The 175,331-nt window shown below is 70.1% G+C and carries 161 protein-coding genes, 4 tRNA genes and 1 pseudogene (1 of these 166 only partly in view); 74 read left to right on the top strand and 92 right to left on the bottom strand.

The annotated features are described in order from the left end of the window. On the top strand, nt 1-1,036 hold the 3' portion of the coding sequence (locus AB0C15_RS14375; protein ID WP_357351840.1) for a metallophosphoesterase. Its footprint begins 545 nt before the window's first position; only the last 1,036 of its 1,581 coding nucleotides appear in the window; its start codon lies beyond the left edge, outside the window; the stop codon is at nt 1,034-1,036. Nucleotides 1,037-1,350: 314 nt separating this feature from the next. Here AB0C15_RS14375 and AB0C15_RS14380 read toward each other — a convergent pair whose 3' ends face one another. The 6 genes from AB0C15_RS14380 to ligA all read right to left on the bottom strand — a co-directional run bounded on the left by AB0C15_RS14380 (nt 1,351) and on the right by ligA (nt 11,984). Then, the gene (locus tag AB0C15_RS14380; RefSeq protein ID WP_357351842.1) at nt 1,351-3,708 is read right to left on the bottom strand and encodes a pyruvate dehydrogenase; all 2,358 of its coding nucleotides are present in this window, start codon (nt 3,706-3,708) and stop codon (nt 1,351-1,353) included. Continuing rightward, nucleotides 3,705-5,198 (bottom strand): Asp-tRNA(Asn)/Glu-tRNA(Gln) amidotransferase subunit GatB, encoded by a 1,494-nt coding sequence (gatB, locus tag AB0C15_RS14385; RefSeq protein WP_357351844.1) that lies wholly within the window; start codon nt 5,196-5,198, stop codon nt 3,705-3,707. The genes AB0C15_RS14380 and gatB overlap by 4 nt, the downstream gene beginning before the upstream one ends. A gap of 10 nt (nt 5,199-5,208) precedes the next feature. Beyond that, complete coding sequence (gene gatA, locus AB0C15_RS14390; protein ID WP_357351846.1) at nt 5,209-6,684, bottom strand: Asp-tRNA(Asn)/Glu-tRNA(Gln) amidotransferase subunit GatA; 1,476 nt, start codon at nt 6,682-6,684, stop codon at nt 5,209-5,211. Continuing rightward, the gene (gatC, locus tag AB0C15_RS14395; RefSeq protein WP_357351848.1) at nt 6,681-6,986 is read right to left on the bottom strand and encodes an Asp-tRNA(Asn)/Glu-tRNA(Gln) amidotransferase subunit GatC; all 306 of its coding nucleotides are present in this window, start codon (nt 6,984-6,986) and stop codon (nt 6,681-6,683) included. The genes gatA and gatC overlap by 4 nt, the downstream gene beginning before the upstream one ends. Before the next feature lie 145 nt (nt 6,987-7,131). Beyond that, nucleotides 7,132-9,720: an EAL domain-containing protein gene (locus AB0C15_RS14400; protein WP_357351850.1), complete on the bottom strand. Its 2,589-nt coding sequence runs from the start codon at nt 9,718-9,720 to the stop codon at nt 7,132-7,134. A gap of 128 nt (nt 9,721-9,848) precedes the next feature. Then, a complete protein-coding gene (ligA, locus tag AB0C15_RS14405; RefSeq protein ID WP_357351852.1) occupies nt 9,849-11,984 on the bottom strand; it encodes an NAD-dependent DNA ligase LigA in 2,136 nt (711 codons plus the stop codon). A 293-nt stretch (nt 11,985-12,277) separates the two neighbouring features. On the opposite strand from ligA, the gene AB0C15_RS14410 reads away from it, so the two are divergent. Then, nucleotides 12,278-12,841, top strand: coding sequence for a type II toxin-antitoxin system PemK/MazF family toxin (locus AB0C15_RS14410; RefSeq protein ID WP_357351854.1), 564 nt, complete (start codon nt 12,278-12,280; stop codon nt 12,839-12,841). Between the two features lie 217 nt (nt 12,842-13,058). On the opposite strand, the gene AB0C15_RS14415 is transcribed toward AB0C15_RS14410, so the two are convergent. The 7 genes from AB0C15_RS14415 to AB0C15_RS14445 all read right to left on the bottom strand — a co-directional run bounded on the left by AB0C15_RS14415 (nt 13,059) and on the right by AB0C15_RS14445 (nt 19,703). Further along, nucleotides 13,059-14,072, bottom strand: coding sequence for an ADP-ribosylglycohydrolase family protein (locus AB0C15_RS14415; protein WP_357351856.1), 1,014 nt, complete (start codon nt 14,070-14,072; stop codon nt 13,059-13,061). Nucleotides 14,073-14,099: 27 nt separating this feature from the next. Continuing rightward, nucleotides 14,100-14,465 (bottom strand): VOC family protein, encoded by a 366-nt coding sequence (locus AB0C15_RS14420; RefSeq protein ID WP_357351858.1) that lies wholly within the window; start codon nt 14,463-14,465, stop codon nt 14,100-14,102. A 36-nt stretch (nt 14,466-14,501) separates the two neighbouring features. Beyond that, entirely contained in the window at nt 14,502-15,506 is a 1,005-nt protein-coding gene (locus AB0C15_RS14425) for a methionine synthase (protein ID WP_357351860.1), read from the bottom strand. Nucleotides 15,507-15,543: 37 nt separating this feature from the next. Further along, on the bottom strand, nt 15,544-16,617 hold the full coding sequence (gene mnmA / locus AB0C15_RS14430) for a tRNA 2-thiouridine(34) synthase MnmA (RefSeq protein WP_357351862.1): 1,074 nt from the start codon (nt 16,615-16,617) through the stop codon (nt 15,544-15,546). Between the two features lie 325 nt (nt 16,618-16,942). Beyond that, the gene (locus AB0C15_RS14435) at nt 16,943-18,118 is read right to left on the bottom strand and encodes a cysteine desulfurase family protein (protein ID WP_357351865.1); all 1,176 of its coding nucleotides are present in this window, start codon (nt 18,116-18,118) and stop codon (nt 16,943-16,945) included. Nucleotides 18,119-18,222: 104 nt separating this feature from the next. Next, nucleotides 18,223-18,876 carry a class F sortase gene (locus tag AB0C15_RS14440; protein ID WP_357351867.1) on the bottom strand — a complete coding sequence of 218 codons (654 nt, stop codon included), beginning with the start codon at nt 18,874-18,876 and terminating at the stop codon, nt 18,223-18,225. After that, a complete protein-coding gene (locus AB0C15_RS14445) occupies nt 18,873-19,703 on the bottom strand; it encodes a DUF4397 domain-containing protein (RefSeq protein ID WP_357351869.1) in 831 nt (276 codons plus the stop codon). The genes AB0C15_RS14440 and AB0C15_RS14445 overlap by 4 nt, the downstream gene beginning before the upstream one ends. Before the next feature lie 230 nt (nt 19,704-19,933). Here AB0C15_RS14445 and AB0C15_RS14450 point away from each other — a divergent pair, with 230 nt between their 5' ends. Both AB0C15_RS14450 and AB0C15_RS14455 read left to right on the top strand, forming a co-directional pair. After that, entirely contained in the window at nt 19,934-20,536 is a 603-nt protein-coding gene (locus AB0C15_RS14450; protein WP_238684699.1) for an RNA polymerase sigma factor, read from the top strand. Continuing rightward, a complete protein-coding gene (locus tag AB0C15_RS14455; protein WP_357351872.1) occupies nt 20,490-21,323 on the top strand; it encodes an anti-sigma factor in 834 nt (277 codons plus the stop codon). Before AB0C15_RS14450 ends, AB0C15_RS14455 begins: the two co-directional genes overlap by 47 nt. Nucleotides 21,324-21,416: 93 nt before the next feature. Here the strand turns inward: AB0C15_RS14455 and AB0C15_RS14460 are convergent, their stop codons facing one another. The 4 genes from AB0C15_RS14460 to AB0C15_RS14475 form a co-directional block, all read right to left on the bottom strand. Beyond that, nucleotides 21,417-22,376: an electron transfer flavoprotein subunit alpha/FixB family protein gene (locus tag AB0C15_RS14460; protein WP_357351874.1), complete on the bottom strand. Its 960-nt coding sequence runs from the start codon at nt 22,374-22,376 to the stop codon at nt 21,417-21,419. Nucleotides 22,377-22,391: 15 nt separating this feature from the next. Next, nucleotides 22,392-23,171: an electron transfer flavoprotein subunit beta/FixA family protein gene (locus tag AB0C15_RS14465; RefSeq protein ID WP_357351876.1), complete on the bottom strand. Its 780-nt coding sequence runs from the start codon at nt 23,169-23,171 to the stop codon at nt 22,392-22,394. A 187-nt stretch (nt 23,172-23,358) separates the two neighbouring features. Next, nucleotides 23,359-23,772 (bottom strand): hypothetical protein, encoded by a 414-nt coding sequence (locus AB0C15_RS14470; protein WP_357351878.1) that lies wholly within the window; start codon nt 23,770-23,772, stop codon nt 23,359-23,361. Then, nucleotides 23,769-24,566, bottom strand: coding sequence for a GNAT family N-acetyltransferase (locus AB0C15_RS14475; RefSeq protein ID WP_357351880.1), 798 nt, complete (start codon nt 24,564-24,566; stop codon nt 23,769-23,771). Before AB0C15_RS14475 ends, AB0C15_RS14470 begins: the two co-directional genes overlap by 4 nt. A gap of 42 nt (nt 24,567-24,608) precedes the next feature. Between AB0C15_RS14475 and AB0C15_RS14480 the strand changes: the two genes are divergently transcribed. The 3 genes from AB0C15_RS14480 to AB0C15_RS14490 are packed head-to-tail and all read left to right on the top strand — an operon-like array spanning nt 24,609 to nt 25,747. Further along, on the top strand, nt 24,609-25,001 hold the full coding sequence (locus AB0C15_RS14480) for a DUF202 domain-containing protein (protein WP_357351882.1): 393 nt from the start codon (nt 24,609-24,611) through the stop codon (nt 24,999-25,001). Next, nucleotides 24,998-25,303 (top strand): DUF202 domain-containing protein, encoded by a 306-nt coding sequence (locus AB0C15_RS14485; protein ID WP_357351884.1) that lies wholly within the window; start codon nt 24,998-25,000, stop codon nt 25,301-25,303. The genes AB0C15_RS14480 and AB0C15_RS14485 overlap by 4 nt, the downstream gene beginning before the upstream one ends. A 27-nt stretch (nt 25,304-25,330) precedes the next feature. After that, nucleotides 25,331-25,747, top strand: a complete 417-nt coding sequence (locus tag AB0C15_RS14490) for a PLD nuclease N-terminal domain-containing protein (RefSeq protein WP_357351886.1) — start codon at nt 25,331-25,333, stop codon at nt 25,745-25,747. 46 nt (nt 25,748-25,793) lie between these two features. Here AB0C15_RS14490 and AB0C15_RS14495 read toward each other — a convergent pair whose 3' ends face one another. Both AB0C15_RS14495 and AB0C15_RS14500 read right to left on the bottom strand, forming a co-directional pair. Next, a complete protein-coding gene (locus AB0C15_RS14495) occupies nt 25,794-27,416 on the bottom strand; it encodes an acetolactate synthase (RefSeq protein WP_357351888.1) in 1,623 nt (540 codons plus the stop codon). 82 nt (nt 27,417-27,498) lie between these two features. Beyond that, nucleotides 27,499-28,272 (bottom strand): enoyl-CoA hydratase-related protein, encoded by a 774-nt coding sequence (locus tag AB0C15_RS14500; protein WP_357351890.1) that lies wholly within the window; start codon nt 28,270-28,272, stop codon nt 27,499-27,501. A 98-nt stretch (nt 28,273-28,370) separates the two neighbouring features. Between AB0C15_RS14500 and AB0C15_RS14505 the strand changes: the two genes are divergently transcribed. The 4 genes from AB0C15_RS14505 (at nt 28,371) to AB0C15_RS14520 (ending at nt 30,990) form a co-directional block, all read left to right on the top strand. After that, on the top strand, nt 28,371-28,850 hold the full coding sequence (locus tag AB0C15_RS14505) for a DUF6232 family protein (RefSeq protein WP_357351892.1): 480 nt from the start codon (nt 28,371-28,373) through the stop codon (nt 28,848-28,850). Between the two features lie 495 nt (nt 28,851-29,345). Continuing rightward, complete coding sequence (locus AB0C15_RS14510; RefSeq protein ID WP_357351894.1) at nt 29,346-29,825, top strand: DUF6232 family protein; 480 nt, start codon at nt 29,346-29,348, stop codon at nt 29,823-29,825. Further along, entirely contained in the window at nt 29,825-30,193 is a 369-nt protein-coding gene (locus AB0C15_RS14515; protein ID WP_357351896.1) for a hypothetical protein, read from the top strand. Before AB0C15_RS14510 ends, AB0C15_RS14515 begins: the two co-directional genes overlap by 1 nt. A 68-nt stretch (nt 30,194-30,261) precedes the next feature. Continuing rightward, entirely contained in the window at nt 30,262-30,990 is a 729-nt protein-coding gene (locus tag AB0C15_RS14520) for a hypothetical protein (RefSeq protein WP_357351898.1), read from the top strand. Between the two features lie 23 nt (nt 30,991-31,013). Here the strand turns inward: AB0C15_RS14520 and AB0C15_RS14525 are convergent, their stop codons facing one another. Beyond that, the gene (locus AB0C15_RS14525) at nt 31,014-31,472 is read right to left on the bottom strand and encodes a rhodanese-like domain-containing protein (protein WP_357351901.1); all 459 of its coding nucleotides are present in this window, start codon (nt 31,470-31,472) and stop codon (nt 31,014-31,016) included. 70 nt (nt 31,473-31,542) lie between these two features. Between AB0C15_RS14525 and ftrA the strand changes: the two genes are divergently transcribed. Then, nucleotides 31,543-32,571 (top strand): transcriptional regulator FtrA, encoded by a 1,029-nt coding sequence (gene ftrA, locus AB0C15_RS14530; protein ID WP_357351902.1) that lies wholly within the window; start codon nt 31,543-31,545, stop codon nt 32,569-32,571. Nucleotides 32,572-32,616: 45 nt separating this feature from the next. Here the strand turns inward: ftrA and AB0C15_RS14535 are convergent, their stop codons facing one another. Both AB0C15_RS14535 and AB0C15_RS14540 read right to left on the bottom strand, forming a co-directional pair. Next, entirely contained in the window at nt 32,617-33,513 is an 897-nt protein-coding gene (locus AB0C15_RS14535; protein WP_357351904.1) for a ribokinase, read from the bottom strand. A 23-nt stretch (nt 33,514-33,536) separates the two neighbouring features. Continuing rightward, nucleotides 33,537-34,337, bottom strand: a complete 801-nt coding sequence (locus tag AB0C15_RS14540) for an ABC transporter ATP-binding protein (protein WP_357351907.1) — start codon at nt 34,335-34,337, stop codon at nt 33,537-33,539. Nucleotides 34,338-34,455: 118 nt separating this feature from the next. On the opposite strand from AB0C15_RS14540, the gene AB0C15_RS14545 reads away from it, so the two are divergent. Further along, entirely contained in the window at nt 34,456-35,454 is a 999-nt protein-coding gene (locus AB0C15_RS14545; protein ID WP_357351909.1) for an ATP-binding cassette domain-containing protein, read from the top strand. Continuing rightward, nucleotides 35,451-36,461: an ABC transporter permease subunit gene (locus tag AB0C15_RS14550; RefSeq protein ID WP_357351911.1), complete on the top strand. Its 1,011-nt coding sequence runs from the start codon at nt 35,451-35,453 to the stop codon at nt 36,459-36,461. Before AB0C15_RS14545 ends, AB0C15_RS14550 begins: the two co-directional genes overlap by 4 nt. Before the next feature lie 126 nt (nt 36,462-36,587). Here the strand turns inward: AB0C15_RS14550 and AB0C15_RS14555 are convergent, their stop codons facing one another. Then, the gene (locus tag AB0C15_RS14555; protein WP_357351913.1) at nt 36,588-37,763 is read right to left on the bottom strand and encodes an ROK family transcriptional regulator; all 1,176 of its coding nucleotides are present in this window, start codon (nt 37,761-37,763) and stop codon (nt 36,588-36,590) included. A gap of 169 nt (nt 37,764-37,932) precedes the next feature. Here AB0C15_RS14555 and AB0C15_RS14560 point away from each other — a divergent pair, with 169 nt between their 5' ends. After that, nucleotides 37,933-39,387, top strand: a complete 1,455-nt coding sequence (locus tag AB0C15_RS14560; protein ID WP_357351915.1) for a glycoside hydrolase family 3 N-terminal domain-containing protein — start codon at nt 37,933-37,935, stop codon at nt 39,385-39,387. Between the two features lie 337 nt (nt 39,388-39,724). On the opposite strand, the gene AB0C15_RS14565 is transcribed toward AB0C15_RS14560, so the two are convergent. Further along, nucleotides 39,725-40,387, bottom strand: coding sequence for a GNAT family N-acetyltransferase (locus AB0C15_RS14565; protein WP_357351917.1), 663 nt, complete (start codon nt 40,385-40,387; stop codon nt 39,725-39,727). A gap of 170 nt (nt 40,388-40,557) precedes the next feature. On the opposite strand from AB0C15_RS14565, the gene AB0C15_RS14570 reads away from it, so the two are divergent. The 4 genes from AB0C15_RS14570 (at nt 40,558) to AB0C15_RS14585 (ending at nt 42,116) form a co-directional block, all read left to right on the top strand. Then, nucleotides 40,558-40,752 (top strand): DNA repair protein, encoded by a 195-nt coding sequence (locus AB0C15_RS14570; RefSeq protein WP_357351919.1) that lies wholly within the window; start codon nt 40,558-40,560, stop codon nt 40,750-40,752. A gap of 62 nt (nt 40,753-40,814) precedes the next feature. After that, nucleotides 40,815-41,069 carry a type II toxin-antitoxin system VapB family antitoxin gene (locus AB0C15_RS14575; RefSeq protein WP_357351921.1) on the top strand — a complete coding sequence of 85 codons (255 nt, stop codon included), beginning with the start codon at nt 40,815-40,817 and terminating at the stop codon, nt 41,067-41,069. Beyond that, nucleotides 41,069-41,488: a PIN domain nuclease gene (locus AB0C15_RS14580; RefSeq protein ID WP_357351923.1), complete on the top strand. Its 420-nt coding sequence runs from the start codon at nt 41,069-41,071 to the stop codon at nt 41,486-41,488. The genes AB0C15_RS14575 and AB0C15_RS14580 overlap by 1 nt, the downstream gene beginning before the upstream one ends. 109 nt (nt 41,489-41,597) lie before the next feature. Then, nucleotides 41,598-42,116, top strand: coding sequence for a hypothetical protein (locus tag AB0C15_RS14585; RefSeq protein WP_357351925.1), 519 nt, complete (start codon nt 41,598-41,600; stop codon nt 42,114-42,116). Between the two features lie 9 nt (nt 42,117-42,125). On the opposite strand, the gene AB0C15_RS14590 is transcribed toward AB0C15_RS14585, so the two are convergent. Together AB0C15_RS14590 and AB0C15_RS14595 are read right to left on the bottom strand one after the other, a co-directional pair. Beyond that, on the bottom strand, nt 42,126-42,857 hold the full coding sequence (locus AB0C15_RS14590) for a Clp protease N-terminal domain-containing protein (RefSeq protein WP_357351927.1): 732 nt from the start codon (nt 42,855-42,857) through the stop codon (nt 42,126-42,128). A 55-nt stretch (nt 42,858-42,912) separates the two neighbouring features. Next, nucleotides 42,913-44,001 carry a glycosyltransferase gene (locus tag AB0C15_RS14595; protein ID WP_357351929.1) on the bottom strand — a complete coding sequence of 363 codons (1,089 nt, stop codon included), beginning with the start codon at nt 43,999-44,001 and terminating at the stop codon, nt 42,913-42,915. Nucleotides 44,002-44,023: 22 nt separating this feature from the next. Here AB0C15_RS14595 and AB0C15_RS14600 point away from each other — a divergent pair, with 22 nt between their 5' ends. Next, the gene (locus tag AB0C15_RS14600) at nt 44,024-44,839 is read left to right on the top strand and encodes a DUF72 domain-containing protein (RefSeq protein ID WP_357352146.1); all 816 of its coding nucleotides are present in this window, start codon (nt 44,024-44,026) and stop codon (nt 44,837-44,839) included. 9 nt (nt 44,840-44,848) lie between these two features. Here AB0C15_RS14600 and AB0C15_RS14605 read toward each other — a convergent pair whose 3' ends face one another. Then, the gene (locus AB0C15_RS14605; protein ID WP_357351931.1) at nt 44,849-46,678 is read right to left on the bottom strand and encodes a glycoside hydrolase family 15 protein; all 1,830 of its coding nucleotides are present in this window, start codon (nt 46,676-46,678) and stop codon (nt 44,849-44,851) included. Between the two features lie 183 nt (nt 46,679-46,861). On the opposite strand from AB0C15_RS14605, the gene AB0C15_RS14610 reads away from it, so the two are divergent. Further along, a complete protein-coding gene (locus tag AB0C15_RS14610; protein ID WP_357351933.1) occupies nt 46,862-47,287 on the top strand; it encodes a VOC family protein in 426 nt (141 codons plus the stop codon). 32 nt (nt 47,288-47,319) lie between these two features. Here AB0C15_RS14610 and AB0C15_RS14615 read toward each other — a convergent pair whose 3' ends face one another. Together AB0C15_RS14615 and AB0C15_RS14620 are read right to left on the bottom strand one after the other, a co-directional pair. Beyond that, nucleotides 47,320-48,534, bottom strand: coding sequence for an FUSC family protein (locus tag AB0C15_RS14615; RefSeq protein WP_357351935.1), 1,215 nt, complete (start codon nt 48,532-48,534; stop codon nt 47,320-47,322). A gap of 65 nt (nt 48,535-48,599) precedes the next feature. Beyond that, the gene (locus tag AB0C15_RS14620; RefSeq protein ID WP_357351937.1) at nt 48,600-48,896 is read right to left on the bottom strand and encodes a DUF6582 domain-containing protein; all 297 of its coding nucleotides are present in this window, start codon (nt 48,894-48,896) and stop codon (nt 48,600-48,602) included. Nucleotides 48,897-48,992: 96 nt separating this feature from the next. On the opposite strand from AB0C15_RS14620, the gene AB0C15_RS14625 reads away from it, so the two are divergent. The 4 genes from AB0C15_RS14625 (at nt 48,993) to AB0C15_RS14640 (ending at nt 51,994) form a co-directional block, all read left to right on the top strand. Then, on the top strand, nt 48,993-49,292 hold the full coding sequence (locus AB0C15_RS14625; protein ID WP_357351939.1) for an amphi-Trp domain-containing protein: 300 nt from the start codon (nt 48,993-48,995) through the stop codon (nt 49,290-49,292). A 114-nt stretch (nt 49,293-49,406) separates the two neighbouring features. Next, nucleotides 49,407-50,312 carry an ion transporter gene (locus tag AB0C15_RS14630; RefSeq protein WP_357351941.1) on the top strand — a complete coding sequence of 302 codons (906 nt, stop codon included), beginning with the start codon at nt 49,407-49,409 and terminating at the stop codon, nt 50,310-50,312. Between the two features lie 66 nt (nt 50,313-50,378). Beyond that, nucleotides 50,379-50,600, top strand: a complete 222-nt coding sequence (locus AB0C15_RS14635) for a hypothetical protein (RefSeq protein ID WP_145785213.1) — start codon at nt 50,379-50,381, stop codon at nt 50,598-50,600. A gap of 182 nt (nt 50,601-50,782) precedes the next feature. Continuing rightward, complete coding sequence (locus tag AB0C15_RS14640; RefSeq protein WP_357351944.1) at nt 50,783-51,994, top strand: DUF1996 domain-containing protein; 1,212 nt, start codon at nt 50,783-50,785, stop codon at nt 51,992-51,994. A 45-nt stretch (nt 51,995-52,039) separates the two neighbouring features. Here AB0C15_RS14640 and AB0C15_RS14645 read toward each other — a convergent pair whose 3' ends face one another. Next, nucleotides 52,040-54,709: a ricin-type beta-trefoil lectin domain protein gene (locus tag AB0C15_RS14645; protein ID WP_357351946.1), complete on the bottom strand. Its 2,670-nt coding sequence runs from the start codon at nt 54,707-54,709 to the stop codon at nt 52,040-52,042. Nucleotides 54,710-55,355: 646 nt separating this feature from the next. After that, the gene (locus tag AB0C15_RS14650; RefSeq protein ID WP_357351948.1) at nt 55,356-58,340 is read right to left on the bottom strand and encodes a glycoside hydrolase family 3 C-terminal domain-containing protein; all 2,985 of its coding nucleotides are present in this window, start codon (nt 58,338-58,340) and stop codon (nt 55,356-55,358) included. A gap of 12 nt (nt 58,341-58,352) precedes the next feature. Between AB0C15_RS14650 and AB0C15_RS14655 the strand changes: the two genes are divergently transcribed. Further along, on the top strand, nt 58,353-58,478 hold the full coding sequence (locus AB0C15_RS14655) for a hypothetical protein (protein WP_357223309.1): 126 nt from the start codon (nt 58,353-58,355) through the stop codon (nt 58,476-58,478). Between the two features lie 58 nt (nt 58,479-58,536). Here AB0C15_RS14655 and AB0C15_RS14660 read toward each other — a convergent pair whose 3' ends face one another. Both AB0C15_RS14660 and AB0C15_RS14665 read right to left on the bottom strand, forming a co-directional pair. Then, nucleotides 58,537-58,887 (bottom strand): DoxX family protein, encoded by a 351-nt coding sequence (locus AB0C15_RS14660; RefSeq protein ID WP_357351949.1) that lies wholly within the window; start codon nt 58,885-58,887, stop codon nt 58,537-58,539. A gap of 76 nt (nt 58,888-58,963) precedes the next feature. Beyond that, complete coding sequence (locus AB0C15_RS14665; protein WP_357351951.1) at nt 58,964-59,902, bottom strand: oxidoreductase; 939 nt, start codon at nt 59,900-59,902, stop codon at nt 58,964-58,966. A gap of 61 nt (nt 59,903-59,963) precedes the next feature. Here AB0C15_RS14665 and AB0C15_RS14670 point away from each other — a divergent pair, with 61 nt between their 5' ends. From AB0C15_RS14670 to AB0C15_RS14680, 3 genes are all read left to right on the top strand, one after another. Further along, nucleotides 59,964-60,599 carry a TetR family transcriptional regulator gene (locus AB0C15_RS14670; RefSeq protein ID WP_357351953.1) on the top strand — a complete coding sequence of 212 codons (636 nt, stop codon included), beginning with the start codon at nt 59,964-59,966 and terminating at the stop codon, nt 60,597-60,599. A gap of 113 nt (nt 60,600-60,712) precedes the next feature. After that, nucleotides 60,713-63,784: a hypothetical protein gene (locus AB0C15_RS14675; RefSeq protein WP_357351955.1), complete on the top strand. Its 3,072-nt coding sequence runs from the start codon at nt 60,713-60,715 to the stop codon at nt 63,782-63,784. A gap of 210 nt (nt 63,785-63,994) precedes the next feature. Then, nucleotides 63,995-64,360: an STAS domain-containing protein gene (locus AB0C15_RS14680; protein ID WP_357351957.1), complete on the top strand. Its 366-nt coding sequence runs from the start codon at nt 63,995-63,997 to the stop codon at nt 64,358-64,360. A 4-nt stretch (nt 64,361-64,364) separates the two neighbouring features. Here AB0C15_RS14680 and AB0C15_RS14685 read toward each other — a convergent pair whose 3' ends face one another. Then, complete coding sequence (locus AB0C15_RS14685) at nt 64,365-65,621, bottom strand: PP2C family protein-serine/threonine phosphatase (RefSeq protein ID WP_357351959.1); 1,257 nt, start codon at nt 65,619-65,621, stop codon at nt 64,365-64,367. Between the two features lie 224 nt (nt 65,622-65,845). Here AB0C15_RS14685 and AB0C15_RS14690 point away from each other — a divergent pair, with 224 nt between their 5' ends. Together AB0C15_RS14690 and AB0C15_RS14695 are read left to right on the top strand one after the other, a co-directional pair. Beyond that, nucleotides 65,846-66,529 (top strand): GNAT family N-acetyltransferase, encoded by a 684-nt coding sequence (locus AB0C15_RS14690; RefSeq protein ID WP_357351961.1) that lies wholly within the window; start codon nt 65,846-65,848, stop codon nt 66,527-66,529. 133 nt (nt 66,530-66,662) lie between these two features. Further along, nucleotides 66,663-67,400, top strand: coding sequence for a hypothetical protein (locus AB0C15_RS14695; protein ID WP_357351964.1), 738 nt, complete (start codon nt 66,663-66,665; stop codon nt 67,398-67,400). A 158-nt stretch (nt 67,401-67,558) separates the two neighbouring features. Here the strand turns inward: AB0C15_RS14695 and AB0C15_RS14700 are convergent, their stop codons facing one another. The 10 genes from AB0C15_RS14700 to AB0C15_RS14745 all read right to left on the bottom strand — a co-directional run bounded on the left by AB0C15_RS14700 (nt 67,559) and on the right by AB0C15_RS14745 (nt 78,562). After that, nucleotides 67,559-68,245 (bottom strand): pentapeptide repeat-containing protein, encoded by a 687-nt coding sequence (locus AB0C15_RS14700; protein WP_357351966.1) that lies wholly within the window; start codon nt 68,243-68,245, stop codon nt 67,559-67,561. A gap of 72 nt (nt 68,246-68,317) precedes the next feature. Continuing rightward, a complete protein-coding gene (gene amcA, locus AB0C15_RS14705) occupies nt 68,318-68,500 on the bottom strand; it encodes a multiple cyclophane-containing RiPP AmcA (protein ID WP_322442471.1) in 183 nt (60 codons plus the stop codon). Further along, a complete protein-coding gene (gene amcB, locus AB0C15_RS14710; protein ID WP_357351968.1) occupies nt 68,497-69,639 on the bottom strand; it encodes a cyclophane-forming radical SAM peptide maturase AmcB in 1,143 nt (380 codons plus the stop codon). The genes amcA (AB0C15_RS14705) and amcB overlap by 4 nt, the downstream gene beginning before the upstream one ends. Continuing rightward, nucleotides 69,636-69,971 (bottom strand): hypothetical protein, encoded by a 336-nt coding sequence (locus AB0C15_RS14715; RefSeq protein ID WP_357351970.1) that lies wholly within the window; start codon nt 69,969-69,971, stop codon nt 69,636-69,638. The genes amcB and AB0C15_RS14715 overlap by 4 nt, the downstream gene beginning before the upstream one ends. Next, complete coding sequence (amcA, locus tag AB0C15_RS14720; protein ID WP_357351972.1) at nt 69,968-70,123, bottom strand: multiple cyclophane-containing RiPP AmcA; 156 nt, start codon at nt 70,121-70,123, stop codon at nt 69,968-69,970. The genes AB0C15_RS14715 and amcA (AB0C15_RS14720) overlap by 4 nt, the downstream gene beginning before the upstream one ends. A 448-nt stretch (nt 70,124-70,571) precedes the next feature. Next, on the bottom strand, nt 70,572-71,456 hold the full coding sequence (locus tag AB0C15_RS14725; RefSeq protein ID WP_357351974.1) for a phosphotransferase: 885 nt from the start codon (nt 71,454-71,456) through the stop codon (nt 70,572-70,574). Nucleotides 71,457-71,463: 7 nt separating this feature from the next. Beyond that, entirely contained in the window at nt 71,464-72,825 is a 1,362-nt protein-coding gene (locus tag AB0C15_RS14730; protein WP_357352148.1) for a hypothetical protein, read from the bottom strand. 382 nt (nt 72,826-73,207) lie between these two features. Then, a complete protein-coding gene (locus tag AB0C15_RS14735; RefSeq protein ID WP_357351976.1) occupies nt 73,208-74,854 on the bottom strand; it encodes a DUF262 domain-containing HNH endonuclease family protein in 1,647 nt (548 codons plus the stop codon). A gap of 493 nt (nt 74,855-75,347) precedes the next feature. Beyond that, nucleotides 75,348-75,423, bottom strand: a tRNA-Lys gene (locus AB0C15_RS14740). Nucleotides 75,424-75,487: 64 nt separating this feature from the next. Further along, nucleotides 75,488-78,562, bottom strand: coding sequence for a VWD domain-containing protein (locus tag AB0C15_RS14745; protein ID WP_357351978.1), 3,075 nt, complete (start codon nt 78,560-78,562; stop codon nt 75,488-75,490). Nucleotides 78,563-79,245: 683 nt separating this feature from the next. Between AB0C15_RS14745 and AB0C15_RS14750 the strand changes: the two genes are divergently transcribed. Further along, nucleotides 79,246-80,142 (top strand): hypothetical protein, encoded by an 897-nt coding sequence (locus AB0C15_RS14750; RefSeq protein ID WP_357351980.1) that lies wholly within the window; start codon nt 79,246-79,248, stop codon nt 80,140-80,142. 146 nt (nt 80,143-80,288) lie between these two features. On the opposite strand, the gene AB0C15_RS14755 is transcribed toward AB0C15_RS14750, so the two are convergent. The 3 genes from AB0C15_RS14755 to AB0C15_RS14765 are packed head-to-tail and all read right to left on the bottom strand — an operon-like array spanning nt 80,289 to nt 82,512. Beyond that, a complete protein-coding gene (locus tag AB0C15_RS14755) occupies nt 80,289-80,903 on the bottom strand; it encodes a restriction endonuclease subunit S (RefSeq protein ID WP_357351982.1) in 615 nt (204 codons plus the stop codon). Further along, nucleotides 80,900-82,294: an N-6 DNA methylase gene (locus tag AB0C15_RS14760; protein ID WP_357351984.1), complete on the bottom strand. Its 1,395-nt coding sequence runs from the start codon at nt 82,292-82,294 to the stop codon at nt 80,900-80,902. The genes AB0C15_RS14755 and AB0C15_RS14760 overlap by 4 nt, the downstream gene beginning before the upstream one ends. Then, nucleotides 82,291-82,512: a hypothetical protein gene (locus AB0C15_RS14765; protein ID WP_357351986.1), complete on the bottom strand. Its 222-nt coding sequence runs from the start codon at nt 82,510-82,512 to the stop codon at nt 82,291-82,293. The genes AB0C15_RS14760 and AB0C15_RS14765 overlap by 4 nt, the downstream gene beginning before the upstream one ends. A 630-nt stretch (nt 82,513-83,142) precedes the next feature. On the opposite strand from AB0C15_RS14765, the gene AB0C15_RS14770 reads away from it, so the two are divergent. The 5 genes from AB0C15_RS14770 (at nt 83,143) to AB0C15_RS14790 (ending at nt 87,957) form a co-directional block, all read left to right on the top strand. Then, entirely contained in the window at nt 83,143-84,105 is a 963-nt protein-coding gene (locus AB0C15_RS14770) for a hypothetical protein (RefSeq protein WP_357351988.1), read from the top strand. Between the two features lie 210 nt (nt 84,106-84,315). Continuing rightward, on the top strand, nt 84,316-84,684 hold the full coding sequence (locus AB0C15_RS14775; protein WP_357351990.1) for a hypothetical protein: 369 nt from the start codon (nt 84,316-84,318) through the stop codon (nt 84,682-84,684). Then, nucleotides 84,681-85,970 carry a ThiF family adenylyltransferase gene (locus AB0C15_RS14780; RefSeq protein ID WP_357351992.1) on the top strand — a complete coding sequence of 430 codons (1,290 nt, stop codon included), beginning with the start codon at nt 84,681-84,683 and terminating at the stop codon, nt 85,968-85,970. Before AB0C15_RS14775 ends, AB0C15_RS14780 begins: the two co-directional genes overlap by 4 nt. Then, nucleotides 85,967-86,464: a Mov34/MPN/PAD-1 family protein gene (locus AB0C15_RS14785; protein WP_357351994.1), complete on the top strand. Its 498-nt coding sequence runs from the start codon at nt 85,967-85,969 to the stop codon at nt 86,462-86,464. The genes AB0C15_RS14780 and AB0C15_RS14785 overlap by 4 nt, the downstream gene beginning before the upstream one ends. Before the next feature lie 17 nt (nt 86,465-86,481). Continuing rightward, nucleotides 86,482-87,957, top strand: coding sequence for an SAVED domain-containing protein (locus tag AB0C15_RS14790; protein WP_357351996.1), 1,476 nt, complete (start codon nt 86,482-86,484; stop codon nt 87,955-87,957). 204 nt (nt 87,958-88,161) lie between these two features. Here AB0C15_RS14790 and AB0C15_RS14795 read toward each other — a convergent pair whose 3' ends face one another. The 8 genes from AB0C15_RS14795 to AB0C15_RS14830 form a co-directional block, all read right to left on the bottom strand. Continuing rightward, nucleotides 88,162-91,221, bottom strand: a complete 3,060-nt coding sequence (locus AB0C15_RS14795; protein ID WP_357351998.1) for a type I restriction endonuclease subunit R — start codon at nt 91,219-91,221, stop codon at nt 88,162-88,164. Further along, complete coding sequence (locus tag AB0C15_RS14800; RefSeq protein WP_357352000.1) at nt 91,218-92,396, bottom strand: restriction endonuclease subunit S; 1,179 nt, start codon at nt 92,394-92,396, stop codon at nt 91,218-91,220. Before AB0C15_RS14800 ends, AB0C15_RS14795 begins: the two co-directional genes overlap by 4 nt. Next, on the bottom strand, nt 92,393-93,202 hold the full coding sequence (locus AB0C15_RS14805) for a hypothetical protein (protein WP_357352002.1): 810 nt from the start codon (nt 93,200-93,202) through the stop codon (nt 92,393-92,395). Before AB0C15_RS14805 ends, AB0C15_RS14800 begins: the two co-directional genes overlap by 4 nt. Beyond that, nucleotides 93,189-94,799, bottom strand: a complete 1,611-nt coding sequence (locus AB0C15_RS14810; protein WP_357352004.1) for a type I restriction-modification system subunit M — start codon at nt 94,797-94,799, stop codon at nt 93,189-93,191. The genes AB0C15_RS14805 and AB0C15_RS14810 overlap by 14 nt, the downstream gene beginning before the upstream one ends. Nucleotides 94,800-95,245: 446 nt before the next feature. Next, complete coding sequence (locus AB0C15_RS14815; protein WP_357352006.1) at nt 95,246-96,718, bottom strand: tyrosine-type recombinase/integrase; 1,473 nt, start codon at nt 96,716-96,718, stop codon at nt 95,246-95,248. Then, nucleotides 96,715-97,134, bottom strand: coding sequence for a hypothetical protein (locus AB0C15_RS14820; protein WP_357352008.1), 420 nt, complete (start codon nt 97,132-97,134; stop codon nt 96,715-96,717). Before AB0C15_RS14820 ends, AB0C15_RS14815 begins: the two co-directional genes overlap by 4 nt. Further along, a complete protein-coding gene (locus AB0C15_RS14825; protein ID WP_357352150.1) occupies nt 97,109-98,032 on the bottom strand; it encodes a DUF2637 domain-containing protein in 924 nt (307 codons plus the stop codon). Before AB0C15_RS14825 ends, AB0C15_RS14820 begins: the two co-directional genes overlap by 26 nt. 378 nt (nt 98,033-98,410) lie before the next feature. Next, complete coding sequence (locus AB0C15_RS14830; protein WP_357352010.1) at nt 98,411-99,298, bottom strand: replication-relaxation family protein; 888 nt, start codon at nt 99,296-99,298, stop codon at nt 98,411-98,413. A gap of 487 nt (nt 99,299-99,785) precedes the next feature. On the opposite strand from AB0C15_RS14830, the gene AB0C15_RS14835 reads away from it, so the two are divergent. Further along, complete coding sequence (locus AB0C15_RS14835; protein WP_357352012.1) at nt 99,786-100,298, top strand: HAD domain-containing protein; 513 nt, start codon at nt 99,786-99,788, stop codon at nt 100,296-100,298. A 140-nt stretch (nt 100,299-100,438) separates the two neighbouring features. Here AB0C15_RS14835 and AB0C15_RS14840 read toward each other — a convergent pair whose 3' ends face one another. Then, the gene (locus AB0C15_RS14840; RefSeq protein WP_357352014.1) at nt 100,439-101,176 is read right to left on the bottom strand and encodes a DeoR family transcriptional regulator; all 738 of its coding nucleotides are present in this window, start codon (nt 101,174-101,176) and stop codon (nt 100,439-100,441) included. Nucleotides 101,177-101,724: 548 nt separating this feature from the next. On the opposite strand from AB0C15_RS14840, the gene AB0C15_RS14845 reads away from it, so the two are divergent. Beyond that, nucleotides 101,725-102,381, top strand: coding sequence for an HAD family hydrolase (locus tag AB0C15_RS14845; protein WP_357352016.1), 657 nt, complete (start codon nt 101,725-101,727; stop codon nt 102,379-102,381). On the opposite strand, the gene AB0C15_RS14850 is transcribed toward AB0C15_RS14845, so the two are convergent. Beyond that, on the bottom strand, nt 102,378-103,709 hold the full coding sequence (locus AB0C15_RS14850; RefSeq protein WP_357352018.1) for a helix-turn-helix transcriptional regulator: 1,332 nt from the start codon (nt 103,707-103,709) through the stop codon (nt 102,378-102,380). The genes AB0C15_RS14845 and AB0C15_RS14850 overlap by 4 nt on opposite strands. A gap of 454 nt (nt 103,710-104,163) precedes the next feature. Here AB0C15_RS14850 and amcA (AB0C15_RS14855) point away from each other — a divergent pair, with 454 nt between their 5' ends. Genes amcA (AB0C15_RS14855) through AB0C15_RS14900 form a run of 10 tightly spaced genes read left to right on the top strand, consistent with a single transcriptional unit; the run spans nt 104,164 to nt 112,635 of the window. Next, nucleotides 104,164-104,337 carry a multiple cyclophane-containing RiPP AmcA gene (gene amcA, locus AB0C15_RS14855; protein WP_357352152.1) on the top strand — a complete coding sequence of 58 codons (174 nt, stop codon included), beginning with the start codon at nt 104,164-104,166 and terminating at the stop codon, nt 104,335-104,337. Beyond that, complete coding sequence (locus AB0C15_RS14860) at nt 104,334-105,305, top strand: NAD-dependent epimerase/dehydratase family protein (protein WP_357352020.1); 972 nt, start codon at nt 104,334-104,336, stop codon at nt 105,303-105,305. Before amcA (AB0C15_RS14855) ends, AB0C15_RS14860 begins: the two co-directional genes overlap by 4 nt. 18 nt (nt 105,306-105,323) lie before the next feature. Then, nucleotides 105,324-106,277 (top strand): thymidylate synthase, encoded by a 954-nt coding sequence (locus AB0C15_RS14865; RefSeq protein ID WP_357352022.1) that lies wholly within the window; start codon nt 105,324-105,326, stop codon nt 106,275-106,277. Beyond that, nucleotides 106,274-107,983, top strand: coding sequence for a carbamoyltransferase C-terminal domain-containing protein (locus AB0C15_RS14870; RefSeq protein ID WP_357352024.1), 1,710 nt, complete (start codon nt 106,274-106,276; stop codon nt 107,981-107,983). The genes AB0C15_RS14865 and AB0C15_RS14870 overlap by 4 nt, the downstream gene beginning before the upstream one ends. Further along, the gene (locus AB0C15_RS14875; protein ID WP_357352026.1) at nt 107,980-109,014 is read left to right on the top strand and encodes a hypothetical protein; all 1,035 of its coding nucleotides are present in this window, start codon (nt 107,980-107,982) and stop codon (nt 109,012-109,014) included. Before AB0C15_RS14870 ends, AB0C15_RS14875 begins: the two co-directional genes overlap by 4 nt. A gap of 51 nt (nt 109,015-109,065) precedes the next feature. After that, complete coding sequence (locus AB0C15_RS14880; RefSeq protein WP_357352028.1) at nt 109,066-109,587, top strand: topology modulation protein; 522 nt, start codon at nt 109,066-109,068, stop codon at nt 109,585-109,587. 24 nt (nt 109,588-109,611) lie between these two features. Continuing rightward, nucleotides 109,612-110,427, top strand: a complete 816-nt coding sequence (locus tag AB0C15_RS14885) for a class I SAM-dependent methyltransferase (RefSeq protein ID WP_357352030.1) — start codon at nt 109,612-109,614, stop codon at nt 110,425-110,427. Further along, complete coding sequence (locus AB0C15_RS14890; RefSeq protein ID WP_357352032.1) at nt 110,424-111,167, top strand: phosphotransferase; 744 nt, start codon at nt 110,424-110,426, stop codon at nt 111,165-111,167. The genes AB0C15_RS14885 and AB0C15_RS14890 overlap by 4 nt, the downstream gene beginning before the upstream one ends. Nucleotides 111,168-111,182: 15 nt before the next feature. Next, nucleotides 111,183-111,836: a histidine phosphatase family protein gene (locus AB0C15_RS14895; protein WP_357352034.1), complete on the top strand. Its 654-nt coding sequence runs from the start codon at nt 111,183-111,185 to the stop codon at nt 111,834-111,836. Further along, a complete protein-coding gene (locus tag AB0C15_RS14900) occupies nt 111,802-112,635 on the top strand; it encodes an aminoglycoside phosphotransferase family protein (RefSeq protein WP_357352036.1) in 834 nt (277 codons plus the stop codon). Before AB0C15_RS14895 ends, AB0C15_RS14900 begins: the two co-directional genes overlap by 35 nt. Before the next feature lie 119 nt (nt 112,636-112,754). Here the strand turns inward: AB0C15_RS14900 and AB0C15_RS14905 are convergent, their stop codons facing one another. From AB0C15_RS14905 to AB0C15_RS14915, 3 genes are all read right to left on the bottom strand, one after another. After that, nucleotides 112,755-112,940 (bottom strand): hypothetical protein, encoded by a 186-nt coding sequence (locus AB0C15_RS14905; RefSeq protein ID WP_357352158.1) that lies wholly within the window; start codon nt 112,938-112,940, stop codon nt 112,755-112,757. A 163-nt stretch (nt 112,941-113,103) separates the two neighbouring features. After that, nucleotides 113,104-113,589 carry a hypothetical protein gene (locus AB0C15_RS14910; protein WP_357352038.1) on the bottom strand — a complete coding sequence of 162 codons (486 nt, stop codon included), beginning with the start codon at nt 113,587-113,589 and terminating at the stop codon, nt 113,104-113,106. Between the two features lie 557 nt (nt 113,590-114,146). Then, nucleotides 114,147-114,222, bottom strand: a tRNA-Lys gene (locus tag AB0C15_RS14915). 188 nt (nt 114,223-114,410) lie between these two features. On the opposite strand from AB0C15_RS14915, the gene AB0C15_RS14920 reads away from it, so the two are divergent. Together AB0C15_RS14920 and AB0C15_RS14925 are read left to right on the top strand one after the other, a co-directional pair. Beyond that, nucleotides 114,411-115,673, top strand: coding sequence for an Ig-like domain-containing protein (locus tag AB0C15_RS14920; RefSeq protein ID WP_357352040.1), 1,263 nt, complete (start codon nt 114,411-114,413; stop codon nt 115,671-115,673). Nucleotides 115,674-115,920: 247 nt separating this feature from the next. After that, entirely contained in the window at nt 115,921-117,210 is a 1,290-nt protein-coding gene (locus tag AB0C15_RS14925) for an Ig-like domain-containing protein (RefSeq protein WP_357352042.1), read from the top strand. Between the two features lie 138 nt (nt 117,211-117,348). Here the strand turns inward: AB0C15_RS14925 and AB0C15_RS14930 are convergent. Both AB0C15_RS14930 and orn read right to left on the bottom strand, forming a co-directional pair. Next, a tRNA-His gene (locus AB0C15_RS14930) sits at nt 117,349-117,424 on the bottom strand. Nucleotides 117,425-117,529: 105 nt separating this feature from the next. Then, nucleotides 117,530-118,120 carry an oligoribonuclease gene (gene orn, locus AB0C15_RS14935; protein ID WP_357352045.1) on the bottom strand — a complete coding sequence of 197 codons (591 nt, stop codon included), beginning with the start codon at nt 118,118-118,120 and terminating at the stop codon, nt 117,530-117,532. A gap of 72 nt (nt 118,121-118,192) precedes the next feature. Here orn and AB0C15_RS14940 point away from each other — a divergent pair, with 72 nt between their 5' ends. Continuing rightward, the gene (locus tag AB0C15_RS14940) at nt 118,193-119,476 is read left to right on the top strand and encodes a glycosyltransferase 87 family protein (protein WP_357352047.1); all 1,284 of its coding nucleotides are present in this window, start codon (nt 118,193-118,195) and stop codon (nt 119,474-119,476) included. Between the two features lie 346 nt (nt 119,477-119,822). Here the strand turns inward: AB0C15_RS14940 and AB0C15_RS14945 are convergent. The 3 genes and pseudogenes from AB0C15_RS14945 to AB0C15_RS14955 all read right to left on the bottom strand — a co-directional run. Then, nucleotides 119,823-120,125, bottom strand: a pseudogene (locus AB0C15_RS14945) (hypothetical protein); the annotation flags it as partial. 688 nt (nt 120,126-120,813) lie between these two features. Beyond that, entirely contained in the window at nt 120,814-121,548 is a 735-nt protein-coding gene (locus tag AB0C15_RS14950) for a YcnI family protein (protein WP_357352049.1), read from the bottom strand. Nucleotides 121,549-121,565: 17 nt separating this feature from the next. Next, complete coding sequence (locus tag AB0C15_RS14955) at nt 121,566-123,233, bottom strand: copper resistance protein CopC (RefSeq protein WP_357352051.1); 1,668 nt, start codon at nt 123,231-123,233, stop codon at nt 121,566-121,568. 172 nt (nt 123,234-123,405) lie between these two features. Here AB0C15_RS14955 and AB0C15_RS14960 point away from each other — a divergent pair, with 172 nt between their 5' ends. From AB0C15_RS14960 to AB0C15_RS14975, 4 genes are read left to right on the top strand one after another with little or no spacing between them, the layout of a single operon-like run. Continuing rightward, the gene (locus AB0C15_RS14960; protein ID WP_357352053.1) at nt 123,406-123,996 is read left to right on the top strand and encodes a sigma-70 family RNA polymerase sigma factor; all 591 of its coding nucleotides are present in this window, start codon (nt 123,406-123,408) and stop codon (nt 123,994-123,996) included. Between the two features lie 32 nt (nt 123,997-124,028). Continuing rightward, complete coding sequence (locus AB0C15_RS14965; RefSeq protein ID WP_357352055.1) at nt 124,029-124,553, top strand: MauE/DoxX family redox-associated membrane protein; 525 nt, start codon at nt 124,029-124,031, stop codon at nt 124,551-124,553. Next, nucleotides 124,546-125,262, top strand: a complete 717-nt coding sequence (locus AB0C15_RS14970; RefSeq protein WP_357352057.1) for a thioredoxin domain-containing protein — start codon at nt 124,546-124,548, stop codon at nt 125,260-125,262. Before AB0C15_RS14965 ends, AB0C15_RS14970 begins: the two co-directional genes overlap by 8 nt. After that, nucleotides 125,259-126,338, top strand: coding sequence for a hypothetical protein (locus tag AB0C15_RS14975; RefSeq protein WP_357352059.1), 1,080 nt, complete (start codon nt 125,259-125,261; stop codon nt 126,336-126,338). The genes AB0C15_RS14970 and AB0C15_RS14975 overlap by 4 nt, the downstream gene beginning before the upstream one ends. 207 nt (nt 126,339-126,545) lie before the next feature. Here AB0C15_RS14975 and AB0C15_RS14980 read toward each other — a convergent pair whose 3' ends face one another. Genes AB0C15_RS14980 through AB0C15_RS14995 form a run of 4 tightly spaced genes read right to left on the bottom strand, consistent with a single transcriptional unit; the run spans nt 126,546 to nt 129,215 of the window. After that, nucleotides 126,546-127,304, bottom strand: a complete 759-nt coding sequence (locus AB0C15_RS14980; protein WP_357352061.1) for an ABC transporter ATP-binding protein — start codon at nt 127,302-127,304, stop codon at nt 126,546-126,548. Continuing rightward, nucleotides 127,301-128,071 (bottom strand): cobalt ECF transporter T component CbiQ, encoded by a 771-nt coding sequence (gene cbiQ / locus AB0C15_RS14985; RefSeq protein ID WP_357352063.1) that lies wholly within the window; start codon nt 128,069-128,071, stop codon nt 127,301-127,303. The genes AB0C15_RS14980 and cbiQ overlap by 4 nt, the downstream gene beginning before the upstream one ends. Nucleotides 128,072-128,085: 14 nt before the next feature. Further along, complete coding sequence (locus tag AB0C15_RS14990; RefSeq protein ID WP_357352065.1) at nt 128,086-128,502, bottom strand: PDGLE domain-containing protein; 417 nt, start codon at nt 128,500-128,502, stop codon at nt 128,086-128,088. Beyond that, nucleotides 128,499-129,215 carry an energy-coupling factor ABC transporter permease gene (locus tag AB0C15_RS14995; protein WP_357352067.1) on the bottom strand — a complete coding sequence of 239 codons (717 nt, stop codon included), beginning with the start codon at nt 129,213-129,215 and terminating at the stop codon, nt 128,499-128,501. Before AB0C15_RS14995 ends, AB0C15_RS14990 begins: the two co-directional genes overlap by 4 nt. A 220-nt stretch (nt 129,216-129,435) precedes the next feature. Here AB0C15_RS14995 and bcp point away from each other — a divergent pair, with 220 nt between their 5' ends. From bcp to AB0C15_RS15015, 4 genes are all read left to right on the top strand, one after another. Continuing rightward, nucleotides 129,436-129,912 carry a thioredoxin-dependent thiol peroxidase gene (gene bcp / locus AB0C15_RS15000; RefSeq protein WP_357352069.1) on the top strand — a complete coding sequence of 159 codons (477 nt, stop codon included), beginning with the start codon at nt 129,436-129,438 and terminating at the stop codon, nt 129,910-129,912. Nucleotides 129,913-129,941: 29 nt separating this feature from the next. Beyond that, nucleotides 129,942-130,301 carry a hypothetical protein gene (locus tag AB0C15_RS15005; RefSeq protein ID WP_357352071.1) on the top strand — a complete coding sequence of 120 codons (360 nt, stop codon included), beginning with the start codon at nt 129,942-129,944 and terminating at the stop codon, nt 130,299-130,301. 304 nt (nt 130,302-130,605) lie between these two features. Then, nucleotides 130,606-130,688, top strand: a tRNA-Leu gene (locus AB0C15_RS15010). Nucleotides 130,689-130,783: 95 nt separating this feature from the next. Beyond that, nucleotides 130,784-131,311 (top strand): GNAT family N-acetyltransferase, encoded by a 528-nt coding sequence (locus AB0C15_RS15015; RefSeq protein WP_357352072.1) that lies wholly within the window; start codon nt 130,784-130,786, stop codon nt 131,309-131,311. Nucleotides 131,312-131,315: 4 nt separating this feature from the next. Here AB0C15_RS15015 and AB0C15_RS15020 read toward each other — a convergent pair whose 3' ends face one another. Continuing rightward, nucleotides 131,316-132,302, bottom strand: a complete 987-nt coding sequence (locus tag AB0C15_RS15020) for an expansin EXLX1 family cellulose-binding protein (RefSeq protein ID WP_357352074.1) — start codon at nt 132,300-132,302, stop codon at nt 131,316-131,318. A gap of 95 nt (nt 132,303-132,397) precedes the next feature. After that, nucleotides 132,398-133,216 (bottom strand): MOSC N-terminal beta barrel domain-containing protein, encoded by an 819-nt coding sequence (locus tag AB0C15_RS15025; RefSeq protein WP_357352076.1) that lies wholly within the window; start codon nt 133,214-133,216, stop codon nt 132,398-132,400. Between the two features lie 363 nt (nt 133,217-133,579). Between AB0C15_RS15025 and AB0C15_RS15030 the strand changes: the two genes are divergently transcribed. After that, nucleotides 133,580-134,506: an LCP family protein gene (locus tag AB0C15_RS15030; RefSeq protein ID WP_357352154.1), complete on the top strand. Its 927-nt coding sequence runs from the start codon at nt 133,580-133,582 to the stop codon at nt 134,504-134,506. A 255-nt stretch (nt 134,507-134,761) separates the two neighbouring features. Continuing rightward, nucleotides 134,762-136,192: a sugar transferase gene (locus tag AB0C15_RS15035; protein ID WP_357352156.1), complete on the top strand. Its 1,431-nt coding sequence runs from the start codon at nt 134,762-134,764 to the stop codon at nt 136,190-136,192. A gap of 31 nt (nt 136,193-136,223) precedes the next feature. On the opposite strand, the gene AB0C15_RS15040 is transcribed toward AB0C15_RS15035, so the two are convergent. The 4 genes from AB0C15_RS15040 to AB0C15_RS15055 all read right to left on the bottom strand — a co-directional run bounded on the left by AB0C15_RS15040 (nt 136,224) and on the right by AB0C15_RS15055 (nt 141,384). Continuing rightward, complete coding sequence (locus tag AB0C15_RS15040; RefSeq protein WP_357352078.1) at nt 136,224-137,486, bottom strand: DUF1501 domain-containing protein; 1,263 nt, start codon at nt 137,484-137,486, stop codon at nt 136,224-136,226. Nucleotide 137,487: 1 nt separating this feature from the next. Next, nucleotides 137,488-138,756 carry a DUF1800 family protein gene (locus AB0C15_RS15045; protein ID WP_357352080.1) on the bottom strand — a complete coding sequence of 423 codons (1,269 nt, stop codon included), beginning with the start codon at nt 138,754-138,756 and terminating at the stop codon, nt 137,488-137,490. A 120-nt stretch (nt 138,757-138,876) separates the two neighbouring features. Continuing rightward, nucleotides 138,877-140,361, bottom strand: a complete 1,485-nt coding sequence (locus AB0C15_RS15050) for a glycosyltransferase family 39 protein (protein ID WP_357352082.1) — start codon at nt 140,359-140,361, stop codon at nt 138,877-138,879. A 138-nt stretch (nt 140,362-140,499) separates the two neighbouring features. Further along, the gene (locus AB0C15_RS15055) at nt 140,500-141,384 is read right to left on the bottom strand and encodes a GH25 family lysozyme (RefSeq protein ID WP_357352084.1); all 885 of its coding nucleotides are present in this window, start codon (nt 141,382-141,384) and stop codon (nt 140,500-140,502) included. 318 nt (nt 141,385-141,702) lie between these two features. Here AB0C15_RS15055 and AB0C15_RS15060 point away from each other — a divergent pair, with 318 nt between their 5' ends. After that, nucleotides 141,703-143,757: a S8 family serine peptidase gene (locus tag AB0C15_RS15060; protein WP_357352086.1), complete on the top strand. Its 2,055-nt coding sequence runs from the start codon at nt 141,703-141,705 to the stop codon at nt 143,755-143,757. 101 nt (nt 143,758-143,858) lie between these two features. Here the strand turns inward: AB0C15_RS15060 and AB0C15_RS15065 are convergent, their stop codons facing one another. From AB0C15_RS15065 to AB0C15_RS15095, 7 genes are all read right to left on the bottom strand, one after another. After that, nucleotides 143,859-144,974, bottom strand: coding sequence for a glycosyltransferase family 4 protein (locus tag AB0C15_RS15065; RefSeq protein WP_357352088.1), 1,116 nt, complete (start codon nt 144,972-144,974; stop codon nt 143,859-143,861). Nucleotides 144,975-145,027: 53 nt separating this feature from the next. Then, the gene (locus AB0C15_RS15070; RefSeq protein ID WP_357352090.1) at nt 145,028-145,858 is read right to left on the bottom strand and encodes a glycosyltransferase family 2 protein; all 831 of its coding nucleotides are present in this window, start codon (nt 145,856-145,858) and stop codon (nt 145,028-145,030) included. After that, nucleotides 145,855-147,006, bottom strand: coding sequence for a glycosyltransferase family 4 protein (locus AB0C15_RS15075; RefSeq protein ID WP_357352091.1), 1,152 nt, complete (start codon nt 147,004-147,006; stop codon nt 145,855-145,857). The genes AB0C15_RS15070 and AB0C15_RS15075 overlap by 4 nt, the downstream gene beginning before the upstream one ends. Further along, nucleotides 147,006-148,115, bottom strand: coding sequence for a polysaccharide pyruvyl transferase family protein (locus AB0C15_RS15080; RefSeq protein ID WP_357352093.1), 1,110 nt, complete (start codon nt 148,113-148,115; stop codon nt 147,006-147,008). The genes AB0C15_RS15075 and AB0C15_RS15080 overlap by 1 nt, the downstream gene beginning before the upstream one ends. Then, entirely contained in the window at nt 148,112-149,551 is a 1,440-nt protein-coding gene (locus tag AB0C15_RS15085; protein ID WP_357352095.1) for a hypothetical protein, read from the bottom strand. Before AB0C15_RS15085 ends, AB0C15_RS15080 begins: the two co-directional genes overlap by 4 nt. Continuing rightward, complete coding sequence (locus AB0C15_RS15090) at nt 149,538-151,145, bottom strand: O-antigen ligase family protein (RefSeq protein WP_357352097.1); 1,608 nt, start codon at nt 151,143-151,145, stop codon at nt 149,538-149,540. Before AB0C15_RS15090 ends, AB0C15_RS15085 begins: the two co-directional genes overlap by 14 nt. Before the next feature lie 202 nt (nt 151,146-151,347). Then, the gene (locus AB0C15_RS15095; protein ID WP_357352099.1) at nt 151,348-152,739 is read right to left on the bottom strand and encodes a hypothetical protein; all 1,392 of its coding nucleotides are present in this window, start codon (nt 152,737-152,739) and stop codon (nt 151,348-151,350) included. A gap of 129 nt (nt 152,740-152,868) precedes the next feature. On the opposite strand from AB0C15_RS15095, the gene AB0C15_RS15100 reads away from it, so the two are divergent. The 7 genes from AB0C15_RS15100 to AB0C15_RS15130 are packed head-to-tail and all read left to right on the top strand — an operon-like array spanning nt 152,869 to nt 161,970. After that, complete coding sequence (locus AB0C15_RS15100; RefSeq protein WP_357352101.1) at nt 152,869-153,720, top strand: MurR/RpiR family transcriptional regulator; 852 nt, start codon at nt 152,869-152,871, stop codon at nt 153,718-153,720. 17 nt (nt 153,721-153,737) lie between these two features. Beyond that, nucleotides 153,738-155,396, top strand: a complete 1,659-nt coding sequence (gene hutU, locus AB0C15_RS15105) for a urocanate hydratase (RefSeq protein ID WP_357352103.1) — start codon at nt 153,738-153,740, stop codon at nt 155,394-155,396. Continuing rightward, nucleotides 155,393-156,592: an allantoate amidohydrolase gene (locus tag AB0C15_RS15110; RefSeq protein ID WP_357352105.1), complete on the top strand. Its 1,200-nt coding sequence runs from the start codon at nt 155,393-155,395 to the stop codon at nt 156,590-156,592. Before hutU ends, AB0C15_RS15110 begins: the two co-directional genes overlap by 4 nt. Nucleotides 156,593-156,629: 37 nt before the next feature. Continuing rightward, a complete protein-coding gene (locus AB0C15_RS15115; protein WP_357352107.1) occupies nt 156,630-157,991 on the top strand; it encodes a formimidoylglutamate deiminase in 1,362 nt (453 codons plus the stop codon). After that, nucleotides 157,988-159,181: an imidazolonepropionase gene (gene hutI / locus AB0C15_RS15120; protein WP_357352109.1), complete on the top strand. Its 1,194-nt coding sequence runs from the start codon at nt 157,988-157,990 to the stop codon at nt 159,179-159,181. Before AB0C15_RS15115 ends, hutI begins: the two co-directional genes overlap by 4 nt. Next, complete coding sequence (hutH, locus tag AB0C15_RS15125) at nt 159,178-160,716, top strand: histidine ammonia-lyase (RefSeq protein ID WP_357352111.1); 1,539 nt, start codon at nt 159,178-159,180, stop codon at nt 160,714-160,716. The genes hutI and hutH overlap by 4 nt, the downstream gene beginning before the upstream one ends. Before the next feature lie 45 nt (nt 160,717-160,761). Further along, on the top strand, nt 160,762-161,970 hold the full coding sequence (locus AB0C15_RS15130) for a hypothetical protein (RefSeq protein ID WP_357352113.1): 1,209 nt from the start codon (nt 160,762-160,764) through the stop codon (nt 161,968-161,970). Between the two features lie 15 nt (nt 161,971-161,985). On the opposite strand, the gene rdgB is transcribed toward AB0C15_RS15130, so the two are convergent. The 10 genes from rdgB to AB0C15_RS15180 form a co-directional block, all read right to left on the bottom strand. Continuing rightward, nucleotides 161,986-162,603 (bottom strand): RdgB/HAM1 family non-canonical purine NTP pyrophosphatase, encoded by a 618-nt coding sequence (gene rdgB / locus AB0C15_RS15135; protein ID WP_357352115.1) that lies wholly within the window; start codon nt 162,601-162,603, stop codon nt 161,986-161,988. Beyond that, entirely contained in the window at nt 162,600-163,325 is a 726-nt protein-coding gene (gene rph, locus AB0C15_RS15140) for a ribonuclease PH (protein ID WP_357352117.1), read from the bottom strand. The genes rdgB and rph overlap by 4 nt, the downstream gene beginning before the upstream one ends. A 9-nt stretch (nt 163,326-163,334) precedes the next feature. Next, entirely contained in the window at nt 163,335-163,457 is a 123-nt protein-coding gene (locus AB0C15_RS15145) for a hypothetical protein (RefSeq protein WP_357352119.1), read from the bottom strand. Nucleotides 163,458-163,567: 110 nt separating this feature from the next. Continuing rightward, nucleotides 163,568-164,311, bottom strand: a complete 744-nt coding sequence (locus AB0C15_RS15150; RefSeq protein WP_334498161.1) for an MBL fold metallo-hydrolase — start codon at nt 164,309-164,311, stop codon at nt 163,568-163,570. Between the two features lie 223 nt (nt 164,312-164,534). Next, nucleotides 164,535-165,500, bottom strand: coding sequence for a pyridoxal-phosphate dependent enzyme (locus AB0C15_RS15155; protein WP_357352122.1), 966 nt, complete (start codon nt 165,498-165,500; stop codon nt 164,535-164,537). Between the two features lie 11 nt (nt 165,501-165,511). After that, nucleotides 165,512-165,898, bottom strand: coding sequence for a MoaD/ThiS family protein (locus AB0C15_RS15160; RefSeq protein ID WP_357352124.1), 387 nt, complete (start codon nt 165,896-165,898; stop codon nt 165,512-165,514). Between the two features lie 65 nt (nt 165,899-165,963). Then, nucleotides 165,964-166,452, bottom strand: a complete 489-nt coding sequence (locus tag AB0C15_RS15165) for a M67 family metallopeptidase (protein WP_030487200.1) — start codon at nt 166,450-166,452, stop codon at nt 165,964-165,966. Nucleotides 166,453-166,504: 52 nt separating this feature from the next. After that, entirely contained in the window at nt 166,505-167,005 is a 501-nt protein-coding gene (locus AB0C15_RS15170) for a DUF2017 domain-containing protein (RefSeq protein ID WP_030487199.1), read from the bottom strand. Continuing rightward, the gene (gene clpS / locus AB0C15_RS15175) at nt 167,002-167,292 is read right to left on the bottom strand and encodes an ATP-dependent Clp protease adapter ClpS (protein ID WP_357352126.1); all 291 of its coding nucleotides are present in this window, start codon (nt 167,290-167,292) and stop codon (nt 167,002-167,004) included. Before clpS ends, AB0C15_RS15170 begins: the two co-directional genes overlap by 4 nt. A 148-nt stretch (nt 167,293-167,440) precedes the next feature. Beyond that, nucleotides 167,441-168,991 (bottom strand): hypothetical protein, encoded by a 1,551-nt coding sequence (locus tag AB0C15_RS15180; RefSeq protein ID WP_357352128.1) that lies wholly within the window; start codon nt 168,989-168,991, stop codon nt 167,441-167,443. A gap of 193 nt (nt 168,992-169,184) precedes the next feature. Between AB0C15_RS15180 and AB0C15_RS15185 the strand changes: the two genes are divergently transcribed. Genes AB0C15_RS15185 through AB0C15_RS15200 form a run of 4 tightly spaced genes read left to right on the top strand, consistent with a single transcriptional unit; the run spans nt 169,185 to nt 175,094 of the window. Further along, nucleotides 169,185-171,863, top strand: coding sequence for a LuxR C-terminal-related transcriptional regulator (locus AB0C15_RS15185; protein WP_357352130.1), 2,679 nt, complete (start codon nt 169,185-169,187; stop codon nt 171,861-171,863). 16 nt (nt 171,864-171,879) lie between these two features. Beyond that, entirely contained in the window at nt 171,880-173,166 is a 1,287-nt protein-coding gene (locus AB0C15_RS15190; RefSeq protein WP_357352132.1) for a nicotinate phosphoribosyltransferase, read from the top strand. 49 nt (nt 173,167-173,215) lie between these two features. Beyond that, nucleotides 173,216-173,797 (top strand): isochorismatase family protein, encoded by a 582-nt coding sequence (locus AB0C15_RS15195; protein WP_357352134.1) that lies wholly within the window; start codon nt 173,216-173,218, stop codon nt 173,795-173,797. Nucleotides 173,798-173,837: 40 nt separating this feature from the next. Beyond that, a complete protein-coding gene (locus AB0C15_RS15200; protein ID WP_357352136.1) occupies nt 173,838-175,094 on the top strand; it encodes an MFS transporter in 1,257 nt (418 codons plus the stop codon). Nucleotides 175,095-175,331: the final 237 nt, after the last annotated feature.

Raw genomic sequence — 175,331 nt, forward strand, 5'->3', positions numbered from 1 at the left:
GGTCACCGCCGGCAGCCTCGGCACAGCGGCGGCCACCCTCCGCCCGCAGGCCATCGAGGAACCGCGCTACGAGGGGCTGCTGGTCAACGCGCCGGCAATCGTCGGTGACGCGCGCCGGATCGCCAACGACTACACCAAGTACGCGGAGCAGTTGCAGCGCCTGGTCGGCAACGTCAGCCAGCTCTACACCACCGTGTCGGCACTTCCGCTGTTGGAGCCGACCCCGGGCACCACGCGGGTGCTGCACGTCTCCGACATGCACCTCAACCCGACCGGCTGGCAACTGATCCGGACGGTCGTCGAGCAGTTCGGCATCGACGTGGTGATCGACACCGGGGACATCACCGACTGGGGCAGTGAGCCGGAGGCCTCCTTCGTGGCCTCGATCGGCCTGCTGAAGAAGCCGTACGTCTTCATCCGGGGCAACCACGACTCCGGCAAGACCGCCGCCGCGGTGGCCCGCCAGCCGAACGCGATCGTGCTGAACAACACGACGACGACCGTCGCCGGGCTGACCATCGCCGGCATCGGCGACCCGCGCTTCACCCCGGACAAGAACACCTCACCCGCCGGCAGCGGGTTGACCCAGCAGGTTGCCGACCAGGTGATCGGGGCCGGCAATCAGCTCGCCGCGACGGTGCGCAGCTCACCGCGACCGGTGAACATCGCCCTGGTGCACGACCCGGCGTCGGCCGGGCCGCTCTCCGGCACCTGCCCGCTGGTGCTGGCCGGGCACACCCACTCCCGGCAGGTCTCCAAGCTGCCCGAGGCACCCGGTCAGCAGCCCACCACGCTGATGGTGGAGGGCTCCACCGGCGGCGCCGGGCTGCGCGGCCTGGAGGGCGAGAAGCCCACCCCGCTCTCCATGAGCGTGCTCTACTTCGACCAGCAGAAGCTGCTCCAGGCGTACGACACCATCACCGTCGGCGGCACCGGTCAGGCCCAGGTCAACCTGGAACGCCGCCTGGTGGAAAACCCGACCGCAGGTGTCTCCGCCACGCCCACGCCCACGCCCACGCCGACGCCGACCGGCTGAGCCGACGCGAGGCCGCAGGGGGCGACTGCCGCCCCTCGAATGCGACGGAAAGTAGACAGACAGCAACCCCCAACCACCCCCCTCGCCCCCTTTGCTCTGCCGCCCAATCTGCACCAGTCACTGTCGGTGCGCCTGGCCACGTTCACGCCGTCGTGAAGACGACCTGTCCGCGCTGGTCAACCCCGATGGTGCATCGGCGGCAGCAGAGCAAAGGACGAATTGTGGTGGCGTTGTTGACGGCTGCCATCACAGTGAGTTGCGAACGCGCTCTCCCTGCGCAAACTCACTCAGAGTGACAACACTCCTCGCCTGAGTCAGCGCAGGGCGATGGCGGCCAGGGCGGCGTTGACGATGCTGCCGGGCAGCAGGTCGTGCAGTTCGTACAGCTCGGCGACGCTGCCGGACTGGCCGAACTCGTCCACCCCGAGCGGCACCGCCGGCGCGCCGACCGCCGAACCGAGCCAGGCCATCGCGTGCGACGCGGCGTCGTGCACCGACACCACCGGCACCCGGTCGGCGAACGCGGACCGCAGCGCCCCCGGCACACTGGGCACGGTGGCCGTCCGGACGCCCTGGCGCAGGGTGCGCTGCCAGGCCCGGTAGAGCCGGTCCAGCGAGGTCACGTCCACCACGTGCGCGGCGATGCCCTCGTCGGCCAACTCCGCCGCGGCGGCCAGCACCTCGGGCAGCACCGCGCCCGAGGCGGCCAACTGCACCACCGGGGCGTCGGCCAGGTGCGGGTACGCCTGGTGCGCGTCGACCAGACGGTACGCCCCGGCGACCACCTGCCGGCGCAGCACCGCGTCGCCGAGCCGCGCCCGGGCCGCCTCGAACGGCGTCTGGTCCAGCGGTCGGGTGCTCAACCGGAAGTAGTACGCGCCGTCCTCGGCGGGCGCGGCGGTCGCGGCCGGTGCCGACCCGCCGGCGATCTGCCCGAGCGCGTCGCAGAGCAGCCAGTCGAGGCTCGCCGCGTACGCCGGCTCGACGAAGGTCACCCCGGGCAACTCCAGGCCGACCGACGCGGTGATGGTGGACTGGTGCGCGCCGCCCTCCGGAGCGAGGGTGATGCCGGACGGGGTGCCGGCCACCACGAACCGGGAGCCGGAGTACGTGCCGTACAGGAACGCGTCCAGGCCGCGCAGCACGAACGGGTCGTAGACCGTGCCCACCGGCAGCAGCGGCTGCCCGGACAGGTCCCAGGACAGCCCGAGCTGACCCAGCAGCAGGAACAGGTTCATCTCCGAGATGCCCAGTTCGATGTGCTGCCCGGCGGGGCTCTCGGTCCAGCGCAGCATCCGGTCCTCGGTCCATGAACGCTGCTCGGTCGGGGCGAACACCCCGGTCTTGTTGATGAACCCGGCCAGGTTGGTGGAGGTGGCCACGTCCGGGGCGGTGGTGACCAGGTAGCGGCCCACCTCGCGGTCCCGCGCCAGGTCCACGAGCACCCGACCGAAGACCTCCTGGGTGGAGATCGGCTTGGTTGCGCGTACTCCCGTGCTCTCCGGAACGGTGACCCCCAGCGCACGCTCGCGCGGCGCGCGGGACAGCGCCTCCCGGCGGGCGCCGGCCTGGATGCCGGCGGGTGACGCCGGGTCGAGGCGGTCCCACTCGGTCTCGGCGGTGAGGCCCTGTGCGGCGCGCAGCGTGTCCACCTGCTCCGTGCTGAGCAGCGCGGAATGGTTGCGCGGGTTGCCGGCGATGGGCAACCCCCAACCCTTCACGGTGTACGCGAAGACGACGCTGGGCCGGTCGGTGACCGCGTCGCACTGGGCGTACGCGTCGAGCATCGCCTGAAGGTCGTGCCCGCCCAGGTCGGTGACGAGCGGGCCGAGGTCCTCGTCGGTGATGTCGGCGATCAGCTCGGCGATGCCGGCCGGAGCGCCGTCGAGGAACTGCTTGCGCAGGGCCGGGCCGGCCAACCCGAACAGCGACTGGTACTGCTCGTTGGGCATCGCGTCGATCCAGTCACGCAACGCCTCGCCACCCGGCCGGGCGTACGCCTCGGCGAGCCGGCGACCGTACTTGACCTCCACGACGTGCCAGCCGGCCGCCTCGAACTGCCCCCGCCACTGGTTGATCCGGATGCCGGGGACCACCCGGTCCAGCGACTGGCGGTTGAAGTCGACGAGCCACATGACGTTGCCCAGCCCGGTGGTCGCCGGGTCGGCCACCGCCTCCCAGATGTTGCCCTCGTCCAGCTCGGCGTCACCGATCAGCGCCACGAACCGGGAGTGCGGTCGGGCCCCGAAGTGCGCGTCGACGTACCGCCGGGTGGCGGCGGCGAAGAGCGGTGCCGCCGCGCCCAGGCCGACCGACCCGGTGGAGAAGTCCACCTCGTCCGGGTCCTTGGTGCGCGACGGGTACGACTGGAGGCCACCACGGGCCCGCAGCCGGGGCAGGTAGGAGCGGTCCAGGTTGCCGAGCAGGTACTGGATGGCGTGGAACACCGGGGAGGCGTGCGGCTTCACGGCGACCCGGTCCTCCGCGTCCAGGTGCGCGAACCAGAGCGCGGTCATCGCCGTGACCAGGGAGGCGCTTGACGCCTGGTGGCCGCCCACCTTCACACCGTCGCCGGTGGCCCGGTCGTGGTTCGCGGCGTCCACGATCCGGGTGGCGAGCCAGAGCACCCGCCGCTGGATCTCGTCGAGGACATCGAGGTCGTGCTGGGTCACGGGGTCAGTCGCTCCAGGATCAGCTCCCGCAGGGTCTTCGCGTCGGCCTGACCCCGGGTGGTCTTCATGACCGCGCCGACGAGCGCGCCGACCGCCGCGACCTTGCCGCTGCGGATCTTGTCGGCGATGCCCGGGTTCGCCGCGATGGCCTCGTCCACGGCGGCGGTGAGCGCGCCGGTGTCCGACACGACCTCCAGGCCCCGGCTGGTCATGATCTCGGTGGGCGAGCCCTCACCGTCGACCACGCCCTCCAGCACCGTGCGGGCCATCTTGTCGTTGAGCTTGCCGGCGTCGACAAGCCCCTGCAGCTCCGCGACCTGGGCGGGGGTGGCACCGATCTGGGCCAGCTCCACACCACTCTCGTTCGCCCGGCGGGACAGCTCACCAAGCCACCACTTGCGGGCCGCGGCCGGCGTGGTGCCGGCGGCGACGGTGGCCTCGATCAGCTCGACCGCGCCCGCGTTCAACACCGACTGCATGTCCAGGTCGGACAGGCCCCACTGCTCCTGAAGGCGACGCCGGTGCACCCGGGGCAGCTCCGGCAGGGCGGCCTTCAGCTCGGCGACCCAGGCCGGGTCCGGGGCGATCGGCACCAGGTCCGGCTCGGGGAAGTACCGGTAGTCGGTCGCCGTCTCCTTCGAGCGACCCGGGGTGGTGTCGCCGGTGTCCTCGTGGAAGTGGCGGGTCTCCTGGGTGATCCGACCGCCCGCGTCGAGGACCGACGCCTGCCGCAGCATCTCCGAGCGGACCGCCCGCTCCACCGAGCGCAGCGAGTTGACGTTCTTCGTCTCGGTACGGGTGCCCCACTCCGCGCCGGGCAGGTTGAGCGAGGTGTTCACGTCACAGCGCAGCGAACCCTCCTCCATCCGCACGTCCGAGACGCCCAGGGTGCGGATCACGTCCCGCAGCTCGGCGACGTACGCCTTGGCCACCTCGGGGGCGAGCGCGCCGGTGCCGGTGATCGGCTTGGTCACGATCTCGACGAGCGGAATGCCGGCCCGGTTGTAGTCGACGAGCGACTCGGTCGCGCCGTGGATGCGGCCGGTGGCACCACCGACGTGCAGCGTCTTGCCGGTGTCCTCCTCGAGGTGCACCCGCTCGATCTCGATCCGCACCGTCTCGCCGTTGACCTCGACGTCCAGGTAACCGTCGACACAGATCGGCTCGTCGTACTGGCTGATCTGGAAGTTCTTCGGCATGTCCGGGTAGAAGTAGTTCTTCCGGGCGAACCGGCACCACTCGGCGATCGAGCAGTTCAACGCCAGGCCGATCCGGATGATCGCCTCGATGGCCGCCTTGTTGGCCACCGGCAGCGACCCGGGCAGGCCCAGGCACACCGGGCAGACCCGGGTGTTCGGCTCGCCACCGAAGTCGGTCGGGCAGCCGCACCACATCTTGGTGTTCGTGCCCAGCTCGACGTGGGTCTCCAGGCCGATCACCGGTTCGAAGCGCGCAACGACCTCGTCGTACGCGGGCAGTGTCGTGGTCATCGGGGCTCCCTCACAGCGCCGGTGGAGTGAACGTGCCGACGGCGGACTCCAACGCGGCGGCGACCCGGTACATCCGGTCGTCGGCCATCGTCGGGGCCATCACCTGCAGACCGACCGGCAGCCCCTCGGAGAGCCCACAGGGCACCGAGATGCCCGGCCCGCCGTACAGGTTCGTCGGAATCGTGTACAGGTCGGCCAGGTACATCTGGTACGGGTCGGCGGTCCGCGCGCCGATCGGGAACGCCACCGACGGGGTGGTCGGCGAGATCAGCGCGTCGACCCGCTCGAACGCGGCGGTGAAGTCCCGGGTGATCAGCGTCCGGACCTTCTGCGCCTGCCCGTAGTACGCGTCGTAGTAACCCGACGACAGCGCGTACGTGCCGACCATGATGCGGCGCTTGACCTCCGGGCCGAAGCCGGCCTCCCGGGTCAGCGACATGACCTCCTCCAGCGACCGGTTGCCGTCGTCGCCGACCCGCAGGCCGAACCGGACACCGTCGAACCGGGCCAGGTTGGAGGAGCACTCGCTCGGGGCGATCAGGTAGTACGCCGGCAGCGCGTACGCGAACGTCGGGCAGGACACCTCGACGACCTCGGCGCCCATCTTGGTCAGCGCGTCCACCGACTCGCGGAACGCGGCCATCACGCCCGGCTCGGCGCCCTCGCCGACGAACTCGCTGACGATGCCCAGCCGCACACCGGTCAGGTCACCGGTCGCCCCGAGCTTCGCCGCCGCCACCACGTCCGGCACCGGCTGCGGGATCGAGGTGGAGTCACGCGGATCGTGGCCGGCGATCACCTGGTGCAGCAGGGCCGCGTCGAGCACGTTGCGGGCACACGGGCCGGGAGTGTCGAGCGACGAGGAGAAGGCGACGAGCCCGTACCGGGAGGTGCCACCGTAGGTGGGCTTCGCGCCCACCGTGCCGGTGACCGCACCGGGCTGGCGGATCGAACCGCCGGTGTCCGAGCCGATCGCCAGCGGCGCCTCGTACGCGGCCAACGCGGCGGCACTGCCACCACCCGAGCCACCCGGGATCCGGCTCAGGTCCCACGGGTTGTGCGTGGGGCCGTACGCCGAGTACTCGGTGGAGGAGCCCATCGCGAACTCGTCCATGTTGGTCTTGCCGAGCATCACCGTGCCGGCGTCCCGCAGCCGCTGCACGATCGTCGCGTCGTACGGCGGGCGCCAGCCCTCCAGGATCTTCGACCCCACGGTGGTCGGCACGCCCCGGGTCGCGAGCACGTCCTTGACCGCGACCGGCACACCCGCGAGCGGGCCCAACTCCTCGCCGGCGGCCCGGCGCTCGTCGACCGCGCGGGCCGCGGCGAGCGCGCCGTCGGTGTCGACGTGCAGGAAGGCGTGCACCCGGTCGTCGACCGCGGCGATCCGATCCAGGTGCGCCTGGGTCACCTCGACGGCGGACGTCTCGCCCCCGGCGACCAGGGCCGCGATCTCCGTCGCGGTCATTCCGGTCAGATCGCTCATGAGGCCACATCCTCGCTCAGGATCCGCGGTACGCGGAACCGCTGGTCCTCGACGTCGGGCGCGCCCGACAGCGCTTCCTCCGGAGTCAGGCACGGCGTGACGACGTCCTCGCGGAAGATGTTCGTCAGCGGCACCGAGTGCGAGGTCGGCGGGATGTCCGCGGCGGCGACCTCGCCGACCTTTGCGACCGCCTGGAGGATCACGTCGAGCTGGCCGGCGAACGTGTCCAGCTCCTCCTCGGTGACGGCGAGCCGCGACAGGCGCGCCAGGTGCGCGACCTCCTCGCGGGAGATGGCGGCCATCCGTGCCCCCTTCTGAATTCCTGCTGGTCGGGCGGTGTGCCGGCCGCGCGACGGGTGGAGCGTGACACGCGGTGACCGGAGCGAGTCTATTGTTCCGCTCCGGTGCCGCGTCCCCGACTCCCCCTCCGGCGGCCCTCGTGCCGGCTCAACGGGTGGGGCGCCGCGCCCCGTCGGACTGCGGGTGCCCGCCGGTCGGGCGGACCGGCCGGTACCGGGCCAGCCAGGTCACCAACTCCTCGGCCGGCATCGGCCGGGCGTAGAACCAGCCCTGAGCGGCGTCGCAGCCGGCGGCGTGCAGCATCCGCCAGGTCCGCTCGTCCTCGACACCCTCGGCGACCACCCGCAACCCCAGGGCGCCGGCCAGCTCGATCATCGACCGGACGATCGCCGCGTCGTCGGCGTCGTCGGCCATGCCGAGGACGAACGAGCGGTCCACCTTCACCTCGGACAGCGGCAGGCGGCGCAGGTGCTGGAGAGAGGAGTAGCCGGTGCCGAAGTCGTCGAGCGAGATTGCCACCCCGATCCGGTGCAGCCGGGAGATGGTGGCCAACACCCGACGCGGGTCGGCCATCAACGCGCCCTCGGTGATCTCGACCTGCAGCCGTTCGGCCGGCACCCCGTACCGGGCCAGCCGGTCGGCGATCTGGTCGGCGATCTCACCTGTGTGCAGGTCGCGCACGCTCACGTTTAGCGCCGCGCGCAGCCCGATGCCGGCCGCCGACCACTTGGCGAGCTGCTCCACCACGTCGTCGACGACGCGACGGGTGAGCAGTCGCATCACGGCGCTCTGCTCGGCGACCCGGATGAGTTCCTCCGGGTCGACCATGCCCCGCCGGGGGTGCCGCCACCGCAGCAGAGCCTCGACGCCGACCACCTCGCCGGTCGCGATGGCGATCTGCGGCTGGTAGTACATGGTGATGTCCCCGGCGTCGTCGGCCGGCTCATCGTCCGCGTGCCACCCGGTCGGTTCGATCGGCTGCCCCGGCGTACCCGGTCCGGCGTCCAGCCGTACCCCCGGGCGACCCTTGCCCACCGCGCTCCCGGTCGAGGCCCGCCGGCCGTTCGCGCCCCCGGCGGGCCGCTCCCGGAGCGGACCGGACCGGGTGCCGGCGACGGTGGCGCGGGCGTTTCGGCCCCGGATCGGGTCGGCTCCGGTGGCAATCCGGTTGATCAGCTCGTCGGCGTGCACCAGCCCGGCATCGGCACGTCGGCGGCGTGCCCACCACCTGGCGACTCCCGGCTGCGCCGTGGCGACCACCGGCGCCGGGTCCGCCGCCGGCGAGGGTCGGCCCGGCGTCGCGATGGGCAGCGGGCCGTCGGCCGTCGCCCCGGTGGGCAGCGCCGCCCCGTCACCGCCGCGCACCTCCGCAGAAGCACCAACTGGTACGTCGGCCGCGCGCTCGGTCTCGCTCGGCACCCCGGCCGACGGGCCGGCCTCCAGGACGCGGCGCAGGTCGGCGAGGAGACCGAGTCGCTCGGCGGAGTTGTGATCGGACTCCGGGGCGTACACGGCCACCGTGTCGTTGCGGTGCTTGGCGTCGTACATCGCCACGTCGGCGTGCCGCATCAGGGTGGCGAAGTCCTCGCCGTGCTCGGGGAAGAGGGCGATCCCGATCGACCCGCCCACGTCCAACGGCAACCCGTCCAGCGGCACCGGCTCGGCCAACGCCTGGACCACCCGGTCGGCCAACTCCCGCGCCTGACCGACGTCGGTCAGGCCGGTCATCACGATCGCGAACTCGTCACCGCCGAGCCGGGCGATCATCTGGGGTCGAGGTTGCACGTCGGTGAGCCGAGCGCTCACCTCGACCAGCAATCGGTCACCCACCGAGTGCCCGAGGGCGTCGTTGACGTTCTTGAAGCGGTCCAGGTCGATCAGCAGCAGCGCGAGCTGCCCGTCGGGTTCGCCACGGGCGGTCCGTTCGGCGTGCACGTGCACCTGCTCCGCGACCTCGGCCAGCAGGGCCTTGCGGTTGGGCAGCCCGGTCAGCGGGTCGGCGGCGGCGAGGTGCTGCTGTTCGTTCGTCAACCGCGCCATCCGGTAGACGGCGAAGAGCGGCACCAGCACCAGCGGGATCAACGCGGCACTGACCCGCGACGCGGCGACGAGCACCGGGGCGAGCAGCAGCAGTGAGCCGGTGGAGAGCAACTCGAAGCCGAGGCCCTGGCGGACCGTAGGCCACCAGCGGTCACCGAAACGCAGCCGCACCGCCCAGCTCACCAACCCGTAGTTGACGACGAACCAGGCAAGCGTGGCACCACCGACGGCGGCCACGTCGGTCCAGTGCAACCGCCCGCCGGAGAAGATCGTGCCCGACCCGAGCTGGATCACCCCGTACGAGGCGGCGAGAGCACACGCGTACTGGCCCACGTTGAACGCTGTGCGCCACGCGGCGTGCCGCATCCGCCAACCCGAGACGACCACGCCCACCGCCTGCACGACCACCGCCGGGCCTAGGCCCCAGCCGAGCAGGATCGCGAAGGTGAAACAGGTGGACGGGAACACCGCCGACGTCTGCCGGCGCCCCGGTGGAACGAACGGGCGCGCGTCGCAGACCACGGCGAGCGCGGCCATCGTCCAGAACGCCACCGGCAACTCGGACAACTCACCGGGGAGCGTCGCGAGTGGGACGGCGGCGGTCGACGCGGCGACCACCAGAATGCCGACGACGAAGGCGGCGAACGGTGCGACCCGCCCCGCAGGAAGCGAGTTGCGTGGGTCGGCGACCTCCACCACACCTCCCGACCGACCATCGGCGTGCCGGTGCGCACGCCGTGACCCAATGAAACGCCCTCGGCCCCCAGTTTCCCGGTATGACAGTCACGAATCGGTCGTAGTCGTAATTAAGTTGGTATACGCGGTCAGCCGCTCAGCTGAGCGACGTCCCGTGCGGCGTCCGGCCCCGCGTCGAGCAGGAGCCGGAAGCCGTCCTCGTCGAGCACCGGCACCTTCAGGCTGGCGGCCTTGTCGGCCTTCGACCCGGGGTTGTCCCCCACCACCACGAAGCTCGTCTTCTTGGAGACCGACCCGCTGACCTTGCCGCCCCGCATCTGCACCGCCTCGGCAGCCTGGTCGCGCGAGAAACCGGCGAGCGTGCCGGTCACCACCACCGTCAACCCCTCCAACGGGCGCGGCCCCTCGTCGACCGCCTCCTCGGCCATCCGTACGCCGGCCTCGGCCCACTTGCGGACCACCTCGCGGTGCCAGTCCACCGCGAACCACTCTCGGATGCTCGCCGCGATGGTCGGCCCGACCCCGTCGACCGAGGACAGCTCCTCCTCGGTGGCCGCGTCGATGGCGTCCATCGAGCGGAAGTGCCGGGCGAGCGCCTGGGCCGCGGTCGGGCCGACGTGCCGGATGGAGAGCGCCACAAGCACCCGCCACAGGTCCCGTTCCCGGGCGACCGCGAGATTGTCGAGCAGCTTGGTGGCGTTGGTGCCCAGGCTGCCGTCCTTGTTGACGAAGAACGGCGACCGGGACAACTGCTCGGCGTCCAGCAGGAAGAGGTCGCCCTCGTCGCTGATGATCTCCGCGTCGAGCAGGGCGGCGGCGCCCTTGTAACCGAGCACCTCGATGTCGAACCCACCACGGCCGGCGAGGTGGAACACCCGCTCCCGCAACTGCGCCGGGCAGCTGCGGGTGTTGGGGCAACGGATGTCCACGTCGCCCTCCTTCGACGGCGCGAGCGGGGTGCCGCAGGCCGGGCAACTGGTCGGCATGACGAACGGCCGGGCATCGGCGGGCCGCAGGTCGACCACCGGGCCGAGCACCTCGGGAATGACGTCGCCGGCCTTGCGCAGCACCACCGTGTCGCCGATCAGCACCCCCTTGCGCTCCACCTCGCGGGCGTTGTGCAGGGTCGCCAGCGCGACCGTGGAACCGGCCACGCGCACCGGCTCGAGCACGGCGAACGGGGTGACCCGACCGGTGCGCCCCACGTTGACGTCGATGTCGAGCAGCGTGGTGGTGACCTCCTCCGGTGGGTACTTGAAGGCGATCGCCCAGCGGGGCGCACGACTTGTCGACCCGAGCCGACCCTGGATGGAGACCGGATCGACCTTGACCACCACGCCGTCGATCTCGTGCTCGACGTCGTGCCGGTGCTCGGCGTAGTAGGCGATGAACTCCGCGACACCGGCCAGGTCCGGGACGACCCGCCACCTGTCGCTTGTCGGCAGACCCCACGACTTGAGTGCCGCGTACGACTCGGACTGCGCCGTGGGCTGGAACCCCCGACGGGCGCCGATGCCGTGCACCACCAGGCGCAGCGGCCGGGTGGCGGTGACCCGGGGGTCCTTCTGCCGGAGGCTGCCGGCGGCGGCGTTGCGAGGATTGGCGAAGGGCGCCTTGCCCTGCTCCACCAGACCCGCGTTGAGGTCGGCGAACGCGGCGATCGGGAAGTAGATCTCCCCCCGGACCTCCACCAGCTCGGGGATGTGCGGGAACTCGGCGGACGGAGCGAGCTGGCCGGGCACGTCCCGGATGCTGCGGACGTTTGCGGTGACGTCCTCACCGGTGCGCCCGTCGCCCCGGGTCGCGGCCCGGACCAGCCGACCGTTCTCGTAGGTCAGGTTGATCGCCAGCCCGTCGACCTTCAGCTCGCACAGGTAGGGCACCGGGCCGCCGGCGTCACGTTCGACCCGCTCGGCCCAGGCCGCCAACTCCTCGTCGGCGAAGGCGTTGTCGAGCGAGAGCATGCGTTCGGCGTGGGTGACCGGGGTGAAGTCGGTGGAGAACGTGCCACCCACCCGCTGGGTCGGCGACTCGGGCGTCCGCAGCGCCGGGAACTCCGCCTCCAACGCCTCCAACTCGCGCAACTGCCTGTCGAAGTCGGCGTCGGGGATGGTCGGCGCGTCCAGGACGTAGTAGCGGTACTGGTGCTCGGTCAACTCCTGACTCAGGGCGGCATGCCGCTCCCTGGCCTGCGGCGTCGGCTCAGCCCCGGCCGCCGCCTCCTGCGCCGGGCTGACCTGCTGACCGATCTGCTCCTCGGACACACCGCCACCTTCGGACACGCCTGCGACCTCCCTGATCACGCTACTCCGGCACCGTATCGGGCCGGTGGGACAATCCGCCGCCCGCCCGCGCCCGAAGCGACCCGCCCTCAGTCACGCCCCGTGATCCGTTGATCCACCCCTCCCGCGATCTTGCAGTTACTGTCGCGAAATAAGGGACCTTCCGTGCATTTCGGCGACCGAAACTGCAAGATCGGCGCCGGCGGGGCGGCGGCGGTGTGGTTGGCGGGCGACTCCGACCACGGCGTGCGAGGATCGCCGGACGATGGCGGTCCGTGGGACGCCGGGAGGCGGAGGTACGGATGCGCGAGGCGTTGTTCTGGGCGGCGGCGATCCTGCTGGCGGTGGCCGCCGGCTGGGCGTGGAACAGTTGGCGGCACCGGGAGGCCGAGCGGCGTCGGGAGACCGGGCCGGGTCGGGGCAGCACCGGCGGTCGTCGTTCCGCCCCGCCCCGGCCACGTGGCGCCGAGCGGCCGTCCACCACACCCCGCCCGCGCGACACCGACCGGCACGACGGTGATCCGGCCCCCGGTGAGATCTGGTGGGCCGACGTGCCGTACGCCGACGGCAGCGGGTCGAAGGTGCGCCCATGTCTGGTGCTGCGCGTCGACTCCCGGGGCGCTGACGTCCTGAAGATCACCAGCCAGGACAAGAGCGACCGGGACGACCACGTGCGGATTCCCACCCGGGACTGGGACCCCGGCGCGGAACACGACAGCTACCTCAGCCTCACCGAGCCGGTCCGGATCAGCCCGGCCGCCTTCGCCGACCGCGCCGGGCGCTGCGACGCCGACCTGTGGCGAAAGGTACGCAACCTGCGCCACCTGACCAACCCCTGACCACCCTTCGACCACCCTGACAGCCCTCGCGGCCGACCGCCGAATTTGATCAACTCGCGTTCCTGAAAGTCGCGGCGTCCAAGGCTCCCGGATACCCCGGTTTCCAGGACCCCGAGTCGATCACGCCAAAGGGCCCGCGAGCCAGGCCGGACCAGGCCAGGCCAGGCCGGACCAGACCAGGCCGGACCAGACCAGGCCAGGCCGGACCAGGCTGCGGTCAGTCCCAGGCCGCGCCGAGCGTGGCCAACTGGTCGGCGTACTCGATGCGGTCGGCCCACTCGCGCGGCCAGCCGGTCATGCCGACGGCCGCGCCCACGAATGCGCCGGCCAGGGCGGCGATCGAGTCGGAGTCGCCGGCGGTGGTCGCGCCCCGGGCCAGCGCCGCGACCGGGTCGTCGGCGTGCCGTACGGCGCAGAGCAGCGCGGTGGCCAGCGCCTCCTCGGCCACCCAGCCCTCCCCGGTGGCCTGGCACGGGTCACCGCCGTCGTCCGGCTGCGCCAGGGTGTCCGTCAGTCGGCCCAGCACCGCCAGGCACTCGTCCCAGCCCTGGGCGATGAACTCCTCCGGCGTGCCGACCCCCGGGCGCTGCCAGAGGTCGCCCAGCCACCGCTCCCGGTAGACCAGGCGCTGGGCGAGCGCCCGCTCGGTGAGCAGCGCGGGCACCTCAGGCAGGGTGGCGCCCGCGCGCAGCGCGGAGACCGCGTACGCGGTGAGTTCGCTTGCGGCCAGCCCGGTCGGGTGGCCGTGGGTCAGCCCGGCCTGCAACTGGGCCAACCCGGCGAGCGTGTCCAGGTCAACGTCGAGCAACCCGACCGGGGTGACCCGCATGTTGGCCCCGCAGCCCTTCGAGCCGGCCACCGTCGCCTCCTGCCAGCGCACCCCGCGACTCAGCTCGGCGCAGGCGCGCAGGCAGGTCATGCCCGGGGCGCGGTTGTTGTCCGGGCTGACCGCCCAGGCCAGGAAGCGTCGCCGCAGCAGTGGCTCGACCGCCTCCGGCGTGAACGACGGCGCCTCGTGCAGCGCCCAACCCACCGCCAGGGCCATCTGGGTGTCGTCGGTGACCAGTGCGGGCTCGCCGGCCAGCTCGCGTGGACCGGCCGGGCCGTACCGGCGCTCGATATCGGCGACGGTCAGGAACTCGGTCGGCTTGCCCAGCGCGTCACCGTAGGCGAGGCCGAAGAGCGAACCGGAGGCGCGAAGCGCAGAGGTGTGGATCACGGCGGCCATCATGCCTGCCCGCCGCGACCCACGGTGGGCTCAGTCCCAGCAGAGGCAGAACGGGTGGCCGGCCGGGTCGGCGTAGACCCGGAAGCCCTCGCCCTCACCCGGCAGTCGTCGAGCGCCGAGCGCGAGCGCCGCCTTCTCGGCAGCCTCGATGTCGTCCACCGTCACGTCGAGGTGGAACTGTTGTGGACGCTCGGGATCCGGCCAGGCCGGCGGCCGCAGGTCGAGCGCCTGCTGGAAGGCCAGACGCGGCTGGTGACCGGGCGGACCACCGAGCACCACCCAGTCGTCGCCGGACGTGCCCTCGGTCAACGGCACGCCGAGCAGCTCGGCGTAGAACGACGCGAGCACGTGCGGATCCGGGCAGTCGATCACCACTGAACGTAGCTGTCCAATCATGACCGCCATCCTGCCCAGCGGGTACGACAGGAAACCTCACACCTCGGCGAGCCGTCGGCCGGCGTCCCGGCACGCCGCGAGCACCGCCCGGGCGTACTGCGGGGTCGCACCGGCGAGGCCACAGGCCGGAGTGACCACCACCTGCTCGGCGAGCTGCCGGCGGGAAAAGCCCAGGCGGTCCCAGACCTGGCGTACCCGATCGGCGATCTGTGCGGAGGTCGGCGCGCCACCGGCCGACGGCGGCCGGGTCGGCGCGGCCCCGGCCAACACCCCGAGGCCGGCGTCGATCGCCTCGCCCAACGGGTCGAGCTTGGTGACGAGGTCCAGGTCGAGGGCGACCGCGACGGCGCCGGTGGAGCGGATCAGCTCCAACGGCACGTCCGGGGCGCAGCAGTGCACCAGCGTCGGTACGCCGACCGCGTCGACGACCGTGCGCAGCAGCGCGGCGGCGTCCACCGAATCGACCGCCCGGTACGCGCCCAGCCCGCTCTCCGTCGGCACCCGCCCGGCCAGCACGGTCGGCAGCGACGGCTCGTCCAGTTGCAGCAGCACCGACGCCTGGGGCAGCCGACGGGCGACCGCCGCGACGTGCGCGCGCAGCCCTTCGGCGAGGGAGCCGGTCAGGTCCCGGACCGCGCCGGGGTCGCGCAGCAGCCGGCCACCGATCGGCAACTCCAGGGAGGCGGCCAGGGTGAGCGGGCCGGCGGCCTGCACCTTGATCGGCCCGGCGTACCCCTCGGCCTGCTCGGCGAGCTGGTCCAGGTCGCGTTCCATCAGGTCACGGGCCCGGCGCAGGTCGCGGCCCGCGCGTGGGGCGACCCGCCACCGCCCCGCGTACACCTCGACGGGCAACTCGACGAGCAGCCCGGCGGACCTGCCGATCATGTCCGCTCCGGGGCCCCGGGCCGGCAACTCGGGCAGGTGCGGCAGGTCGGGAAGCTCACCGAGGACCACCCGCTGGGCCTCGCCGATGTCGGTGCCGGGCAGCGAACCGATTCCGGTTGCCGCGCCAGCCGGCCAGGGCCACGCCTGATCTGTCACGGGCGAAGGCTATCCCGCGGACACCCGGGCCGTGCGGTCAGCCGGTGATGGTCGCGGAGCCGAGGACCACGTCGCCGGCCGGGTCCGGCCGGTACGCCACCACGGCCTGGCCGGCGGCGACCCCGCGCACCGGTCGACGCAGCTCGGCGTGCAGCCGGTCACCGTTCAGGGCGACGGTCGCCGGCACCACGTCGCCGTGCGCGCGCAACTGCACCTCGCACTCGACCGGCGCGTCCGGGCGCGCCCCACCGGTCCAGACCGGCCGTACGGCGTGCACGTCGGACACCTCGAGCGCCTCGGCCGGGCCCACCGTCACCGTGTTGGTCTTCGGCGTGATGGAGAGCACGTAGCGCGGCCGACCGTCCGGGGCGGGACGGTCCAGGTGCAGACCGCGACGCTGCCCCACCGTGTACGCGTACGCGCCGCTGTGACTGCCGACGACCGCGCCGGTGGCGGCGTCCACCACGTCGCCGGGGGCCGCACCGAGCCGGCCGGCCAGGAAGCCGCGGGTGTCCCCGTCGGCGATGAAGCAGATGTCGTGCGAGTCGGGCTTGTCGGCCACGGCCAGGCCACGCTCGGCAGCCTCCGCGCGGACCTGCGCCTTCGTCGAGTCACCGAGCGGGAACATCGAACGGTCGAGCTGCTCGCGGGTGAGCACGGCGAGCACGTACGACTGGTCCTTGGCCAGGTCGACGCTGCGCCGCAGCAGCCCGTCCGCGCCGAGGCGGGCGTGGTGCCCGGTCACCACCGCGTCGAAGCCCAGGGCCACCGCCCGGTCCAGCACCGCCGCGAACTTGATCTTCTCGTTGCAGCGCAGGCAGGGATTCGGGGTACGGCCGGCGGCGTACTCGGCGACGAAGTCGTCGACCACGTCCTCGTGGAAACGGTCGGCCATGTCCCAGACGTAGAACGGGATGCCGAGCACGTCGGCCGCCCGCCGGGCGTCCCGGGAGTCTTCCAGGGTGCAGCAGCCGCGCGCCCCGGTCCGGTAGGTCTGTGGGTTGCGCGCCAGAGCCAGGTGTACGCCGGTCACGTCGTGCCCGGCCGCCACCGCCCGCGCCGCCGCCACGGCCGAGTCAACCCCACCCGACATCGCCGCCAGAACCCTCACCGACCCACTCCCCTTCCCCGTCCCATCCGTTCCCCCACGACAACCCTATCCACCACCCCCGAAAACCCCCGCCCCACCAAACCCCAACCCCCACCCCGTCACCCCACCCCGTCCCGCCCCGCACCGCCTTGCCCCGTCGCCCCGCACCGCCTTGCCCCGTCGCCCCGCCCCGCCTTGCCCCGTCGATCATGGAGTTGTGGCGCCCGGAAGAATGCGAATAGCACCTTTTGCCACCCACCACAACTCCTTGATCGACGCCCGAAGGAGCGGGGCACGCTCGGAGGGGTGGGGCAGGGGCGAGGGGGGGGCGGCGGCGCGGGCGCGGTTAGCGGGGGGTGCGGAGGGCGGCGGCTCGGCGGGCTCGGTCGACTGCTGCCGGTAGGGCCGCGATCAGTGCGTCGATGTCGGCCTGGGTGCTGGTGTGGCCCAGGGTGAAGCGCAGCGAGGAGCGGGCGCGGTCGTCGTCGGCGTCCATCGCGAGGAGTACGTGCGAGGGCTGGGCCACACCGGCCGAGCAGGCGGAGCCGGTCGAGCAGGCGATCCCCTGGGCGTCGAGCAGGAGCAGCAGGGCGTCGCCCTCACAGCCGGGGAAGGAGAAGTGCGCGTTGCCGGGCAGCCGGTCGGTCGGGTCACCGTTGTAGATCACCTCGGGCACTGCCCGGCGGACCCGCTCGATCAGGTCGTCGCGCAGCGCGGCCACCCGGGCCGCGTACTCCTGCTGGCCCTTCACGGCCGTCTCCACGGCGACCGCGAAGGCGACGATGCCCGCGGTGTCCAGGGTGCCGGATCGGACGTCGCGTTCCTGGCCGCCGCCGTGCAGCAGTGGCGTGGCCGGCACGTCCCGGGCGAGCAGCAGCGCGCCCACTCCCATCGGGCCGCCCAACTTGTGCCCGGTGACGGTCAGCGCGGCGACGCCGCTGGCGGCGAAGTCGACGGGCACCTGACCGACCGCCTGGATGGCGTCGGTGTGGAAGGGCACACCGTGCTCGGCGGCGACGGCGGCCAGCTCGGCCACCGGCTGGACGGTGCCCACCTCGTTGTTCGCCCACATGGCGGTGACGACGGCCACCCGGTCGGCGTGCGCGGCCAGCTCGGCGCGCAGGTCCTCCGGGTCGAGCCGACCGACGGCGTCCACCGGCAGCAGGCCGACTTCGGCGCCCTCGTGCTCGGCCAGCCAGTCGACCGCGTCCAGCACCGCGTGGTGCTCGACGGCGCTGGAGACCACCCGGCGGCGGTCGGGGCCGGCGCCCCGCCGGGCCCAGAAGATGCCCTTGACCGCGAGGTTGTCGCTCTCCGTGCCGCCACCCGTGAAGATCACCTCGGAGGGCCGGGCGCCGAGCACGGCGGCCACGCGTTCGCGCGACTCTTCGACCCGTCGGCGGGCGCGGCGGCCCGCAGCGTGCAGGGAGGACGCGTTGCCGACCTCGCGGGCGGTAGCGACGTACGCCTCCAGTGCCTCGTCGAGCATCGGAGTCGTCGCCGCGTGATCCAGGTAAGCCATCGCCCTCAAGCGTACGGCCGACACGTGGGGGGCCGAATGCCGGAGGGGACCGCACGCGACGGCCGGGGTGGAAGTCCACCCCGGCCGGATACGCGCGGGCCTGTTCAGGCGGGTACGGCGGTGACGACGATGTTGTCCCGGTACTTGCGCGCCTTGGCGTCGAACGGGCCACCACAGGTGATCAGGGTCAGCCGTGGCTTGCCGTCGCGGGCGAAGTACCGCTCCAACGGGATCTTGGTCTTGGCGTACTCCTCCCGGGCGACGACCCGGTAGCGCCGCCGCTCGCCGTCGCTGCCGGTCGCGGTGAGCGTGTCCCCCTGGTCCAGCTCCCGCAGCCGGAAGAACGCCCCCTTGCCCTGCTTGGCGCTGTCCACGTGGCCGGCGATGACCACCGAGCCGGCGTCCGCCTCCAGGCCGGGGCCGTAGCGGTACCACCCGATCTGGTCGACGCTCGGCGGCACCTCGAACTCGTTCGTCCGCTCGTTGATGCCGACGGCGTTGACGGTGGCCGTGACGTCGATCTCCGGGATCAGCAGCCGGACCGGCGGGACGGTCTTCGCACCGTTTGGCAACTCGCCTGCGGTCACCGGCACCGACGGGGCGTCGGTACCGGCCGGCGGGGCACTGGTGAGGGCTGTCGCCTCGTCGGCCCCCACCGTCCCGGCCGGCTGGTTGGCGCACGCCACCAGCGTGGCGACGGTGAGCGCGGCAACGCCGGCGGCCACCGCCGCCAGCGCGCCGCGGTTGCGCACCGTCACTTGCGGCCGGTCCGTGCGGTCGCCATCCGCACCCCACCACCAAGGAGCAGGAGTACGCCGACACCGGTGAGCACGTACCACCAGGTGTGCACGCCCGTGCCGGCCTGGCCGCCGTCACCGCTGGGCACGCCGCCTGGGGCGGAGTGCAGGCCGGTGATGGTCTGGGCCACCACGTCGAGGCTCTTGCCCTCGGCGGAGCCGATCGCGTAGACGATCGTGGCGGTGCCTTCCTTGAGGTCGAGGTCCGCCGGGCCGATGGCCACGGTGTCGGTGCCGGCGAGCACCACGTCCGCCTTGACGGTGCCCGCGTCGACGTCGCCCTTGGCCTCGTTCGGGTTGGTGAGGTCCTCGAAGACCGGGGTGCCGCCGGCCCGGACGTCGACCGCCGGGGCGGCGGCGGTGTGCCGGACGATCAGCCGGGCCTTGCCGGCGGCGACCTTCGAGACGTCGTTCACGAACGGCGTGATCTTCGGCTGGCCGGCGGCGTCGAGGTGGGCGGCGATGCTGACGTTCGCACCGCCCGGCACCGCGGCGTTGTCGACCTTGAGGATCGCGCTGCCGATCGGCTCGCCCGGCTTGGTGAGCGCGATGTCGTAGTCGCCCTCCTCCAGGTTCAGCGGGCCGGCGACGTCGCCGGGCTTGAAGTTGTCGAGCGTCTTCTTGCCGTTGACGTAGACGTCGACGGGGGTGTCCGGGATGCCGTGCACGACGGAGACCTTCGAGGTGGCGGCGTACGCGGGGCTGGCGGTGAACGCGCCGACGCCGGTGAAGGCCAGCGCCGCGACCGCGCCGCCCGCGGCGACCCGACGGAAGTACGAGAGCTGCATGTCTGCCTCCTGGTGATAACTGCTGATTCGTCAGGCCGGGCTTGCAGAACGGGTTACGCCGGCTCCCGAACGGGCGGATGCGCCCCGGAGGCACTTTTCTTTTCCGGCCTCGACTGCATCCGCAACGGGGTCGGGGGACGAAGAGCTGGTGAGATGACATCGACCGGGGAAGTGGGGCGGGGACTGTGGCAGCTACAGTCGGGCATGCCCCATCGAAGGCGAGCCGCCCGATGACGGCGCTACGACAGGAACCGGACCCTCCGGTGGACGACCTCGACCGCAGATTCCGTGACGGCGACGACGTGGCGCTGCGCGAGGCGTACGACCGTTACGGTCGTGCCGTGCTCCACCTGGCCACGTCCATGCTGGCGAACCGCAGCGACGCCGAGGACGTCACCCAGGCGACGTTCGTCGCCGCCTGGCTGGGTCGCGACACGTTCGACCCGGCCAAGGGGTCGCTGATCGGTTGGCTGCTCGGCATCGGCCGGCGGAAGGTGATCGACCGGATGCGCGCCTCGGCCCGGGAGACCCGGGTGGTGGAGACGGTCCGACAGTTGCCCGAGCCGGCGCAGACCCAGCCGGACCCGGACCGCGTGGTGGACCGGTTGGTGATCGCCGACGAGCTGGCGCGTCTCCCGGACGACCAGCGACGGATGCTGGAGCTGGCCTTCTACGACGACCTGACACACCAGCAGATAGCCACGGTGACCGGGGTGCCGCTGGGCACCGTGAAGAGTCACATCCGACGCGGCATGGCGAGCTTGAAGCGCAGATGGGAGGTGGACGGTGCAGCACCTGGACCACGACCGGCTGGTATTTCTGGCACTCGGTGAGAGCGAGGCGGTCGACGGGGAGAGCACCCACCTCGGCACCTGCGCGCTCTGCCGGGCGGAGGTGGCGACCCTTCGGCAGGTGGCGGGGCTCGGCGCCGAGACCCAGGGCCTGACCGACCTGCCCGACCCGCCGGAGCACGTCTGGCAGGGCATCGAAGCCCAGGTCAGGGCGGTGGAGGCCGGCCCGTTGCGGACCGAAGCCCGTCGACACCTGGTGCCCGGACAGGCCGACACCACGACGGCCGGACAGGCCGACACCACGATGGCCGAGCGGACCTCCGGCGCGGTGGCCGGGTCGACGGTGACCCGGCTGGACCCGGCGCGGCGATCCCGCCGGGGTCGCGGCTGGTCCGGTTGGGTGGCCACCGCGGTGACCGCGGCCGCCGCCGCGGCGGTCGGCGTGGTGGGCACCGTCTCGGTGCTGCGACCCGACGATCCGACGCCCACCCCGCAGCCGGTGGTGGTGGCGAGCGCACCGCTCGCGGCGTACGGTGCGACGCCCCCGACGGCCAAGGGCGACGCCCGCGTTCTCCAGGACGGCCAACTACATCTGCATGTGGCGAATCTCCCGAGCGTCCCTGGGTACTACGAGGTCTGGCTCATCAATCCGACGACGATGGAGATGTTCTCGATCGGCACCCTGGGGGGCGGCTCGGACGCGCTGCTACCCCTGCCCCCGAATGTCGACCTCAAGACCTACTCGGTGGTCGACGTCTCCGCCGAGCAGTACGACAACAACACCCGCCACTCCGGCGACAGCCTGCTGAGGGGCTCCCTGACGGGCTGATCGGCGGGCCGGCTCAGCTCCCCGGCTCGCCGATCAGCTCCCCACCTGGCAGTGGCCGCCCGTTCGCACGGGCGGCCACTGTCGTTCGCAGGGTCACTTGCGCTTGCGGATCTCCTCGGCAGCCTGCGGGACGATCTTGAACAGGTCGCCGACCACACCGAAGTCGGCCAGTTCGAAGATCGGCGCCTCGCCGTCCTTGTTGACCGCGACGATGGTCTTCGAGGTCTGCATGCCGGCCCGGTGCTGGATGGCACCGGAGATGCCGAGGGCGACGTAGAGCTGCGGGGAGACCGTCTTGCCGGTCTGACCCACCTGGAACTGGTGCGGGTAGAAGCCGGAGTCGACGGCCGCGCGGGACGCGCCGACGGCGCCGCCGAGCAGGTCGGCCAGCTCCTCGACCAGCTTGAAGTTGTCGGCGTTGCCGACGCCGCGACCGCCGGAGACGACCACGCCGGCCTCGGTCAGCTCGGGGCGGGAGCCCTTCTGCTCGGCGACCCGCTCGACGACCTTGGCCAGCTTGTCCGTGTCGGTGACCGACACGCTGAGCTGCTCGATCGCCGGGCTGGCCGCCGCCGGGGCGGGGGTGACCGAGTTGGGCCGGACGGTGACCAGCGGCAGACCCTTGGTGACCTTGGACTTGACGATCGTCGAGCCGGCGAAGGCGACCTGCGTCGCGGTGCCGTCGGCGTCCAGGCCGACCACGTCGGTCAGGATGCCGTTGTCGAGCTTGACGGCGAGCCGGGCGGCGATCTCCTTGCCCTCCTGGGCAGAGGCCAGCAGCACGGCGACGGGCTGCACCCGCTTGACCAACTCGGCCAGCACGGTCGCCTTGGGGGCCACCAGATAACCGTCGATCTCGTCACCCTCGGCGGCGTAGATCTTCTCCGCGCCGTACTCGCCCAGCTTGCCGCTCAGCGCCTCGGCGGCACCGGCGCCGCCGAGCACCACCGCGCTCGGGGTGCCCAGCTCACGCGCGAGGGTGAGCATTTCCAGGGTGACCTTCTTGACGCCGAATTCCTTCGTGGCTTCGACGACGACGAGAACCTCGGACATGTCAGAACCCCCCTCTCACACGAACTTCTCGGTGGCGAGGAACTCGACCAGCTTGACGCCGCCCTCGCCCTCGTCGGTGACCTTGGCGCCGCCGGAGCGCGGGGGACGCTTGGTGTGCTCGACGACGGCGCTCGTCGCGCCGTCGAGGCCCACCTCGTCGGCCGCGACGCCGAGGTCGGCAAGCGAGAGCGTCTGCACCGGCTTCTTCTTGGCGGCCATGATGCCCTTGAAGGAGGGGTAGCGCGGCTCGTTGATGGTGTCCCAGACGGAGACCACGGCGGGAGTCGCGGCGGTGACCACCTCGTAGCCCTCCTCGGTCTGCCGCTCGACGGTGAGCGTCGCGCCGTCGACGGTGAGCTTGCGGGCGCCGGTCAGCGCCGCGACACCCAGCCGCTCGGCGATCATGTGCGGCATGACCTGGACCCGACCGTCGGTGGACTCGGCACCGCAGATGACCAGGTCGGCGTTGAGCTGACCGAGCGCGGCGGCGAGCACCTTCGAGGTGGCGACGGCACACGAACCGTGCAGGGCGTCGTCGAGCACGTGCACGGCCTTGTCCGGGCCCATGGAGAGCGCCTTGCGGATCGACTCGGTCGCCCGGTCCGGACCCATGGTCAGGATGGTGACCTCACCGCCGTGCGCTTCCTTGATCTTCAGGGCCTCCTCGATGGCGTACTCGTCCATCTCGTTGATCACGTTGTTCGCCGAACCGCGGTCGACGGTGTTGTCGTCATTGCGCAGGTTGCGGTCCGCGCCCGAATCAGGCACCTGCTTGACGAGTACGACGATGTTCATCGCGCTTCGACGACCCTCCTGTGTGGTGTTGCGATTCGCTCGCCCGGTCTGGGGCGCAGCGTCGCGCGTCGGTCGACGTCAGGTCAACCGCGGGCGGTTGTGCAGTTGCCCACGACGCAATGTTACCTGCCAGTAGGTTGCGCTCCCGCAGCACTCAGGGTGACACAGCTCACCGACGCCCGGCCGGTCAGGCGGGCTCGGCCAACGCCACCCGGATCTGGTCGATGGCCGCCGCCTCGGCGGGTGCCACCCCGTCGTGCGCCCGGGCCACCTGGTCCGCCGCGGCCAACACCAGTTCGCGGTACGCGTCCACCTCCCGCGGGGACTTCTCCCGCAGGATCCGCACCGCCCGCCCCAGCGCCGGCAGCACCACCGACTCGATCTCGAGCTGCGAGTCCCGGGGCAGCCGCGGCAGCGGGCCGGTGGTCAGCGCCTCCTTGACCGTGCCACTGGCCTCGGCGAGCGCGCCGGACGCGGCGATGCTCTCCCGGATCACCCCCAGCACTCCCGGGTCGGCGTTGGAGACCAGGAAGACGGCACCGAAGGCGCCGGTCTTGAGGGTCAGGCGCTCCTCGTCCGTCAACCGCTGCTCCATGATCACGGAGTGTAGACGTACGGGGTGGTGGTGGTGACCGGGACGAGGCCGAGCCGCTGGAGGATGGGCCGGCTGTCCTCGGAACAGTCGACCTGCATGAGCGTCCGACCCCGCTGCTCGGCAAGCCGCGCCCGGTAGTTGACCAACGCCCGGTAGATGCCCTTGCGCCGCCACTGCGGCAACGTCGAGCCGCCCCACATCGTGGCGAAGCCGGTGTTCGCCGGGAAGCGCACCCAGCCGGCGCTCACCACCGCCCCGTCCACCTCGGCCACCACCACGGTGATCGAGGTCGGGTCGGCGTCGATCTCCTTGGCCAGACCCGTCACGAGGTGCGAGCGGTCCTCCTGCCAGACCTCCTCCTCCATGGCGGCGATCCGCTCCAGGTCCTCCCGGGCGGTCACCTCACGCAGGCGTACCCCCTCGGGAACGACAGGCAGCGCGGCGGCCAACGGGGCGACCGGCCCGACCACGACGGTCTCCCGGTCCTCGGGGACGAAGCCGGCGGCGCGCAGCCGGTCCGCCAGGTCGGCCGGCTCGTCGTGCTCGTTGAGCTTCCACTCGACCGACTGGCCACGCTCCCGGAACAGCCGCACCTGCCGCTCGATCAACTCGTCCAGCGCGTCGCCGGTCAACCCGCCCAGGTCGCGGTAGGTGAGGAAGCCGCCGGAGTCGAGCCCGAGGATGCGGACCAGCGGCCCGTCCCGCTCCACCGTCACCCCGGCCGGAACCGGGTCGGGGATCTCCGGGCGGAGTTGGTTGTCGTAGGCGTCGCGCAGCGTCATCACGTCGAGATCAGTCACCGGCCCAGGCTAAGCGGCATGGGAAGTGGATATCCTCCCACTGTGTGGGAGGCGATCAGGCGATGGTTCGACCCGGCGGAGCTGCGCTCGGTCGGTGAGACCCCTGACTACCGGTTCTCGCTGGCCAACGAACGGACCTTCCTCGCCTGGTTGCGCACCGGACTGGCGCTGGTGGGCGGCGGGTTGGCCGCCGCACAGTTCCTGCCGCCGCTCGCGATGAGCCACCTGCGGGAGGCGATCGCGGTGACGCTGCTGCTGCTCGGCGGGCTGGTCGCGATCCGCGCCGTGGACCACTGGGCCCGTACCGAACGGGCCATCCGGCTCGGTCAGGAACTGCCCGCGTCGCGGTTCCCCGCCGTCCTCGCCATCGCCGTGGGCGTCGGAGCGGTGCTGCTCGTCGTGGCCGTCCTGACCCGGGCCGTCGGCGGGCGGTGAGCATCGGACGCGACCCGGGGCTGCAACCGGAGCGGACCCGGCTGGCCTGGCGGCGCACGCTACTCGCGGCGACGGTGGTGACCGCGCTGGCCGTCCGGCTGGCCTCGACAGGCGACCCGGCCGGGGCGCTGCTCGCCGGGGTCACGGTGGTGCTGTGGGGTGCCCTGCTGGCGCTCTGCTGGCCCCGCGCGACAGGCACCGGACCGGCCCGCACCGGCGGCCGGACCCTACCGCTCGTCGCGTTCGGCACCGTGGCACTCGCGCTACTGGGAGTGCTGCTGGTGCTCCGCAGACTGGGGTGACGGGAAACGGTGCGCCATGATGGGTGCATGGCCCGGCTTGGCGTACTCCTCTTCCTGGTGCAGATCGTCCTCGCGGTCTGCGCGCTGATCAGCTGTCTCTCCGCCGAGGAAGGTCAGATCCGTGGCCTGCCCCGGATCGTCTGGGTGCTGATCATCCTGTTCTTCCCGCTGGTCGGCTCGATCGCCTGGTTCGTCGCCGGCCGGCAGCGCAGCCCCGGCGGCGGCAAGGGCTGGCCGGGCGTGAGCGGCGGCGCCGAGCGGCAGCGCCGCCGGCCGGTGGCCCCCGACGACGACCCGGAGTTCCTCCGCTCCGTCGAGGAACGCGCCAAGCAGCAGGACCAGGAGCTGTTCCGCCGCTGGGAGGAAGACCTGCGTCGGCGCGAGGACGACCTGCGCCGCCATGACGGCGAGCCGCCGCGCGAGGGTGACCGGCCCGAGGTGTGAGCGCACCCGCCGCCGCCGGCGCGGGAGCGACGGCGGCGGGTGCGACTCAGGCCAGGTTCGACGAGCGGGGGTACGCGTCGGTCGGGTCGGTGAGCACGTTGACCAGGTACGGCACTCCGGAGTCGAACGCCCGCTGGAGCGCCGGGCCCAGGTCGGCCGCCTTGGCGACCGTCTCCCCCGCTCCGCCGAGCGCGCTGACCACCGTGTCGTAGCGCAGCTCGGGCTGGAGGTCGGCGGCCACGTCGTAGCCGTACATGGCCCGCATCGGGTGCTTCTCCAGCCCCCAGATGCCGTTGTTGCCGACGACGATCACCACCGGCAGCTTCTGGCGGACCAGCGACTCGACGTCCATCAGCGAGAACCCGGCCGCGCCGTCGCCCATCAGCACGCAGATCTGCCGGTCCGGGTGACTGACCCGGGCCCCCATCGCGTAACCCATACCGGTGCCCAGGCAGCCGTACGGGCCCGGGTCCAGCCAGGTGCCGGGCTGGGCCGGCTCCAGGTACCGCCCGGCGTACGACACGAAGTCACCGCCGTCGCCGATGGTGATCGCGTCCGGGGCGAGCACCCGACGCAGCTCGCCGTAGATCCGGGCCGGGCGGATCGGGTCGGTCTCGGCGGCCATCTCGGCCGCGTCCCGGGCCTTCGCGGCGTCCTCGGCCACGCGCAGGTCGGCGATCCAGTCGGCGTGGTCGGCCCGGTCGCCTGCGTGGTCGGCGAGCGCGGAGAGGATCAGCCGCAGGTCACCGGCGGGGGCGACGGCCGGCTGCACGTGCGTCGCCCGCTGGCTTGGCGCGTCGACGATGTGCACCACCTTGGCGTCACCGAAGTCACCGAAGCTGAGCCGGAAGTCCAGCGGGGTGCCCACCACCACGACCACGTCGGCACCGGAGAGCGCGGCCCGCCGGGCCTTGGCGAACGCGAGCGGGTGCGTCGGCGGGAGCGAGCCACGACCCATGCCGTTGGTGAAGACCGGCACCTGCAACGCCTCGGCCGCCTCGCGCAGGGCGGCGACCGCGTCGCCCGCGTACACGTCGGAGCCGGCGATGATGACCGGCCGCTGCGCCCCGGCGATGAGCAGGGCGGCGCGGCCGACCTCCTCCGGGTCCGGTGCGATCGGGTCGACGCCCGTCACGGTGGGCAGCTCGGTCTCGGCGACCGAGAAGACCGTCTCCAGCGGAAAGTCGAGGAAGGCCGGGCCGCGGTGCGGCGTGAGCGCGGCGTTGAGCGCGGCACCCACCGCACGCGGAATGTCGTCGGTGCTGAACACCGTCTCGGCGTGCTTGGTGACCGGGGCGACGAGCGGCAGGTGGTCCATCTCCTGGAGGCTGCCCGAGCCCCAGCGGAACGCGGGCGCCCGGCCGCCGAGCACCAGCACCGGCGAGGCGTTGAAGAACGCGCTCGTCATGCCGGAGATGCCGTTCGTGACGCCCGGCCCGGCGGTGAGCACGGCGAGGCCGGGGCGGCGCTGGAGCTTGGCCACCGCCTCGGCGGCGAAGACCGCGGACTGCTCGTGCCGGACGTCGTAGATCGGGAAGTCGGTCTTGTACGCCGCGTCGTAGAGCGGGAAGACGTGCCCGCCGGAGAGCGTGAACATCTCCCGTACGCCGTGTGCGCGTAGGGCCGCGAGCGCCAACTCGCCGCCGTGACCCTCGATCCGCTCCGTCATTCGCCGCTCCCCTTCGTCCCTCATGACCGACGCCTCACGCTACTGGCCGGTAGGAACAATGTGAACCGTTCTCGACTAATCGTCAGCGGCCGGTGAAGTCCGGCTTGCGCTTCTCCACGAAGGCGGTCATGCCCTCCCGCCGGTCGTCGGTGGCGAACAACGCCGCGAAGAGCTGACTCTCCCAGGCCAGGCCCGAGTTCAGATCCATGTCCAGGCCGCCGTCGACCGCCAGCTTCGCCGCGCGCAGCGCCTGCACCGGCCCGGTCAGGTACGGCTTCACGTACGCCACCGCGGCCCCGTAGACCTCGGCAGCGGGGACCACCCGGTCGGCCAGGCCGATCCGCAGCGCCTCCTCGGCGTCGATCATCCGACCCGTCATGATCAGGTCCTTGGCGCGGGCCGGGCCGACCAGACGAGCCAACCGCTGGGTGCCGCCCGCGCCCGGGATGATGCCGAGCCTGATCTCCGGCTGGCCGAGCTTGGCGTCGTCGGCCACGATCCGCCAGTCACACGCCAGCGCCAGCTCGCAGCCGCCGCCGAGCGCGTACCCGGTGATCGCGGCGACGACCGGCTTGGGGATCCGGGCGATCGCGCCGAGGGCGCTGGACAGGTTCGCGGCCCTCTCGGCCATGTCCACGTAGGACATGTCGGCCATCTGCTTGATGTCCGCGCCGGCGGCGAAGACCTTCTCCCCGCCGTACACGATGACGGCGCGGACCTCGGGGTCGGCGCTGGCCGCCGTGGCGGCGGCGCGCAACTCCTCCTGCACCTGGGTGTTGAGCGCGTTCATCGGCGGCCGCTCCAGCCGGATCGTGCCGATGCCGTCAGTGGTCTCCAGCCGAACGAACTCGCCCACGCTGCCCTCACTTCCTCGTTGAAGTCGCGTGCCAACCTTACGACCCGGCTCGTTTGGGTAAGTAGTGTGGTGTCAGCCCCGTGGGCGGGAGTCCAGCCATGATCACGTATTACGACGACAGGTCGGTACAGGTCACCTCCAGCACCGTCCGCGTCGACGGTCGCAGCTACGCGCTCGCCGACATCACCATGATCTGGCACCGCCGTGGCACCCGATCCTGGCGCGTGCTCGTGGGCCGCGGTGCGATCGGTGCCGCGCTCGCCGGCCCGCTGGTCGCGGCGGTGCTCGGCATCGGCGTGGCCGTCTGGCTGCACCGCTCACCCACCGTGACGATCGCGATCGTCGGCGCGTCGGTGCTCGTCGGGTTGGCCGTCGGGCCGGTCGCCGACTTCCTCTTCGAACACCTCGACCGCTCGTACGCCCGGGGCAGCCGCCAACTGGAGATCTGGGCCCGCTGGCGGGGTCAGCCGGTGCGCCTGCTGCGGACGGGTGACGCGCTGCGCTTCGGGCAGATCTACCGGGCGGTGCAGCGCGCGGTCGAGCACAGCCAACCGGCCCGCCCCGTCACACGCCGCTAGCCAACCTGTTCCCGCTCCCCCGCTCCACCCAGGTGCGGCGAGGGGCGGCGCGGGGCGGCGGCGCGGGCGGCGCGGGGGCGCGGGGCGGCGCGGGGCGGCGCGGGGCGGCGGGCAGAGGGTTCGTGCAATGCCTATGGAGCTGATGTCGCAAACGAATCAGACCGGGCCGGCCGCGACACGTGACGTCGCGAACGAATCAGACCCGGCCCGCGGCACGTGATGCCGCAAACGATTCAGCTCCAAAGGACCATCACAACACCACCGCTACCCGCCAGCCGACCCACGGCCGATCCGGGGGAGACCCCGCCCACCGCTCCCGGACGACCCACGGCCGATCCAGGGGCAGACCCCGCCCACCGCTCCCGGCCGAAGCAGGCGAGATCGGCGAGGACCACGCGCCGTCGCCGGACGGCACACGCCGGATCGCGGGCGGGCCGGGCCGAGTGCCGGCGGCCGAGCCGGGCGAGGTTTGCCCGGTGGTGGTTAGGCTTAGTGATGACCCTCTATTACCGGGACGACGCGGTGCAGGTCACGTCCGAGTCGATCCGGGCGGGCGGGCACGTGATCGCCCTGTCCGACGTGACGTTCGTGTGGCACGCACGGGGGCAGAAGACCCTCGCCGTACGAGGCCGTGTGCTGGGTCGCGGTGTCCTGGTCCTGCTGCTCTCGCTGCCGCCGCTTGTCGCCGTGGTCTGCGTGCTGTCGCTCGCCTGGTCGGCACAGGACCGGGGCAACTGGAAGCTGGCGCTGATCATCCTCGCCGCCTGCGGGGTGGGGGCCCTGGTGGCGCTGCCGTTCCTGGAGATCCCCCTCGGCTGGCTGGACCGCTCCTACGAGCGCGGCAGTCACGTGCACGAGCTGTGGGTGCAGCACCACGGCCGCGAGGACCTGCTGGTGCGGACCCCCGACGCGCTACGGTTCGGGCAGATCTACCGGGCCGTGCAGCGCGCCGTCGAACAGCAGGGGGACCACTGATGACCACCCGCCGCGGCGAGGCCGCCGCCCTGGCCGGCCTGCTCGCGGTGGCCGGCGTCACCCATCTGGTACGCCCCGGTGTCTACGACCCGATCGTGCCGCGTGCGCTGCCCGGACCGCCCCGGTTCTGGACGTACGCCAGCGGGATGGCCGAGCTTGCGGTGGCCGCGGCGGTCGCGAACCCGGCCACCCGGCGGGCCGGTGGTCGGGCCGCCGCCGCACTCTTCGTCGCCGTGCTGCCGGCGAACGTGAAGATGGCCGTGGACTGGCGGCACCGCCGCCCGACGAAGCGGGCCATCGCGTACGGCCGGGTGCCCTTGCAGGTGCCGCTGATCTGGTGGGCGCTGCGGGTGGCCCGCGCCGACTGAGCCTGTCGACACCTCACGCTGACCGGCGCAGTCGGGCGGTCCTGGCACGGCCGACGCACACTTGACCCATGGCGATTCCCCTCCCCACCCCGACCGCCGTGGTCGGCCTGACCCGCTCCGCTCTCGACCAGGCGCTCGGCTCGGCTGCCTCGATGGCCGCCGTGCCCGCCCGCGCGTTCGCGGTGCTGGACGGGGTGGAGGCACTGCTGGCCAGGATCAACGGCGTGGTCGACCGGATCGAGACGACCCTGGACCGGACCGACCAGGTGCTCACCGACGCCGAGGCCGCGGTCCGCGAGGTGGCCGTCATCAGCGCCGCCGCGACCACCGCCATCGACACGGCCACCGAGGTGGCCACCGCCGCCGCCGCGGTGGTCGCCGAGGCCGACCGGGTCTCCCGGGCGGCCGGCGCGGTGGTCGCCGAGGCCGACCGGGTCGCGACCGGCGCCGCGGAAACGGTGGGCACCGCGGCGCAGGCCGCCGCCACCGCGGCCGAGCTGCTGGCCGCGTACGAGCCGGCGCTGCGCCGGGCCGCGCCGATGGCCGGGCGGTTCGTGGAGGAGCTGAGTCACGAGGAGATCAGCGCGGCGATCCACCTGATCGACGAGCTGCCCAAGCTCAAGGAGCACCTGACGGCGGACATCCTGCCGATCCTGGCCACCCTGGACCGGGTCGGCCCCGACCTGCACGACCTGCTCGACGTCACCCGTGACCTCAAGCTCGCCGTGGCCGGCATTCCCGGGTTGGGCATGCTGCGTCGACGCGGCGAGAAGCTCGCCGACGAGCCCGTGAACTGAGCCCCCGCCCACCGGCGCGGAGGTCAGCAGGCGCAGGTGACAGTCGTGGTGGGTGCGGTGAGGTCGTCGACAGGTCGCCGGATCAGCCCGGCCTCCGTCACCACCGGCAGCCCCTCCCGCACCCAGTATTCGAACCCGCCGAGCATCTCCTTCACCGGATGGCCCAGCCGGGCGAACTCCAGCGCCGCCCGGGTCGCACCGTTGCAGCCGGGACCCCAGCAGTAGGTCACGACCGCGGACCCCGGCGGGATCAGATCCGCCGCCCGGGTCGCGATCTCGGCGGTCGGCAGGTGCACCGCGCCGGGGAGGTGCCCCTGCGCCCAGGCGGCCTCGCCCCGGGAGTCGACGACCACCAGATTCGGGGTACGGGCCGACAGGTCGGCGTGCACGTCACTGACGTCGGTCTCGACGCTGAGTCGACTGCGGAAGTGGGCGGCTGCGGTGGCCGGATCGGCCGCTGCGACGGCGAAGGTGAAGGTCATGCACCGATCCTCGCCAGGATGTGGTCGCGGAACGAGTGGCGGAAACGACGTCCTGCGCTAACATCCCGCCATGCCGACTCCGGCCGCCACCACCGGCCCCCGCCCGCTGCCGACACCCCGACGACCGGCGGCCGCGCACCCGGTCGCCGTGCTCGCGTACCCGGGGATGTCGGTGTTCGAGACCGGCATCGTCACCGAGGTGTTCGGGCTGGCCCGGCCCGAGTTCGACGTCGACTGGTACGACCTGGTGGTCTGCGCGGAGCAGCCGGGCCCGGTGCCGGTGGTCGGCGGAGCAAGCCTGCACACACCGTACGGTCTGGCCGAACTGGCGGCCGCGCGGACGGTGATCGTCCCCGGCGTACCTGACGTGACCGCCGACCCGTCGCCCGAGCTGACCACCGCGCTGCGCCTGGCGCACCGACGCGGTGCCCGGATCATGTCGATCTGCTCGGGCGCGTTCGCGCTGGCGGGGGCAGGCCTGCTGGACGGGCGGAGGGCCACGACCCACTGGCGGTACGCGGAGCTGCTGGCGCGACGCTACCCACGGGTCGAGGTGGACGCGGACGTGCTCTACCTCGACGACGGTGACCTGCTCACAAGTGCCGGCAGCGCGGCCGGGCTGGACCTCTGCGTACACGTGATCCGCCGCGACCACGGCGCGGCGATCGCCAACGCGGTCGCCCGACGGCTGGTGATCCCACCGCACCGCGATGGCGGGCAGGCCCAGTTCGTCGAGGCGCCGGTGCCCGCCGACCCGGACGACGACCGGATCGCCGTCAGCATCGACTGGGCACTCGCCCATCTCGCCGAACCGCTGAGCGTGGCCCAGCTCGCCGAGCGGGCGCACATGTCGTCCCGCACGTACCTGCGGCACTTCGCCCGAGCCACCGGCACCAGCCCGATCCGTTGGCTCGTCGACCAGCGGATCCGCGCCAGCCTGACCCTGTTGGAGGAGACCGACGCCGCGGTCGAGCAGGTGGCCCGCGCGGTGGGCTTCGACACGCCGGTGACCTACCGCCACCACTTCGGCCGGGCCATGCTGACCTCACCGTCGGCGTACCGCCGGGCCTTTCGCACCGGCGCCGGGCAGCGGGGCTGACGCCGCCGACGGGCGCCGAGCCGGCGCGGCGCACGAGCGACGGGGTCAGGCCGGGACGTACAGCTCGTCGATCTCGGCGCGTCGTGGGAGCGCCACCGACGCGCCGAGCCTGCGGACGCAGGCGGCGCCGGCCGCCGAGGCCCAGCGCACCGCGTCGACCAGATCGCGCCCCTCGCCCCAGCCGACCGCCAGCGCGGCGGTGAACGCGTCACCGGCCGCGGTGGAGTCGACCACGTCGACGGGTACCGCCGGCACGTGCACCTCGGCGCCGTCCCGGTCGACGTACCAGGCCCCGGCGCCGCCGAGGGTGAGCACGGCGCGGGGGGTCAGGTCGAGCAACGCCCGGGGCTCCTCCCGACCGCGACCGGCGAGCGCCTGCGCCTCGCCCTCGTTGACGACCAACAGGTCCACGGCGGCGAGCAGGTCCGGCGGAAGGTCGCGCGCCGGGGCGGCGTTCAGAATGACCCTGGTGCCGGCTTCGCGGGCGGCGACCGCGGCGGCGGTCACGGTCGGCACCGGGATCTCCAGTTGGGCGACCAGGACGTCCGCCGCGCGCACCGCGGCCAACTCCTCCTCGGTGAGGCCGACCAGGGCGTCGTTCGCGCCGGGGGTGACCACGATGGCGTTCTCCCCCTGGGCGTTGACCATCACCAGCGCCACCCCGGAGGCCCCGTAGACCACGCGCAGGTGGCTGGTGTCCACGCCGGCCGCGGTGATGCGGGCCTTGAGGGTGACGCCGAAGGCGTCCGAGCCGATCGCACCGAGGAAGACACCGGAGGCGCCGGCCCGTACCGCGGCCACCGCCTGGTTGGCGCCCTTGCCACCGGGCACCATCACGAAGTCGGTGCCGAGCATGGTCTCGCCCGGCCGCGGCAGCGCCGGGGCCATCGCGACCAGGTCCATGTTGGCGCTGCCCACCACAGCGACCCGGGCCTGCGGCATGGTCGGCTCCGCCCGTCCGACGCTCAGGCGGCGCGAGCCGTGTAGCGGTCGCCCGACCGCTCGACCACCAGTGGCAGCCCGAAGGTCTTGGAGAGGTTGTCACCGGTGAGCGTCTCGGCGAGCAGGCCCTGGGCGACCACCCCACCCTCACGCAGCAGCAGTGCGTGGGTGAACCCGGGCGGGATCTCCTCGACGTGGTGGGTGACGAGCACCATCGCCGGGGCGTCCGGGTCGTACGCCAGCTCGGCCAGGCGGGCGACCAGGTCTTCCCGACCGCCGAGGTCGAGCCCGGCGGCGGGCTCGTCGAGCAGCAGCAGCTCCGGGTCGGTCATCAGGGCACGGGCGATCTGCACCCGCTTGCGCTCGCCCTCGGAGAGGGTGCCGTAGCGACGCTCGGCGAGGCCACCGACGCCGAGTTGACCCAGCAGTGCCCGCGCCCGCGCCTCGTCGCCACGGTCGTAGTTCTCCCGCCAGCGGCCGACCACCGACCAGGCGGCGGTCACCACCACATCGCTGACCCGCTCGTCGGCGGGCAGTCGCTCGGCGATCGCGGCGGTGGTGAGGCCGATCCGGGTACGCAGCTCGTTGACGTCGGTGCGGCCGATCCGCTCGCCGAGGACGTGGGCGACACCCGTGGTGGGGTGCAGCCGACCGGAGGCGAGGTTGAGCAGTGTGGTCTTGCCAGCACCGTTGGAGCCGAGCACGACCCACCGCTCGTCCAGCTCGACGTGCCAGGTCAGGTCCTGTAGCAGGGCGGTGCCGGAGCGGCGTACGCCGACGCCGTCGAGGCTGACCACCAGATCCGGGTTCACCGCACCATCCAACCACGCAGCGCGGGGTGCCCCCCATGGGCGGCACCCCGGTCATAGGGTGAAGCGCCGTGTCATTGATCACCACGACCGAAGGACGGCTCATGCCCCGTCGACGTCCGGAGCCGCGCGGATGAGCGCGGTCATCGAAATCGAGGGTCTGCGCAAGACCTTCTACAGCGTGCGCAACGGCCGACGGGTGGCGGTGGACGGGTTCGACCTGCTGGTCGAGGCGGGCCAGGTCCATGGTTTCCTGGGCCCCAACGGGTCCGGCAAGACCACCACCCTGCGCGCCCTGCTGGGGCTGGTACGTGCGGACAGCGGCCGGATGACAGTGCTCGGCGAACCGTCGCCGGAGCTGCTGCCCCGGGTGGCCGGCCAGGTCGGCGCCATCGTGGAGAGCCCGCAGTTCTTCGGCAACTTCACCGGCCACCGCACGCTGCGGTTGTTGGCCCGCGCCGGTGGTGTGCCGGTCTCGCGGGTGGACGAGGTGCTCGATCTGGTGGGCCTGCACGACCGGGGCGACGAGCGGGTGAAGGGTTACTCGCTGGGCATGAAGCAGCGCCTCGCGGTGGCGTCCGCGTTGTTGAAGGACCCGCGGCTGCTCATCCTGGACGAGCCGGCGAACGGGCTGGACCCGGCGGGCATCCGCGAGATGCGGGACCTGGTGCGGTCGCTCGCGGCCGACGGGGTGACGGTGCTGGTGTCCAGTCACATCCTGGGCGAGATCCAGCTGATCTGCGACCACGTCACGATCATCTCGCGGGGTCGGCGGGTCGCGACCGGCCGCGTGGACGAGGTGCTGGCGGGCCACGACAGGCACGAGTTCCTGGTCCGGGTCGCCGAGCCGGAGCGGGCGGTCGAGCTGCTGCACGCGGCCGAGCTGACGGCGGTCGTGGACGGCGAGACGTTGGTGGTGAGCGGGGTGAGCGACCCGACGGTGGTCAGTCGGGTGCTCGGTGAGCAGGGGCTCTGGGTGGGCGAGCTGACGCCGCTGCGGCCGGATCTGGAGAGCGTCTTCCTGGAGTTGACCGGCGCGTACGAGCATCCGTCGGTGCCCCGGCAGGTCGACGACTCGTCGCTGCCACAGGGCGAAGCTGTGATCGACATCGATCGGGGAGTGGACGCGTGAACCTGGTGCGTGCCGAGGTGGAGCGACTGTCCGCGCGTCGCTTCGTACAGCTCATGGTCGTCCTGTTGGTGTTGGCGTTCGCCGTCACCGGGGCGACCACCCTTGCCGGCTCGCACAAGCCGAGCGTCAGCGAGTTGACCGTGGCGCGGGAGCGGGCCGCCGAGGCGCGGCGCGACCTGGAGGCCACCCACCAGGAGTGCCTGGACCGCCAGAAGGAGACTTTTCCGGTCGACACCGACAGGTACATCCTGGAGCACTGCTCGGCGCTCGACCCGATCCGGCAGGAGCGGCTGCCGATCGCGGCCGACTTCCTGCCGGGTGTGTTCAGCTTCGCCGAGCAGGCGAAGTCCCTGCTGTACTTCCTCATCGCGTTCCTGGTGCTCTTCGGGTTCCTGGTCGGCGCCTCCTACATCGGCGCGGATCTGAACTCGGGCGGTGTGGTGAACCTGTTGCTGTGGCGACCGCGCCGGTTGACGGTGCTCGGGGCCAAGTTGGGCACCCTGCTCGGGGCGGTGTTGGTGCTGGCCCTGCTGGCGTCGGTGGCGTACCTCGCCACGTTCTGGGTGATCGGGCAGACCGCCGGGCTGCCGGGCCGGCTGGACGGCGACTTCTGGGGTTCGCTCGGCGCGGTGCACGGCCGTGGGCTGGTGCTGGTGCTGCTGGCCTCGGCGCTGGGCTTCGCGATCGCCACGCTGGGTCGGCACACCTCGGCGGCGCTCGGCGTGTTCGCGGCGTACGTGGTGGTCTGGGAGTTGGGCGCCCGGCTGGTCCTGGAGATCATCGACGCGCCGCGATCGGACCTGTTCATGCTCTCCAGCCACATCGGGGCATGGCTCAACGGTGGGGCGCGGTTCTACGACGAACAGGTCTGCGTGGGCAGCAACGGCCCCTACTGCGACGGGTTCTACACGGTCGGTTGGGGAGCGTCGCTGCTGGTGCTGCTCGTGCTCACCGGTGGGCTCACCGCTGCGGCGTTCACCGCGTTCCGGCGCCGCGATCTGATCTGAGGTCGCTCCGGGCCGCCCGTTGCACGACGGGCGGCCCGGCCGGCCGGGGCCGCAGGCCAGGCGGCAAGAGCTTGCACCTCACGGGCGTGCGGTGAAATATTTCTTCACATGACCGCCGCAGCGGGCTCAGCCGACGGTGGAGCCGAACACCTCGTCGCGGACCGCGTCCAGGGCCGTCCGCAGCGCGCCGCGCAGGATCGGCTCCTCGGTCAGCCCGGTCGGCACCACCCGCGGCTGGACCAGCGTGATCGCCGCGACCTCCTGCTGCACCCGGTCGGCGAGCGCCGCGCCGCCGGCCTGGCCCACCTCGCCGGCGAGCACGACAAGCGGTGGGTCGAGCACCACGCAGGTGCTTGCCACACCGAGCGCCAGCCGGCGGGCCAGCTCGTCGAGCATCGGGCCACCGTCGGCACCGGCCGCGACGGCCGCGCGGACCGCCTCGGCGGCGTCGCCGTCCGGGTAGCCGTGCTCGGCGGCCACCGCGCGCACCGAGTCCGCGCCGATCAGCTGCTGGAAGGCCGGCTTGGCGCGACGGGACACGTCGCGTGGGATGGGCGCTCCGGGCACCGGCAGGTAGCCGATCTCACCGGCCGCGCCGCTGCTGCCGTGGTGCAACCGCCCGCCCAGCATGATCGCCAGACCGACGCCGGCACCCACCCAGACCAGCACGAAGTCCGACAGCCCCTGCGCCGCACCGGACTGCGCCTCGGCCACCGCGGCCAGGTTGACGTCGTTCTCGAAGACCACTGGCGTGTGCAGGTCGTCCCGCAGCGCGGCGAGCAGACCGCTGTGCCAGCGCGGCAGGTTGAAGGCGAAGGTGATGTCGCCGGTGCCGGGGTCGACCAGGCCCGGCGTGCCGAGCACGATCCGTCGTACGCTGCTCAGCTGCGCCTGAGCGCTGCTCGCCGCCTGCACGACGGCGTTGTGCACCACGCCCACCGGGTCGTCGGTGTCCCGGGTCGACTGCTCGACCTGGCCGATGACCGCGCCGGTGATGTCGGCGCACGCGGCCACCACCCGGTCCGGCCCGACGTCCACGCCGACCACGTGGGCGCTGCCCGGGCGGACGGCGTAGAGCTGGGCGTTCGGCCCCCGCCCGCCGGCCTGCTCGCCGACCCGCGCGACGAGGCCGCGCTCCTCCAGGCGCTCGACCAACTGCGAGGCGGTGACCTTCGACAGCCCGGTCAGCTCGCCAAGCCGAGCCCGGGTCAGCGGACCGCGCTCGAGGAGCAGCTCCAGGGCGGCACGGTCGTTGAGCGCCCGCAACAGGCGGGGGGTGCCGGGCAGCCGGGTCGCACTCATGACACGTCCTCTAGTTTTAGTAAACTTTGCTAACTGTAAACCGACCTGCGAACGGGTAGCCGTAGCGTAACGGTCACCCGACGGTGGGACGCTCGGCCGAGTCGGCAGGGCCAAGACCACCAACCGGTACGACGTTTCGCACCCGTGGGGCACCGAAGGGGGAGATCACGTGGGGCTGGATCCAGGACTGCGCCGGCTGGCGTTGGGCACACTGCTGGCGGCGTACCCGGGCCCGGTCCCGCCGGACTGGGCGGTCGACCTGCTCGCCGACGGGCTGGCCGGGCACACCCTGTTCGGCACCAACGTGCACGACCCCGCGCAGGTGGCGGCGAGCACCGCCGCGCTGCGCGCGGGACGGCCCGACGTGCTGATCGCCATCGACGAGGAGGGTGGCGACGTGACCCGGCTGGCACACGCCACCGGCAGCCCGTACCCCGGTAACGCCGCCCTCGGCGCGATCGGCGACGTGGCGCTCACCCGACGGGTCTACCAGTCGATCGGTGCCGAGTTGGCCGCGCTCGGCATCACCGTCAACCTCGCCCCCACCGTCGACGTCAACACCGCCGACGACAACCCGGTGATCGGCACCAGGTCCTTCGGCGCGGACCCGGTGCGGGTCGCCGCCCACTCGGCCGCCGCCGTGGCCGGGTTGCAGGCCGCCGGTGTGGCCGCCTGCGCCAAGCACTTCCCCGGGCACGGCGCCACCGTCACCGACTCCCACCACGAACTGCCCACCGTGGACGCTCCGCTGGGCCTGCTCCGCAAACGGGACCTGCCGCCGTTCGCGGCCGTCGTGGCCGCCGGGGCGCGTGCCGTGATGACCGCGCACATCCGGGTGCCGGCGCTCACCGGCGCCGACCCGGCCACCTTCAGCCGGGCCGTCCTGGTCGACCTGCTGCGCACCGAGTACGGCTTCACCGGCACCGTCATCACCGACGCGCTGGAGATGAAGGGTGCCGCGGTGGCCGCCGGCGGCGTCGGGCCGGCCGCGGTCCGGGCCCTGAGCGCGGGTGCCGACCTGCTCTGCATCGGCGCGACTGTCGACGCCGAGCTGGTCGAGCGGGTGGCCGTCGAGATCGTCGACGCGCTCGCCGACGGCCGGCTCGCGACTGCACGGGTGGAGGAGGCGGCCGGCCGCGCCGCCGACCTCGCTGCCTGGACCCGGGCCGCCGGCTCGTCGTCGGCCACCGGAGACACCGAGCTGGGGTACGCGGCAGCGCGCCGCGCGGTCCAGGTGGACGGCCTGCTCACCGGCCTCGACCAGCCCCTCGTGGTGCAACTGCACACCGAGTCGACGATCGCCGAGGGTCGGGTGCCGTGGGGCCTCGGTCCGCACCTGCACGGGGTGTCGGAGATCCGGGTGATCGCCACCGAGACGAACCCGGCGACACTGCGCGGGTTGGCCGGCGAGCGTCCCATCGTGCTGGTCGGGCGACACCTGCACCGGCTGCCCGGCGGCCCGGAGCTGATCGCCGACCTGGCCGCCCAGCACCCGGTCACGGTGGTGGAGATGGGCTGGCCGGCGCAGTGGCGGCCGGCGGGTGTCCGCGCCTTCGTCACCACCTACGGCGCGAGCCACGCCAACGGTCGCGCGGCGGCCGAGGTGCTGGGCCTGGCCGGCTGACCACACGCTACGTCACCGGGCAGACCTGCCTGCCGATCAGACCCTTTCGCAGGTCAAGTCCGCTTTTCGACACTCCGAACCGACAGCTTCAACCTTGCCCCGAGCCTGTTCGATACGTAGCGTGATCGACACGTGGCGGCACGCCGCCACACCCGGAACCGGGGCCTGGGGGGAGGTTGCGGACCGTGGATCCGGCCCGGGATCCACGGTCCGCGCCCATAGACCCACCCCACCCCACCCCCGCCGATCTTGCACTTCCTGTCGTCGAGATGCGGGGAATGCCCCTAATGCCGCGACAGAAAGTGCAAGATCGGGGGCGGCTGCGGCTTCGGGCCGGTCAGCGTGGATAGACCCCGTACGCGCGCCAGCCCCGGTCCGGGAAACCGGCCGCTTCGGCGACCCGGGCCGAGGCGTGATTGTCCCGCTCGTGCAGGTAGGTGGGGACCGCGCCCTCGTCGAGCACGCGCCGCGCCGCCTGGGCCACGAGTCGGCGGGCGAGGCCGCGCCCCTCGGCCGCCGACACGGTGCCGACGGCCAACTCGTGCCCGTACGCGTCGTGCCGTTTGATCGCGGCCCCGGCCAGGTAGCCCCCGTCCGAATCACGAACCACGAGCACCTGCTGGTCGAAGAGGCGCAGCCACGGCGGCAGCCCGGGGGCGGTCGGCTCGGTCCACTCCCCCACGTCGGGCAGCGGAGCGGGCGCCAGACTCCACCGGAAGGGGCCGTCGTGTACGCAGAACTCGGGTCGACCGACGGCCTCCGGCAGCGCGGCCAGCAGCCGAGCCGGCGTACGACCAACCAACGCGCGGACCGCCGCCACGTCGTCCGGCGCGACGGAGAGCACGGTGCTCTGCCCGGTGCTGACGGCGAGCGCGGGACGCAGCCGCCCGTCCCAGGCCGGTTCGGCCCGCCGCCGCGAGGCGACCACGTGCAAACCCGGCCCGGCCGGCCACTGGCCGAGCCAGGTGGCCAGGTGCAGGTGAAGACGCCGGTCGAGCATACGCACCTCCCCCGTCACCCGACCCGTCGTGGATCACCGTACGCCGGACGGCGGGGTCGGACGCAGGATACGTCCGTGCGGGGTGGGCCAGGGGCACGGCAACCATCTACATGAATCGACCGTCATATCTATTTCCATATCTGGACACCTTTGTTTGGGACGGTGAACGCATGCCGATTCAGCCGAGCGACCACTACCAGCAGGACCCCGAGCGACTCTGGCGGACGGCGGAGGCCATCGGGGGCGATCCGCCCCAGCCGCGCTACCGGAACCCGCGGACGGTCGGCAGCGGGGCCCTGTCCTGGGCCGGGCTGAACATGCTGCGCATCGGCAGCTCGAGTAGACACCGCCTGAACACCCACTGACGCACCACAAACTGCTCTAATCTGGTGTCTTCATAGCACCCAATCTGGTGTACCCTTACGCCATGACTCGCATCACCGTCGACGTGAACGACGAATGGCTGGACGCGGCACGGGAGGTGCTTGGCACCGACAGCAAGGTGGCCACCATCAACGCCGCTCTACACGCGTTCGCCATCCGTCGGCAGGCTCGCGAGATCGTCGCCGCGTTCGATCAGGTGGAGATGGACTTCTCCGGGTCCGCCGACGCCTGGCGCTACGGCGGCGGCCGCGACCTGGGTTCGCTTGCCGAGCAGCCACGCAATGCCGAGGCAGCCTGATGGCTGGTCAGATCTACCTTGCGGACACCTCGGTCTACGTCTTGCAGGGTCGCCACCAGTCGGTCCGGCGGCGCTTCGAGACGCTGCTCGCCGAGGGCCGGCTCGCTGCCTGCCACATGACCAGCCTGGAATACCTCAACAACGCGCCCCACCCAAAGGGGTACGAGATCCTCTGGCAGGCACTGCGCGGAGGTCGCTGGATGGACGTTTCGACAGCGGCGATGGACCGCGCCATGGCGATTCATCGCCTCCTCGCGGCCGACAGCCAACACCGCAACTTCCGGCTGCCCGACCTGATCATCGCGGCCACCGCCGAGGAACACGGCGCCACCGTCCTGCACTACGACGCCGACTACGACCGCATCACCGCTGTCACCGGCCAACCCACCGAGTGGGTGGCACCGAAGGGCAGTCTCTGACGTTCGCCCCGGCGACACACCGGAGGAGGTCCAGCGGCAGCTTTCGCACACCTGTCGGGTAATTTCTTGTGGTCCACCATCCCGGCCTACGACAGGAGAAGCTCCGCGCATGGGCAAGAAGACGATCCACGTCTCCGACTTCACCGGCACGGTTCTGCAGCAGGACGACGAGGTGGTCCGCGTCGTCGTGCTGGAGCACCCGGACCTGGTCGCCGGGCCCGTGCAGTTGGACGCCACTCCCGGCGAGGTGGAGAACATCGACGATGCCGCGCTGGACGTGGCGGTGGTCGAGATCCACGACCGGCACGGCAACGGTGAGCCCCGCCGGGTGGTGTTGACCGCAAGCGAGTTCGACGCGATGGCCACCGACGTGCCGATGGCGCAGCTGTTGAAGACGGCCGAGCGGGTTCGCCCACCCAAGGCCCGCAAGAGCGCCGAGAAGATCGACTACGGCACGTTGGAGCACGCCGGCAAGCCACACCGGGGTCGGGTCACCGAGGAGGAGGCCCGCCTGGTGCGCGACCAGCTCGACGAGGTCAACAAGCGCCTCGCCGACGCGGGCGTACGCCAGATCGACCCGGCCGATCCGGAGCACGCCCTGCGCTACGGCTTCCCCGAGGTCTCCTGACCCGGGTCTCTACTTCTGTTCGGCGACTGCGGCGGCGAGGGCGGCGGCCAGGTCGGCCTCGACCGTCGCCTTGTCCAGGCCGAGGGTGGTGAGCACCCCGGCGCCGTCCTCAAACTCCAGCAGGGCGAGCAGGATGTGCTCGGTGCCGATGTAGTTGTGCCCGAGGCGTAGCGCCTCCCGGAAGGTCAGCTCCAACGCCTTCTTGCCCCGCGCGTCGTACGGGATGAGGTCCGGGACCTGCTCCGCCCGCGGTGGCAGGACGGCACCGACCGCCTCCCGCACGGCCTCGGGGGTGGCGCCGCGACCAGCCAGCACCCGGGCCGCCAGCCCTTCCGGCTCGGCCAGCAGGCCCAGCACCAGGTGCTCGGGGCCGATCTCGGAGTTGCCGCTGGCGCGGGCCTCCTCCTGCGAGGCGATCACCACATTGCGGGCGCGCGGGGTGAACCGGCTGAAGCCGGCGTTCGGGTCGAGAGCCCCTGCGTCGGTTGCCTTCGGCACGAAGCGCTTCTGGGCGGCCTGCTTGGTGACCCCCATGCTGCGACCGATGTCGGTCCAGGAGGCACCCGAGCGTCGGGCCTGGTCGACGAAGTGCCCGATCAGATGGTCGGCGACCTCGCCGAGGTGGTCGGCGGCGATGACCGCGTCGGTGAGCTGGTCGAGCGCGTCGGTGTGCGCCTTCTTGATCGCCTGGATCAGGTCGTCGAGCTTGACGGTGTTGCCGATCTGAAGAGGATCTGTCATGCGTCAACCATAGGTTGACGCTCAGCTTGCGTCAACCCCAAGTTGACGATCTGGGTTAGCTGGCGTACTCCGGCAGGAGCTTGGCGACGGCCTCCGGCGAGGGCATGCCGGCGATCTCCTCGGCGATCAGCCGGGCCGCGTCGCGCTGCTCGACCTGGCCACGCTGCGGGAGCAGGAGGTGAGCCTGCTCGGCGATGGCCACCGCGTCCGTCTCGCTGGGAAGGAGCCGAAGACCGACCCCGGCCGCGGTGAGGGCCTCCGCGTTTGCGAACTGGTCCGCGCCCTGCGGCAGCAACACCTGGGGTACGCCCGCCGCGAGCGCGCCGAGGGTGGTGCCGCTGCCCCCGTGGTGCACCACCAGATCGGCGAGCGGCAGCAACTCCGCCTGCGGCACCCACGGATGCACGCTGACCTGGTCGGGGATCTCTCCGAGCTGTTCCGGGGGCACCCGGCCCGCCGCCACCACCACCTGCGCGCCAAGCGTCGCCAGACCGGCGATTGCCGTGCGGAGCAGTTCCGGCGTACCGAACGCCGTACCGAGGGTCAGGTAGATCAACGGCCGGCCCACCCGGAGGGGCAGTGGGGCCGGGGTGGAGAACGCGACAGGTCGCAGCTCGATGCGACGTTCGGTGGCGAGGAAGTCCTTGTCCTGCAACGAGGGCGGCCAGATGTCCAGGTGTGGCCTGCCGACGACCTCGGCGTTCCTGGTGGGGATTTCCAGGCCGATGCCCTCGGGGAACAGCCGGCCGAACCCGTGCCACAGGCCCGGTATCCCGGCCCGGTGGGCCGCCACCGCCGCCCCCGGCAGCCCCCACTCGTGCACCACCAGGTCCGGCCGCAGCCGCGCCAGCTCCGGTTCGAGATCCTCGGCGTACACCTCGTAGAAGGCGTCGCCGGGACGGAACGGCCGCAGGCCGTGCGCGGCGAGTGGCGCGTGCACCTCCGTACCGGCGGCGAAGTGGACCTCGTGCCCGGCGTCCCGGGCGGCGATCGCCAGCGGGATCAGCGGATAGGTGTGACCGACTGACGCAAGACTTGCGAAGAGCACCCGCATGGCGGCGAACCCTACCGGCCGCACCGCCGGCCCGGCCTGCTCCGCCGGCCCGGATACGGTGGGTCCGGTCGAGTCGGGAGGGCGGGTCATGCGTCTGCACGTGGGGTGCGCGATGTGGAGCCACAGGTCGTGGCCGGGCCACCGGCTGCCGCCCAGCGAGCGCCTGGCGCACTACGCAAGCTGGTGCGACGCCGTGGAGGGCAACACGACGTTCTACGCGACCCCGACCCGGGCCACGGTGGCCTCATGGGCCGCGCAGACGGATCCCGCGTTCCGGTTCGTCCTCAAGCTTCCCAAGGCCATCACGCACGAACGCCGACTCACCGACGTCGACGAACCGCTGCGCGCCTTCCTGGACGCGATCGAGCCGCTCGGTCCACGCGCACACGCCCTCTGGATCCAGTTGCCCGGCTCGTTCGCGCCCGCCGACGTCCCGGATCTGGGGCGTTTCCTGGAGCGGCTCCCCCGATCACACCGGTACGCGGTGGAGGTCCGCCACCCTTCGTTCTTCACCGACGACAGCACGGTCCGACTGCTGGAGGCGACCCTCGCCACCACCTCGGCGGAGTGGGTCCCCTTCGACACGACCGCCTTCTTCGCCAGCCGGCCGACAAGCGACGCGGAGCGGGACGCCTGGACCAAGAAGCCGCGCGTGCCGCTGCGGTCCGTCGCACTTACCGACCGGCCGATCGTCCGCTACCTCGGTCGCGACGACCCGACCCGCACGGTCGAGGGGTGGCAGCGGTGGGTCGACGTGACAGTCACCTGGCTGCGCGAGGGACGCTCACCGACGATGTTCATCCACACCCCGGACAACGCCGACGCGCCGGCGCTGGCCCGCCGGTTTTACGACGAGGTACGGGAACGCGTGCCCGAGCTGGACCCGCTGCCCGAGCCGGTCCCAGTCGAGCCGCTGACGTTGTTCTGAGCCGAACGGTCAGCGCTGCCGGTCGAGCAGGTCGTCGAGGTGGGTCGCCGTGCTGATCAGGGACAGGTGGCTGAACGCCTGCGGGAAGTTGCCGATCTGCTCACCCGTCGGCGCGATCTCCTCGGCGAAGAGGCCGACCGGGTTGCAGTAGGTGAGCATCTTCTCGAAGATCAGGCGGGCGTCGTCGAGCCGACCGGCCAGGGCCAGCGACTGCACATACCAGAACGTGCACATGTTGAAGGTGCCCTCGGTGCCGGCGAGACCGTCCGGCGAGGCTTTCGGGTCGTAGCGGTAGACGAGGCTGTCGGAGACCAGGCCGGCGTCCATCGCTCGCAGTGTCGACTCCCACATCGGGTCGGTCGGCGAGATGAAGTTCAGTCCCGGCATCGCCAGCAGTGACGCGTCCAGGATGTCGGAGCCGTAGTGCTGCACGAACGCCCGTCGCTCCTGGTGGAACCCGCGGGTCATCACCTGCTGGTAGATGGCGTCGCGCTCGGCGGACCAGCGGGCGACGTCACCGGGGCGGCCCCGGCGTCGCGCGATGCGGATGGCCCGGTCCAACGCCACCCAGGAGAGCACCCGCCCGTAGGTGAAGTCCTGCCGGCCGGAACGGGTCTCCCAGATGCCGTCCTCGGGCTGGTCCCAGTGCTCGCAGAGCCAGTCCATCAACTCCGTCGTCTTGCGCCACCCCTCGTACGGGGGGATGAGCCCGTTGCTGTCCGCGAGCTCCAACGAGATGAGCGCCTCGCCGTAGATGTCGAGTTGCAGTTGGTTGGCGGCGCCGTTACCGATCCGCACGGGCGCCGAGCCGCGGTACCCCTCCAGGTGGCCCAGCACCTCCTCGGGGAGGTCCGGTGAGCCGTCGATGCGGTACATGATCTGTAGGGGCAGGTCACCGTCGCGTGCCTCTCGGATACGCGCGTCGAGCCAGAGCAGATACTTCTGCGCCTCGTCGGTGAAGCCCAGGCGCAGCAGCGCGTGCACCGAGAAGGACGCGTCCCGGACCCAGGTGTAGCGGTAGTCCCAGTTGCGCTGCCCGCCGATCTGCTCGGGCAACCCCGCGGTGGGGGCGGCGACCAGCGCGCCGGTCGGGGCGTACGTCATCAGCTTGAGGGTCATCGCCGACCGCTCGACCACCTCCCGCCACCGGCCCGTGTACCGGGAGCCGCCCGCCCACCGCCGCCAGTGGTCGCGGGTCTCGGCGAGCAGTTCGCACGCCTCGTCGGTGCTGATCCCTCGGGGCGGGTGCGGGCAGGCGGTCTCCAGGACCACCCCGCCGATGTCGCCGGCGCTCAGGCTGAACGACGCGGACACACCCTCCGCATCGCGACGGATGTCGCTCGCCTCGGACAGCTTCAACGAGCCCCTGAACGGCGCGAGGGTGAGGGTCAGCGTCGAACTCCGGAACACGTCACCCTCGGGGTACGTCTCCAACTCGCACGGGTCGCGGGCGTAGTTGAACCGGGGGCGGCAGTGGAAGCGGAACCGCATGGTCCCCCGGACCATCCGGACCAGCCGGACCAGTCGGTGCCGGTCGGTGGCCTCTTCGCCGGTGACGGGCATGAAGTCCAACAGCTCACCGACACCGTCGGCGCTGTGGAAGCGGGTGATCAGGATTGGCGTACCGGGCAGGTAGAGCTGCTTGCTCGTGTAGTCGACGCCGTCGGGCGAGAGCTGGAAGTGGCCCCCGTTGCGGCGGTCCAGCAGCGCGCCGAAGACGCTCGGCGAGTCGAAACGGGGTGCGCAGAACCAGTCCAGGATGCCGTCCGTGCTGATCAGCGCGGCGGTCTGCAGATCACCGATCAGACCGTGGTTCTCGACTGCCGGGTAACTCTCCATGCTGTCCCCCGCCGTTCGTGCCGGCAATGACGGCGACTACCCGGCGACCGCCGAAAGATGCCGGGACGGGGGCGTGGGCGTCAGGCCGGAACGCGACCCTCGAACTCACCGGCAGTTGCGGAAGCGCAGCTTCCGCAATCGCCGATAGCGTCAGCACCGACGACATCGACGAGAGGACACCCGATGAGCCTGCGCGGATTTGCCACACTCAACATCTGGGCCGACGACGTGGCAGCGGCCACGGCCTGGTACGCGGAGTTTCTCGGCATCGAGGCGTACTTCATGCGTCCGGGCCCCGACGGACGCCCGGCCTACACCGAGTTCCGCATCGGGGACTACCAGGCCGAGTTGGGCATCATCGACCGAAGGTACGCGCCGGCCGGCGCGGCTGCCGGGCCCGGCGGCGTGGTCATGCACTGGTGCGTCGACGACCTGGACGCGACAGTGGAGCGGCTGTTGGCGATGGGTGCCACCGAGTACCAGCCGATCACCCCGCACGGAGGCGAGGGCTTCATCACCGCGGCGGTCGTCGACCCGTTCGGCAACGTGCTCGGCGTCATGAAGAACCCGCACTACCTCGACGTCCTCGCCGCACTCACATCGAAGTGACGTGGACGTACCCGCGTTTCGGGCCGGTCGGTTCAGTCCCAGTCGCCCGGGTTCGGCGGCCGCCGCACCAGTTCCGCCGCCCGGTCGGCGTCGAGCCCGCTGGCGATGAGCAGGTCGTGGGCGGCGGTACGGAACTCGCCTGCGGCGATCATCCCGGAGTAGCCCAGCCGGTGGGTGTGGGGGCGGGTGGGGTCCGACGCGGCATCTCCCTGGGCCTTCCCGATCAGGTCGACGGCGGCCAGGATCTGCTGCCGCGCCTCCCCTGGGTCCTCCCGCGTACGGATCGCGCATCGCAGGGTCTGCACACTGGAGGCGAGCAGGTCGAGGGCCGCCGAAAACTCCGCAGGTATCGGCTCCCCGTCCCGGAGCGCCTTGGTGAGCCGTCTCGCGATCGACCGACAGCTGTGCAGACTGCGCTCCATGTGCCGGACGGCTCCGGTGTAGAAGGCCAGGGACGGGCGTTCACGCCAGCGCAGTGGCGCCAGTCGCACCACCTCCTGGGCAGCATCGAGCCCTTCGTCGAGCGCGGTCAGCCGCGGGCTGAGTCCACGCAGCGCTTCCAGACTCCGCCGGGCCTCGCCGAGATCGCGACGGCCGAGCGCCGCGGCCAGGTCGTGCAGGGCGGCGATGGCCGGGTCGAGGACAGGTTCGGCCAGCCGCTGCACCGTCCGCTGGGGGTGGATGGGCACCACCAGCAGACCGACCGCCAGCCCGATCAACCCGCCGACCGCGGCGTCGACGAAACGGGGTACGGACAGGTCCCGCACGGGTGGCTCCAGAGTGGCGATGAGCACCGCGGTACCACCGGCCTGGGTGAGCAGGGACCCACCGCCCTTGAGCAGCACGGCGACGATGATCGCCAGCACGACGACCACTCCGGTCTGCCACGCCCCGATGCCGAACAACGGCATGAGCGTGTCGCCCACGGCGAGCCCCAGGACGACCCCGACCAGCAGCTCGACGGTGCGCCGCAGGCGTGAGCCCATCGAGGCGGCCACGATGCCGACCGCGGTGGTGGGCGCCAGCACCGGGGCGGGGTTGTCCAGGAACTGGAACCCCACGAACCAGGCGAGCGCCGCCGCGATGCCGGCCTGCACGGCGAGCAGCCCGTAGAGGCGGAGGCGCCAGACCCGGGACTTGACCCCGTACCGCACCCGCCCGTGCAGGATGGCCCAGGCCCGATCGACCCGGGACTCCCCGTGCGGGTCCGGGTCGGAGGCGACTGCCGGCTCCGGCATGGCGGGCATCTGCGCCGTTTACCCAGCTCAGGGCGACCTATCCGGCGAACGGGCCGAATCGTGTGCGCGCCCGGTCAGTGGGCGGGATTCGGGGTGTGCGGGAGTTTGCCGAGCTGGCGCCAGTTCGTCTCCGCGACGTCGACACCGTAGTGCCTGGCGGCGGCGAGAATGTTCTGGAACGCCAGGTCACGCTCCTTGTCGGTGACGCCCTGCACCTGGTCGAACCGGGCGATTGCGTTACGGACATGGCCCGCGTCGGTCATCGGCTCCTTACGCTTGTCGGGGAACGCGAAGACGCTCTCCGGCAGCTCGCGCTTGTCCTTGTCCGACAGGCCGCCGTGTTTCTCGTGGGGTTTCCAGGTCGATGTCATCTCCCACGCGTACCCACCCGCACAAGATCCATACCATGCGTCCGACGCACGTGCGGCCCAAGCCCTTTCCCAGCGAGTCCTTTGTGGAGTGCAAGCATGGCTGCCATGGATATCTACGAGGACGCCCGTACGGTGTCGCGCTCGGACCTGGCCGCCTGGTTGCGTCAGCTGGCGAACCAGTTGGAGTCCGATGGGCGGCTCTTCTACGGCGCGGCGGGTTCCGTGTCCGTGGCGGACACCGTTCGCTGCGAGTTGGAGATCGAACAGGAGAGCGAGACGGAGGTGTCCGTCGAGATCGAGTTCTCCTGGACCGTGCCGGCGGCCGCGCCGGCGGTGGACGAGGTCCAGGAGTCTCCGAGCGCAGACCAGCAGGCCGAGGCCACGCCGGAGGCGTGACCCGGGTCGACACCGTGTCGCACGGCGGCCATCGATGCTGGTGGCCGCCACCGTCGTCACCCCGGTCGCACAAACGGCCCAGAGCGCATGATCCCGAACGGGTCGAGAGGAACGATGACGAGCGCGACACCCGGCTGGACGCACCGGCTGGCCGCCGCCTGCCAGGAGTTGACGACCGCCAGGTGGTTCAGCCTGGCCAGCTTCCTCGTCATCGTCCTCAACGCGGTGGCGCTGGGCCTGGAGACCTACGGCCGAACGATCGCGGTGGCCGGAGCCCCACTCCAGACCATCGAGTACGGCTGTCTGGCGTACTTCGTGGTCGAACTCCTGGCCCGGTTCGGGGCGCACCTGCGACGGCCGGGGGACTTCTTCCGGGATCCGTGGAACGTCTTCGACCTGCTCATCATCGCGGCGCCACTGGCACCCGGCGTACGCGAGAACGTCACGATGTTGAGGCTGTTGCGCCTCGCCCGCATCGTCCGCGCGTTCCGCCTCTTCCCCAGCCTGCGGGTGATCCTCGTCGGGATCCGGCGCAGCCTCCCCGGGCTCGGTAGCTTCCTGCTGGTCACGGTCCTCGTGCTGTACGGGTACGCGATGCTGGGCTGGATGTTGTTCGGTGTGGCGATTCCCGAGCGGTACGGCACCGTGGGGCAGGCGATGCTCACGCTGTTCCTGCTGTTGTCGCTCGACGGCATCACTGACACCCTCCAGGTCGGCCGGGAAGTCACCGAGTGGGCGGTGTTGTACTACGTCTCGTACATGGTCGCCGCCTGCTATCTGCTGACGAACCTCCTGGTGGGGGTGGTCCTGAACGCCCTGGACGAGGCCCACCAGGAGGAGCGCGCGGCGGCGGCGCGGGCTGCCCGACCGGAGCCTGGCAACGACGTCGGCGAACCTTCGGTGCACGAGCAGTTGGCACAGCTACGCATGATCATCGCCGACCTGGAGCACCGACTGCCGAGGGCCGAGGACGCGGCTCACACGGCACGAGAGTCCCCTGTGGACCGTGCTCGCGCGTGATGATCTAATTCATCCGCTAGATCCGCTTCCGGGTGGGATGTCCCACCTGCTGCTATAGGAGATCGCATGAGCGTCACCGCCGACTTCAGCAAGCTCGTCGTCAAGGCCTACCAGGACAAGACCCTCGCCGAGCTGGTCGACTCCCCCGTGAGCGCGCTCACCGGCGTCAGCGCCGGCGATGCCAAGCTGCTCAAGGAGGCGTTCAACATCACCACCGTTGGTGACCTCGGTCGTAGCCCGTACTTCCGCACCGCCCAGGCACTGGTCGCCCTGAGCGCCGCCAAGTAACGACGCCGGGTAGGGCACCGGTCGACGGACTTCGCGGTCGGTGCCCCACCCTTCGCAAGTGGGACGACCAACATCCTTTAAAGAAGCTTTAAGAAGCTGTCGGGTGTGATCGGGAAGCGCCTACCATACGGCGGCCGTGGCCGTCCGGGTCAGCGCCGCCGTCTGCTCGTTGGGAGTGACCCGTGTCGTACGCCTCGTTGCCGGAACCGGACGCGAGCCAGCCTCCGCCGCGTCACCGCCCGGCGAGTTGGTTCGCCCGCAACCGGCTCGTCCTGGCCGCCGGCGCGGCGGTCGCGCTCGTCATCGCGGCCGGCGGCGTATACCTGACGAACGGCGACGCGCCGCCCCAGCCGTCGAACGCGGCAAACGCCCTCGACGACCCGTCAGCGCCGGCCGGGCAGGCCGGGTCACCCGCCGCGACGGCGTCGGCCTCCGCGACACCGACTCTCCCCGCGACCCCGTCGACGTCCCCGACACCGACGACCGCTGCCGCCCCGAAGGTCCCCGCGACCGGCTGGGTGCCGATCGACCGGGCGGCCTGGAAGGCGCAGGCCGACGCCTACCGGACGTTGAAGGTCGAGCCCGTCCCCTCCGGGGTGGGTAACCTCCCGGAGTTCCGGGCCGACTGCACGTACAGTCACCGGCTGCCGGACGACCCGATCGTCGCCCCCGGCCTACCCGGCGCGTCACACATGCACTCGTTCGTCGGCAACAAGGCGGTCGACGCGAACACCGTCGCCGGAGACCTGACGAAGTTCACGGCCACCTCCTGCAAGCCGGTCCAGGACCACTCCGCCTACTGGGTGCCCACGCTCTACGACAACGCGACCGGAAAGCCGGTCGAGACCAGCGGGTTCCGGGTCTACTACCGCTCGCTCGCGAAGAACTCGACAGGCCAGATGCCGATGCCCAACGGTCTGCGCATGATCTCCGGCGACGCCAAGAAGAAGAAGCCGACGCCGCGTGGCGCGACCGGGCAGTTCTACTGCGCCTTCTACGGCCCCGGCGACCTCGACGGCATCGCCCGCAGCACCAACGGCAACTGGCCCATCTGCGGCGGGGACGCGACCCTGCACTTCATGATGCAGTTCCCCGACTGCTGGGACGGCAAGCACCTGGACAGCCCCAACCACAAGGACCATGTGGCGTACGGCAGCGGCAACGGCTGCCCGAGCAGCCACCCGGTCCGGGTCCCGGCGATCACCTTCGACATCCAGTACCCGGCGAAGGGCACCCCGGCGGGCTACTACCTCTCCTCCGACAAGGAGGGCAAGAGCGCCTCGTCGATGCACGGGGACGCGTTCGTGATGTGGGACGTCAACACCATGAACAAGCGCACCAAGAACTGCGTGCTGCAGCGCCGGACCTGCGACAACTACGGCTACCAGAAGTAGCCGGGGCCAGGCCCGTGTCGGCCTGGCCCCGGGGTTCTGGGTGGGTCAGCTACGTAGCGTCCACTGCTGGTTCGGACCACCGTTGCAGGACCAAAGGATGATCTTCGTGCCGTTGGCGGTGGCGGCGCCGTTCGCGTCGAGGCAGAGCCCCGACTGGGCGTTCGTGACGGTGCCGTTGCTGTTGACGTTCCACTGCTGGTTCGTGCCGCCGTGGCAGTCCCAGATGATGACCTGGGTGCCGTTGGCGGTGCCGTTCCCGGAGGCGTCCAGGCACTTGTTGCCGTACACGGTCAACTGCCTGCTGCTGGTGTGGGTCCACCGCTGGTTGGTGCCACTGCCGCAGTCGTAGAGCTGCGCCTGGGTGCCGTTGGTGGTCGACGAGTTGGGCACCTCGACGCAGCGGCCGGACTGACCACCCACGAGCTGTCCCTGCCCCGTACCGCTGCCGCCGCCCTGCTGCTGGCGGACGATCGACGTCGACTCGGCCGACCGGTTGCCCTGGGCGTCGACGACGTAGAGCCGGTACTCACCCTGGGTCGCCGGCACGGCGATGGAGGTGGCGTTGCCGGCCGCCCTGGTCATCGTCGCCCCGGCGGTGAAGCTGGTCGTGCCGAGCGGAGCCAGCCAGACCGATCTGGCGGCGTCGCCGGTGCTCCGGATCGGAATCGACGCCGTGGCGCTGGTGACGAACGTGCTGGCCGGCAGCACGTAGTTCGGTGCCGAGTAGGTGCTCGCCGGGACGATGTCCCGGTACGCGTCCTCGAGGCCGGAGTTCGCCGCGATGCCGTAGGCCACCGCCGGCCAGACATAGTCGGAGGAGACGAGGATGTCGGCGACGGTGCTGTTCGGCAGGTTCTTGTTCGAGACCTTGTTGATCGGGCCGTAGATCTGCGTGATGCTCAGGTCGTGCTTCCGGCCGAAGTCGTCGGAATTGATCATCCAGGTGACGTTCTTGTCGATGCTCAGCACGTTGTCCCGGAACGTGATGAACGCCGACCCCTCATCCGGGTGCAGGCCGTACTTGTGACCCGACGGAACGCCCTGCAGATAGTTGTTGGTGATCGTGGTGCCCGGCTGGCTGCCAAGCGTGTAGATGGGTGCCGTGTCGCTGAGGCGCTGCACCGTGTCGATGATGTGGTTGTAGCTGATCGTGTTGTTGCGCGCAGTCGTCGTGGGGCGGTTCGGCTGGATCGAGCCCGACGACCCGTCGAAGTTCCACCATCCCCACCCCATGGTGATGCCCGACCACGGGGCCTTCTCGATCCGGTTGCGCTGGATGGTGAGGGTGTCGGCGAAGTACGCCGTGATGGGGCTGTGCCCGTTGAACAGGACGGCGCTGTCGTAGATGTAGTTGTTCTTGATGTCGATGTTCTTCGGCAGCCCCTCGACCTGCGGAAGGTACTTCTCCCGGTTCGTCGACGTGCCGTCGCCGATGTAGACGTGCTGGGGATGGCCGACATTGATGGCCGACCCCGCGATGTCGTTCGTGGCGTTCCCGATCAACTGCGTGCCCTGCACGTCGTTGACCATGCTGATGCCGTCGGCGCCGGTGTGCTCGATCCGGTTGCGCTGCAACAGGAGGCCGTCGGCGTTCTGGATCTGGACGATGCCGGGAGTGAGGTCCACGTTGCGGTAGTGGTAGACGTGGAAGTTGCCCTTCGCGTACGCCTGCGCGCCGAGGTTGCCCTGCTGCGCCTGCTTGAAGGACGAACCGGCGACGTTGAACAGGTTCCAGTCCGAGTGCCGCACGGTCAGACCGGCGAACGTGATGTTGCGGGCGTGGTTGGTCGTCGAGGTGCCGGCGACCCGCAGCACGGTGGTCACGTTGTTCGGCGCGTAGACCGTCGCGGTGGACATGTTCTCGGCGCTGGCCTTGTAGTAGTAGACCGTCTTGGCGCCCTTGTCGTAGTAGAACTCACCCGGCGCGTCCAGGAACTCGTACGCGTTCATGAGTTTGTGGGTGCCGCCGACCTGCGCGTTGCCGTTGAAGGCGCCCTGGGCGATGGCCGCGCCCGGCTGCTGGAACAGGGCGACCCGGCTCCCGCCGTCGGTGGTCACCTGCCGGACGCCGACGATGGCCGTGGTCCAGGTCGTGCCCGTCTCGATCTCGATGTCGTCCTGGTTACGCGGGATGGCGGGGAAGTCGTTCGTGTTGTACCTGGCGCCGTCGCACTGCGACCCCGACTCCCAGGCCCACGCGGCCTGGCCGGCCGTGATGTTGTACGTCCCGAAGCAGCCGCCCGAGCTGACCGTCTTCGTCGCCATGACAGCACGCTTGTCGTTGACGTAGAGCGCCCGCAGCTTGTTGGCCCGGTCCAGTGGCGCCTTCCAGATGTTGCCGCTGTGCTGGGTCCACCCGGTCACCTGGACGCCACCGTCGAGGATCGGCTTCTCGTCGGCGTACGCGCCGTAGGTGATCCGGTAGCCGTTGGTGCCGGAGTCGCTCGACCCGAATTCGATGGTGCTGGTCACCGGATAGGTGCCGCCCCGGAGGAGGACGTTGACGTCGCCGGTCAGGTTCGCGCTTATCGTTCGCACGACGTCCCGCGCACGTTGGACCGTCTTGAACGGCGATTGCAGCGTTCCGGGGTTGGCGTCGTCACCGTTCGGGGCGACATAGTAGGTCGCCTGGACCGCGGCCGAGGCCGGCAGTTGATTCGTCAGCACGGCTGGCAGCGTGGCAGCGACGAGCGCCGCCACCGCCAACCATGACATCCGAGCCGTGGATATGGCTGACTTCACGTCTGTTCCTCTCACTGGTCGTCGATGTGGTGCCCAACATGCGTATCGAGCGACGAGTACGGAACAGCGACGCCACTAAGGGCCGGCGGGGTCTTCCGTCGCCCCGACCGCACTCTTTGTTAACCGCCCCGAAATTTCTACTGGGAGCGTAGGTCACACGTCTGACCAATGCAACAGTCAATCGGAGGGCGTCTATGCAGAAATGCGTGTGGATCGGGCGGATCATCCATTTCGACCAGATGGCCTGCGCACGTCGTCTGACGAATCCACGGCGACGAGCCGACCCCGCCGCGGGTCGGCGCTACCAACCGTGCTGACTCGGGGGTTCACTGGCCAGGGGACACAGGTGGCACAGCGCTCCTTTGGAGCTGAATCGTCTGCGACATCACCACCGCACGGCCCCTCGCGACACCGGCACGGTCCCGCGCCTGATTCGTTTGCGGCATCAGCTCCAAAGGCAGTGCGGAGACCAAGCGCTCGCCCACGGCCCCCGAAGACCTCGCTCGTCCAGCCGACAACGACCGGCGGTAGCACGTCACCGTGGGCGGCCCCGACCCGCGGCGCTGACCAGCCGCAGGCCCGGGGCCGGGTCGACGATCGACCCGGCCCGGGGCTCCGGTCACCCGATGGAGAACTCCGCCAGCCGCAGCGGGGAGTCGAACACCAGGTACACGTCGCGGGTGCCGACGGCCCTGGCCACCTCGGTGCTGGTGCTGACGTAGCGGTAGTCGTCGCCGGTGCTGGGCACGGTGGCCGTGCCGAGCAGCCGGCCGGTGGGCGAGCCCAGCCGGATCTGGATCGTGCCGGCACCCGCGCCGGCCCTGGCGACCTTCGCGGTGAAGGTGCGCGTGTCGGCGCGCAGCGCGGAACCGTCGAACGAGATCCACTGGCCGGCGTCGGTGGCACCGACCGCCGTACCGCTGGGCTTCGTCTCGTCGACCAGCCGGACCCCCGCGTACCTGTCGAAGTTCTCCGCCCTGGTGGACCGGGACAGGTCCCGGGCCGGGATCGTCTCACCGCGGACCCGGACCGCGGCGCGGGCCCGGATGTCCTCGACGGACGCCCCGACCAGCAGGTCGTGGACGGCCGACTCGACCACCCACCGGCTGCGGGTGACGTCCCAGTGCGCCAGGTCGGCGGCGGGCAGCCGCAGGGTCACCGTACGGGTCTGCCCGGGTGCGAGTTTCACCTGTTGGAACGCCTTGAGCTGGCGGATCGGCGTGGTGTCCCGCGAGGTGCGCTGATGGGTGTAGAGCTGAACCACCTCGGTCCCGGCCCGGCTGCCGACGTTCGTCACGTCGACACTGGCCGTGATGGTGCCGTCGGCCGCCACCGACTGGGCACCGGCGCGGAGCTGGCCGTACCGGAACCTGGTGTACGACAGCCCGTGGCCGAACGGGTAGAGCGGCTTCGCGGTGCTGTACAGGTAGGTCTGCCGGGACGAGATGATGTCGTAGTCCAGCAGGTCCGGTGGCAGTTGCGAGTCCGACCGGTACCAGGTCTGGGTGAGCCGGCCGGACGGGTTGCGGTCGCCGAAGAGGACGTCGGCGATGGCGTGACCGGTCTCCGCGCCCGCGTGGGTGGTCCAGACGATTGCCGGGACGTGCTCCTGCTCCCACCGGATGGTGACCGGGTAGCTGGTCTGGAGCACCAGCACGGTCCGCGGGTTGGCCCTGACCACGGCCTTGACCAGCGCCTCCTGGCCGGCGCTGAGCGCCGTGGAGGTCCGGTCGTGCGCCTCCCGCCCGTTGATGAACGGGTTGCTGCCGACCACGAGCACGGCGGTATCGGCCGCCTTGGCCGCCGCCACGGCACGGTCGATCCCACTGCTGATCAGCTCCCGACTGAAGTGGGTCGCGGCGGCCGGGGTGGAGGCACCGAGCTTGAGGGCGCCGTCCTCGCCGATCGTCACGTACGTGTCGGCGCCGAACCAACTCTCCTTGGTCTCGTAGCCGACGTAGCGCAGCACCACGGTTTCGTCGGGCTGCGGCTCCAGCTTGAACTGCTGCTGGACGTACCAACCGTTCGGCTGCTCGTCGCGGGTGACGAACGGCCCCCAGTTGTAACCGAGGTAGCGGCCGTTGGCGGCGTTGCGCAGCGTCACCACGTCCTGCCCCCAGTCGACGACGTCGAACTGGGCGACGAGCGCCGGGGTGGCGCCGGTCCCGAGAACCGGGTCGGCGTCGGTGGTGCCGGTGGCCGAGACGTACTTGCCGGTCCGCACATCCTTCAGCGCGATCCGGTCCGCCCCGTCGAGCCCGCTCACACTGGCCGAGTCGCCCAATCGTTCACGGATGCCGTCCAGCGCCGTCACCTGGTACGGCAGGTCGCCGCCGTACCAGTCGGAGTAGAGGGTGTCGGCCAACGGGCCGAGCACCGCCACCTCGCGGGTCCGGGCCGGGTCCAGCGGTAGCGCCTGCCGCTCGTTCTTCAGCAGCACCATCGCCTCGCCGGCGGCCTGCCGGGCGAGCCGCTGGTGTTCGGGGCTGTTGATGACGTCCGGGGTAATGCCGCCGTACCGGCCACCGCCCGGGTCGAACTCGCCCAGCCGGAACCGGATGTTGAGGATCTCGCGGATCCGGGCGTCGATGTCGGCCTCGGTGAGCAGACCGGTGGCGAGGGCCTGTTTGATCGCGGTGATGGTCGGCTGCGCGTTGGTGTCGTCGGTGATGAAGCTGCTCAGGCCGGCCTTGATGATCGCCGCGTTGCCCTCGGCCTGGGTGGCGTAGTACTTCTGGGTGTTGACGAGGTTGTTCGGTGCCCAGGCGTCGGTGACGTTCATCAGCGGCCTGTCGGTCCAGTCCCGGAACACCGTCATCGGGTCCGGGTCGACCGTCGCCGGACGACCGTTGACCAGGTTGTACGACGCCATCACCCCGGTCGCCGCGTCGGCGGCGATGGCCGGCCTGAAGGCGGCGCGGTCGTACTCGTTGAGCACCCGAGGCGGCACGTTCGACGAGGTCACGTCCCGCCGGACCTCGTTGTTGTAGGCCAGGTAGTGCTTGAGGGTCGGCGCGCTCTTCAGGTGGTCCGGGTCGCCGCCGGTCATTCCCGAGCCGTACGCGGCGGAGATCGCCGCGGTGAGCATCGGGTCTTCGGAGTAACCCTCCTCGTTGCGACCCCACCGGGGGTCGCGCAGCAGGTTGACCACCGGCGCCCAGAGGTTGAGCCCCCAGACCCGGGGGTTCTGCGCGTGGTAGCCGCGCGCCTCGTCGCCGACGGCCGAACCGACCTGGCGGATCAGGTCGGGGTTCCAGGTGCTCGCCATGCCCACCGGTTGCGGAAAGGCGGTGCCGCGCGCCTTGACCACCGCGCCGTTGTTGTCGATGTCGGTGGACCAGGCCACTCCGTGCAGCGCCTCGGTGCCGGTCTTGAACAGGCCGATGCCCAGCCGGGGAATGGCCGGCTGGTACTGGTGCAGCCACGAGATCTTCTCGTCCTGGGTGAGGCGGCCGAGCAGGTCGTCGACCCGGGCGTCCACGGGCAGTCGCGGATCTCGGAACGGGTACGTGGGTTCGGCCAGCGCGGTGCCGGGAACGGCCGGTAGGGCTAGCAGGGCAAGCGCGAGCGCGGTGATTCCGCGCCGAAGGCGCCACTTCCGCATGCGGTTCTCCTCATGTCGTACGACAGACGCCCAGCGGGCGCCGAGACCGGCGTGACCAGGCTCGACACCCGGCTGACGGGCCTGAACGACGAATCGTCGAAGCGCTTCGACGACCCGGCCGCGTCACCACGGCCATGATTGTTGTGATCCGCGCAACTATAGATTGATGCCTATGGGTGGGCAATAGCGGGCGCGTTCACCGGTGGTACGCGAGATTCACGCTCAGCGCGGCCACCACGGTGACGAAGAAGACGGCCCATCCCACCAGTTGACGGGAGCCGACGCGCAGGTGCGCGATGAGCGCGCCGATGAAGTACAGCACCAACCCAGCGGCAGCGAGCGTGCCCAGCAGCGGCACGGCGAGACCGGCGAGCAGCCCCACCGATCCCGCGGCAAGCGCGAGGCCCAACCAGGGCAGCCACGAGCGTGGCACGCGCTTCATGTCCGCCTGAGCCTTCGGGTAGTCGTGGCCGATCAGGTACGTGACGGCGGCGATGCCGGTGAAGACCGAGGCGAGAATGGTGACAGTGACATGAGCAGCGAACATGGATCCTCCATTGTGGTCTGTCGCTACCTGGACGATCCAGCGCGGTGAAGTGTGACCGCCGCCGGGTGTTCCCCTCCTAGTTCGCCTGCCGCAGCGTGCCGAACCGTACGCCGGTGGCGTGCTCGGACAGCTCCCACAGACGGCGGCCGTGCTCGGGGTCGGTCGCGGCCACGGAGAGTCTTCCCGGCGCGGGGTGGCCACGCAGCTCGCCCGGCCCGCCGGGGGCGACGAGTTGGCCCGGCCGCGCCTCCGGGTCGGTGGCGGCGAACAGTTGCGGCCAGACGCCCCGCTCGACCGGCTGGGCGAGCAGTGGGTTGCCGATCCGGCCCAGCAGGAACCGCCAGACCGGCGTGGTGCCGCCGCGCTGCAGGTTCGTCGCGGTGTAGCCGGGGTGCGCGAGGAAGCTGCGCAGCGGGCTGGCGGCGGCACTGAGCCGTCGGTGCAGTTCGTAGCCGAAGATGGCGTTTGCCAACTTGGACGTGTTGTAGAAGCCCATCGGTGAGTAGCCCCGCTCGCCGCTCGGGTCGGCGAAGCGCATTTTCGCCTGCCGGTGGTTGACCGAGGTGACGGTGACCACCCGCGGGTCCTCACCGGCCAGCAGGAGGTCGAGCAGGAGCCCGGTGAGGGCGAAGTGCCCGAGGTGGTTCGTGGCGAACTGCACCTCGTGCCCCTGCGTGCTGAGGGTGAACGGCAGAGCCATCACCCCGGCGTTGTTGACCAGCACGTCGACCCGACGGTGGTCGGCGTGCATCCGGTCGGCGAACGTCCGTACCGAGTCGAGGTCGGCGAGGTCGATCCGCCGGACCTCCAGGTCGACGCCGGGCCGGGCCACGGCGATCTCGGCCGCCACCCGACGGCCCCGCTCCTCGTCGCGGACGGCAAGTACGACGCGCGCACCCCGGGCGGCGAGCGCCCGGGTGGTGGCCAGGCCGAGGCCCGCCGTGGCGCCGGTGACGACGAAGGTGCGGCCGCGGAGATCGGGTATCCGGTCGGTGGACCAGCCATTGACAGTCATGCGGCCCACTGTGCTATCGGTGGCACTGAGTGTCAAGCACTGCATGACGTAGCATCGGCGGATGAGATCCGGTGCGGACCGCAGCCTGGCCGAACGCAAGCGCCAGCTCGTCGCCGACGAACTGCGTGACGCCGCCCTGATGCTGCTCGCCACCAAGGGCTTCGACGTGGTGACAGTCGACGACATCGTGGCGGCGGCCGGCATGTCCCGGCGTACCTTCTTCCGCTACTACGCGTCCAAGGAGGACGTGGTCGTCAGGTTCCTGGCCGACACGAGCGGCGACATCATCAGCGAACTCGCCGCCCGGCCACCCGCCGAGCCACCGTCGGTCGCACTGCGCCACGCCCTCTGGGTGCCGCTGGCCGCCTGCAACGACCATCCGGAACACTCCGAGCGCGCCCGGGTCGTCGTCCGTCTCATCCTGGACACCCCCGCCCTGCACGCCCGCTGGCTGGAACGCCAGATCCAGTGGCGCGCCGAACTCGCCGCCGAGCTGGCCGACCGCTGCGGCCTCGACCCGGACACCGACCCCTACCCGCGAATGGCCGCCGGGATGGCCCTGCTGGCCCTCGACACGGTGCTCCAGCAGTGGCAGCCCGGTGACGACGAGCGGCACCTGGCCACGTTGACGGACCGGGCCATCGCCATCGTGGCGCCAGCCCTCGACGCGCCTGCCGTGTCACCCGCCGCCGACTGAGCGACGCCGCGCGAGTCAGCGGGGTTTCAGCGCCCTTTCAGGCTGCTCAATACGTTCGCGGTATGACATTCATGCGTTCCACGCGCACGAGGCGCGGGACTGCTGTGCTGGCGATGATCACGCTCACAGCGACAGGTGCGCTCCTCGCCGAACCCGCCTCGGCCGATCCCGTCCCCGTCCCCGTCCCCCAGGCGGCACTCACCGACCGGGCCTTCGGTCAGGTCGCCGAACTCCACCTCCAGGGCCCCACTCTGACCAGGGCCGCGGTGCTGTCGGCCGAGTTCGTCCAGTGGCACCGGCTGCACCCGAACGCCACGGCCGAACAGGCACAGACCCAGCTCACGACGCGCAGACAACTGCTCGACACCTCGCTTACCGCGTACGACCTCCTGCGGCCCGAGCAGGACCTGCTGCTCAGGTCCGTCGACATCCTGCTCGACACACCGGGCGGTGACACCCGGACCTCGCCGGAGATCACCGGCCTGGTCGGGGCCGTGATCGGCACGACAGTTCAACCGTGGGACACCCGCGAGGAGCTGGCCTCCGGCGCGCTGCGGACCGCCCAGTGGATCCGTGGCCGTGATGACGCCCTCGCCGCGGTGTGGTCCGCGATCCGGCAGGCCGGGGCGGCAAGCGCGCCGGTCGCCAACGCCTGGAACGCCGTCCTCGGCGCGCCGGCCGGGGTGGACATCACCAGCACCTACGACCAGCTCACCCAGGATCCCGGGCTCTCGCACGTGGACCTCGACGCCATCCTGGCGCTGCAGGGCGACTCGGCGGCGTACGTCGCGGCGGCCAAGCAGCAGTTGGCCTCCCTGCACGCGCAACTGCTCGGCCTGAGCCTGGAGATCCGCCTGGAGATCGGCGACAACAACCAGAAGTGCCCGCCCGAGGGGCCGCCGAGCGCCGCGTGCACCGCCGCGGCCAAGAAGGCCGCGGAGGACCGCGACAAGGACCGCCAGCAGACGATCTCCGACATCAAGGCCGGGGTGGGCATGGTGTCCACAATCATCGGGTTCGCCGACCCCGACGCCGGCAAGAAGTCGAAGGTGATCGGCGAGGCGGTCCTCACCACGATCAGCGCCATCTCCAAGTACGCGGCGGCGATCACCGGCCGGGGTCTGGCGGGCTCGATCTTCAGCACCGCGACGCTGGCGATGACCGGCAACGTCTTCGGTGCCGTGATGTCGATCGTCGGGCTCTTCGGCAGCAGCGGACCATCGCTTGACGCGCAGATCCTCGCCCAGGTCAAAGCGTTGCGCGACGAGGTCCGGGCCCTCGGCGACGAGATGCGCGCCAGCTTCGCGCGGGTCGAGGCCCAGATCAACACGGTGTACGCGAACATGATGGCCCAGTTCGACAAGCTGAACGCGGCGATCGCCGGCAACACCGCGCAGATCACCCTCGTGCAGCAGCAGGTCGCCCAGCTCGGCCTGCGCCTGGAGGACATCGCCGCCACCGTGCTGGCCGCGATCGGCGACGCCACCCTGCACGACGCCCGCGCCGACATCAACAAGTACATCGGCTACCGGGAGAACTTCGGTCAGCCGATCCCGACGTACAACGAGTTCGTCGGCCCGGAGAACGAGTTCCACCTGACCGCCACGCAGCTCGCCAGCGGCGCGGCCTTCGTGGTGCCCAGGACCGACGCCGACAACCCGTCGATCGACCCGACCACCGTGCTGAACAGCTTCGGCGAGGCCCGTTCGATCAACTACCTCGCTCGGGTCGCGAGCGGTCGGGACAGTTCGATGGTCGAACCGTCGACGCCGGTCGGCAACCCGACGGTGTGGAACCTCGGCGCGCAGGCGTACGCCATGGTGATGCTGCAGAACCCGACGTACGCCGCCCAGGTGAGCGCCGGACGCGCGGCGCAGATCGAGGCGGAGGGCACCCGGATCGCCGACCTCGCGGCAAGCTTCGGTCGGCCGGCCAACGGCAACGCCAACGGCCTGATCACCGGCCTGGTCGACGAGTACGTCGGCGCCACGAACGAGCTGTCGTCCGCGCTGCGGGCCCTGCGGAGCAACGAGGTCCAGGTCCGCTGGGAGCCGGACGCCAACGGCGTGCAGGTGAAGACACTCAAGGACTACGACCTGTTCTGGGACACCGACAAGGCGCTCGCCCCGGCTCCGGCGAAGCTCGACGAGGCGACGGTGCCCTCGTGCAACGGCAGCAGGCAGATCGACCGGCCCGGCAACGTGCGCTACGACCTGATGTCGAACATGGTGCGGACGCTCCAGTACGCGTACACGCCGCGAGTCGACGAGCCGCCCGCCGGGGTACGGGAGTTGCCCGAGGTCGACCACTGCTACACGCCGAGCTGGGTCTACACGCGTTCGACGGGTTGGGGCACCGGGGTGGTCCGCCACTACGGCAAGCTGCGGTTGCAGATCCACAGCCGGTTCCGGCTGAACGCCAACGCGGCCTGGCAGAACTCCCGGACCGCCGACTACACCTGGCCGGACGAGCAGGTCTACCAGGTCGACTGCGAGCTGTTCAACTGCGACAGCGAGACCACGCCCGACCAGGCTCTGACCCAGAAGTGGCCGTCCGGGCGGTACACCTTCGCCAGCGCCGCGACGGCGTCGAACAACACAGCGCTGGACACCACGCTGACGCCGACCCTGCGCGGTTTCCTCCAGGCCCGGCAGAAATCGATGTACGACCGGGTGCGGGACCAGAGCACCCAGGTCGGTGGGCCGGTGCCGGCAGCTTTGAAGAAGGTGAACACGGCGGGGCGGCTGCTCCAGGCGTACACCAGGTTGGGTCTGCCCAACGCCCTCGACTCGGACGACGTCCTGTCGGCGAACCTGTTCGGGCAGTACCAGATCCCGGTGAACATGCCGGCGGACGCCAAGATCGGAAATGCCTACGCCAAGGCCAGCGGGAACTACGCCCTCTGCGGGTCGTCGCCGTGCCCGCTCGACCCCAGTCGCCCGCTCCGCGACCAGGCAAGCCTCAAGGTGCCCTGCGAGCCCGCGGTCGACTCGTCGAACCTGCCCGGTGACCCGCTGGGCGACTGTCTGATCACCAGCGCGCGGTCCCGCGCGAACACGCTCATGCAGCGGTACGAGGTGTGGGCGGACCAGATGACCGCCGGTCTGCACCACGAGCGGGTGCCGTGGATGAACGACACCCTGCTGGGTCTGCGCATCACCACACGCCTGACCCACGCCAACTGAGACAGGGCGGTGCCGCCGACCCCCGGGCGTCGGCACCGCCCGACACTGTGACGGGGCATCTCCGTGCGCGGCCGCTGCGGATCGTCGTACCCCGGGGATAGTCTGCGATGCGGTCCGGGTGCCGCCACCGCATCCGGCTGGCTGGCTGGCTGGGTCGTCGCACGTCACGCGCATAGAGTGGGTCGCGGACCCGCGCGCTGGAAGGAAGTCATGGATCTGCTGTTGTCGGCCCGACCGGGGCGGCGTTGCACCGTGGTCGAAGCGCGCGGTGAGCTGGACATGGCCACCGCCCCGCAACTGCGCGACAACCTGCAGCAACTCATCGATTCCGGCGACCGACAGGTGGTGGTCGACCTGGCCGGGGTGGGGTTCATCGATTCGAGTGCGCTCGGCACGCTCGTGGTGATGTTCAAGTCGCTCGGTGACGTCGACGGCCGGCTGAGCCTGGCCGGGGTGCAGCCCGGGGTGCGCCGCGTCCTGAGCATCACATCAGTGGACCGGGTCATCGACATCTACGACGACGTGCCCGCCGCAGAAGCCGCCATACCGACCTCCGGCGGCGTCACCAGCGGCTGACGACTCAGTCGGGCAGCGCCGTGCTGGCACGGTCCACGTCGGCGCCCGCGCTGCTCCGCCGGCCCTCCTGGTGCCCGCCGTGCCAGTCGACGATCAGCAGGGTCGCGTCATCGGCGAGAGTCGGCCCGCCCACCTCGAGCACGGCGTCGGCCAACGCCCTGGCTGCCTCGCGTGGGTGCAGGTCGCCGATCGAGCGCAACACGGCCGGCAGGTCCAGGTTCGCGGCGTTGCGTTCCAGCATGCCGTCGGTGACCACGACCAGGCGATCACCGGGGCGCAGAGTGATCTCCTCGTGGAGATAGCCCGCCTCGGTGAACATCCCGAGCGGGAAGTTGCCGGGCAGCCGCAGCGGCTCGGTCTGCCCGTCGCGTACCAGCAGTGGCGGAACGTGACCGGCGTTGAGCAGCGCGCACACCCCGGTGCGCAGGTCGAGGCGCCCGAGGACCGCGGTGACGTAACTGCCGCGCACGTTTGCGTGCTCGGCGATCGCGGTGTTCGCGACATCCGCCTGTTCGGCCAGGCTGGCACCCCGGCGACGGGTGTTGCGCAGGCTTCCCACGCCGAGCGTGGCCGTCAACGCGCTCGCCACCCCGTGGCCCATCGCGTCGGTGACGCTGAAGTGCAGCACGTCGCGGCTCAGGCTGTAGTCGAACGTGTCCCCGCCGATGCTTGCGGCCGGCTCCAGCCAGCCGGACAGCGTGAACGCGCTGGCCTCGCAGGTGAACGCCCCCGGCAGCAGACGACGCTGGATCTCCGCGGACAACGTGAACGGAGTCGTCCGCTGGCCCCACTCGAACAGGTCGGTGTGCCGCCGGTTGGCGATCACCACGAACGCCAACGCGTGCGCCGTACGCGTGATCTCCCCCAGGGCCTGCGCGGTCGGCTCCTCCGGTAACACCATCTCCAGCAGGCCGATCGCCTCACCGCGCTCGGTCACCGGCGCCAACACCGTCCAGCCGTCAGAGCCCACGTCGACCTGCACCGTCTGGGTGCGCAACGCCTGCTCAGCAGGACTCCTGTCGAACGGCAGGACGGTGGCGACCTCGTCGCCGTAGCGGCGGGACCGGCCCGCATCGTCGAACGGCACGTACGCCAACCGCACCAGCGCCCGCCCGCTGAGGTCGGCGATCAGGAACGAGACTGCCGACGCGCCGAGCGCCAGCCCGACCTCGCGGGTGACCGCCTCGACCGCCTCGACCGGCGAGGCAGCCTCCGCCGCGTCCAACACGCCGGCCAGGACCAGCCCTTGACGACTCTGCACCCCCAGATTCTACGAACACCCCACCGGCCGGCAGCGAACGCGACGGCCCTGGGCGCGCTCCGCTCCCGACGTGTACGGAGAGGCTGACGCCGGGTGAGGACCGGCCCCTGGTTGCGCAGCGAGCGTGCTCCGGCGTCCGCGCCGCCTCACGCAGCGTGACTCGGCGGCCCTGGCGGTGCGTACCCCGGGCAGCTCTATTGCACATAGTTTGCAACAATGCTGCTGTGATCAACAGGACCGGCACGACAGCGCCCCTCCGGGCCGCCCCGGCACCCGTTAACCTGCCCGAGCTGGTCATGGCGTGGGGTCGCGGCTGGGCCGTCTCCCGTGGGGTTCCCGACCCGGTCGAGGTCCCGGGTGGCTTCCGCGCCGACGTCGGCTTACGCGGCCACCGGGTCCGCCACGTGCTGCACACGTGGGACGCCGACCGGCTCGAACCCATCGTCCGGCCCGGCACACCGCCGGGAACCTGGATCAAAGCCATCGGCCACGCCAACGACCTGCGTCGCGCCCTGCCGGATCACTGGACCATGGACAGCTCCGGCTACCTGATGAGCGCCCAGTTCAGCGCAGGTACCGACGATCCCCCGCCGCCGTACGAGACCCGCATCACGACCGACGGTGCCGTCGTCGTCGCGGCCGTCGTCGACGCCTCCGGCACCGTGGCGGCCTCCGGACGCCTGGCACCCGCCGGGACGTGCGGCGTCATCGACCAGGTGGAGACCGCCCCCGCGCACCGACGCCGGGGCCTGGGCACCACTGTCATGCGGATGCTGAGCGACCACGCCACGCGGAACGGGCTCGGTTCCGGCATCCTCGTCGCCACTGACGACGGACGCAGCCTGTACCGCGCACTCGGCTGGACAGTGCGCAGCGAGATCGCCGTGGCGTACGTCCGGGAAGCCTGACGTCCCCACACAGGTCGTGGCAGACCTGGGCACACCCGTCGGGGGCAGCGCCGATCATCAGGACTCCCACCCGGTTCTGAGGTAGGGTCGGAGTGAGCTTCATCGATCGGTTCTGGCGATGATCGGAGGGATCATGGACGATGGCCTGCGATCGGTCGCCCTCGCGGGCACGTGCGCGGCGTTCGTCGCCACACCCGTACTCGGGGCGCTGCTCGGCGACGGCGAGCAGACTGACCGCTACGACACCGTGATCACACCTCCGGACTACGCCTTCGCGGTCTGGGCACCGATCTTCGCCGGATGCCTCGCCTCGACAGTCGGTCAGTGCCTGCCACAGGGCCGAGGTGAGCCCCTCAGTCGCGCGGTCGGGTGGCCGCTGGTCGGCGCCTACGCGATGAACACCGCCTGGTCGGTTGCCGCGCAGAGCGACCGTTTCGCACTCACGCCGTACCTCCTGCCGGCCGCCGCCGGCTTCGCCGCCACCGCCCACCTGCGCCTGCAACGCGCCCCCGACACGACCGGGTGGACCGCGCTCACACCGCTGAGCACGGGCCTCCTGCTGGGGTGGACGACGGTGGCCAGCGCCGTCAACATCGCCGCGGCCAAGGTCGCCGCCGGCACCTCTCCGAACGCACCACGCACGGTCACCGCGTCCGCCGTCGGACTCCTCGCCACCTCCGCCGTGGCAGCCGGCGCGGTCGCCCTGAGCCGGCGGGGAAGGCTGCCGCTCGCACTGGCCGCCGGGTGGGGGCTGCTCACGACAGCACTGTCCGCCAACCGACCTCGCCGGATCCGCGTCGTCGCCGCAGCCGGTGCCACCATGATCGCGGCAGCCGCCGTGCACACCGGAACGGCACCGGTAGCCGGCTGAACTGCCCTACGGGGACGGGACGTTCGGCAGTTGGTCGTCGTCGCGTCCCCGTAGGGCAGCTCAGCCGGACACGCAAAAGGCCCCGACCCGGTATGAACCACTGGGTCAGGGACTTCACGCGGCTGTCGCCCCAACCAAAGCCGCAGCCGGTAGCGGTGTCAGCGGTCGTGACCTCGCGCCGCGTCGGGGCGGACGTCGATGCTCAGGGCGTCGATGGCCATCCGGGTCAGCTCGGGAAGCTGCTCCTCGGCGAGGGCGACGCCCTGCAAGTTGTCCAGTGGTGCCGCGAAGGCGTGCAGTCGACTGCCTCGCAGGTCAGCGCCGTCGAGACGGCAGGAGTCCAGTTCCAGATCGCTGAGGTCGCACGACCGCAACACAACACCGGAGAGGCGGCAGGACGACCAGGTGCCGTGGACGAGGGTGCAGTCGATGAAGGCCACCGAACCGGCGGCGCTGACGCGGTTCAGGGTGGCGTAGTCGAACCGGCAGTTGTCGAACAAAACGTCTTTTAGGCGAACGTCGATGAGTCGGGTTCCAGTGAGGCGGGAGCCGGTGACAGAGCACCGCTCGATGCTGACGCCGGTGAGGGCCGCTGCGGACAGGTCCGTCTGGACGATCTCGCAGCCGTAGAGGGCACCGCCCTCCCAGGTGATCTCACCGAGATCCGCTCCGGTGATCCGGCAGCCTCGGATATTCCAGTCGGCGATCTGTCGACCTCGCCAGGAAGCGTCCTGCACGAGGCCGTCGTGAAGGTCGTCGTCGGGTAGGTCGATGACTTGGTCGAGGTCCTCCGGGTCGAGGTCGGGCAGGAGGATCGTCACGTCGCCCACGCTGGTCGTACGCATGTCTTTCCAACCTGTTCGGGCGCGGGGTGGGCACGCCACCCCGCGCGTCGACTTGAGCTGCCGGTCGGCGGGCTACTTCTTCTTGTTCCAGTTGTCCCAGCCGGGGCGGCTGTCGAACTTCCCCTTGTTGTCCCAGGCGGGTCGGTTGTCGAACTTTGCCGCGTCGATCGACGCTACCGCGCGCTGCGGGTCGACGCCGAGGAGGGCGAGGCGGTCCGGCGGTGCGTCGAGAAGCGCGGCGAGGGCGTTGGTCATGACGGTCCTCCTTGAGGGGTGAGGTGATCCGCGGCGGCGCGGATCAGGGCTTGCCGAGTCGTGCGGCAGTAACCGGTCTCCCGGGCGGTGAAGGTGCCGTGTTCGAAGTAGCGGTTGCCGGCCTGAGCGCCCCGGCAGAAGTCGTAGAACGCGCAGCGGTCCGCACAGTCGTTGAGCGCCGTCACGAACTCAGCGACGTATCGCAACTCACCGGCGCGGGCCACCATGTCGCCGATCGCTTCACCGAGCACGTTGCCCGCGATGAAGTCGCCGTACCGCGGGCTCTTGATACCCAGCAGTTCCGGTGCCAGCAGAACCACCTGGCCGTCGTGGGCGACTGTGGGGATCGGTTCGTACGGGCCGTGGTCGGTGAGGCCGGCGCGCGTGGCGCCGAGGTAGTCGGCCAAGCGATCCAGGTCGCGGATTCGCAGCGGACTGCCGGCGAGTCGGTGCCGGACGAGTCGACTCCAGAACCGGTACGCGGCTTCCTCCGGCACCGGCGTACGGGCGGCGCCTTCCTGTTCCTCGATGTTGAAGCCCACCGACTCGCATCCCGGCAGGGCGGTGAAAAACTCGACGAGGTCATTGGCGTGGTCGATGGTTTCGGGTGTGACGACGCAGATCACCGAGTACGGCAGGCTGGCCTCGGCCAAGACTCGCGTGCCTTGGATCGTGCGGGCCGTCGTCGCGTTCCCGGCTCGGTCAAGCCGGTTCCTGTTGAGCATGCCGGGCCCGTCGATGCTGACGCCGATCTCGAAGTCGTATGCCGCGAACAGATCGCACCACCGCTCGTTCATCAGCGTCGCGTTGGTCTGGATCTCGTGGCGCACCCGTCCAGCCCGCCGCATAGCCTCGAAGGGAGCGAGCAGTGCCTGGAAGACGTCAATCGGCGTCGTTGTGGGCTCGCCGCCGTGCCAAACGACGCTTACCGGATGGGCGCTGTCCTGCTGCTCGATTGAACGGGCGCAGGCGGTCGCAACGGAGACGGACATGAGCTGGCGCGAGCGCCGGTCGGGCAGGTAGCAGTAGCTGCAGTCCAGGTTGCAGAAGCTGGTGGGCTGCAGGACCAGGGTATGGAAGGTCCCGGCGATGGCCGGCTGCCCTGTCGTGGCGATGATTCCGATGTCCCGGACGGTCATGTCTCCTCCTCCGGTGTCTGCGGTCCGGCGATGGGCGGGCGGCGGCGGTGCCGGGCCGGCCAGCCGAGAAAGCGGTCGAACAGGTTCCTGACGTCGCCGGTGGTGCTCAGGCTGAGTCGGTGCAGGTCGTCGATGGCTTCCTGCAGGCAGCCGGACAGGTAGAGCAGCAGGTTGAGCCGGCTGCCCTGGTAGCTGGTCAACAGGGCGAGCTTGGCCCGTCCACAGGGCCAGGGCTGCCCGCAGGCCCGGCAAAGCCAGAGCGGACGCAGCGGCACATGCTCCGACTGCAGCTCCGGGTCTGTCTGAGCGGCAGACACTCCGTCCCCGCTCATCGGCGATCGCTTTCCCGCGCCTGCCGCTCGAACACGATCCGCCAGACGTGCGTCAGCAGTGGCGGATCGGTCGAGCCCCGCCGCGCCGACGCCGCTGCGCGGTCTGTCGTCAGCTCGCCGGTCGCCGCGTACCGCGACACATACACCGTCATAGCCAGCTCCCGGTCGGCGTCGGCGCGTTTGTGCGGTGGGCTTGCCGGCCTACCGGCGAGCCCACCGCCGTCGGCCAGCGGCTGGGAGCAGACCGCCGGTCACCCGCCCACGCAGCCCTGCTGGCGGTACGCGAACGGGGAGTCACCCGTGCGGTCGACGGAGTGCCCGGCGCGAGCACTTGCCGGTGCGTCGGGTCGCGTTCCGACCTGTCGCCAAGTGGCACGTCCATCTGGGTCTCCCTGGCGTGACTTTGCCGCTGGCCCGTCGGCGCGCCATGGGGGTCAGGATGGTCCTGGACCGTTCCGCCGACGTGTTCCTGACGTCCACGATCGCTGGCGGCACTGGCCGGGAGACAGACCCAGCGTGGTGGGCCACGGTGGGCCTCACCGTGTCCCGACTGAGCCAATGCGGAGGGGGACACACGGTGCCCGAAATACAAGGCTCGGCTCAGAGGATGTGCCAGCGGCGGAGTTCCGACGCGTCGTCGACGAGGCCCGCGATCCGGTGGTGCACCTCGTCGGCGGCCTCGGTCCCGGGCCGGGACTTGCGAGCGTTGGTGGCGATCATCTGCAGCTCACGGAGCTGGCACAGTTCTTCGAATCTCGGCCAGGATGTGGCATCCCAGCCGTAGGCGGCGGTGAAGCCGGCGAAGGCATCGGGACCGGGCGGGTCGAACCGACGGCAGTGGACAGCGACCGTGGCGATGTCCCACTCCCGGGGCCCGAGGGCGGCACCGTCCCAGTCGGCCAGCACGGGCGTGCCGTCGAAGCGCCGGAGCGCGTTGCGGACCTGCGGATCTGACTGAATCAGACTCGTGCCGCAGGGAAACCGCATCGCCTCCCAGCCTGCGGCCAGCGCCTCGAGCCTGCCCATCAACAGATCCTGTTCTTTGCCGTTGAGGATCTCCGAACGGGTGACGGCCCGCTCGATGCCATGGATCGGTCGCAGTGCAGGCAGCGGCACCGGCGGAGCGGGCAAGGCGTGCAGGTCCCGGAGAAGGCTTCCGAGCTCGGAGACGGTGATGGGGTCGTCGTGTGCCGGGTCCAGACGCTGCCAGACCGTAACGGCGTACCCGCCCACCCGCATCGGCTGGGAGACGCCCGGATGAAGGCCCACCGTGGGGAAACCTCGGGCCACCAGCCAGTCGACCACGGCCACCATCCCGCGCACCCGTTCCAGGTCATGATCGCCAGGGGCGACCTTGACGACCACGTCACCGACTGCGTAGACGGCGTTGGTGTGGTGCCGCAGCAGGACCGCGTCCGAGTCGGAATAGCCGAGGAGACGACACACCTCGGCGAGCACCGGCCGGGTGCGCGCCTCGACGAACATGGGGCTCCTAGGGACCGAGTGCGGCTGTGGTCCCAAGACTACGGGCGCGCTCGCGGCACGCCCGGAGGTAATCCGTCAAGCTGGCGACCTCGCCGCGCCCGTTCTTCTCGGGGATCGCCGAGGCCACGTCGGTGGCCCTGGTCAGGATGATCTCCGTACGCTGCGTCTCGGGCAGGTCCGCGACGGCATCACGCGCGGTCAGGGCCGCTTCGGTCGCCCGCCGGTCCTGCGCGAGGCACATCGACCGGTCCAGGGCGATGAGCGCCGCGTCGATCGGAACGGCCGGAGCCGCGCCGTAGAGCCGCAATGCCTCGTCCTGGACCCGGTACGCCTCCATCGTGTCACCGAGCCAGGTGTATGCCCCGGAGAGGTAGAACAGCAGCCGCTTCGCCGGAAACCTGAACGCCACGTCGGTGTCCTCGTCGCCAGCCTGATCGAACAGCCGCCGTGCCTGATCGATGGCCGACCGCGCCTGCTCGATGGCGCCGATCCGGGCCAGAGCACGCGCCCGGCCCGCCGCTGCCAGGGCACCCGGCGACGATGCGTTCGACGTCACCGCCAGAGCCGCATCTGCGAGGGCAACGGCTTGGGTTGGATCCCCGAAGTAGTACGGCAGCATCGCCGCTTGGGCCCGCACGAGCACCCTGAAACGAGCATCCCCGCTGTCGTCCGCCGCGTGGATCGCCGTGCCGTACCACCGTCGAGCCTCGGACACGTCTCCGAGCCTCATCAACGCATCAGCGCACATCGTCGCCAGCAACGCCGCCACCCCGGACAGCCGTGACTGGACTGCCGCCGGCTGCCGCCGAAGCGAAAGCGCCTGGACCTCTCGGCAATCGGCAGCCAGTAGCGCAAGCATGATCTGCGGCGAGGCCGAGGGGTAGACCCTCATATGCTCGCCCGCAGCTTGTTCAATCAGCTCGAGCTGCCGAGGAGCGACACTCGCCGCTGCCAGAGCCTCGTCCAGGCACAGTCGGAGCCTGACCAGATTGCTGACCTCGATGCGGGCGGCGGCACCGGCCGGCGATCGGTCCGCTCCACCCTCCACGGCTAGGCGGTCGGGGTCGCGAGGCACAACGATGTCCTCGTCGCGCCCGAGTCCCATAGCCGGACGCGGAATGTTAAGACCGGCTGCGATCCGTTCCAAAACCTCGTAGGCCGTGACCTGGCGGACGCCTTTGGCGATTTCAGCAGCGCGGTTGGGCGAGACGCCAACAAGAGTCGCGATCCGGCCGTATGACACGCCCCTGGCGTGGAGGAAGTGGAAGACCGCGGTGATGTCGCGCCGCCGCAGAAACTCAGTGATCGGTCGACCGTTCCAAAGCCCCGAACTCCACCACTCGGGATCCACCTGCGCGGCCACGAGCACCTCCGACCGGACGACGACCACCTGCCAGCACAGCGCATCCGCGCCGTCACATCAAGTCAATGACGGCCGACAGCCCATCCAGAGTCGCCGCGCGAAGAAGCATCCGGAAGACCCACGATGAGCCCTCACGGTGTCCTAATGGGATCAAGCGCAGGCTCCGGAGCGCCCCGCCGCCCGCGCCGCGCTACCGCGAGAATCCAGGCCTGCCTCGTCCTGCATTACATTCCGGCCGAACCGCATCCAGGAGACAGCTCACTTTCGCGGTGACCACACCAGTCGAAACGATGGCCACCGCGTCACGCATGTCGCGGTTTACGCCGTTCGATATCAGCGGCTGCTGCGGTATAGCATCGACGAGTGAGCTCAATTGAGCCCAATCGCTTCATAGACGCCAGAGCTCCTTCAGATGTGCAATCAACTCTTCCTGTCGCTGACCAAGCACCTGCGGCGTCCAGGCACCGTGTTGAATCACCTGGGTAGTCAATGGAAAGGGCGAGGTGCCCGATCCGCCGGTGAAGTACCCCTTCTTTTTCTCGTCGAATTCACGGTTTCCGGCTTCCGAGTTCTTTCTCCGGTTCAGGAGTACGAGGTTAGCTAGACGGTGCACCCAGTGGGCCCGCTCAGTATCGGTGAAATCGCTGAGCCATTGACTGCCCGCCTTGGGATTCTGCGGCAGGACGTGTTCGACAGAAATCGTGGCGTGATTGTAGTTGGCACCACCCGATGACAACTTACTATCGAGCCGAAGCATCACGTAGAGGCGCAGGCGAGTGACGCTGTAGATCTCGCCCCCCAAGAGGTCAACCGTCTTCGCCATCTCGCTCTCGCTCAGTTGAAGCGGGCTCGTTGGTGACGTTAGGTCGTCGCCGTTCTCGATGGCGGTGAGTACACGACCGTACCGTTCTATGCGTTGTGTGACATCTAAGCGTCGGACATGCATGCTGGCGGCGAGCCGGTCGAGGTCGCGGGTGAATGCAAGGATTGCTTTCGGGTCACCGCTGCGCCGACTGAAGTAGCTCATCCCGGGCGGGATCCAGTCGATATTGTCCAGTAGCTGCAGCGCTGTCAGCAGATCGTTGACCTCATCTGCGCCTTCATCTGATTGGTAAGCCGAGCGGCTAACCGCTTGGAAGGCCTCGGCATAAGGCACCAGCACCTGATTGATAAACTGCCGCGGATCCGGCACCCGGGTCAGGACTGCGGAGCGAAACTCCTTTAGAATCGCTTCTCGCGCCTTAGTCTTTGCGTAGATCATGCGGATATGTGCAAAAAGATCCGCGAAATCCTCTCGACCGAGGTCCTCCTCCTGACTCTCCCAGGTAGCGGTGTAGGCGGCCTGGGCATCTGAAGGTACGGCACCGATGACCTCGGACTTGAGGATGTCGCTATGAGTCACGCTCAGGCCACGTTCGTTCAGGACGGTGAAAATCCGATACGCAGAGTCGAAATCCTGGGTTGCCACGACGACGAGGTAGGTGTATCCGTCAACGAACTGGACCAGCCGTCGGCGCTCTTCATCACTCAGGTCGGCGAGCCGGTCCCGAAAAAGGCGAGCGTTGGCGACGAGGTTTCGCCGACTGTCGGGAAGGCCCTTGGTCGCGATCTCGTCGAGCCTTGCCATCGAATCGAGGTCCAGAATCTCCTTCTCGAAGAACGGCTGATCCTTGTTGCGCAGAGCCAGACGCGGCTGGTCCGATAACCCTCGGATCGGATCACCGTGCTGGAAGATCCTCCGGTAGAGCGCTGCCGCAAAGTCTTCCGGGAGGAAGAGTCGGACTACGCTGAGCAGCGTCATCAAGGTGGTCAGGCGCTGTTGTCCGTCGACAACCTCCGACTCAGGATGGCCCTCCCTCTTCACCAGAACGATGCTGCCGAGAAAATAGGGATCCGAGTCTTCGAGTTTGTGTTCGCAACGCGCCGCGGCCAGAAGGTCCTCCAGCATCTCGCCGGCCTGCTCCTCGGTCCACGCATACGGACGCTGGTAGCGAGGAATGCTGAACCGATAGGAATCGGTGAAGATGTCCCCCACCGGCCGCTCCGCTGCTTGAATCCTGGTACCAGCCATGCTGACAGCTCACCTCCATCGCGGGCAAAACATGGGCGCGAGGAGGGAGTGTGCCACGTTCACTTTCGCCACGGGCTTGATCGCATATGGCAATCCAGCTCAGCGAATCCGTATCGACAGTAAATCCTAGAAATGTGCGTTAGTTCCTCTTGCGCATCATGCGCACACTGACGCACGGGTGACACGCGCGGAATTGTTACGGACGAGATCAAGGATCAGGTAGTGATCCTCTTCGGCGTGGTGGCGGCGGCGCACATCAAGGGCTCTCGCCCATCCGGTCCATCGACCGAGTACCGGACAGTGTCGTGAGTCGCCCGCCCACGCGAACCGCGCCGCGCCCACCGGCAGCCCGCCCGGTCCAACGGCTCCCGAGCACCCAGCGAGCGTCCGCCCACCATCGCCGTACGCGAAGAAGGCCCCGGCCCGGTGTGAACCACCAGGTCAGGGCCTTGCTCGTTGGTGCGCCGCCAGGGACTCGAACCCCGAACCCGCGGATTAAGAGTCCGCTGCTCTGCCAGTTGAGCTAGCGGCGCTCGCCGGCAACGGGACGAGACGGTAGCAGCCCCGGACGCCACCCCGAACAGGCAGGGGCCCACCTCACCACAGCGTCAGCGTGACCTGCCCGGTCGCGACCCCGGACGGGTCCACCACCAGCATGTACGTGCCGGTGGCCGGCAACGTCGTCGGCTCGATGTCACCGGCCCCGTTGACGACGCAGCCGCTGGTGATCGGGCTGCCGTCGGGGGCGCGGAGTTCAAGCACGCCGCACTGGTCGGGCAGGTCGGATGCGGTCGCGGTCAGGCTCACCGACGTGCCGGCGCTGGCGGTGAACCGGTAGGTGGTGACCGCGCCGGGTTGGTCGACGGTGGCGACGACCGGCGGACCACCGACGCTGATCGTCGCCGTGCGGTCGCGGCTGCTGACCAGCCGCAGTGTGGTCGCGCCGGTGGTGCGTCCGGTCGGGTCGACCACCACTGTGTACGTCCCGTTGGCGGGCAGCAGCGTGCCGTCGATCTCGCCGACGCCGTTGATGACGCAGCCGCTGCTCAGCAGCCGGTCATCGGTGTCGCGCAGTTCGAGCGGGGAGCACTGGTGGGCAAGTGTGCTCGTGGGCACCTCGACGTAGACGCGCTCGCCCTGCCGCCCGGTGAACCGGTACCGGGCCCGCGAACCCGGCTGGTCCAGGGTCGCGGTGACCGCCGGGCCGTTCGCCTCCAGCGTGCCGTCGACGTCCCTGGCCAGGTAGACCCGCACGGCTGCTCGTCCGGTGTCGCCGGGGGCGTCGGTGACCCGCAGGGCGTACGTGCCGGTGGTGGTGAGGTCGACGCGGTCGACGTACCCGATGCCGTTGATGGCGCAGCCGCCCCCGACGAGCTGGCCGGTGGGGTCGGTGAGCACGTACGGCGAGCAGCGGTCGGCGATCCCGGGCGCGATGGCGTCGACGAAGACGGCGTCACCGGCCCGGCCGGGGAACGTCAGTGGCGCCCCGCCGGGGGTCAGGCTGCCGCTCGCCACGGCTGCGGCGGTGATCGGCGGGGCGGCGGGCGGGGCGACCTGCTCGGTGGTGGCGCCGGCCACCGCGAACTCGGGACGGCCGCTGACCGCGACGTCGAAGACGCACTCGGCGAGTTGGGCGGGGGCGGTGACGCCAGCCCACGCGCAGATCTGCTCGGCCGTGGCGCGGCGTGCCGGGTCGAGGTCGCCGACGGTGACCTCCCGTTCCGGGAAGGCACGGTCGGTGAACGTGCCGGTGTCCTGACCGTCGTCGTAGTGCAGCAGCGAGCGGTCCGGGGTGATCCGCCAACTGTCCGCGTACGCCGGGTAGAGCTGGTTGAAGGGCACCGGCTGGGTGAGCGCGGTCCCGGACGGGGGTGCGATGTCGTCGGCCGGGTCACCGTCGAAGTCGCCGAGCAGGCCGCGGACCTTCCCGGCCCGGCCGTCGGCGAGCTTGACCAGCACCCGGTAGCCGTAGTGGCCGATCTGGTCCACCGCCGCCGCGGAGCCGTCCGGCCACGTCAGGTCGTACCCGTCGGTGGGTCCGGTGTCGGAGGGGCGGCGGCCGAGGGTGCCACCGCCGGGCAGGTCGGTGCGTTCCGGTGGCGCGGCCAGTGCCGCGCCGTCGAGGTGCACCCGGGTGCCGCCGTCGGCGAGCGTGAGGGCGACCCGGTGCGCGCCGATCCGGAACGCGACCGCCGAGTTGACCGAGGCGCTGCGGGTGCCGGCCATCGGCGCCTGGCGGACCTGCACCTCCAGCGGGTCGCCGCCGGTGGCGGTGACGAGCGTGAACTCGCCCACGGCCTGGAAGTCGTAGGCGACCCGGTCGAACGTGACCAGGTGCGGGTCGCCGTTGCTGCCGCCGCAGGTGGCACCTTCCTCGCAGAGCTTCACCGGACCCTTCTGCGGGGGCTTCTTCTTCGGCGGTTTCTTGCACTCGTCGAGGTTCTTCGGCAGCGTCTTCCCGTCGTACTCGGTGCGCGGTGGCAGGCCCTTCGCCGCCCGGTAGCGGTTCTCCGCGAGTGTCGCCTTCACCTCGGCGGTACGGATTCCGGTGCTGCCACAGTCGCCCTGCGGAACCTTGTTCTGGGAGATGTCGTCGGCGTGGTTCAGCTCGTGGTAGAGCGCGGCGCAGGGGTCCCGGGCCACGCCGTCGCCGTACGGCTCGACGGAGGTCGGGTTCCAGGTGACGGTCGAGGAGCCCTTCCCGGCGGGGCTGTCCGGCGTCTCGAACGCGCCCGAACCGCCGGTGGTCGGAATGATCCGCACCCGCGGGGACTTCTGGTCCCGCAGCCTCGGGAGCAGGCCGGACGGGTCGCCGCCGGGCGCGGCGAACCCCTTGAGGCAGGCGTCGACGGCGCCCTGGAAGTCGACGCCGCTGACCGGCACGCCACCGGTCGGGTCCACCGTGTAGTCGGCCCGGGCCGGCCGGGAGTCGCCGATGGCCAACGCGCCGACGGACACCAGTAGCAGGGCCACCGCGGCTGCGGTCGGCCGGCGGCGGCTGCGCAGGAGGACCACCACCAACGCCGCGACGAGCAGCGTCAGCAGCAGCGCCGCACCGGCGAGCCACAGCCAGCGCGGGACCGTCCCGCCGTCGCCGATGGTGAAGGTCGCGGTCCGCAGCGTCGTCCCGCCCGCGCAGAGGCTCGGCCCGCCGGTCACCGGCAGCGGCAGGTAGCCGGCGGTCACCTCGTACCGGCCGGGGGCGCCGACCGGCCACAGCGTGTCCAGGCCACCGCCGTCCGGGGTGGCCGCCACCGAGCGGAGCAGCACCGCGTCCGGAGTGTCACCGTCGTGCAGGCGTACGCCGGTCAGGCTCACCGTCGTGCTCGCCCCGGGTTGCACAGTGGTGAGACCGGCGGTGGCGGCAGCACCGATGCCGTCGTCGTGGAAGCTGCGGGCCAGGGTCGGCGTGAGATCACGCCCGTCGAGGCGTACCCCGGTCACCTGGACGGTGCCGACGGCGCTTGTCGGCAGCGCGCACGCCGCGCCCGTGGTGTTCGTGACCGTGAGGTCGAGGCGGACCTGGTCGCCGACCCGGTAGTCGGCCTGGCCGGGCCGCAGGGCCAGGCCGAGGCCGCCGTCGGCGGGCGCCGCGGCGGCGTTCACCGCGCCGGCCGCCAGGGTGGTCAGCAGTACGGGAAACAGGACCGCGAGTCGCACCGTCCACCTCATGGAGCGGACTGTAGGGGCGCGGCAGGCGATCTTCGTACGCTCTGTCGGGGACCGGTCCCAGGGCGCCGGGCCGGATGGGCAGCGTCGTGCTCCGGAGCGGGAAAGGAAAAAGCTCTGACGAGGTGGAAGACACCCGTCAGAGCTTGATCGTTGGTGCGCCGCCAGGGACTCGAACCCCGAACCCGCGGATTAAGAGCCCCGTCGATGCCGTGCTCATCGGTCCCGCACGGCGCTGGCAGTCCCATATCTCCTACCAGTCCATTGCCTGTGGGCCGTCGTGTGCCACCGGATGCCCGTCGTCCACAGCGCGCGAGCACCCGGCGAGCACCCGCATACCGCGTCCCGGACGACCACAAGCCAGCTGAGCGGAACCGGGCGCTTGGCCGGCCACGCTACTCAAAGCGGTGGGCGTAGAGGTCCTTGTGCGTCGCTCATGTCCGTCGTACGGTGCAGGAGTCGGGACGCCGGTCTATCCGTCTCCCCTGTTGCCGCTTCCTCTCGCGGAGCCCACAACGCGGCGTGAACGCCGAGGGCCACAGACCGCCTGCGGCTCTACCCATCTGGTTGCTGAGGACGTTCCGCCTATCCGGACGGGCCGCCTGTCTCGCGCGTTCCCTACCAGTCGGGCCCGACGCTGCCGCACCCGTGGTCAGCGTCGCTCCCGCCCTGAGAGGAGTACCACCATGATCGCCAGATCCCATGGCGCCTCGCAGGATCCCGTCGGCGCCTTGCTGGCCGAGACGTTTCCGTACCAGCATGTTCTGCGCGCCGAAATCGCGGCCGATCTTCGCCGCTGCCCAGTTCTGCTGATCGACCCGCCGAACAAGTCGTTCTTCGGCCACGTTGTGGAACTCGCGATTGGTCTTGCCTTGTGCGATCAGAGCCCGTACCTTCGCCTGCTCCACTGCCTCAACCACGACCTTGGGGCCCGTTTACTCCACATGGCCGGCTACGGGCCCACCAACAACGCCACCACGGCATACGACGCTTGGCGCCGTAGCGGCTCAGCGCTGCAGCCAGCGCACATCTTCACCGGGGCCAGTCGGCTCGCTCACGTCCGAAACTTGCTCAACGACCTTGACCGTCATTGCTCGGACTCCGTAGATGTCGCGCAGCATCTCCTCAAGCAGTACCCGCGTCTCCTCAGCGGTCGTGCCGAGGAGACGTATCACACGAGGCGTACGTTCCGTACCGTCTGGGCCAGCTACTCCAGTGGCTTCCACAGCGCTTTCCGCTCCTACGGGCCGGCGACCGCGCAGCTGTCGCTGCTCGACGGACGCCGCCACGCCGACTTCCTCCTTGGTACCACCGTGCTGGAGGTGAAGAGTGGTCGACTCGACGAAGACCGCTACCTCGACGAGCTGATCCGTCAGATCCTGACGTACGCCCTGCTCGCCCATCACGATGGTCACCGCGTCACTCATGTCGCCGTCTATGCGGTGCGATATCAGCGGCTGCTGCGATATCGCATCGATGGGCTGACCAATCAGCTCGCCGGAACGCCCATCGATCTGGCTGCAACCGGCGCCGCCCTGGCCGCCGCCATCAGGGACCGGCCACGTCGAAGGCCAGCCGCCTGAACGCGAAAAGCGAACCGGGTGCACCGCAATCGGCCGCTCGACCCAGTGGACGAACAAGTATCGGTGCGCTGCGGAACGTCGCGTCGCGGACGACGCCGCCGAACCGCACCTAGCCCTGGCTCAGCATCGGATCCCGGACGCGGCGTTCATCGGTTGGTCAGCAGCAGCGGCAACAGCGAGTCGCGTAGCTGCTCCGTGACGTCGACAATCTCCCGGTGTAATGCGGCCTTGTCCTCGAGAGCGCTCATGATCTCGCCGATGGTCGCTTGCACTTCGGGCGGAGGCACGAGTACCGGCAGGGTCCGCAGAGTGCTGAGGGTCAGCGTTGGCACTGTGGCTGTGGATGCGTGCCGGGCGATCCAATCGCGAACCGCCGGATGCCGCAGATAGTTCAGCAGGTACCGGGGATCGATCGTCGGTTTGGGACGTAGCCGGAAGCAGGCGGTGCCGGCGACCCATCCCTTGTGCTCCGGTCCAGCGAGGGCTTGCTTGCCGAGGTCGCCGGTGCGGACGCAGATTAGGTCCCCGGGGTCGAGTCGATATCGATCGAGACGAGCGGCCGCCTCCGCCGTCACCAGAACGGCGCTTCTCTCCGCAATGCGCCCGTGCAGCAAGTGCTTCGGTGCGACCACTTCGATCGGCACGCCATCGGTCTCAACCGGCCGGATCATGCTGTTCGAAGGGCCGGCCACCATGTGACAGACGTCGGCTAGGGGAATCCCCTGCCAGCCGTCCGGTACGGGACCGATCGGCGAGTTCACAGGAAAAGCTCCTTCAGGTGGGACTCGATGGTCCGGTCGAGGCGGGCAGCTTGTTCGGCAAGTCGGTCGAGTCGCCGGGTGAGTTCTTCCACCTGCCTGGCGCGCGTCCGCAAGTCTGGCGCCTCGTCAATTGGCGTTATGTAGGCGCGGGGGTTGAGCCGGTACCCGTCGCTGCGGAGCTTCTCAATTGGCACACCGGCGGCAAACCCTGCGACCGCGTCAAGCCGGTGTTCGCGCCAGCGCCGGTACGTCTCGACAATTTTTTCAATGTCGGCGCCGGCGAGGGTTCGGCGGTGTCGTTGCTGGACGCTGCCCAGACCGGTTGCATCAACAAAGAGCACCTCGTAGGGCGGGCCGGCGGGCGAGCGCTGCAGGAGCCATAGCGTGACTGGGATGTCAGTGCCGGGAAACATCTGACCTGGAAGCGCGATGACTGCCGACACCGCGCCGTCGTTGAGCATGGCGGCCCTGATGTTCCGCTCATGGGTGTTCTCCGAGAGTCCTGCACCGTACGGCATTACCACTGCTGCCCGGCCATCAGGGTTGAGGGAGGCGATGACGTACTGCAGCCATGCGAAGTTGCTGTTGTGTGCCGGTGGTGCACCGTACCGCCACCACCCGCCAAGCCCGCGGTCACCGCTCCAGTTCGACATGTTGAACGGTGGATTTGCCGTTACCACGTCGTACCGGCTCTCCGGCGCCCCAGTTGGCAGGCTTTCGGCGGCCCACGGCAGCACCTGCGGCACTACCCCCCTCAGGCGCAGGTTCAGATACGCCAGCGCGCAGGAGCGGACCGAGTAGTCAGAGATCGCCACCGTCAGCTGCTCGGCCTCCTTGCCCTGCCGGAGCAGCCGGTCAGCAATTGCGGCAGGAAAGCCACCAGTCTTGCAACAGGGGTCAAGCACCCGGTCGCTCTGCACGGGCTCAAGCAGTCCTGAAGCGAGTTCAGTGATGGACCTGGGCGTGTAGAACTCCCCCCCGCCCTTGCCGACTGCCCCGCTTACCTGGTCAAGCATCGCACCAAAGACCTGCGGAAGGGGGACGTCGTCCGGGTCAATCCGGTCGACCAACTCGACGAGGGGCGCCAGCTGACGCGCGTCGTCGGCCCTGCGGAGCGATTGCAGCAGAGGACTTAGGAGAACGACGTCCTCTCCGTTCGCCGACCAGTCGGCGGCGATCGCTCGCTCGGCGTTCGAGGAGCCGTCAGCCAGCACCTGCCATGCGGGGCGGCCCCGCATGTACAACAGGACGAGCACGACTTCGCCGAACTCAATGACGTTGAGCACCCCCCGGTATCGGTCGAGGCTGCGCCAGAGTGCGTCAGTGAGGCGCCGCACCGTCGCGTCATCCGTCATCGACGAGCGCGTCTGCTTACCAGATGCCTGGGTCATGTCCCCTGCCCCTTGTCCTGCTTGTCCTTCGGCCCTTGTCGGCGCGGGACGATCCGCAGCCAGAGATTAAGAAGATCCTTCGATTCCCGAGGCAGTATCCGATGCGCCAGCGCAAGGAAGAACGCACCAACGACTACCCCCCACGGCGCGTCGGCCAACGCGATGCCAAGCGGCGCAACCACGCTGGTGAACATGCCAGACAACGGCTTGGCGATCATCGGCATCCGCCGCGCAGCCGAAGGTGCCGGCCAGAGGGGCCGACACGAACCTCGTGCGATACCGCCCGGGACCTCATCACATCCAAGAGCCACCCCTTCCGCCGTAGGTGATTCCACTATAGACGCGTATGGGCCTGCGCACAACGCGCAGACACATACGCGTTTGTGGAGATGCTTATGTCCAGTGGCACAGGCCCTTGAGTCGGCGCTTCAGGCGCTTCGCGCATCGCCACCCGAAGCGGAGACGTCATGCCACATCGCCCTGGGCTAGGTGCGTGACGTCCCTCCCCAGCCGACGACGAGTGCCGCAGCTTGCCGTAAGCCATCACGCTGGCTGCACCAGCGGGTCTCACTCGGGCTCATTCCCGGCGTTGGGCGCTGCACGGGCCGTACGGTCCACGCGCGGGAGAGCCTCTCGATGACGGCAGTCTCCCCCGCCGACCACGCCTGGCGCTGAGAAGTGTCGCACCCCGTCAGTACGCTCACTGACGTCTCGAGCGTGGTCGGAATGCGGACCACCGCGACGCTGTTGCCCTGCGGGCCTTCCTGCGGCCCCTGTGCTCGACAGGCCCACCTCATGCCGCGGCAAGCCCGCCGTTCAGACGTTCGTACTTGTTGGAAGGGGACGCCATGGGCGTTGAGCAGGCATTCGACGACTTCCAGAAGATTGTGAACGCCGACAAGGATCACGTCGACCTGGCGCGGGAGCGGCGGGACATCTTCAAGAAGGCGTTCAAGGCCGAACCTGATGCGGCCGAGGTCTTCGGGTCGGGGTCCCTCGCGCGAAGCACCCAGCTCGATCCGGTACATGATGTCGACCTTGTGATCGTCTACCAGCCGGCAGATCATCCCGACTGGGGTAAGCCCGGCGAGTCGGCCGGTGATGCTCTGGAGTACACCCGAGGACGGGTTAAGTACCTGCTCGGTGCCACCGACGGCACGGTGGAAAGGCTCGTGCGGTACACGCGGTGGCGCAACCACGCCGTGAAGTGCTGGGTGGACCCGCCTGAGGCGGCGGACGCGTTCACGGTAGACGCGATGCCGGCCTTGCGTCAGTCCGATGGGACGCTGCTGATTCCGCAGGCGGCAACCGAGGAGTGGATCACGGTCGACCCGGAGTACCTGATCCGCGCGGTCGCCGATCATCAGCGAGATTGGGAGCACTTCCGGCCGATGGTCCGGGTGTTGAAGCGGTGGCGCCACTTGGTTCCGACGAAGGTGAAGTCGCTGGTGATGGAGGTGCTCGCGCTGCAGTGCATACCGCGTGGCGGCAGCCGGCCCGAGGCTCTGCGGGCGTTCTTCACGGCGGCGGCCATCGAGGTGAATTGGGGGGTGGAGGACCCGGCCGGGCACTGCGGACCGATCCAAGACGATCTAGACATCGCGGTGCTGCGGAATGCGCTGTCGGGTGCCTCGGAGGCGGCGACCCGGGCCTGTGCGTTGGCGGCCGACGGTGACGCCGACGAAGCCCAGCGCGTGTGGCAGGAGGTGTTCGGGGCAGATTTTCCGGCGCCAGCTAAGAAGGTGTCGCCGGCCGTCACCGGCCCGGCGTTGATCACGAGCCGGCCGGTTCGGGACGCACCCCAGGGCTGAGTGCGCATGGGAAGCAGCATCGTGGAGCCGGTGACGTGGTGGCAGTGTGAGCCTAGGCGGCTTGCGCGCGATCAGGCAGAGGTTCGAGATCGGTTCCCTGGCCTGGAGTGGCGGCCGGACGGGGCAGGTAGCTGGTTGGGGCGCCTGCCTCGTTGGCCGTTCGTCCGCCCGGAACCGCCCGGCCTGCTAGATGCGGTCGGTGAGGAGGGTTTGCAGATCGTGGTCGTCTACGGGCATGCGTACCCGATGGTGCCGCCAGCGATCTTTCCGCTCGATCCGGAACCGCCAGTCAGCGCACGTACGGACCAGCGGTGGCATGTCATGGGCGATGGCAGTCTGTGCCTGTTCCAAGACGACGCGACGTGGACCGGCCGGGATTCCTTGGTGGAGCTGCTGCTGAAGGCGGCCGGGTGGCGGGTGGAGTTCGAGCTGATGAGCCGCGGCGTGATCGAGGCCATGACGATCAACGGCATCGTCGAGGACTCCCACTTCGATCGTCTGCTCGCCGAACTTGCCGCCGCGAGCACCCAGGAGGGCGCAACGACCAGCGCAGCTGGCGAAGTGGCGGGCGCTTCATGAATCCGCTGATCATCCTGGTGCCAAAGGAGGCCGCGGGCCGCATTCGGGGCAGCGGCGCTTGGGGGAGGGTGACGTGCAAGGTCTCTGACGCGGAGAACGCGGGCTACATCTACCAGGTCTCTTCCGGACCGGACACGCCGCTGCTCCCGGTGGACATCACGCCTAAACGCCAGCACTTCCTGGCCTTCGGCGAGGTTCGGCCGAGTGGATTCTGGTACCGCGTCAACGCTGACCTGCATGTGTTGTGGCACCTAAGTCGGCGCCGCACCACTCAGCTGACCCTGGACGGATTCAAGGGATACGTGGCGTCCGGCTTCGTGCACCCGGGAAAGCAGGCGTACATCGCGATCACCTACGCGCCGGACGCAGTTGGCCATGTTCCCGAGGTCCGGATTCAGGATCTGGTGGCCTGGCACGTCGCCAGCGACGGTGTCGTCCCGCTCGACATCGAAAGTGAGCCGGAGCTTCTCGGCAACGCCCAGTTGGTGCCGTACTGGCCGGCACAGCATCTGGCCGGCACCACCGTCATGGTCGTCGGTGTCGGCAGCATCGGCGGCGCCGCGGCGCACGCGCTCGCCGCGTACGGCGTCGGCCGGCTGATTCTCGTCGACCCTGATCGACTGCGATGGCACAACCTGGTCCGCCACGTCAGCGGGCCCGCCCACGTCGGTCGGATGAAGGTTTCCGCGATCCGCGAGGACCTGCAGCTCCTTCGGCCAGAGACCGACGTCCTCGCATGCCCCGTCGATGTGGTGACCGATGCCGACGTGATACGAGCCCTGCTGCCGCGCACAGATCTGGTACTTGGCGCGACCGACGGGGTGGCACCACGGCGCGTGATCAGCCACCTCGCACGCCGTGCTCGCGTCGACGCCATCCTGGCATGCGTGCTCGAAGATGGCGGAATCGGCGAGCTGCTGCGGCTTCGGCCCTGGCGCGACCGCGGCTGCCTCGTATGCCAGCGTCAGGCACTACATAACGGGGGCTCCATGAATCCTGAGCCAGCCATCGACGCCGGTTACGGGACCGGGACACGACACCGCCCTATGGCCGCCGTGGGGGCAGATCTTCACCTCGTGGGCCAACTGGCCGCCAAGGCTGCAGTCGCCACCATTCTTGAGCGCCACGGCTCGGTCGATCAAAAGCTGCCCGGCGACCACGCCATCGTCGCGTTGCGACCCCACTCCGGCTGGGCCGCGCCATTCGACCTGGTTCGTACGGGAGCAATCCGGTGGCGGCCAGGCACGGCCCCTATCCCCGGCTGCCCCACATGCGAGGACTCGTGAACGACATCGCCCAGATCGAGCGAGTCGTCCTGGCCCCAGCTGCCGCTGCAACGATCCGCGCCGAGGCGCTAAGGTCCGCCGATGGCAACGAAACTGGCGGACTGCTCCTCGGCCACCCTGACGCCAGTGCGACCGTATGGGTTAGAAGCGCCGGAGACCCCGGACCCGCGGCCGTGCGCCGGCCATCCTTCTTTCTCCGCGACCTGCACCACGCCCAGCGGCTCGCTGCCGAGGCGTCCGCGCGCGATGGAAGCGTGTGGATTGGCGAATGGCACACCCATCCCGGGGCCCTACCGCTACCCAGCGTCCGAGACCTGCACACGTACCTCGGGTTCCTCGCCGACCCTGAGCTAAAGTTCGGCGCCTTCCTCGCGCTCATCCTCGTGGCCCCGAACGGCACCTGGCACCAGCCCACGGCACACGCCTGGGCTTGCTACCACCATGCCGTCGAGCTCGTGCCGCTCACCATCATGTCCAACTCGATAACCGCATGAACCCGCCGGAGAACCCGATGACCGTGCTGCAGCCCGCCGCTGGACCCGCGTCTCGCAGCGGGGTGCGGCGCTTCGGCGACCACTATCAGGACCTGATCGGTTGGATCGCCGCACTGCGGGTCATCCACCCCGCCAACGACTTCCACCAGGTGGAGATCGAAATCAACGGAGTCGGCAACATCGACGACGTCGTGCTCCGAGCGGCCAGCGGACGACACCGCTACACCCAGGTCAAATGGACTACCAACCCCACCAACATGATCGACAACGACTACCTGACGAAGCAAGAAACCAGCAAAAGCAAATCGCTCCTGCAGAAGTTCTTCACCAGCTGGAAGAAGCTAGCCAACGGCACCGAGCTGCCCGTGATGGAACTGGTCACCAACCGGGTGCTCGACCCGGCCGACCCGCTGTTGAGCCTGCTAGATGGACGCACCGACCTGCTCAACCCGGCCGCACGACTGGCTGGTCCCAACACGGCAGCCAGCAGGCGCGTCGCTGAATGGGCAACGCACCTGAACTGCACACGAGACGACGTTCTCGACATGCTCGACACGCTGTCGTTCAAACCCGGCCAGTCAGTCAACGGCGAACGGGACCGGGCACAGAGCCTCATGCTGGCCAACGGACTCCTCGGCGACGTTGACTCACTCGACCGCGGCATGAGCATCGTCACCAACTGGGTCCTCGACGGTCGTCGCCAAATCACCACCGAAGACATAGACGCCGAGATCGAACGACTGCACCTCCGCGCCGACGAACCCCGCGCGGTACTGCTGATCCAGGCCATCAACCGCGAACCCAACCCGGACGACGCCACGGAAGCTCTGGACTGGGTGGACCTCTACGACGGCGACTCCCCACCGGCCAGGCGACAGCCCTGCGACCCCGCCAGCTGGGCCACGATGAGCACCCAGCTCGACAACGCCGTCGTACGCCTATCCGCGCAGGGACTACGAGACATAGTCGTCCGCGGAGCAATGCGCCAAGCCACCTTCTTCACCGTCGGTGCCCGACTCTCCCAGGTCACCGGCACCAATATCACCTACATCCAGAACGGCACGCCCTGGCCCTCCGACGCACCACGCATCGCCATCTCCCCGCCCACGCAGGCGGTCATCCAGATCGACGCCGGACCCGACCTGGCCGTGGCCATCGGCATGACAATCGACCCCGCCCCAGCCGTCACCAAGTACCTCACCGGTGCCGGCCTCCCAGTCGAATCCCTGCTGGTTCTACTGCCCTCGGAAGGCGCACACGACCAGTCGGTGGCCGGCCCCGGTCAAGCCGTCGCCTACGCGCAGGCATTGCGCAACGCGGTTCGCGCGCACCTCGAAACAACGCCCAGCGACCGGGTGCATCTGTTCCTCGCCGGCCCCGGCGGACTTGCTCTCCTCCTCGGCAACCGCTGGAACCGTGTCGCGCCAACCGACGTGTACGAAGACCTCGGACCGGGCCGCGGCTACGTCAAAGCTTTCACCGTGGCCGCCTAACGCTCCCATAGCAAGGCTCACCGAGCCAGAGCCAAGCCGCATTGCATGTCGTCGCTCACGTAACCGCCGGGACTGGGCTCACGATGAACACGTGGCTATGCCGTGGTCGTCGCGCCGGCCCTTGGACCATGGGGCAGAGCCAAAATCAACCGGCGGGATGTAGCCGGATCCAAAAGTCCGGGTGACTTACGACAGGGGCGCCTTTCAGGCCAACTTGGAGAAGCGTTCGAAGTATTCGGTCAGCATCGCGACGACGCGCTCCTTCTTGGTGCCGAAATTGTTGTCCTTCGCGAAGCGCGAGACCGGCGGCAGGACTTGGGTGATCGCCGTTCCAGCGGTTGCGATCGCGCCGTCGCGAAAGGCCGCTTCAATGAACGATTTCGTCTGCTCGGGCCGAAGGCGCTCGGCGTGGATGATCTCGGCGAGTTCGGCTTCTCGTCGTTTGGTGACGAAGTCGCGCCAGTCGTTGTTGACCTCGCCAGTGACCGACATGGAGTCGACAAAGTCCATAATCAGGTCTTTCTTGTTTCGCAGCGATGGGCTCGCATCGATGGCGTCCGCGATGGCACGCAGCGGCAACCTGCGTTCCTCGCTCATATTGGCCTGGCCTTCATCACGCCACCTCTGTACCAGCATCAGGATGTAGTCGAAGTTGACCTCAACCTGCTTGACGAGCTCGATCTCGAAGACGACATCGTCGAGGATCGACTCCTTTTTGCCGGCATCCCGCTTGCGGCGCCTCTCCCACAGTGCGTTGTAGACGCTCGTATAGTTCTGCAGTTGCCTCGGTGGCAGCGACTCGTCGTGACTGAACTCGTCGAAGGAGGTCAGGATGTTGCGCAGCCTGAGGATCCGGCCGAAGAGCACGACGAACGCCTTCTCCTGAGCCTCCCCGAATGGCTCCGTTCCGGGTGGGCACAGCTGCAGGAGTTGCACAACTTGGCTGACATACGCGGCGTGGTAGTAGGTGTACGGTTTCAGCAGCACCACTTCGTTGGCCTCGGAGTTACCGAAGAGCACCAAGGCATCGTCGACGGCCTTCTCAAGATTGCGGAAGCAAACGATGTTGCCGTAGGCCTTGACCGAGTTGAGGATCCGGTTCGTACGGGAGAACGCTTGGATCAGTCCGTGGGACTTGAGGTTTTTGTCCACCCACAGCGTGTTCAGCGTGGTTGCGTCGAACCCGGTCAAGAACATATTGACCACGATGACGAGGTCAACCTCACGATCCTTTACTCGACGCGCGAGGTCCTTGTAGTAGTTCTCGAACTTCGCCGCGGAGGTGTCGTACGTCGTGCCGAAGTCGGCGTTATAGTCGCTTATCGCGCGTTCGAGAAAGTCGCGCGAGGAGGCGTCGAGCTGATCCGCGTCCATCGCCTCGTCATCTAGGATGCCGCCGACTTCCTCGTCCTCGTTGACCGCGTAGCTGAAGATCGAGGCGATCTTCAGCGGCTGGTAGGACGGGTCCGCGGCCGCACGCTCGGTCTGCTGCCGGGTGAACTCGTCATAATAGACCTTTAAGGCGGGGATTGACGCAGTCGCCAGCATCGAGTTGAAGCCGCGTACCCGCTTCTCACCTAGGCTGTACCCTTGGGTGCGCATGGTCTTGGTATCGAAGTGGTCGAGGACATACGCCACGATCTTCCGAATTCGCTCGGGATGGCGCAGCACTTCTTCGGTGTCGATTCCGGCGACCTGCTTGTCTTCGACGTCATCCGCTGCCCGCACAGTGTTTTGGTACGAGACGCGGAAGGGCAGCACGTTTCCGTCGTTGATCGCGTCCAGGATCGTGTACCTGTGCAGTCGGTCGCCGAAGATCTTCTCGGTAGTGTCCTTAGTCGCCCCGCCGGCGTTCTGCGGGAAGATCGGGGTGCCGGTGAACCCGAAGAGGTGCGAGCGGCGAAACGCCTTGCGCACCGCGGTTCCCATGCTCCCGAACTGGCTCCGGTGGCACTCGTCGAAGATCAACACCACGTGACCCTCGGTGATCTCGTGGCCTTTGTTCTGCTCGATGAAGCGCGCCAGCTTCTGGATCGTGGTGACGATGATCGAGGCGTTCTGGTCTTGGAGTTGCCGCTTTAGCTCGGCGGTCGAGCGTGACCCGTTGACCGAGTCCTTCTCGAAGCGGTTGTACTCCAGCATCGTCTGGTAGTCGAGATCCTTGCGATCCACTATGAAGAGAACCTTGTCGATACCATCCATCTTCGACACGAGCTGCGCCGTCTTGAACGATGTCAGCGTCTTTCCCGACCCGGTGGTATGCCAGATGTAGCCGCCGGCCTTCGGCCCGGCCACCTTCGCCGACGACACCACTCGCCGCAGGATCCGCTCAGCCGCCACGATCTGGTAAGGCCGCATCACCAGCAGGGTACGAGAGACATCGAAGACACAGTACTTCGTCAACACGTTCAGCAGCGTGTGCCTGGAGAAGAAGGTCCGCGTGAACGCGGCGAGGTCACCGATGCGCCGGTTTTCCGCGTCAGTCCACCATGAGGTGAACTCAAACGAGTTCGATGTCTGCTTCCGCTTACGCTTGCCGTCCTCGGACTCAGCCACCTTGCGGGCACGAGTCGTGTTCGCGTAGTACTTGGTGTGCGTGCCGTTGGAGATTACGAAGAGCTGAATGTACTCGAACAGTCCGGAGTCGGCCCAGAACGATTCCCGCTGGTAGCGGCTGATCTGGTTGAACGCCTCCTTCAAGGGCACCCCGCGCCGCTTCAGCTCGATATGCACCAGCGGCAGCCCGTTGACCAGGATCGTTACGTCATAGCGGTGCTTGCGAGCCGTCCTAGCACCCTCACCGACCGCCTCGTACTGGTTGATCACCTGGAGTCGGTTGGCATGGATGTTCGACTTATCGATCAGCTTGATGTTCTTGCTCGTGCCGTCGTCGCGCGCGAGAACCTGGATCGGGTCCTCCTGGATGCGCGCCGTCTTCTCGACGATGCCCTCATTCTTCGAGGCAATCTTCTTGGCGAAGAACCACTTCCACTCGTCGTCACTGAAGACCACATTGTTCAACAGTTCCAGCTGACGCCGAAGGTTTACCTCCAGGTCAGCCGACGACTTAATGTGGAGACGCTCGTACGCCTGCTGCCCCAGCATCTTGATGAACTCGGCCTCAAGCTCCGCCTCAGACTGGTAGCCCTGATCGCTGCCACCGTCCGATTCGTACGTGGCGACCACCGTCGCCTCGTCGCTCACAACGATCGGCTCGTACCGCAGCCCCGAATCCGGTGCCTCCACACTGCCGCCCTGACTCACGCCACTCGCTCCGGGAACGTAAGAATGGTGTTCCGGTGGTGCTCATACTGCTTCCGCCGAGCTTGGATCTCTGCCCCGAGTCCTACGGAGAGTTCATTTATCAGCGCATTGAACTGATCGAGCTTCGCTCCGATCGCTTGCTGTTCTTGGTATGACGGAACGGCAACCTCAAGTCTCGCAATCGTTCCGACCGCTAATCCTGGCTGCGCAGATTTAGAAGCATACTGGTTTAAATTCATCGCGGTCAGCATATGGTAAGCCCACCGGATGTCCACTCCCGGCTTCGCGTGGACAACAACGGCATGCTCAGTTGCATAGAAGGATCCTGATGCTCGCTTAACGTTCCCGCACAGAGCACCCTGACGCCCGATGAGAACCTTGTCCCCTTCATGGTTTGGCATCGCAACGTAGCCCCTATGCCCGCCGCCACCAAAGCAAGGAATTAGATGGTCCGCATCGGGCGTTGCGGTGATTTCTGATGCGGCAATAAACTTGCCTGCACGCATATCGAACAGCTCACTCAAACTTGCCCGCCTTACACTCTGGACAGATGTAAGGAGTTGTTCCCGGTAGTGCTCGTACTGGCGCGTGCGGGCTTGCAGCTCAGCTTGCAGCTCAGCTTGCAGTTCAGCTTGCAGCTGAGTCGTCCGGTCAAGGATCCGCACGATCTCGCGCTGTACCTCAAGTGGAGGAACCGGGATCGTGACCCTACTCAGGCCACTGCTGGAGAGCCTTTTCACCTTGGCTCGGGAGACATGTTGTTCTTTATCAGCACGGAAGGTGCCGGTCTGGAAGTAGTAGGAGACGTAGGTCGGATTGAGTTCGCTCCGGAACAGAAACGAGTCATCGTGGATCGCGACCTCTCCCTCGCCGAGCCAAGCCACGGCCTTTCCCACATCCTCGACCGTCTCCCCAACGCCAGCGACGATCACGTCCCCCGGCTGGGCGTAGCGCAGCTGATTGCGCAGATCCTCCCTCACATACGAGACGGTGGTACGTGCGGACACGCCATATTCTGTGTAGATTTCCCCGTAGTGGATACAGGGAATTCCTTCCTCGACCATGTCAGCTTTGGTAAAGCGACGTCCGCGGACAAAGGTTCCGACCTCGCCGAGCATCATGACCTCAACACCATCGGGGCAGTGCTCGGCGAGCCGCCTATCGAACTCGCTCATGGTGCCATCACCGCACTCGGAGACACATTCACCCTGCCAAGATTCCATCCGAGCGCATCAATCGCCCGCTTCATCTCCTGATCGCTGGCGACATTATGGATGATTCCGATGACCAGTCTTCGACAGGGGTGGTACTTCTGCAGTGCCACTTCCTCACTTGAGTTTCCGTGGACGATTTCACTCAGCTCGCTGAACAACTTGTACCCGTCGCTGGAGAATGCCGACGGAATGATGTGATGCTGCTCGTCGACCTCCTGCAGGAGGCCGCGGAACGGCTTGCGACGGCCATTGTTGCCCATGGTGGGTATGCCTGCTATATCGGCGACCTGATTGGTGATCGCTTCGAAGATCTTCCGGAGATAGACCATGGATCCCGCACCGAGCTGCACCTCGTAGGCGAGCTGAGCACGCTCCAGCAGATCATCGAAATCACCGGCGCCGACTCCGACCCGGCTCGCCATGCCGCGCCGGTTGTCGACATAGCGCTCCAACCGCACGGTCGGTGCCGGTCCGTCCATTTCATCCCTTGACACTACGAGGAACCAGGCTTCTATGGCCGCTTGGCAAACTGGGCATTTGAGGCACGCGTCGATGCTCACCACGCGATCACCAACGCCGAGGCAGGACAGCTTGTCGCCCGACATGAACGTCCGAACGTCGTCGCAGGTCTTGCACTTGAAGTTGATAGCGACTTTGCCGACCTCGATCGTCTTATGTTTGCCCCAGGCCAGGCGGGCATTAAGGAAACGCTCGACCTGCGCCTCCTCGGTGGCCGGGGCCCTGGACAATAGTTCAGACAGTCGCATCGTTGGATTCCAAGTCGCCGACAATGGCGTCGATTTGGGTACGCAGCTCAGCTTGGCGAGCGACTATCCGGCAAATTTCGGCGTTTAAGGCCTTGATGTCGACCGCTTCGCGGACGTCCTCCGCCGCGACGTATGAGCTGACCGCGATGTTGTAGTTGTTTTCGCGGATGGTCTCGTAGTCGACCAGGGCCGCGAAGTGGTCGACGGCCACCCGGCGGGTGAACGCCTCGAGGATGTTGGCTTGGTGGGCGGCGGCGAGCTTGTTCTTATTGCCCTGGCGCGTGAACTCGGCCGAGGCGTCGATGAAGAGCACCCGGTTGTCAGTCTTCGACTTTTTTAGCACGATGATGCAGGTCGCGATAGTCACCCCGAAGAAGAGGTCCGGTGGGAGCTGAATGACGGTGTCGACGTAGTTGTTGTCGATGAGGTATTTGCGGATCTTCTGCTCCGCACCGCCACGGTAAAGCACACCGGGGAACTCGACGATCGCGGCCGTGCCGTTGACCGCCAACCACGACAGCATGTGCATCGTGAACGCCAGGTCAGCTTTCGATTTCGGCGCCAGCACACCCGCGGGGGCGTACCGCTCGTCGTTGATCAGCAGCGGGTTCGAGTCGCCTTCCCAGCGCGTGGAGTAGGGCGGGTTGGAGACGATCGCCTCGAACGGCTCGTCGTCCCAGTGGTGCGGGTCGACCAGCGTGTCGCCGTGGGCGATGTCGAACTTCTCGTACGGGATGTCGTGCAGGAACATGTTGATCCGGCACAGGTTGTACGTGGTTAGGTTGATCTCCTGACCGAAGTAGCCCTGCCGGACCCCATTGGGCAGCACCTTCTTGAACTTCAGCAGCAGCGAACCCGAGCCGCAGGCGGGGTCGTAGACCTTGTTCACCTCGGTCTTGCCGACCACCGTGATCCTGGCGAGCAGCTCGGAGACCTCCTGCGGTGTGTAGTACTCCCCGCCAGACTTGCCGGCCGAGGATGCGTACATCTGCATCAGGAACTCGTACGCGTCACCGAACAGGTCGATGGTGTTCTCGTTGAACTCGCCGTTGCCGAAGTTCAGCGATCCGATCGCGTCGAGGAGCTTGACCAGCCTCTCGTTGCGCTTCGCTACGGTGGGGCCGAGCTTGCTGCTGTTGACGTCGAGGTCGGCGAAAAGGCCCTTAATGTCGTCCTCGGACGGGGTGCCGACCGAGCTGGCTTCGATGTTAGTGAAGACCCGCGTCAGAGTTTCGTTGAGGTTCTCATCCTTGCTGGCCCGCTCACGCACGTTCACGAAGAGGTCCTGGGGCAGGATGAAGAAGCCCTTCTCCTTGACCGTCTCCTCGCGTCCGAGCTCGGCATCGGCGTTGGACAGGTAGCGGTAATCGAAGTCCTCGTTGCCTGCGCTGCGCTCGGCCTCGTTGAGGTAGGCCGTCAGGTTCTCGGAGACGAATCGGTAGAAGAGCGTCCCCAGCACATACGCCTTGAAGTCCCAGCCATCCACGCTTCCACGCAGGTCGTGGGCGATCTTCCAGATCACCCGGTGAAGTTCAGCTCGCTCCCGCTCCTTCTTGCGGTCCTCAGCAGCGGTGGTCCAAGCCGGCTCTGTCGTCACAGGGTGAAGTCTTACCAGAGCTCGTCGGCGCAACAAGGGAGTGGCCTCGCCGAAACATCCAGTATTCCTCCTGCGAAATAACTCAAGGTCGCCTACCCGTCACGCTTGGCGAGCGCGTGGTTTGCCGTCGAACTGGGTCAGCCAGCTGAAAGGTGGTCTTGAACTACCGGTCTGTCGGCTGCATCGCATGGCGTCCCACCGATGCCGATCCGGTCCAACGGCTCCCGAGCCCTCATCGAGCCACCACCCACCACCGGCATACGCGAGACGACCCTGACCTGGCGGAGATCTACCAGACCAGGCCCCTAATCGTTAGTGCGCGTCGTCAGCGGCGGCGGGGCACCGCTGAACGCCCTCCCAGATCGCCTTCGAGGCCCGCTCCCTCTGTAGAGCACTGGCCCCCCAAAAACCAAGATCAGCCGCGAAGACGGTCGGCGACCTCTGGACTACGCCGACCTTTTGGCGGCGCGCTGGCGCGGGACGATCGACGCGGTTGCTTCGGCGGCAGCGTGGGACAGCTCGGGTAGGACGTCGCCGTAGAACTTGGCGGTGAAGTGTGGGCTGGAGTGGCGGAGTCGGTTGGAGATGACTTTCATCTGGACGCCGGCGGCGAGGCCCATGGTCGCGGCACCGTGGCGGAGATCATGGAGCCGGATGGGTGGTAGCCCGGCTTGGGTAGTGAGGTGGTGGAAGTGGTCGGTGACGTCCGCAGGGTGGAGCCGCCCGCCAGTGGGCGTAGTGAACACGAGCCCGGTGGTGGTCCAGGCAGTACCGGCGGCGAGACGCTCGCGCTGTTGCCGGGCACGGTGGGCGCGCAGCACCGCGACGGTCTCGGTGTCGAGAGCGACCGCGGCCTCGCTGTCGGTGGTTTTTGGGGTGTCGATGGCGGTGGCCCAGCCGTGTTGGACGAGTTGCCAGCGGACGGTGAGGGTGTGGGCGTCGAGGTCGAGGTCGTCCCAGTGCAGGCCGCAGGCTTCGCCTCGGCGTAGGCCGGTGAAGGTGATGAGGTGGTAGAGGGCGTAGAGCCGGTCGTTCGCGTCGTGGGTGTGGTCGAGGAATCTGCCGGTGTGTTCGGGGGTCCAGATCATGACGGGGCTGGGGGTTTTGCCGGTGTCGCGCCAAGTTTTGATGCGTTGGTCGGTCCAGATGGTGGGCTTGGGTGGTCGGGCGGTGGGTAGTTCGACCATGAGGGCGGGGTTGGTGTCGAGGTAGCGGTGGCGGCGCATCGCGTCGTTGAGGGCTTTGCGCAGGGTGGCGTGGATGACGTGCAGTGTCCGGTTGCCAACGATCCGCTGGTTCTTGACCTGGTCGCGTTTGGCGGGGTCGCGGCTGGCGCGCAGGTTGGCGATGGTGGTGTTGCGTTCGGCGATGGCGTCGTACATGGCGTCGATGTGGCCGGGGCGGAGCCGGTCGATGCGCAGGTGGCCGAGGTGCGGGATCAGGTACAGCCGGATGTGCCCTTCGTAGGAGCGCAGGGTCCCCTTCTTGATGTTCTTGCGTCCGGCGAGCCAGTCGGTCAGGTACGCCTGCATGGTGGGCAGTTCGGTGGGGGTGATGTCCAGGTGCAGCGCCCGCCGGACCTGGTCCGGGGTGGGGATGGGCGCGCCGGTTTTGACGGCGGTTTCGATTAGGTCGCCGGTCTTGACGGTGGTGTGCGAATCGGTGGGATCAGGGACAGCGAGCGCCGCTCGGACGCGGTCGAGAATCGCGTCGGCGTCGGCCTGGATGGGGTAGGGGCCGTGTCGGAGTGGGCGGCGGGTGCCGTCGGCGCGGGCGGGGATTTCGATCTGCCAGTGCCAGTGGCCGTGGGTGCGGGACCAGCCGCCGCCGGGCCGGCGAAGCTGGGGACAGGAGCGTCCCAGTCGCCGGCCCGTGACGCTGTCGCGGCAGCCGCAGCGTTTGAAGGTGGATCCCTTCACTCATCGTCTCCTGGATGCTTCGTATGGTGCCGCCAGCGGTGTCGGGTGGAATCCGCTGGTGGCGGGGTCATCGCATCCACGCTCACCTTCGCGTCGGCTTCAAGTCGCCCGCCGCCGGTGGCGTGGGCGTCGGGTTGGAGGAGTTGAAGCAGGGCGGCGACCGGGACGACGATGCGGCTGCCTGCCCGGATCAGGGGCAGAGGGAACTGGTTGGTGGCGGCGAGGCGGTACGCCTGGGATCGGCTGATCCCGAGCACGGAGGCGGTGGTGGCGAGGGTGGTGGTCACGCCGAGGGCACGGATGCGCTCGATCGTCCACGCCTCCCCGATGCCGGGCGTGGTGGTGGTGGTGGTGGTGGTGGTGCTGTCGGTCGTGGTGGGGGTGGTCTGGTCAGCGTGATTCGTTGGGCTGTTCATGATCAGGGTTCTCCTGGCTATGAGATGGGTGGCTGTGCGGTAGGAGCGGGGTAGCCCCGTCGGGGTCGACCGGCGCAGGGGTGGCTGCTCCGCCACCGTTGCGCCGCTCCGGTGACAGAGGCGGTGGCGTCGGGTTGGTCGGCACGGCCGGGCTCGCAATCAGCTCAGGTGGTGCCGACGACTCGACCTTGAGGGTCTTGAGGAGTTCAGATACTCGAGTGTTGGACACGGTGTGACCGGCTGCGCGGAGGGCTTCGGCGAGTGCCGCCCGGGTCAGTGCCTGACCGTCCGCGGAGAGCCGGTCCCGGACCTTGCGCGCCGCCGGCAGCAGCTCGGCCACGTCGCCGGACGGCTGCGCGGACCGTCCCCGGTCCGCTCGCTGCCGGTTCCGTCCGCCGTGTCGGCGACGAGCATCCGGTGAGCGGACGGTCCGGGTCCGGGACCGCCGCTCCCCCGCAGTGACAGCGGACCGGGTCGCCTCGTCCAGTCCGCTGTCCGGAACGGTCCGCCCGGCCTCATCCCGTCGGCCGTCCCCAACCGTCCAGGCGGTGTTGGCGGGCGTGGCGGTGCTGGTCCGGCCGAGGGCGATCTTGACCATGACGAGGAAACCGAGCGCGGGTACGGCGGCGGTGATCCACCCGATGACCGAGGGTTCGGCCTCGACGACCTGCGCCGCCAGAGACAGGGTGACCGCACACGCCAGCACGGTGGCCGGGAACACGGTGGAGGTGTGAGCGCGTTTGCGGCGTCGGAGTTCCAGGCCGGAGGCGATGGACATCAGCTCCAGGACGATCGCGTCGGCCCAAGCCAGCCAGCCGGGTTGGCCGTGGGCAGCAGCGACGTTGTGCACGTGGGTGAAGCTGGCCGCTCCGGCTGCGCCGCCGATGGCCAGCATGATGACGACCTGGACGACGCCCTCGACGCGGCTACCCCGCAGCCCCGCGTTCGGGTCAGTGACCGGTGCCGTCGTAACCCATCACCTCCTCGAGCCGGACCGGAGCAACGAGCCGTCCGCCTGTCATAAGAGGCCGGACCGGATGCCGGACCGACCCGGCGTCGGACAACCATCGGGACGGGGACCGCCCGCCGGCCGCGGACCGCCTGCCGCAGACGCGGGACCGGGATGCGGTCCCACGTCTGTGAGAGCGGACGTTCGGCGTTCTCGGAGATCTGTCAGCACCGGCCGTGCCGCTCAGAACAGATCCGTGACAGACGCCGGCCGTTGCTGTCCGATCCGCAGCAGAGGTACTGTCCGCCGCCATCGTGTCGTCGCCAATCACGCGGCCTCACCCGCCCGGCCGGAGACGTCAACGACGTAACCGGCCAGATCAGCCAGCCGCAGCCGCTGCCCTTCCCCGCCGGCCACGGCCCACACCGCCTCCGCTGGGCCCAGGCCGGCCGTCGCGGCGTGGTCGCGGGCACCGGTAGCCACCGCCACCGACAGCGGCCCGTCGGCCAACACGCGGCGTAGGTTGCGCTCCCGGGCGGCCGAGTGCAGCCAGAACAACACCGGCCACGCCCGCTCGAGCGTGCCGAACAGCTCCTGATAGCCGTCCACCTTGCCGGCCAGGATCGACAACTGCTCGGCGCCGGTGTCGTACTCGACGAAGAACGGCACCCCTGCGCCGCCGTCGACCCACCGGCCGTAGCCGTCCGGGCGCACCCGCGGCTGATACGCCCGCACCAGCCCCGGATCCTGCCGGCTGGTGAACGTGCCGGCGCGCTGGCACACCGCCTCCGGCAACCACTCCACCAAGCCGGTGCCCGGACGGGTGCGGGCGTGCCCGGCCAGGTCGGTGAAGAACCCGTTCACCCCGAGGCGGTGGGTGAGGCTGCGGGTTGAGGTCCAGCGCCGCCGCTCCACCCGGGCGTGGTCGCGCCGCGGTGGGCGATCGTCCCGGTTGGCCGCGACAACCTCAGCGCCAAGCTGATCTATCACGTAGTGGTACGGGTAAGAGCCGCCGTCGGCACGCTGCGGCCGGAACCGGGCCACCAACCGCAACCGGTACAACGTCCGCAGCCGCCGCTGGCAGAAGTCCAACGACGGGAACAGGGCGTTCGCGATTTGGAACGACGTCAATACGCCGTGGTCGTACAACCAGCCCAGCAGCACACGGTCACGGCCGGTCAGCTGGGACTGGACCCGAAGGACCGGATCATCCACCGGCTACCACCTCCTTTTCCGGTACGGAATGCCAGCCCCAGGGGGGAGAGACCCGAGACCAGGCAGGGTCTGTCGCAGGACAAGCCGATGGCGCTGACAGCCAGGCTGGCCTGCGGTGTGAGAGGAAACAGGGGGTCGGTTCGGGGGTCCGGCTGAAGACTGACGTCAACGCTGACGCCAAGCCCGACCCTCGAACGGGGATCAAGCCGGAACTCGTCACTGCCAGGGCCTACGGCAGTAGGTGAAGGTGTCGGCGAGAGCACGGAAACTCCTTGGTTGAGGGTGTGGAATGTGGTGCTGATGGCGTGGTCGGGTCACCACAGCGCCGTTGGAGCGAGAAGGGCCGGTGAGATGCATCCCGGCGCCGGCCCGACGGTGGTCGCCACCCCAGCGGCGCACGCCTGGCGGGAGCCGTAGCGAAAGGATTGGACTTGGGGCAAGCGCGCAGAGGTGGTTGGTGGCGGGGTGAGGGCTAGCCTCTTGGGTCATGTCCGCCCATGCGCCGCACCCGTTGCTGTTCCTCGACGTCGACGGCACCCTCATCCCGTTCGGAACACCCACGGCGACTCAGCCGGGCATGCCGCATGGCTACACCGAGGCACCGGTCCTACCGGCCGACGCCCATCCCCTGCTGGACAGGGTCGATCCGGAACACGGCCGCCGACTGGAGTCCCTACCGTGTGACCTGGTGTGGGCGACGACCTGGATGAACGACGCGAACGACGTGCTCGCGCCCCTGCTCGGATTACCGACCCTGCCGGTTGTGGACTGGCCCGACTTTGACGAGGTTGGCGTCCTGCACTGGAAGACCCGTGGGCTGGTCGAATGGGCGCACGGACGCCCCTTCGTCTGGGTCGACGACGAGATCTCTCACGCCGATCAGCAGTGGGTATCGATTCATCACCACGCCCCGGCCCTGCTGCATCGGGTCGACCCACGTCACGGGCTGACCGAGCACGACTTCACAGTCATCGAGAGCTGGCTCATGCAGGCGCGGTAGAGCGAGCTCCGAGCCGTCGCGGGCGCCGCGCTTGACGGCTGTCTGCCACTCAGGACCGCCGCTGGTGAGATCCCGCACCATGCCGCTGGCGTTGGCGGCATCCGGGGGTCGTGACGTCGTGCCGTCGTGCCGTCGTGCCGTCACGATCCGACCTCGATGAGGCGACACCTGCCGATGTTCCCCGGCACCTGCCATACCTGCTCGTCCGGCCAGTGGCGATACAACAGCTGCCGCGTGGTCGTGGCGACAACGTTCCGCAGCGGCCCACGGAGCAGGTCGGCCCGCAACCGTTCCTCCCGCTCGGCATCCTGAGCGATCACCAGAATCGCCCCGACCGGCACCAGCCGGTCCGCACGCCGGTAGCCGGCCAACAATCCACCCAGCCCCGACGCCGGCCGCTCGTGCTCGGCGACAACGTCGCCGATCGGGCCACGATCGATGTGTACCAGGAACCGCAGGCACCGCCCGTCCTGTAGCCAGACGCCGTAGCCGTCGGCCCGCAGCTGCGCCAGGTCGTGCTGGCGCAGCCACGACGAGGTCTCCATCGTCGCCAGCCACTGGAACAGCTCGCACAGCCCCGGGTTGCGCCGCGACACCTCGACTAACGGCAGGAACAGCAGAGCATCCGCCCGACCGGAGGACCGCTGACCCAACAGCAACGGAACCGGTCGCCCCGACGCCGTCAACGCACGCCGGAGCACCTCCGTCCCTTCGGCCGTGACCTCGTACCACCAGGTATGGGTCCGGTCCTCCGGCGAGCGCTCGCGGTTCACCAGTCCCGCCTCGTGCAGCCACACCAGGTCTCGGTGGGCCGTCAGCCGCGACACCGCGCAGACAAGCGCCACGTCCAGCGTCGACGCGGAACCGTGCTGCGCCAAGTACGACAGGATCCGCCACCGCCGCGGAGACAACCGCCGCGTGGCACCCCGTTCACCCATCCCCCGATGATCCTCCGGGCACCTACAATCCGACATCCCGTTCAGGCCAGCTATGACAGGGAGTAGTCGATGCGCAAACCTGGAGATCGGAAGACGGGACCACCGTGACCGAGGACCGCGCTCGCCGTCGGCCGTTGAGCGAGGCGTCGGCGAGCCGTGCAACCACCCACATACCCAAACCGGGGTTTTGGGGCCGATTTTGGAGATCACTGTTCAGTGAATCAGCCGAAGAGCTGAGGACAGAAAGCGCGGCACGGTCAAATCGGACCGCCAATAGTTGATCTAAATGATCGGCGCCGTACTGCGGGCTGATCTTTCAGGGGCGCGCGGACAAGGCCGTCCCCGACTCGGCCAGCACGCGCCACGCACCGATGCGATGGTTACTCCAAGTAACAGCAGCAGTGGTTCCCCACACTCCAAGACCCCGTGCGATGGCCCCTCCTGCGGCACACGTTGATCCGCCTGCGGCCGAAGGGCACAATCCCAGGATGATCTCGAGCGTGTTCTTCGACGTGGGTGAAACGATCGTCGACGAGTCCCGGGAGTACGGCACCTGGGCCGATTGGCTCGGCGTCCCACGGCACACCTTTTCGGCCGTCTTCGGCGCGGTCATCGCTCGCGGTCTCGACTACCGGGAGACGTTCCAGTTGTTCCGGCCGGGGTTCGACCTCGCCGAGGAACGGCAGCGCCGGACCGCCGCTGGGCAGCCGGAGCACTTCGCCGAAGAGAACCTCTACCCGGACGCCCGGCCATGCCTGGCCGCTTTGCGAGAATTGGGCGTGCAGGTCGGCCTGGCCGGCAACCAGACCGCCCGAGCCGAGACCATCCTGCGCGCCCTTGATCTGCCGGTCGACGTGATCGGCACCTCGGACGGCTGGAACGTCGAGAAACCGTCGGCCGCGTTCTTCGACCGCGTCGTCACGGAGGCTGGCTGCCGCGCCGACCAGGTGCTGTACGTCGGAGACAGGCTGGATAACGACATCCGGCCGGCGCAGGCGGCCGGGCTTGCGACCGCCCTGGTGCGACGCGGCCCATGGGGATACATCCTCGACGACAAGACCATCAGCGACCGCTGCCTTTTCCACCTCGACTCGCTGGCCGAGTTGCCCGAGCTGGTACATAGGCACAACGAGTCGGCGGCTTAGCTCTCCGGAAGAGCGGCCCGGCTGGTCGCGAGGGCGGCGACGCGTTCGTCGAGTTGGCTGCCCTCGCGGCTGTCCCCGAGTACCTGCCGGACGGCTCTGACCCGCTCCAGCCCAGTGCCGTACCAGTCGGCCTGCAGGGCGTCCAGGGCCTGGTTGAGGTAGTCGGCGGCGTGGTCTCCGTCGCTGCTGTGCGCAGAGGCCAGGTCGGCGAGGACGACGCTGCGCTGCTTGGCGCCCGCCGCGGTCAGGCCGGCGAGAGACTTGGCCAAGTGGCGGGCGGCCTCGGCATGGTCGCCAGCGGCGAGAACTGCATAGCCAGCGAAGGAGTGCAGTCGGTCGGTGTCGTAGTAGTCGAACCATTCGGGCATTTCGGGTCGCGTCGTGATCGCGGTGGCAGCGAGGTCGATCTGGTGGCGGCTTGCTGCCCCAGCCCCAGCGCGGGCTTCGACTTCCGAGGCCACGCAGTGCAGCCAGGAGCGGACGGCGGGGCTGACGCCGTGCCAGGTGTGCTGGAGCGCCGCGTCGATCAGTGATCGGGCAGCGGTCGGATCATGTCCGAAGGCCGGGATGAAAGCCATGTGGCCGAGGACGGCGGCGGCCAGCGCGTGGTCTCCGGCCTCACGGGTGGCGGCGAGGGCGACGTCGTAGCAGCGTTGCGCGACGGCAGGCTGGTGGAGATCGAAGAATGCCAGTCGTGCGGTGAGGAGCGCCGACTCGGCGAGGGCGCTGGCGAGGGTCGCCCGGCTGGTGCCGGTGGCCGCGCGGACGAGTCCGGTGCCGAGCTGTGTGTGGGCATACGCAGCCTCGTACAGCGGGCGTGCGGGGCTGGTCCAGTACAGCGTCCGCTGGCACCGCACGATCTCGGCGTAGGCCCCTGGATCTACGGCCGTGCCTTGGGCGTACGCAGCCTGCGGATCGAGTGATAGCAGCGGCGCCACCAGGGGAAGCATGCTGGCGCCGAACAACGCGCGCAGGACGCTGGCCCGATCCCAGCCGGTTTCGTCGCCTCCAGTGATCATGTCCCACAACCTCCTGAACTCGTGCAATGTCTCTGCCTGCGGACGCATCGCCAGCTCGTCCGGAGTAAGCAGTCCCAGCTGATCGGCCGGCTTGTCGAGGATGGCCACGAGATGTTTGCGGTAGCGCGGGTCAGGCCAACGCTCACCGGTTTCCCACCGCCGCACTGTGTTCGCGTTCAGCCCGGTATCGGTCTCGCCAGCGTGACTCATCCCCGTGCGGATGCGCTCGGCGACCTCCTCGTAGGACCAGCCCCGCTGCAGCCTCTCCCACGCTAGCCGCCGGTTGGCGGGGTAACGCCGTCCGGTCATGCGAGCACCTCCGTGCGTCCTCTGTCGACGACGGCCACGTTAGCCATCTCCGCTACGGGCCGTCACTACCTGGTTGCGAGCGGACGGGTGCTGGACGGTACCGCTTGGCTCCGCCGGACGGTTCGCTGTTGACGAGCATCGACGGAAGCTGCCGGGCAGCTCCAGCTCACCAACCCATTGTCATCGACGCCAGGGGATTCATGGTGGAGAGATCGATCGGATCGGGCAAGACGGCCGGAGAGCTGACGCCGCTTGTTGTGGTGGCGACCAGAGGTGCGGTCGTGAGGTTGATTCCTCGTCTGCGTACCGCCATCGGGGCTGCGCGGGCGGGTGACCGGCGGGGTGCTCCCAGCCGCCGCCTCACCTCGGCGGGCCCGCCTTCACACCGGCGGGCCCGCCATGACTGGGCCGAGCAGCGGGAATCGGCCGACCGTCGGACGGTGACATCGTGACCGTGTACATCTCGCGGCACGCCTCCGCAGGCGCCACGGGTGCGCCCGGTCCGGCGGCGCGGCCCGGTGTGCCACCGACGGACCGGATGACGACCTTCCGAGGCGACCCGCCCCTACTGACCTTCGTGTGGCAGCGCGTGCTGTCGCCACCGGCTCAGCGCGGTGGTCGCCGGTGACGGCGCGGGTGCTGGTGACCGGCGCCGCCGGCTTCATCGGTTCGCATGTCGTCGACGCGCTCCTGGCCAGAGGAATTCAGGTGGTCGGCCTGGACCGCCGCCGGCTCGGTCAGGATGCGCTCGCCGATGAGAATTTGGCAGCCGCAGCCGCCAATCCGCTGTTCACACCACTCTGCCGGGATCTGGCCACCGACCGCCTCGATGACGCCATGGACGGCTGCGACGTCGTGTTCCACCTGGCTGCCCGGCCGGGCGTCCGGCCCTCTTGGGGTTCGGAGTTTCACGACTACGCCCAGTCCAACGTCCTCGGCACCCAACGGCTGCTCGACGCGTGTGTGCGATCGGGCGTTCGGAGGCTCGTCTACGCCTCCTCGTCCAGCGTCTACGGGCCGGCAGACCGACCCAGCCGCGAGAACGACCGGACCAGCCCAGTCTCGCCGTACGGAGTGAGCAAGCTCGCCGCCGAGCAGCTCTGCGTGGCCTACGCGTGCCGCCCCGACAACCGGCTCAGCGTCGTGGCCCTGCGCTACTTCACCGTGTACGGGCCGCGCCAGCGACCTGACATGGCCATCGGCCGACTGCTGTTCGCGGCCTATACCGGTCTGCCGGTCACCCTCTTCGGCGACGGCAGCCAACGGCGGGAGTTCACGTACATCACCGACGTCGTCGCCGCGACGATCGCCGCCTCTCAGGTAGATGCCCAGTGCGCCGTGGTGAACATCGGCGGCGGAGCGAGCGTTTCCATGCGGGGCGCGATCCAGGAGGCGTCCACGGTCACTGGACGGCACATTCCGGTCCAGGTAGCCGACGTCCAGCCGGGTGACGTTCCCTCGACGGCCGCTGACCTGACCCTTGCCGGCCGGCTACTGGGCTACTGGCCCACCGTCGGCCTGCACGAGGGCATGGCCCGGCAGTCCGCCTGGTTGGTCAACCTCTCCCGCGACCGACTCACCGCGTTCGCCTCCTGACGGAAGGAAACCCTTTTCATGATCATCTTGACTGCGGACTCTGCGAGCGAACTCTTCGCCGCCGCCAGTCAGGCAGTGCTGCTCAACGGCCGTATCGCCTGCCCGCGCGACATGATGACCACCGAGGTCGTCGGCGCGCACCTGTGCCTGACCAACCCTCGGCGCCGGCTGGTCTCCGTGCCACCCGTACGCGTCATCAACCCGGCATTCGCCGTCGCTGAGGCGCTGTGGATCCTCTCTGGCTCGGATGACCCGTGGATCTTCGACTTCAACGACAAACTGCGGCGCTACGCGGACGACGGGATCCTGCAGGGCGCGTACGGGCCACGGATCCGCCGGTGGGGTGGCAGCCTCGACCAGCTCGACGCGGTCGTCCGGAAACTGACGGCCGACCGAGACTCCCGACAAGCCGTCGTCCAGATCTATGACCCGGCACGCGACCACTGCGGCTACCGGGACGTGCCGTGCACCCTCGGATACCGGTTCCTGATCCGGCAGGGCCGGCTCGAGATGCACACCAGCATGCGCAGCCAGGACCTCTGGCTCGGCTTCCCGTACGACATCTTCGCGACCACGCTCCTGCAGGAACTGATGGCCGGCTGGCTCGGTGTCGAGGTCGGCGAGTACCACCACCACGTCGACTCACTGCACCTCTACGCCGATCATGCTCCGGCCGCCGCTGAGTGTCTCCACCACAAACCGACCGTCACCGAGATGGATCCGGTCGACGTGGACTGGCCCAGCCTGGACGTTGTCCTCGCGCAGGTCATCTCCGGTGACGGCGACCTGCCCGACGGCACCCTGTGGGACACGTTCGGACGGGTGCTGACCAGCTACCGGACATGGAAGCTCGGCGAGCGGGACCTGGCTAGCAAGATCGCCCACGACACCCCAGGGCCGCTCGGCGCTGCCCTCGTCGCCTGGTACCAGCACCTCACCCGGCCGGCCCTCGCATCGCCGGAGCTGGCATGACCGCGGATGTGGTGCTTGGGCTGTGCGCGTACACGCATGACTCGGCGGCGGCGCTGCTGGTCGACGGCCATCTGATCGGCTTCGTCGAAGAGGAACGGCTCGATGGGGTCAAGCACAGCAAGGCGTACCCGGCATACGGTGTCGCCTGGCTGCTCGCCCGGGCTGGCCTGTCGTCGTCGGACGTGACCACGGTCGCGTACAACTTCGACGGGCGCCGCTACCTACGTGCGCTGGGTCAACTGCCGACCCATCTGCGACAGGCTGCCAGCCGCGCCCGAGCCGTACCACGGGCCCGCAGCTTCACCACGGTCCACCGCCGCTACCAGGCCCGGATGCGAGACCTGGCCGAGCGTTTCCCACGCGCCCACCTCCAGCCAGTGCCGCACCACCGCGCGCATGCCCTGTACGCCTTCGCCGCCGCTGGTGTGGATGACGCAGCGGTCCTGATCGTCGACAGCCTCGGCGAGTTGCAGACCACCACCACCTGGCACGCCCGCTGGCGCAACCCGCGACTCAGCCTCGACCTGGCACACGCGATCGACGACCCGGCCTCCCTCGGTTATGCCTACGGTGCCGTCACCGAACACCTCGGCTGGCGCCGCGGTGACGAGGAAGGCACCGTGATGGCGCTGGCCGCCCTCGGCGACCCCGCCCGGTTCCGAGAGCTGATGTGCCGAGCGATCCGGCTCACCACCGACGGGTTCACCCTCGACCCAGCGCTGATCGCCCTGCGGGTGCTCGCCAGCCGCTACGGCCGGGTCACACCCGCGTTCGCCGCGGCGACCTGCCCGCCCCGCCCGCCGATGGCACCGGTAGAGCCCGTGCATGCCGACCTGGCCGCTGCACTGCAGGAACGCACCGAGCAAGTAATGCTGCATCTCGCCGCGCGAGCCCGCCGGCTGACTGGCTCCGGGCTGCTCTGCCTGGGCGGTGGGGTCGCGATGAACTGCGTAGCCGCCGGCCTCATCGCTCAGGCCGGCATTGTCGACGAGATACACGTACCGCCCGCCCCCGGCGACGCGGGCACCGCGATCGGCGCCGCCGCCCATGCCTGGCTCGAGGCGACCGGCCGCCCACCTACCGGCATACGCCACCACTGCTACCTCGGCCCCGCCTATCCCGACCTGGTACTACCGGCCGCACCGCGAGCGGGACTGCACGCCAGCCGCCCCGCCGAACCCGCCCACCATCTGGCCCGGCAGTTAGCCGACGGGGCAATCGTGGGCCTGTTCACCGGCGCGCTGGAGGCCGGGCCACGGGCCCTGGGGCACCGGTCGATCCTCGCCTCTCCCCTGGAGGCCGGTGTGGTCGAGCGGCTCAACGCCAGCGTCAAGTTCCGCGAACCGTTCCGGCCTTTCGCCCCTGTCGTACTCGCCGACAAGGCCACCGACTACTTCCGGCTACGCCAACCGTCGCCGTACATGTCGCTCGCGGCTCCCGTGACCGAGCTGACCCGCGACAAGCTGCCCGCGATCGTGCACGTCAACGGCACCGCCAGGGTCCAGACCGTCACGCGCGAGCAGCACCCTTTCCTCGCCGACGTTCTCACCCGCTTCGGTGAGATCACCGGCCACCCCGTGCTGATCAACACCTCACTGAACATCAAGGGCAAGCCGATCTGCGGCACACCAGAGATGGCCCTGGACTGCCTGACCGAATCCGGCCTCGACGCACTGCTCATCGAAGACCAGTGGGTGACCAAGTGAAGATTGGCTACAGCTTCTGGGGATTCCTCGGTACCGGCATCACTGACACCCCGGACGGAGGCCGCAGCCACCGCCGGACCTTGGTCGACGGGCTACGTGCAGCCGGCCGTGACATCGTCTTCCTTCAACCCAACCGGGACCTGTGCGAGGCCGGCGACGATCTCACCGGCCACTACCGCTGGGACGTCGGCCTGCCCGATATCGACGCCCTGTTCCTCGAATGGCGCTGGCCCATTCCCGGCCGCAACACCACCGTCTGCGGGCGACCCGGCCATACCTGCGACCTGCATAGGCAGGCCGATCTACTCGACCACTACACCCACCAGCTCGGCACCCCAACGATCCTGTGGGACAAGGACCGTCGGCTGCCCGCAGCGGACCCCCTGCGCCGAACCCGCAACGTCACCGTCTGCGAACCCGCTCTGCACCCGACTCCGGGCGCGGTACCACTGCTCTTTCCTGTCGCCGACACGGCCATCGACGCCGCCGACCCCACCACGCTTGTAGCCCTGCCCCGTCGCACCCCGCTGGTCTACATCGGCAACCAGTACGACCGCGACCACCCGTTCGACACCTACTTCGCGCCGACCGCCGCGCAACTCCCTCACCTGATCGCCGGCAAGTGGGCCGACACCAGGCGCTGGCCGAATCTGAACTTCATCGGCCGAGTCCCTTTCCCCCGCGTCTCCGCGATCTACGCCGACGCGCTCGCCACCGTCCTGCTGCTGCCCGCCCGATACGCCGCCGCCGGGCAGATGACCCAACGAATCTTCGAGGCCGTCCTCGCCGGCTGTGTGCCGCTGCTGCCCGCCGACGTCCGAGGCGCCAATGCGTTCGTTCCCTCGTCGCTGATCGTCGACGACGCCGCAGACGTGCGGCACCGCATCGGCTGGCTCACCGAGATCGCCGGCACCGGCGAGCACGCCAACCTCATCACCGAATGCCTCCGTCACCTCGACCCGTTCCGACTCTCAACCCAACTCGAAGTGCTCGACTACCTGCTGCGCCACCCGGAGCCGGTGCGGTCATGACTCACCGTGTCACCACCGGACGAGCTCACCGCACCTCTACCCTGGAGAACCATGGACAGGATCGCCATCATCGGCTGCGGCGGCAGCGGCAAGTCCACCGTCGCGCGCCAGTTGGCCCGGATCCTCGACGTGCCGCTGACTCACCTCGACGCGACCTACTACGACGAGCACTGGAAGCCGCTACCGCAGGACGAGTTCGCCGCCCAGCAGGAGAAACTCGTCGCTGGCGAGCGATGGATCATCGAAGGAAACTACGCCGGCACCCTGCCCATCCGGCTCGCCGCCGCCGACACCGTGATCTTTCTCGACCTGTCCGCCGCGACCTGCCTGTGGGGCATCGCCCAACGCCGCTGGCGCTACCGCGGCGGACAGCACCACCAGGACGGCGTCTACGACCGCATCACCTGGAACTTCGTCCGCTACATCCTCAGCTACCGGCGCAGAATGCGCCCGCGAGTCCAGGACCTGCTCCGCGAGCACGGACCACACGTCTACTTGATCACCCTCACCAGCCGCCGCCAGGCCGCCCGTCTGATCAACCGCGTCCGCGACGAGCACCAGCCCGTGACCTGACCGAAGCGGGACGGGAGGCGACAGATGTCGACCAACCCGTTCCTTGACCCCACACTGGTCCATGGCGACCTCTACCGAGGCAACGACCGGCTCGCCGACCGCACCCACGCGCTGCATCGCGCCAAGATCAGCGGAAGCGACGTCGCCGACACGATCGCCCACCTGCTCGCCGCCCGGGTTCCACGCGGGGCGGTCGTGCTCGACATCGGTTGCGGGCGCGGGACCACAACCCTGCGCCTGACCGACCGGCTCCGGCCCCGCCGGCTCTTTGCCGTCGACGCCTCGGTCGCGCTTCTCCGCACTACCCGCGACCGCCTCGGCGCCGCTGGCGCGTTGGGCTCAGTGGTATGCGCTGACTTCCACCACCTGCCACTGCCGGACAGCGTGGCCGACGCTGCGGTTGTCGCCTTCTGCCTCTATCACTCTCCAACGCCGGGTCTGGCCGTAGCGGAGATCGCCCGCTGCCTATGCCCTGGCGGCACAGCTGTCCTGGTCACCAAGTCGCTGGACAGCTACGGCGAACTCGACCATCTTGTCCACGCCGCCGAACTCGACCCACACGCCACCAGCCGACCGAGCCTCTACGAGAGCTTCCACAGCGGCAACCTGCACACCATCGTCGCCAAGAACCTGACCGTCATCGACGTCCATCACGACGAACACGTCTTCCAGTTCGCGGACGCCACGCACCTCGCCCGGTACCTCATCACCACACCCAAATACCGGATCACCCTGACCGGCGGGATCCCTAATCTCGCCGAGGCCCTCCAGCAGCGCCTGTCCAAGCCGCCCTACACGACCCGATCTACCGTCAGCTATGCCGTAGCGGTGCGGCCGTGAGTGGTGCTCTCTTCGTCAAGCGGTACGACGACCCGGAACGCTGCGCCACCGCTGCTGCTCACCACGTCTGGCTGGCCGGCCTGGGCTCCGGTGTACGTCTGCCCGCGCTCGTCGCACGGGGGCGCCAGCATCTGGTCTTCGAACGGCTGTCGGGACGAGCACTGGGCGTCGAAGATCTTCCGCGGGCCGCCGCAGCACTCGGCCGGCTCCACGCTGCGGCGCACCGACATGAACTTCGGACCGCTCTCCTCAACCAACCCCACATCACCTCAACCGGACTCGCGATCCCCGACTTCGCCAGCCCACGTCAGGAGGCGCTACACCACGCCGCTGCCGCAGCAGGCGTCCACTCGTCACGCATCAACGCCGTGCTCGACAGGGTCGGGCAATCCGTGACGTTTTACAAGGACCCGAATATCCGGAACTACCTTGCGAACGGCAATGACGTCGCCGTCGTCGACTTTGACGACCTGACGCTCGCTCCCTTCGGCTACGACCTAGCCGGCCTCCTAGTCACCGCATCCATGACCTACGGCCGCCTCGCCGACCGATCGATCACTCGTTGTCTGCGCGCCTACCGCGTCGCGGTCACGCCCCAGATCTGCAGCTTGGCCGACCTGAAGCGGTACGCGGAGTTGCACTACCTGCTGACTCTGCGATATGTCGGCCGCAACGGCTACCTGCACCCCTGGCCCACCGTCCGGCCCTGGCCGGATCCGTTCCTCATCGAACCGACCTGAAAAGGAGCCCTCCGGATGACTCCGACAACCGAACTCGTCATCGCCCGCCACGGCGAAGCCGCCTGCAACGTCGCCGGAATCGTCGGCGGAGAGCAGGGCTGCACCGGCCTTACCGACCTCGGCCGGAACCAGGCAGAGCAACTGGCCACCCGCCTGGCCGCCGAACACGCCCACCAGCGCTATGCCGCCCTCTACGCCACACCCCGACTCCGTGTCACCCAGACCGCCGAGATCATCACTCGCGCTCTGCATCTGGCCGCCATCATCGACCCGGACCTCCGCGGCCCTGACCACGGCGATGCCGACGGCCGACCCTGGGTCGACATCAAGACTTTCTTCCAGGGGCCGCCCCAACACAGGCCCGACCGCCCGTACGCTTCCGGCTCCGAGACGTGGAACGAGTACCTCCACCGGGCGACCGACGCACTGCAGAAGATCCTCGCCCGTCACGAGGGCGAACGAATCCTCATCGCCGCCCACGGCGAAACCGTCGAAGCGGCCCACACCCTGCTCCTCGGCCTCCCCCGGAACGCCTGCCTGCGACTCGGCTTCGTCACCGATCACACCTCCGTTGCCCGGTGGCAGCGCCCGACCAACCGCTTCGGCCGCACCATCTGGCAACTCGTCAGCCACAATGACACCCGACACCTCCGGCCCCGCCATGACTGACGCCAACGTTTACCTTGCGCTCTGCCAACGGCTTCTCGACGACGACGCCAAGCCCGTGACCTCGCACCCCGGGCACGCTGGCACTCGCGTACTGCGCGCCTCAACGGCCGCCAACGGAGACGTCATCGTCAAGATCCATCGCAGCCTGGAACGACACCACCAGGAAGTCCACGCCTACCGGACCTGGGTTCGGGCTCTCGGAGACAGGGCACCCCGACTGCTCGCGACAACCGACGACCCACCAGCCATCATCATCACCGCGGTATCCGGCGTTCCGCTCAACGGGCGGCGACTCAACCCCGAGGCCGAGCAGAGCGCCTATCAGCAGGCAGGACAACTACTCAAGACGCTGCACGCCGCTGGACCACCCCGCCTCGAACCAGACTGGACGGCCTGGCTCGCAGAACGCGCCGAGTACTGGATCCACCAGGCCGGGGACCGCATCACCACCGCCCGCGGGGCCGAGCTACGCGCGCACATGCGAGCCCTCCGAGACCTGGCGCCCCTGCCCGCCCTTCCGTGCCACCTCGACTTCATGCCCCGCAACATGATCTACGGCGACGACGGGACGGTCAGGCTGATCGACTTCGAACACTGCCGCTACGACCTACCCGCCCGCGACCTCGTACGACTCGCCACCCGGGTCTGGTGCCACCGCACTGACTTACGCGCGAGCTTCCTCCATACGTACGGCCAGCTCAGTGCAGTCGACGACGCACTACTGGAGCACTGCGCCCACTTCGATTTCCTCACGAGCTTGGCACGAAAGGCAGTGCCCCAACCCGCAGCCGATACCTAAGCCTGTTGTCAACGCCGCTCCAAACGGGGCTCTGGGACATTCCGCGATTGATTGATCTTAGCGACGGGTCATGAGGTGGCGAGGACACGATTGCGAGGGAGGTCAAGGTTCGCGCGGCCCTACATCTGCCGCTTGATGGTCTTGATGCGGTCGACGTGGCCTTCGACCGCGCCTGAGCTCCAAGGCTGGGCGAGGCCGGCGACGACGGCATCGGGGTCGCTGGCCAGTCCTGCGGCGAAGCCGCGCAGTTCGGGGTAGCCGGCGTGGCCGGCGCGGTCGATCCAAGCGCCGAGGTGCTGTCCCACAAATGTGTGCCAGGCATCATCAACACCGGTGTGGAGAAAGATCAGCGAGCCGAGGATCTCTGACAGATGCCTCCCACCCGCAATAGGGTGGGAGGCATCTGTTTGGGTTACGTCGTCAGGGCTCAGACCAGCCGGCGATCGCCGACGATCAGTGGGGCGGAGGTTATTCGGAGTAGAGGGCTACGAGCGTCGACGGCACGATGAAGCCTCTAGCCGGCTGGTAGCCGGCAACGTTCGGGTCGTAATCCGGGTAGAAGGGATTTATCGCGTCGGAAGCGATCTCTCCACGATCACGCATCAGCTGCGCGATCCGCTTGATCGGTCGAGTAAAGCCCTTGAGCTGGCGACTGGGGTCATATCCGCCGAGCTCATACACCGTCTCCCGGCTAACGAAGCCGCCGTTCGCGACGGCTGCCTCGAAGGCTTTCGCAACGACCCAGCCGCGCTCGACGGACAGTCGACTCAGAAGCCTCGTCAGCGCTGCCTTTGTCCAGCCGTGATCCTCGTTGTAGTCGTCGGCTTCGGTAACCTTGACGACCACGTCAACGACGTCGTTGATCGCACTCATCAGCGCATCTCGGTGGTGTGATGCCCACCCCGTGACGTCTACGACGACCTGCTCTCGTGGAGCGGCGATCGCGGTTTGCATGAGAGCATCTCCTTGTCTGGTCCGAGGGCGTCGCAGGCTGCGAACCAAGGCGCCCCGGGCCGGGCTCTAGTGTTTGCTCACTGAAATCTACAGTTGATACACATGCGGAGCAAGACCTCGAGCCGCGAGGTGTGGCCCGGCTTCGATTCAGGCGAACCGTCGCGCTGCAGGGGCGACGAGCGGCCAGCACTCGAAGGGCCGCGCGTTCTCTACTGTTCAATCTGAAGCAGGGATGGCTGAAGGTTCATGGTGGCGCGCAGCCACGGTGGGAGGGTGCCCAAACCTACGTCCAGGATGGGCACTGGCTCGCGGCAACCTTGATCCCGGCGATCCGGCGCCGCAGTGACGCGACAAGGGAACTCCCGCACTTTCGACCCCGGCCGTCCGACCACCCGCGCGCCGGCAGTCACCGACCGGCGTCCGCGAGCACCCCGCCGCGTCCCACCGGAGCCGCCCCGGTCCATCGGCTCCCGAGCACCCACCGAGCCACCACACCCGTGCGCAGACGCGAAAAGGCCCCGACCCGGTGCGAACCACCAGGTCAGGGCCTTGATCGTTGGTGCGCCGCCAGGGACTCGAACCCCGAACCCGCGGATTAAGAGTCCGCTGCTCTGCCAGTTGAGCTAGCGGCGCTCGTTCGGCAACGGAGAGAACATTAGCACCCCTCCGGAGCGGGCTCCAATTCGGTTGGCCGGGTCCCCCCTTCGGTCGAGCTTTGCCGGCAAAAAGCCCCAAACCGACCATCGCCGCCAAGATCGGGGCGTGGGTTGCGGCGTCGATGCGGCACGATGTCCGCCAGGTACGCGAGAACAGAGGTGGGCATGGCACGGTTCACGCGAGCCGGGGCGGTGGTGGGCGCCCTGACTCTGGCGGCGTCGCTGGCGCTGACCGGGTGTGGCAGCGACGAGAAGAAGCCGGAATTCGTTGGCGGGGCGTCGCCGGACGCGAGCGCCGCCGCCGGCTCACCCGCACCGTCGACGCCAAGCACACCGAGCGGGCCGGCACTCACGCTGAGCCCGGCGAACGGCACGAAGAACCGGCCGGTGAGCACGGAGATCAGCGCGAAGCTCCCGGACGGCGGGAAGGTGTCCGCGGTCACCCTGACGGCGGACGGCGGCGGTTCGATCGCGGGCAAGCTCCGTACCGACGGGTCGGCCTGGGTGCCGTCCACGCCTCTCAAGTGGGGCACCCGCTACACGGCCACGGTGACGGCCAGCGGGTCGGACGGCGCGAGCAGCCAGGGCACCAGCAGCTTCACCACGATGGCCAAGCCGAAGTCGATGATCGGGTCGGGCCTGTACCTCTTCGACGACAAGAGCTACGGGGTGGCCATGCCGGTGGTCACCGAGTTCCACCCGGGCATCCCGAAGAAGGACCGTGCCGCCGTCCAGAAGCGGATGTTCGTCAAGACCGACCCGCCGCAGCCGGGCGCGTGGCACTGGGTCAGCAACGGTACGCAGGCCTACTACCGGGCCCCGGAGTACTGGAAGCCGGGCACCACGATCACGGTGCGGATCGCCCTCGCGGGGGTGCCGCTGAGCAACGGCAAGTACGGCGACGTCGACCGCAAGGCCACCGCCAAGATCGGCCGGTCGTTCGAGATGAAGGTCGACAACGCCAACAAGAAGATGACGGTGTACGAGAACGGCGCGCCGGTCCGCACCATTCCGGTGAGCCTGGGCAAGAAGAGCACACCGTCGTCGAGCGGAACGATGGTCGTGATGGAGAAGAAGGAAGCCACGGTCTTCGACACCCGGGACGACCCGGACCCGGCCAACCGCTACGTGACCGACATCCAGTTCGCCCAGCGGCTCACCTGGGGTGGCGAGTACATCCACGCGGCGCCCTGGTCGGAGCACGTGCAGGGGCGGCAGAACGTCTCGCACGGCTGCGTGAACGTGTCGATGGCGAACGCCAGGTGGCTGTTCGACAAGACCCGGATCGGCGACCCGATCACCATCAAGGGCACCGAGCGGAGGATCGCCGCCGGCAATGGCTGGACGGCGTGGAGCCTGAGCTGGTCGCAGTTCATCAAGGGCAGTGCGCTTCCGGTGCCGAGTGGTGGTGCCGGTCCGGCGGTCTGACCCGTCCGCCTCGTTGCGCCGGTCCTGCTGTTGGCGGGGCCGGCGTACCCTTGCACTCCGCCAACCGACGACGGCGCGGCGACCCCCGCAGTCCGGTACGGAGACGAGCCAGATTCGCGAAACGCCGGATAGTAGCAGTATTCGGGCACTATTGATGACGTGTTTCGATTCACCCTCGGCAACCGGGGCCGGCTCTGGCGCGTCAGTACGAGACGATGGGGCAGCGACCACGACTGTGAGGGAATCCATGCGAGCTAGCCAGGATCAGCTGATCAGGCCCGGTGGGCGACGCCGTGTGTTCGCGGCGGGGCTCCTCGCCGTGGCGCTGGCCTTCACCTCCGCCTGCACCAACGACGGTGGCAAGCCGTCCTCCTGGCACGGCGGCGACGAGAGCCCGGCACCGAAGGCCGCCGCGACGATCAGTGAGCCGGCGGCCGACGCCAAGGACGTGCCGGCGTCCACAGGCATCACCTTCACCGCGAAGGACGCCGTGGAGACCGCTGTCGAGCTGAAGGACGCCGCCGGCAAGGTCGTCGAGGGCGCCCTCGCCAAGGACGGCAAGTCGTGGCTGCCGTCCGGCGCGCTGGCGTACGGCACGAGCTACACCGCGACCGTGACCGCCACCGGCGACGACGGGCGTCCGGCCACCGCGACCAGCACCTTCACCACCATGGCCAAGCCGGGCAACCAGATCCGTGTGAGCAGCTTCCTCGGTGACAACCAGGTGGTCGGGGTCGGCATGCCGCTGATCGTGAAGTTCAGCCGGGCCGTCCCGGAGGACTACCGCGACGACGTCCAGCGCCGGATGACCGTGACCTCGACCCCGGCCCAGGAGGGGATCTGGCACTGGGTCAGCCCCACCGAGATCCGCTACCGGCCGAAGGAGTTCTGGAAGCCCGACAGCAAGGTCTCCTACCGTGTCCAGGCGGGTGGTCTGCCGATGGGTGCCGGTTGGTACGGCCGCGCCGACCTCTCGGTCGACATCAAGATCGGCGCCGCGGTGGTCATGACCGTGGACAACAAGACGAAGCGGATGACCGTCACCCGCAACGGCTCCGTGGTGAAGACCATCCCGGTCAGCCTCGGCAAGAAGAGCACCCCGTCGTCCAGCGGCACCATGGTCGTGATCGAGAAGCTGCGCAAGACGGTCTTCGACACGTTCGAGGAGCTGGGCCCGGAGGAGGGCTACCGCACCAAGATTGACTTCGCGCAGCGCCTCACCTGGGGTGGCGAGTTCATCCACGCGGCGCCCTGGTCCGAGGGGCAGCAGGGCACCACGAACGTGTCGCACGGCTGCGTGAACGTGTCGATGGCCAACGGCGACTGGCTCTTCAAGAACACCCAGATCGGCGACCCGATCACGGTCAAGGGCACCGAGCGCAAGCTGCAGAACGGCAACGGCTGGACGGACTGGAACATGAGCTGGGACGAGTACGTCAAGGGCAGCGCCCTGCCGTACGAGCCTCCGGCCGACCCGGACGCCGCCACCCCGACCCCGGACGGGGCGGTCACCCCGTCCCCCACCCCGACGTCCTGACCTCGATCCACTCGCGTTTCCTGAAACCGGGGCGTCCCGCTCGATCGGACGCCCCGGTTTCCTGAAAGCGGAGTCGATCACCGGCCGGCAGAGCCTCGACAACGACAAAAGGCCCCCTCCGAAGAGGGGGCCTTTTCGTGGGGTGACTGAGGGGAATTGAACCCCCGACAACCGGGACCACAACCCGGTGCTCTGCCAACTGAGCTACAGCCACCATGCCGCCGTCGCCCGGTCGATCGCTCCGGGCGGGGTGCGGACCAATAATAGCCACACCACAGCCGGGCACGTCCAGCGGGTTGCCGGTCAGCTCAGCGGCCGGTCAGAGTTCGGCGGCGATGGCCTTGGCGGTCTCGACGTCCGGGCCGGGCAGCGGAACGAAGACGGTGCGCCGGTAGTACTCCAACTCCCGGATGCTCTCCCGGATGTCGGCGAGCGCCCGGTGCGCGAGACCCTTCTGCGGCTGGCCGAAGTACACCCGCGGGTACCAGCGACGGCAGAGTTCCTTGATCGACGACACGTCGATCATCCGGTAGTGCAGGTGCGCGTCGAGGCGGGGCATGTCCCGCGCGATGAAGCCCCGGTCGGTGGCGATCGAGTTGCCGCACAGCGGCGCCGTACGCGGGTCCTTGACGAAGGTCCGGACGTACTCCAGGACCAGGTCCTCCGCCTCGGCGAGGGTGACCGCCGAACGACGGACCTCCTCGGTGAGGCCGGACTTGGCGTGCATCGTCTGCACGACCTCCGGCATCCCCTCCAGTGCCGCCTCGTCGGCGTGGATGACCACGTCGACACCATCACCGAGCACGTTTAGGTCAGGATCGGTGACCAGTGCCGCAACCTCGATCAGTTTGTCCCTGCCGAGGTCCAACCCGGTCATCTCACAGTCGATCCAGACAAGGAGATCAGCCACCGGGACAGCCTACGCGCAGCCCACGCCCTGCGGCTGCGCGCTCTCGGCGGAGCGGACCGCTAGGGTTTCGGGGTGCCAGCAGAACCCGTCGCACCGCCCGCCGTCACCGAAGACGATCCCGGCGGCCGTACGGTCCGTCGCCTGGTCGCGGTGGTGGCTCTCACCGCTGTGCTGCCAGCGCTCTACCTGCCCGGTCTCGTGCACAACTTCTTCGATCTCAAGATCTACATGTCCGCGATGGACTGGTGGCGGGTCGGGCATCCGCTCTACGACTACGTTCAACCCGACCGGGTGCAGGGCGAGCTGTACTTCACCTATCCGCCGTTCAGCGCGCTGCTGCTGTGGCCGTTCGGTCTGCTGCGGCTCGGCGCCACCGTGGCGATCTTCACCGCGCTCACCGTGCTGGCCGTGGTGCTGACCACCCGGTGGCTGGTGGCCCCGGTGATCGCCCGACACGACCTGCCCCGAACGTTCACCCTGGTCGCCGCCGTCCTGCTGGTGCTGGCGGTGGAGAGCATCCGCGAGACGATCACCTTCGGCCAGATCAACATGCTGCTGGTCGTGCTGATCCTGGCCGACCTGCTGTTCGCCGTGCCGCAGGCGCGACGCTGGGCCGGGGTGGGCGTGGGGCTGGCGACGGCACTCAAGCTCTTCCCCGGCATCTTCATCGTGTACCTGCTGGCCACCCGGCGGTGGCGGGCCGCGGCGGTGGCGAGCGCGACCGCGGCGGCCGCGACCCTGCTCGCGGCGGCGATCGCCCCTAGCGACTCGTGGCGGTTCTGGACCCACGAGCTGTGGACCACCGAGCGGGTGGGACGCACCGACATCGTCGGCAACCAGTCGCTGTTCGGCCTGCTCAGCCGGTTCACCGAGCCGGAGAAACCGGGCCGGTTGCTCTGGCTGCTGGTGGTGGCCGTGGTCGCCGCGTTCGGGCTGTGGCGGGCCACCCGGGCGGCGCGGGCTGGTGACCCGCTGACCGGCCTGACGTTGACCGGGTTGGTGGGTGCGCTGGCCAGCCCGATCACCTGGACCCACCACATCTACTGGTTCATACCCGCGGTGGTGCTGCTCGTCGACGCGGCGTTGAGTGCCGACCGCCCCGACCAGGTTCGTCGGCGTCGGTGGTTGGCCGGCCTCGCGCTGGGCATCACCGCGGTGACCATCTACGGCGTGGTGACATTCCAGGACTGGGGTGCCGGGCCGGTCCACACCCACAACCCGGTGGACTTCGTCCTGCAGAACGCCTACGTGCTGCTGAGCCTGCTGCTGCTCGCCGCGTTGCCGCTCCGATCCGGACTCAGCGCGGAAAATCACATCAATTGGACAGACCTCCCGAGTAGCCACGTTCGGCGCTAACCTGTCCTCATCTACCTCAAGCGTCGCTCGGGTAGCACCGATCCCCCGGTGAGAGTGGCCCTCCGCGTCGGCAGCGCGGAGGGCCACTCGCCGTTTCACCCGCCCGGGTCGTCCGCGTCGGCCGGCTGCCGGGCCGTCGTCAGGCGGGACCACCACCGGCCGGGCCGCCGTCGGCGGGACCACCACCGGCCGGACCGTCATCCGGCGGAACCACCACCGGCCGGGCGGTCGAGTCGTCCGCGTCGGCCGGTGGCCAGGCGAGGCTCAGCGTCACCTCCGGCGGGCGGGGCAGCCGGGCCGGCTCGACCAGATCGGCGAGGGTGTCCGCGCGCGCAGCTCCGATCGCCGGTCGGGATCGCTCTCCGGACCCGGAACCGACCGGGGCGAGTTGTCGTACCGGCAACGGCGGACCCGATTCCGGTTGCCGGGGTCCCAGGCCGCTCAGCGAGGTGACCCCGAGCCGACCGGCGAGCACCGGCACCTGGTCCGGCTCGACCACGAAGATCACCTCGCGCGGGCGCAACGGTCGCAGCAGGAGCAGTACCGCGCACACCACGAGCAGGACGCCGACGGTCAGCAGACCCCAGGCGGCCGGGCCGGTCCACCCGGCCCGCCACTGCACCCGGAGGTCCAGCGCCAGGTCGGTGCCACCGTCGGGGCGCATCACCACCAGGCTCATCGGTTCGTCGGCGAGGTCGTCCGCGCTCCACTCCAGTGAACCGATCCCCTCGCGTACCCAGAAGGGCTGGCCCAGCGGCGTGACCGGCCCGTCGGTGGCCGCGACGCCCGGGGCGTCGGTGGCCGGTCCGGCCGGATCGAGCCGGACCGGCAGCGGACCCCGGGCCAGCGCCGCCCGACGGACCGTGGCGTGCGGGACCGCCTCCAGCCAGCGTCGCACCTCGACCGTGGGCGCCAACCCGACGAAGGCCGGGCCGTCCGGGGTGCGGGCGTCGAGTCGCAGTCGGGTCTGCGCGGTACGCGCGAACGGCGCCTCCTGCCGCAGCAGTCGGTCGAGGTCGGTGACGACGACCGCGTGACCGGGCGTGCGGACCGTCTCGAAGCGGGCGGTGAAGGCCCCGCCGGGGTCGGCGTGTCGGGTCACCAGCCACAGCCCACCACCGCCGAACAACGCCGGAATTCCCACGACCAACAGCAGCACTCCGGCGATCACCCGCACGAACCGCATCCGCACCGTCCCCCTCCGTAGCCAAACACCCGGCCGACCTTACCGACGTAGCCCGTCTGATCAGGGGATATCCACGGCATGGTCGGCACCGACTCCGGAAAGCACGCTGGCCCGCCGGGTGATCCGGCGGGCCAGCGGGTGGGGGCGGGGGTCAGGCCTTGGCGACCGGCTCCCGACGGGTACGCGCGAACGCCAACCCGCCCAGCGCCAGGCCGGCCAGACCGGCGACGAGACCGGCCACGCCGAGACCGACGGCGAGCCCGTTGCCGTCATCGTCGTCATCGTCGTCGGGCTTCGCGACGGCAGCGCTCGGCGCGGCCGAACCCGACGGCGCCGCCGCGGCGGCCAGGGTGAGCACCGGGGCCGGGTGCTCCGGCTCCTCGGCACCCGGCGCCGGCTCGTCGATCCACCGCGAGATGTTGCCGTCCGAGTAGGTCTGCAGGACCTTGAAGACCATCGAGTCGACCTGCGGCAGCGGCCCCAGCGAGACCGGGAACTCCTGGAACTGACCCGGCTTCACCCCCGCGTCACCGGAGGCCGTCCAGGTGATCTTGGAGACGGCTTCGGTGAGCTGACTGCCGTGCACCTCGATCGGCGGGTCCACCTTGCGCTTCTCGGTCGCGACCGTCCAGCCGGGCACCGGCATCGTCGACACCGAGCCGACCGGGGCGTTCTCCGGCAGCACCACCTCCAGCTTGGTGGTCGACGCGCTGTCGCTCTCGTTCGGCACCCGGAACGCCACCCGGGCGTAGCCGCCCTGGGTCGCCTCCTTCGGGTTCACCGTGACGTGGGCGGACGCCGGTCCGGCGAAGCCGAGCACAGCGGTGGCGGCGGCGGTGAACGCCAGGGCGGCAGCGGCGGTTGCGGTACGCCGGAATCGGGTCATGGGTTTCGCGGACCTCTCTAACGGATGGGCACGGTGGCGGTCACCGTGGCCTGGTCGATGTCTGTCGTGCGGGCAGTGATCTTCAGCTGCCAGTCGCCGGCGGTCGGCAGGCTGATGTCGCCGTAGGCATGGCTGTCCGTCAAGCGCAGCAACGGCACGTCGATCGGCTCGATCCCGGCCGCGGGCAGCGCGACCGTCGCCTTCCACTCCGCCACGAGCAGCGGCTGGTTGGCCTTGTCGTACGCGTACAGGTGCACCGTGTTGTTGCCCCGCTCGGCCGGGCTCACCTCGACCTCGACGGAGAGCAGCGGGCTGGACAGGCGGGTGCTGAAGAAGCCGGACTCGGCCCCGGCGGACGGACCGGCCACCGCGGTGCGGGCCGGCGTCGTCTGTACGAGCGTGGCGGACACGGCCAGCACCACGACGGTGACGGCCAACTCCACCAGGACCGCCCGGCGCACCGGCACCGGGCGCTGCGCCGCGACCCGGCTGCGCACCAGGTGCCGGGAGTACGCGGCCACGGCGATGACGATCGCGAACAGCCCGATCTTGGCGAGCAGCAGGCGACCGTACGTGGTCTCGACGAGCGCCTGCGGGGTGGCCACCTCGATCAGCGCCTGGACGGTGCCGGCCAGCAGCAGCGCCGAGACGGCGAGCGCCGCCCAGCGCGACCAGATCGGCAGGATCGCGCCCAACTCCCGCTCGTCGGCCTGCCGCAGCAGGAAGACGGCGAGCATGAGCAGACCGCCCAGCCAGACGGCCATGCTGCCCAGGTGGACCGCGTCGACCACCACCGAGACCGCCGGCGCCGGGGAGGCCGCCGGGTGCCCGGCCAGCGGCCAGGTCAACAGGGCGGCGCCGCCGAGCACGGCCAGGATGATCGCGTCCGCGCGGCCGGCGGGCCGGGCCAGCAGCGGGCGGAGCAGGAAGACGGATGCTGCCAGCAGGCCAAGTCGGACCAGGTGGGCGGCGCCGAAGGCGCTGCCGAAGACAGTGCCGAACCCCTCGCCGGTGACGTCGAAGAGACCACCGCCGGCCGTGTAGGGCACCTGCAGCCACAGGTCGGCGAGGGTGGCGACGGCCACCAGGCCGAGGCCGGTCCAGGCCAGCCGGGTCGGCCCACGCCGGGAGAGCCGTCGCGGCCAGAGCGCGGCGAGCACCAGCGCCGGCCCGACCAGCAGGACCAGGCCCGCGTAGCCGAGGAAGCGGGCCACCTTCACCGCCGTCTCCACGACCGGGTTGGCGCGACTGTCGGTGCCGGAGTCGGTGGGTGGGGTCGAGGGGGCACCGACCGAGTAGGTGAACGCCCCGGAGACCGGGTGGCTGTCGGCGGAGATCACCCGGAAGCTGACCAGGTAGGTGCCGCGGGCGCCACCCGGATCCACCGGAATTGTCACGACCGTGCTGCTGAACGACGGTTCGCCGCGGTCGGCCCGGGACCCGTCCGGCCCGATGACCCGGATCTTGCCGGGCACCTTACGGACCCCCTCGCTGAAGGTGAGGACCACCTCGGAGGGCCCGCTCGGCACGATCGACGCGGCGGCCGGGCTGCTGCTCTGCAGCACCGCGTGGGCGCTGGCGGAGGTGGCTGGCGCGATCAACAGGGCGACGACGGTGACCAGGAGGCCGGCGGCTGCGGCCAGCCGGGCGACCCAGCGGCGGGGGGCGACAGTCATGCCGGCCATGGTCGCCGATGGGTGTCCCCCTCGGCGACCCGAGGGGGGTGGTCGCGCCTGTGGTCGCACGTCATGAACTGGTAGTCGGCCGGGGCCTGAAGAAAGTTCCCGACGTGGCGCAGACCATCCAACGACCGAAGGACACTGACGTCGGGCCGGTCGCCGCGTAACCTGATGTGTCGTGATCCCTGTCCCGCGTGACTCCGGTGCCGCCGGTCCGGCCGCACCGGCTGGTGAGGTCGCCCGGGACCCGGCCACCGAATGGGCGCTCACCGCCCGCGACGGTGATCCCGCCGCCCAGGCGGCGTTCGTCCGACTGACCCAGGCCGAGGTCTGGCGGTTCGCCGCCGCCCTGGTCGACCCGGACAGCGCCGACGACCTGACCCAGGAGACCTACCTGCGGGCGTTCCGGGCCCTCCCGGCCTTCGAGGGCCGCTCCAGCGCCCGCACCTGGCTGCTCGGCATCGCCCGGCGCACCTGCGCCGACCACCTGCGTACGGTCATTCGGCGTCGACGACTCGACGAACGCCTCGCCGCGAACGCGTACACCGACCGACCACACCCGGACCCGGCCGGCCAGCTCGGCGCCGCCGACCTCATCCGCCGCCTCGGCCCCGAGCGGCGCTCCGCGTTCGTGCTCACCCAACTGCTCGGCCTCTCGTACGCCGAGGCCGCCGCCGTCGAAGGGGTGCCGGTGGGGACGATCCGCTCCCGGGTGGCCCGGGCCCGGGACGATCTGGTCGAGGCTGTCGGCGACGCCCTGACCGGCTGAGTTCGGAACTTCAGGCGCCGACGGGACGACAAATGAACGTGACAGCACCTTCCCCCGGGGGCCGCCGTTGGCCCCTGGTCCGCCCCTGGCTCGGCATCGCCGCCCGGCTCGGCCTCGCCGCCGTCTGGCTGGTCGCCGGCGCGTCGAAGGTCGGTGACCTGGCCGCCTCCGGGCGGGCGGTCAACGCGTACCAGGTGATGCCGTACGACGTGGCGACCGTGATCGGCGCGGCGCTGCCCTTCGTCGAGTTGGCGTTGGGTGTGCTGCTGCTGATCGGGCTCGCCACCCGGCTCGTCGCCGGGGTCTCCGCCGCGCTGCTCGTGGTCTTCATCGTGGGGATCGCCTCGGCCTGGGCACGCGGGCTGGCCATCGACTGCGGCTGTTTCGGCAGCGGTGGGCAACTGGCGGCGGGGCAGGCACCCAGTTACCTCCCGGAGATCCTCCGGGACCTGGGATTCTTGGTTCTGGCCGGATTTCTGCTGATCTGGCCGCGTACGCCGGTATCGGTGGACGGGTGGTTGGCCGGCGAACCCGTTGTGGAGGACGAGGATGAGTAGTCGCAAGGGGCAGCGGGACGCCGCCCGGGTGGTCCGCGAGCAGTTGGCCCGCGAGCAGCGCCGCCGTCGCACGATCTGGGTCTCCGCCGCCGCGGTCGTCGTCCTGGTCGTCGCCGGCGTCATCGGCTGGGCCGTCTGGTCCAGCCAGCGCTCCGACGACGTCACCACCCCGCCCGGCGCCAACGCGGCCGGCACCGGCATCGTCACCGGCGGCGGCCCGGTCACCGTCGACGTCTACGAAGACTTCCTCTGCCCGGTCTGCAAGCAGTTCGAGCAGACCAGCGGGTCGACCCTCGAACAGTTGGTGGCCGAGAACAAGGCGAAGGTGGTCTACCACCCGGTCGCCTTCCTCAACCGTTTCTCCACCACCGAGTACTCCACCCGCTCCTCGGCCGCCTCCGGCTGCGCCGCCGCCGGCGGCAAGTACCACGAGTACGCCAAGGCGCTCTTCGCCCAGCAGCCGCCGGAGGGCAGCGCCGGCCTCACCAACGACCAGCTCATCGACATCGGCACCAGCGTGGGCCTCGACCAGGGCTCCTTCGGCACCTGCGTCAGGGACGACACGTACAAGGGTTGGACCGAGCACGTCACCGACGACGCCAGCCGGAGCAACGTCACCGGCACCCCGACCGTCAGGGTCAACGGCAAACCGGTGGAGAACCCCACCCCGGACGCTCTCACCGCAGCCGTGGCGGCGGCCGGCAAGTGATCCGTACCCTGTGCGGCCGCGCCGGACTGGTCGCGGCCGCAGCCGGCCTGGTGACCCTGGTCAGCGCGGCGCCCGCCGCCGCGCACGGCGCGGACGCACCGGACGGCACCGACTACCGCACCCGCACCAACGGGGTCGCACCGGCGCGGCCCGGGCTCGAGGTACGCGTCATCGAGGCGGGCGCCCGACTGGAGCTGACGAACGACACCGGCCGCGCCATCGAGGTCATCGGCTACTCCGGTGAGCCCTACCTGCGGGTCGGCCCGGACGGGGTCTTCGAGAACAGCCACTCCCCCGCCACGTACCTGAACCGCACCATCGCCGGCGACACCGCGCTCCCGGCCGAGGCCGACCCGGCCGCGGCGCCATCCTGGCGGCGGATCGCCGACGGCACCACCGCCCGGTGGCACGACCAGCGCGCGCTGTGGCAGGAGGCGACGCCACCGGACGCGGTACGCGCCGCACCCGACCGCGAGCACCGGGTCCGGAACTGGACCATCCCGCTGCGCGACGGCACCAACCCGGTGGTGATCGGCGGCACCCTGGACTGGGTACCACCACCGGACGCGTACACCTGGTGGGCGGTCACCATCGTGGGGCTGCTCGCGGTGGGCGCGCTCGGCCTGGCGGCGGCAGGATCAGCGGCCGGAGGGCGGGCACTGTCCGCGCTCGGCGTGCTGCTGGTCGCCGGCGGCACACTCGCCGTCGGGTACCCGGTGGGACGGGAGATCGACGCGGGCGCCCAGGGCGTCGGCGGCGTGCTGGTCGGGCTGCTCTCCGGGCAGATCTGGTCCCTGCTCACCGGCCTCGGCGCCATCGCCGCCGGTTGGTACGCGCTGCGCCGCCGCCCGGCCGCCGACTTCGTGGTCGCGCTCGCCGGCGCCTGCCTGGCGCTCTTCGCCGGAGCGTCGAACGCCGCCGTGTTCGCCCGCTCCATCGCCCCGGTGCCCTGGTCACCCACGGCTGCCCGGGTGCTGGTGGCGCTCTTCCTGATCACCGGCACCGGCGCGACAGTCGCCGGCATCCTGCGCCTACACGCCGCCTCCCGCACCGCCACCCCGGTGCCAACCCCCTGACCCAGCCCGGCCCTGCTCGGCCCTGCGCGGCCCGGCCCTGCTCGGCCCTGCTCGGCCCGGCGATCTTGCACTTTGTGTCGGAGTTATGCGGCATTTGCGGCAAAGGCGGGGACAGAAAGTGCAAGATCGCGCGCGGGGTGCGGGCGCGCGGGGTGCGGGGTGCGGGCGCGCGGGGTGCGGGGTGCGGGGGTGCGGGGTGCGGAGGGGTCAGGGGTTTGGGGTGAAGCCTTGGGGGAGTTCCAGGCGGTGCTTCGCCAGCAGGGGGGCGTCGTTGAGCAGGGTGCGGGTGGGGGCGTCGGCGACGATCCGGCCGTCGTCCAGGATCACCGAACGCTCGCACAGCTCCGCCGCGTACGGCAGGTCGTGCGTGACCATCAGCAGGGTCACCGGCAGGCCGCGCAGGATCTCGGCAAGCTCCCGACGGGCCGCCGGGTCGAGGTTCGACGACGGCTCGTCGAGCACCAGGATCTCCGGGTGCATGGCGAGCACGGTGGCCACCGCCACCCGGCGGCGCTGCCCGAACGACAGGTGCTGCGGGGCCCGGTCCCGGTGTTCACCCATGCCCACCGCGGCGAGCGCCTCGTCCACCCGGGCGGCCAGCTCGGCCCCGCGCAGGCCCAGGTTCGCCGGCCCGAACGCCACGTCCTCCGCCACGGTGGGCAGGAAGAGCTGGTCGTCCGGGTCCTGGAAGACGATGCCCACCCGGCGGCGCACCTCGGCGAGGGTGGCCCGATCCGGGGTGACCGTCAGCCCGCCCACGCTCACGGTGCCCCCGGTCGGGGCGAGGATGCCGTTGAGGTGCAGCACGAGAGTGGTCTTGCCGGCGCCGTTGGGGCCGAGCAGCGCCACGCGGTCGCCGCGTGGCACGGTCAGATCGACCCCCCGCAGGGCGACGTGCCCGTCCGGGTACGCGTAGTGGACGCCCCGAACGTCGAGCGAGACAGCGGTCTGCACGACACCGATCATGACAGTACGACGGCGGTGGCGGCGATGGAGGCCGCCAACACCGGCACGGTCGCCGCGACCAGCCACTGGCCGACGCTCGCCGCGCCCTCGCCCTGCCACACGGCGGGCATCCGCCCGGTGTAACCCCGGGACAGCATCGCCAGATAGACCCGCTCGCCGCGTTCGAAGGCGCGCAGGAACAACGCCCCGATCCCGGCGGCGAAGCCGCGCAACTGCCACAGGAAGCGCGGGTCGTCGCCCCGGGAGATCCGGGCCACCCGCATCCGCCGCGCCTCGCCGACGAGCACGTCCAGGTAACGCAGCATGAACGTGGCGATCTGGGTGAGCACCTGCGGGCAGTGCAGCCGGTCCAGCCCCACGATCAGGTCCCGGGTGGTGGTGGTCGCGGCGAGCAGCAGCGAGGCGAGCACCCCGAGGGTGCCCTTGGCCAGGATGTTCCACGCGCCGTGCAACCCGTCCTCGGACAGCCGCAGGCCCAGCACCTCGACCCGGTCGCCGCTGCCGAGGAACGGCAGGGCGACGGCGAACAGCACGAACGGCAGCTCGATCAACGCCCGGCTGAGCAACCAGCATGGTCCCACCCGGGCCAGCGCCGCCACCGCCGCGACCAGCACGGCGTACGCGCCGAAGGCCCAGAACGCCTCGCGCGGGGTGGCCACCACAGCGAGGGTGAAGACCACCATCGCCACGATCTTGACTTCGGGCGGGAGCCGGTGCACCGGCGAGTCCGACTCGCGGTACAGCACGTGCCCGTGACCGGCTCCCATCCGCGTACCCCCGCTCAGCCGGCCGTGCCGACGCGCGACGTGGCCGCGTCACCCTCGGTGACCGGCGCGGAGGTCGCGTCGCCGCCGGTCGGCGCGCCGCCTCGACGGCGCAGCAGCCAGAAACCGCCGGCCCCGATCGCGAAGGTGACCAACACGCCGAGCACCCCGGAGAGGCCGGTGGAGACGAAGCTGTTCGTGACGCCCTTCACGCCGTAGTCGGCCAGCGGGCTGTCCCCCAACTCGTGGTCCTTCGCCTGCTGCGCCGGGCAACTGCCGGCGACGATGGTGTCGTCGGCGTCGACGGTGCAGCCCTTGAGCAGGGACGAGTCCAGCCCGTCCGGGTGGGACGAGGCGTAGTTGCTCACCACCCCGGCGAGCAGCAGGGCGACAAGCAGGCCACCGGCCAGGAAGGCCCAGGAGCGGTTCTTCATCGGACACCTCCGGAGACGGCGACAGCGGGGGTGGTGGGGGTACGCAGGGAGCGCAGCGCGTACACCAGGTCGGGGCGCACCTTGGCGACGGTCAGCACGGTGGTCGCGGTGATCAGCCCTTCGCCGATGCCGATCAGCAGGTGGGTGCCGGCCATCGTGCCGGCCAGGCCGGCGAGGTTGCCGCCCAGGTCGGTGGTGCCGCCGAGCCAGTACTGGAGGATGAAGCCCTGCGACGCGACCACCACGCTGAGCATGGCCGCGACGAAGGCGGTCACGGCAAGACCGGCGGGCGTGCGGGGCAGCACCCGCAGGAGCAGTGCGATCAGCAGGTACGCCGCGGCGGTGCCGAGCAGCGCCATGTTCGTGATGTTGAGGCCGAGCATCGCCACGCCGCCGTCGCCGAAGATCAGTGCCTGCACGACGAGCACCACCGACACGCAGAGCGCGCCGACCCACGGGCCGACGAGCATCGCGGCGAGCGCGCCACCGAGCAGGTGGCCGCTGACACCGGCTGTGAAGATCGGGAAGTTGAGCATCTGGACGGCGAAGATGAACGCCGCCACCAGGCCGGCCATCGGCGCCAGCCGGTCGTCCAGGTCACGCCGGGCGCGCAGCACGCAGACGGTGAGCGCGGCAAGAGCGGGCGCAGCGAAGATCGCCGCCACGGGACCATCGATGATCCCGTTCGAGATGTGCATCGCCAGTGTCTCCACGCGACCTCCCACGCGTCAGCGGGCCCGGACCGGACCAGCGAGGCTCAGCCTATTTCCCAGGTCTCGTTGTTGCCATAGCCTGGCAACAACGGGAGGTAATGATCACCTTTACCGCAGGTGACGAGCCGGAGGGAGCAGCGGCGACGGCAGCCAGGGATCGGCGTCGGCAGCGGCGCGGCGGGACCGGCGGCACCGACAGGCGCGGCGGTAGGGTCGGGCCATGACCGCGCCCGACCGTCTCTCCCCCGGTGACCCCGCGCCCGACTTCACCCTCGGCACCGACACCGGCGACCAGCTCTCCCTCGCCGACCTGCGCGGCCGCAAGGTCGTCCTCTACGCCTACCCGGCCGCGATGACCCCCGGCTGCACCAAGCAGGCCTGCGACTTCCGCGACTCGCTCGCCTCCCTCCAGGCCGCCGGCTACGAGGTCGTCGGCATCTCCCCGGACAAGCCGGAGAAGCTGGCGAAGTTCCGGGAGCGCGACGCCATCACCTTCCCGCTGGTGTCGGACCCGGACAAGGCGGTGCTTGTCGCCTACGGCGCGTACGGCGAGAAGCAGCTGTACGGCAAGACCGTGACCGGCGTGATCCGCTCGACGTTCGTGATCGACGCCGACGGCAAGATCGAGCGGGCGCTCTACAACGTCAAGGCCACCGGGCACGTCGCCAAGCTCCGTCGCGACCTCGGCCTGGACTGACTGTCGCACCAGGCCATTACTTTCCGTGAATGGCCCGATACAAGTACACCCCCGAGGTGCTCGCCACGGCGGCCGCCGCCGCGCGCAACGTCACCGACGTGCTGCGGTTGCTCGGCGTACGCGTCAGCGGCGGCGCACACGCGCACATCAGCCGCCAGCTCAAGAGGTTCGGCATCGACACGTCGCACTTCACCAGGCAGGCACACAACAGGGGGCGGCGCGGCGAACGGCGCACCACGTCCGCGCAACTCCTGGTCGTGCTGGCCAAAGGCTGGCGATACCGACCGATGAGCAGGAAAGCTACGACGGGGTGGCCGGCTTCGATCGCCGCCCTGCGGCCCGCCCGGAGATCGTCGACCTGTTCGGTCGGGTCGACGCCCAGCAGGTGACGGCCGTGGAGGCGGCACGGCAACTGGGCTGGACCCCGGCGTATCTGCACAAGGTCCGGCGATGGCTGGAGCAGGACGGCGTTCTGCCACCACGCCCGAACCGCAGTTGGCGCTCGGAAGCTCGTCGCGACGCGGTGATGGAGCAGGCGCTGGCGCACCCGGATGCCGGGCCGAAGCGACTGTCCGGGATCCTCCGCGGTCTGCCGGGCGGGGGTGCAGAGTTGGTCACGGCACGATCTCGACCGTCCTCAGGGAGGCCGGGCTCAACACCGTCGAAGCCAGACGCTCTAGACTCAGGGAGTTGGCGGGAGTGGCGGAACGGCAGACGCGCAGGTCTTAGGAACCTGTATCCGGAAGGATGTGGGGGTTCGAATCCCCTCTCCCGCACAGGTTGGGAACATCACCTGCCGGGCGGCACGACCGCTGTCGGGCGCGTCACTGTCGAGGGTCGCGGACGTCGTCGTGCGGGCAGGATGGCTCGCGTGAGTCTGCGCCTCGTCCTCGACCCCGACCTGACCCCGCAGCTACGCGCCGAGATCGTCGACCTCTGGGTGGACGTCAGCAACGCCGGCGGCGCGGTCGGCTTCGTACCACCGGTCACCACCGCCGACGTGCGGGTCACCGCCGATCCGACCTTCGCCGGCATCACCGACGGCCCGGACCGGCTGCTCGTCGGCTACTCCGGGGACCGGCTGGCCGGCATGCTGATCTTCACCGACAACCGTTTCTCGCTCACGGCGCACTGGTGTCTGCTGACGCGGGTGATGGTCCACCCGGACACCCAGGGCACCGGCTACGGCTCGGCGTTGATGATGGAGGCCGCCCGGCTGGGCAGGACGTTCGGCCTTGAGGCGCTGCACGTCACGGTGCGCGACGGTCTGGGGTTGGACAAGTTCTACGGCCGCCTCGGTTTCCGGGAGGTCGGCCGGTTGCCGGGAGCGTTGCGGCTGGCCCCCGATGACGACCGGGACGAAATTCTGATGTGGCTCGACCTGACCGTCGTCGACTGAACGGTCAGCCCTCGCACCACCTGGCGATCGCCCGGGCCGAACCGCTGGTCGGCGCCCCGGTGGCCGGCGCGCTCGTCTGGGCCACCTCGACCGGCCGACGAGCGGGTGTCGGCGTGGCCGCGGGTCGCTTGCTCGGCGGGCGGGTCGACGCGGACGGGCGCGGGGCCGGCCCGCCGCCGGGTGCGTACATCCGGACCGTGCTGTTCTGCACCTGGCCCGGTGCCATCCGGATGCCGCTGACGGTGACGCGCTTGCCGTACACGTCGCTGATCCGGAGGTTGAACGGGCCCGGTCCGGCGCCGGAGGCGATCAGCCAGTAGTTGTAGTCCTGCCGGGCGGCCGACTGCCAGGGGCCGCTGTCACCCTGCCGGACCTCGACGGACCGCAGCGGGTTGCCGTGGTTGCCGATGCGGACGGCGAACCACCACTGCGACGCGCCCTCCTTGATCCGGAAGGTGAGTGGTCCGGGCAGCGGCGGGTTGACCACCGCGCGGTAGGTGACCGGAACGAGGCCCTGGACCGGGTCGGCGATCCGGGCGAACGCCTCGCGGGACAGGTCGAGGTGGCCGGGTTCGCACTCCGGGCACTGGTCCATGATGAGCACCCGGACGGTGCCCTTCGGGCCGACGACGTCGAGGAACCCGCCGCAGGCGGCACCTGCCGAGTATTCGGTCGGACCGAGCGCGACGTAGAGCCGGTTGGCCGGGGCGGCCGGGTTGGAGCAGTTGCCGCCGGCGCCCTTGGAGTCGTAGAAGGTCGCTTTGCCGCTGTGGGTGGCGGTGCCGGTGGGCGGGGCGGCGGCGAGTGTCCGACCGGCGGCGCAGGCCGGGGTGGAGCCGGAGCGCAGGGTGAGGGTGAGCCCGAGCGCCGCGGCGAGGACGGTGACGCCGGTGGCGACCAGCCAGGGTTTCGCGCCGGACGGCGGCGCGGGTCGGGCCTCTGGCGGATGGTCCAGGTCGATCTCGATGTCGACCGCGCTTCCGTCCGTCACGACGGCGATGCTGCCGGACCCGGGCGGGTGCCGACAAGCGGGCTAAGCCAAAGCTAAGACAGTGTCGACGGACGGTGACCGCGAGGTACCGGCGGTCAGGGTGCGACGACGACCGGGGCGCCCACCGTCAGGGGTCCACTGTCGAGCGGCACCAGGTTCAGTCCGAAGAGGAGTTTCTGCCCGATGTTGCGGTGCCGCCCGAGGGTGCGTAGCGGCTCCTTGGTGCGTACCCCGGTCTCCTGGTCGGTGGTGGTCACCACGCAACGGTCGCACGGCCCGGCGGCGCGGAACATCCGGTCGCCGACGCGCAGTGGCCGACCGACCCACTCGTCCTCGGCCCAGGCGGGCGCGCCACCGACCACCAGGTTGGGTCGGAACCGGGTCATCGGCACCGGCTCCTCCCCCGCCTCGGCCAGCCAGTCGTTGAGGACGTCGAGGGACGCGGCGTTCGCCAGCAGCAGCGGGTAGGCGTCGGCGAAACTGACCTGGTCCCCGGTGTCGTGCTCGCGGGTCCCGGCGGCCAGGTGGCGGGTCGGCTGGGCCAACCAGACCAGCCGGACCGGTCGGCCGAGCAGGGTGCCGAGCCAGTCGTCGGCCGGTTGGCCGGCGGCGAGCGCGGGGACCGGGAACGCGCGGCTGCGGAAGGTGCGCACCGCTACCGGTTCGCCGCCGGCCGGTTCCGGCACGTCGAGGTCGGGCTGCCCGTCGGCGCGCAGCGACAGGCCGCCGGGGCGCACGTCGGCGCGCAGGTCGACCAGCCGGGTCGTGTCCCGTTGGGTGACGCCGACGCCGTCGTCGTCGACGATCATCCAGCGCCGGTCGCCGGCCAGGCCCCAGGGCTGCACGAACGCGCCGTCGTGGTCGAGCCGGTGACAACCCTTGATGGGGTACGTGTGAATCGAGGTCAGCCGCACCCGGCTACCATGCCACGCCGATTCCGTCGCCGGGCAATGCGGCGACGGGTGCGAGTGGGGTACGGGCGATGGTTCGGCGCACCTGCGCGGCGTCCACCTCTGCTTCATTTCAGGTTCAGGCATTCGTTGGTGGAAAAGGCCGTTTAGCCAGGATGTGCGGCCGGATGGACCACACGGGGGTACATGCTGGTAACCCGGAATCAGTAGCATCGCGGCATGCAGTATCGCCAGGAGTACGTGGAACCCCAGACCCAGTTCTTCGACCAGCAGTCGCCGCCCGAGCCGACTGAGCCGACTGAGGCGCCCCGGTCGCGGCGTCGCCGCCCCCGGTGGCAGAAGGTCGCCCTGATCACCTTTCTGGTGATGGCGTTGCTCGGCGGTGGCGGTCTCATCGCGGGCGGGCTCTACTTCCGTTCGATCAATTCCGGGATCGACCGGGTCGACGCGTTCGCTGACGTGCCCGAGGAGGGCCGTCCGCAGGCAGCGGCCAAGGGCGCTCTCAACATGCTGATTCTGGGCAGCGATTCCCGTGATCCGGAGGGCACGACCGGTTCGCGTACCGACAGCATCATCCTGGCCCACATTCCGAAGGATCGATCCAGCGCCCAGCTCGTCTCGATCCCCCGTGACACCTGGGTGCCGGTGCCGCGTTCCAAGGACGGCAACAACGGCGGCCGGGACGCCAAGATCAACGCTGCGTACGCCTGGGGTGGCGTGCCGCTGATGGTGCAGACCGTGGAGAAGTTCACCGACGTCCGGATCGACCACGTCATGATCATTGACTTCGCCGGATTCGTCGAGATCATCGACGCACTGGGTGGCGTCGATATCGACTCGGAGAAGTCGTTCACCTCGATCCACCCGCCGTTCCGTAACTTCAAGCAGGGCATGCAGCAGATGGACGGCGAGGCCGCTCTCGACTATTCGCGGCAGCGCAAGCAGTTCGCCGACGGCGACTTCGCCCGCATCCGGCACCAGCAGCAGGTCATCAGGGCAATCATGGACAAGGCGGCCTCCGGTGGCATCCTCACCAACCCGGGCCGGCTCAACTCGTTCGTGAAGGCCTCGTCCAGCGCGGTCTCGGTCGACGAGAAGATGTCCCTACTGGACATGGCGACCGACCTGCGCAACCTGCGCGGCGGCAACATGACCTTCCTGACCAGCCCGACGAAGGGCACCGGCCGGGTCGGCAGCGAGAGCGTGGTCTTCGCCAACACCGAGAAGGCCAAGTCCTTCTACAACGCGGTTCGGCGCGACGCCGTGCCGGAAATCCTGGCCGCCGGGAAGTAGGGCGTCCAATCGTCCATCCGGCTCTGGCGGCGCAGCTGAGCGACTCATATCCTGCGATCGCCCGAAGGCGCGACATGTAAGGCCGAGGGTAGTCACGGGGAGGAATCGATCATGTCACGCCATTCGGCGGTGAGTTATTCGAGCGTGCCTGACGGAGCCGGGCAGCAGGCGGTGGTGCCGCAGCAACAGTCGGCTGCACAGCAGTCGGTGACCACGGAGGGCGCGCAGGCGAACGACGGGCCAACCGTTGCCGCCATGCCCCGCGTCGAGCGGCCCGACCCGCCGGCGAAGGCAGCGATGGTCCCCGGTCTCGACACGACCGCGGTGCTGCCCTACGCCAGCTCCAAGGCCTCGACCGGCACCCGTTTCCTGCGTGCCTGGATGATGACGGCGCCGGTCGATGTCGTGGCGCTGCTGACCCCGTTGCTGCTGACCCAGAACTACTGGCGCGGGACGCTCGCCAACGCCGCCCTCACGGTGGCGATCTTCGCCGCGGGTGGGCTCTACCGGGCCCGCAGGCACGTCAGCATCCTCGACGAACTGCCGATCCTCTGCGGGCGGTTGCTGGCCTCGGCCGCGGTGGTGGCCATCATCGCGGCCGAACGGCACGCCTCGGTGGAGTACGTGACAAGCTTCATGCGCGGCGTCGCGCTCTCCGCGGCGTTGGTGATCGCGGGTCGTGCGTTCAGCCGCAAGTTGACGATCGTCGCGCGCCGGCGACGGTGGGTGGAGCACAACGCCATCATCATCGGCAGCGGCCCGATCGGCGTGGAGCTGGCCCGGCTGCTGAGGCGCTACCCCCAGTACGGCCTGCGCTTCGTCGGCTGCGTCGACGCCGCATCCCGACAGGACCCCGGCGCCGTTCCGCTGCTCGGCACCCTCGACAACGTCGAACAACTGGTCCGGCTGCTGAACTGCGACGTCCTGGTCATCGCCGACCCGGACTGCACGGAGTCCACCCTGATCGCGACCCTGCTCCAGCCCAACACCTCGCGCTGCGACCTCTGGGTGGTGCCGCGCCTGTGGGGGTCCCGGTCCCAGGCGGGGTACCCCGACCACATCGGCGCCATTCCGATTGCCAAGATCGGCGACACGACGCTGTCCGGTCCGCGCTGGGCCATCAAGCGGGCCTCCGATGTCCTCGTCGCCAGCCTTGCACTCATCCTGCTGAGCCCGGTGCTGCTGCTCTGCGCGATCGCCACGTTCATCGACGGCGGCCGGGGCATCTTCTTCTACCAGGAACGGATCGGCAGGTACGGCAAGCCGTTCAACGTCATCAAGTTCCGCTCGATGCGCCCGGTCGACGAGCAGGAGTCACAGACCAACTGGTCCATCGCGCACGACCGGCGGGTCGGCCCGATCGGGCGGTTCATGCGCCGCACGTCCCTGGACGAGCTGCCGCAACTGTGGAACATCGTGCGCGGTGAGATGAGCGTGGTCGGGCCCCGGCCGGAGCGGCCGCACTTCGTGGAGAAGTTCTCGGCCGAATACCCGAACTACGCGATGCGTCACCGGGTGCCCGTCGGCCTGACCGGGCTCGCGCAGGTCAGTGGCCTGCGCGGCGACACCCCGATCTCCGACCGGGCGAGGTTCGACAACTACTACATCGAGAACTGGTCACTCTGGCTCGACGTGAAGGTGGTGCTCCGGACCGTCGCGGAGGTGTTCCGGGGTGGCGGTCGCTGACGACAGCCACCTGCCGGTCCGGTCGTGACCGTCAGTCGCGTGCGAGGAACGGCAGCATCTTCGGCTCGTACCCGCCAGCGACGTAGCGCGCCGGATCGGCCTGCAACACCGAAGCCAGCAGGGTGCCGACGACATCGCGGAAGTCGGTCGTCGCCTTGAGGTCACCGTCGTCCAGGTCGGTCAGGCTCGGCTGCTCCCCGTAGAGGCCGCCGGCGACCTGGGGACCCAGCACGAGGACGGGGCCGGCGGTTCCGTGGTCGGTGCCGTCGGAGGCATTCGCCCGGACCCGCCGGCCGAACTCGCTGTAGACCACGGTGGTGACCTGTCGACCAGCTTCGGTGCGGGCCAGCCGGCCAGCGAAGCTGGTCAGGGCCTGGTCGAGCTGACGCAGCAGGAACTCGTGGCCGAGCCGCTCCGAGGCGTGCGTGTCGAACCCACCGAGACTCACCGAGTACACCCGGGTCGGGACACCGGCCTCGACACACAGCGCCACCCGTGACAGCTGTGCGGACAGGACGTTCGAACCACCCGTGCTCGTGGCCGGGGTGTCCGGCTGGACGCTGGCCTCCGGTGGCGCGCTGACCGCCTCGGCATGCCGGATCAACTGGTCGATGTTGATGAGGTTGGCGTACGCGTCCGCGGCCCGCGCCTGTAGATCGGACTCGTTCGGCTCCCGGTGCCCCAACGCCCCGACCATCTCCGCGGTGATCCCGGGCGGCAACCTGAGCCCACCGATGCTCACGCAGGCCCCGGTACGGGTCTCCCCGGCGAGCAGAGGCGGGAGCATGGGCTCGAAGCTGACCGCCGCCTCGGGGGCGGCCTTGGTGCCGTCCAACCACCGGCCCACCCACCCCGAGCTGGTCGGACCGCTCGGCGAGGCGGTCTGCCAGATGTCCATGGAGCGGAAGTGGCTGCGATCCGGTCTCGGGTAGCCGACTCCGAGGACGACCGCCAACCGCTGCTCGCCCCACAGGGAGCTCAAGCCCTTGAGCATCGGGTTCAACCCCAGGGCGTCGTCGAGGCGAAGCACCCGCTCCGGCTTGTAGGCCAGCTCGGGCCGCGCCGAGTGGTACGCCGAACTCGCGTACGGCACGACCGTGTTGAGGCCGTCGTTGCCGCCGTAGAGCGTGACGATGACCAGCTTGGGCGTCTTACGGTGGTCTTCGCCGCCGGACGCCTCACTTGCCGTCCGCAGCAGGTTGCCCAGGCTCAGACTCGCCGCGCCGGCGACGAGGGCGCTGCCTCCGGCAACTCCCGAGGCCAGGAGGAACCTGCGCCGGGTCACTGCATCCATGTCACGTCACCAGGTATTCCGGGCTCGCCAACCCGATTGTCAACAGACGCTGCGGGTCGGAGGTGGCCTTCAGGACCGAGTACGTCCTGTTGGTCCAGGTCTCGATGGTGAGGACGTGCGCCACGTCCTCGGGGGTCAGCCGTTGCGCCGGAACCAGCTGGGCGATCCGACCGGCGAAGTTCAGCCGGGCCTGCGCCGCCCCCACCGTCAACCACTCCGCGCCGGCCGGCCAACCCTCGACGCTCGGGGGCGCGAACGGCAACTGACCCAGCCGCTCCAGACCATTGAGGACGTACGTCGACATCTCATCAGGCAGCTCGCCGGGCCGCAGCCCCAGATGCCGCATCGCGCCGACGAACCACTCGGTCGGCTGCTTGACCAACGTGCCGGCGGTGGCGCGGAACGCCCCGTCCTCGAAGAGCTTGCGCAGCATCGAGATGGAGTTGGGGAAGGCGCCCACCATGGCGTCCCGGGTGGCCTTCGGGATCGGGGTGGTCGACGACGCGTAGCGGAACCAGAGCCGCTCGGCGATGAAGGCAGCGCACCGCTCCTGCTTGAGCAGAAGGTCGACAAGCGACCGGGCGCCGAAGTTCTTCGTCTCACCGAGAATCGTCTTCGCCCCGTTGTCGTGCCACCCGGGGCTGAAGTAGCTGCGGGCGCCGTCGTAGTCGATCTTCCAGCCGGTCAGCGCACGACCGGCCGCCTTCACGTCCTTCTCGGTGTACCGGCCGATGCCGAGCATGAAGAGTTCCAGCAGCTCGCGGCCGAGGTTCTCGTTGGGGGCCGTCCGCGTGTTGGATTCGCCGTCGAGCCAGAAGACGAGCGCCGGGTCAGTGACCATCGTGCGCGCCATCACGGCGAAGTCGAGCGTGCTGCGCAGATTTCGATGCTGCAACAGCATGAGCTGCGGCCGGATCACCTTCCGCACCGACGTGGCCCAGTGCCCGTGCCAGAAGAACCACAGCTTCTCGCGCGTCTGGTGGTCGGCCACCGTGAGGCGGTCCAGCCACCACAGGGTGATCCGTTTGGTCTGCTCCCAGCGTTGCTCGCTCGCCTTGGCGCGCTGAGCCTCGCTCGGGTTGACCAGCCCGAAGAACGGATCCGGGCCCAGCACCGGAATGGGAGCCAGCGACGCACCCACGTCCGGTGCCGTCGGCGCCGTGAGCGCGGCGACGGTGGCGTCGTAGCCTGCCTTCTTCGCCGCGGCCAATTCACTGGCGGTGGGGCCGAAACCGGCGCGGCGCAGCAGCAACGCGAGATCGTCGGCCATGCCAGCAAATGTATGCGACGGCGATGACACGGTCGACCCACGGGTCTGAAATCCACCCACACCGTGCGGGTGCCCGTCGGCCCCTCCCACCCCGCGGGGGGCCGATGCCCCCGGGCTCCCCTACTCGGGGCCGGTCGAGCCGCCTCGTGCCGCGAGCAGCGCCGCTTGCCCGGCCTCGAACGTGTAGGTCTGCCGCACCTCGTAGTGCTGCCGGATGTACTTGATTTTCCAACCCGGCGCGGCGAGCGGGTCCTGCGACGCCCCGTAGACACCGGCCGCCGGGCCGATGAGCCAGATCCGCTCGGCCTTGGCCAGCCTGCCCTGGATGTCGATGAACTCGGTCGCCTCGAGCGTGCCGTTGCTGGCCGCCGTCTGCTTCATCAGGATGTCCGGCGGCTGGACCGCCCCCGACCAGTCCAGCTCGCCCAGGTAGTGGGTGAGGGTCGGCCGCAGCGACCAGGCGAAGTCGGTGTAGACGACGACATCGCCGGTGGTCACGTTGTCATGGATGGCGGCGGCCATGCCGCGGGTGTCCGGGGAGTTGTGCGTCTGTCGGACCGACCGCTGCACGGGCAGCGAGAGGAGCACCAGCGCGGCCACGACCGCCACCGCGCGGACGACCCACGGCAGCACTGCCACCGCCCGCAGGCGCGAGGTGGTGACGGTCGCAGCCGCCAGCACCGCGACCGGCGCGAGCAGGAAGATGCCGTACCGCGGCACCCACACCGGCGCGATCAGCGAGGCCCCGATGACCACGACGACCGGCACCGTGCTGAGAAGGACCAACTCGACGTACCGACGGGTCGGCACGGCGAAGTAGGCGGCGGCGGCGAGCAGCACCAGCAGGTAACCCACGACCGGGCTGAAGGCCACGTCGCCGGGCAGCGCGCCGACTGTCTTCAAGGTCGGTGTCTGCACCCAGTGCAGTTGGGAGTACCGCTGGCTGCGGCCCAACAGGATGAGCGGCGATACGAGCAGCAGGGCGGCGGCTATCGCGGGGACCGCCCGCCACAGCCGACGATCCCGCTCCGGCCACCAGGCCAGGGCCAGGATCACCACGTGCGCGGCCAGCACGGAGAGCGCCACCAGGTGGAAGACCCCAGTGAGCGTCAGGCACAGCCCGTAGGCCGCCCATCGCCACCAGGACGGAGACGCCACGGCCGAGAGCAGCAGCAGGGAGGAGAGCGTCGCGAAGAGGAACGCGAACGCGTACGGCCGGGCCGTGTGGGCGAAGAACACCAGGCTGGGGATCGCCGAGCAGATGATGCCGGCCAGGATCCCGGCCGCCGGCCCGGCCACCCGTCGACCGAGTTCGGCGGTCACGCCGGCACCGAGGGCCATCGCCACCAGCGAGGGCAGCCGCAGGACCACGTCGGACTCGCCGAAGATCGTGACCAGCACGTGCAGCACCAGGTAGAAGGGCGTGATGACCGCGTCCTTGTAGCTGGCCAGCTCCAGCAGCTCACCGAACGACCGGGTCGCCGCGGAAAGGGTGGCGCCCTCGTCCCAGTCCAGTGGAACGCTCGTCAATGAAAAGCCGGCAACCACCAGCATCACGACAAAACCGATGCTGAAGGGAACCACATCGCTCTTTGCGGCGCGCACCAATTCTCCCACCCGTGATGTTGCCTGGAGACTAGCGGACAGGTTCGTCGCACCCAACGGTGCAGGCTGGTAATTGCCCGACCACAAAGTGTCGACGTGATGAATTGCGGACGACCTACCGGACCGTTGTCGCGCCGATCAACGCAGCTTCGGCGCAATCGGCCGGCGGGGCAGCGGTCGGCCGGGAGGCGCGATGCTGACCTCGGGGCTGGTGAGCCGGGTCAGGCTCGCGTAGTCGCCCTTCAAGACGTTCTTGCTGTAGTTGCCGAGCTGGGACGAGTCGCCGGCCGCGTACTGCCAGATGGTCTCGGTGGACCAGCCGGCGGGCAGCGGCGGCCGGGTCGTGGTGTAGCCGGCGATGTCCAACAGCAGGCCGCCGAAGGAGGCGTCGCTGTTGGTGCAGGGGTTCCAGAAGTTGGTGTTCGTGTAGATCATCATCGGCCGGCCGATACGTGCCCTGACCTGGTTGGTGAAGGCCCGCACCCAGTTGGTCAGCTCGGCGGGGGTCAGCCCGTAGCAGGTCGGGGCGCCGGACCAGTAGGGCCACTCGAAGTCGAGCATCGGCACCAGCGTCCGGGAGTCCTTCGCCCACCGCATGTTGTCGATGAAGTAGTTGGCCTCACCCACCGGGTCGCGGCCGTCCGGGCGGGCGAAGTGGTACGCGCCGACGAAGAGACCCGCCGCCTTCGCCTCCGTGTAGTCGCCGTTGAAGTAGGGGTTGAGGTAGTCGTTCCCCTCGGTGGCCTTGATGTAGACGAACTTGTTACCCCCGGCCACCACCGCGCTCCAGTTGATCGGCCCGAGGTTGTGGTCGTGGCTGGAGATGTCGATGCCCTGGATGGTGTAGCCGGCAGGCGGGTTGGCCAGCGCCGACACCGGGCTCTGCCGGGCTCCGAGCGTGCCACCGGCGATGGCCCGGCCGCCGCCGTCGGGAGCGGCCGCCGCACCCACCGCCGGTGGCGTGCCGAGCAGGTTGACAGCCAGCGCGGACGCGAGCAGAACAGGAATCCATTTCCGTGACATGAGTGTCCCGAATCTCCTTGCTCAGGAGCCGACGTCTCGCGGTTCGTCAGCGAACGTCGGCATCGCGTGGACCGGCGGATCAACCGGCGCGAAAGTACTGTCGCACTTTACGCAAGTGACGGCTCTTCGCGCTGCCCTGCTCGGCAGACGTGAATGGGCCAGTCCGAAGTGCGAGGCCGCCGCTGCGTTCACCATCAATCGATCCGAACGGCTGAGCCATCGATGGCGCGCTTCAACGAAGATGGGCTGCGTCTCTGCCGAAAGGCGGGGGCTTTCAAGTGCGTCCGTTCTGGACGCTGACCCCACGGGGAGTCTCACGTGTTCCAACTTCGCCGAGCTGGTCGCTCGGTCACGGCAGGGCTCGCCCTCGCCGTCGTCGCAGCCGCAACGATCTCCAGTGGCGGTGCCGCGTACGCCGCGCCGTCAGACGGGCAGAAGCAGCCGCGGGCCCTGAAGTCCGCCGACAAGGGCGCCATCAAGGACAGCTACATCGTCGTCCTGAAGGACACCAAGGCCGACCCGGCCGCCGTCGGTGCCAGCGCCAAGGCTCTCACCAGGCAGTACGGCGGCGCCGTCTCCCACACGTACACCCGCTCGATCCGGGGCTTCGCCGTCCGGATGAACGAGGCACAGGCCAAGAAGCTGGCCACCAGCTCCTCGGTCGCGTACGTGGAGCCGAACCGCAAGGTGTCGAAGAGCGACACCCAGCTCAACACGCCGTCGTGGGGCCTGGACCGGCTGGACCAGATCTTCGCGCCGTTGAACAAGCGCTACACCTACCCGAACACGGCGAGCAACGTGCACGCCTACGTGATCGACACCGGCATCCGGATCAGCCACCAGGAGTTCGGTGGCCGGGCCAGCTACGGGTACGACTTCGTCGACAACGACACGATCGCGAACGACTGTGACGGGCACGGCACGCACGTCGCCGGCACCATCGGCGGCACCAACTACGGTGTGGCCAAGGCCGTCAAGCTGGTTGGCGTCCGGGTGCTCGACTGCGAGGGCAGCGGCAGCTACGCCGGTGTGCTGGCCGGCATCGACTGGGTCACCGCGAACGCGGTGAAGCCGGCCGTCGCCAACATGAGCCTCGGCGGCGCAGCCAGTGCCGCGATCGACGCCGCGGTGGAGTCCTCCATCGCCTCCGGTGTGTCCTACTCCGTCGCCGCCGGCAACGAGAACACTGACGCCTGCAACGTCTCGCCGGCCCGCGCGGCCTCGGCGATCACGGTGGGGGCGACCGACGAGGTCGACTTCCGAGCCTTCTTCTCCAACTACGGCCAGTGTGTGGACATCCACGCGCCGGGCCACAACATCCCGTCGTCGGTGGCCAGTAGCGACACGGCGATCGACAAGTACAGCGGCACCTCGATGGCGAGCCCGCACGTCGCGGGCGCGGCCGCGCTCGCGCTGTCCGCGAACCCGACCTGGACGCCCCTGCAGGTGCGTAACAACCTGGTCTACGGCGGCACCCGCCGGGTCGTCCGCAACACGGCGTTCACCGGTACGAGCGACGTGATGCTGCGCATCGGCACCAGTGCAGTTCCGCAGGTCACCGGCCTGCGCGCGCTGGCCAACGGCAAGACCGTCACGGTGGGAACGGGCGGCACCCAGCCGCTGAAGGCCAGCCAGGCTCCGAGCCAGATCGGTGACCTGGAGAAGTTCACCATCATCAGCGCCGGCACCGGCTACATCGCGTTCTCGTCCTGGGCGAACGGCAAGTACGTCAGCGCCACCTCCGGCGGCGCCGGCTCACTGATCGCCAACGCCAGCACCATCACGGACGCGGAGCGGTTCCAGGTGGTGATGCAGGGCGACGGCACGACCACCCTGATCGCCAAGGTGAACGGCAAGTACGTCACCGTGCCGTCGGGTGGGGCCAGCCCGCTGGTCGCCAGCTCCACCACCGTCGGTACGGCCGAGAAGTTCATCTGGGCCTCGCCGGCGGCTGTCGTCGTCCTGAACTCGGTGCGGAACAGCCGGATGGTGACCGCGCCGAGCACCACGTCGCCGTTGATCGCCAACGGCACGACCGTCGGCAACCCGCAGAAGTACGACATGCTCGACCTCGGAGATGACGCCGTCGCGTTGCGGGCCCACACCAACTGGCGCTTCGTCACCAGCGCGGTCAACGGCAGCGGCAACCCGACCGCGTTGATCGCCAACTCCACCACGCTCGGCACGCCGCAAACGTTCTGGCTCTACCACTGGGGCGACGGGACTCTCGGGCTGCAGTCGCTGACCAGTTACAACTTCGTGGTGGCACCGAGCACCACCTCGCCGCTCATCGCCAGCTTCTACCCCACCGACCCTGACGCCGCATGGCCGACGTCGGCGGACTTCACCCACGTCGTTCAGACCGTGGGCTGACCGAGCACCACCGCCTGACCGTCGCGTCCTGACGCGACAGACACAGAAGGGGCCGCCGAGACATCCGTCTCGGCGGCCCCTTCGCCATCCCGGCTGGTTCGTCAGCGCGGCGGTACGGCGTCCACCCCCGACCGCCGCGACAGCGAGGCGTACGCCGCCTGCAGCTGCTGGCGGACCGCTGCCGAGCTGTGGTGCGCCACCACCCACTCCCGCCCGTTGACGGCCATCCGCTCGGCGGTCTCCGGCGAGGACAACAGCGCCGCGACCTTCGCGATCCAGCCGGCCCTGTCGTCGGCGACACTGACGTGCACGCCGTCCTGCACACCGGCGCGGTCGGCCACCATGCTCGTCGTCACGCTCGGCACCCCGGCGGACATGGCCTGGATGAGCTTCAACTGCACCCCGGTGCCCCGGAAGATCGGCGCGATGGCGACCGCCGCGTCCGCGTAGTAGGGCTCCACCGCGGGCGCGTTGGCGTGCAGCTCGATGCCGTTCCCGACGAGCGCCTGGACCGCCTTCGGTGGGTCCGTGCCGACGATCCGCAGCCGGGCGTCCGGGACCGCGTCGCGGATACCCTGCCAGCACTCGCGGACGAACCACATGAGGCCGTTGACGTTCGCCTCGTAGCTGAGCCGACCCACGAACAGCACCGTCGGTGCGATCGGGCCCTGCTGCCGCTGCACGGAGAAGTCGCAGGGGCTCCGGACCAGGTAGGTGTTGGGCCGCTCCTGACCGGGCAGGGACGGCGCGGAGAGCATCAGCGGCACGCCCTTACGGACCAGTTCGTCCTCGCGCGCCCGCATCCGGCTCCCCTCCACCCGACCCAACGCGCGCCAGGCGAGGTTGGGCCCGTGGGAGGCCAACTGCTCGTAGTACTCGCTGCGGAACTCGTCCAGGTCGACAATGACCGGCGTGTCGCCACAGGCCTCGACCAGGTGGACGGTGCGGAAGACGTTGAGGTGCACCACGTCCGGCTGGAACTCGTCCAACTGCTGCCGCAGGGCGTCGGTGAGCGCCTTCGGGCTCGCGTACCCCGTCTGCAAGGAGACCCCGGTGCCGAGCGCACGGGCGGAGCGCAGCATGGAACCGGCGCGCGGGTTGGGAACGAGGGTGCGCTCCTTGACCGGCAGTTGGTCGGCCAGCTCCACCTCCTTGTCGTCGTGCGTCAGCGCGAGGAAGCGGACATCGTGTTGGGCGGCGAGCATCTCCAGGATCACCAGGCTTCGCGGACGAACCGACGCCGGTATCCAGGGTGCTACGAACAAAATCTTCAAATCGGCAGCCTCCTTAGGGCGGACGCGAGGATTCGCTGAGCTCGCGTGCCGTGCTTCGCGAAATAGACCTGCATGCCGGCCCGGTACAGGTTGTTCTTGCCGACCGCAGCGGTGCTGGTGCTCTCCTTGTGCTCGGCGACGCTCGTCCCGATCGACTTCACACTCCAGCCGCCGGCCCAGAGCCGGGTGCAGAGGTCGACGTCCTCGAAGTAGAGGAAGAAGTCGCGGTCGAACCCGCCGACGGCCCGGAAGGCATCCCCTCGGACGAGCATGCAGAAGCCCGACACCCAGGCGGCCTCGCGGACCTGACCTGTCGGTTCCACATCGAGGTAGTCGAGCATCGCGAACTTCTTCCGCAGCGGCGCCGCCTGCGCGAGTGACCGCTTGAGGCCGCTGGGCACGATCTCGTCGACGCGGAGGGCGGCCAGCCACTCCTTGGCCATGCTCGGCGAGGGACCCGCCGAGATCCCGAAGCTCCCGTCGGGGTACCGCATCAGCGGCGCGGCGACCCCCAACTTCGGGTCGGCCCGCAGTGCCTCGACGAGGTGCGCGAAGGAGTCGGCCGTGATGTGGCAGTCGGGGTTGAGCAGGAAGTACGCGTCCGCGTCGGGGACGATCTCGGCCGCGGCGTTGATGGCCTTGCCGAAGCCGACGTTCGGAAGCGAGACGACCTGGTACCCGAAGGACTTCGCCACCTCGACGCTGTTGTCGGTGGAGGAGTTGTCCACCACCACGACGTGCTCGATCGGCAGGGCACCCAGGCAACCCAGGCTGAGGGGAAGCTCCTTGGCCGAGTTGTAGGAGACGATGATGGCTGCGATCTTCACTGTCGACCCGCAATCGCGTAGGCGTCGAGGTACGAGCGGACCGTGTCGTCCCACCGGAACGTCCGCTCGATGTGGGCGCGAGCGTTCCGACCACGCTGCGCGGCGTCCTGCGGTGCTTCGACAGCGGCCCGGACGGCGGCAGCGATCTCGTCCGCGCTCGACGCGACGTACAGCATCGAGGCGTCCCCCCGGACCGATTCGGCCGGACCGCTCGACGTGATGACCGGGCAGCCCAGGGCCATGGCGTGCGCCACCTTCATCAGCACACCACCGCCCACGATCGACGGCACGACGACGGCGTGCGCGCCGAGCATCTCCGACTGGAAGTCGGGCACCGCGCCGGTCACCACCACCCGGCTGTCGTGCTCGCCGAGACCGACCACCTCGGGGGTGGGATCCGCCCCGACGATCCTGAGTTCGGCGTCCGGCAGGCTCTGCCACACGATCGGCATCACCTCCCGGGCGAGAAGCTCGGCGACGAGAACGTTCGCACGTCGCCACATCGCCCCGGCGAACACCAGTCGCGGTCGGCTGGTGACCGGCGGCGGCGACCAGGACCGCTCCCCCACGTGGATGCCGGGCCGGGCGAGGACGGTGTTGGGGTTGTACGTCCGGGCCACCGCGAAGTCGGCGTCGGACAGGGTGATGACTGCCGCCGCCTGCCGGATCGCCGCCCGCTCGAACCGTCGGGTCCGCACCAGCTCGGCGAGGCGGTACGGCCGTTCCAGGCCGGACGACGCCCGGTACGACTCCCGCATGACCTTCTCGGTGATGTCGTGCAGACCCAGCACCGACGCTCGACTGAGCCCGACGACCTCGGCGGACTGCAGGTACTCCGCGTGCACCACGTCGGGCTGGATCCGGCGGATCAGCTCGGCCGCCTCCTGGGTCGCCTCGCGCGGCCACGCCTGACGCAGCCAGGCCGGTTCGACCCGGAGGCGGTCCAGGTGGCTCGGGCGCGCGACGACGTCGGACGGCAGCAACGTGTACTTCAGATCGTCCCGTTCGGACGCGGAGTTGTTTCCCGGTGAGTACACGAAGAGGTCGACCTGTTCGGCCAGTCGCGGCGTGAGCTGCACGATCGTGTCGGCCGCGGCGTGGTTGTGCTTGCCGTTCGGCGCGAATGGGGTGAGCAGCAGGACCCGCATCAGTTCAGCCGCTTCAACAGCGTCGTGACGAACCCCTGCGCGATGCGCCCCTGGGCGGCGACCCGGCCGGCGGCCTCCCGGAACTGCTCGGTCGCCGCCGCGGCCTGGGTCGCCTTGCGGTGGAGCGTGTCGGCGTCGACGTCCGGCGGCACCACGTACTCGCTGAGCCCCAGATCGACGAAGGCGTCCTGGACCTTCCGCTCGTACGCGATGGCCACCGTGGGAACGCCGATCGCCACGGCCAGGAGGGCCGCGTGCAGGCGGGTGCCGAGGACGAGCTGGTTCGTCGCGAGCGCCTGCAACCAGGTGCGCAGCGCCCCGGCGAGCGGCTGGCTGCCGTCCAACGGGGTCTGGTCCAGGGTCAGCAGGTCGCGGAAGGCACGCTCGTAGATGACGCGGTCGTCCTCGCCGTGCGCTCCCCGCCCGAAGGCCATCGGCAGGAAGGTGCCCGACCACCCCTCCTGGCGCAGCCGGGCGGCGCAACCGGAGGTCGCCGCCAGCAGGGGGGTCTCCAGCTCCGGCGCGAGCGGCCGCATCGACAGCGCGAAGCGACGACCGGCGTCGACAGGCTCCAGGTCGGGCAGCGGCAGGGTGTACGCCATGTCGCCGATGACCTCGGCGCTGGAGCCGAAGTGCGAGGCGGTGCGCGCGTCCCGCACTCCGACGCCGACACATGCGGCACCGATGACGCGGAGCAACTGACGACCGAACGGCGTACCGCCCTCGCGGACGCCGACGCCGACGGTGGCGACGGGCGTCCCGGCGATCTTGGCCATCGCGATGATCCGGGCGAACATCGGCAGGGTGCCGGGCCAGGCCAGGTTCGGGGAACGCTCCTGGAAGACCGTTCCGGGGCCGAGGAGCAGCAGGTCACAGGACTTGATGGAGCGTTGGACCGCGACCTGACGCTCCGAGGCGCCCTTGGCCCGCAGCACGGGCATGTTCTCCGTGTCCACGCCGTGCAGTTCGGCGACCCGGTCCGGGTTGGGGCAGAAGACCACGAATGTCGCGTTCTCCTTGACCGCGCGGACGCAGGTAATGAGCGAGTGGAGGAGGATCTCGTCTCCGAGATTGTCCGATCCGAACCACCCGACTATTCCGACCCTCACATGTCCTCCGTCGTCGCGGCCTGCAGTTGACCTGCGGCCCTCCGTTGAGCCAACAATTTGCCGACAGCCAGCACGAGAATGACGCCGCCCAGGATGAAGGACGCCAGGGCGGGTTCCAGCACGGCCAGCAGCAGGGCGAGCGCGCCGACCGCCGCCGCCACGGCCACGAACGAGATCACGACCGGCCGCACCAGTTCCTTGATCCGCAGGAACCAGAGCAGCGACCCCGCCACGACCAGCTCGTTCAGCACCATCGCCGTGGCGGAACCGAACGCACCGTAGGTGCCGTCGAGGGCGAGGTTCAGGCCGACGCTGCCACCGATGCTCAACACCAGCACGACCAGCCGACTGGAGGCACGGCCCTGGGAGAGCAGCACCGCGGACAGGCCGAAGTTGCCGAATCGCAGGATCAGGAAAAAGGTCAGCACCATCGCGAGCGTTGGGATGTTGCCCGCGTGGTCGCCGAACAGCACGGCGGTTCCGATCGGGATTCCGATGAACATGACGCCGGCGGCGGCCTGACCGGCGAGCGCGAAGAACCGGAAGATCGTGAGCGGGTCGTTCGACTGGGCGGCCCCGGACGCCCGGCGCGGCGCGGCGTAGGCGAGCGCGCCGACACCCATGGACGCCGCGACCTGGACCACCGGCCCGACGATCGCCGCCGCCGACACGTACTCACCGACCTCCGCGGCGGCGACGAAGAACGCGAGGACGAACACGTCGCCGCGGAAGTAGAAGAGACCGAAGAGGTCGGCGGCGAAGTAGGGCAGGGCCTGCCGGACGTGCTGGATCGCGCGGATACCCCGGGAGTCACGCAACGCCGGCAGGATGCGCACGATGAGGAACGCGCCCGCCGACCTGAGGACCGCCGCAATCGACATGTAGACGGCGGCGTCGCCGAGGGTGAGCCCGTCCAGCAGCCACACGTCGACCGCGCACGCGCCCACCAGCAGGAGACCGGCGGACACGTTCGTGAGCGGCTCGGCCCACGCCGAGGGCGTACCCCGGATGAGCACCCACGCCGTCTCGTTCCACTGCTCCAACAGGCTGGCCACGAAGATCAGGAAGAAGGCGACCTGCGCCTGCGGAGGAAGGACCGCGCCGATCACCGGGTACGCGACGGCGGCGGCCACCATCAACGCGGCGAAGCGCCCGCAGTGGATCCGCGCGACCACCGGCGGCGACACCGTGCCCGCGGCGGCCTCCCTGGTGAGGTAGGTCGGCAGGCCGAGGGAGAGCGCGGCGGCGGTGAACGACGCGATGAGCGTGGCGAGACCGTAGAAGCCGACCGCCTCGGCGCCGGCGCCCCTGGTCAGGAACGCCATGACCACCAGGGTGGTCGAGCGGGTCGCCAGGGTGGAGATGCCCAGCAGACCCGACACGATCCCCAGGGACGGCCGCCGTCGCTCCGGCGTCGTGACCTCAGTCGCGACCATAACCATCCACCACTCGTACGTGTCGCGACCGGGCGTAGAAGTAGCCGAAGATCAGCGCCAGCATCAGGAAGTACGGTCCTTGCATGAGTCCCCATCCCGTCATGCCGGTCAGGACGAGGCCCGGCAGCGCGCTGACCAGGACCCGGGGCGCGAGGTCCGAGGTCCGCACCCGGAACACGGCGTGGATGGCGCTCGCGGCGGTCATCGCGAACGGCAGCCAGAGCAGCAGCGCGCCGATGATGCCCAACTCCGCGGCACTGAGCAACAGCACGTTGTGCACGGGCACACCACTTGCGGTCAGTGGGTCGGACGCGCCGGCGATCGCCACGTAGCTGTTCGGGCCCACCCCGGCCCACGGGTGTTCCCGGATGACGTCGAAGGCGACCTGGAGCAGGTGCCCACGGTCGCCGCCCTCGGGGTCGGCCGTGAACCGCTTGATCAGCCACGGCACCGACACCAGGCCGAGCAGGCCGGTGATGCCGAGGACGACGAAGTACTTCTTCTGCCAGCGCCCGGTCACGAACTCGAGCACCACCAGGATGAGAATCATGGAGACCACCGCCGCGAGGACGGAACGGCTCTGGGTGAGGGAGAGGCCGAGGAAGACGGCACCGAGCGTGCTCCAGGCCACCCACCGTTGCCGCACCGTCTTCTGCGGCAGGGTCAACGCACACATCCCGCAGAAGAACAGCAGCTTCGCCAGCTCGCCCGGATGGCTGGTCAGGCCGGTGGCGCGGCCGAGCACGTCGAGCGCCTGCTGACCGGCGATCCGGCGCAGCGGGAACCCGATGACCGCCATCGTGATCGCGAAGAGCTGCAACCACGCCACCGCCGCGAAGGCCCACAGCAGGACGGAGTTGCGCCGGTCGGCGCGTTCGGCGCCGACCCCGATGGCGAACACGATCGCCACCAGGCTGAAGTGCACCAGACCGCTCACGGTACGCAGGGAGGAATCCCAGGCCAGCACGGCGAACAGGAGCATCCAGCCGAAGAACGGCACCCACGGGAAGAGGGCACGGGCGAGTTGACGCCGCGACTGGATCCCGATCACGACCACGGCCACCGCGATGGCGATGGTGTACGTGTAGAGCATCGGCGTGCCGGTGGCCACCCCGCTGTAGATCACCACCTCGGACGGCGCGAGGGCGATCGGCGCCAGACCGAGTGACGCCACGAGCCCGGCCAACACGACGACGATGCGTTGATCCGGATCGGAGCGCAGGCCCTCGACGAACGCCCGGACGGCCGAGGTCAGCTCCGCGAGCAGGCCTGGACCTCGATGGCGGCCCGCCGCCTGCGGGTCTGGCGTCGTCTCCTCGGCGGGGACCGTGGCCGGCTCGGCGGGGACCGTGGCCGGCTCGGCGGGGACCGTGGCCGGCTCGGCGGGGACCGTGGCCGGCTCGGCGGGGACCGCTGCCGGCTGGACGTTCCGCTGGGCCAGCACCTCGCTGGGGTTCAGCCGGGCCGTCGGGGCATGGCTCAGATCATCCTGGGGATGACCACCACCGACGCCGGGCAACATGACGATCTCCGTCTCAGCGTCGGCCAACCAGTCACCGCCAGGGCTGCGCTGGTCGTGCGGGGGTCTGCTCACGCCTTGCGGCCAGGGCGTAGGGGTGAAGCTCCAGAACCGGTGACGATCGGTTCGGGCGAAGCGGTGTTTCGGGCGCTCATCATAGGGGTGGTGTCGACAACGTACACAGGGCCGGGCATGGCTGACTTTCGGGTAAGCGGGTAGCTAGTTCGCCGGTACCGTTGATACGTCTTTTCGGCGGCCGTAACAAGTGGCATGTCGGTCAGAAACGCGCGTTGTCACGCACGGAGTTGACCACTCGCCGAATATCATTTATATAGGCTGATGGCCCGGTCATCCGCAGCACCAACTGGCGGTCGATGGCACCGTCCGGCGACGAACGCCAGAATGCGACAAGAACAATGCCGTACTTTTCGGTGCCGTTCAGTTTGACGGTCTCGGCCAGAACGACATACTGCCCGGCGCTGCGCCATTGCAGCCCCCACGCCTCTTCGGCCTTGCGCAGCGCGACCCGTTGGTCCTCTTTGCAATCACGGCAGTCGCGGACGATCAGCTCACCGCCGACCTCCGAGTTGTCGCCGATCGAGGCGCCGCAGTTGTACTCGACCTGCCCCTCGGCGCTGCTGCCCGGAGTGCAGTCCCAGTTGGCGGGCGCCAGGAACGTGATGCCCAGACCCTCCGGGTTGAGGGTGCGCACCCCCCCACCCTGGACGAAGGCCGGCCACCTGGGCCAGTCCCCGGGGCGGGGTGGCTCCAGGCCCGGCTGCTGGGGCGGGGCGGCCGGCAACGAGGCAGTCGCGCGGGACTCGGCCACCCCGGTGGGCGCGGGGCTCGCCGTCGTCGGCTCGGACGGCCCCCCGAAGCTGGTCCACGCGAGGGCACTCCCACCGGCCACGAGGACCACCACCAGGGCGGCGATCCCGACCCAGAGCCCGGTACGGCTCTTGCGGGGCGGCGAGGGGCGGATCCGTTGGGTCGGCGAGCTGAACGGGTCGTGCGGCGGCGCGACGAACGTGGCCGGGCTCGGGCTGCTCGGCGGTGGGGTGTAGGAGGCCGGCGGCGACGAGGCCACGCCGGCCGGCGAGGTGGGTACGCCGGAGACGGAGTGCGGTGCCGCGGAGACCAACTGGCCGGGGATCGGGCCGGACTGCACCGCCCAGGGGGCCTGCGGGCCACCGGAGACGGGCTGCGGCGCGCCCGACACCGGCGGGGCGGACACGGCGGGCGGGGCCGAGACGGAGGGCAGGGCGGAGACCGCAGGCGGGGCGGACACGGAAGGCGGGGCCGAGACCGCAGGCGGGGCGGAGACGGAGGGCGGCGCCGACGTCGGTGGGGCCACCGTTGGTGCGGGGATGTAGTCGACACCGAGTGCCCGGAACAGCTTCTCGGCGCCCGGGCCCGCCTCGGCGGGGTAGGCCACCCAGGGCGCGGCGGCGGAGAAGTCGGCGTACGTGTAGGGCATCGGATCGGCTGACTGCGCCAGCAGGTCGACAGCCCCGGCGAACGCCTCACGCCAGCCGGGCGTGGCGGCCACGGCGGCGTCGAGGACCGCGACGGTGACGAATCGACCGTGCTCGTCGATCGCGGCCCATGCTTTCCCCACCGGAGACCCGCCGAGCGCGTGGGTGTACCTGTAGGGGCCTTCCGGCTGCATGCGCACTCCTCCGTTGAACCGCCGTGCGGATAGTACCGACCGTTGGCCAACCCGGCCTGCCCCGCCCGGGGCGGGCGATGAGGGCTGGGACCGCTTGCCAGTGAAAGTTCTCATGCATAGAGTCGGCCCATGAATGAAGGAGCTGTCGAGGCACCCGCTGACCGGGTGCTCGACCTGTTCCAAGGGGTGCGGCTCACTCCCACACAGCGCCGGATCGCGCACTGTCTGGTGCAGCACGCACCCACCGTGGCCTACCTGTCCGCCGCCGAGGTCGCCGAACTGGCCGGGGTCAGCCAGCCGTCGGTCACCCGGTTCGCCGTCGCGCTCGGCCACGACGGCTACCCGGCACTCCGCCGCCGCCTGCGCGACCTGACCACGGCGTCACCGGGCGGGCCGGCGGACGCCGGCAACGAACTCCAGCAGGCGGTACGCGCCGAGATGGTCAACCTGGACCGACTGGCCGGTCAGCTCGCCGACCGGGACCGGATCGCCGAGACCGGACGGTTGCTCGCGGCCAGTCGCCCACTGCCGGTGCTCGGCCTACGTGCCGCCGCGCCGCTGGCCGCGTACTTCGCCTACTTCGCGGCAAAGGTGCACCCGGACGTACGGGTCCTCGACGACGGCGGCAGCCTGCTGACCGACCGGCTGGAGCAGGCCGCCGAGGCCGGGGCGTCCGCCGTGCTCGCCTTCGTGCTTCCCCGCTACCCCCGGGAGACCCTCGACGCGCTGCGCGACGCCCGCCACGCCGGGTTGACGGTGGTGGCGATCACCGACTCGCCGGTCAGCCCGGCCACCGAGCACGCCGACGTGGTGCTCGCCGCCGCGGTCGGCGCGCAGCTCGTCTTCGACCTGCACACCGCACCGATGACCCTGGCCATGGTGCTGTTGCAGGCGATCTGCGACGCCGCGCCGACCGACACCCAACGCCGACTGGAGGCGTTCGAAGCCTCCGCGGCCCGCCGACAGTTGTTCCTCGGTTGACCGGAGGAGATGCAGAGATGACCACGCCGATCCGTGCCGCACGGGGCAGCCAGCTCACCACCCGCGGGTGGCAGCAGGAGGCCGCCCTGCGGATGTTGATGAACAACCTCGACCCCGAGGTGGCCGAACGCCCCGACGACCTCGTCGTCTACGGCGGCACCGGCAAGGCGGCCCGGGACTGGCCGTCCTACCACGCGTTGGTCCGCACGCTCACCGACCTGCGCGAGGACGAGACGATGCTCGTGCAGTCCGGCCGCCCGGTCGGGGTCATGCGCACCCACGAGTGGGCGCCCCGGGTGCTGCTCGCCAACTCGAACCTGGTCGGTGACTGGGCCACCTGGCCGGAGTTCCGCCGCCTCGAACAGCTCGGCCTGACCATGTACGGGCAGATGACCGCCGGTTCCTGGATCTACATCGGCACCCAGGGCATCCTCCAGGGCACCTACGAGACGTTCGCGGCGGTGGCCGCCAAGAGGTTCGGTGGCACCCTGGCCGGGACATTGACGCTCACCGCCGGCTGCGGCGGGATGGGCGGCGCGCAGCCCCTCGCGGTCACCATGAACGACGGCGTCTGTCTGATCGTTGACGTGGACCGCACCCGGCTCGACCGTCGGGTGCACGACCGCTACCTGGACGAGGTCGCCGATTCCCTGGACGACGCGATCGGGCGCGTGCTCGCCGCGAAGCGGGAGCGCCGGGCACTGAGCGTCGGCGTGGTCGGCAACGCCGCCGAGGTCTTCCCCGAGCTGCTGAGCCGTGGCGTCGAGATCGACATCGTGACCGACCAGACCAGCGCCCACGACCCGTTGGCGTACCTGCCGGTGGATGTGGAGCTGGCCGAGGCCCGGGACTACGCCGCCGCGAAGCCGGCCGAGTTCACCGACCGGGCCCGCGCGTCGATGGCGAAGCACGTCGAGGCGATGGTCGGCTTCCTCGACGCCGGCGCCGAGGTGTTCGACTACGGCAACTCGATCCGGGGTGAGGCGCAGCTCGGCGGCTACCAGCGCGCCTTCGACTTCCCGGGCTTCGTGCCCGCGTACATCCGGCCGTTGTTCTGCGAGGGTAGGGGCCCGTTCCGGTGGGCCGCGCTCTCCGGCGACCCGGCCGACATCGCGGCCACCGACCGCGCCATCCTCGACCTGTTCCCGGAGAACGAGTCGCTTGCCCGCTGGATCAAGCTCGCCGGTGAGCGGGTCGCCTTCCAGGGTCTGCCAGCCCGGATCTGCTGGCTGGGCCAGGGCGAACGGGACCGGGCGGGCGTGCGGTTCAACGACATGGTCGCCGCCGGTGAACTCTCCGCCCCGGTGGTGATCGGCCGCGACCACCTGGACACCGGCAGCGTCGCCAGCCCGTACCGGGAGACCGAGGGGATGGCCGACGGCTCCGACGCCATCGCCGACTGGCCGCTGCTCAACGCCCTGGTCAATACGGCCAGCGGGGCTTCCTGGGTCTCCATCCACCACGGCGGCGGGGTGGGCATCGGCAGGTCGATCCACGCCGGTCAGGTCTGCGTGGCCGACGGCACGGCCCTGGCCGGGCAGAAGATCGAGCGGGTGCTCACCAACGACCCGGCGATGGGGGTCATCCGGCACGTCGACGCCGGCTACGACAGCGCCCGCGAGGTCGCCGACCGTACCGGAGTCCGGGTGCCCATGACCGAGGGCGGACCCGCGTGAGCGACGACCTTTCCGCCCGGTTCCGGGCGCTGTGGGACGAGATCGCGCCGGTCGGGCGGGACGCCGACAGCGGCGGCTATCTGCGGTACGCGTTGACCGAGCCGGAGCGGGAGTTGCGCGCCTGGTTCCGCACGCAGGCCGAGCGCCGCGCCATGCCGGTCACCGAGGACGGCAACGGCAACCTCTTCGCGCACTGGGGTGACCCGGAGGCCGCCGACGCGGTGCTCACCGGCAGCCACTTCGACTCGGTGCCGCACGGCGGGGCGTACGACGGGCCGCTCGGCATCGTGAGCGCGTTCCTCGCCGTGGACGAACTGCGCGCCGCCGGCGTCACCCCCACCCGGCCGCTGGTGCTGGGTGCCTTCGTCGAGGAGGAGGGGGCACGTTTCGGCGTACCCTGCCTGGGGTCGCGGCTGCTCACCGGCGCGCTGCCGGCCGAACGCGCGGCCGGCCTGCGCGACGCGGCCGGGGTGAGCTTCGCCGAGGCGCTCGGCGACCGGCCGGCGGGCGCCCGCCCGGAGCTGCTGGGCCGGTTCGGCGCGTTCGTCGAACTGCACGTCGAGCAGGGCCGCGCGCTCGTCGACACCGACGCGCCGGTCGCGGTGGCGAGCGCGATCTGGCCGCACGGGCGGTGGCGCTTCGACGTCGTCGGGGAGGGCAACCACGCGGGTACGACCCGGATGGCCGACCGGCGCGACCCGATGCTCACCTATGCGTTCACGGTGCTCGCGGCAAACAAGGAGGCCCGGCTGCGCGGCGCGCACGCCACGGTGGGCCGGGTCGCCGTCGAGCCCAACGCCACGAACGCGATCCCGTCGAAGGTGACCGGCTGGCTTGACGCCCGCGCCGCCGACCCGGAGACGCTGACCGGGCTCGTCGAGGCGGTGCGCGGCAAGGTCGCCGAGCGGGCCCGCCGCGACGGTACGGAGGTGACGGTCACCGAGGAGTCGGCCACCCCGGTGGTCGCCTTCGACGGTGACCTGGCCAAGCGGCTGGCCACCCTGCTCGACGCGCCGGTACTGCCCACCGGAGCGGGGCACGACGCCGGGGTCCTGGCCGGGCACCTGCCCACCGCGATGCTCTTCGTACGCAACCCGACCGGGGTGTCGCACTCCCCCGCCGAGGCGGCGACCGACGACGACTGTGCCGCCGGGGTGCGGGCGTTGGCCCGGGTGCTTGCGGAGCTGACGTGCTGATGTCGCAGACGATTCAGCTCCAAAGGAGGCGAGTGGCATGACCACCACCCGCTGGCTCGCCGAGTACGCGTGGCTGCCCGAGCACGCCGAACCCACCCCCGACGTGCTGATCGAGGTCGACGACGGTCGGATCACCGCGATCACGCCACTCGTCGGGGCCGGAGGCCCGGAGGCCGGCGTCGAGGTGCTGCGGGACGCCACCCGGTTGCCCGGACTGACCCTGCCCGGCCTGGCCAACGCGCACTCGCACGCCTTCCACCGCGCGCTGCGCGGGCGCACCCACGGCGGCCGGGGTGACTTCTGGACCTGGCGGGACCAGATGTACGCCGTCGCCGACCGGTTGGACCCGGACACCTATCTCGCCCTGGCCCGCGCGGTCTACGCGGAGATGGCGCTCGCCGGGGTCAGCTGTGTGGGCGAGTTCCACTACCTGCACCACCGGCCGGACGGCGGCGCGTACGACGACCCGAACGAGATGAGCGCGGCGCTCGTCGAAGCCGCCGCGCACGCCGGGATCCGGCTCACCCTGCTGGACACCGCCTACCTGACGTCCAGTGTGGATGGTCAACCACTCGCCGGGCCGCAGCGCCGCTTCGGCGACGGCGACGCGAGCCGCTGGGCCGAGCGGGCCGCCGCGTTCCAGCCGACGGACCCGCACGTCCGGGTCGGCGCGGCCGTGCACTCGGTGCGCGCCGTCCCGGCCGACCAGCTCCGCACGGTCGCCGACTGGGCGCGCGAGCGGCACGCGCCGCTGCACGTGCACCTCTCCGAGCAGCCCGCCGAGAACGACGAGTGCCGGGCCGTGCACGGGCACTCGCCGACCGCGCTGCTCGCCGAGCACGGGGTGCTCGGGCCGCACACCACCGCCGTGCACGCCACCCACCCGACGAGCGTCGACCTGTCCCTGCTCGCCGACAGCGGGACCGGGGTGTGCCTCTGCCCGACCACCGAGCGGGACCTCGCCGACGGCATCGGACCGGCCCGGCTGATGGCCGACGCCGGCATCCGGCTCAGCCTGGGCAGCGACAGCCACGCCGTGGTCGACCTGTTCGAGGAGGCGCGGGCGGTCGAACTGGACGAGCGGCTGCGGACCCGCCGGCGCGGCCACTTCGCGCCGCTCGACCTGCTGACGGCGGCAAGCGTCGCCGGACACGCCGCGCTGGGCTGGGCCGACGCCGGAAGGATCGCCGTGGGCGCCCGCGCCGACCTGGTGACGGTACGCCTGGACAGCGCCCGCACCGCCGGGGTGCCGCCGGTGGGCGCGTTCTTCGCCGCCGGCGCGGCCGACGTCGAGCAGGTCGTGGTGGACGGCCGGGTGGTGGTGGCCGAAGGCCGGCACCTGACCGTCGACGTGCCGGGCGAGCTGGCGGCGTCGATCGAGGCGGTGCTCCCCGCATGAGCGGCAGCCTGCTTGTCGGCAACATCGGAGAGCTGGTCACCAACGGTTCCGGCGAGGGCCCGCTCGGCATCCGCCGCAACGCCGCGGTGCTCGTCGAGGAGGGCCGGGTGGTCTGGGTCGGGCCGTCCGCGTACGCGCCGGCGGCCGACCACCACATCGACGCCGGTGGGGCGGCCGTGCTGCCCGGATTCGTGGACAGCCACGCCCACCTGGTCTTCGCCGGGGACCGGGCCACCGAGTTCGCCGCCCGGATGGCCGGGCAGCCCTACACCGGCGGGGGCATCCGGACCACCGTCGGTGCGACCCGGGCCGCCACCGACGACGAGCTGCGGACCACCGTGCGCCGGCTGCGCGGGGAGGCGCTGCGCCAGGGCACCACGACCATGGAGATCAAGAGTGGGTACGGCCTGACCGTCGCCGACGAGGCCCGCTCGCTACGGATCGCCGCCGAGACCAGCACCGAGACCACCTTCCTCGGCGCGCACGTGGTCCCCGCCGAGTACGCCGACCGCCCGGACGACTACGTCGGGTTGGTGTGCGGGCCGATGCTTGCCGCCGCCGCCCCGTACGCGAAGTGGATCGACGTGTTCTGCGAGGAGGGCGCCTTCGACGTGGACCACGCCCGCGCCATCCTGGCCTGCGGTCAGGCCGCCGGGCTGGGCGTACGCCTGCACGCCAACCAGCTCGGCCCCGGCCCCGGGGTGCAGTTGGGCGTGGAACTGGGAGCGGCGAGCGTCGACCACTGCACCCACCTGAGTGACGCCGACGTGGACGCGCTGGCCTCGACCAGGATGGACTGGACGTCGGGGTCGGAAACGACCACGGTGGCCACCCTGCTGCCCGGTGCGGAGTTCTCCACCCGCTCGCCGTACCCGGACGCCCGTCGGCTGCTCGACGCCGGGGTCACCGTGGCGCTGGCGACGGACTGCAACCCCGGCTCGTCGTACACCTCGTCGATGCCGTTCTGCGTGGCCCTCGCGGTCCGCGAGATGCGGATGACCCCGGCGGAGGCGGTCTGGGCCGCCACCGCCGGTGGCGCCCGGGCGCTGCGCCGCGACGACATCGGTGTCCTCACCCCCGGCGCGTGGGCCGACCTCGTCGTCCTCGACGCGCCGTCGCACCTGCACCTGGCCTACCGGCCCGGTGTACCCCTGATCCGCCAGGTAATACGCAACGGAGTTCCGCAATGACGAACGTGACCATCCAGCCCACCGGGATCACCGCCGACGACGTTCTCGCGGTGGCCCGCGGCACCGCCACGGTCGTCCTCGCCCCGGCCACCGTCGACGCGATGGCGACCAGCCGGGCCATCGTGGACGGCATCGAGTCCTCGGGCCGTCCCGTCTACGGGGTCTCCACCGGTTTCGGCGCATTGGCCAACACCTTCATCGCCCCCGAGCGGCGGGCCGAGTTGCAACACGCGCTGATCCGGTCGCACGCCGCCGGGGTGGGCGCGGCGATGCCGCGCGAGGTGGTCCGGGCCATGATGCTGCTGCGGGTCCGATCCCTCGCCCTGGGCCGCTCCGGGGTCCGGCCGCTGGTCGCGGAGGCCCTGGTCGACCTGCTCAACCACGACATCACCCCGTGGGTGCCGGAGCACGGCTCGCTCGGCGCCTCCGGTGACCTGGCGCCGCTCGCGCACTGCGCGCTGGTGCTGCTCGGCGAGGGTTGGGTGCTCGGCCCGAACGGTGAGCGGCAGGACGCGTCCGACGCGTTGACCGCCGCCGGGCTCAAGCCGATCGAGCTGGCCGCCAAGGAAGGGCTGGCGCTGATCAACGGCACCGACGGCATGCTCGGCATGCTGTTGCTGGCCATCCACGACGCGGCACACCTGTTCGCGATGGCCGACGTGACGGCCGCGCTGGCCATCGAGGCGATGCTCGGCTCGGAGCGGCCGTTCCTGCCCGAACTGCACGCCATCCGGCCACATCCCGGTCAGGCGGCGTCGGCGGCGAACATCCACCGGCTGTTGCAGGACTCCCGGGTGATGGACTCGCACCGCGACGACCTGGCGCACGCCGTGCAGGACGCGTACTCGATGCGCTGCGCGCCGCAGGTGGCCGGCGCGGCGCGCGACACCCTGGACTTCGTCCGCACCGTCGCCGCCCGCGAGCTGGTGTCCGTCGTGGACAACCCGGTGGTCCTACCGGACGGCCGGGTCGAGTCGACGGGCAACTTCCACGGCGCGCCGCTCGGCTTCGCCGCCGACTTCCTCGCCATCGCTGCCGCCGAGGTCGGCGCGATCGCCGAGCGGAGGGTGGACCGGCTGCTCGACGTCACCCGCTCCCGGGAGTTGCCGGCGTTCCTCTCCCCCGACGCCGGGGTCAACTCCGGGCTGATGATCGCCCAGTACACCGCCGCCGGGATCGTCGCCGAGAACCGCCGGCTGGCCGCCCCCGCCTCGGTGGACTCGCTGCCCACCAGCGGGATGCAGGAGGATCACGTCTCGATGGGCTGGGCGGCGGCCAAGAAGCTGCGTACCGTGCTGGACAACCTGACCAGCCTGCTCGCGGTGGAGTTGCTGGCCGGCGTACGCGGCCTTCAGCTACGCGCCCCGCTGGAGCCGTCCCCGGCCGGCCAGGCGGCCGTCGCCGCGCTCGGTACGGCGGCCGGCGAACCCGGCCCGGACGTGTTCCTCGCCCCGGTGATGGAGGCGGCCCGCGCCGTCGTCGCCGGAGCCGACCTGCGCGCCGCCATCGAGCGGGAGGTCGGCCCGCTGGGCTGATCTCGGTCGGGTGGCTGTCGGCCGGTGCTGCTAGCGTTCGCCGCCGTGCAGACCGAGGAGCAGATCCGGGACCACGTTCGCCGTCTGGTGGCGCTTGCCGAGTTGCCGGCCGCCGCGATCGTCGCCGCGACGGTGGAGTACCTGGCCGACGAGGCGGACCCGGCGTTCGTCGAGGCCCGCGCCTGGCCGGTCGTCTGCGAGGAGTTGGGCGCACACCTCGCCGCCCAGGCGCGGTGGCCGGAGGTCACCGACAACGACCGTCTCACGGCGGCCTTCCGGACGCTCTCGGCCGCCGGGCTGGTGGCCCGGGAGGCTTTCAGCTGCTGCCAGAACTGCGGCGTCGCCGAGATCGGCGACGAGGTTCCGCGCGGGCGCACCGCAAGGGGGTACGCGTTCTACCACCAGCAGGACGCCGACCACGCCCTCGACGGTGCCGGGGTGTACCTGACGTACGGCCTGTTCGGGCAACCCGCGACTGTCGACGTGGGCGAGGAGATCGCGGCGGCACTGCGCGCCGAGGGGTTGACCGTGCACTGGGACGGCAGCACCGGCACCCGGATCAGGGTTCCGCTGACCTGGCAGCGACGTCGGGTCGGTCGGCGTGCCGCGCTACCCGCCACCGTCGACGACGACGTGGACGTCGACGTGGATCTGCCGGACCGGTGGACCGGCGTGTACGCCCCGACCGAAGGGCTGTCGTCGGCCGCCCGGCTCGCCGGCCTGCACCTGCCCTGGTTGCCGGCCGGTGTCCGGGTCCGGCTGGCGCACCAGGACGTCGCCCTCGTCGTGCGGCGGGAGGGAGACGCCCTGGTGGGCGCGTACCCGGAGCAGGACGGGAAGGAGTTGACCGTCGGCCGGTACGACGGCATGGACCTGATCCGCCGGCTGACCGGTCGGGCGGTGCCGGCGGCAGCCCTGCCGACACCGCCCGATTTCCTCGAAACGACCTACCAGTACCGCGACGACAGCCAGAAGGACGTGCCGCTGGACGCGGCCGAGGCGTGCCTCCTGCTGCGCGCGATGCGACCGCTGAGCAGGGACTTCCTGACCGCCCTCGGCCGCTCCGGTGGCTGCGTGCAGGTCGCCTGGGAGCGCGACGGGCTGTGGCTCGAAGAGCTGGACCCGGCGCGGGCCACCTCGACCGGCCGGATCGCCACGGTGGCCGAGGCCGAACGAATGCTCACCGTGCTCGCCACCCAGGACCGCGTCCCGATCGACGAGTTGGGCGGCGACCTCGTGACGAAGCGCTGGTGAGACGTGTCGGGGTGCTCAGGCGGCGGGCGGCAGCACCTTGGCGACAAGCTTGGCCAGCTCGCGCAGCGCCTTGCCCCGGTGGCTGATGGCGTCCTTCTCCTCCGGGGTCAGCTCGGCGTTGGTCCGGTCCTGCCCGTCGCCCAGGAAGATCGGGTCGTAGCCGAACCCGCCCTCGCCGCGCGGAGCACGCAGCACCCGACCGGGCTGCCGGCCGTCCACCAGGTGCTCCTTGCCGCCGGGCAGCACCAACGCCACCGTGCAGACGAACGAGGCGGCTCGCTGCTCGTCGGGCACGTCGGCGATCTGATCCAGCACCAGCTGAAGGTTGGCCTGGTCGTCGCCGTGCTTACCGGACCAGCGGGCGCTGAACACCCCGGGCATCCCGTTGAGCGCGTCCACCGCGATCCCCGAGTCGTCGGCGATGGTCGGCAGGCCGCTCTGCCGGCACCCCTCCCGCGCCTTGATCAGCGCGTTCTCGCCGAAGGTCAGGCCGGTCTCCGGCAGCTCCGCGTACTGCTCGACGTCGTCCAGGCCGAGCAGCGCGACCCGGTGCGCGCCGAGCGCGCCGTCCAGGATCCGCTGCAACTCGACGAGCTTCTTACGGTTACGGGTGGCGAGCAGGACCTTGTTCATGAGAGCGCCTTCCGCTGAGCTTCGGCCAGGTCCGCGCAGCCCGCCACGGCCAGGTCGAGCAGGCTGTCGAGCTGGTCGCGGGCGAACACGCCCGCCTCGCCGGTGCCCTGCACCTCGACGAAGTCACCCGCGCCGGTGCACACCACGTTCATGTCCACCTCGGCGGCCACGTCCTCCTCGTAGCAGAGGTCGAGCCGGGCCTCCCCGGCGACGACACCCACGCTGACCGCGGCCACCGAGCGGTGCATCACCTTCTCCGGCTTGCCGGCCAACGACTTGCGGGCGGCGAGCCAGCCCACCGCGTCGTGCAGCGCGACGTACGCGCCGGTGATCGCGGCCGTGCGGGTGCCGCCGTCGGCCTGGAGCACGTCGCAGTCGAGCACGATCGAGTTCTCACCGAGCGCCTTGAGATCGATGCTGGCCCGCAGGCTGCGCCCGATCAGCCGGGAGATCTCGTGGGTGCGGCCACCGACCCGGCCCTTGACGCTCTCCCGGTCGGAGCGGGTGTTGGTGGCCCGGGGCAGCATCGCGTACTCGGCGGTCACCCAGCCGAGCCCGGAGCCCTTGCGCCAGCGGGGCACCCCCTCGGTGACGCTCGCCGTGCAGAGCACCCGGGTGCCGCCGAACTCGACGAGCACCGAGCCCTCCGGATGGGTGCTCCAGCCACGGGTCAGGGTCACCGGTCGAAGTTGAGAGGGCCCTCGCCCGTCAGGTCGCGCCATCCCTGCACCCTATGCGGTGCGGCTGTCCACCTCGCTCGCGGTGCCCCGGAGAACGTCCGCGCCGTGCACACCGAGGAACCCGGCGACCGCAGCCGGCCAGCCGAACTCCTCGGTCACGATGGCGATCCGCATGCCCACACCGTGCGGGTGCCACGGGTGCGGCAGACGACCGTCCGTTGACCGGCCGGCGAACAGTGCGGCACAACCCCGCGGCCCGCCCGCCCGAACCGGGACGTGGCAGGTCAGATGTCGTAGCTGGCGCCGGGGCGGACCACGTCGATGGGTCCGGTGTACGCGGCCGCGGCCGACTCCAACGTGTGCGCCTCGCTGCCCCAGGCCGCGACCAGATGGGTGAGCAGCAACCGACCCACCATCGCCTTGGTCGCCGCCTCGCCGGCCTCCCGGCCGGTCAGGTGCAGATCCGGCGGATTGTCCACCCCGTCGAGGAAGCTCGCCTCGCAGAGGAAGGCGTCGACGTTCTGGGCCAACCGCAGCAACGCGTCGCAGGGCGCGGTGTCCGACGAGTAGCACAGCGACCGACCGCCGTGCTCCAGCCGCACCCCGTACGTCTCGATCGGATGGTTCACCCGGTCGACGGTGACCGCGAACGGGCCGATCGGGAAGGTGCCCGGTTCGAGTGCGTAGAACTGGTAGACGTCCTCCAACGGGCCGTCGTCGTGGTACGCCGCGCTGAGCTGGTCGGGAGCACCGGCGGGCGCGTACATCGGCAGGGCCGGATGGGGACCCTCCGGGGCGTACCGGCGGACCACCACGTACGTCACGGCGTCCTGGATGTGATCGCAGTGAAGGTGGGTCAGCAGGATCGCGTCCGGAGCGTGCAACCCCGCGTACCGCTGGAGGCTGGACATCGACCCGGAACCGAAGTCGACCAGGAGTCGGAAGCCGTCCGCCTCGACGAGGTACGCCGAGCACGGCGACTCGGGGCCGGGGAAACTACCGGCGCAACCAAGGACGGTCAGTCGCATCGAGTTGTCTCGCTGTCACTGTCGGTAGCATCCATGCCTGCCACCGCTCCAGCCACGATCTCTACCGACGCGTACGCCACGCTGCGCAGCCTACGCTGGCGCACCCTGCGGCAAGAATGATCCAACGGAAGTTGTCACGAACGTGACACCTGCTCGCGGTCTGTTGGGCAGCGAACGGGCCGCCGACACATGTCGACGGCCCGTAATCGGCAGAGCGGATCGGTCAGGCCCAGAGCTGCCCCTCCAGGGCGTCCTCGGCATCGGCGAGCGTGCCACCGTACGCGCCCGTCGACAGGTACTTCCAGCCGCCGTCGCAGACCACGAAAGCCACATCGGCCCGTCGGCCGTCGCGCACCGCCTCGTGCGCCACCGCGAGCGCGGCGTGCAGGATGGCGCCGGTGGAGAACCCGGCGAAGATGCCCTCCACCTCCACCAACTGGCGGGTGCGCAACACCGCGTCCCGGGTGCCGACCGAGAACCGCCGAGAGAGCACCGAGGCGTCGTAGAGTTCCGGCACGTACCCCTCGTCGATGTTGCGCAGGCCGTAGACCAACTCGCCGTAGCGCGGCTCGGCGGCCACGACCTGGATGCCCTCGACCTTTTCCCGCAGGTAACGCCCGGTGCCCATCAGGGTGCCGGTGGTGCCCAGCCCGGCCACGAAGTGCGTGATGCTGGGCAGGTCGTGCAGCAGCTCAGGCCCGGTCGTCTCGTAGTGCGCCCGCGCGTTGGCCTCGTTGCCGTACTGGTAGAGCATCACCCAGTCGGGGTGCTCGACGGCGATCTGCTTGGCGGTGGCGACCGCCTGGTTGGAACCGCCGGCCGCCGGCGAGAAAATGATCTCCGCCCCGTACATCCGGAGCAGCTGGACCCGCTCGGTGGAGACGTTCTCCGGCATCACGCAGACCAACCGGTAGCCCCGCAGCTTGGCCACCATCGCCAACGAGATGCCGGTGTTGCCGCTCGTCGGCTCGAGGATGGTGTCGCCGGCACGGAGCCGGCCCGACTCCTCCGCCGCCCTGACCATGAACAGCGCCGCGCGGTCCTTGATGCTGCCGGTCGGGTTCCGATCCTCCAGCTTGGCCCAGAGCCGCACCGGAGGAGCCCCGTCGGGAACCGTCGGGGAGAGCCGGGGCAGGCCGACGAGCGGCGTACCCCCACAGGCGTCGAGCAGGCTGTCGTACCGCGCCATGGCGGCCGACCTCAGCGCGCCGCGACGGCGTCGCGGACTCCCGCTGCCGCGGCGCTGTGCGAACTGATCGCCGCTGCCGCCGCGCTGTGCGAGCTGATCGCCGCCGCCGCGGCGAAGCCGAACGCGCCGCCGGCCACGGCCGGCAGGATGGTGACGCTGTCACCGTCGGAGAGCTTCGCGTCGAGCGCGCCGAGGAAGCGGACGTCCTCGTCGTTGACGTAGACGTTGACGAAGCGGTGCAGCGCGCCCGCATCGGTGATCAGCCTGCCGCGCAGACCGCCGTGCCGGGAGTCCAGGTCGGTGAGCAGATCGGCGAGCGTGTCGCCGGTGCCGTCGACGACCTTGGCGCCGCCGGTGTAGCTGCGCAGGATGGTGGGGATGCGAACCTCGATAGCCATGATGTCGTACTCCTCGATCGGGTGTGCCTACGGTGACGGGACGAGACGGTTGCGGCGCTGACGGGTCAGCGGCCGGAACACTCGTAATCGACCGTCGCCGGGCTCTGCCCGAACATGTAGGACTGCACGGCGTGCGGGTCGACCCCGGCCTCCACCACGCGGACCGGCTCCTCGGTGACCACGCCGTCGACGATCCGGAACGACCGGATCTCCTCCGAGTCGGGCTCACGGGTCGAGACGAGCAGGTAGTGCGCCCCCGGCTCACCGGCGAAGGAGACATCCGTCCGCGACGGGTACGCCTCGGTGGCGGTGTGCGAGTGGTAGATGACGACGGGCTCCTCGTCCCGGTCGTCCATCTCCCGCCACACACGCAGGTGCTCCATCGAGTCGAACTCGTAGAAGGTCATCGAGCGCGCGGCATTGTCCATCGGGATGTGCCGGGTCGGGGTGTCGCTGCCGACGGGACCGGCGACCACGCCGCACGCCTCGTCGGGGTGGTCCCGGCGCGCGTGGGCGACGATCGCGTCGATGATCGACCGGTCGATGCTCAGCACGTGCACCAGCCTAACGCCTGACGAGCACGGGCCGAAGTGGTGCCGGTCACGCTTAGTCGATCAAGGCGTTGAGCAGCGACTCCTGTAGATACCCGAGATACGCGTAGACCGAAAGCTGGAACACCCGGCTGGAACCCGGGTCCTCGGCGACCGCGTCGTCCAACTCCTCGCCCAGATCCGTGCCGTCCTTGATCTCCAGGCGGACGCCCATCGCGAGCCGGGCGTCGTTGAGCGCCCGCAACCACGCCTCGGCGGCCTCGGCGTCCAGCCGCACCTCGCCGCCGGCGTCGTCCGGCAAGGCGGCCAGGATCGCCCCCGCCTGATCGATCTTCGCGGTCTTCAGGTCGCCCTCGGTGTAGCGGCGGAACTCGGCGGTGTCCGGAGCATCCTCCGGATAGACCGCCGGAAAGAGCCGACCGACGACCGGGTCGGTGTGGTCGAAGCCATCGGTGAGCAGACCCACCACCTCGGAGGCGACCTTGCGCAGCACCCGCACCTCGTCGACGGCGAAGACGGCGACGTACCGACCGGCCTGGCGCCGGAACATGCTCATGACCTGTCCACCGTCGCCCACAACCCGTACGCGTGTAGCTGCGACGCGTCGTGCTCCATCCGCTCCCGGGCGCCGGTGGAGACCACGGCACGGCCCTTGTGGTGCACGTCAAGCATCAGCTGTTCGGCCCTCTCCCGGCTGTAGCCGAAAAGCTTCTGGAATACCCAGGTCACGTACGTCATCAGGTTCACCGGGTCGTCCCACACGATCGTCACCCACTGCCGGTCGGACGCCGGCACCTCGTCAGTGTCCGGCGTCTCGACCGGTACAGCCTGCGGAGCCGCCATGCCCCCCATCGTGCCACCGGTTTCCCGGAACCGAGGAACCGGAACGCCGGCCCGCCGCGGATCACCCACCCCGGGCACTCCCGACCCGCCCGGGACGCCATCGGACCCGGGGCCCGACCCGGACCCCGACCAACCGGTGAGCACGCCGTCAGGCGAGCAGGATGCCGTGATCGACCGCATCGGAGAGCACCACGCCCAGCGAGAGGCGGATCACCTCGAACCGTCGGGAGATCTCCCTGGACAACCCCAACTCGACCTCACGCACGGCCCGCTGGGACCAGGCCCGCGCCGCGTTGTGATCGTCGTTGCCGGGGGTACGCCACTGCTGCCAGCACCCGCCGGAGAGCGCCACCGCGACCGGCGGGAGCACCTCGTCACGGGACGCCGCCGGATAGCTCGCGGCGGCGTCGATCGCCTCGGCGCCGGTCAACTCGGCCACGCCGGCGGTGCTGGTGATCAGCAGCACCTTGTCCAGTTCGTGGCCGGGCCGGTGATCGTCCAGGCCGTACTGCACGGCGGCGGCGATCCGGCGTCGCACACCTTCGGCCGGCGGCGCGCCGAGCACCCGGGACGCGACATCGGTCATGATGCCGCGCACCGCCTGGTCGCACTGCGCGGTGGCCAACAGCGACAACGCCGCCATCTCCCGGTCGAGGAGATCCGGTAGGCCGGCACAGCCGACGCCGAACACGATCTCCTGCACGGCCCGCAGGTGGATGTTCGCCAACTCCAGAGCGAGGTGCTGGCGGATCCGCTGGGCACACGAGCGGGTGTGGCGGTCCAACCGTTCCGACCAGTCACCCGGATCGGCGGCCACCGCGACGCGACCCTGCTGACCCGGTAGGACCGGTGGGTCGACGCTGGCCCGCTGCAACCCCTCCCGCGACGACCAGCCCACGAGCGCCCGCCGCAGGTCCGCGGCGGTGTCGGCGTCGTGCACCGGGAACCACCGCGCGGTGGCCAGCGCCGGCACCGCGGCCAGCAGCGCGGCCCGGTGTGCCTCCACCGTCACCGCGACCGCGTCCACCTCGGTCTCCGCACCCCTGACCGGCGGGACGGACGCCCCCGCGCCCTCCGTATTCGCCGCGCCGTCGGCGAGCGGAGCCCAACCCGCCGCGCCGGGAGTGACCGCGAAGACGACCTCCACCGAGGTCGGGGCGACCTCGGCGAGCAGGTTCAACTCGGCGGCGGTGAAGGCCTGGTCGGCGGCGATCACGAAGAGCAGCGCGCCGGCTCGGCCGGCCGCCTCGAGCAGCACCCGGGTGCCCGACACGCCGAGGGTGGCGGTGTCCGGAACATCGATCAGGGTGAAGTGCCGGAGCAGCGGCTCGGACACGCTCAGCTCGACCCGCCGGGGCGGGCGGGCCAACGCCGGACCGGCGGCTTCCCGGTCCGCGCCGTACGAGTGCGGCTGGCGGTAACCGGGCACGAACGCCGCCCGGGTGGGCACCTTGGCGTCGCGCACCACCAACCAGCTGCCGCCGGGCACGGTGAGCATGACCGGGTCGAGGCCGAGCAGGGTGGCGAGCACGGCACGCCGCTCGGCGCCGGCCGGGCCGACGGCGACCACACCGAGCGGCTCGTCCGGGGCCGGGCCGGACACGCCGACCCGGCTGGGCAGCGGACCGCAGCTGGGTACGTCGGCTGGGCCGGCCATGTCGCCCGGCGAGTCGACCGAGGGGAGAGGGCCCTGCTTCATCAGGTGCCTCCCGTTGCAGGTGACCGTGGGTCTGGTCGCGAAAATTCCGGTGCACGACCCGGATGTCGGAAGACTACGGGCGGTCCGGCGACCGGGCGGAACACCTCAGGTACTCACCGGTAATTGTGCGATTACTCAACTTCGTACGGTGACGGTGCGGGCGCGGACGGATTCCGGTCGATATGCTGCGCGAATGAGTCGATGGGAGTTCGTCGGCCGCACGGATGAGCTCAACCGCCTGCTGGAGGCGGTGACCGGCGAGGCCGGCCGTGGGCTCTTCTTCAGCGGCAGCGCCGGCATCGGCAAGAGTCGACTGCTGCGCGAGGGTGTCGGCGCGTTGCCCACCGACAGGTTCGCCATCTGGTCCATCGCCGCCAGCGCCACCACCGCGGCGCTGCCGTTCGGTGGGCTGGTCCAGGTCCTCCCCGCCGAGCAGCCCCAGGGCCTCTCCCCCGCCGGCGTGCTGCGCTGGGCGCTCAACGTGCTGCAACAACAGGCCGCCGGCCGACGGATCGTGCTCGCCATCGACGACGCCCACCTGCTCGACCCACCCTCGGCCGCGCTCGTGCACCTGGTCGCCCGCGCCGAGAACGCCACTGTGGTCGGCACGCTGCGGGACGGCGAGCAGATCCCGCTGCCGATCCGCGCACTCTGGACCGACGATCTGGTCGAGCACGTCGAGCTGACCCCGATGCCGCAGGAGCAGACGTCGGACCTGCTGGCGGCGATCCTGGGTGGTCCGGTCGACGCCGGCTCCGCCGACCGGCTCGGCCGGCTCTCGTCCGGCAACCCGCTGCTGCTGCGCGAGCTGGTGCACGCCGCCAGCGGCAGCGCCGAGTTGAAGCGCACGTACGGCATCTGGAAGTGGACCGGCCGCCTGGAGCTTGCGCCCAGCCTGACCGACCTCATCGACACCCGGGTCGGCAAGCTCACCGACGGCGTCCGCGCGGTCGTCGAGCTCGTCGCGTTCGGCGAGCCACTCGGCCTGCACCTGCTCAAGCAGGCCGCCGACCAGTCGGACGTGGAGACCGCCGAGGAACGCGGGCTGATCACCGTGGACCAGCACGACCGGCGCACGAACGTCCGGCTGGCGCACCCGCTCTACGGCGAGGTGATGCGCCGCCGCTGCCCGGTCAGCCGCACCCGCCGACTTCAGGCGCACCTCGCCGAGCTGCTGGAGCAGGTCGGCAAACGTCGACGCGACGACGTGCTGCGGGTGGCCGTCTGGCGGCTCGACTCGGGCACCGCACAGGACCCGGCCCTGCTGCTGGACGCCGCGGTGCAGGCGTTCACCCGCTACGACGTGCCGCTGGCGACCCGCCTGGCACGGGCCGCGCTGCACGCCGACGGCGGCTACGACGCGGCCGAGCTGCTGGCCACCATCCTGATGTTCGCCGACCGACCCGACGAGGCGATCGACGTCCTCGACTCGGTCACCCCGCAGCCCGGCGACGAACGGCGGTTCTGCCGCTGGCTCACCGTACGCGGCATGGTCAGCTACTGGGGGTTGAGCCGGGAGTCCACGGTGGAGGAGATCGCGAGCCGGGTCGAGCAGCTCAGCGACTCCGCCGACAGGTCCCGGGTGCACGCCTTCGAGGCGATCATGCGCCTGCACCGACTGGACACGGCCGCCGCCGTACGGCTCAGCCAACAGGTGCTGGACCGACCGGCCGCCGGCGTCGCCGCCCGCGAGCTGGCCCGGTCCACGATCGCGTACGTCCAGGCCGCGCAGGGCGAGCTGACCCGCAGCGGTACGGCGATCGCCCAGGTGCACTCGGCCGCGGCCAGTTGGCGCACCGACATGCCGTACCTCCAGTTGGCCCTGGAGCTGGCCCGGGGCACCCGCCTCATGCTCACCGGCGACCTGGCCGGGATCGACGCGATCGTGGCGGACGAGTTCGCCGACCTCGCCGGGGCCGGCGACTTCCGCCTCGGCACCGGCTACCTGGCCATCCTGCAGGCGTACGCGGCGCGGCTGCGTGGGCAGAGCGACGCGGCCATGCGAACCTCCCTGGGCGCGTGTGCGGTGCTGGCCACGAGTCGGGTCTACGCCGGTCTGGCCCAGGCCGAACGCGCCCAGTCGGCGGCGCTGCGCGGTGACGCGGCGCAGGCGGTTGCGGCGATGGCCGAGGCCGACCGCACCCACGCGCCGGGCATGGCGGTGCTCTACCCGTGGCTGGAGCAGGCCCGGGGCGCGTCGCTCGCCGCGTCGGGCGACCTGCCGGGCGCGGTCAAACACCTCGGCGATCTGGTGGATCGGCTTCGTTCGGACGGCTTCGCCGGGCACGAGGTGCACGTCCTGCACGACCTCGTGCGACTGGACCAGGCGGGCATGGCGGTCGGGCCCACCTGCTCCGATGGTGGGCGGCGCACCGTCGCGCAGCGCCTCGCCGAGCTCTCCGAGCAGGTCGACGGCGTACTGCCGCCGCTGTTGGCCCGGCACGCCCGCGCCGCGGTGACAGGTTGCCCCACCGACCTGCTCGCGGTCGCCGACGACTACGCCGCCCTGGAGTTGACCGTGTACGCCGCCGAGGCCACCTCCCACGCCGTCCAACGCCTGCGCCACGAGCACTCGGCCGCGGCGAACGACGCCCGGGAGCGCCTCGCCGGGTTGCTCGGCCGCTGTGACCTGATCCGCACGCCGGCGCTGCAGGCCGGCGCGCCGGTGCTCACCGAGCGGGAGTGGCAGGTGGCCCGCCTCGCCGCGCACGGTGCCCCCAGCCGGGCCATCGCCGAACGACTCTTCCTGTCGGCGCGCACGGTGGAGAACCACCTCCAGCGGATCTACGCGAAGCTCGGCGTCACCGGTCGGGCCGAGCTGTGGGCGGCGTTACGCTCGATCCCGGGCCACGACGGCGGCGACCCGAGCTGAACCTTAGGCTGGGGCGGTGAGCATCCACCGACCCGCGCTCCTGACCGACCACTACGAGCTGACCATGGTCAGCGCGGCGCTGAAGGACGGCACCGCCGACCGTCGGTGCGTCTTCGAGGTGTTCAGCCGCCGGCTGCCGAGCGGCCGCCGGTACGGCGTCGTCGCCGGAACGGCCCGGCTGATCGAGCTGATCCGCGACTTCCGGTTCGACCCCACCGAGGTCGACTTCCTGCTGCGGACCGGGGTGGTCGACGAGACGGCGGCGGCGTGGCTCACCGACTACCGCTTCACCGGCGACATCGACGGGTACGCCGAGGGCGAGCTGTTCTTCCCCAACTCACCGATCCTCACCGTCTCCGGCGGCTTCGCCGAGTGCGTGGTGCTGGAGACACTTGCGCTCTCCGTGCTCAACCACGACAGTGCGATCGCCGCGGCGGCAGCGCGGATGGTGACCGCGGCGCGGGGCCGGGCACTCATCGAGATGGGTTCGCGGCGGGCACACGAGGAGGCGGCGGTGGCCGCGGCGCGGGCCGCGTACCTGGCCGGGTTCCGGTTCACCTCCAACCTCGCCGCCGGCGCGCGCTACGGCATCCCGACGGCGGGCACGGCGGCGCACGCGTTCACCCTGCTGCACGACGACGAGCGGGCGGCGTTCGCGTCGCAGGTCGCCACGCTGGGCAAGGACACCACGCTGCTTGTCGACACGTACGACATCAGCCAGGGCATCCGCAACGCGATCGCGGTGGCCGGGCCGGAACTGCGGGCGGTACGGATCGACTCCGGTGACCTCGCGGTGATCGCCCAGCAGTCCCGGGAGCTGCTCGACTCGCTCGGCGCCACCGAAACCAAGATCATTGTTTCGGGTGACCTGGACGAGTACGCGATCGCCGCGCTCGCCGCCGAGCCGGTGGACATGTACGGCGCCGGCACGGCGGTGGTCACCGGCTCCGGGGCACCGACCGCCGGCCTGGTCTACAAGCTTGTCGAGGTCGAGGGGCGGCCGGTGGTGAAGCGCTCCGAGCACAAGGCGACCATCGGCGGTCGCAAGGTCGCGGTCCGCCGGCACAAGCCGACCGGCACCGCCACCGAAGAGATCATCGTTCCGCAGGGCGTTCCGGACCGGCAGCCCAACGACCGCCTGCTCCAGCAGTCGTACGTGGTCGCCGGTGAGCCGGTGCCGCTGCCCACCCTCGACGAGTCACGGGAGCACCTGCGGGAGTGTCTGATCTCCATCCCGTGGGAGGGCCTGAAGCTCTCGGCCGGCGACGCCGCCGTGCCGGTCACCGTCGTACCCGCCGGCTGAGTCACCCCGAGCACCACCGACCGACCGTGCGGAGAGAGGAAACCCCCCGATGGCCAACGCGCTGATCATCGTCGACGTGCAGAACGACTTCTGTGAGGGCGGTTCGCTTGCCGTCGCCGGCGGCGCCGGGGTGGCCGCCGGCATCTCCCGGTTGCTCGCCTCCGACCCGGACCGGTGGGCGCACGTGGTCGCGACCAAGGACTACCACGTCGACCCGGGTGCCCACTTCGGCGATCCACCGGACTTCGTGGAGTCCTGGCCCCGGCACTGCGTGGTCGGCACCAGCGGTTCGGAGTTCCACCCCGCACTGGACACCGACCGCGTCGAGGCGATCTTCCACAAGGGCGAGCACGCGGCGGCGTACTCCGGTTTCGAGGGGCACGCCGACGACGGCGAGTGCCTGGCCGACTGGCTGCGTCGACACGACGTGGACCGGGTCGATCTGGTCGGCATCGCCACCGACCACTGCATCCGGGCGACCGCTCTGGACGCCGCCCGGGAGGGTTTCGCCACCACCGTGCTGCTCGAGCTGACCGCCGCCGTCGCCCCGGCGACCACCGACGTGGCCCTGCGCGCGATGGACGGCGCCGGGGTGATCATGCAGGGCCAGCCTGTGATCAGGGCCGCATGAGGCGTTAATTGGTTGGCCAAGATGCCGTCGCCGGTCGAAGATGTCGCCGGAGGTACGGATCCACGTGAACATGAAGCCTTACCGGCGGGCGCTCGCCCTGCCCGGTCTGCGGTCGCTGCTGCTGGTCGCCGTCCTCGCCCGCGTCCCGCTCACCGCGACCGGGGTGACGCTCACCTTCCACGTGGTGCTCGACCTCGACCGTGGCTACGGAGCGGCCGGCCTGGTCGGTGCGGCTGTCACGGTGGGCGCGGCGATCGGCGGGCCGCTGCTCGGTCGACTCGTGGACCGGCGTGGACTACGCCCGGTCCTCGTGCTCACCGGGATCGCCGAGGCGATCTTCTGGTCCACCGCGCCCACGCTGTCGTACCCCGTGCTCCTGCCGGCCGCGTTCGTGGCCGGCTCCCTGGCGCTGCCCATCTTCTCGGTGGTCCGGCAGTCGATCGCCGCGTTGGTCCCCGAGGACCAACGCCGACCGGCCTACGCGTTGGACTCGATGTCGGTGGAGTTGTCCTTCATGATCGGCCCGGCGCTGGCCGTGGCCCTGGTCACCGCGATCTCCGCGCAGACCACCATGTACCTGGTCGGTGGTGGCATCGTCGCCGCCGGGATCGCCCTGTGGGTGGTCAACCCGCCGATCCGCGAGGCCAGCGCCGAGCCCAGCGGCCCAGCGCGTCGGGTGCCGCGTCGGGAGTGGCTGACACCCCGACTGCTCGCCGTGCTGGCGCTCAGCGCCGCGGCGACCCTGGTGCTCGGTGGCACCGACGTGGCGGTGGTCGCCGTCCTGCGGGCCAGCGGTGAGGTTAGCTGGACCGGGGCGGTGCTGGCCATCTGGGCGGTCGCCTCGCTTGCCGGCGGTTTCGCCTACGGGGCCGTGCACCGCTCGTTCTCACCGCTGGCGCTGACCGCCGCACTGGCCCTGTGCACCATCCCGGTGGGGCTGGGCGGTGCACACTGGTGGCTGCTGTGCCTGGCCCTGATCCCCGCCGGCGCGCTCTGCGCGCCGACCATCGCAGCCAGCTCGGACGCGGTCAGCCGCCTGGTCCCAGCCGAGGTACGCGGTGAGGCGATGGGTCTGCACGGCTCCGCCGTCACCGTCGGCATCGCGGTCGGCGCGCCACTGGCCGGAGCGGTGATCGACGCCAGCGCACCACTCTGGGGCTTCGTGGTGACAGGTGCGCTTGGCGCACTCGTCACCCTGGTGGTCCTCCCGATCGAGCTGCGCCGCCACCGCAACGCGCAAGCGACCACCCCGCCGCCCGTCGAGGTCGAGGTCGACCTCGCCCCTGCCGCCCGCTGACCCCAGTCCCGCCTCGCCGCGCCTCCGCGCGCCCCCGCGCGGCCCCGGCCCTGCGTCCCGCGCCCCGCGCCCTGCGCGCCCCGCCCCGCGCGCATCGCCCCGCGCGCCACGCCCCGCGCGCCAAGATCCGAGCAACTTCCCTGGGGTAGTTCCATCCTGAGTTGGCTGGTCGGGGGGTCTTGACGGTGTGGGGGTGGTGGGTGGGGGTGCAGGTCGTTGCGGGGGTGATCTTTGGGT

It is taken from the genome of Micromonospora sp. NPDC048835 (assembly GCF_040649995.1).
Classification (GTDB): Bacteria; Actinomycetota; Actinomycetes; order Mycobacteriales; family Micromonosporaceae; genus Micromonospora.

Excerpts from the sequence above, each read along its gene's own strand:
- gatB (WP_357351844.1), bottom strand. The coding sequence starts at position 5,198 with ATGACCACGACACTGCCCGCGTACGACGAGGTCGTTGCGCGCTTCGAA.
- gatA (WP_357351846.1), bottom strand. The coding sequence starts at position 6,684 with ATGAGCGATCTGACCGGAATGACCGCGACGGAGATCGCGGCCCTGGTC.
- gatC (WP_357351848.1), bottom strand. The coding sequence starts at position 6,986 with ATGGCCGCCATCTCCCGCGAGGAGGTCGCGCACCTGGCGCGCCTGTCG.
- AB0C15_RS14415 (WP_357351856.1), bottom strand. The coding sequence starts at position 14,072 with ATGATGGCCGCCGTGATCCACACCTCTGCGCTTCGCGCCTCCGGTTCG.
- AB0C15_RS14420 (WP_357351858.1), bottom strand. The coding sequence starts at position 14,465 with ATGATTGGACAGCTACGTTCAGTGGTGATCGACTGCCCGGATCCGCAC.
- AB0C15_RS14435 (WP_357351865.1), bottom strand. The coding sequence starts at position 18,118 with ATGGCTTACCTGGATCACGCGGCGACGACTCCGATGCTCGACGAGGCA.
- AB0C15_RS14445 (WP_357351869.1), bottom strand. The coding sequence starts at position 19,703 with ATGCAGCTCTCGTACTTCCGTCGGGTCGCCGCGGGCGGCGCGGTCGCG.
- AB0C15_RS14450 (WP_238684699.1), top strand. The coding sequence starts at position 19,934 with ATGACGGCGCTACGACAGGAACCGGACCCTCCGGTGGACGACCTCGAC.
- AB0C15_RS14460 (WP_357351874.1), bottom strand. The coding sequence starts at position 22,376 with ATGTCCGAGGTTCTCGTCGTCGTCGAAGCCACGAAGGAATTCGGCGTC.
- AB0C15_RS14465 (WP_357351876.1), bottom strand. The coding sequence starts at position 23,171 with ATGAACATCGTCGTACTCGTCAAGCAGGTGCCTGATTCGGGCGCGGAC.
- AB0C15_RS14490 (WP_357351886.1), top strand. The coding sequence starts at position 25,331 with ATGGCCCGGCTTGGCGTACTCCTCTTCCTGGTGCAGATCGTCCTCGCG.
- AB0C15_RS14495 (WP_357351888.1), bottom strand. The coding sequence starts at position 27,416 with ATGACGGAGCGGATCGAGGGTCACGGCGGCGAGTTGGCGCTCGCGGCC.
- AB0C15_RS14505 (WP_357351892.1), top strand. The coding sequence starts at position 28,371 with ATGATCACGTATTACGACGACAGGTCGGTACAGGTCACCTCCAGCACC.
- AB0C15_RS14510 (WP_357351894.1), top strand. The coding sequence starts at position 29,346 with ATGACCCTCTATTACCGGGACGACGCGGTGCAGGTCACGTCCGAGTCG.
- AB0C15_RS14515 (WP_357351896.1), top strand. The coding sequence starts at position 29,825 with ATGACCACCCGCCGCGGCGAGGCCGCCGCCCTGGCCGGCCTGCTCGCG.
- AB0C15_RS14520 (WP_357351898.1), top strand. The coding sequence starts at position 30,262 with ATGGCGATTCCCCTCCCCACCCCGACCGCCGTGGTCGGCCTGACCCGC.
- AB0C15_RS14525 (WP_357351901.1), bottom strand. The coding sequence starts at position 31,472 with ATGACCTTCACCTTCGCCGTCGCAGCGGCCGATCCGGCCACCGCAGCC.
- ftrA (WP_357351902.1), top strand. The coding sequence starts at position 31,543 with ATGCCGACTCCGGCCGCCACCACCGGCCCCCGCCCGCTGCCGACACCC.
- AB0C15_RS14535 (WP_357351904.1), bottom strand. The coding sequence starts at position 33,513 with ATGCCGCAGGCCCGGGTCGCTGTGGTGGGCAGCGCCAACATGGACCTG.
- AB0C15_RS14545 (WP_357351909.1), top strand. The coding sequence starts at position 34,456 with ATGAGCGCGGTCATCGAAATCGAGGGTCTGCGCAAGACCTTCTACAGC.
- AB0C15_RS14555 (WP_357351913.1), bottom strand. The coding sequence starts at position 37,763 with ATGAGTGCGACCCGGCTGCCCGGCACCCCCCGCCTGTTGCGGGCGCTC.
- AB0C15_RS14565 (WP_357351917.1), bottom strand. The coding sequence starts at position 40,387 with ATGCTCGACCGGCGTCTTCACCTGCACCTGGCCACCTGGCTCGGCCAG.
- AB0C15_RS14570 (WP_357351919.1), top strand. The coding sequence starts at position 40,558 with ATGCCGATTCAGCCGAGCGACCACTACCAGCAGGACCCCGAGCGACTC.
- AB0C15_RS14575 (WP_357351921.1), top strand. The coding sequence starts at position 40,815 with ATGACTCGCATCACCGTCGACGTGAACGACGAATGGCTGGACGCGGCA.
- AB0C15_RS14580 (WP_357351923.1), top strand. The coding sequence starts at position 41,069 with ATGGCTGGTCAGATCTACCTTGCGGACACCTCGGTCTACGTCTTGCAG.
- AB0C15_RS14585 (WP_357351925.1), top strand. The coding sequence starts at position 41,598 with ATGGGCAAGAAGACGATCCACGTCTCCGACTTCACCGGCACGGTTCTG.
- AB0C15_RS14590 (WP_357351927.1), bottom strand. The coding sequence starts at position 42,857 with ATGACAGATCCTCTTCAGATCGGCAACACCGTCAAGCTCGACGACCTG.
- AB0C15_RS14595 (WP_357351929.1), bottom strand. The coding sequence starts at position 44,001 with ATGACCCGCCCTCCCGACTCGACCGGACCCACCGTATCCGGGCCGGCG.
- AB0C15_RS14600 (WP_357352146.1), top strand. The coding sequence starts at position 44,024 with ATGTGGAGCCACAGGTCGTGGCCGGGCCACCGGCTGCCGCCCAGCGAG.
- AB0C15_RS14605 (WP_357351931.1), bottom strand. The coding sequence starts at position 46,678 with ATGGAGAGTTACCCGGCAGTCGAGAACCACGGTCTGATCGGTGATCTG.
- AB0C15_RS14610 (WP_357351933.1), top strand. The coding sequence starts at position 46,862 with ATGAGCCTGCGCGGATTTGCCACACTCAACATCTGGGCCGACGACGTG.
- AB0C15_RS14615 (WP_357351935.1), bottom strand. The coding sequence starts at position 48,534 with ATGCCCGCCATGCCGGAGCCGGCAGTCGCCTCCGACCCGGACCCGCAC.
- AB0C15_RS14620 (WP_357351937.1), bottom strand. The coding sequence starts at position 48,896 with ATGACATCGACCTGGAAACCCCACGAGAAACACGGCGGCCTGTCGGAC.
- AB0C15_RS14625 (WP_357351939.1), top strand. The coding sequence starts at position 48,993 with ATGGCTGCCATGGATATCTACGAGGACGCCCGTACGGTGTCGCGCTCG.
- AB0C15_RS14630 (WP_357351941.1), top strand. The coding sequence starts at position 49,407 with ATGACGAGCGCGACACCCGGCTGGACGCACCGGCTGGCCGCCGCCTGC.
- AB0C15_RS14635 (WP_145785213.1), top strand. The coding sequence starts at position 50,379 with ATGAGCGTCACCGCCGACTTCAGCAAGCTCGTCGTCAAGGCCTACCAG.
- AB0C15_RS14645 (WP_357351946.1), bottom strand. The coding sequence starts at position 54,709 with ATGTCATGGTTGGCGGTGGCGGCGCTCGTCGCTGCCACGCTGCCAGCC.
- AB0C15_RS14650 (WP_357351948.1), bottom strand. The coding sequence starts at position 58,340 with ATGCGGAAGTGGCGCCTTCGGCGCGGAATCACCGCGCTCGCGCTTGCC.
- AB0C15_RS14655 (WP_357223309.1), top strand. The coding sequence starts at position 58,353 with ATGTCGTACGACAGACGCCCAGCGGGCGCCGAGACCGGCGTGACCAGG.
- AB0C15_RS14660 (WP_357351949.1), bottom strand. The coding sequence starts at position 58,887 with ATGTTCGCTGCTCATGTCACTGTCACCATTCTCGCCTCGGTCTTCACC.
- AB0C15_RS14665 (WP_357351951.1), bottom strand. The coding sequence starts at position 59,902 with ATGACTGTCAATGGCTGGTCCACCGACCGGATACCCGATCTCCGCGGC.
- AB0C15_RS14670 (WP_357351953.1), top strand. The coding sequence starts at position 59,964 with ATGAGATCCGGTGCGGACCGCAGCCTGGCCGAACGCAAGCGCCAGCTC.
- AB0C15_RS14675 (WP_357351955.1), top strand. The coding sequence starts at position 60,713 with ATGATCACGCTCACAGCGACAGGTGCGCTCCTCGCCGAACCCGCCTCG.
- AB0C15_RS14680 (WP_357351957.1), top strand. The coding sequence starts at position 63,995 with ATGGATCTGCTGTTGTCGGCCCGACCGGGGCGGCGTTGCACCGTGGTC.
- AB0C15_RS14695 (WP_357351964.1), top strand. The coding sequence starts at position 66,663 with ATGGACGATGGCCTGCGATCGGTCGCCCTCGCGGGCACGTGCGCGGCG.
- AB0C15_RS14700 (WP_357351966.1), bottom strand. The coding sequence starts at position 68,245 with ATGCGTACGACCAGCGTGGGCGACGTGACGATCCTCCTGCCCGACCTC.
- amcA (WP_322442471.1), bottom strand. The coding sequence starts at position 68,500 with ATGACCAACGCCCTCGCCGCGCTTCTCGACGCACCGCCGGACCGCCTC.
- amcB (WP_357351968.1), bottom strand. The coding sequence starts at position 69,639 with ATGACCGTCCGGGACATCGGAATCATCGCCACGACAGGGCAGCCGGCC.
- AB0C15_RS14715 (WP_357351970.1), bottom strand. The coding sequence starts at position 69,971 with ATGAGCGGGGACGGAGTGTCTGCCGCTCAGACAGACCCGGAGCTGCAG.
- amcA (WP_357351972.1), bottom strand. The coding sequence starts at position 70,123 with ATGACGGTGTATGTGTCGCGGTACGCGGCGACCGGCGAGCTGACGACA.
- AB0C15_RS14725 (WP_357351974.1), bottom strand. The coding sequence starts at position 71,456 with ATGTTCGTCGAGGCGCGCACCCGGCCGGTGCTCGCCGAGGTGTGTCGT.
- AB0C15_RS14745 (WP_357351978.1), bottom strand. The coding sequence starts at position 78,562 with ATGAGGTGGACGGTGCGACTCGCGGTCCTGTTTCCCGTACTGCTGACC.
- AB0C15_RS14750 (WP_357351980.1), top strand. The coding sequence starts at position 79,246 with ATGATCGCCAGATCCCATGGCGCCTCGCAGGATCCCGTCGGCGCCTTG.
- AB0C15_RS14760 (WP_357351984.1), bottom strand. The coding sequence starts at position 82,294 with ATGACCCAGGCATCTGGTAAGCAGACGCGCTCGTCGATGACGGATGAC.
- AB0C15_RS14765 (WP_357351986.1), bottom strand. The coding sequence starts at position 82,512 with ATGATCGCCAAGCCGTTGTCTGGCATGTTCACCAGCGTGGTTGCGCCG.
- AB0C15_RS14770 (WP_357351988.1), top strand. The coding sequence starts at position 83,143 with ATGGGCGTTGAGCAGGCATTCGACGACTTCCAGAAGATTGTGAACGCC.
- AB0C15_RS14780 (WP_357351992.1), top strand. The coding sequence starts at position 84,681 with ATGAATCCGCTGATCATCCTGGTGCCAAAGGAGGCCGCGGGCCGCATT.
- AB0C15_RS14790 (WP_357351996.1), top strand. The coding sequence starts at position 86,482 with ATGACCGTGCTGCAGCCCGCCGCTGGACCCGCGTCTCGCAGCGGGGTG.
- AB0C15_RS14800 (WP_357352000.1), bottom strand. The coding sequence starts at position 92,396 with ATGAGCGAGTTCGATAGGCGGCTCGCCGAGCACTGCCCCGATGGTGTT.
- AB0C15_RS14805 (WP_357352002.1), bottom strand. The coding sequence starts at position 93,202 with ATGCGACTGTCTGAACTATTGTCCAGGGCCCCGGCCACCGAGGAGGCG.
- AB0C15_RS14820 (WP_357352008.1), bottom strand. The coding sequence starts at position 97,134 with ATGAACAGCCCAACGAATCACGCTGACCAGACCACCCCCACCACGACC.
- AB0C15_RS14835 (WP_357352012.1), top strand. The coding sequence starts at position 99,786 with ATGTCCGCCCATGCGCCGCACCCGTTGCTGTTCCTCGACGTCGACGGC.
- AB0C15_RS14845 (WP_357352016.1), top strand. The coding sequence starts at position 101,725 with ATGATCTCGAGCGTGTTCTTCGACGTGGGTGAAACGATCGTCGACGAG.
- AB0C15_RS14850 (WP_357352018.1), bottom strand. The coding sequence starts at position 103,709 with ATGACCGGACGGCGTTACCCCGCCAACCGGCGGCTAGCGTGGGAGAGG.
- AB0C15_RS14865 (WP_357352022.1), top strand. The coding sequence starts at position 105,324 with ATGATCATCTTGACTGCGGACTCTGCGAGCGAACTCTTCGCCGCCGCC.
- AB0C15_RS14870 (WP_357352024.1), top strand. The coding sequence starts at position 106,274 with ATGACCGCGGATGTGGTGCTTGGGCTGTGCGCGTACACGCATGACTCG.
- AB0C15_RS14880 (WP_357352028.1), top strand. The coding sequence starts at position 109,066 with ATGGACAGGATCGCCATCATCGGCTGCGGCGGCAGCGGCAAGTCCACC.
- AB0C15_RS14885 (WP_357352030.1), top strand. The coding sequence starts at position 109,612 with ATGTCGACCAACCCGTTCCTTGACCCCACACTGGTCCATGGCGACCTC.
- AB0C15_RS14895 (WP_357352034.1), top strand. The coding sequence starts at position 111,183 with ATGACTCCGACAACCGAACTCGTCATCGCCCGCCACGGCGAAGCCGCC.
- AB0C15_RS14900 (WP_357352036.1), top strand. The coding sequence starts at position 111,802 with ATGACACCCGACACCTCCGGCCCCGCCATGACTGACGCCAACGTTTAC.
- AB0C15_RS14910 (WP_357352038.1), bottom strand. The coding sequence starts at position 113,589 with ATGCAAACCGCGATCGCCGCTCCACGAGAGCAGGTCGTCGTAGACGTC.
- AB0C15_RS14920 (WP_357352040.1), top strand. The coding sequence starts at position 114,411 with ATGGCACGGTTCACGCGAGCCGGGGCGGTGGTGGGCGCCCTGACTCTG.
- AB0C15_RS14925 (WP_357352042.1), top strand. The coding sequence starts at position 115,921 with ATGCGAGCTAGCCAGGATCAGCTGATCAGGCCCGGTGGGCGACGCCGT.
- AB0C15_RS14950 (WP_357352049.1), bottom strand. The coding sequence starts at position 121,548 with ATGACCCGATTCCGGCGTACCGCAACCGCCGCTGCCGCCCTGGCGTTC.
- AB0C15_RS14955 (WP_357352051.1), bottom strand. The coding sequence starts at position 123,233 with ATGGCCGGCATGACTGTCGCCCCCCGCCGCTGGGTCGCCCGGCTGGCC.
- AB0C15_RS14965 (WP_357352055.1), top strand. The coding sequence starts at position 124,029 with ATGAACGTGACAGCACCTTCCCCCGGGGGCCGCCGTTGGCCCCTGGTC.
- AB0C15_RS14970 (WP_357352057.1), top strand. The coding sequence starts at position 124,546 with ATGAGTAGTCGCAAGGGGCAGCGGGACGCCGCCCGGGTGGTCCGCGAG.
- AB0C15_RS14980 (WP_357352061.1), bottom strand. The coding sequence starts at position 127,304 with ATGATCGGTGTCGTGCAGACCGCTGTCTCGCTCGACGTTCGGGGCGTC.
- cbiQ (WP_357352063.1), bottom strand. The coding sequence starts at position 128,071 with ATGGGAGCCGGTCACGGGCACGTGCTGTACCGCGAGTCGGACTCGCCG.
- AB0C15_RS14990 (WP_357352065.1), bottom strand. The coding sequence starts at position 128,502 with ATGAAGAACCGCTCCTGGGCCTTCCTGGCCGGTGGCCTGCTTGTCGCC.
- bcp (WP_357352069.1), top strand. The coding sequence starts at position 129,436 with ATGACCGCGCCCGACCGTCTCTCCCCCGGTGACCCCGCGCCCGACTTC.
- AB0C15_RS15005 (WP_357352071.1), top strand. The coding sequence starts at position 129,942 with ATGGCCCGATACAAGTACACCCCCGAGGTGCTCGCCACGGCGGCCGCC.
- AB0C15_RS15030 (WP_357352154.1), top strand. The coding sequence starts at position 133,580 with ATGGCGTTGCTCGGCGGTGGCGGTCTCATCGCGGGCGGGCTCTACTTC.
- AB0C15_RS15035 (WP_357352156.1), top strand. The coding sequence starts at position 134,762 with ATGCCCCGCGTCGAGCGGCCCGACCCGCCGGCGAAGGCAGCGATGGTC.
- AB0C15_RS15040 (WP_357352078.1), bottom strand. The coding sequence starts at position 137,486 with ATGGATGCAGTGACCCGGCGCAGGTTCCTCCTGGCCTCGGGAGTTGCC.
- AB0C15_RS15045 (WP_357352080.1), bottom strand. The coding sequence starts at position 138,756 with ATGGCCGACGATCTCGCGTTGCTGCTGCGCCGCGCCGGTTTCGGCCCC.
- AB0C15_RS15055 (WP_357352084.1), bottom strand. The coding sequence starts at position 141,384 with ATGTCACGGAAATGGATTCCTGTTCTGCTCGCGTCCGCGCTGGCTGTC.
- AB0C15_RS15075 (WP_357352091.1), bottom strand. The coding sequence starts at position 147,006 with ATGCGGGTCCTGCTGCTCACCCCATTCGCGCCGAACGGCAAGCACAAC.
- AB0C15_RS15085 (WP_357352095.1), bottom strand. The coding sequence starts at position 149,551 with ATGGTCGCGACTGAGGTCACGACGCCGGAGCGACGGCGGCCGTCCCTG.
- AB0C15_RS15095 (WP_357352099.1), bottom strand. The coding sequence starts at position 152,739 with ATGCAGCCGGAAGGCCCCTACAGGTACACCCACGCGCTCGGCGGGTCT.
- AB0C15_RS15100 (WP_357352101.1), top strand. The coding sequence starts at position 152,869 with ATGAATGAAGGAGCTGTCGAGGCACCCGCTGACCGGGTGCTCGACCTG.
- hutU (WP_357352103.1), top strand. The coding sequence starts at position 153,738 with ATGACCACGCCGATCCGTGCCGCACGGGGCAGCCAGCTCACCACCCGC.
- AB0C15_RS15115 (WP_357352107.1), top strand. The coding sequence starts at position 156,630 with ATGACCACCACCCGCTGGCTCGCCGAGTACGCGTGGCTGCCCGAGCAC.
- hutI (WP_357352109.1), top strand. The coding sequence starts at position 157,988 with ATGAGCGGCAGCCTGCTTGTCGGCAACATCGGAGAGCTGGTCACCAAC.
- hutH (WP_357352111.1), top strand. The coding sequence starts at position 159,178 with ATGACGAACGTGACCATCCAGCCCACCGGGATCACCGCCGACGACGTT.
- rdgB (WP_357352115.1), bottom strand. The coding sequence starts at position 162,603 with ATGAACAAGGTCCTGCTCGCCACCCGTAACCGTAAGAAGCTCGTCGAG.
- rph (WP_357352117.1), bottom strand. The coding sequence starts at position 163,325 with ATGGCGCGACCTGACGGGCGAGGGCCCTCTCAACTTCGACCGGTGACC.
- AB0C15_RS15145 (WP_357352119.1), bottom strand. The coding sequence starts at position 163,457 with ATGCGGATCGCCATCGTGACCGAGGAGTTCGGCTGGCCGGCTGCGGTC.
- AB0C15_RS15150 (WP_334498161.1), bottom strand. The coding sequence starts at position 164,311 with ATGCGACTGACCGTCCTTGGTTGCGCCGGTAGTTTCCCCGGCCCCGAG.
- AB0C15_RS15155 (WP_357352122.1), bottom strand. The coding sequence starts at position 165,500 with ATGGCGCGGTACGACAGCCTGCTCGACGCCTGTGGGGGTACGCCGCTC.
- AB0C15_RS15160 (WP_357352124.1), bottom strand. The coding sequence starts at position 165,898 with ATGGCTATCGAGGTTCGCATCCCCACCATCCTGCGCAGCTACACCGGC.
- AB0C15_RS15170 (WP_030487199.1), bottom strand. The coding sequence starts at position 167,005 with ATGAGCATGTTCCGGCGCCAGGCCGGTCGGTACGTCGCCGTCTTCGCC.
- clpS (WP_357352126.1), bottom strand. The coding sequence starts at position 167,292 with ATGGCGGCTCCGCAGGCTGTACCGGTCGAGACGCCGGACACTGACGAG.
- AB0C15_RS15180 (WP_357352128.1), bottom strand. The coding sequence starts at position 168,991 with ATGAAGCAGGGCCCTCTCCCCTCGGTCGACTCGCCGGGCGACATGGCC.
- AB0C15_RS15185 (WP_357352130.1), top strand. The coding sequence starts at position 169,185 with ATGAGTCGATGGGAGTTCGTCGGCCGCACGGATGAGCTCAACCGCCTG.
- AB0C15_RS15195 (WP_357352134.1), top strand. The coding sequence starts at position 173,216 with ATGGCCAACGCGCTGATCATCGTCGACGTGCAGAACGACTTCTGTGAG.
- AB0C15_RS15200 (WP_357352136.1), top strand. The coding sequence starts at position 173,838 with ATGTCGCCGGAGGTACGGATCCACGTGAACATGAAGCCTTACCGGCGG.